Source organism: Jeongeupia chitinilytica (assembly GCF_014652315.1).
In the GTDB taxonomy this organism is placed as follows: domain Bacteria; phylum Pseudomonadota; class Gammaproteobacteria; order Burkholderiales; family Chitinibacteraceae; genus Jeongeupia; species Jeongeupia chitinilytica.
The window spans coordinates 56,074-277,017 of record NZ_BMYO01000005.1 but is presented as its reverse complement, the minus strand read 5'-3'; the positions used below and the strand labels follow the sequence as shown (position 1 = coordinate 277,017).

Annotated in this window: 226 protein-coding genes, 2 tRNA genes and 1 other RNA gene (1 of these 229 only partly in view); 107 read left to right on the top strand and 122 right to left on the bottom strand. The window is 64.7% G+C overall.

Annotation, left to right across the window (positions count from 1 at the left end; translation table 11 throughout):
• Window positions 1-15: 15 nt before the first annotated feature.
• On the top strand, window positions 16-1,050 hold the full coding sequence (locus IE097_RS11065) for an ABC transporter substrate-binding protein (protein WP_189460672.1): 1,035 nt from the start codon (window positions 16-18) through the stop codon (window positions 1,048-1,050).
• Window positions 1,051-1,065: 15 nt separating this feature from the next.
• On the opposite strand, the gene IE097_RS19540 is transcribed toward IE097_RS11065, so the two are convergent.
• A complete protein-coding gene (locus IE097_RS19540; RefSeq protein WP_308429712.1) occupies window positions 1,066-2,112 on the bottom strand; it encodes a sigma-54 interaction domain-containing protein in 1,047 nt (348 codons plus the stop codon).
• Between the two features lie 440 nt (window positions 2,113-2,552).
• Between IE097_RS19540 and IE097_RS11055 the strand changes: the two genes are divergently transcribed.
• The 8 genes from IE097_RS11055 to IE097_RS11020 all read left to right on the top strand — a co-directional run bounded on the left by IE097_RS11055 (window position 2,553) and on the right by IE097_RS11020 (window position 9,766).
• A complete protein-coding gene (locus tag IE097_RS11055; RefSeq protein WP_189460669.1) occupies window positions 2,553-3,281 on the top strand; it encodes a GntR family transcriptional regulator in 729 nt (242 codons plus the stop codon).
• Between the two features lie 24 nt (window positions 3,282-3,305).
• Window positions 3,306-5,036 carry a fumarate reductase/succinate dehydrogenase flavoprotein subunit gene (locus IE097_RS11050; RefSeq protein ID WP_189460668.1) on the top strand — a complete coding sequence of 577 codons (1,731 nt, stop codon included), beginning with the start codon at window positions 3,306-3,308 and terminating at the stop codon, window positions 5,034-5,036.
• Complete coding sequence (locus IE097_RS11045) at window positions 5,033-5,281, top strand: 4Fe-4S dicluster domain-containing protein (RefSeq protein ID WP_148716087.1); 249 nt, start codon at window positions 5,033-5,035, stop codon at window positions 5,279-5,281. Before IE097_RS11050 ends, IE097_RS11045 begins: the two co-directional genes overlap by 4 nt.
• A 148-nt stretch (window positions 5,282-5,429) precedes the next feature.
• Window positions 5,430-6,842 carry an ABC transporter substrate-binding protein gene (locus tag IE097_RS11040; RefSeq protein WP_189460667.1) on the top strand — a complete coding sequence of 471 codons (1,413 nt, stop codon included), beginning with the start codon at window positions 5,430-5,432 and terminating at the stop codon, window positions 6,840-6,842.
• A gap of 9 nt (window positions 6,843-6,851) precedes the next feature.
• Window positions 6,852-7,637: an ABC transporter permease gene (locus IE097_RS11035; RefSeq protein ID WP_189460666.1), complete on the top strand. Its 786-nt coding sequence runs from the start codon at window positions 6,852-6,854 to the stop codon at window positions 7,635-7,637.
• Entirely contained in the window at window positions 7,634-8,491 is an 858-nt protein-coding gene (locus IE097_RS11030) for an ABC transporter ATP-binding protein (protein ID WP_189460664.1), read from the top strand. The genes IE097_RS11035 and IE097_RS11030 overlap by 4 nt, the downstream gene beginning before the upstream one ends.
• Window positions 8,492-8,501: 10 nt before the next feature.
• Entirely contained in the window at window positions 8,502-9,464 is a 963-nt protein-coding gene (locus IE097_RS11025; protein ID WP_189460662.1) for a HEAT repeat domain-containing protein, read from the top strand.
• Window positions 9,461-9,766, top strand: a complete 306-nt coding sequence (locus tag IE097_RS11020) for a gamma-butyrobetaine hydroxylase-like domain-containing protein (protein WP_189460660.1) — start codon at window positions 9,461-9,463, stop codon at window positions 9,764-9,766. The genes IE097_RS11025 and IE097_RS11020 overlap by 4 nt, the downstream gene beginning before the upstream one ends.
• Before the next feature lie 49 nt (window positions 9,767-9,815).
• Here IE097_RS11020 and recD read toward each other — a convergent pair whose 3' ends face one another.
• From recD to recC, 3 genes are read right to left on the bottom strand one after another with little or no spacing between them, the layout of a single operon-like run.
• The gene (gene recD / locus IE097_RS11015) at window positions 9,816-11,831 is read right to left on the bottom strand and encodes an exodeoxyribonuclease V subunit alpha (RefSeq protein ID WP_229797544.1); all 2,016 of its coding nucleotides are present in this window, start codon (window positions 11,829-11,831) and stop codon (window positions 9,816-9,818) included.
• Complete coding sequence (gene recB, locus IE097_RS11010; RefSeq protein ID WP_189460658.1) at window positions 11,828-15,490, bottom strand: exodeoxyribonuclease V subunit beta; 3,663 nt, start codon at window positions 15,488-15,490, stop codon at window positions 11,828-11,830. The genes recD and recB overlap by 4 nt, the downstream gene beginning before the upstream one ends.
• A complete protein-coding gene (recC, locus tag IE097_RS11005; RefSeq protein WP_229797543.1) occupies window positions 15,487-19,065 on the bottom strand; it encodes an exodeoxyribonuclease V subunit gamma in 3,579 nt (1,192 codons plus the stop codon). The genes recB and recC overlap by 4 nt, the downstream gene beginning before the upstream one ends.
• 166 nt (window positions 19,066-19,231) lie before the next feature.
• Here recC and IE097_RS11000 point away from each other — a divergent pair, with 166 nt between their 5' ends.
• From IE097_RS11000 to IE097_RS10980, 5 genes are all read left to right on the top strand, one after another.
• Window positions 19,232-20,833, top strand: a complete 1,602-nt coding sequence (locus IE097_RS11000) for an inorganic phosphate transporter (protein ID WP_229797542.1) — start codon at window positions 19,232-19,234, stop codon at window positions 20,831-20,833.
• A gap of 10 nt (window positions 20,834-20,843) precedes the next feature.
• Window positions 20,844-21,752 carry a polyphosphate kinase 2 gene (ppk2, locus tag IE097_RS10995; protein ID WP_189460656.1) on the top strand — a complete coding sequence of 303 codons (909 nt, stop codon included), beginning with the start codon at window positions 20,844-20,846 and terminating at the stop codon, window positions 21,750-21,752.
• Window positions 21,753-21,819: 67 nt separating this feature from the next.
• Window positions 21,820-22,830 carry a transporter gene (locus IE097_RS10990; RefSeq protein ID WP_189460654.1) on the top strand — a complete coding sequence of 337 codons (1,011 nt, stop codon included), beginning with the start codon at window positions 21,820-21,822 and terminating at the stop codon, window positions 22,828-22,830.
• A 147-nt stretch (window positions 22,831-22,977) separates the two neighbouring features.
• A complete protein-coding gene (locus tag IE097_RS10985) occupies window positions 22,978-23,430 on the top strand; it encodes a universal stress protein (RefSeq protein ID WP_189460652.1) in 453 nt (150 codons plus the stop codon).
• A gap of 130 nt (window positions 23,431-23,560) precedes the next feature.
• Window positions 23,561-24,220: an SGNH/GDSL hydrolase family protein gene (locus IE097_RS10980; RefSeq protein WP_189460650.1), complete on the top strand. Its 660-nt coding sequence runs from the start codon at window positions 23,561-23,563 to the stop codon at window positions 24,218-24,220.
• A 3-nt stretch (window positions 24,221-24,223) separates the two neighbouring features.
• Here IE097_RS10980 and IE097_RS10975 read toward each other — a convergent pair whose 3' ends face one another.
• Window positions 24,224-25,111, bottom strand: coding sequence for a LysR family transcriptional regulator (locus IE097_RS10975; RefSeq protein ID WP_189460649.1), 888 nt, complete (start codon window positions 25,109-25,111; stop codon window positions 24,224-24,226).
• A gap of 121 nt (window positions 25,112-25,232) precedes the next feature.
• On the opposite strand from IE097_RS10975, the gene IE097_RS10970 reads away from it, so the two are divergent.
• Window positions 25,233-26,432 carry an MFS transporter gene (locus tag IE097_RS10970; protein WP_189460647.1) on the top strand — a complete coding sequence of 400 codons (1,200 nt, stop codon included), beginning with the start codon at window positions 25,233-25,235 and terminating at the stop codon, window positions 26,430-26,432.
• 26 nt (window positions 26,433-26,458) lie between these two features.
• Window positions 26,459-27,262, top strand: coding sequence for a 2,5-didehydrogluconate reductase DkgB (dkgB, locus tag IE097_RS10965; protein WP_189460645.1), 804 nt, complete (start codon window positions 26,459-26,461; stop codon window positions 27,260-27,262).
• 104 nt (window positions 27,263-27,366) lie between these two features.
• Here the strand turns inward: dkgB and IE097_RS10960 are convergent, their stop codons facing one another.
• Window positions 27,367-27,816: a nuclear transport factor 2 family protein gene (locus tag IE097_RS10960; RefSeq protein ID WP_189460643.1), complete on the bottom strand. Its 450-nt coding sequence runs from the start codon at window positions 27,814-27,816 to the stop codon at window positions 27,367-27,369.
• Window positions 27,813-28,271: a nuclear transport factor 2 family protein gene (locus IE097_RS10955; RefSeq protein WP_189460641.1), complete on the bottom strand. Its 459-nt coding sequence runs from the start codon at window positions 28,269-28,271 to the stop codon at window positions 27,813-27,815. Before IE097_RS10955 ends, IE097_RS10960 begins: the two co-directional genes overlap by 4 nt.
• Before the next feature lie 166 nt (window positions 28,272-28,437).
• On the opposite strand from IE097_RS10955, the gene IE097_RS10950 reads away from it, so the two are divergent.
• On the top strand, window positions 28,438-29,409 hold the full coding sequence (locus IE097_RS10950; protein ID WP_189460639.1) for a LysR family transcriptional regulator: 972 nt from the start codon (window positions 28,438-28,440) through the stop codon (window positions 29,407-29,409).
• Window positions 29,410-29,422: 13 nt separating this feature from the next.
• On the opposite strand, the gene IE097_RS10945 is transcribed toward IE097_RS10950, so the two are convergent.
• From IE097_RS10945 to IE097_RS10935, 3 genes are read right to left on the bottom strand one after another with little or no spacing between them, the layout of a single operon-like run.
• Window positions 29,423-30,253, bottom strand: coding sequence for an aminoglycoside phosphotransferase family protein (locus tag IE097_RS10945; protein WP_229797541.1), 831 nt, complete (start codon window positions 30,251-30,253; stop codon window positions 29,423-29,425).
• A 37-nt stretch (window positions 30,254-30,290) separates the two neighbouring features.
• Window positions 30,291-30,695, bottom strand: a complete 405-nt coding sequence (locus IE097_RS10940) for a VOC family protein (RefSeq protein ID WP_189460638.1) — start codon at window positions 30,693-30,695, stop codon at window positions 30,291-30,293.
• Window positions 30,685-31,029 (bottom strand): antibiotic biosynthesis monooxygenase, encoded by a 345-nt coding sequence (locus IE097_RS10935; RefSeq protein ID WP_189460636.1) that lies wholly within the window; start codon window positions 31,027-31,029, stop codon window positions 30,685-30,687. The genes IE097_RS10940 and IE097_RS10935 overlap by 11 nt, the downstream gene beginning before the upstream one ends.
• Before the next feature lie 81 nt (window positions 31,030-31,110).
• Here IE097_RS10935 and soxR point away from each other — a divergent pair, with 81 nt between their 5' ends.
• Entirely contained in the window at window positions 31,111-31,605 is a 495-nt protein-coding gene (soxR, locus tag IE097_RS10930) for a redox-sensitive transcriptional activator SoxR (RefSeq protein ID WP_189460634.1), read from the top strand.
• 59 nt (window positions 31,606-31,664) lie between these two features.
• Here soxR and fghA read toward each other — a convergent pair whose 3' ends face one another.
• Entirely contained in the window at window positions 31,665-32,498 is an 834-nt protein-coding gene (gene fghA / locus IE097_RS10925; RefSeq protein ID WP_189460837.1) for an S-formylglutathione hydrolase, read from the bottom strand.
• Between the two features lie 20 nt (window positions 32,499-32,518).
• Window positions 32,519-33,652: an S-(hydroxymethyl)glutathione dehydrogenase/class III alcohol dehydrogenase gene (locus IE097_RS10920; RefSeq protein WP_308429708.1), complete on the bottom strand. Its 1,134-nt coding sequence runs from the start codon at window positions 33,650-33,652 to the stop codon at window positions 32,519-32,521.
• 106 nt (window positions 33,653-33,758) lie between these two features.
• Here IE097_RS10920 and IE097_RS10915 point away from each other — a divergent pair, with 106 nt between their 5' ends.
• The gene (locus tag IE097_RS10915; RefSeq protein WP_229797540.1) at window positions 33,759-34,622 is read left to right on the top strand and encodes a LysR family transcriptional regulator; all 864 of its coding nucleotides are present in this window, start codon (window positions 33,759-33,761) and stop codon (window positions 34,620-34,622) included.
• 191 nt (window positions 34,623-34,813) lie between these two features.
• A complete protein-coding gene (locus IE097_RS10910) occupies window positions 34,814-36,715 on the top strand; it encodes a B12-binding domain-containing radical SAM protein (protein ID WP_189460632.1) in 1,902 nt (633 codons plus the stop codon).
• A 64-nt stretch (window positions 36,716-36,779) separates the two neighbouring features.
• Here the strand turns inward: IE097_RS10910 and IE097_RS10905 are convergent, their stop codons facing one another.
• Window positions 36,780-38,300, bottom strand: coding sequence for a fumarate hydratase (locus IE097_RS10905; RefSeq protein ID WP_189460631.1), 1,521 nt, complete (start codon window positions 38,298-38,300; stop codon window positions 36,780-36,782).
• Between the two features lie 151 nt (window positions 38,301-38,451).
• Between IE097_RS10905 and phnF the strand changes: the two genes are divergently transcribed.
• The 3 genes from phnF to thpR are packed head-to-tail and all read left to right on the top strand — an operon-like array spanning window position 38,452 to window position 40,477.
• The gene (gene phnF, locus IE097_RS10900; protein WP_189460629.1) at window positions 38,452-39,177 is read left to right on the top strand and encodes a phosphonate metabolism transcriptional regulator PhnF; all 726 of its coding nucleotides are present in this window, start codon (window positions 38,452-38,454) and stop codon (window positions 39,175-39,177) included.
• Window positions 39,177-39,971: an NUDIX hydrolase gene (locus IE097_RS10895; protein WP_189460627.1), complete on the top strand. Its 795-nt coding sequence runs from the start codon at window positions 39,177-39,179 to the stop codon at window positions 39,969-39,971. Before phnF ends, IE097_RS10895 begins: the two co-directional genes overlap by 1 nt.
• Window positions 39,968-40,477 (top strand): RNA 2',3'-cyclic phosphodiesterase, encoded by a 510-nt coding sequence (gene thpR / locus IE097_RS10890; protein ID WP_189460626.1) that lies wholly within the window; start codon window positions 39,968-39,970, stop codon window positions 40,475-40,477. The genes IE097_RS10895 and thpR overlap by 4 nt, the downstream gene beginning before the upstream one ends.
• Window positions 40,478-40,508: 31 nt before the next feature.
• On the opposite strand, the gene IE097_RS10885 is transcribed toward thpR, so the two are convergent.
• From IE097_RS10885 to IE097_RS10875, 3 genes are all read right to left on the bottom strand, one after another.
• A complete protein-coding gene (locus IE097_RS10885; RefSeq protein ID WP_189460625.1) occupies window positions 40,509-41,339 on the bottom strand; it encodes a sulfurtransferase in 831 nt (276 codons plus the stop codon).
• A 232-nt stretch (window positions 41,340-41,571) separates the two neighbouring features.
• Entirely contained in the window at window positions 41,572-42,750 is a 1,179-nt protein-coding gene (locus tag IE097_RS10880) for an acetyl-CoA C-acetyltransferase (protein ID WP_189460623.1), read from the bottom strand.
• A gap of 86 nt (window positions 42,751-42,836) precedes the next feature.
• Window positions 42,837-44,546, bottom strand: a complete 1,710-nt coding sequence (locus IE097_RS10875) for a PHA/PHB synthase family protein (RefSeq protein WP_229797539.1) — start codon at window positions 44,544-44,546, stop codon at window positions 42,837-42,839.
• A 229-nt stretch (window positions 44,547-44,775) separates the two neighbouring features.
• On the opposite strand from IE097_RS10875, the gene pbpG reads away from it, so the two are divergent.
• On the top strand, window positions 44,776-45,834 hold the full coding sequence (pbpG, locus tag IE097_RS10870; protein ID WP_229797538.1) for a D-alanyl-D-alanine endopeptidase: 1,059 nt from the start codon (window positions 44,776-44,778) through the stop codon (window positions 45,832-45,834).
• Between the two features lie 73 nt (window positions 45,835-45,907).
• On the opposite strand, the gene trxC is transcribed toward pbpG, so the two are convergent.
• The 4 genes from trxC to IE097_RS10850 all read right to left on the bottom strand — a co-directional run bounded on the left by trxC (window position 45,908) and on the right by IE097_RS10850 (window position 50,108).
• Window positions 45,908-46,330, bottom strand: coding sequence for a thioredoxin TrxC (trxC, locus tag IE097_RS10865; RefSeq protein WP_189460619.1), 423 nt, complete (start codon window positions 46,328-46,330; stop codon window positions 45,908-45,910).
• Between the two features lie 61 nt (window positions 46,331-46,391).
• Window positions 46,392-47,441, bottom strand: coding sequence for an ABC transporter ATP-binding protein (locus IE097_RS10860; protein ID WP_189460618.1), 1,050 nt, complete (start codon window positions 47,439-47,441; stop codon window positions 46,392-46,394).
• Entirely contained in the window at window positions 47,438-49,042 is a 1,605-nt protein-coding gene (locus tag IE097_RS10855; RefSeq protein ID WP_229797537.1) for an ABC transporter permease, read from the bottom strand. Before IE097_RS10855 ends, IE097_RS10860 begins: the two co-directional genes overlap by 4 nt.
• 70 nt (window positions 49,043-49,112) lie before the next feature.
• On the bottom strand, window positions 49,113-50,108 hold the full coding sequence (locus tag IE097_RS10850; protein WP_189460828.1) for a Fe(3+) ABC transporter substrate-binding protein: 996 nt from the start codon (window positions 50,106-50,108) through the stop codon (window positions 49,113-49,115).
• 172 nt (window positions 50,109-50,280) lie between these two features.
• Here IE097_RS10850 and IE097_RS10845 point away from each other — a divergent pair, with 172 nt between their 5' ends.
• Window positions 50,281-51,189: a recombination-associated protein RdgC gene (locus IE097_RS10845; RefSeq protein WP_189460614.1), complete on the top strand. Its 909-nt coding sequence runs from the start codon at window positions 50,281-50,283 to the stop codon at window positions 51,187-51,189.
• Window positions 51,190-51,249: 60 nt separating this feature from the next.
• On the opposite strand, the gene kdoO is transcribed toward IE097_RS10845, so the two are convergent.
• The 3 genes from kdoO to bioB form a co-directional block, all read right to left on the bottom strand.
• A complete protein-coding gene (gene kdoO / locus IE097_RS10840; RefSeq protein ID WP_189460612.1) occupies window positions 51,250-52,191 on the bottom strand; it encodes a Kdo hydroxylase KdoO in 942 nt (313 codons plus the stop codon).
• A gap of 14 nt (window positions 52,192-52,205) precedes the next feature.
• Window positions 52,206-52,661, bottom strand: a complete 456-nt coding sequence (locus tag IE097_RS10835) for a DUF2214 family protein (RefSeq protein ID WP_189460610.1) — start codon at window positions 52,659-52,661, stop codon at window positions 52,206-52,208.
• Window positions 52,662-52,825: 164 nt separating this feature from the next.
• Window positions 52,826-53,803: a biotin synthase BioB gene (bioB, locus tag IE097_RS10830; RefSeq protein ID WP_189460609.1), complete on the bottom strand. Its 978-nt coding sequence runs from the start codon at window positions 53,801-53,803 to the stop codon at window positions 52,826-52,828.
• 166 nt (window positions 53,804-53,969) lie between these two features.
• Between bioB and IE097_RS10825 the strand changes: the two genes are divergently transcribed.
• Window positions 53,970-54,548 carry a ComF family protein gene (locus tag IE097_RS10825; RefSeq protein WP_189460607.1) on the top strand — a complete coding sequence of 193 codons (579 nt, stop codon included), beginning with the start codon at window positions 53,970-53,972 and terminating at the stop codon, window positions 54,546-54,548.
• A gap of 4 nt (window positions 54,549-54,552) precedes the next feature.
• Here IE097_RS10825 and IE097_RS10820 read toward each other — a convergent pair whose 3' ends face one another.
• The 9 genes from IE097_RS10820 to IE097_RS10780 all read right to left on the bottom strand — a co-directional run bounded on the left by IE097_RS10820 (window position 54,553) and on the right by IE097_RS10780 (window position 70,609).
• Complete coding sequence (locus IE097_RS10820; protein WP_189460605.1) at window positions 54,553-58,452, bottom strand: translocation/assembly module TamB domain-containing protein; 3,900 nt, start codon at window positions 58,450-58,452, stop codon at window positions 54,553-54,555.
• 1 nt (window position 58,453) lies between these two features.
• Window positions 58,454-60,208 (bottom strand): autotransporter assembly complex protein TamA, encoded by a 1,755-nt coding sequence (locus IE097_RS10815; RefSeq protein WP_189460603.1) that lies wholly within the window; start codon window positions 60,206-60,208, stop codon window positions 58,454-58,456.
• 627 nt (window positions 60,209-60,835) lie between these two features.
• A complete protein-coding gene (locus IE097_RS10810) occupies window positions 60,836-61,408 on the bottom strand; it encodes a chalcone isomerase family protein (RefSeq protein WP_189460602.1) in 573 nt (190 codons plus the stop codon).
• Between the two features lie 73 nt (window positions 61,409-61,481).
• On the bottom strand, window positions 61,482-62,687 hold the full coding sequence (locus IE097_RS10805; RefSeq protein WP_189460601.1) for an acetyl-CoA C-acyltransferase: 1,206 nt from the start codon (window positions 62,685-62,687) through the stop codon (window positions 61,482-61,484).
• Between the two features lie 191 nt (window positions 62,688-62,878).
• On the bottom strand, window positions 62,879-65,260 hold the full coding sequence (locus IE097_RS10800; protein WP_189460600.1) for a 3-hydroxyacyl-CoA dehydrogenase/enoyl-CoA hydratase family protein: 2,382 nt from the start codon (window positions 65,258-65,260) through the stop codon (window positions 62,879-62,881).
• Between the two features lie 87 nt (window positions 65,261-65,347).
• Complete coding sequence (locus IE097_RS10795) at window positions 65,348-66,745, bottom strand: OmpP1/FadL family transporter (protein WP_189460599.1); 1,398 nt, start codon at window positions 66,743-66,745, stop codon at window positions 65,348-65,350.
• 139 nt (window positions 66,746-66,884) lie between these two features.
• Window positions 66,885-69,341 carry an acyl-CoA dehydrogenase gene (locus tag IE097_RS10790; protein WP_189460598.1) on the bottom strand — a complete coding sequence of 819 codons (2,457 nt, stop codon included), beginning with the start codon at window positions 69,339-69,341 and terminating at the stop codon, window positions 66,885-66,887.
• Window positions 69,342-69,376: 35 nt separating this feature from the next.
• On the bottom strand, window positions 69,377-70,024 hold the full coding sequence (locus IE097_RS10785) for a TetR/AcrR family transcriptional regulator (RefSeq protein WP_189460597.1): 648 nt from the start codon (window positions 70,022-70,024) through the stop codon (window positions 69,377-69,379).
• 183 nt (window positions 70,025-70,207) lie between these two features.
• Window positions 70,208-70,609, bottom strand: a complete 402-nt coding sequence (locus tag IE097_RS10780) for a YchJ family protein (protein WP_189460596.1) — start codon at window positions 70,607-70,609, stop codon at window positions 70,208-70,210.
• Between the two features lie 76 nt (window positions 70,610-70,685).
• On the opposite strand from IE097_RS10780, the gene IE097_RS10775 reads away from it, so the two are divergent.
• The 7 genes from IE097_RS10775 to IE097_RS10745 all read left to right on the top strand — a co-directional run bounded on the left by IE097_RS10775 (window position 70,686) and on the right by IE097_RS10745 (window position 76,909).
• Window positions 70,686-71,363, top strand: a complete 678-nt coding sequence (locus IE097_RS10775; RefSeq protein ID WP_189460594.1) for an HAD family hydrolase — start codon at window positions 70,686-70,688, stop codon at window positions 71,361-71,363.
• Between the two features lie 2 nt (window positions 71,364-71,365).
• Window positions 71,366-72,136 carry a CHAD domain-containing protein gene (locus tag IE097_RS10770; RefSeq protein WP_189460592.1) on the top strand — a complete coding sequence of 257 codons (771 nt, stop codon included), beginning with the start codon at window positions 71,366-71,368 and terminating at the stop codon, window positions 72,134-72,136.
• A 264-nt stretch (window positions 72,137-72,400) separates the two neighbouring features.
• Complete coding sequence (locus tag IE097_RS10765; protein ID WP_189460590.1) at window positions 72,401-72,904, top strand: rhodanese-like domain-containing protein; 504 nt, start codon at window positions 72,401-72,403, stop codon at window positions 72,902-72,904.
• Between the two features lie 3 nt (window positions 72,905-72,907).
• Window positions 72,908-73,873, top strand: a complete 966-nt coding sequence (epsC, locus tag IE097_RS10760) for a serine O-acetyltransferase EpsC (protein WP_189460589.1) — start codon at window positions 72,908-72,910, stop codon at window positions 73,871-73,873.
• Entirely contained in the window at window positions 73,870-74,100 is a 231-nt protein-coding gene (locus IE097_RS10755) for a helix-turn-helix domain-containing protein (protein ID WP_189460587.1), read from the top strand. Before epsC ends, IE097_RS10755 begins: the two co-directional genes overlap by 4 nt.
• A 108-nt stretch (window positions 74,101-74,208) precedes the next feature.
• Entirely contained in the window at window positions 74,209-75,138 is a 930-nt protein-coding gene (locus IE097_RS10750; protein WP_189460584.1) for a family 2A encapsulin nanocompartment shell protein, read from the top strand.
• Window positions 75,139-75,172: 34 nt separating this feature from the next.
• Window positions 75,173-76,909 (top strand): family 2A encapsulin nanocompartment cargo protein cysteine desulfurase, encoded by a 1,737-nt coding sequence (locus tag IE097_RS10745; protein WP_229797536.1) that lies wholly within the window; start codon window positions 75,173-75,175, stop codon window positions 76,907-76,909.
• A gap of 59 nt (window positions 76,910-76,968) precedes the next feature.
• Here IE097_RS10745 and dut read toward each other — a convergent pair whose 3' ends face one another.
• Together dut and coaBC are read right to left on the bottom strand one after the other, a co-directional pair.
• Window positions 76,969-77,418 carry a dUTP diphosphatase gene (gene dut, locus IE097_RS10740; RefSeq protein WP_189460580.1) on the bottom strand — a complete coding sequence of 150 codons (450 nt, stop codon included), beginning with the start codon at window positions 77,416-77,418 and terminating at the stop codon, window positions 76,969-76,971.
• The gene (gene coaBC / locus IE097_RS10735; RefSeq protein WP_189460578.1) at window positions 77,415-78,608 is read right to left on the bottom strand and encodes a bifunctional phosphopantothenoylcysteine decarboxylase/phosphopantothenate--cysteine ligase CoaBC; all 1,194 of its coding nucleotides are present in this window, start codon (window positions 78,606-78,608) and stop codon (window positions 77,415-77,417) included. The genes dut and coaBC overlap by 4 nt, the downstream gene beginning before the upstream one ends.
• Window positions 78,609-78,663: 55 nt before the next feature.
• Here coaBC and radC point away from each other — a divergent pair, with 55 nt between their 5' ends.
• The 9 genes from radC (at window position 78,664) to IE097_RS10690 (ending at window position 89,544) form a co-directional block, all read left to right on the top strand.
• Window positions 78,664-79,338, top strand: a complete 675-nt coding sequence (gene radC, locus IE097_RS10730) for a RadC family protein (protein WP_189460576.1) — start codon at window positions 78,664-78,666, stop codon at window positions 79,336-79,338.
• A 328-nt stretch (window positions 79,339-79,666) separates the two neighbouring features.
• Entirely contained in the window at window positions 79,667-80,872 is a 1,206-nt protein-coding gene (locus IE097_RS10725) for a branched-chain amino acid ABC transporter substrate-binding protein (RefSeq protein WP_189460574.1), read from the top strand.
• Window positions 80,873-81,013: 141 nt separating this feature from the next.
• Entirely contained in the window at window positions 81,014-84,430 is a 3,417-nt protein-coding gene (gene putA, locus IE097_RS10720; protein WP_189460573.1) for a bifunctional proline dehydrogenase/L-glutamate gamma-semialdehyde dehydrogenase PutA, read from the top strand.
• Between the two features lie 322 nt (window positions 84,431-84,752).
• Window positions 84,753-85,682: a branched-chain amino acid ABC transporter permease gene (locus tag IE097_RS10715; RefSeq protein ID WP_189460572.1), complete on the top strand. Its 930-nt coding sequence runs from the start codon at window positions 84,753-84,755 to the stop codon at window positions 85,680-85,682.
• A 16-nt stretch (window positions 85,683-85,698) separates the two neighbouring features.
• Window positions 85,699-86,793: an ABC transporter permease subunit gene (locus IE097_RS10710; RefSeq protein ID WP_189460570.1), complete on the top strand. Its 1,095-nt coding sequence runs from the start codon at window positions 85,699-85,701 to the stop codon at window positions 86,791-86,793.
• Window positions 86,790-87,560, top strand: coding sequence for an ABC transporter ATP-binding protein (locus IE097_RS10705; protein ID WP_189460568.1), 771 nt, complete (start codon window positions 86,790-86,792; stop codon window positions 87,558-87,560). The genes IE097_RS10710 and IE097_RS10705 overlap by 4 nt, the downstream gene beginning before the upstream one ends.
• Window positions 87,561-87,571: 11 nt before the next feature.
• Window positions 87,572-88,285, top strand: coding sequence for an ABC transporter ATP-binding protein (locus IE097_RS10700; protein WP_189460566.1), 714 nt, complete (start codon window positions 87,572-87,574; stop codon window positions 88,283-88,285).
• Window positions 88,286-88,413: 128 nt separating this feature from the next.
• Window positions 88,414-89,103, top strand: a complete 690-nt coding sequence (locus tag IE097_RS10695; protein WP_189460564.1) for a YdcF family protein — start codon at window positions 88,414-88,416, stop codon at window positions 89,101-89,103.
• A gap of 72 nt (window positions 89,104-89,175) precedes the next feature.
• Window positions 89,176-89,544, top strand: a complete 369-nt coding sequence (locus IE097_RS10690; protein WP_189460563.1) for a hypothetical protein — start codon at window positions 89,176-89,178, stop codon at window positions 89,542-89,544.
• A 50-nt stretch (window positions 89,545-89,594) separates the two neighbouring features.
• Here the strand turns inward: IE097_RS10690 and IE097_RS10685 are convergent, their stop codons facing one another.
• The 6 genes from IE097_RS10685 to IE097_RS10660 form a co-directional block, all read right to left on the bottom strand.
• Complete coding sequence (locus tag IE097_RS10685) at window positions 89,595-90,368, bottom strand: peptidylprolyl isomerase (protein WP_189460561.1); 774 nt, start codon at window positions 90,366-90,368, stop codon at window positions 89,595-89,597.
• A gap of 61 nt (window positions 90,369-90,429) precedes the next feature.
• Complete coding sequence (locus tag IE097_RS10680) at window positions 90,430-90,696, bottom strand: BolA family protein (RefSeq protein ID WP_189460559.1); 267 nt, start codon at window positions 90,694-90,696, stop codon at window positions 90,430-90,432.
• 7 nt (window positions 90,697-90,703) lie between these two features.
• The gene (locus IE097_RS10675; RefSeq protein ID WP_189460557.1) at window positions 90,704-91,006 is read right to left on the bottom strand and encodes a YciI family protein; all 303 of its coding nucleotides are present in this window, start codon (window positions 91,004-91,006) and stop codon (window positions 90,704-90,706) included.
• A gap of 3 nt (window positions 91,007-91,009) precedes the next feature.
• The gene (locus IE097_RS10670) at window positions 91,010-91,579 is read right to left on the bottom strand and encodes a septation protein A (protein ID WP_189460555.1); all 570 of its coding nucleotides are present in this window, start codon (window positions 91,577-91,579) and stop codon (window positions 91,010-91,012) included.
• Between the two features lie 294 nt (window positions 91,580-91,873).
• Window positions 91,874-91,971, bottom strand: an RNA gene (gene ffs / locus IE097_RS10665) — signal recognition particle sRNA small type.
• 13 nt (window positions 91,972-91,984) lie between these two features.
• Entirely contained in the window at window positions 91,985-92,992 is a 1,008-nt protein-coding gene (locus tag IE097_RS10660; protein ID WP_189460553.1) for an asparaginase, read from the bottom strand.
• 62 nt (window positions 92,993-93,054) lie between these two features.
• Here IE097_RS10660 and smpB point away from each other — a divergent pair, with 62 nt between their 5' ends.
• A complete protein-coding gene (smpB, locus tag IE097_RS10655; RefSeq protein ID WP_189460551.1) occupies window positions 93,055-93,498 on the top strand; it encodes an SsrA-binding protein SmpB in 444 nt (147 codons plus the stop codon).
• An 80-nt stretch (window positions 93,499-93,578) separates the two neighbouring features.
• On the opposite strand, the gene plsY is transcribed toward smpB, so the two are convergent.
• Window positions 93,579-94,184 (bottom strand): glycerol-3-phosphate 1-O-acyltransferase PlsY, encoded by a 606-nt coding sequence (plsY, locus tag IE097_RS10650; protein ID WP_373295743.1) that lies wholly within the window; start codon window positions 94,182-94,184, stop codon window positions 93,579-93,581.
• Between the two features lie 87 nt (window positions 94,185-94,271).
• Between plsY and IE097_RS10645 the strand changes: the two genes are divergently transcribed.
• From IE097_RS10645 to IE097_RS10595, 11 genes are all read left to right on the top strand, one after another.
• A complete protein-coding gene (locus IE097_RS10645) occupies window positions 94,272-94,628 on the top strand; it encodes a dihydroneopterin aldolase (protein ID WP_189460547.1) in 357 nt (118 codons plus the stop codon).
• Window positions 94,629-94,744: 116 nt separating this feature from the next.
• Window positions 94,745-95,638, top strand: coding sequence for a Tim44 domain-containing protein (locus tag IE097_RS10640; RefSeq protein WP_189460545.1), 894 nt, complete (start codon window positions 94,745-94,747; stop codon window positions 95,636-95,638).
• Window positions 95,639-95,728: 90 nt separating this feature from the next.
• Window positions 95,729-96,079 (top strand): hypothetical protein, encoded by a 351-nt coding sequence (locus IE097_RS10635; protein WP_189460543.1) that lies wholly within the window; start codon window positions 95,729-95,731, stop codon window positions 96,077-96,079.
• Window positions 96,080-96,115: 36 nt separating this feature from the next.
• A complete protein-coding gene (locus IE097_RS10630) occupies window positions 96,116-96,781 on the top strand; it encodes a Crp/Fnr family transcriptional regulator (protein ID WP_189460541.1) in 666 nt (221 codons plus the stop codon).
• A 114-nt stretch (window positions 96,782-96,895) separates the two neighbouring features.
• The gene (locus IE097_RS10625; protein WP_229797535.1) at window positions 96,896-97,861 is read left to right on the top strand and encodes an L-threonylcarbamoyladenylate synthase; all 966 of its coding nucleotides are present in this window, start codon (window positions 96,896-96,898) and stop codon (window positions 97,859-97,861) included.
• Window positions 97,862-97,977: 116 nt separating this feature from the next.
• Window positions 97,978-98,451 (top strand): type IV pilin protein, encoded by a 474-nt coding sequence (locus IE097_RS10620; protein ID WP_189460537.1) that lies wholly within the window; start codon window positions 97,978-97,980, stop codon window positions 98,449-98,451.
• Window positions 98,436-98,960: a GspH/FimT family pseudopilin gene (locus IE097_RS10615; RefSeq protein ID WP_189460826.1), complete on the top strand. Its 525-nt coding sequence runs from the start codon at window positions 98,436-98,438 to the stop codon at window positions 98,958-98,960. Before IE097_RS10620 ends, IE097_RS10615 begins: the two co-directional genes overlap by 16 nt.
• Entirely contained in the window at window positions 98,954-99,646 is a 693-nt protein-coding gene (locus IE097_RS10610) for a PilW family protein (RefSeq protein WP_189460535.1), read from the top strand. Before IE097_RS10615 ends, IE097_RS10610 begins: the two co-directional genes overlap by 7 nt.
• A gap of 16 nt (window positions 99,647-99,662) precedes the next feature.
• Window positions 99,663-101,126, top strand: a complete 1,464-nt coding sequence (locus tag IE097_RS10605) for a pilus assembly PilX N-terminal domain-containing protein (RefSeq protein ID WP_189460534.1) — start codon at window positions 99,663-99,665, stop codon at window positions 101,124-101,126.
• A 2-nt stretch (window positions 101,127-101,128) separates the two neighbouring features.
• Window positions 101,129-101,632, top strand: a complete 504-nt coding sequence (locus tag IE097_RS10600) for a type IV pilus modification PilV family protein (protein ID WP_189460532.1) — start codon at window positions 101,129-101,131, stop codon at window positions 101,630-101,632.
• Window positions 101,633-101,884: 252 nt separating this feature from the next.
• Entirely contained in the window at window positions 101,885-104,149 is a 2,265-nt protein-coding gene (locus tag IE097_RS10595; protein WP_189460530.1) for an arginine/lysine/ornithine decarboxylase, read from the top strand.
• Between the two features lie 48 nt (window positions 104,150-104,197).
• Here the strand turns inward: IE097_RS10595 and IE097_RS10590 are convergent, their stop codons facing one another.
• A complete protein-coding gene (locus IE097_RS10590; protein ID WP_229797534.1) occupies window positions 104,198-104,503 on the bottom strand; it encodes a c-type cytochrome in 306 nt (101 codons plus the stop codon).
• Between the two features lie 143 nt (window positions 104,504-104,646).
• Between IE097_RS10590 and egtB the strand changes: the two genes are divergently transcribed.
• The 4 genes from egtB (at window position 104,647) to IE097_RS10570 (ending at window position 109,800) form a co-directional block, all read left to right on the top strand.
• Entirely contained in the window at window positions 104,647-105,858 is a 1,212-nt protein-coding gene (egtB, locus tag IE097_RS10585; protein WP_189460528.1) for an ergothioneine biosynthesis protein EgtB, read from the top strand.
• A 14-nt stretch (window positions 105,859-105,872) separates the two neighbouring features.
• The gene (gene egtD, locus IE097_RS10580) at window positions 105,873-106,811 is read left to right on the top strand and encodes an L-histidine N(alpha)-methyltransferase (protein WP_189460526.1); all 939 of its coding nucleotides are present in this window, start codon (window positions 105,873-105,875) and stop codon (window positions 106,809-106,811) included.
• Window positions 106,812-106,919: 108 nt separating this feature from the next.
• On the top strand, window positions 106,920-108,317 hold the full coding sequence (gene cysG / locus IE097_RS10575) for a siroheme synthase CysG (protein WP_189460524.1): 1,398 nt from the start codon (window positions 106,920-106,922) through the stop codon (window positions 108,315-108,317).
• A gap of 199 nt (window positions 108,318-108,516) precedes the next feature.
• On the top strand, window positions 108,517-109,800 hold the full coding sequence (locus IE097_RS10570) for an MHYT domain-containing protein (protein WP_189460522.1): 1,284 nt from the start codon (window positions 108,517-108,519) through the stop codon (window positions 109,798-109,800).
• A gap of 83 nt (window positions 109,801-109,883) precedes the next feature.
• Here the strand turns inward: IE097_RS10570 and IE097_RS10565 are convergent, their stop codons facing one another.
• The 13 genes from IE097_RS10565 to flgB all read right to left on the bottom strand — a co-directional run bounded on the left by IE097_RS10565 (window position 109,884) and on the right by flgB (window position 120,481).
• A complete protein-coding gene (locus IE097_RS10565; protein ID WP_189460520.1) occupies window positions 109,884-110,600 on the bottom strand; it encodes a flagellar brake protein in 717 nt (238 codons plus the stop codon).
• Window positions 110,601-110,641: 41 nt separating this feature from the next.
• Window positions 110,642-111,682, bottom strand: a complete 1,041-nt coding sequence (locus tag IE097_RS10560) for a hypothetical protein (RefSeq protein WP_189460518.1) — start codon at window positions 111,680-111,682, stop codon at window positions 110,642-110,644.
• A 3-nt stretch (window positions 111,683-111,685) separates the two neighbouring features.
• Complete coding sequence (flgL, locus tag IE097_RS10555) at window positions 111,686-112,597, bottom strand: flagellar hook-associated protein FlgL (RefSeq protein ID WP_189460516.1); 912 nt, start codon at window positions 112,595-112,597, stop codon at window positions 111,686-111,688.
• 12 nt (window positions 112,598-112,609) lie between these two features.
• Window positions 112,610-113,986 (bottom strand): flagellar hook-associated protein FlgK, encoded by a 1,377-nt coding sequence (gene flgK, locus IE097_RS10550; RefSeq protein ID WP_189460514.1) that lies wholly within the window; start codon window positions 113,984-113,986, stop codon window positions 112,610-112,612.
• 139 nt (window positions 113,987-114,125) lie between these two features.
• Window positions 114,126-114,479, bottom strand: a complete 354-nt coding sequence (locus IE097_RS10545) for a hypothetical protein (RefSeq protein WP_229797533.1) — start codon at window positions 114,477-114,479, stop codon at window positions 114,126-114,128.
• A 5-nt stretch (window positions 114,480-114,484) separates the two neighbouring features.
• Window positions 114,485-115,579, bottom strand: a complete 1,095-nt coding sequence (locus tag IE097_RS10540; protein WP_229797532.1) for a flagellar basal body P-ring protein FlgI — start codon at window positions 115,577-115,579, stop codon at window positions 114,485-114,487.
• A gap of 24 nt (window positions 115,580-115,603) precedes the next feature.
• Entirely contained in the window at window positions 115,604-116,257 is a 654-nt protein-coding gene (gene flgH / locus IE097_RS10535) for a flagellar basal body L-ring protein FlgH (RefSeq protein WP_189460507.1), read from the bottom strand.
• Window positions 116,257-117,045, bottom strand: a complete 789-nt coding sequence (gene flgG / locus IE097_RS10530) for a flagellar basal-body rod protein FlgG (RefSeq protein ID WP_189460506.1) — start codon at window positions 117,043-117,045, stop codon at window positions 116,257-116,259. Before flgG ends, flgH begins: the two co-directional genes overlap by 1 nt.
• A gap of 48 nt (window positions 117,046-117,093) precedes the next feature.
• A complete protein-coding gene (locus tag IE097_RS10525; protein ID WP_189460504.1) occupies window positions 117,094-117,819 on the bottom strand; it encodes a flagellar basal body rod protein FlgF in 726 nt (241 codons plus the stop codon).
• A 3-nt stretch (window positions 117,820-117,822) separates the two neighbouring features.
• Window positions 117,823-119,010 (bottom strand): flagellar hook protein FlgE, encoded by a 1,188-nt coding sequence (locus tag IE097_RS10520; RefSeq protein WP_189460502.1) that lies wholly within the window; start codon window positions 119,008-119,010, stop codon window positions 117,823-117,825.
• 19 nt (window positions 119,011-119,029) lie between these two features.
• On the bottom strand, window positions 119,030-119,686 hold the full coding sequence (locus IE097_RS10515) for a flagellar hook capping FlgD N-terminal domain-containing protein (RefSeq protein WP_229797531.1): 657 nt from the start codon (window positions 119,684-119,686) through the stop codon (window positions 119,030-119,032).
• A gap of 3 nt (window positions 119,687-119,689) precedes the next feature.
• Window positions 119,690-120,115 (bottom strand): flagellar basal body rod protein FlgC, encoded by a 426-nt coding sequence (flgC, locus tag IE097_RS10510; RefSeq protein WP_189460498.1) that lies wholly within the window; start codon window positions 120,113-120,115, stop codon window positions 119,690-119,692.
• A gap of 3 nt (window positions 120,116-120,118) precedes the next feature.
• The gene (gene flgB, locus IE097_RS10505; protein ID WP_189460496.1) at window positions 120,119-120,481 is read right to left on the bottom strand and encodes a flagellar basal body rod protein FlgB; all 363 of its coding nucleotides are present in this window, start codon (window positions 120,479-120,481) and stop codon (window positions 120,119-120,121) included.
• A gap of 160 nt (window positions 120,482-120,641) precedes the next feature.
• Here flgB and flgA point away from each other — a divergent pair, with 160 nt between their 5' ends.
• Window positions 120,642-121,397, top strand: a complete 756-nt coding sequence (gene flgA / locus IE097_RS10500) for a flagellar basal body P-ring formation chaperone FlgA (RefSeq protein WP_189460494.1) — start codon at window positions 120,642-120,644, stop codon at window positions 121,395-121,397.
• On the opposite strand, the gene IE097_RS10495 is transcribed toward flgA, so the two are convergent.
• The 17 genes from IE097_RS10495 to fliE form a co-directional block, all read right to left on the bottom strand.
• Window positions 121,394-122,116, bottom strand: coding sequence for a glycoside hydrolase family 73 protein (locus IE097_RS10495; RefSeq protein WP_189460492.1), 723 nt, complete (start codon window positions 122,114-122,116; stop codon window positions 121,394-121,396). The genes flgA and IE097_RS10495 overlap by 4 nt on opposite strands.
• The gene (locus IE097_RS10490) at window positions 122,103-122,525 is read right to left on the bottom strand and encodes a flagellar protein FlgN (RefSeq protein ID WP_189460491.1); all 423 of its coding nucleotides are present in this window, start codon (window positions 122,523-122,525) and stop codon (window positions 122,103-122,105) included. Before IE097_RS10490 ends, IE097_RS10495 begins: the two co-directional genes overlap by 14 nt.
• Window positions 122,522-122,803 (bottom strand): flagellar biosynthesis anti-sigma factor FlgM, encoded by a 282-nt coding sequence (gene flgM, locus IE097_RS10485; RefSeq protein WP_189460490.1) that lies wholly within the window; start codon window positions 122,801-122,803, stop codon window positions 122,522-122,524. The genes IE097_RS10490 and flgM overlap by 4 nt, the downstream gene beginning before the upstream one ends.
• Before the next feature lie 80 nt (window positions 122,804-122,883).
• Window positions 122,884-123,861, bottom strand: coding sequence for a flagellar motor protein MotB (locus tag IE097_RS10480; RefSeq protein ID WP_189460488.1), 978 nt, complete (start codon window positions 123,859-123,861; stop codon window positions 122,884-122,886).
• 3 nt (window positions 123,862-123,864) lie between these two features.
• Entirely contained in the window at window positions 123,865-124,731 is an 867-nt protein-coding gene (gene motA / locus IE097_RS10475; RefSeq protein WP_189460486.1) for a flagellar motor stator protein MotA, read from the bottom strand.
• 27 nt (window positions 124,732-124,758) lie between these two features.
• A complete protein-coding gene (locus IE097_RS10470) occupies window positions 124,759-125,472 on the bottom strand; it encodes an RNA polymerase sigma factor FliA (RefSeq protein ID WP_189460823.1) in 714 nt (237 codons plus the stop codon).
• Between the two features lie 10 nt (window positions 125,473-125,482).
• Window positions 125,483-125,929: a flagellar basal body-associated FliL family protein gene (locus IE097_RS10465; RefSeq protein ID WP_189460484.1), complete on the bottom strand. Its 447-nt coding sequence runs from the start codon at window positions 125,927-125,929 to the stop codon at window positions 125,483-125,485.
• Window positions 125,930-125,964: 35 nt separating this feature from the next.
• Window positions 125,965-127,062 (bottom strand): flagellar hook-length control protein FliK, encoded by a 1,098-nt coding sequence (locus IE097_RS10460; RefSeq protein ID WP_189460482.1) that lies wholly within the window; start codon window positions 127,060-127,062, stop codon window positions 125,965-125,967.
• On the bottom strand, window positions 127,059-127,367 hold the full coding sequence (locus tag IE097_RS10455) for a hypothetical protein (protein WP_189460479.1): 309 nt from the start codon (window positions 127,365-127,367) through the stop codon (window positions 127,059-127,061). Before IE097_RS10455 ends, IE097_RS10460 begins: the two co-directional genes overlap by 4 nt.
• Window positions 127,360-127,746 (bottom strand): flagellar export chaperone FliS, encoded by a 387-nt coding sequence (gene fliS / locus IE097_RS10450; RefSeq protein WP_189460477.1) that lies wholly within the window; start codon window positions 127,744-127,746, stop codon window positions 127,360-127,362. The genes IE097_RS10455 and fliS overlap by 8 nt, the downstream gene beginning before the upstream one ends.
• A 14-nt stretch (window positions 127,747-127,760) precedes the next feature.
• The gene (gene fliD, locus IE097_RS10445; protein ID WP_189460475.1) at window positions 127,761-129,116 is read right to left on the bottom strand and encodes a flagellar filament capping protein FliD; all 1,356 of its coding nucleotides are present in this window, start codon (window positions 129,114-129,116) and stop codon (window positions 127,761-127,763) included.
• A 93-nt stretch (window positions 129,117-129,209) separates the two neighbouring features.
• A complete protein-coding gene (gene fliJ / locus IE097_RS10440) occupies window positions 129,210-129,647 on the bottom strand; it encodes a flagellar export protein FliJ (RefSeq protein ID WP_189460473.1) in 438 nt (145 codons plus the stop codon).
• Window positions 129,644-130,951, bottom strand: coding sequence for a flagellar protein export ATPase FliI (fliI, locus tag IE097_RS10435; protein ID WP_189460471.1), 1,308 nt, complete (start codon window positions 130,949-130,951; stop codon window positions 129,644-129,646). The genes fliJ and fliI overlap by 4 nt, the downstream gene beginning before the upstream one ends.
• A 6-nt stretch (window positions 130,952-130,957) precedes the next feature.
• Complete coding sequence (fliH, locus tag IE097_RS10430; protein ID WP_189460469.1) at window positions 130,958-131,635, bottom strand: flagellar assembly protein FliH; 678 nt, start codon at window positions 131,633-131,635, stop codon at window positions 130,958-130,960.
• Entirely contained in the window at window positions 131,632-132,663 is a 1,032-nt protein-coding gene (locus IE097_RS10425; protein ID WP_189460468.1) for a flagellar motor switch protein FliG, read from the bottom strand. The genes fliH and IE097_RS10425 overlap by 4 nt, the downstream gene beginning before the upstream one ends.
• The gene (gene fliF / locus IE097_RS10420) at window positions 132,647-134,344 is read right to left on the bottom strand and encodes a flagellar basal-body MS-ring/collar protein FliF (RefSeq protein WP_189460466.1); all 1,698 of its coding nucleotides are present in this window, start codon (window positions 134,342-134,344) and stop codon (window positions 132,647-132,649) included. The genes IE097_RS10425 and fliF overlap by 17 nt, the downstream gene beginning before the upstream one ends.
• Before the next feature lie 15 nt (window positions 134,345-134,359).
• A complete protein-coding gene (fliE, locus tag IE097_RS19305; RefSeq protein ID WP_308429706.1) occupies window positions 134,360-134,713 on the bottom strand; it encodes a flagellar hook-basal body complex protein FliE in 354 nt (117 codons plus the stop codon).
• 297 nt (window positions 134,714-135,010) lie between these two features.
• Here fliE and IE097_RS10410 point away from each other — a divergent pair, with 297 nt between their 5' ends.
• The 8 genes from IE097_RS10410 (at window position 135,011) to IE097_RS10375 (ending at window position 142,132) form a co-directional block, all read left to right on the top strand.
• Window positions 135,011-135,631, top strand: a complete 621-nt coding sequence (locus IE097_RS10410) for a response regulator transcription factor (RefSeq protein ID WP_189460463.1) — start codon at window positions 135,011-135,013, stop codon at window positions 135,629-135,631.
• A 233-nt stretch (window positions 135,632-135,864) separates the two neighbouring features.
• Complete coding sequence (locus IE097_RS10405) at window positions 135,865-136,728, top strand: FliM/FliN family flagellar motor switch protein (protein WP_189460462.1); 864 nt, start codon at window positions 135,865-135,867, stop codon at window positions 136,726-136,728.
• Between the two features lie 3 nt (window positions 136,729-136,731).
• Window positions 136,732-137,100: a flagellar motor switch protein FliN gene (gene fliN, locus IE097_RS10400; protein ID WP_189460460.1), complete on the top strand. Its 369-nt coding sequence runs from the start codon at window positions 136,732-136,734 to the stop codon at window positions 137,098-137,100.
• Window positions 137,097-137,849: a flagellar type III secretion system pore protein FliP gene (gene fliP / locus IE097_RS10395; protein ID WP_189460458.1), complete on the top strand. Its 753-nt coding sequence runs from the start codon at window positions 137,097-137,099 to the stop codon at window positions 137,847-137,849. Before fliN ends, fliP begins: the two co-directional genes overlap by 4 nt.
• Window positions 137,850-138,122 (top strand): flagellar biosynthesis protein FliQ, encoded by a 273-nt coding sequence (gene fliQ / locus IE097_RS10390; protein ID WP_373295742.1) that lies wholly within the window; start codon window positions 137,850-137,852, stop codon window positions 138,120-138,122.
• An 8-nt stretch (window positions 138,123-138,130) separates the two neighbouring features.
• Window positions 138,131-138,913: a flagellar biosynthetic protein FliR gene (fliR, locus tag IE097_RS10385; protein WP_189460456.1), complete on the top strand. Its 783-nt coding sequence runs from the start codon at window positions 138,131-138,133 to the stop codon at window positions 138,911-138,913.
• Window positions 138,906-140,045, top strand: coding sequence for a flagellar type III secretion system protein FlhB (gene flhB, locus IE097_RS10380; RefSeq protein WP_189460454.1), 1,140 nt, complete (start codon window positions 138,906-138,908; stop codon window positions 140,043-140,045). The genes fliR and flhB overlap by 8 nt, the downstream gene beginning before the upstream one ends.
• A complete protein-coding gene (locus IE097_RS10375; RefSeq protein ID WP_189460452.1) occupies window positions 140,042-142,132 on the top strand; it encodes a flagellar biosynthesis protein FlhA in 2,091 nt (696 codons plus the stop codon). The genes flhB and IE097_RS10375 overlap by 4 nt, the downstream gene beginning before the upstream one ends.
• Before the next feature lie 27 nt (window positions 142,133-142,159).
• Here IE097_RS10375 and IE097_RS10370 read toward each other — a convergent pair whose 3' ends face one another.
• The 6 genes from IE097_RS10370 to IE097_RS10345 form a co-directional block, all read right to left on the bottom strand.
• Window positions 142,160-143,122, bottom strand: a complete 963-nt coding sequence (locus IE097_RS10370) for a hypothetical protein (RefSeq protein ID WP_189460450.1) — start codon at window positions 143,120-143,122, stop codon at window positions 142,160-142,162.
• Between the two features lie 68 nt (window positions 143,123-143,190).
• Window positions 143,191-144,054, bottom strand: a complete 864-nt coding sequence (locus tag IE097_RS10365; protein ID WP_189460448.1) for a flagellin N-terminal helical domain-containing protein — start codon at window positions 144,052-144,054, stop codon at window positions 143,191-143,193.
• Window positions 144,055-144,212: 158 nt separating this feature from the next.
• Complete coding sequence (locus IE097_RS10360; RefSeq protein WP_189460446.1) at window positions 144,213-147,692, bottom strand: response regulator; 3,480 nt, start codon at window positions 147,690-147,692, stop codon at window positions 144,213-144,215.
• Window positions 147,693-147,796: 104 nt separating this feature from the next.
• On the bottom strand, window positions 147,797-149,059 hold the full coding sequence (locus IE097_RS10355; RefSeq protein ID WP_189460444.1) for an EAL domain-containing response regulator: 1,263 nt from the start codon (window positions 149,057-149,059) through the stop codon (window positions 147,797-147,799).
• Window positions 149,060-149,141: 82 nt separating this feature from the next.
• Window positions 149,142-149,288 carry a hypothetical protein gene (locus IE097_RS10350; protein ID WP_189460441.1) on the bottom strand — a complete coding sequence of 49 codons (147 nt, stop codon included), beginning with the start codon at window positions 149,286-149,288 and terminating at the stop codon, window positions 149,142-149,144.
• A gap of 472 nt (window positions 149,289-149,760) precedes the next feature.
• Window positions 149,761-149,837, bottom strand: a tRNA-Arg gene (locus tag IE097_RS10345).
• 151 nt (window positions 149,838-149,988) lie between these two features.
• Here IE097_RS10345 and IE097_RS10340 point away from each other — a divergent pair.
• The 3 genes from IE097_RS10340 to IE097_RS10330 all read left to right on the top strand — a co-directional run bounded on the left by IE097_RS10340 (window position 149,989) and on the right by IE097_RS10330 (window position 151,689).
• Window positions 149,989-150,735: a c-type cytochrome gene (locus tag IE097_RS10340; protein WP_189460439.1), complete on the top strand. Its 747-nt coding sequence runs from the start codon at window positions 149,989-149,991 to the stop codon at window positions 150,733-150,735.
• Between the two features lie 66 nt (window positions 150,736-150,801).
• Window positions 150,802-151,281 carry a GNAT family N-acetyltransferase gene (locus IE097_RS10335; RefSeq protein WP_189460437.1) on the top strand — a complete coding sequence of 160 codons (480 nt, stop codon included), beginning with the start codon at window positions 150,802-150,804 and terminating at the stop codon, window positions 151,279-151,281.
• A gap of 87 nt (window positions 151,282-151,368) precedes the next feature.
• Window positions 151,369-151,689 (top strand): DMT family transporter, encoded by a 321-nt coding sequence (locus IE097_RS10330; protein ID WP_189460435.1) that lies wholly within the window; start codon window positions 151,369-151,371, stop codon window positions 151,687-151,689.
• A gap of 32 nt (window positions 151,690-151,721) precedes the next feature.
• On the opposite strand, the gene IE097_RS10325 is transcribed toward IE097_RS10330, so the two are convergent.
• Entirely contained in the window at window positions 151,722-152,585 is an 864-nt protein-coding gene (locus IE097_RS10325; RefSeq protein WP_229797530.1) for a dienelactone hydrolase family protein, read from the bottom strand.
• A gap of 44 nt (window positions 152,586-152,629) precedes the next feature.
• The gene (locus IE097_RS10320; protein WP_189460434.1) at window positions 152,630-154,087 is read right to left on the bottom strand and encodes an aminoacyl-histidine dipeptidase; all 1,458 of its coding nucleotides are present in this window, start codon (window positions 154,085-154,087) and stop codon (window positions 152,630-152,632) included.
• 258 nt (window positions 154,088-154,345) lie between these two features.
• Here IE097_RS10320 and IE097_RS10315 point away from each other — a divergent pair, with 258 nt between their 5' ends.
• From IE097_RS10315 to amaB, 3 genes are read left to right on the top strand one after another with little or no spacing between them, the layout of a single operon-like run.
• Complete coding sequence (locus IE097_RS10315; protein WP_189460433.1) at window positions 154,346-155,155, top strand: DUF1338 domain-containing protein; 810 nt, start codon at window positions 154,346-154,348, stop codon at window positions 155,153-155,155.
• Window positions 155,152-156,276, top strand: a complete 1,125-nt coding sequence (locus IE097_RS10310) for a saccharopine dehydrogenase family protein (protein WP_189460432.1) — start codon at window positions 155,152-155,154, stop codon at window positions 156,274-156,276. The genes IE097_RS10315 and IE097_RS10310 overlap by 4 nt, the downstream gene beginning before the upstream one ends.
• A 26-nt stretch (window positions 156,277-156,302) precedes the next feature.
• Window positions 156,303-157,859, top strand: a complete 1,557-nt coding sequence (gene amaB / locus IE097_RS10305; protein WP_189460431.1) for an L-piperidine-6-carboxylate dehydrogenase — start codon at window positions 156,303-156,305, stop codon at window positions 157,857-157,859.
• Here amaB and IE097_RS10300 read toward each other — a convergent pair whose 3' ends face one another.
• A complete protein-coding gene (locus tag IE097_RS10300) occupies window positions 157,860-158,357 on the bottom strand; it encodes a DUF4124 domain-containing protein (protein ID WP_229797550.1) in 498 nt (165 codons plus the stop codon).
• A 43-nt stretch (window positions 158,358-158,400) separates the two neighbouring features.
• Between IE097_RS10300 and IE097_RS10295 the strand changes: the two genes are divergently transcribed.
• From IE097_RS10295 to IE097_RS10260, 8 genes are all read left to right on the top strand, one after another.
• Entirely contained in the window at window positions 158,401-159,075 is a 675-nt protein-coding gene (locus IE097_RS10295) for an SDR family oxidoreductase (RefSeq protein ID WP_189460429.1), read from the top strand.
• Between the two features lie 155 nt (window positions 159,076-159,230).
• On the top strand, window positions 159,231-159,947 hold the full coding sequence (gene rquA, locus IE097_RS10290) for a rhodoquinone biosynthesis methyltransferase RquA (protein ID WP_189460428.1): 717 nt from the start codon (window positions 159,231-159,233) through the stop codon (window positions 159,945-159,947).
• A gap of 211 nt (window positions 159,948-160,158) precedes the next feature.
• On the top strand, window positions 160,159-161,811 hold the full coding sequence (locus IE097_RS10285; protein WP_189460426.1) for a DEAD/DEAH box helicase: 1,653 nt from the start codon (window positions 160,159-160,161) through the stop codon (window positions 161,809-161,811).
• A 15-nt stretch (window positions 161,812-161,826) separates the two neighbouring features.
• On the top strand, window positions 161,827-162,306 hold the full coding sequence (locus IE097_RS10280; RefSeq protein WP_189460424.1) for an SRPBCC family protein: 480 nt from the start codon (window positions 161,827-161,829) through the stop codon (window positions 162,304-162,306).
• Window positions 162,307-162,437: 131 nt separating this feature from the next.
• On the top strand, window positions 162,438-163,022 hold the full coding sequence (locus tag IE097_RS10275; RefSeq protein ID WP_189460422.1) for an acetate uptake transporter: 585 nt from the start codon (window positions 162,438-162,440) through the stop codon (window positions 163,020-163,022).
• Between the two features lie 97 nt (window positions 163,023-163,119).
• Entirely contained in the window at window positions 163,120-163,995 is an 876-nt protein-coding gene (gene rarD, locus IE097_RS10270) for an EamA family transporter RarD (protein ID WP_189460420.1), read from the top strand.
• A 127-nt stretch (window positions 163,996-164,122) separates the two neighbouring features.
• A complete protein-coding gene (locus tag IE097_RS10265; RefSeq protein WP_189460418.1) occupies window positions 164,123-164,662 on the top strand; it encodes a putative pterin-binding protein in 540 nt (179 codons plus the stop codon).
• Entirely contained in the window at window positions 164,617-165,861 is a 1,245-nt protein-coding gene (locus tag IE097_RS10260; protein WP_189460416.1) for a GGDEF domain-containing protein, read from the top strand. The genes IE097_RS10265 and IE097_RS10260 overlap by 46 nt, the downstream gene beginning before the upstream one ends.
• On the opposite strand, the gene IE097_RS10255 is transcribed toward IE097_RS10260, so the two are convergent.
• Window positions 165,825-166,595 (bottom strand): HAD-IIA family hydrolase, encoded by a 771-nt coding sequence (locus IE097_RS10255; RefSeq protein WP_229797529.1) that lies wholly within the window; start codon window positions 166,593-166,595, stop codon window positions 165,825-165,827. The two genes, IE097_RS10260 and IE097_RS10255, sit on opposite strands and share 37 nt — an antisense overlap.
• 114 nt (window positions 166,596-166,709) lie before the next feature.
• Between IE097_RS10255 and IE097_RS10250 the strand changes: the two genes are divergently transcribed.
• Entirely contained in the window at window positions 166,710-167,186 is a 477-nt protein-coding gene (locus tag IE097_RS10250) for a DUF3429 domain-containing protein (protein WP_189460414.1), read from the top strand.
• 12 nt (window positions 167,187-167,198) lie between these two features.
• Here the strand turns inward: IE097_RS10250 and IE097_RS10245 are convergent, their stop codons facing one another.
• The 7 genes from IE097_RS10245 to IE097_RS10215 all read right to left on the bottom strand — a co-directional run bounded on the left by IE097_RS10245 (window position 167,199) and on the right by IE097_RS10215 (window position 176,482).
• On the bottom strand, window positions 167,199-168,110 hold the full coding sequence (locus tag IE097_RS10245; protein WP_189460412.1) for a DUF4434 domain-containing protein: 912 nt from the start codon (window positions 168,108-168,110) through the stop codon (window positions 167,199-167,201).
• Window positions 168,107-171,094, bottom strand: a complete 2,988-nt coding sequence (locus IE097_RS10240; RefSeq protein WP_189460411.1) for an NfrA family protein — start codon at window positions 171,092-171,094, stop codon at window positions 168,107-168,109. The genes IE097_RS10245 and IE097_RS10240 overlap by 4 nt, the downstream gene beginning before the upstream one ends.
• A gap of 8 nt (window positions 171,095-171,102) precedes the next feature.
• Complete coding sequence (gene nfrB / locus IE097_RS10235) at window positions 171,103-173,337, bottom strand: cyclic di-3',5'-guanylate-activated glycosyltransferase NfrB (protein WP_189460409.1); 2,235 nt, start codon at window positions 173,335-173,337, stop codon at window positions 171,103-171,105.
• Between the two features lie 14 nt (window positions 173,338-173,351).
• The gene (gene wecB / locus IE097_RS10230; RefSeq protein WP_189460407.1) at window positions 173,352-174,470 is read right to left on the bottom strand and encodes a non-hydrolyzing UDP-N-acetylglucosamine 2-epimerase; all 1,119 of its coding nucleotides are present in this window, start codon (window positions 174,468-174,470) and stop codon (window positions 173,352-173,354) included.
• 356 nt (window positions 174,471-174,826) lie between these two features.
• On the bottom strand, window positions 174,827-175,459 hold the full coding sequence (locus IE097_RS10225) for an Ivy family c-type lysozyme inhibitor (protein ID WP_189460405.1): 633 nt from the start codon (window positions 175,457-175,459) through the stop codon (window positions 174,827-174,829).
• A gap of 77 nt (window positions 175,460-175,536) precedes the next feature.
• Window positions 175,537-175,833 carry a YXWGXW repeat-containing protein gene (locus tag IE097_RS10220; RefSeq protein ID WP_189460403.1) on the bottom strand — a complete coding sequence of 99 codons (297 nt, stop codon included), beginning with the start codon at window positions 175,831-175,833 and terminating at the stop codon, window positions 175,537-175,539.
• Between the two features lie 73 nt (window positions 175,834-175,906).
• The gene (locus IE097_RS10215) at window positions 175,907-176,482 is read right to left on the bottom strand and encodes a hypothetical protein (RefSeq protein ID WP_189460402.1); all 576 of its coding nucleotides are present in this window, start codon (window positions 176,480-176,482) and stop codon (window positions 175,907-175,909) included.
• Between the two features lie 220 nt (window positions 176,483-176,702).
• Here IE097_RS10215 and IE097_RS10210 point away from each other — a divergent pair, with 220 nt between their 5' ends.
• From IE097_RS10210 to IE097_RS10200, 3 genes are all read left to right on the top strand, one after another.
• A complete protein-coding gene (locus tag IE097_RS10210; RefSeq protein ID WP_189460401.1) occupies window positions 176,703-176,912 on the top strand; it encodes a DUF1059 domain-containing protein in 210 nt (69 codons plus the stop codon).
• Window positions 176,913-177,139: 227 nt separating this feature from the next.
• Window positions 177,140-177,544, top strand: a complete 405-nt coding sequence (locus IE097_RS10205) for a YXWGXW repeat-containing protein (RefSeq protein WP_189460400.1) — start codon at window positions 177,140-177,142, stop codon at window positions 177,542-177,544.
• Window positions 177,545-177,599: 55 nt separating this feature from the next.
• Window positions 177,600-177,830 (top strand): DUF2789 domain-containing protein, encoded by a 231-nt coding sequence (locus IE097_RS10200; RefSeq protein WP_189460398.1) that lies wholly within the window; start codon window positions 177,600-177,602, stop codon window positions 177,828-177,830.
• 27 nt (window positions 177,831-177,857) lie between these two features.
• On the opposite strand, the gene ypfJ is transcribed toward IE097_RS10200, so the two are convergent.
• The 5 genes from ypfJ to infA form a co-directional block, all read right to left on the bottom strand.
• The gene (gene ypfJ, locus IE097_RS10195; RefSeq protein WP_189460396.1) at window positions 177,858-178,712 is read right to left on the bottom strand and encodes a KPN_02809 family neutral zinc metallopeptidase; all 855 of its coding nucleotides are present in this window, start codon (window positions 178,710-178,712) and stop codon (window positions 177,858-177,860) included.
• 56 nt (window positions 178,713-178,768) lie between these two features.
• Window positions 178,769-180,109 (bottom strand): MATE family efflux transporter, encoded by a 1,341-nt coding sequence (locus tag IE097_RS10190; protein ID WP_189460394.1) that lies wholly within the window; start codon window positions 180,107-180,109, stop codon window positions 178,769-178,771.
• Between the two features lie 70 nt (window positions 180,110-180,179).
• Window positions 180,180-180,593, bottom strand: a complete 414-nt coding sequence (locus IE097_RS10185) for a carboxypeptidase regulatory-like domain-containing protein (protein ID WP_189460392.1) — start codon at window positions 180,591-180,593, stop codon at window positions 180,180-180,182.
• Window positions 180,594-180,670: 77 nt separating this feature from the next.
• On the bottom strand, window positions 180,671-181,120 hold the full coding sequence (locus IE097_RS10180) for an NUDIX hydrolase (RefSeq protein ID WP_189460390.1): 450 nt from the start codon (window positions 181,118-181,120) through the stop codon (window positions 180,671-180,673).
• 6 nt (window positions 181,121-181,126) lie between these two features.
• Complete coding sequence (gene infA, locus IE097_RS10175) at window positions 181,127-181,384, bottom strand: translation initiation factor IF-1 (protein WP_189460389.1); 258 nt, start codon at window positions 181,382-181,384, stop codon at window positions 181,127-181,129.
• A 461-nt stretch (window positions 181,385-181,845) separates the two neighbouring features.
• Between infA and IE097_RS10170 the strand changes: the two genes are divergently transcribed.
• Together IE097_RS10170 and IE097_RS10165 are read left to right on the top strand one after the other, a co-directional pair.
• The gene (locus IE097_RS10170) at window positions 181,846-182,049 is read left to right on the top strand and encodes a cold-shock protein (RefSeq protein ID WP_189460387.1); all 204 of its coding nucleotides are present in this window, start codon (window positions 181,846-181,848) and stop codon (window positions 182,047-182,049) included.
• Between the two features lie 111 nt (window positions 182,050-182,160).
• On the top strand, window positions 182,161-182,367 hold the full coding sequence (locus IE097_RS10165; protein ID WP_189460385.1) for a dodecin: 207 nt from the start codon (window positions 182,161-182,163) through the stop codon (window positions 182,365-182,367).
• A 30-nt stretch (window positions 182,368-182,397) separates the two neighbouring features.
• On the opposite strand, the gene arfB is transcribed toward IE097_RS10165, so the two are convergent.
• Window positions 182,398-182,793, bottom strand: a complete 396-nt coding sequence (gene arfB / locus IE097_RS10160; RefSeq protein ID WP_189460383.1) for an alternative ribosome rescue aminoacyl-tRNA hydrolase ArfB — start codon at window positions 182,791-182,793, stop codon at window positions 182,398-182,400.
• A 28-nt stretch (window positions 182,794-182,821) separates the two neighbouring features.
• A complete protein-coding gene (locus IE097_RS10155) occupies window positions 182,822-183,157 on the bottom strand; it encodes a DUF2185 domain-containing protein (protein ID WP_189460380.1) in 336 nt (111 codons plus the stop codon).
• 161 nt (window positions 183,158-183,318) lie between these two features.
• On the opposite strand from IE097_RS10155, the gene rarD (IE097_RS10150) reads away from it, so the two are divergent.
• The gene (rarD, locus tag IE097_RS10150; RefSeq protein ID WP_189460378.1) at window positions 183,319-184,251 is read left to right on the top strand and encodes an EamA family transporter RarD; all 933 of its coding nucleotides are present in this window, start codon (window positions 183,319-183,321) and stop codon (window positions 184,249-184,251) included.
• Here the strand turns inward: rarD (IE097_RS10150) and IE097_RS10145 are convergent.
• Window positions 184,220-184,693, bottom strand: coding sequence for a hotdog fold domain-containing protein (locus tag IE097_RS10145; RefSeq protein ID WP_189460376.1), 474 nt, complete (start codon window positions 184,691-184,693; stop codon window positions 184,220-184,222). The genes rarD (IE097_RS10150) and IE097_RS10145 overlap by 32 nt on opposite strands.
• Window positions 184,694-184,874: 181 nt before the next feature.
• Here IE097_RS10145 and IE097_RS10140 point away from each other — a divergent pair, with 181 nt between their 5' ends.
• A complete protein-coding gene (locus IE097_RS10140) occupies window positions 184,875-185,609 on the top strand; it encodes an NAD-dependent protein deacylase (protein WP_189460374.1) in 735 nt (244 codons plus the stop codon).
• On the opposite strand, the gene IE097_RS10135 is transcribed toward IE097_RS10140, so the two are convergent.
• Entirely contained in the window at window positions 185,606-186,064 is a 459-nt protein-coding gene (locus IE097_RS10135) for an RrF2 family transcriptional regulator (RefSeq protein WP_189460372.1), read from the bottom strand. The genes IE097_RS10140 and IE097_RS10135 overlap by 4 nt on opposite strands.
• A gap of 82 nt (window positions 186,065-186,146) precedes the next feature.
• Here IE097_RS10135 and IE097_RS10130 point away from each other — a divergent pair, with 82 nt between their 5' ends.
• The 4 genes from IE097_RS10130 to IE097_RS10115 all read left to right on the top strand — a co-directional run bounded on the left by IE097_RS10130 (window position 186,147) and on the right by IE097_RS10115 (window position 190,143).
• Window positions 186,147-186,455: a metal-sulfur cluster assembly factor gene (locus IE097_RS10130; RefSeq protein ID WP_189460370.1), complete on the top strand. Its 309-nt coding sequence runs from the start codon at window positions 186,147-186,149 to the stop codon at window positions 186,453-186,455.
• Complete coding sequence (locus IE097_RS10125) at window positions 186,452-187,489, top strand: DUF8744 domain-containing protein (RefSeq protein ID WP_189460368.1); 1,038 nt, start codon at window positions 186,452-186,454, stop codon at window positions 187,487-187,489. The genes IE097_RS10130 and IE097_RS10125 overlap by 4 nt, the downstream gene beginning before the upstream one ends.
• Before the next feature lie 63 nt (window positions 187,490-187,552).
• Window positions 187,553-188,971, top strand: a complete 1,419-nt coding sequence (norV, locus tag IE097_RS10120) for an anaerobic nitric oxide reductase flavorubredoxin (RefSeq protein ID WP_308429705.1) — start codon at window positions 187,553-187,555, stop codon at window positions 188,969-188,971.
• Window positions 188,972-189,030: 59 nt separating this feature from the next.
• Window positions 189,031-190,143 carry an FAD-dependent oxidoreductase gene (locus tag IE097_RS10115; protein ID WP_189460366.1) on the top strand — a complete coding sequence of 371 codons (1,113 nt, stop codon included), beginning with the start codon at window positions 189,031-189,033 and terminating at the stop codon, window positions 190,141-190,143.
• A 1-nt stretch (window position 190,144) separates the two neighbouring features.
• Here the strand turns inward: IE097_RS10115 and IE097_RS10110 are convergent, their stop codons facing one another.
• Entirely contained in the window at window positions 190,145-190,537 is a 393-nt protein-coding gene (locus IE097_RS10110; protein ID WP_189460365.1) for a PaaI family thioesterase, read from the bottom strand.
• The gene (locus IE097_RS10105; protein ID WP_189460363.1) at window positions 190,537-191,163 is read right to left on the bottom strand and encodes a LysE family translocator; all 627 of its coding nucleotides are present in this window, start codon (window positions 191,161-191,163) and stop codon (window positions 190,537-190,539) included. Before IE097_RS10105 ends, IE097_RS10110 begins: the two co-directional genes overlap by 1 nt.
• 233 nt (window positions 191,164-191,396) lie before the next feature.
• Here IE097_RS10105 and yiaA point away from each other — a divergent pair, with 233 nt between their 5' ends.
• The 3 genes from yiaA to IE097_RS10090 all read left to right on the top strand — a co-directional run bounded on the left by yiaA (window position 191,397) and on the right by IE097_RS10090 (window position 193,103).
• Window positions 191,397-191,876, top strand: a complete 480-nt coding sequence (yiaA, locus tag IE097_RS10100; protein WP_229797528.1) for an inner membrane protein YiaA — start codon at window positions 191,397-191,399, stop codon at window positions 191,874-191,876.
• 108 nt (window positions 191,877-191,984) lie between these two features.
• A complete protein-coding gene (locus IE097_RS10095; protein ID WP_189460361.1) occupies window positions 191,985-192,422 on the top strand; it encodes a YybH family protein in 438 nt (145 codons plus the stop codon).
• A 96-nt stretch (window positions 192,423-192,518) separates the two neighbouring features.
• Window positions 192,519-193,103, top strand: a complete 585-nt coding sequence (locus IE097_RS10090) for a TMEM175 family protein (RefSeq protein ID WP_189460359.1) — start codon at window positions 192,519-192,521, stop codon at window positions 193,101-193,103.
• 41 nt (window positions 193,104-193,144) lie between these two features.
• Here IE097_RS10090 and IE097_RS10085 read toward each other — a convergent pair whose 3' ends face one another.
• From IE097_RS10085 to IE097_RS10075, 3 genes are all read right to left on the bottom strand, one after another.
• Complete coding sequence (locus tag IE097_RS10085; protein WP_189460358.1) at window positions 193,145-194,197, bottom strand: zinc ribbon domain-containing protein; 1,053 nt, start codon at window positions 194,195-194,197, stop codon at window positions 193,145-193,147.
• A 12-nt stretch (window positions 194,198-194,209) separates the two neighbouring features.
• Window positions 194,210-194,566: a DUF4488 domain-containing protein gene (locus IE097_RS10080; RefSeq protein ID WP_189460355.1), complete on the bottom strand. Its 357-nt coding sequence runs from the start codon at window positions 194,564-194,566 to the stop codon at window positions 194,210-194,212.
• An 88-nt stretch (window positions 194,567-194,654) separates the two neighbouring features.
• Window positions 194,655-195,626 (bottom strand): hypothetical protein, encoded by a 972-nt coding sequence (locus IE097_RS10075; protein ID WP_229797527.1) that lies wholly within the window; start codon window positions 195,624-195,626, stop codon window positions 194,655-194,657.
• A 153-nt stretch (window positions 195,627-195,779) separates the two neighbouring features.
• Here IE097_RS10075 and IE097_RS10070 point away from each other — a divergent pair, with 153 nt between their 5' ends.
• From IE097_RS10070 to rsgA, 3 genes are read left to right on the top strand one after another with little or no spacing between them, the layout of a single operon-like run.
• Entirely contained in the window at window positions 195,780-197,027 is a 1,248-nt protein-coding gene (locus tag IE097_RS10070) for a M48 family metallopeptidase (protein ID WP_189460353.1), read from the top strand.
• A 49-nt stretch (window positions 197,028-197,076) separates the two neighbouring features.
• Window positions 197,077-197,409, top strand: coding sequence for a 4a-hydroxytetrahydrobiopterin dehydratase (locus IE097_RS10065; protein WP_189460351.1), 333 nt, complete (start codon window positions 197,077-197,079; stop codon window positions 197,407-197,409).
• Entirely contained in the window at window positions 197,406-198,284 is an 879-nt protein-coding gene (gene rsgA, locus IE097_RS10060; RefSeq protein WP_189460349.1) for a ribosome small subunit-dependent GTPase A, read from the top strand. The genes IE097_RS10065 and rsgA overlap by 4 nt, the downstream gene beginning before the upstream one ends.
• Here rsgA and IE097_RS10055 read toward each other — a convergent pair.
• Window positions 198,278-198,838, bottom strand: a complete 561-nt coding sequence (locus IE097_RS10055) for a DUF2062 domain-containing protein (protein WP_189460347.1) — start codon at window positions 198,836-198,838, stop codon at window positions 198,278-198,280. The genes rsgA and IE097_RS10055 overlap by 7 nt on opposite strands.
• Before the next feature lie 206 nt (window positions 198,839-199,044).
• Between IE097_RS10055 and IE097_RS10050 the strand changes: the two genes are divergently transcribed.
• Both IE097_RS10050 and IE097_RS10045 read left to right on the top strand, forming a co-directional pair.
• Window positions 199,045-201,255 carry a RelA/SpoT family protein gene (locus IE097_RS10050; RefSeq protein ID WP_189460345.1) on the top strand — a complete coding sequence of 737 codons (2,211 nt, stop codon included), beginning with the start codon at window positions 199,045-199,047 and terminating at the stop codon, window positions 201,253-201,255.
• A 252-nt stretch (window positions 201,256-201,507) separates the two neighbouring features.
• The gene (locus tag IE097_RS10045) at window positions 201,508-203,391 is read left to right on the top strand and encodes a methyl-accepting chemotaxis protein (protein WP_189460343.1); all 1,884 of its coding nucleotides are present in this window, start codon (window positions 201,508-201,510) and stop codon (window positions 203,389-203,391) included.
• Between the two features lie 262 nt (window positions 203,392-203,653).
• Here IE097_RS10045 and pyk read toward each other — a convergent pair whose 3' ends face one another.
• Both pyk and IE097_RS10035 read right to left on the bottom strand, forming a co-directional pair.
• Window positions 203,654-205,090 (bottom strand): pyruvate kinase, encoded by a 1,437-nt coding sequence (gene pyk / locus IE097_RS10040; RefSeq protein WP_189460341.1) that lies wholly within the window; start codon window positions 205,088-205,090, stop codon window positions 203,654-203,656.
• Between the two features lie 196 nt (window positions 205,091-205,286).
• Window positions 205,287-206,015, bottom strand: coding sequence for a 6-phosphogluconolactonase (locus IE097_RS10035; RefSeq protein WP_189460339.1), 729 nt, complete (start codon window positions 206,013-206,015; stop codon window positions 205,287-205,289).
• Between the two features lie 239 nt (window positions 206,016-206,254).
• Here IE097_RS10035 and agaB point away from each other — a divergent pair, with 239 nt between their 5' ends.
• The 4 genes from agaB (at window position 206,255) to agaF (ending at window position 208,876) form a co-directional block, all read left to right on the top strand.
• On the top strand, window positions 206,255-206,728 hold the full coding sequence (agaB, locus tag IE097_RS10030) for a PTS galactosamine transporter subunit IIB (protein ID WP_189460337.1): 474 nt from the start codon (window positions 206,255-206,257) through the stop codon (window positions 206,726-206,728).
• 10 nt (window positions 206,729-206,738) lie between these two features.
• The gene (agaC, locus tag IE097_RS10025; protein WP_189460335.1) at window positions 206,739-207,533 is read left to right on the top strand and encodes a PTS galactosamine transporter subunit IIC; all 795 of its coding nucleotides are present in this window, start codon (window positions 206,739-206,741) and stop codon (window positions 207,531-207,533) included.
• The gene (gene agaD, locus IE097_RS10020; RefSeq protein ID WP_189460333.1) at window positions 207,523-208,338 is read left to right on the top strand and encodes a PTS galactosamine transporter subunit IID; all 816 of its coding nucleotides are present in this window, start codon (window positions 207,523-207,525) and stop codon (window positions 208,336-208,338) included. Before agaC ends, agaD begins: the two co-directional genes overlap by 11 nt.
• A 94-nt stretch (window positions 208,339-208,432) precedes the next feature.
• Entirely contained in the window at window positions 208,433-208,876 is a 444-nt protein-coding gene (gene agaF / locus IE097_RS10015) for a PTS galactosamine/N-acetylgalactosamine transporter subunit IIA (RefSeq protein ID WP_189460331.1), read from the top strand.
• 2 nt (window positions 208,877-208,878) lie between these two features.
• Here the strand turns inward: agaF and IE097_RS10010 are convergent, their stop codons facing one another.
• The 6 genes from IE097_RS10010 to IE097_RS09985 all read right to left on the bottom strand — a co-directional run bounded on the left by IE097_RS10010 (window position 208,879) and on the right by IE097_RS09985 (window position 213,768).
• Window positions 208,879-210,117, bottom strand: a complete 1,239-nt coding sequence (locus IE097_RS10010; protein ID WP_189460329.1) for an ABC transporter substrate-binding protein — start codon at window positions 210,115-210,117, stop codon at window positions 208,879-208,881.
• 4 nt (window positions 210,118-210,121) lie between these two features.
• The gene (locus IE097_RS10005) at window positions 210,122-211,537 is read right to left on the bottom strand and encodes an ATP-binding protein (protein WP_229797526.1); all 1,416 of its coding nucleotides are present in this window, start codon (window positions 211,535-211,537) and stop codon (window positions 210,122-210,124) included.
• A 46-nt stretch (window positions 211,538-211,583) separates the two neighbouring features.
• Window positions 211,584-212,321 carry a response regulator gene (locus IE097_RS10000; RefSeq protein ID WP_189460327.1) on the bottom strand — a complete coding sequence of 246 codons (738 nt, stop codon included), beginning with the start codon at window positions 212,319-212,321 and terminating at the stop codon, window positions 211,584-211,586.
• A 305-nt stretch (window positions 212,322-212,626) separates the two neighbouring features.
• A tRNA-Arg gene (locus IE097_RS09995) sits at window positions 212,627-212,701 on the bottom strand.
• Window positions 212,702-212,918: 217 nt separating this feature from the next.
• Window positions 212,919-213,284 (bottom strand): hypothetical protein, encoded by a 366-nt coding sequence (locus IE097_RS09990; RefSeq protein ID WP_189460325.1) that lies wholly within the window; start codon window positions 213,282-213,284, stop codon window positions 212,919-212,921.
• A 67-nt stretch (window positions 213,285-213,351) separates the two neighbouring features.
• On the bottom strand, window positions 213,352-213,768 hold the full coding sequence (locus IE097_RS09985; protein WP_229797525.1) for a VOC family protein: 417 nt from the start codon (window positions 213,766-213,768) through the stop codon (window positions 213,352-213,354).
• Window positions 213,769-214,068: 300 nt separating this feature from the next.
• On the opposite strand from IE097_RS09985, the gene IE097_RS09980 reads away from it, so the two are divergent.
• Window positions 214,069-214,368: a hypothetical protein gene (locus IE097_RS09980; RefSeq protein WP_189460321.1), complete on the top strand. Its 300-nt coding sequence runs from the start codon at window positions 214,069-214,071 to the stop codon at window positions 214,366-214,368.
• A 74-nt stretch (window positions 214,369-214,442) separates the two neighbouring features.
• Here IE097_RS09980 and IE097_RS09975 read toward each other — a convergent pair whose 3' ends face one another.
• The 10 genes from IE097_RS09975 to IE097_RS09930 form a co-directional block, all read right to left on the bottom strand.
• Window positions 214,443-214,778 carry a DUF2845 domain-containing protein gene (locus tag IE097_RS09975; RefSeq protein WP_189460318.1) on the bottom strand — a complete coding sequence of 112 codons (336 nt, stop codon included), beginning with the start codon at window positions 214,776-214,778 and terminating at the stop codon, window positions 214,443-214,445.
• Between the two features lie 183 nt (window positions 214,779-214,961).
• Window positions 214,962-215,876, bottom strand: a complete 915-nt coding sequence (gspK, locus tag IE097_RS09970; protein ID WP_189460316.1) for a type II secretion system minor pseudopilin GspK — start codon at window positions 215,874-215,876, stop codon at window positions 214,962-214,964.
• Complete coding sequence (gene gspJ, locus IE097_RS09965; protein ID WP_189460315.1) at window positions 215,873-216,472, bottom strand: type II secretion system minor pseudopilin GspJ; 600 nt, start codon at window positions 216,470-216,472, stop codon at window positions 215,873-215,875. Before gspJ ends, gspK begins: the two co-directional genes overlap by 4 nt.
• Entirely contained in the window at window positions 216,453-216,821 is a 369-nt protein-coding gene (gene gspI / locus IE097_RS09960; protein WP_189460313.1) for a type II secretion system minor pseudopilin GspI, read from the bottom strand. The genes gspJ and gspI overlap by 20 nt, the downstream gene beginning before the upstream one ends.
• Entirely contained in the window at window positions 216,814-217,299 is a 486-nt protein-coding gene (locus IE097_RS09955) for a GspH/FimT family pseudopilin (RefSeq protein ID WP_189460312.1), read from the bottom strand. The genes gspI and IE097_RS09955 overlap by 8 nt, the downstream gene beginning before the upstream one ends.
• Before the next feature lie 7 nt (window positions 217,300-217,306).
• Window positions 217,307-217,744, bottom strand: coding sequence for a type II secretion system major pseudopilin GspG (gene gspG, locus IE097_RS09950; RefSeq protein ID WP_308429704.1), 438 nt, complete (start codon window positions 217,742-217,744; stop codon window positions 217,307-217,309).
• A gap of 33 nt (window positions 217,745-217,777) precedes the next feature.
• Window positions 217,778-218,977, bottom strand: coding sequence for a type II secretion system inner membrane protein GspF (gene gspF / locus IE097_RS09945; RefSeq protein ID WP_189460310.1), 1,200 nt, complete (start codon window positions 218,975-218,977; stop codon window positions 217,778-217,780).
• Complete coding sequence (locus IE097_RS09940; protein ID WP_189460309.1) at window positions 218,974-219,510, bottom strand: hypothetical protein; 537 nt, start codon at window positions 219,508-219,510, stop codon at window positions 218,974-218,976. Before IE097_RS09940 ends, gspF begins: the two co-directional genes overlap by 4 nt.
• Window positions 219,511-219,516: 6 nt before the next feature.
• Complete coding sequence (purU, locus tag IE097_RS09935) at window positions 219,517-220,368, bottom strand: formyltetrahydrofolate deformylase (RefSeq protein WP_189460307.1); 852 nt, start codon at window positions 220,366-220,368, stop codon at window positions 219,517-219,519.
• A 108-nt stretch (window positions 220,369-220,476) separates the two neighbouring features.
• Window positions 220,477-220,830 (bottom strand): hypothetical protein, encoded by a 354-nt coding sequence (locus IE097_RS09930; RefSeq protein WP_189460304.1) that lies wholly within the window; start codon window positions 220,828-220,830, stop codon window positions 220,477-220,479.
• Between the two features lie 94 nt (window positions 220,831-220,924).
• Here IE097_RS09930 and IE097_RS09925 point away from each other — a divergent pair, with 94 nt between their 5' ends.
• Window positions 220,925-220,944 carry the 5' portion of a tRNA (cytidine(34)-2'-O)-methyltransferase gene (locus IE097_RS09925; protein WP_189460302.1) on the top strand. 445 nt of this gene lie beyond the right edge of the window, so 20 of the gene's 465 nt are visible here — the first part of the coding sequence; the start codon lies at window positions 220,925-220,927; its stop codon lies beyond the right edge, outside the window.

The window sequence follows — 220,944 nt, the reverse complement described above, 5'->3', positions numbered from 1 at the left end:
GCAAGCGAGTACCGAATGGCATCCATTTCCGAGCCGCAATCCCCCGTCCTGCCACTGAGCTACGCACGCTCGCCGGTCCCCACTCCGCTCGGCATTGCCGTGCATCTGGGCTGGCTGAACGGCGAGCTGTCCGCCGACGGCATCGCGATCCGCTCGCTGCAGTCGACCGATCCGTCGGCCGGCAGCAGCAGCTTCCGCACGCTGAGCCAGTCGTTCCGCCAGGGCGGCAGCGTGCCGGCGATCTGGGCGCGCGCACGCGGAGCGGCAACGCGGGTCATCGGGCTGACGTGGGTCGACGAATCACAACTGCTGATCACACGGCCGGACAGCGGCATCACGCAGCTCGATGCGCTCAAGGGGCGGCGCATCGGCCTGCCGCTGCGGGCCGACGACGGCATCGACCTGTTCCGCGCCACCGCCTTGCGCGGCACGCTCAATGCGTTGTCGCTGGTCGGGCTCGACGCCGGCGACATCGAGCTGGTCGACATCGCGGCGGCGCCGATCGAACCGCGCCCGCAGGCGCCGGCCACCAACGACTACGCCGCCGAATGTGCGGCGCTGCTGCGCGGCGAGGTCGACGCGATCTACGTCAAGGGCGCGCACGGGCTCAAGGCCGTCGACGACATCGGCGCACGGGTCATCGCCGACATCGGCTTCCACCCCGATCCGCGCATCCGCAACAACAACGGCACGCCGCGCCCGCTGACGGTCAACGCCGACGTACTGCAGCAGCACCCGGACATCGTGAGCGGTTTTCTGGGGCTGGTGGCCGACGCAGGCGACTGGGCCCGCACGCATCCGGGCCGGACGCTGGATTTCGTCAGCGCCGAAACCGGCATCGAGGTTCCCTGGGTCAGTCGCGCCTATGGCGACCGGCTGCACCTGCATCTGGGGCTTGGCCTCGACGACGCCGGCATTGCGGCGCTGGCCGACTTCAAGTCCTTCCTGCTGGAGTGGGGTTTTCTCGAGCGGGATTTCGATCTGGCCGACTGGATCGACCCGGCACCGCTCGACGCAGTGCTGGCTGGCCGGCAGCGCCGGCTGGCCTGACACCGGACCGCCGCTTCAGGCGGCGGTTTCGCGGCGCACGTCGAATTGCGCCAGACGTGCGCGGACGATGTTGCGGCTGAGGTTGAGCAGCCGCGACGTCTGCACCGTGTTGCCCTCGCAGAATGCGTAGGCGACGCGATACACCGTCTCCTCGATATGCAGCCACAGGTCGGGGTGGCCCTGCTCGCACAGCGCCAGCAACGCTGCTTCCAGCGTCGCCACGCCGGCCGCTTGCGGTTGGGGCGCCGCTGCCGGCTCGGGTAGTGCCAGCGAGGTGAAATGCAGATCGCCGGCATCGATCCGCTCGCCGCTGCTGACCAGCAGCGCATAATGGATCACGTTCTCCAGCTCGCGGATGTTCCCCGGCCACGGGTGCGCCAGCAGGCGCGCCTGCGCCGCATCCGTCAGCACCGGCACGCCGATGCGCAGCTTGCCGGCGTACAACGCGAGGAAATGCTTGGTCAGCACCGGGATGTCCTCGCTGCGCTCGCGCAACGGCGCAATCGCCAGCGGCGCGACATTGAGCCGGTAATACAGGTCCTCGCGGAACCGGCCGGCGCGTACCGCCGCCTGCAGGTCGACGTTGGTCGCCGCGATCAGCCGCACATTGATGCGCCGCGGCTGGCGCGAGCCGACACGCACGACCTCGCGCTCCTGCAGCACCCGCAACAGCTTCACCTGCATCGACAGCGGCAGATCACCGACTTCGTCAAGGAACAACGAACCGCCGTCGGCCGCCTCGAACCAGCCGGCACGCTCACCGGCCGCACCGGTAAACGCGCCCTTCTCGTGGCCGAAGAGTTCGCTTTCGATCAGGTTTTCCGACAGCGCCCCGCAATTGACCGCCACGAACGGGCCGTCCTTGCGTTCGCTGAGCGTATGCACCAGCCGTGCAATCAGCTCCTTGCCGGTCCCGCTCTCGCCGGTGATCAGCACCGTTGCATCGCTCGGCGCCACCAGCCGGACCCGCTCGCGCAGGATTCGCGATTGCGGCGCCTCGAAGGTCAGCGCCTTGGCGCGGATCGAAATGGCATGTTCGGGACTGTTCGGTAACGTCAGCACGGCAGTGGCACGAAAGAAGAATCGGCCCAGTATCCGCGCCGGCGTGATGCCGCGACAAAGAATGCTTGCGCATATCCATATGGCACGAAGCTTACAAACCCGGATCAGGGCTACTGCCGCCGGCAAGCCACGTCAGCAAGCGGCGCGCTCGTGCCCAGTGTACGGCGGCACCCGGCCTGATGCCCCACCCTGATACGAGTGCACATCGCTTACAGCAGGCCACGCCATCCCGATGACGACCGTACGCAGATGCGCTGTTGAGAAATCAGCAATCTGCCGATTTCACTGTTGATTTATCAACACCATCAGACCCAACCCCACACGCACAGAACCAACACAAATCACATACAGAACAATGGCTTGCACATCAACCGATCCGTTCAATCCGTCATGGCACGCCGCTTGCTAATCATGACCTGTCATAACAAGTTGGCCATGCCATGCCAGATTCCCGACGTGCCGCTCAGCCGCTCTACGGCCGCATCCGCGACGAGCTTCGCACCACGATCCACGCCGGTGCGTATCTGCCGCACGAGCGACTGCCGTCCGAAAGCGACCTGATGTTCCGCTACGGCGTCAGCCGCATTACCGTGCGGCAGGCGCTGGGCGAGCTGGAGAAGGAAGGCGTGCTGTTCAAGGTGCCCGGCAAGGGCGCCTTCGTCTCCAAGCCGAAACCCTTCCAGCAACTGGCCCGACTGCAGGGCTTTGCCGAGGCGATGCGCGAGCATGGCCACGAGATCAGCAACCGGCTGCTCGACATCCGCACGCTGCCCGCCGACGCCACCGTGGCCGAACGCCTGCAGCTGGCGCCCGGTGCACCGGTCACCGAGTTGCGCCGGGTGCGGTTGCTGAACCGCGAGCCGGTATCGCTCGACATCACTTGGGTGGCACCCCACATCGGCGAACGGCTGGCCCGCGAGGATCTCGCCTCGCGCGACGTGTTCGTCATCCTCGAAAACGACTACGGCATCGCCCTCGGCCATGCCGATCTCGCCATCGACGCGCAGCTGGCCGACCCGGCCACCGCCAAGCTGCTGGCGCTGGATCCGGGCGCGCCGCTGCTGCGCATCGAACGGCTGACGCACGACCGCCACGGCCATCCGGTCGATTTCGAATACCTGTACTGCCGCTCCGACAACTTCCAGTTCCGCCTGCGGATCGCGCGGTAAACGCTTACTCACGAGACCACACCCATGAACACAATCGAACGCGAGGTCGACGTCCTCGTCATCGGCGGCGGCACCGCCGGGCCGATGGCCGCGGTCAAGGCCAAGCAGGCCGACCCGAACCTCAAGGTACTGCTGCTGGAGAAAGCCCACGTCAAGCGCAGCGGCGCGATCTCGATGGGCATGGACGGCCTGAACAATGCCGTCGTCCCCGGCTTCGCCACGCCCGAGCAGTATGTGCGCGAGATCACCGCAGCCAACGACGGCATCGTCAACCAGAAGACCATCCTCGCCTACGCGGAGAACAGCTACGCAATGATCGAGGAGCTCGATCGCTGGGGCGTGAAGTTCGAAAAGGACGAGACCGGCGACTACGCGATGCGCAAGGTGCACCACATGGGCACCTATGTACTGCCGATGCCCGAAGGCCACGACATCAAGAAGGTGCTGTACCGGCAGTTGAAGAAGACCCGGGTCGAGATCACCAACCGTCTCGTCGCGACGCGGCTGATCGTCGGCGACGACGGCCGCATCGCCGGCACCTTCGCCTTCGACTGCCGCACCGGCGACTTCCACGTGGTGCGCGCCAAATCGGTGGTGCTGGCCTGCGGCGCGGCCGGGCGCTTGGGCCTGCCCGCGTCGGGCTATCTGTTCGGCACCTACGAGAACCCGACCAATGCCGGCGACGGCTACAGCATGGCCTACCACGCCGGGGCCGAGCTGTCGGGCATCGAGTGTTTCCAGATCAACCCGCTGATCAAGGACTACAACGGCCCGGCCTGCGCCTACGTCACCGGCCCGTTCGGCGGCTACACCACCAACAGCCGGGGCGAGCGCTTCATCGAGTGCGACTACTGGTCCGGCCAGATGATGGAAGAGTTCCACAACGAGCTCTCCGGCGGCAATGGCCCGGTGTTCCTCAAGCTCGATCATCTGGCCGAGGAAACGATCAGCCAGATCGAGACCATCCTGCACACCAACGAGCGCCCGAGCCGCGGCCGCTTCCACGCCGGGCGCGGCACCGATTACCGCGAGCGCATGGTCGAGATGCACATTTCCGAAATCGGCCTGTGCAGCGGCCATTCGGCATCCGGCGTGTGGGTCGACGAGCACGCGGCGACGACGGTGCCGGGGCTGTTTTCGGCCGGTGACATGGCCTGCGTGCCGCACAACTACATGCTCGGCGCTTTCGTCTACGGCCGCTTTGCCGGCGAATCGGCAGCGCGCCATGCTCAGGAACACGGTCACGCCCGCGTTTCCGCCAGCCAGATCGACGCCGAACGCAACCGTGTGTGGGCGCCGCTGCTGCGCGAATCCGGCCTGCCGCCGGCGCAGGTCGAATACAAGCTGCGCCGCATGGTGAACGACTACCTGCAGCCGCCCAAGGTCACCCGCAAGATGCTGCTCGGGCTGGAGCGCTTCGAGGCGATCCGCGACGACCTCGAACTGCTGCACGCACGCAATCCGCACGAGCTGATGCGGGCGATGGAAGTCCACGCGATCCGCGACTGCGCCGAGATGGCCGCCCGCGCCTCGCTCTACCGCACCGAAAGCCGCTGGGGCCTGTATCACGCCCGCGTCGATTACCCCGAGCGCAACGACGCCGACTGGCGCGTGCACGTGCAGCTGCACAAGAACGCCGCCAGCGAGATGGCGTGCTTCAAGCGGCCACTGGAGCCCTACGTCATCGCAATGGACCAGGACGAACACGCTGCTTACCAGAAGCTGCGCATCCACAAGGAGGCTGTACCGGCATGAGTTTCCCCACCTTTTCCCTCGCCCAGCAGCGCACCAGCGTGCCGGTGCGCATCGACGACGAAAAGTGCATTGCCGACAAGGGCTGCACCGTGTGCGTCGACGTCTGCCCGCTCGACGTGCTCGCCATCGACCTGACCCGCGGCAAGGCCTACATGGCCTTCGACGAGTGCTGGTACTGCATGCCGTGCGAGAAGGATTGCCCGACTGGGGCGGTGCAAGTCGACATCCCTTATTTGCTGCGTTAACTCCCCCAACACACCTGAAGGCGGCTGACAAAGCCCAGCGCAGCGGTCCTGGCAAGAAGTGCGAAGCGCAGACAGTACTTTAAGTACGGCAAGCGAGCACGACGCAGCCAGGAGGGCTTTGGCAGCCGCTCACCACCCTGGAGACACCATGAAACTCACCTATCAACTCGGCGCACTGGCGCTCGCCCTCTTCACCGCTGGCCTCGTGCACGCCGAAACCATCCGCGTCGCCATCGGCACACAGGACACCACCATCAATTGCGCCACCGGCGGCGTGCTGATCCGCGAGCTCAAGCTCTTGGAGAAATACCTGCCGCGCGACGGCAAATACAAGGATGTGCAGTACGACATCCAGTGGAAGAACTTCACCTCGGGCGCGCCGCTGACCAACGAGATGGTCGCCGACAAGCTCGACATCGGCTCGATGGCCGACTTCCCCGGTTCGCTCAACGGCGCCGCCTTCGACAAGGCCGGCAAGAAGAGCCTGTTCATCACCGTGCTGTCGGGCAGCACGCAGGGCAGCGGCAACGGCATCGTCGTGCCCAAGGAATCGCCGATCCAGTCGATCACCGAGCTGCACGGCAAGACCATCTCGGTGCCGTTCGCCTCCACCGCCCACGGCATGCTGCTGCGCGCGCTGAAAGCCAACGGCATTGATCCGGACAAGGACGTCACCATCATCACTCAGGCGCCGGAAGTGGCCGGGCCCGCGCTGCAGGCCAACAAGATCGACGCCCACGCCGATTTCGTGCCGTTCGCCGAGCTGTTCCCCTACCGCGGCTTCGCGCGCAAGATCTTCGATGGCTCGCAAGCCAAGACGCCGACCTTCCACGGCTCGCTGGTCAATGCTGAGTTCGCGAAGAAGTACCCGGAAGTCGTCACCGCCTTCCTGCGCGCCGCCATCGAGGCCGATCGGCTGTTCGCCGCCGAGCCGGAGAAGTACAGCGACCTGATCGAGAAGACCACCGGCATCGAGGCCGAGGTCGCCTACCTGTTCCACGGCCCACTCGGCCTGCAGACGCGCGACTTCAGCTGGAAACCCGAATACCGCCAGGCGCTGAAGACCTCGATCGAGACGCTGCGTTTCCTCAAGCGCACCGATGCCGATCTCGATGTAGCGAGCTTCGTCGACGACCGCTACATCCGCGCCGCCTTCAAGCAGGCCGGGCTCGTTTACGAGGCGCAGCTGAAGGACTACGACAAGCTGCCGCTCAACGCCAAGGACGTGCTCACCGGCAAGCCGATCACCGATTTCCGCCGGCTGGGCCAGGTGTGGATCGAGGGCGAGCCCAAGGTGCGCCACTACGCCACGCTGGAATCGGCCGTGGCCGACGCCCGCCGCATCGAGGCCGGCGGCAAGCGCATCCGCGTGATCTACGCGCAGGACTACGGCAGCGGCATCAAGCTGCTGGCACGCCAGGCGTGGTTCGCGCAGGACGGCAAGGGCCAGCTCGCCGCCTTCCTGCTCAAGGATTCCGCCGCCGCGTGGGCCAAGGCCAATCGCGCCAAAGTCGTCGATTACGCAGGCATCCAGCCTGCCGCCAAGCTCGCCAGCAACTGAGGCCGGACGATGAGCCTGCGCCTTCCCAACCCGGCGGCCAGGGTGCTGCCGGGTATCTCGCTCCTTGCCAGCGTGCTGCTCTGGCATGTGCTCGCCACCAGCAAGCTGCATCTGGGCCTCGTCACCTTCGCCAACGCACCGTCGCCGCGCGAGGTCTGGGACGCGGGTCTGGACCTGCTGCAGTCGCCGAAGCTGCTGTTCCACCTCGGCCACAGCCTCTGGCGCGTGTTCGCCGGTTTCGCAGCGGCAGCAGTGGCCGGCGTCGCGCTCGGTCTCTCCATCGGCCGCTTCGGCTGGGCGCGCGGCACGCTGCTGCCGCCACTGGAGGTGCTGCGGCCGATTCCGGCGGTCGCGTGGATTCCGCTGTCGGTGCTGCTGTTTCCGTCGTCGGAGGTGTCGATGATCTTCATCACCTTCGTCGGCGCGCTGTTTCCGATCCTGCTCGCCACCATCCACGGCGTCGAAGGCATCGACGCGCGCCTCGTCGCGTCGGCGCGCAGCCTGGGCGCACGCCGCTGGCGCGTATTCACCGAAGTGATCCTGCCCGGCGCCGCGCCGGCCATCGTCACCGGCCTCGCCATCGGCATGGGCACGTGCTGGTTCTGCCTCGTCACCGCCGAGATGATCTCGGGGCAGTTCGGCATCGGCTACTACACCTGGGAGAGCTACACCTTGCAGAACTACGCCAACATCGTCGTCGGCATGCTGCTGATCGGCGTACTGGGCATGGGCAGCAGCGCGCTGATCCGCACGCTCGGCCGGCTGGCGATGCCTTGGCGCGGAGCCTCGCTATGAACGCCCCGCTTCCGCCCACCACCGCAGCCGGCCGCATCGCACTCGACCAGGTGTCGATCCGCGTCGGCAATGGCAAGGATGCCTTCACCGCCGTCGACCGCATCGATCTCGATATCGCGCCGGGCGAGTTCGTCTGCCTGCTCGGCCCCTCCGGCTGCGGCAAGTCGACGCTGCTCGGCGCACTGGCCGGCCACCTGACACCCAGTGCCGGCACGCTGCGCATCAACGACGGCGCCATCACCGGCCCGTCGTCCGAACGTGGTCTGGTGTTCCAGCACCACACGCTGTTTCCGTGGCGCCGGGTGATCGACAACGTTGCCTTCGGCCTGAAGATGCGCGGCATCAAGCAGGCCGAGCGCCACGCCGCCGCGCGCGAGCTGCTGGCGCTGGTCGGGCTGGCCGGTTTCGAGCAGCGCTATCCGTCGCAACTGTCGGGCGGCATGCAGCAGCGCGTCGAGATCGCCCGGGTGCTGATCGGCCAGCCGCGCGTGCTGCTGATGGACGAACCGTTCGGCGCGCTCGATGCGCTGACGCGACTGAAGATGCAGCAACTGCTGCTCGACGTCTGGGCGCGATTCCGCACCACGGTGGTCTTCGTCACCCACGACATCGACGAAGCGCTGTTCCTTGCCGACCGCATCCTCGTGATGAGCCCGCGCCCGGGACGCATCGTCGAAGACCTGCGGCTGCCGTTCGCCCGGCCGCGCGGTGCGGACCTGTCGACCAGCGCCGATTTCGTCGCCCTCAAACGCCATTGCCTTGCGCTGCTGCATCACGACGCACCGGTGCCGCCGCTGCCCCGGCTGACGCCGCTGGGCGCACCGGACATCCGTACGCTGCAATTTGCCATCTGACCGGAACATCATGACCGATACCCTTTCCGCCCTGTCGGGCGACCTCGCCGCACTGGCACCGCGCCTTGCCGCCGGCGACGCCACCATCCGCCGCGTGGCGCTGATCGAACTCGCCGACGATGGCGACCCCGAGCATGTGCCTCTGCTCGTCGCGGCGCTCGCCGATGCCGATGCCGGCGTACGCAGCGAAGCGGCACGCCTGCTGGCCGGCTGGGACGACACGGACGTTGCCGCCGCACTAGCTGCGCGCCTGCTCGACGATGATGCCGGCGTACGCGCCGCCGCCGCCCAGACGCTGTCCGAACTCAAATCACAGGACGCCGGGGTGCCGCTGCTGCCGTGGGCAGTGCATGAGGATGCCTTTGCCCGTAGCGCAGCGCTGCGCGCCCTGCGCGAACTGCGCCTGCCGGCCGCGCGCGATCCGGCGCTGGCCGCGCTGACGCATGCCGATGCCGGTGTGCGCCGCGAGGCGGTCGGTGTGCTCGGCTGGCTGAAGACGATCGATGCCCTGCCTGCCCTCGCCGGTCTGGCGCGGCACGATACCGATGCCGAAGTCCGTCGCGTCGCCACCGGTGCACTCGGTTTTGCCGCGGACACCAGCGTTGCACCGGCCCTGCTCGCCGCACTGGGCGACGACCACTGGCCGGTGCGCGAGGAAGCCGCCACCACGCTGGGCAAACTGCGTCTCGCCACGGCCACCGGGGCACTGATCGCAACACTGGAACAGGACATCTGGCAGGTGCGGATCAAGGCGGCGCGTGCGCTGGGCCTGATCGGCGACGCGGCCGCGCTGCCGGCACTGATCGCCAGTCTGGCGCATCAGGCCGGCAACCTGCGCAAGGAAGCGGCGATCGCACTCGGCGAAATCGGCAATGCCGGTGCGCGGGCTGCACTCGACGTCGCCACCGCCGATCCCGACCCTGAAGTGCGCAAGGCGGCACGGCTGGCACTCGACCGTCTGGAGGCCGCATGACGCCCGGCGAAGTGCTGCTTTCCCCGAAAGCACTGACACTGCAATGGCAGGACAGCGGGACGGTGCTCGACGCCGGTGTACTGCGTGCCCACTGCCGTTGCGCCGATTGCCGCGCTGCCGCCCTGCGCGGCCGGCCGGCAGCCGTTGTTGCCGGCATCGAACTGACCGGCCTTGTGCCGCTCGGCCACTATGCCGTGCAACTGCAGTTCAGCGACGGCCATGAGCGCGGCATCTACCCGTGGCCTTACCTGCGCCAGCTTGCCGGTCTGCAGGACGTTACCGGCGTTCAATCCCGGCCATGACTTCGCGCATGCCGGTCACCGCAAAGCCGCGCTCGAAAGGCCAGCACCCTCAGTCGGCCAGCAGCCCGCTGGCGCGCTGCACCCGGCGCAGAATGGCCGGCTTCAGCACCTGCCAGTCCGGCCCGGCGCTCGCCAGCGTGAACCAGTGCCGGGCGCGGGTGATGCCGGTGTAGACCAGCTCGCGCGTCAGCACCGGATTGAGCCGGTCGGGCAGCAGCAAGGCCGCATGGCTGAACTCCGATCCCTGCGATTTGTGTACCGTCATCGCGAACACCGTTTCCACCGCCTGCAGCCGGCTTGGCAACACCCACTTGATCCGGCCGTCGCCTGCCGGGAAGGCAACACGCAGCTTCGTGCCGTCCTCGCCGGCAGCGGGCAGGGTCATGCCGATGTCGCCATTCATCAGGCCAAGGCCGTAGTCGTTGCGGGTCACCAGCACCGGCCGACCGGCATACCAGCCCTGATGCGCCGGCAACAGACCCTCGGCGTGCAACAGCTCGGCGATGCGCTGGTTCAGGCGCTCCACACCCCATGGCCCGCGCCGCAAGGCACACAGCAACTGGAACCGGCCATGCGCGGCCAGTACGGCCTTCGCCCAGTCGTCGAACACCGACTGGTCCGCAGTTGCCGCCGGATGCTGCGCAGCCATGACCTGCAGATAGTGGCGATAACCCGATGGCGCCGCCTTGCTTTCGTCCGTGCGAAACCGCGCTACGGCACCGTCGATGACCAGCTCGCGCAAGGCGGCATCGTCCGCCCCCAGCTCGACCCGGGCCAGATCGCCGTAACCGTGCGCCCAGACCGCTTGCACCGCGTCGGCATCACCGGCGTTGACCGCCTCAGCCAGCTGGCCGATCCCGCTGGCGGCCGAGAAACGGTGACTGTGCCGCAGCATGACGACCGCCTGATCCAGCGCCGTACCATCGGCGTCGATCAGCGACGCATCGATGTGTTCGCCGCTCGCCGCAGCCAGCCAGTCGCGCGTCGCCGGCCAGTAATGGCCTTCTCGTGCGCGCTGGCACAGCTCGCCGAGCACCGCGCCGGCTTCGACCGACGCCAGTTGGTCCTTGTCACCGAGCAGGATCAGCCTTGCGTTCGACGGCAGCGCCGCGAGCACGGCGGCCATCATTTCCAGGTCGATCATCGAGGCTTCGTCGATGACCAGCAGATCCAGCGCCAGCGGATGGGTCGCATCGTGACGGAAGTGGCGACTGTCCGGCTTGCTGCCAAGCAGCCGGTGCAGTGTCGTCACCTCGACCGGAATTGCAGCGCGGATGGCCTCGCCGTCGGACAAGCCGTCCAGAGGCAGCTGCCGGACCGCCCCGGCGATCGACTCGCCGAGCCGGGCCGCCGCCTTGCCGGTGGGCGCAGCCAGACGGATGCGCAGCGGCCGCTCGTCGTCGCCACGCAGCGCCAGACTTTGCAACAGCGCCAGCAACCGGACGACCGTCGTCGTCTTGCCGGTACCGGGGCCGCCGGTGATGATGCTGAAGCCGTTGCCGGCGGCCAGTGCGCACGCCAGCTTCTGCCAGTCGGCGCCCGGATGTTGTGTCGGCGGGAACAGCGCATCCAGCGCCTGTTTCAACGCGGCCGGCGGCAGGCCTGCCCGCTGCTCGGCAGTGCGCGCCAGCCGAGCCTCGATGGCCGCGCGCACGTCGACTTCGTACTGCCAGTAGCGGCGCAGATAGAGCCGCGCACCCGCGAGCACCAGCGGCGACGCGCCCGGGCCGTCACCGGTCAGCACCGGCTGCTGCAAGGCCGCCTGCCACGCGGCCAGATCGATCCCGGCCAGCACGGCCGACGGCAGCATCAGGCCCGCTTCGTCCTCGCCGTCCGGCGGCAAGGACAGCACGAAACTGCTGTCGGCCAGCGTCGCCTGCAGATCGAGACAAACGTGGCCGCGGCCCAATTGATGGCTGGCCAGCGCAGCGCCAAGCAGGAGCAGCGACGACGCGTCCGGCGCTTCGTCGGCCAGAAAGGCGGCAAAGGCGCGGTCCAGTTCGCGCAGCCAGCCACGCTCGGCCCAGCGCGCCAACAGCGCCAGCATTTCGGACTGCGGCATCATGCGCCGGTCTCCTCGGTTGTGGCGCTGAACAACTGCTCCAGCGCATCGATCAGCGCACGCGGCGGTCGGGTGAAGTGCAGTCCCTGCGTCTCGGCCCGGTGACCGCGCAGAAACAGGTAGAGCACGCCGCCGACGTGTGCGTCATAGTCGTAATCGGGAATGCGCGACTTGAGCAGCCGGTGCAGCGCGAACACGTACAGCGCGTACTGCAGGTCGTAGCGGTGCGCCAGTACCGCCTCGACCATCGCCGCCTCGGTGTAGCCGGATTCGTCGGCGCCAAGCCAGTTCGATTTGTAGTCGGCCACGTAATAGCGCCCCTCGTGCTCGAACACGAGGTCGATGAAGCCCTTGAGCATGCCGTTCAGCTGCCTGGGCAGCAGCGTCGGCCGGGCAGCACCGGCCAGCGTGTGCCGCCGCAGCAGTGCGTCGAGCTTGCGGGTATCGGCCTGATGCAGTGCAAACCAGAACTCCATTTCCAGCCGGTAACGGCCGAGCGCCGCCAGCCGCACTGGCGCGGCACCGGGCAAGGCAAACGGCGTATCGAGCAGTTGCGACAGCCAGTCCGACAACGGCGCAATCCAGCGCTGCCAGCCGCGCAGGTTGCAGCGGCGCGCGATCAGATCTTCGGTTTCGGCGGGATGGGCAAACACGCGCCCGAAGCCGGTGTTGGCCGCCCACTCGAGCACGCCGTGCAGGAAACTGCCCGGCCCCGGGCCGCGCGGAAAGGCATGCAGGCCACCGTCGAGCGACGTTGCCGGCAGCGCAACTGCCCTGTCGTGACTTTCGGCAAAAATGTCCTCGGCAGCGGTATCGGCGGGCGCCACGGTGACGACGGTGGCGTCGTCGTCGAGCGCACCGGCCAATAGCCCCGAATAACTGGTGATCCACCACGGCTCGCGCGGCGCCATCTGCAAGCGCCGCTCCGGGCCGAGGCCGGCATTGGCCGAGTCGGGCCGGTAGGCCTCGTGCTTCTCCGGCGGCAAGGGCAGCACGGCGATGTCGGCGCTGCTGCCACGCAGCGCATCGAGCGCCGGCTTCAGGTCCGCCGCCGACACCGCCTCACCGCCGCGAAGCAGATAACCGGGCGCGCTCTCCGCCAGCCCCTTCAACGGCGCCATGCCGATCCAGGTCGCGTATCGCGCCCGGGTCAGCGCCACGTAGAGCTTGCGCAGGTCTTCGCCCAGCCGTTCACGATCGGCGCGGGCCACCGCGCCAGCGTCGCCACGCAGTGCCACATGCAAACCGCCGTCATCATCGTGCCATTTGAGTGGCAAGTCGTCGGCCTTGGTCGCGCGGAATGCGCAGGCAAAAGGCAGGAAGACCAGCGGGTACTCCAGCCCCTTGGACTTGTGCACGGTCACGACCTTGACCAGCGCCGCGTCGCTTTCCAGCCGCAGCTTGCGTGCATCGTTGCCGCCGCCGGCGTCCTGGCGCTGTTCGGCCAGATACCGGATCAGCGCATGCTCGCCGTCGAGCTGCGTGCTGGCCTGTTGCAGCATTTCGGCCAGGTGCAGCAGGTCGGTCAGCGCGCGTTCGTCGTCATTGCCGAGCAAGCGCAGCGGCACGTCGAAGTCGTTCAGCAAGCGGCGCAGCATCGGCAAGACGCCCTGCTTGCGCCAGCACGCCCGGTAGGCGCGGAACTGCATCACCCGGTCTTCCCACGCCTGCTCGTCGTGGTTCAGCCGGTCCAGTACGTCCCAGCCCAGACCGAGCGACGCGGTCCCCAGCGCACCACGCAGCAGCCGGTCGTCGTCGGGTTCGGCGCAGGCGGCCAGCCACCGTTGCAGCTCGGCGGCCTGCGGGCTCTGAAACACCGACTCCTTGTCCGACAGATAGACGCTGCGCACACCGCCACCGGCCAGCGCCTTGCGCACCGCCGTGGCCTCGCGGCCGGTGTTGACCAGCACCGCAATGTCGCCGGGCCGCAGTGGCCGACGCGGCTCGCCCGGTGCGTCGAATCCGGCCTTGCCCTGCTGCCCGAGCCGCAGCAGCGCCACGATCCGGTCGGCGCACGCGGTGGCGAAACGCTGGACGTAATCGGTTTTCGACATCTCGTCGGCATCGTCGACATACCAGCAGTTCAGCGCCGCGACCGCCTCGTCGCCGATGACCAGCGCATCGACGCGGCCATTGGCGCCCACGGCCAGAAAAGGCACCGGGTTGTCGTCGCCATCGCGAAACAGGAACGCCCCCGCGCCGGCCTGCCGCGTTTCGGCCTGCCCGAACACGTGATTGACCGCGCCGACCATGGCCGCCGTCGAACGGTAGTTGGTCGCCAGCGTGTAGTGCCGGCCACCGGTATCGCGCCGGGCGCGCAGATAGGTGTGGATGTCGGCGCCGCGGAATGCGTAAATCGCCTGCTTCGGGTCGCCGATCAGGATCAGCGCGCGATCGCCGCCGGGATCGGCGACGCGGTAAACAGCGTCGAAAATCCGGTACTGCAGCGGATCGGTATCCTGGAATTCGTCGATCATCGCGACCGGAAACTGCGTGCGGATCAGCTCGGCCAAACGCGCCCCGTTCGGGCCGTGCAAGGCGGCATCGAGCCGTGTCAGCAGGTCGTCGAAGCCCATCTGCGCCCGCCGCGCCTGCTCCAGCGCAAAGCGCTGCGATACCCAGCGCGCCGCGTGACGCAACAGATCGGCGCGTGCGTCGGGCAACTGATCAAGTCGTTCGCGCAAGCCAACCATGGCATCGAGCGCCGGATGCGCCGGCGGGCTGCCGTCCTTCCAGACTTCGGCCAGCCCTTCGAACGTCAGCCGAGTCCAGCCAGTTTTCAGATCGGGGATGACCGATGCATCACCCGCCCAATCCCGCAACGTTTTCAGCCAAGGCTCGTAATAGCGGCGCTGCAGCTTGCGGCCATCTACCGCCTTGGCGGCCACTGCACCGTCGAGCAGCGTTTCAAGCTCATCGACCCATGCCGGCCACGGCGCCTTGATTTCGGCCAGCAGCCGGGCGGTTTCGTCACGCGCGCTGCCAATCGCTTCGACCGGCAACCGCCCTTCGCCAAGTACCCCGGTGTATTCGAGCAACTTGCGCAAATCGCGCTGCAAGCCGTCCGGATCGGCCCACCACTGCCGCACGATGGCCACTTCGCCGGCCGCCAGCGGGAAATAGAACGTCCGCCAGTAATCGCGCACCACGTCGGCCAGCAGTTCGCTCTGGTCCGTTTCGAGCCGCTGCGTGAACAGGCTGTCACTGTCGAAGGCGTGCTCGGACAGCATCCGGTTGCACCAGCCGTGGATCGTCGACACCGCTGCTTCGTCCATCCATTCGGCCGCCAGCTGCAATTTGCGGGCACATGCCGGCCAGTGTTCGACCGGATACGCAGCGCGCAGGTCGTGCAGGAAATCCTGACCGGGTTCGACCGAATCGATCCGGTCCGGATCGGCCAGAAACGCCGTCGCTGCCTCGGCAAGCCGCGCGCGAATCCGGTCTCGCAGCTCCTTGGTGGCCGCGTCGGTAAAGGTGACGACCAGGATTTCCGGCGGCGTCAGTGGCCGGGTGAAGGCCGCATCGCCGCCATGCCCCAGCACCAGCCGCACGTACAGTGCGGCAATGGTGAAGGTCTTGCCGGTACCGGCGCTGGCCTCGATCAGCCGGCTGCCGGAAAGCGGGAAGTCGAGCGCGTTCAGGGTCGGGGGAATCTGGCTCATGCGTCTTCCTTGCGGCCTTTGCCGCCGTCCAGCGCATCGTGCAGCGGGCGCAGCAGCGCGTCAGCCAGGCTGGCGAACCCGTCGCCATCCGAGAGCGCGTCAAAGTCGGGCCAGGCCCGCGCCAGATACGGGTTTTCGGCACGCTCGGCGAAGCGCTTGTTGTCGGGGTCGTGCAGCTCGTAGCAATCCCGCGCGGCACGGAGGGCGTCGGGGAACGGCCCCGCACCGGCCCGGCCGCCCTTGGCCAGCCACGCCAGCGCGGTTTTCAGTGCCAGCGGCAACGGCCGGTTCAGCCCGTCGCACCATGCGGCGCGCAGGGTACGCCAGTGCGCGCGCGCCACTTCCGGATCCAGTGCCGGCAAGGTCACCGTACCGTTCTTGCCGACGATGACGCTGGTCAGCGGTGCGCCACCAAGGTGGCCGGCCAGATGCGCAACCCAGTACGGCACCAGCTTGTCGCGCCGGTAGGCGCGGTCCTTGAGCAGGCTGTTGCTTTCAAGCAGCACGCGTGCCCGCTCGCCGGCGTCATTGCTGCGCAGGCCGGACAGCCAGTCGGCAACGCCGGGCGCCATGCTGGCGTCGTCGATTTCCTCGTCCGGCAAAGCATGCGGCCAGTCGGCCAGTGCAGCGGCATGGCGGGCAAACAGGTCGTCCATCGGCTCGGCGAGGTCGTTGCGCAAAACGGCTGCGAACTGCCCCGGCGGCAGCTCGCCCCGGCGCTCGATCCGTTCGAGCTGCGCCAGCAATGCCGGCTCGCGCGCTTCGCCACGGTCGAGCGCGGCCAGCTGCGCGCGGATCAGTTCGTCCTGCAACCGCCAGTTTTCCAGCGCATCGATCGCGAACGGCTCATGGTCTTCGCTGGCCGGATCGGCGATCTCGAAGTAAACGCCGAGGCGCTGGCGGAAAAAGCTGCGGACCGGATCGCGCAAAAAATCGGCGAGCTGGCGCAGGCTCAGCGTACCGTCCCAGGCCAAAGGCGGCAGCGGCATCTGCTCGGACGCTTTCTGCCTCCAGGCCGCCGGCTCGGGCAGGTCGAACTGCAGCGACATCTGCGCCGCCGGAGCAGGTACAGGCGTGACCTCGGCCGCACCGGCCAGCCCTTCGCGCCACTCGCGCGCATAGCTGAAAAGCCGCGGATCGGTGCCGAAATAGTCGCGATTGAACGGCTGCAGCCGGTGTTCGATCGTCAGCGCATGCAACAACGCGCCGTCCTCATGAGCACCGTCGAGCTGCCAGCCCGCGGCGAGATGATCGCGCAGTTGCGCCACGAGCACCGACGGCGGCCGCTCGCTGTTGTCAAAGATGCTGCGGCCCACCCAGCTGACGTGCAGCCGGTCGCGCGCCGACAGCAGCGCCTCGAGGAACAGGTAGCGGTCGTCCTCGCGGCGCGAGCGGTCGCCGGGCCGGTAGTCGTGGCCCATCAGGTCGAAATCCATCGGCACGCGCGTGCGCGGGTAGTCGCCGTCGTTCATGCCCAGCAGGCAGACCATGCGGAACGGAATCGCCCGCATCGGCATCAGTGTGGCGAACGTCACCGCACCGGCAAAGAAAGGCTGGCTCAGGCTGCTCTGGTCGAGCTGCGCCAGCCAGTATTCGCGCACCACCGACAACGGCAGCACCTCGGTCAGCCGGGCCGCGGCGCAGGCGTCCTGCCACTGCTGCAGCAGGTCGTCGAGGCGCATCAGCGTGAAGCCGTCGTCACCGTCGTCGGCATCGAAAAAGTCGCCCAGCAGCGCGCGCAGCCGTTCGCACCAGCCGTCGGGATCGGCCGGTTCGCGCAGCACGCGCCAGTGTGCGTCGAGGCGTTCGAGCAAACACGCCAGCGGACCGAGCAGTGCGGCGTCGAGCCCGCCGATTTCGTCCATCGGCTCGATGCCGCCCCACGCGTCGCCGCTGCCGACGGCGTAGCCCAGCAGCATGCGCCGCAGGCCGAAGAACCAGCTGTTCTGTTCGAAGGCCTGTGGCAGCTCGAGGCTGCTGCGCTGCTCGGCATGCAGCCCCCAGCGCACCCGCGCAGCGGCGACCCAGCGGTGCAACAACGGCAGCTGGTCTTCGGCAATACCGAAGCGCTGCCGCAATGCCGGCACTTCGAGCAGATCGAGCAGATCGCTGACGGCCAGCCGCGATTGCGGCAGATCGAGCAGCTTTTCGACCGCGCCAAGCAGCGGGTCGTGATGGCGCTGGCCTTGGTCGGCCAGCGTGAACGGAATGAAGCGCGGGTCGTGCGGATCGAGCAGGCCGAACACCGCCTGGATGTGCGGCGCATAGGCATTGATGTCCGGCACCATGACGATGATGTCGCGCGCGAGCAAGGTCGGATCGGTGGCCAGCGCGTCGAGCAGCTGATCGTGCAGCACCTCGACCTCGCGCTGCGGGCTGTGCGTGACGTGGAAGCGGACCGAGACATCGGTCGCAGCCACCACCGGCCAGCGCGCCTTCGTTTCGGACAGCGGCCGCAGATCGAGGATGTCGTCCTGCAACTGGTTCAGCAGCGTTGCCCCGCCATTGCCGTCGAACAGATCGATGCGCTGCCGGATGTCGGCAAAGCGCGACTCGTAGTTTTCGCGCTGGTCATGCGCGTCGAGCAGGCCGATGAAATCGCGTCCCTGCTTGCCCCATGCCGCGAGCAGCGGGTGGGCATGAAGGTGCAGCAGCGTGTCGTCGAGCTGCACCGGCGCACCGGCCTTGCGCGCCTGCCGTGCCCGCTCGGCGCGCAGCAGATCCTTGTCGGCGATGATGTCGCCCCAGAAATGCTCGCACGGGTTGTGCACGCACATCAGCACCTGGGTCCAGCGCGACAGCGCCGACAACACTTCGAGCGACTGCTGCGGCAACGACGAAATGCCGAACACCAGCAGCCGCTGCGGCAGGCCGTGCGGCCGCTGCGCCAGCGTTTGTGCGGTTTCCAGAAAGCACCGGTGCACTTCGGCGCGGCTGGTGCCGACCCTGTCGTCGCCCGGATCGGCGCCCACATCGGTCAGCAGGGCCCGCCACAGCCGGGGCTGCCAGCGTACGCTGTCGGGCAGCGGCTCCCGGCCGCGCCGGCTGGTGCTGATCACGTCGTCGCCGCCGGCCCAGTCGGCCAGCCAGTCGGCCCGGTAAACCTGGTACTGGTCGAACAGGTCGGCCAGCCGCTCGGCCAGCTGGTGGCGCTTGCGCAGGTCGTCGTCACCGTCGAGAAAGCGCGCCAGCGGCGCGAACACCGGCTCGGCCAGCAGCGCCGGCAGCAGCCGCATCAGGCGCCAGACCAGTAGCGGCTTGTCGAACGGCGACTGCAATGGCACCGCGGCCTCACCCAGCACCGCACGGTAGGCCTGCCACAGGAAGCGCGACGGCAGTTGTGCGTCGATCGCGGCGGCGATGCCGCAACCACCGTCGGCGACGTCGCGGGCGAGCGCCAGCTTCAGCCACTGGGCAATGCCGTTGCTCTGTACCAGGATCACTTCCTGATCGAGCGGCGCCAGCGGGTGCCGCGTCATCCAGCTCACCAGCACGTCGCGCAGCGCTTCCGGGCGATTGCCGTGGATCACCATCAGGCCGGGGGGCAACTCGCGCTCGTTCATCGTTCCATCCATTCAGACACCGGACCGACCATGCGCCGCATCCGACCGGTATTGTCGCCCAAATCACCCCGATCATGCCGATCGGCGGCATCCGCACCAGCCGGCCCCGGCCGCAATGAAGCCGTCATCATCGGCATGAAAAATGGTTCGTACCGCAACCATTTATCAGGTGATGCTGATGAATCGTACCGAAGCCCTCCCTGCCATCGCCGGACCGGACCTGACGTCCAGACCCGGTGCGATCCCGGCCCTGGTGTTCGTCGGCCTGCTGCTTGCCGGGCTGGCATTCAGCGGCTACAGCCTGTTCAGCGACCTGAACAGCGCGGTTGCCCAGCCGACCAGCTGGCTGCCCTATGCACTGCTGATTCTGGCGCTGCTGATCGCGCTGGGTTTCGAATTCGTCAACGGCTTTCACGACACCGCCAACGCCGTCGCCACGGTGATCTACACGCACTCCTTGCCACCGCATTTCGCCGTGGTCTGGTCCGGGGTGTTCAACTTCCTCGGGGTGCTGTTCTCGAGCGGCGCGGTCGCCTTCGGCATCATTTCGCTGCTGCCGGTCGAACTGATCCTGCAGGTGGGCTCGAGCTCGGGCTTTGCGATGGTGTTTGCGCTGCTGATCGCCGCCATCCTCTGGAACCTTGGCACGTGGTGGCTGGGTCTGCCGGCTTCGTCGTCGCACACGCTGATCGGTTCGATCATCGGCGTCGGCATCGCCAACGCGCTGATGCACGGGCGGGACGGCACCAGCGGCGTCGACTGGGCGCAGGCGACCAAGGTCGGTTATTCGCTGCTGCTTTCGCCGCTGATCGGCTTCGTCTGTGCGGGCCTGCTGCTGGCGCTGCGTGCGCTGGTCAAGCAGCGCGAACTGTACGAGGAGCCCAGGGGCAACAGGCCGCCGCCATGGTGGATCCGGAGCCTGCTGGTGCTGACGTGTACCGGCGTGTCGTTCGCCCACGGTTCCAACGACGGCCAGAAAGGCATGGGCCTGATCATGCTGATCCTGGTCGGTACCGTGCCGCTGTCGTATGCGCTGAACCACGCGATGCCGGCCGCGCACATGACGCAGTTTGCCGCGGTCGCGCAGGTGACGCAGCAGTCGCTGTCCCGTGCGGTGCCGGCGAACCCGGCACGGTCCGACAATGCCCGGCCGGCGCTGTCCGAGTATGTGCGGACCAGGGCCCTGACGCCCGACGTGATCCCCGCGCTGGCAGCCATGGCCGGCAGCATCGGCCATCAGGTTCAGGCGCACGGCTCGCTTGCCGGCGTACCCGAAGCGGCCGTCACCAACATCCGCAACGACATGTACCTCGCTTCCGAGGCGATCCGCCTGCTGGAAAAGGACGACAAGGCACAGCTGAGCCCGGAAGCACGCAGCAACCTCAAGGCGTTCAAGACCGAGATCGACGGTGCGACGAAGTTCATTCCGCTCTGGGTCAAGGTGGCCGTGGCCATTGCACTGGGACTGGGCACGATGGTCGGCTGGCGCCGCATCGTCGTCACCGTCGGACAGAAGATCGGCAAGACCCACCTGACCTACGCACAGGGCGCGTCGGCCGAACTGGTGGCCATGGCCACGATCGGTGCAGCCGATGTATTCGGCCTGCCGGTCTCGACCACCCACGTCCTCTCGTCCGGCGTCGCCGGCACCATGGCGGCCAACCGCTCCGGGCTGCAGATGGCAACGGTCCGCAACCTGCTGACCGCATGGGTGCTGACACTGCCGGCGGCGATCCTGCTGTCCGGCAGCCTGTACTGGCTGTTCAGCCAGCTTTTCTGAGGAGACGACGATGAATCAGGACGAACTGCAGCGCCGCATCGAACGCGAGCTGATCGACGATTACGACGAAGAGCTGGAAATGGAGATCGAAGACCGGCTGGCAGTCGATCCGGACGGCGAGGCCGACACCGGTCCGCTGGAGGAGAAACTTCAGCGCGCACGGTACTTCCGCGAACTGTTCCGGCTGCAGCGCGAGCTCGTCAAGCTGCAGGACTGGGTAGTCCACCATCGCCGCAAGATCGTCATCCTGTTCGAAGGCCGCGACGCGGCCGGCAAGGGCGGCGTGATCAAGCGCATCACCCAGCGGCTGAATCCGCGCGTCTGCCGCGTCGTCGCGCTGCCGTCGCCGAGTGACCGCGAACGCACGCAGTGGTATTTCCAGCGCTACGTCCCCCATTTGCCGGCCGCCGGCGAAATCGTGCTGTTCGACCGAAGCTGGTACAACCGCGCCGGGGTCGAATCGGTGATGGGCTTCTGCTCCGACGACGAGGTCGAGGAGTTCTACCGGACCGTCCCCGAGTTCGAGCGCATGCTCGTGCGCTCGGGGATCACGCTGATCAAGTACTGGTTCTCGATTACCGACGACGAACAGCACCTGCGCTTCCTCAGCCGGGTGCACGACCCGATCAAGCAATGGAAGCTCAGCCCGATGGACCTCGAGTCGCGGCGCCGCTGGGAGGCCTACACCAAGGCCAAGGAGCTGATGCTCGAGCGGACCAACATTGCCGAAGCGCCGTGGTGGGTCGTCCAGGCGGTGGACAAGAAGCGTGCCCGGCTCAACTGCATCCACCACTTGCTCGACCAGTTCGACTACAGCGAGATCGAGCGCCCGGAAGTCGTGCTGCCCGAACGCGTCCGCCATGCCAACTACCTGCGCCAGCCGGTACCGGCGAACATCATCGTTCCGGAAATCTATTGAACCGGCCGCCCCCACCGCCTCGCCGCGGCGGTCACCACGCCGGTGGCGACCATCACGGTGCCGCCGCATGCTGACCGGTCTGGCCCACTACGGCGCGGATCAGCCCGGACTGGTCTGCGGCTACCACTTCCGGCCCGGCGGGCCGGGCGTGGCGCTGGATTCGGCTCAGGCCGCCGACTGGCTTGCCCGCGCCGACGGCGGCAACGGCTTCGTCTGGCTGCATTTCAACCTCGCGCACGCCAGCTGCGAGCGCTGGCTGCGTGCCCATCTCGACCTGCCCGACGACTTCTACGACGCGCAGCACGAAGGTTCGAGCTCGACGCGGATCGAGCAAAGCGGCGAGGACTTGCTGGCGGTGGTCAACGACGTGGTGTTCAGCTTCGGCACTGCCGCCTCGGAAACCGCCACGCTCTGGGTCTGCACGCAGCAGCGCATGCTCGTGACGGCGAGAACCAAGCCGCTCCGCTCGATCGACCGGCTGCGGGCATCGGTCAGGGACGGCGAGTGCTTCCGCTCGCCCGCAGCCCTGCTGGTCCACCTCCTGCGTGACCAGGCCGACGTGCTGGTGGGCATCGTGCGCGAAACCAGCGGCAAGATCGACCTGATCGAGGATCGGTTGCTGGCGCAGCGCCCGAACGACAAACGCGCCGAGCTGGCCGCCACGCGCCGCGTGCTGGTCAGGCTGCAAAGGCTGCTGGCCCTCGAACCCGGCGCATTGTTCCGGCTGCTGAACCGGCCGCCGGTCTGGCTGCGCAATGACGACGCGCTCGAACTCCGTCAGGCGACCGAAGAGTCGTCACTGGTCCTGAACGACCTGACGTCGCTGGTCGAACGCATGCGGCTGCTGCAGGAGGAACTGGCCGCACAACTGAACGAGCAGACCAACCGGACCCTGTTCACGCTGACCGTGGTCACGGTGCTGGCCCTGCCGATCAACATCGTTGCCGGGCTGTTCGGCATGAATGTCGGCGGCGTGCCGCTGGCCGGCCACCCGCACGGATTCTGGCTGCTGGTGGCCGTGGTCGTCGGCTTCACCGTGCTTGCCGGTGTGTGGGCACTCGGACGGCGGCCGCGCTGAAGCACGCACCCCGTGCACAAGCCTTGATCTGTACCAAGGTCGGTTCGGATCGGCCGTCGTCTAATGGTGTTATGGGCGGGAAGGTGCAAAACGGCCTTTCCGAGTGCAACCTCATCTGCCCGGGACAACCCGGCCAAGGAGACCACCATGTATGACCGCATCCTCGTTCCGGTAGACGGCAGCGACACCAGCAACCACGGCCTGCGCGAAGCGCTGCGCCTGGCCAAGCGGCTCGGCGCGCAACTGCGCCTCCTGCACGTCGTCGACCCGCAACTCGTGTACATCGATTTCGGCGGCATGGTGAACGTCAGCGACTACGTCGAGTCGATCCGCAAGGCCGGCCGCGAAGTGCTGGCCGAAGCGGTGAAGATCGCCGAAGCCGAAGGCGTGCCGACCGACGCCGAACTGCGCGAAAAGAACGGCGGCACCGTCGCCGATCTGGTGCTGGCCGAAGCGAAGAAATGGGAAGCCGGCATGATCGTCATGGGCACCCACGGCCGGCGCGGCATCCGCCATCTGGTACTGGGCAGCGACGCCATGGGCGTCGTCCGCGAAGCGGCGATTCCGGTCGTGCTGATCCGCGACCCCGCCGCCCGGTAACCGCGACCAAGGCGGGCCCGCCGGCCCGCCCTTTGCCCGTACTGCCCAGCGGTCAGGGCTCGGCAAGACCGGCAAAGCAGTCATCACCGCACGCCGCCTATGATGGGCCTTTCCGTCCGGAACCCGGCCCATGCAATCCTTCCAAGCCATCCAGTCCCGTCTCGCCCGGCCCGTCACCTGGCTGTTCTACGGCGACAGCATCACCCACGGCATCGTCCACACCTTCGGCGCACGCTCGTTCAGCGAACACTTCAACGAACGCGTCCGCTTCGAACTCGACCGGCAGGACGACGTGGTCATCAATACCGCGTTTTCCGGCTACACCACCCGCCAGCTGTTACTGCACTTCCCTGCCCGCGTCGCACGCTTCAAGCCCGACGTCGTGCTGCTGTTCGCCGGCCTGAACGACTGCAACCACGACCCGGCCGACGGCCAGCTGGTGCCGCTCGACGAGTTTCGCACCAACCTGCTGACGATGATCGAAGCGGTCCGCGACTGGGGCGGCGAAGTCGTGCTGCAGACGTCGACGCCGGTGCTCGGCGGGCTGATGCCGGCGCGCAGCCTGCACCTGCCGGCGTACAACGACTGCGTGCGTGCGCTGGCGGCCGAGACCGGCGCGCCGCTGGTCGACCATGCCAGGGTCTGGGAACGCCACGACAACGGCTGGCTGCACGCCGACGTCTACCACCCGAATGCCCACGGCCACCTGCTGCTCGCTCGCACCCTGTTCGACGCACTCGGCCTCGGCCAGCCGACCGCAACGACCGAGCGTTTCTTCATCCCCGGCTGAACCTCACCAGCGCATTTCCAACGCGAGAAAATCGAGAAAGCACGCGATCCGCGATGCCAGCTGGGTGTTGCGGTAGTAGACCGCGTGAATGGGCTGGCAGACGTCGAGCGCCTCGTCGGCCAGCAGCTCGACCAGCTCGCCGCGCTGCCGTGCCGCGGTGGCCATGAAGTCCGACAGGCAGACGATGCCGACCCCGGCCAGCGCCAGACTCAGCAGCGTCTCGCCGCTCGACGCCGCCACTTCCGGGCGGATGTGCAGATCGTTGCCGGCGTCGTCGCGCAGCGGCCAGCGGTTCAGCAGGTCGATCCGGCTGAAGCCGAGCAGGCTGTGCCCGGCCAGCTCGGCCACGCTGTGTGGCGTGCCGTGCGCGGCCAGATACGCCGGACTCGCCAGCACGCGGATCCGGCTGCGACCGAGCGATCGCGCGTGCAGGGTCGAATCACGCAAGGTGCCGATGCGAATCGCCACGTCGGTGCGGTCTTCGATCAGGTCGATGAACTGGTCGTTGGTGTTGAGCTCGAGCTGGATCTGCGGGTAGCGGCGGCGGAACTCGCCCACCAGCGGCACGATCACGTGCAGCATGAACGACGACGCGGCATTGACGCGCAGCAGCCCGGCCGGCTGCTGCCGGCGCTGCGCCATCTGCTCCTCGGCGGCGTCGACCGCAGCGAGGATGCCGCAGGCGTGTGTCAGGAACGCCTGCCCCTCCTCGGTCAGCTCGATCCGCCGGGTCGTCCGGTGCAGCAAGGTGGTGTCGAGCTTGGTCTCCAGCCGCGCCAGCGCCCGGCTGACACCGGATACTGTCTGGCCGAGCTGGACCGCCGCGGCGCTGATCGAGCCCGAGTCGACCACGCGGACAAAGGCCTGCAATTCGTCGAGTGTCGTCTTCATTGTTGATTACCAGTCAAATATCTTATCCACACACCCATCTTAATCTGCAAATGTAAAACAGGGACACTTCGGGCATCGCTTCACGGCATCCCCTCACAGTATCCAATTGCGGAGTAGCACCATGCCCCTTGCCCTGTTCGCGCTGACGATCAGCGCTTTCGCCATCGGCACGACGGAGTTCGTCATCGTCGGGCTGATTCCCACCATCGCCGCCGACCTGCACGTCAGCCTGCCGTCGGCCGGGCTGCTGGTCAGCCTGTACGCGCTCGGCGTCGCCATCGGCGCACCGATCCTGACCGCGCTGTCCGGCAAGCTGCCGCGCAAGACGCTGCTGCTGGCGCTGATGGCGCTGTTCACCGTCGGCAACCTGCTGGCGTGGCAAGCCCCCGGCTACGAATCGCTGATCGTCGCGCGCATCCTCACCGGGCTGGCGCACGGCGTGTTCTTCTCGATCGGCTCGACCATCGCCACCAGCCTCGTGCCGAAGGAAAAAGCCGCCAGCGCGATCGCGATCATGTTCACCGGCCTGACCGTCGCCCTCGTCACCGGCGTGCCGCTGGGCACCTTCATCGGCCAGCATTTCGGCTGGCGCGAGACTTTCCTCGCCGTGTCGCTGCTCGGTGTGGTCGCCATTGCCGGCATCGCCACGCTGCTGCCGAACACCACCCGCAACACGCCGCCGGCACCGGTGCTGCAACAGCTGCAGGTGCTCGGCCAGCCGCGCCTGCTGATCGCCTATGCAATGACGGCGGTCGGCTACGGCGGCTCGTTCACCGCCTTCACCTTCCTCGCGCCGATCCTGCAGGACGTCGCCGGCTTCAGCGGCAACGCGGTCAGTCTGGTGATGCTGGTCTACGGCATCGCGGTCGCCTTCGGCAACCTCTGGGGCGGCAAGCTGGCCGACCGTCACGGCCCGATCGCCTCGCTCAAACTGATCTTCCTGCTGCTGGCCGTCGTGCTGCTGGTACTGACCCTCACCGCCACCAGCAAGTGGCTGATCGTTGCCACCATCCTCGCCTGGGGCGTGGTCGCCTTCGGCAACGTGCCGGCCCTGCAGGTCTACGTCGTCAAGCAGGCCGAGCACTACACGCCGCATGCCGTCGACGTCGCCTCGGGCCTGAACATCGCTGCCTTCAACGTCGGCATCGCGATCGGTGCCTCGGTCGGCGGACTGATCGTCCAACACCTCGGTCTGATGCACACACCTTGGATCGGCGCACTGATCGTCCTCGGTGCCTTCGGCCTGACCGTACTGAGCGGCCGCCTCGACCGTCGCGCCACACTCGCCCCGACCCTGCAGCCGGCCACCGCCGACTGCTGATCAAACCTCAAAACGGAGAACGCACCATGAACACCATGCCCGCCATCGGCCTCGGCACCTTCCGCTTGCAAGGCAAGACCGTCATCGACTCGGTCCGCACCGGCCTCGAACTCGGCTACCGCCACATCGACACCGCGCAGATCTACGGCAACGAGGCCGACGTCGGCCAGGCGATTGCCGAGAGCGGCATCGCCCGCGACCAGCTCTTCGTCACCACCAAGATCTGGACCGAATCGCTCGGCCGCGATGCGCTGATTCCCAGCCTGAAGGACAGCCTCGCCAAATTGCGCATGGATCAGGTCGACCTGACGCTGATCCACTGGCCGTCACCCGCCGACGCGATCCCGGTCGCCGAATACATGGCTGCACTGCTGGAAGCAAAACAACAAGGGCTGACCCGTGCAATCGGCGTGTCGAACTTCACCATTGCCCACCTGCAGCAGGCCATAGCCGCGGTCGGCGCCGACAACATCGCCACCTTGCAGATCGAGATCCATCCCTTCCTTCAGAACCGCAAGCTGGTCGATTTTGCCCGCAGCCACGGCATCCACCTGACCGCCTACATGCCGCTTGCCTACGGCAAGGTGATGCACGACCCGGTGATTGCCGGCATCGCCGAACGCCACGGCACCAGTGCGGCGCAGGTTGCGCTGGCATGGTCGCTGCAACAGGGCTGCACGGTGATTCCGTCGTCGACCAAGCGCGCCAATCTGGCCGCCAACCTTGAAGCCGGCGCGCTGCGTCTGAGCGACGACGACATGGCCCAAATCGCCACGCTCGATCGCAGCGCACGCCTCGCCAATCCGGATTTCGCCCCGCACTGGGACTGATACGCTTCGCTGTTCATTGCCAAAGAAGAGCCCCGGATTGCTCCGGGGCTCTTCTTTGGCGGCAACCCGTGCAGCCAAGGCTGCCGCGACCGGTCCCTCTTCGGTTATTTGCCCGGCGGATGCCGCTCCCACACCACATTGACGATTTTCCAGTTCGCGCCGAAGCGCCCCATCTGCAGGTAGTCGACCCAGTCGGTCGCCACCACCTTGACGGCGGCCATGTCGCCGCTCACGTCCAGCACGGTCACCTCGGCACGGCGTCGCGCCGGATCGGTCGTCGCACCGATGCCCTTGCCCGTGTAAAAAATCAGCCCGTCGGCACCCATTTCGTCCAGGGCCCCCTCGTTGCCGGCGGGGCCGAGCGCGCGCTTGACCAGTTGCGGATGCAGCGACTGCTTCATTCTGGCCGCATTGCCGTCATACCAGCCGTCGATGTAGTCAAGCGCCACCGCCTTGAGCGCGGTGCAGGTCTCGGGTTCGCACGGCACCGCGTTGGCCCCGAGGCTGGCCGCCCCCATGACCAACGCCAGACCTGCTGCATTCAGCCGCTTCATTGGCGTGCTCCGTACATCACGTTGATGATTTTCCAGCTTCCCTGCACACGCCCCAGTTGCAGGTATTCGACCCACTGGCTTCCGGTCACCTTGGCGACCGCGGCATTGCCATAGACATCGAGTACGTTCACCGCCAGCGGCGGTTTTTCACCCGCGACGGGCTTGCCGTCCCCGGCGGCGGTCGCCGCAACCAGCGCACCTGCATTGATGTCGACGAGTGTCGCGTCCGGTGCCGCCGGCAAGCTGCGCCTGACCACCTTGGGATGCAGCAATGCGGTCATTTTCTTGCCGTCGCCGGCAGACCAGCTCGCCAGATAATCGTTTGCCACCTGCCGGATCGCGGCCTCGTCATCGTTCCGACCTGCCTGCACTGGCCCAGCCAGACTCAAGCCCGCCAGCGCCATCAGTACCGTTTTCATCGTTTCCCCTTTTGTATCGCGCAGTGCATCGGACAACTGCATCGGCTCGCAAGGGCGAACCGGATACGATGCACTCTAATAAGCCAATGGCATACGAACCATGCCACCACCGCGATACAGGTCATGCGCGTAACGCATGACCGGAAAGCCGAGCTCCCCGCTCACGACGATCCAAGACCGAACAACGCCCCGGGACAATCGCATGCCGGCACCGGCCCTCCATCAAGTCGACTTCAATCTTCTGCTGACCTTCGACCAGCTTCTGCGTCACGGCAGCGTTACGGCTGCGGCCGACGCCTGCGGCGTCACCCAATCGGCAATGAGCCGTTCGCTGGCGCGCTTGCGCACGATTTTCGACGACCCGCTCTTCGTCCGGCACGGCAACCGGATGATGCCGACCGCCCGCGCCGAGCATTTGCGGGAGCCGCTGCAATGCATTCTGGCGCAGATGTCGGCACTGATTGCGCCGGTGCGTTTCGATCCGGCACGGGCCTCGGGCACGTTCCGGCTGGCCATCACCAGCAATGTCATCTGTTCGCTGCTGCCGGATGTGCTCGTCCACCTGCGTCAGCAGGCGCCGGGACTGATGCTGGAAATCTCCGGCTGGAACGATGACACGCTGGACACGGTCGCCCGCGACGGTGTCGACCTGGCGTTTGGCGTCGCCCGCAGCGCACCGGCCGGGATATACCAGCGACGGGTGTTTTGCGACGATTTCCTCTGCGCGGTCCGCGATGGCCACCCGCTACTCGAACGGGGCGGCATGAACATCGAGAACTATTGCGCCTGGCCCCACACCGAGCTCTCGCTCGGCAGCGACATGCGCAGCGTCGTGGATGACGCACTGGCCGCACAGGGCCGGCAGCGCAGTCTCGGCCTTTTGACACCGCACTTCTGGGCCTCGCTGGAGGTCGTGTCGCGCAGCACGCTGATCATGACGGCGCCGTCGCATCTGCTGCACCATTACCGGCAGGGCACTTCGTTCACGATCCTGCCACCCCCGGATATCGGCCTGCCGGAGCTCGACTACACGCTGTTCTGGCATGCCCGACATCACCACGACCCCCGCCACGCATGGATACGCCGGACGCTGTGCGACATGCTGCGTCAGCGCATGGATACCAAGGCCGTCAACGAGGCAGAGCGCGAAATCCTTGCGGTCGCAACACCCTGAGGGCCCGGAACGTTCAGCCCGCGCGCATCGCGTCCAGCGCCAGCCCTGCCACGGCCAGTGCGGTATGCGGCTCGGTGCCGTCCTCCAGATGCCATGCTGCGGACAGCCCGGACCACGCGGCAACCCACGCGAGCAGTCGCCCGCGCTCCAGAGCGGCGGCTTCGGCAATCACCGCAACCTGCCGCTCCAGGCGCCCCGGCGACGTCGCCAGTTCATGATCGGGATTGCACAGGATGTTGGCAAAATCGAAACCGCGCTCGCCAATCAGGACTTTCGGGTCGATGGCCAGCCAGCCGCGTTCGCCGGCATCCAGTACGTTGCCGTGATGAAGGTCGCCGTGAAGGACGGTGATGTCCTGCGGCGACGCGAGCAAATCCGCGGCAACTGAAGCAGCGTCCCCGAGCACGCCGGCTTGCGTCCCGGCTACCCGGTGCAGTGATGAAAACCACGCCGGCAACGGCAGCAGTGCCGGCCGGGGATGCGATTGCGGAGCGTGCAGGCGCGCCGCAACGTCGCAAATGATGCGGCTTGCCGCATCGTCATCGCCAAGCCTGGCCATGTCCGCCAGCGATCGCCGGTCATCCGCCTGTTCGAGCAGGATGGCGTCCCCGTCGTGGGCCAGAACGCGTACGGCACCGTGCGCACGCCACCAGACCATCAACTGACCGCCCCGGTGCTCCTCCTCGATCCGGGCGACCTTCAGGATCGCGGGTTCACCATTGAACCGGACGGCCTGCAGCCAGCTGGACCCGGTACGCCACGGTGCACCCCGGGCAGTCAGCTGCCATCGGGTGAGGCAAGCCTGCACGTCGGCCATGCCCTCGGCATCCTCAATGTCATTCATGAGTCTCTTCCCCGGCTAGCCCATGCCCGACCCGGCATCAGGCCGTTTCACGGTGTTTCGGCAACTGTCGGGACAGTACCTGAAAACCGGCGGAGTGATCCTTCAACTCGCAGCGGTTGCCGTCCGGATCACTGAAGCAACCGACCACGCCCCAGTCCAGCCGCAACACCTCGACGTCGACACCCTTGCGCCTCAGCACGCCGGCGGCGACATCGACGTCTTCGACATTGAAACGCAGGATGATCGGATTCTCGTCGATCGGTTTCGGCCACTGCCGGCCGACACCGCCGGACTCGATCATCAGGTAGGCGCCACCGAGGTCGAGCGTGACCAGTCCCGGCTTGGCAAAGGCTTCCGGCAGCGCCAGCAGATCGCGGTAGAACGCCACACACGCGTCGAAGCGTTCGGTGAACAGGATGATGCCCGGCAACTCAAACCGCATGGGCAGCCACCGCCGGTACATCGTGAAAGACACCCATATCGGCGTGAATGCCCAGCTGCTGCATGAACGCGGCCGCGTCGAACCCCGTTTCGGCGTAATGCTGCTCGACCACCCGCTTGGCAGCCGTCAGCGCCGCCGCATCGGCCCATTCGATCACCGTCACCACCTGGTGCGGATTCCCGGCCCGCGTCAGCACGCGCTGCAAGCGGTGACCCGGCTGCAGCGCCAGCAGCCGATTGGTCTGCTCGACGCGCGCCAGAAACACGGCCAGCGCAGCCTCGGGAACGGTGAAACGGTCGACGCGATAGACCGCATTTTCGGCTTGATTCGACATGCTGGGACTCCGTTGTGCACAGCCGGGCCGGCTGCAATAATCACAGCGTAAAATCTCAAGTTAAGTTGAGGTCAAGAAAAAATGACGATTGCACCACTCCATCCGTCCGGCCTGCCGTCGACGCTGTCGGTCGGCGAGGTCGCGCGCCGCAGCGGCGTCGCCGTGTCGGCACTGCATTTTTACGAGAGCAAGGGGCTGATCAGCAGCCAGCGCACGCAGGGCGGGCAGCGGCGCTACAGCCGCGACGTGCTGCGCCGCGTTGCGGTGATCCGCGTCGCGCAGCGCGTCGGCATCCCGCTGGCCCGGATCGCCGATGCACTGGCCACGCTGCCGGCCACCGCCGCACCGAACCGGGATGACTGGGCCCGGCTTTCCGCAATGTGGCGCGCCGATCTCGACGCCCGGATCGCCCAGCTGCTGGCGCTGCGCGATCACCTCGACGACTGCATCGGCTGCGGCTGCCTGTCGATCGAGCATTGCCGGCTGCGCAATCCGCAGGACACCCTCGGCACCCAAGGTCCGGGTGCGCGCTACCTGAACGTCGAAACGGTTACGGATGCGGCCGTACGCGATTGAACCGGCTTTTAGCAGACATGAAAAAGCCCCGGATCAACCGGGGCCGGGGTGCTGCATCGTCAGGCGGCGAGGTGATGCGCGTGAAAGCGCAGGTGATCCTCGATGAAACTGGCGATGAAGTAATAGCTGTGATCGTAGCCGGGCTGGCGCCGCAAGGTCAGCGGCCAGTCGTGCTGCCGCGCGACCCTTGCCAGTACGTCGGGCTGCAACTGCTCCGGCATGAAGCCGTCCTGCTCGCCCTGGTCGACCAGCATCGGCAAGCGCTCGACTGCGATCTCGAGCTGGTGGCAGCTGTCGTAACTCAGCCAGCTGCTGCGATCCTCGCCCAGATAGGCGGCAAAGGCCTTTTGCCCCCACGGCACCGCGCTCGGATTGACGATGGGCGCAAACGCAGACACCGAACGATAGCGGCCCGGGTTGCGCAAAGCGATCATCAGTGCGCCGTGGCCGCCCATCGAGTGCCCGCTGATCGCACGCTGCTGCGTCACCGGAAAATGCGCTTCGACCAGCGCCGGCAGCTCGTCGACCACGTAGTCGTACATCCGGTAGTGCTCGGCCCACGGCGCCTGCGTCGCGTTGACGTAAAAGCCTGCGCCCTGCCCCAGGTCGTAACCGTCGGTGTCGGCCACGCCGTCGCCACGCGGACTGGTGTCCGGCATCACCAGCGCCAGCCCCAGTTCGGCCGCCACGCGCTGCGCGCCGGCCTTGGTGGCGAAGTTCTCGTCGGTGCAGGTCAATCCGGACAGCCAGTACAGTACCGGCACCCGCTCGCCATCAGCGGCCTGAGGCGGCAGGTAGATCGCGAACGTCATCGGTGTACCGGTCGACGTCGATGCGTGCCGGTAGCGTTTGTGCCAGCCGCCGAACACCCGCGTGCTCGAAACCAGTTCCATCGCGGTCGTCATGGGCCGGCCTACTTCGCGTAGTGGATGACGGAGCGGATCGACTTGCCCTCGTGCATCAGTTCGAACGCGGTATTGATGTCCTCGAGCGGCATCGTGTGGGTGATGAAATCGTCGAGGCGGAACTCGCCCTTCAGGTAACGCTCGACATAGTCCGGCAGCTCACTGCGGCCGCGCACGCCGCCGAAGGCCGAGCCGCGCCACACGCGACCGGTGACGAGCTGGAACGGCCGGGTACTGATTTCCTCGCCGGCACCGGCCACGCCGATGATCACCGACTCGCCCCAGCCCTTGTGGCAGCACTCGAGCGCCGAGCGCATCACCTTGACGTTGCCGATGCACTCGAACGAGAAATCGACGCCGCCATCGGTCATCGCGATGATCACGTCCTGGATCGGCTGGTCGAACTCGTTCGGATTGATCAGGTCGGTCGCGCCGAGCTGTTTGGCCAGGTCGAACTTGCTGGTGTTGATGTCGATGCCGATGATGCGTGACGCACCGGCCATCTTGGCGCCGATCACCGCCGACAGGCCGATGCCGCCCAGACCGAAGATCGCCACGGTATCGCCGGCCTTCACCTTGGCCGTGTTCATCACGGCGCCCATGCCGGTGGTGACGCCGCAGCCAAGCAGGCAGACCTCCTCCAGCGGCGCGGCCTTGTTGATCTTCGCCAGCGCGATTTCCGGCAGCACCGTGTACTCGGAGAACGTCGACGTACCCATGTAGTGGTAGATCGGCTTGCCGTCTTTCGAGAACCGCGTCGTGCCGTCGGGCATCAGACCCTTGCCCTGCGTCGCACGGATCGCCTGACAGAGGTTGGTCTTGCCCGACTTGCAGAACTTACACTCGCGGCATTCGGGCGTATACAGCGGGATCACGTGGTCACCGACCGCAACGCTGGTGACGCCTTCGCCGACGGCCTCGACGATACCGGCGCCTTCGTGGCCGAGAATCGCCGGGAACACGCCTTCCGAATCCATGCCCGACAGCGTGTACGCGTCGGTATGACAGACCCCGCTGGCGACGATGCGCACCAGCACTTCACCTTTCTGCGGCAGTTGTAGGTCGACTTCTTCGATCGTCAGCGGCTGGTTCGGCCCCCAGGCGACGGCGGCGCGGGTTTTCATGGTTTGAATCGACGGCATGGCGGGTCCTCTGGCAATGATTTTGGCAATTCAGCGATTCTATTTATTACCCATTCGACGACAATCTGGCCAAATGGAAAGATATTTTTCCCATCAGGTAACAATCATGTCCTGGGATGGCGTGAACGAATTCGTTGCGGTGGTCGAAACGCAGAGCTTCACCGCCGCCGCACAACGGCTGGGCATCTCGGTCGCGCAGGTCAGCCGGCAGGTATCGCTGCTCGAACAAAGGCTGGCGGCTCGCCTCTTGTACCGGACGACACGCAAGGTCAGCGTCACCGAAGCGGGCCAGTTGTACTACCAACACTGTAGGCCGCTCCTCGACGGCCTGCGCGAGGCCGAGCAGGCCGTGTCGCAAGCACAGGAGCGGCCCAGCGGCCACCTGCGCGTCACCGCACCGGTGTACTACGGCGAGCGGGTAATCGCGCCGCTGCTGCACCGCTATCTGCAAAGCCAGCCGGCGGTGACCGCCGAACTCAACCTCGACAACCGCAAGGTCGATCTGGTCGCCGAAGGCTACGACCTCGGCATCCGCCTCGGCCCGATGGATGCGTCGTCGCTGATGGTCAGGCAGCTCGGGCAGCGCACCCACCATGTCTGCGCATCACCGGATTATCTGATGCAGTTCGGCGAACCCCACACGCTGGCCGAACTCAAGCACCACCAGTGTCTGGTCGGCACCTTGAACCTGTGGCGTTTCCGCGAGCCGGACGGCCGGTTGCACGAAGTCCATGTCGCCGGCCGGTTGCGCTGCAACAGTGGTGCAGCACTGCTCGACGCCGCACTGGCCGGCGTCGGGCTGGTCCAGTTGCCCGGCTACTACGTCGACGAACACGTGGCCAATGGCCGGCTGCGCAGTGTGCTACACGCCTACACGCTGGTCGACGGCATCTGGGCCAACTATCCGCGCAACCGCTTCCTGCCACAGAAAGTCAGCGGCTTCATTGCCCTGCTCGAAGACAGCCTGTAAACAGGCCGGCCAGCGCGCGCAGCCGTCCCAAGACGCCGAGTCTGGCAAAATACGCATTTGCGCCGGGGCCAACCCGGCGGGTTTTCACGCAAGGCAGTGTCAATGATGTACTCGAGTCGGATCGCAGGCTGGCCCCGCCAGCCCCTGAAGCACGTGGGCGCAGGCCGCCATCGTCCCTCGCGGAGCAAACCATGACCCGGCCGGCAATGCGCGTGCTGTCGTTCATCCCGCCGATGACGCAGCTCAACACCCCCTACCCGTCGACGGCCTACCTGACCGGCTTCCTGCGTTCACGCGGTTTCGATGCCGCACAGGAAGATCTGGCACTGCAGCTGGTGCTGGCGTTGTTCTCGCGCGACGGACTGCAAAAACTGAAGCAACTGGTGGAGCAGATGCCGCCGCGCCGCCGCAGCGAGGCCGTGCAGTCGTTCTTCGACCAGTTCGACCGTTACGACGCGACGATCACGCCGACGATCGCCTTCCTGCAGGGACGGGATTCGACACTGGCCCACCGCATCTGCAGCCGCGGTTTTCTGCCCGAAGGCCCGCGCTTTGCCGCACTCGACGTCTACGTCGACGACGAAGGTGGCGATCCGCTGGGATGGGCATTCGGTGCGCTCGGCGCCCAGGACCGTGCCCGACATCTGGCCACGCTGTATTTGAACGATCTGGCCGACGTGCTGCGCGATGCCGCCGACCCGCGCTTCGAATTCGTCCGCTATGCGGAGTCGCTGGCGATGAGCCAGCCGACCTTCGACCCGCTCGCCAACGCACTCGCCGCCAAACCGACCTTGGTCGACGAGGTGCTGGAGACACTGACGCTGGCCGCGATCGAACGCCACCAGCCGACCTTGGTGCTGCTGTCGGTCCCGTTCCCGGGTGCCGTGTACGCCGCGTTCCGGATTGCGCAAACGATCAAGGCACATCATCCGCAAATCCGCATCGGCCTCGGCGGCGGCTTCGCCAACACCGAGCTACGCGAGCTGTCCGACCCGCGCGTGTTCGACTTTGTCGACTTTGTCACGCTCGATTCGGGCGAACGCCCGTTGCTGGCGCTGATCGACCATCTGAAAGGCGGCCGTTCGCGCGAGCGACTGGTGCGCACCTTCGTATGCATCGAGGGCAAAGTCCGCTACATCAATTTCCCCGAGCCCGACGTGCCGTTCGAGGAATGGGGAACACCGACTTGGGACGGTCTGCCGCTCGACCGCTATCTCTCGCTGCTCGACATGCTCAATCCGATGCACCGGCTGTGGAGCGACGGCCGCTGGAACAAGCTCACCGTCGCGCACGGCTGCTACTGGAAGAAGTGCAGCTTCTGCGATGTGACGCTCGATTACATCTCGCGCTACGAAACCGCATCGGCCAAGGAACTGGTCGACCGGATCGAGAAGATCATCGCCGAAACCGGCCAGACCGGATTTCACTTCGTCGACGAGGCCGCACCGCCGAAAATGCTCAAGGCACTGGCCGAGGAGCTGCTGCGCCGCAAGGTGGCGATTTCGTGGTGGGGCAACGTGCGCTTCGAGAAGTCGTTCAGCCCCGAGCTGTGCCAACTGCTGGCCGATTCGGGCTGCATCGCGATTTCGGGCGGACTCGAGGTCGCGTCGGACCGGCTGCTGAAGCTGATGAAGAAAGGCGTCTCGGTCGATCAGGTGGCCCGCGTCACCGCGGCATTCACCGAGGCGGGCATCCTCGTGCACGCCTATCTGATGTACGGCTTCCCGACCCAGACGGTGCAGGACACCGTCGACGCACTCGAATACGTGCGCCAGCTGTTCGAGCACGGCTGCATCCAGTCGGGCTTCTTCCACCGCTTCGCCTGTACCGTGCATTCACCGGTCGGCCAGAATCCCGAGGAATACGGCGTCACGCTCGAACCGCTGCCGCCGGGCGGCTTCGCCAAGAACGACGTCGGCTTCGTCGACCCGAGCGGCGTCGATCACGATGCACTGGGCCGCGCGCTGAACAAGGCGCTGTACAACTACATGCACGGCATCGGTCTGGACCAGGACGTACGCAGCTGGTTCGAACTGCGTGTACCCAAGTCGACCGTCCCCCGGCGCTTCATCGAACGGGCGCTACAGCACTGACCGTCCAAAAACAAAACCGGCCTGGCGCCGGTTTTGTTTTTCGTGCATGACCTTGCGATACGGATCAAACCGTTGCAAGCGGGATCTTGCCGATCTTGGCCTGCCATTCCTTCGGCGCGATCGCGTGCACCGAGGTGCCGCCGCTATCGACCGCCACCGTCACCGGCATGTCGACGACGTCGAACTCGTAGATCGCTTCCATGCCCAGATCCTCGAAACCGACGACGCGCGAGCCCTTGATCGCCTTCGAGACGAGGTAGGCTGCACCACCGACCGCCATCAGGTAGACCGACTGGTGCTGCTTGATCGCGTCGATGGCAACCGGGCCGCGTTCGGCCTTGCCGATCATGCCGAGCAACCCGGTCTGCGCCAGCACCTGCCCGGTGAACTTGTCCATCCGCGTTGCGGTGGTCGGACCGGCCGGGCCGACGACTTCATCACGCACCGGATCGACCGGGCCGACGTAGTAGATGAAGCGGTTGGTGAAATCGACCGGCAGCTTCTCGCCCTTGTTCAGCATCTCGACCATGCGCTTGTGCGCAGCATCGCGGCCGGTGAGCATCTTGCCGTTCAGCAGCAGCGTCTGGCCCGGCTTCCACGACGCGACTTCCTCACGGGTGACGGTGTTCAGGTCGACACGGGTGGATTCGCTGGACGGCGTCCAGGTTACCTCCGGCCAGTCCTCGAGCTTCGGTGCTTCAAGCACTGCCGGGCCGGAGCCGTCGAGAATGAAGTGCACGTGGCGGGTCGCGGCGCAGTTCGGAATCATCGCGACCGGCAGACTGGCTGCGTGGGTCGGGTAATCCTTGATCTTCACGTCGAGCACGGTGGCGAGACCGCCGAGGCCCTGTGCGCCGATGCCGAGCGCGTTGACCTTCTCGTACAGCTCAATGCGCAGTTCTTCGGCGCGGGTTTGCGGGCCGCGTTCGATCAGCTCATGGATGTCGATCTCTTCCATCAGCGCTTCCTTGGCCATCACCATCGCCTTTTCGGCGGTGCCGCCAATGCCGATGCCGAGCATGCCCGGCGGGCACCAGCCGGCGCCCATCAGCGGCACGGTCTTCAGTACCCAGTCGACGATCGAGTCGGACGGGTTGAGCATGACGAACTTGGTCTTGTTCTCCGAGCCGCCGCCCTTGGCGGCGATGTCGATCTCGACCGTATCACCCGGCACGACTTCGAAATGGATCACCGCCGGCGTGTTGTCCTTGGTGTTCTTGCGGCCACCGGCCGGGTCCTGCAGGATCGAGGCGCGCAGCTTGTTGTCCGGATGCAGGTAAGCGCGGCGCACGCCCTCGTTGACCATGTCGGCCACGCCCATCGTCGCGCCAGCCCACTGCACATTCATGCCGACGCGCACAAAACAGGTCACGATCCCGGTGTCCTGGCAGATCGGACGCTTGCCTTCGGCGCACATCCGGCTGTTGGTCAGGATCTGCGCGATCGCATCCTTGGCGGCCGGGCTTTCTTCACGCTCGTACGCTTTGCCGAGGGCCTGGATGTAGTCTTTCGGGTGGTAGTAACTGATGTACTGCAGCGCATCGGCAATGCTGTCGATCAGATCGTCCTGACGGATGACGGCCATGAAGTGCTCCGGAGCTTAGACGGGAAAAGTGTGCATTTTACCAGCCCGCACGGACTTGGCGCGCCCCGGGATTACCGCAAGACGTAGAATCATCTAGATGAAACAGCCGTGCGCTAGCATTGCCGCACCTTACCAACGACAGGAACGCACCATGACGGTCGAACGCGGATCGGGCATTGCCTTGTGGCGACAGATCGAACAGGCCCTTGCCGCCGACATCGCCGGCAAAGTCATTTCGGACCGGCTACCGAACGAAATCGAGCTGGCTGCGCGCTTCGGCGTCAACCGCCACACGATCCGCCGTGCCGTGCAGGCACTGGAAACGCGCGGACTGGTGCGCATCGAACAGGGGCGCGGCACCTTCGTCCAGGAAGGCTTGATCGACTATCGCCTCGGCCGCCGCAGCCGCTTCTCGCACAGCCTCGACGACCAGCAGCGCCGCGGCATCAGCCAGATCCAGCGCAGCACCACCACCGTGCCGCGGAACGAAGTGTGCGAGCTGCTCGACATTCCGCCCGGCACCAGCGTCCTGCAGGTCGATGCACTCGACGTCGTCGACGACCGCGTCATCGGCGTTTGCACCCAGTACTTTCCGCTGCCGCGCTTCGCCGGATTCGAAACCCGCTACGCAGCCACCGGCCGCATCGCCGACGCCTTGCCGGCGTACGGCATCACCGAGTTCAACCGCCGGCTGAGTCGGGTCACCGCCCGCCTGCCGCGCCCGGAAACCGCACAATTGCTGGCGCAGCCGAAAACGCAGCCCATCCTTTACGTCGAGAACGTCTACGTCGACAGCGCCGGCGTACCGATCGAGTACGGGATCACCCGCTTTGCCGCCGACGCGGTACAGCTGCTGATCGAGCCCGAGGCCGGCTGATGAACACCCGACTCGATCGTCAGCCAGCCGTACCGCCACGGTTTGACGCCAGCGGGCTGATCCGTTTCCACGTGCAGGGCGAAGCGATCGGCTGGCTCGAACCCGACACCTGCGCCTTCCTCCAGGCACTGTCGCCCCGCTTTACCGGTCGGGGCCCGCAACTGCACCTGGACGCCGCGGCCGATCAGATCGAGCCCCAGCTTGAACGTACCGCGCTGGCGATGCGCGATGCAGGGCTGATCCGGGGCTGGCGCAACGAGCGCTACACCTGTTTCGCACCGGATGCGCATGGATGGCCTGATCTTGCACGGCCGCTGTTTGCACTGGAGCGCGCCGCCTTCCGCCGCTTCGGCCTGACAAGCCGTGCAGTGCATATCAATGGTCATACCGCCGACCGGCAGCTGTGGATCGGCCGTCGCAGCGCCAGCAAAGCGATCGATCCGGACCGGCTCGACAATCTGGCAGCAGGCGGCATCGCCAGTGGTGAAACGGCCGAACATTGCGTCGTACGCGAGCTCTGGGAGGAAGCGGGCGTGCCGGCCGAGATCGCCGGCGGCTTCCGCTACGCAACCAGCCTGCGGAGCACGCGGAACGAGCCGGACGGCACGCATGACGAGGTCCTGTACTGCTACGACCTGCTGCTACCCGACGACTTCGTCCCCTGCAACACCGACGGCGAAGTCGCCGGCTTTGCCCGGCTGTCCATTGACGAGATTCTGTCCTCGCAAGAAGCGTTCACGGTCGACGCCCTCATGGCGACCACCGATTTCCTGCGCCGGCAGGACTGGGTGTGAGGCTGTTCATCGGGCTGGCGCCACCGCCGGCGGTGCGCGAGGCCATCGCACGCGAACGCGACCGGCTTTACGGCCGCCTCGGCGGCAAACCGACGTCGACGGCCAATCTGCATATGACGCTGGCCTTCCTCGGTGACGCGACGGCGCAGACGCTGCAACGCCTGCGTCACCTGCTCACCGACATCGACATGCCCCGTTTTTCGATCACCCTCGACCGGACCGGCGACTTCAAACACGGCGCCATCGTCTGGCTCGGCTGCACCGCAACCCCGCCCGGGCTTGATGCACTTGCCGAAATGCTCAGGGCAAGACTCACCGTTTCGGACATTGCGTTCGACCGACAGGCCTTTACGCCGCACGTCACGCTGTTGCGCAAAGGTCAACCGGTCGCGGAACATCTTGCAATGCCCGTCTGCTGGCCTGTCGATGCCCTCGTGCTCTACGCGTCGGAATCGACACCCCGAGGCGTACGATATCGCCCGCTGTTTCGCCAGACGCTGAAATGAACAACGCCCGGCTGCCCGGGCGTTGTTCATTTCAGCGTGCAACCGGGTTGTCCGGGTGGGCACACCACTCGCTCCACGAACCCGCGTACAACCTGGCGCCGGACAGACCCGCCAGCTCCAGCGCCAGCAGGTTGTGGCAGGCGGTCACACCGGAGCCGCACTGGCAGACGATGTCCGCCGGCGAACGACTGCCAATGACCTCCCGCCACTCGTTTCGCAACGTCCCGGCGGATTTGAAACGGCCACCCGCGTCGAGGTTGTGCTGGAAAAAGCGGTTGGCCGCACCCGGAATATGCCCGCCGACCGGGTCGATCGTTTCGCCGAGACCGCGGAAGCGATCCGGGCTGCGCGCATCGACAACGAGAAAGGCCGGGGCATCAAGGTTGGCGCGAATTTGCGCCATGCCGACGGCCAGATCGCCGCGCGGACGCGCATTGTAGACCGCAGCCGTCGGTTCCGGCACCTCGATCGAAGCCGGCAAGCCGGCCTCCAGCCATGCCTGCCAGCCGCCATCGAGCACCGCAACGTGCTCGTGTCCCAGCCAGCGCAACAACCACCACAGTCGTGCCGCGAACATCCCGCCGGATGCGTCATAGGCGACGACACGCGTCTGCGGCGTAATCCCCATCCTGCCCAGCCAGGCGGTCAAAGCCTCCACGGTCGGCAGGGGGTGGCGCCCGTTCCTGCCGGTCTTCGGTCCGGACAAGTCCGAATCGAGATGGGCAAAGACGGCTCCGGGAATGTGCCCGGACAGGTAGGCCCTGTTTCCGGCCTCCGGATCACCAAGATCATGGCGGCAATCGACAACCACACAAGTGGTCGACTCGGTCGCCAGTATTTGCGGCGTAATCAGCACGGACATGCGCCCTCCCATTGTGAAAACACCATCATAAGCCGGCCCACGGCACCACGGAATCCGCAAGAGAGGCTAAATCGGCACTGCACGAACACCGTTCCGGCCTCGGGCACTGCCCGTTGCCACGAGCCTGGCGTCGAAGGAAACACGCTGGAGTGAATGACAAGGCAACGTGTGCAAACCGCAGATGAAAAACGCCCTCCGCAGAGGGCGTTCTTGTTGCAGGGCTACGCCGGAATCAGCGCTCGACCGCCAGAGCCACCCCCATGCCACCGCCAATGCACAGGGTCGCCAGACCCTTCTTTGCATCACGGCGAACCATCTCATGCAGCAGCGTCACCAGTACGCGCGCACCCGAGGCACCGATCGGATGACCCAGTGCAATCGCGCCGCCGTTGACGTTGACGCGGCTCCAGTCCCACTTCAATTCGCGCGCGACACCGAGGGCCTGCGCGGCGAACGCTTCATTGGCTTCGATCAGATCAAGCTGGTCGAGCGACCAGCCGGCACGCGCCAGCGCGCGCTGGGTTGCCGGAACCGGACCCATGCCCATGATGGTCGGATCGACACCGGCCGAAGCGGCCGCACGGATCGTAGCCAGCGGCTTGAGACCCAGCGCGTCGGCTTTCTCGCGGGTCATCAGCAGCACGGCGGCAGCCCCATCGTTGATGCCCGAGGCATTGCCGGCGGTCACGGTGCCTTCCTTGTCGAAAGCCGGACGCAGCTTGGCCAGTCCGTCCATCGTCGCATTGGCCTTGATGAATTCGTCGGCAGCAAACACAACCGGATCACCCTTCTTCTGCGGGATGCTGACCGGCACGATCTCGTCGGCAAAACGGCCTTCAGCCTGCGCGGCAGCGGCCTTCTGCTGCGACGACAGCGCCAGCTCGTCCTGCTCGGTCCGGCTGATGCCGTACTTCTTGGCGATGTTCTCGGCGGTCACGCCCATATGGTACTTGTTGTACACATCGGTCAGGCCGTCGTAGACCATCGTGTCGATCAGCTGTGCATTGCCCATCCGGAAGCCGTCACGCGAACCCGGCAGGATATGCGGCGTTGCACTCATGTTTTCCTGCCCGCCGGCGATGACGATGTCGGACTCGCCCGACAGAATGGCCTGCAGACCCAGCGCGACCGCCTTCAGCCCCGAACCGCAGACCTGGTTGATCGTCAGGCCCGGCGTTGCATCCGGGAGGCCCGCAAGGCGCAGCGCCTGACGTGCCGGGTTCTGGCCCAGACCGGCGGTCAACACATTGCCGAGGATGACTTCGCTGACCTGGTCGGCGGCAAGACCGGTTTTTTCCAGCAGTGCACGAATGACGGTTGCACCGAGCTCGGGCGCGGCCACCCTGGCCAGTGCACCGCCGAAATTGCCCAGCGCGGTACGCTGTGCGGCAACGATAACGATTTCAGTCATGATGTTTCTCCCGTGCGCCCAATCGGTTGGGGCTGTGTTTTAGATTAACGGACCGGCCGCAGGTTCGGCCGGTCCGGCACTGCAAATCAGGACAGGCGTTCTTTGACGTAGCGACCCGGGGCCGGCTCGATCGGCTTGAACTGGCGGCTACCGAGCGTTTTCGGTGCGGCGACACGCTGGCCCGCACGCGGCGCCAGCCATTCCGCCCAGTCCTGCCACCAACTGCCCGGGCGCGATTCGGCCGCCTCGAACCAGGCTTGCGGATCCGCATCCAGCCGGTCGTTGACCCAGTAGTTGCGTTTGTTGGCCGAGACCGGGTTGATCGTGCCGGCAATGTGGCCGGACGCGCCGAGCACGAAGCGCAACGGCCCCTGGAAAATGCCGGTGGTCCGGTATGCGGACGTCCACGGCACGATGTGGTCTTCACGTGCGGCAAACACATAGGTCGGCAAGGTGATGGCCGTCAGATCGATGGGTACGCCGCACAGCGAGAACGAGCCCGGTTTGGCCAGGTTGTTGTCGAAGTACATATTGCGCAGGAACCAGGTGTGCATCGGCAGCGCCAGATTGGCCGAATCGTTGTTCCAGTACAGCAAATCGAACGGCGGCGGCGTTTTGCCTTTCAGGTAGTTGTTGACGACGTAGTTCCACACCAGATCGTTGGCACGCAGCGCCGCAAACGTCCGTGCCAGTTCCTTGCCGGAAATGACGCCCCCCTTATCGATCACCAATTCGCGACTGGCGACGACGGCGGGATCAAGGAAGTGCTTGATGTCGCCCGGCTCGGTGTGGTCGATGATCACTGTCATCAGCGTCAGCGACTCGAACCAGTCCTGCCCGCGCGCCTGCATCACCGGCACTGCGGTCGACACCAGCTCGCCGCCGATGCAGAACGAGAGCACGTTCATTTTTTCGCGCTTGCTGATCTGGCGCACCACATCGGCCGCGGCCAGCACGCCCTTCTCGACGTAGTCGTCCCACTTGAGGTGACCCAGCTCCGGCGTAACCGATTTCCACGATACAAGGAAAGTCGTGTGCCCTTCGCCGACAACCCAGCGAACCATCGAGTTTTCGGGCTTGAGGTCCATGATGTAGTACTTGTTGACGCACGGCGGCACGATGAGCAGCGGCGTCTCGTACACGTCGCCGGTGGTCGGCGCGTACTGCAGCAGCTGGAACAGTTCGTTCTCGAACACCACCTGCCCCGGCGTCACGGCCAGATTTTCACCGACGACGAACTGCGACTCGTCGGTCATCGTGATCGTGCCCTTCTGGATGTCCTCGAGGAGCTTCTTCATCCCCTCGTTCAGACTCTCGCCACGGGTATCGATCGCCAGCGCCAGCACTTCCGGATTCGTCACGGCGAAGTTGGCAGGACTGACGGCATCGAGGTACTGCCGGGCAAAGAACGCCATGCGCGCCTTGGTATCGTCGTCGGCATGCACATGATCGACCATCTGGGTCAGCCATTTCGACGTGAGCAGGTAGCTCTGCTTGAAGAAGCTGAACAACGGCAACTCCCACTCCGGGGCTGCGAAGCGCCGATCCCCTTTTTCCGGTTCGAGCTTCTGGCCGTTGCCGGCGCCGATCAGCTGCAGCCAAAGATCGAGCTGCTGCTGGTAGTACAGGCTGTGGGTCTCGAAGGCCTCGGTCGACAGCCCCTGGACCGGCGCGAGTCCGGACGGCAGCGCCGCAGCACCGGCCGGTGCAACCGCATTGACCCAGCTTTGCCACCACTTCTGGTTGGCCTCGTTGAACTGCAGGAAGAACGACTCAAGCGACGTGGACTGCAACACGGGATGCTCCATTCGGTAGAAACAGCAACACCAGACACCGGCTCGGCCGGACATTGTGCGGCGCAACACGGCAAATTATCACATCGTCTGCAAGTATCGGGAAATCTTTAATGCGAACTATACGAAATATCCAGTTAGCATTTGATTTTTCGTCACATTTTCTGTTGCGCCTGCCTTAGAATAAGAAGCATCTGATGTAATACGCTCGAACTCGATTCCGAGGTAGTTGATGAAACCCAGCATTCCCGGGCTTTGCGCTCTCCTGACCGCGCTCTCGCTCGTCGCCATGCCAATGGCCGAGGCCGCCACCCAGCATGCCCAATCGACCAGCAAGTCGGCCAAATCCAAGCCGGCCGGCAAGCAATCCGTTGCAAAAAATCAACAGAAGAAAACCGCCCAGCCGAAGAAACCTGCCGTCAAGGTGACGATTCGCAAAAAGGGCTCTGTCAGCAGCCAGGCCATTGCCAACGCCCGGCAAGAGGTCCGCGTTTCCCGGGCCGTAGCAGTCCCGTCGACGCTCGAACGCCCCGGCGTCCAGTCGTCGGCCGTGCTCGTGGTCAACGAACAAAGCGGCGAAGTGATTTACGAGAAGAACGCCGACACCCAGGTCCCGATTGCCTCGATCACCAAGCTGATGACCGCGATGGTGACGCTGGATGCCCGCCTGCCGATGAACGAGCTGATCACCATCAGCGAAGACGACGTCGACATGCTCAAGCACACCAGTTCGCGACTGGCCGTCGGCACGTCGCTCACCCGGGCCGAAGTGCTGCTGCTGGCACTGATGTCCTCGGAAAACCGTGCTGCTGCCGCGCTGTCGCGCACCTATCCGGGTGGACGCGATGCTTTCGTGCGCAAGATGAACGAAAAGGCGCAACAGCTGGGCATGCGCGGCAGCCGTTTTTACGACTCGACCGGCCTGACGCCGAGCAATGTCTCCACGCCGCGCGATCTGGTCCAGATGGTCAAGGCCGCGCATCACTACGCGGAAATCCACCAGTTCTCGACCTCGAGCGAGTACCGCTTCATTTCCAACCGCAACGGTCGGGAAATGGTCTACCGCAACACCAATCCGCTGGTGAAGTCGGACGACTGGGATATTGGCCTGTCGAAAACCGGCTTCATCAACGAAGCCGGTCACTGCATCGTGCTGCAGGCAACGATCGAAGGCACGCCGGTCGTGATGATCCTGATGGACTCGCAAGGCAGCTATACCCGGATCGGCGACGCAAACCGGGTCAAGAAGTGGCTGGAAACCAGCCCCTACGCCAAACTGCGCGCAGGCTGATCCGTACCAGCCCCCATATACACACAACGCCCCGATTCCGGGGCGTTGTCGTTTCCGGCGGGTCTACTTGCAATCAGACCAGCTGGCTGACCCAGGCCTTGAACTGGCCGGACGACATCGCACCATTGAGGCGTTCGATCTGGCGCCCGCGATCGAACGCGATCAGCGTCGGAATACTGCGGATCTGGTACTGCGCCGCCAGCGACTGCTCGGCGTCGGTGTCCACCTTGAGGAACAACACCTTGCCGGCGAAATACTCGGCAGCCGAAGCAAAGGCCGGCGCAAAGGCCTGGCAAGGCCCGCACCAGGTCGCCCAGAAGTCGACCACCACCGGAATCGGGCTGGCCGCGATCAAGGCGGGCGCACTTTCCGAGGTTGCTGCGATGGGCGCGCCGGACAGCAGCGGCTTGTGGCACTGACCACAGACAGGAGCATCGGCAAGGCGAGCCGGTTCGAGACGATTGGCGGTCTGGCAGTGCGGACAGGCAAGGATCATGGTTTTCTCCGTAGCAGGACGCGATGGTCGCGCAGTGCGTACCACCGATCAAGCCCCTGCGTCATTCACGCACATAGGCAACAGCGTGCTCGAGCTCGAGCCGGATGCCGATCTCCTCGCCCACCGCATGATTATGGTGACTTGGCACGAGCGAAAGCACTTTCTGTCCCGACGGCAGCGCCAGCGTGTAGAGAAATTCCGCACCGCGGAACGCGCGCGCCAGCACCGTTGCCCGCACCGGACTGGCGTCATCGTGCTGCACGTCGTCGGGACGGACCAGCACGTCGACCCGACACCCGTCGACACCGCAATGCGCCGGCGTCGGACCGTCGAAACGCCCCAGTTCGAACTCGATCTGCGCACTCGCGTTGACGACCCCCGGCAACAACACCCCCTCGCCGATGAAGTTGGCCACGTGGCGGTCGACCGGCTGGTGATACAGACTGTACGGACTCGCCCATTGGCGAATCTGACCATCCACCATCACGCCGACAACGTCGGCAACGGCAAAGGCTTCGTGCTGGTCATGCGTCACCAGAATCGCCGTCGTGCCGGCCGCCTTGAGGATGTCACGCACCTCCAGCCCCAGCCGCTCGCGCAGTTCGGCATCGAGATTCGAGAACGGTTCGTCCAGCAGCATCAGCCTCGGACGGGTGGCCAGCGCCCGCGCCAGCGCCACGCGCTGTTGCTGGCCACCGGACAGTTCGTGCGGAAAGCGCCGGCATTCGTCCTCGAGACCGACGAGCGCCAGCATCTCGCCGATGCGCGCCGTGCGCTCGGCTGCGGACAGCGCCCGCAGACCGAAGCCGATGTTGTCGGTCACGTTCAGATGCGGAAACAGCGCATAGTCCTGGAACACCATGCCGATGCGCCTTGCCTCGGGCGGCAGCATGGTCGACGCGCTGGCGACCACTTCACCATCGATACGGATCTCGCCTGCCGCAGGCGTTTCGAAACCGGCAATCGCCCGCAGCATCGTCGTTTTGCCGCAGCCGGAATGACCGAGCAAACAGCCGATCTGCCCGGATGCCAGCGAAAACGACAGGGATTCGATCACCGCACGATCCGGGTAGCGGACAGAAACGGCATTCACTTCGAGCATGGGAGTCATGATTCGGTTTTCCGGATCAGCAGTACCACCGGCACGAGGCCGGCGAGCACGATAAACAGACTGGGCAAGGCCGCGCGGTCCCACATGCCTTCCGACGTCATCTCGAACACACGCACCGCCAGCGTGTCCCAGCCGAAGGCACGGGTCATCAGCGTGATCGGCATTTCCTTGAGCACGTCGACGAACACCAGCAACGCCGCCGACAACAGCCCGCCGCGCAACAGCGGCAGATACAGCCGGGCCGCCACCTGCCGGCCATTCAGCCCGAGCGAGCGGGCCGCCTCTTCCTGGCTGCGGGTAATCCGCTGCATGGCCGTATCGACAGGCTGGAATCCGACTGCAAGGAAGCGGGCCGCCAGCGCCAGCAGCATGACTGCCAGCGTCCCCTTGAAAATGGCCAATGCCTCCAAACCGAAGGGGCGCAGCGCGGCCAGCAGCACGTTGTCGAGCCAGGCAACCGGAATGAAGACCCCGACCGCCAGCACCGTACCGGGCACCGCGTAGCCCAGCGTGGCCAGCCGCACCAGCCAGTGCGTTCCAGCGTCACGGTAGCGGCGCCGGGCGTAGGCCAGCACCAGCGCCAACAGCGTCACCAACAACGCAGCCATGACGGCAAGCAGCAGCGAGCGCCCGATGAAGGCCGGGTAGCGCGCATCGAAATCGTCAGCCCAGACCCCCTTGACCCAGACCAGCAACTGCATCATCGGCACCACAAAGGCCAGCAGCAGCACCGTGCCGCACCACAGCGTTGCCAGCCAGCGCAGCCGGCCGTGCAGCGCGATCCGTTCGGCGTGCGCACTGCGCACCTGATAGCTGCGCGCCCCGCGCCCCCACTGCTCCAGTGCCACAAGCATCAGCACGAACATCACCAGCAGCGACGCCAACTGCGACGCGGCAGGCAGATTGAACAGCGCAAACCACGCCTTGTAGATGGCCGTGGTAAACGTATCGAAATTGAAGATCGACACCGTGCCGAAGTCGGCCAGGGTTTCCATCAGCGCGAGCGTCACGCCGCCGATCAGCCATGGCCGCGCCATCGGAACGGCCACGACGAAGAAGGCCCGCCGTCGCGACATGCCCAGCGTCTGCGCAGCCTCGATCGCGCGCCGGCCCTGCGTCAAAAAGGCGTTGCGCGCGAGCAGGTAGACGTAGGGATAGAACGCCATCGACAACACCAGGATCACACCGCCGGTACTGCGGATTTGCGGAAACCATGCGCTGGTCCCGAATGCCGAACGCAGCAGTGTCTGCACCGGCCCGGTGAAATCGAGCAGGCCGACCTGGACGAAGGCCAGCACGTAGGCCGGCATGGCCAGCGGCAGCATCAGCGCCCAACCGAAGAAGCGCCGACCCGGGAAAGTACAGACCGCCGTCAGCCATGCCAGCGGCACGCCAAGCAGCAGCACACCGGCGCCCACACCGACGACCAGCAGCAAGGTATTCCACAGCACGCCGGGCAGGACGTAATCGAGCAGGTGCGACCAGACCTCGGCCTGCGGGTCGAGCAGCGACGACAGCACCACCAGCAGCGGCACGACGGTGAGCAGAGCGATCGGCAGCGCACAGAGCACGCCGCGACTCGGCAGCAGACGGGAAGACATGAAAGACATCGGGCTATTCAAAGGAAAACGGGCAGCGCTGGCTGCCCGTCGTGGCGGAAGGCCTTACACCTTACTTGTAACCGGCGCGGTCCATCAACTGCGTCGCCTTGCCCTGCAGCTCGCCCGCCTTGCTCATGTTGATGATGCTCGGCTTGAACGGCCCCCAGCCGGCAACCAGATCGTCCGGCTTCACCTTCGGGTTGACCGGGAACTCCATATCCTTGTCGGCGTAGAGGTTCTGCGCCTTGTCGCCCGACAGCCACTCGATCAGCTTGATCGCGCCCTTCTCGTTCTTGGCGTAACGGGTCACGCCGGCACCCGAGACGTTGACGTGCACGCCACCGGCATTCTGGTTCGCCCAGAACAGCTTGACCGGGAATTTCGGATCCTTGGCCACGATGCGGCCGTAGTAGTAGCTGTTGGCCACGCCGACCTGGCACTGGCCAGCGGCGATCGCTTCGAGCATCTTGGTGTCGTCGGCGAAGACCGGTGCCGCCAAGTTGGCCACCCAACCGCGGACGATCTTCTCGGTCTTCGGCTCGCCGTACTGGGCAATCATCATCGCCACCAGCGACTGGTTGTAGACCTTCTTCGACGTGCGCAGGCACAGCTTGCCCTGCCACTTCGGATCGGCGAGGTCTTCATAGGTCGACAGGTCGGCCGGCTTGACGGTCGCCGGGTTGTAGAAAATCGTCCGGGCGCGGATCGACAGACCGTACCACTCGCCCTTCGGGTCGCGCAGATGTGCCGGCACGTTTTCGTTCAGCGTTTTCGATTCGATCGGCTTGAGCAGGCCCTGCTTGCCGGCCTGCCACAGGTTGCCGGCATCGACGGTGATCAGCATGTCCGCCGGGCTGTTCGTGCCCTCGGCCTTCAGGCGCTCCATCAGCGGACCTTCCTTGTCGGTCAGCACCTTGACCTCGATGCCGGTGTCCTTGGTAAACGCGTCGAACAGGGGCTTGATCAGCTGTTCGTTGCGTGCCGAGTAAACGGTCACGGATTCGGCGTAAGCAAGGCCGGCCAGCAGCGCGGCGGCGAGCGGAACAAGGACGAGTTGCTTCAAGATGGAGCTCCGGTAATGAGGACGAAAACGGATCGTGATCGCGTCGATACTAGCGAAAATGCAAACAATTCTCAATAAGGGATAGCCGCGTCCGATTGGATCAAGGTGACAAAGCAAGGTTCCCGTCGCCGCCCCCAATCGCTACAATCAGCAGCCGTTTTACAAGGATCGTCCCATGCTCTGGTTCCGCAATCTGCAGCTCTACCGCCTCGCCCCCGACCATGCACTGGCCCTCGACAGCATTGGCGACAGCCTGGCCAAGCGCCCTTGGGTGCCCTGTGGCAGCAATGACCAGATGAGCCAGGGCTGGATCGCACCGGCGCGTCATGCACCGGACCTGAAAGCCTACGGTTACGACGATGCGGTGCTGGTGACGCTGAAGACCGAAGAAAAGCTGTTGCCGGCCAGCGTGGTCAAGGAAGAAACCGAAGAGCGGATTGCCCGGATCGAAGCCGAAGAAAACCGCAAGGTCGGCCGCAAGGAAGCCAAGGAGCTGCGTGAACGCGTCGCCGAAGAGTTGCTGCCGAAGGCGTTTTCCCGCTCGCGCAGCCAGCGTGCGCTGATCGATCTCCGGCTCGGATTGGTGCTGGTCGAAAGCGCATCGGCCACCAAGGCCGAACAGCTGCTTTCCACGCTGCGCGAAACGCTCGGCAGCCTGCCGACGCGACTCGTCAACACCCAGGTGACGCCGGAAACCGCGATGACACTGTGGCTCGAATCGGCCGATGCCGACGAGTTCGATCTGGGGCAGGATACCGAGCTGCGCGCACCGGGCGACGACGGCGCGATCACGCGGCTCGCGCGCCAGCCGCTCGACACGGCCGAAGTGAAACAACATCTTGAAAACGGCCTGCTCGCCAGCAAGCTGGCGCTGGCGTGGGACGACAAGCTGGCATTCCAGCTCACCGACAAGCTCGAAATCAAGCGGCTGACGATGCTCGACGTGCTGCAGGACGAGCTCAAGGACATGGACGCCGCCGATCAGGGCGCGATCTTCGACTCGAGCCTCGCACTGACCGTCGGCACGCTGCGCGAATTCGTCCCGGCACTGATCCGCGCACTCGGCGACGAACTTCCCGCCTGATTCACCGCATAAAAAAGCCGCCCAGAAGGCGGCTTTTTGTTGGTCTGCAAACAGCCCCGATCAGCAGGCCTCGAGCGTCAACGCAAGCAGCGCCACGGTGAAGGCGATCATCGCCCGCTTGTGGACCAGCACCTTGCCGGTGAGGCGCTGCAGGATCGCCAGCGGCGAGCGTCGCTGATCGGCCATGCCGTCGACCGGCAGGAAGAAGGTCTGCTCCAGCATGTACTGCCCGCCCATCGCCGCGTGCGATGCCTGGTCGGAAAAACAGATCCAGCCGCCGCCCGGGGCGAATTCGACACGCTCCTGCGCGCACGACTGCTGGTACCCGGTGTCTGCTTTCATCGCATCGTGCAGGTTGAGCATGATGTGGTCGTAAGGACTGCGGCGGCGTTTGGTGATCTTCAATGCATGCAGCACGGCGGCCGAACCCGGCCACTGGCGCGGAATTTTCGGCAGGAACTGCTTCGCCACGGTTTCGAACGACTCGCCGACGCGCCAGACGCGTGGCTCACCGGCCGGATTGACGTTCATGAACACGCGCAGGATGCGTTCGCCGTAATTCGGCCGCGATGGAAAGGCGTCGACATGCAACCGGCTGTCGTCCTTGCGCCACGATGTCTGCCGTCCCTCGACCTTGTGCAGCCGCAGACTGGTCGGCGCCTCGCGCAACCGGCCGCGGTATTCGGGAAACAGTGCCCCCACCAGTTGTGCCGCGGCATCGTGATAACGACCGATCAGGACCTTGACGGCCTCCTGCGTCCCGGCATCGCCGACCACACCATGGAGGACGCCGGACGCCGGATCAAGACTGATGTTCTTGCGCTTCGGATCGGCCAGCGACAGATCGAGCAGGCGCTGCTCGCCATTTTCAAGCGCAAAGGGAAAGCGCGGAAAGTACAGCACCTTGCCGTCCTCGACGGCATTCAGCAGCGTTTCGCGCGGCGGGTTGAAGCCGGTGGCGGCAGCGCCGGCCACTTCGACGATCTGGCGGTTTGCGTCCATTTGCATTTCCAGTTTCATGCCAGGCCGAAGCCGCGCGCCATGAAGGCGGCAAGAATCGGCAGCAGTACGATCAGATGGGTTTCCCACATCAGGCAGCGGCGCACGCGGGCCAGCTCGCCATCGGGCGGTGTGAAGTCCGGTGCCGCAGCGACCGCTTTGCGCCAGGCGGCAAAGCGTCGGGTCGGGTAGATCGAGATCAGCCCGATCAGCACGAAGACCGAGAGCTTAGCGTGAAACACCGGGTTGTGCAGGTAGAACTCCGACCCCTTGACGCCGTAAAACAGGCGCCCCAGCCCGGTCGCCAGCGCCAGCATCGCCATGAGGAAGTACAGCATGTCGTAGCGTGCCAGCCGTACGGCCGCCGTCGGCATCCATTCGCGCCGGACCAGTACCGTTTCGATACTCAGGAAGGTGATGACCATGAAGATGGCCAGGTAGTGACAGGCAGCAAGCACGGCATCGAGCAGCATGGCGCTCTCCATGTGGGAAGGATCGGATCGATTTCGGGTCGGGCAAGCCGGCGTCACCGCGCGCCCGTGGAACGGTGTCATTTTTTCACAACCCGCCAGACAATATTCAGCCAGGTACAACAAAAAAGCCCGGCAACGGCCGGGCTTTTTGCTGAAGACGCCTTTTACAGCGGCTTGAGGTCGAGCTTGTCGAACAGCGCCTTGTCGCGCGTCACGTCCGGATTGCCCGTCGTCAGCAGCTTGTCACCGTAGAAAATCGAGTTGGCACCGGCCATGAAACACAGCGCCTGCGTTGCCTCGTCCATCTGCTGCCGGCCGGCCGAAAGGCGGACATACGACCTGGGCATGGTGATCCGCGCCACCGCGATGGTACGCACGAACTCGGTCCAGCCGACCGCCTGATCGCCGGCCAGCGGCGTACCTTCGATCTTGACCAGATTGTTGATCGGCACCGAATCCGGCTGCGGATCGAGATTGGCGAGCTGCGCGAGCAGCCCGACACGGTCGGCACGCGTTTCGCCGAGACCGACGATGCCGCCGGTACAGACATGCAGCCCGGCCTTGCGTACCTTGCCGAGCGTATCGAGCCGGTCGGCATAGCTGTGGGTACTGACGATATCGGCGTACTTCTCCGGACTGGTATCGAGATTGTGGTTGTAATAGTCGAGCCCCACGTCACGCAGCTCTTCGGCCTGACCGTCCTTGAGCATGCCCAGCGTCGCACAGGTCTCCAGCCCCAGCGCCTTGACGCCGGCGATCATCTTTTTCACCGACTCGAGGTCCTTGGTCTTCGGTCCACGCCACGCCGCGCCCATGCAGAAACGGCTCGCGCCGTTTTCCTTGGCGACCCGGGCCACCTCGATGACTTCGTCGGCATCCATCAGCGTCTCGCGCTCGAGACCGGTATCGTGCCGCGCCGATTGCGAACAGTAGCCGCAATCCTCGGAACAGCCGCCGGTCTTCACCGACAGCAAGGTCGACAGCTGCACGCGGTTCGCATCGAAATGCGCGCGGTGCACCTGCTGCGCCCGGAACAGCAGGTCGTTGAACGGCAACGCAAACAGCGCAGCGACATCGTCCAGGGTCCAGTTCTGTTGCTGCGGATGCGGCGTAAGGCGCTTGAATTCGATCGTTTGCGTCATGGCGGACCAGAATGGGCTAGAAATGGAAGTCGCGCCATTCTCGGCACGCCCCGGGTCATTGTCAAATCAGCCGATGCGATTTCTGAACAACATTTTCTGGCCGAGCTGTTGCACGCTGTGTCACCGCGGGTGCCGCGGCAGCTTCTGCGACGCATGCGACGCGGCCTTGCCGCGTCTCCCCTCGAGCTGTTGTCCGCGCTGCACGCTGCCGACGCTCGACGGCGGCCTGTGCGGCGGCTGCCTCGCCGACCCGCCCCATTTCGACGCCAGCTATGCGGCACTTCGCTACGCCGGCGACGCGGCCCACCTGATCGTAGCCGCCAAGTACGCCGGCCGCTGGCCGCTCTGGCGGGCGTTTGCCGGCCTGCTGGCGTCAAGGCTGCCCGAGACACCGGACATCGACGTCATCATCCCGATGCCGCTGCATCCCCGCCGCCTGCGCGAGCGCGGCTTCAACCAGTCCGCGGAGCTTGCCGCCATGCTGGCCCGCCGCCGCGGTCTACCCCTGCGGTACGATCTGGCCACCCGGATTCGCGATACCGGCCAGCAAAGCCGCCTCAGCCTGAGCGAGCGTCGACACAACCTGCGCGGCGCGTTTGCCGCAAACGCCGCCGTTCGCGACCTGCGCATCGCCGTGGTCGACGACGTCATGACCAGCGGCCTGACCCTCGACACGCTCGCGATCACGCTCAAGCGCGCCGGCGCGGCCCGCATCGAGGCCTGGGTGCTCGCGCGGACGCTCTAGGCCGCTACCTTGCCGGCACCGCCGGCTTGTCGTCGCCCCAGATCGAATCGAAGTTGATCGAATACTTGGCGTCGACGGTACTTTCATCGGTCCCGATCCGCGTCACGAACGACCAGCGCCGCGACAGCTGCACCGTAAAGCGGACCGCGTCCTTGAGGCCGTTCACGCTCTTGTCGAGCCCCAGCGTCAGCCATTTGTTGAGCCGTTTGCTCACGGTCACCACCTGTGTGGTCGTCCCGTCCTCCATCCGGTCCGAGGCCACACCGACCTCGTCGATCCCCAGATTGCTGAAGATTTCGTCCGAAAAGCTCTCGCCGGGATTGCCGCTCGACAGCGCCGCGTTCAGCAGTTGCAGCAGCACCGCCGAATCGCCCTTTTCCATGTTGTCGGTACCGTGACCGAACAGCAGCCACGACAACTTTTCGTTATCGGGCACGACCGGCACCGAGTAGAGCTTGACCCGCGGATTGAGCGCCGTTCCCTTGACCTCGACCCCGGCCTCGACCGACAGCCCCTGCCGGACCGCGAGGATGTCCAGCCCCGGATTGTCGAGCTGCCCCGAGAACGACACGATGCCGCGCTCGATGGCCAGCTTCTGGCCGTAAGCCCGGTAGGTGCCGTCTTCGACCTTGACGGTGCCGAAGCCCTGCAGGCTCTGGTTCGGCGTTGTGCGCAGCCGCAACAGGCCGGACAGCTGCGCCTCGAGCCCGTAACCGCGGAACGTGAAATCGTCGCCGAGATCGACTTCGAACTGCAGGTTGGCCAGCGGTACCGGCTTGCCGACGTCCTTCTTCTGGCCGACGATCACCACGTCGTCGGACAACTGCGGCACGTCGGTCGAGCGGTAGCGGATGTCGCCATGGTCGGCCCTGAGGTTGCCGGTGACCGACAATCCGTCCTTGCCGTAGCGCACGTCCCCCTTGCCCGACACCACCAGCACCATGTCGGGCTTGTTGATCAGCGTCAGCTGCCGGGCGGTGATGGTGGCATTGGCGTCGGCACCGTTGTCGCTCAGGTCGACCTGGCCGGTGGCACTCAGGTCCCCGCGCCCGCCCTTGAACGTGAAGGTGTCCAGCACCACACGGTTCTGTGCCAGCTTGATTCTGGCCTTGCCGTCCTGCAGCGACACCCCGGTCGCGCCGTCGCGGATGGCCAGATTGTCACCGTTGAGCGTGCCTGCCAGGACGCCTTGCGACGGCGGACCGCTGCGGCTGACGTCGAAATCGACACTGCCCTTCAGCACCAGACTGTCGCTCAGCAACGGCGAAATCTTGGCGAGATCGGGCAGCTTGCCCGTTGCCCGCACGGTCAGCGGCGCCCCCATCTCCACCTGCCACGCCGGCGCATCGACCCGCGTGCCGCCGCTCAGCGCAACCTGCCCGAAGCGGCTGCTGTGCACTTGTCCGTCGAGCGTGATCTGCGACTGACGGGCCTGCGCACGCACGCTCAACTGGTCGAGTTGCAAGGCATGGGCCGGGCTGTGCTCGCTGGCCGGCACCCGGATGTCGCCGCCGATACGCGCCAGACTCACCTCGCCGTCCAGCGTCGCGCCCTGTTTCAGCTGCCAGCGTCCGCCGACAAGCAGATCACTCTGCACCGCCTTGATCCCTGCCAGCTTGAGCAGCTCGGCCGTGACCAGCTTGTCGGCACTGCCGCTGGTCTCGAGCCGCCCCGGCTGCCAGAGCAGGCGTTCAAGCCGGACGCGGCTTTCGCCGACACTGATCCCCACGGCGCCGACCTCGACCCTGGCTGCGCCAAAGCTGGCATCGACGGCCGACTCGAGCCGGACCGGCAGCATCGCCCGGCCTTCAAGCTTGTTGATCCGGCCGCGCCACTGCCACTGCGCATCCAGTCCACCCGCCGCATCGAGGTCGATGCCGACCGCTTCGTCACGATACTGCCCGGCCGCAGCCAGCCGCATCACGTGCGCGCCGCGGGTACCGTTGAGGACAAGCTTGAGCTGGGCAATTTTCGCGTCGAAGCCCTCGAGCCCGGCCAGTTCGGCATCGAAATGCATCGGGCTGTTCAGATCGGCGTAGAGCTGGCCGTCGAGCGCTCCCCTGGCCAGCTTCAGGCCGAACGGCGTCGTCAGCCCGGTCACGCTCAGCGATGTCTTGATCAGCGGCTTGGTGAACGTACCGATCAGTTGCGACGTTCCCTGTACCCGGCCGCCGAATCCGGGACCGAGCTCGCCAAGGCTGTCGAGCGCCAGTTGCAGGTCGAGCTTGTCGTTGGCCGCCCCGAGTGCCCCACGGGCGCTGACCCGGTTGTTGCCGAGCGCCAGCCACAGGTCGGCGTGCTTGAGCCGCGTCTCGCTCAGATCGAGCGTCCCTTTGCCGGACAGCGGCCGATTGTTGAACGTGCTTTGCGCCAGCTCGTAGTTCAGCGTCGCGGTCAGCGCCGGCTTGAGCGCCCCCTTGGCATCCACACGCCCACTGATCCGGCCTGCCGGAACAGTGGCGAATTCGGCCGGATTGACGTTATCGAGCCTGGCCTCGGCGATGAAATCCTCACGCTCGAAGCCGAACTCGCCCTTCAGCGTCAGTGTGCTGTTGCCCCGTTTGAGTTCGGCACTGCGCACGGCGAGGCGGCGCTCGGTCTGCGGCCGTATCCAGCCCAGATCGGCGGTCAGCGCCGCCTTGAAGGTCGGGTCGTCGAGCTTTGCGCGAACGTCCGGTGCCGCATAGGGCCCCTTCAGCTGGATCTGTCCGGCCAGCCGGCTCCTGGGCTGCTGCTGCACCAGATGCGACAGGTCGAGACCGGCAATGTCGATCGTGGCCTCAAGCTGGTCGGCAAGGAAGCGGCCACGTCCCTTGATCTCGCCACCGCCGGGCAGTGACGCCTGCAGGGACGTCAGGTCAAGATGGTCGTCGCCCAGCGCGAACGCGGCGTTGAGCGAGGTCAGCGGAATGCGTTTGGCGTTGGCGGCGCCGGGCAGGGTGTTTTTCAGTGCCAGCCGACCGGCCGCGAGCTGGCCTGTACTTGGAGTCAGCGCCAGATCGATGTCGAGCGACGCCTGCGGCAAACCCGGCTGCAGTGCTGCCGGGTTGACGCCGTGCGCCTTGAGTTGCGCCGCCTTCAGCATCGCATACGCATAGGGCGCAAACACGTCGAGTCGGCCGTCCAGATCGATGCCGATCTTCTCGCCCTTGACCGTCCCGGCAAGGCCGAGGTCGCGCAGCGATCCGCTCAGGGTAAAGCGGCTTTCCAGCTGACGTTCCTCGATCACGCCGCCGTAGCTGAGCCGGCCGCTGACTGCGAACGGTGCGCGCCCGTCCAGCGATAACTGCGCCTTGACCCGGCCCCTCGGGGTATCGAGCTGCTGCAGGTCGAGCCGGTGCACCTTGCCATCGCTGTGGAGGTTCAACCGCACGTGCTGCAGGTCGACCGGCGAGCCTGCAAGGGTGAAACGCTGCAGACTGGCCGCATCCACGTCCACTGCCAGCGGCAGGCTCAGCGACGTCGGCGGTGGCGACGACGGCCGGTTCGGCGGCGACGGCTTGGTGGCGACGTCGAGATGCCCCAGTTCGAGCCGAGTGACCGACAGCCGCCGCACGAGCAAGCCGGCCGGCTCCCAGCCGAGATAGCCGCGATCAAGCCGGACCGTGACCGCATCGGTATCGACGACCAGCCCGTTGATCGTGATGCCGCGCCAGAGCGACCCGTCGAACGACTTGAGCTTGGCGACACCGCTGGCATTGATCCGCCCGGTCAGCCAGCGGTGGCCGCTTGCACTGTCGATCCACGCCAGCCCTCCTGCGACCAGGGCCAGCAGGAGCAGCACGGCCCCCAGTACGCCCCAGACCAGCCAGCGCAGCACGCTTCGCCGGGGCTTGGGTGAGGTCGGCGGCGGCGCGTCCGTCGGCGGCTGTTGCGCGTTCTGGTCCGTATCGGCGTGATTCATGTCAGAACGTCAACCCGAGCGAAAAATAGAAGCGCCATTGTTCGGCATCGAGGCCGTAGGCGAGATCGGCGCCGAGCACGCCCACCGGGCTGACCCAGCGCGCGCCGGCCCCGACACCGGTCTGGCCGTCGAAGCTGCGCCAGGTGTCGGCGGCGTCACCGTAGTCGACGAATACCGCCGCCCGCCAGTCCTTGTAGACCGCATGCTGGTATTCCAGCGTTGCGGTCGCCAGCACCCGGCCCGGCTCGGTCGTATCACCGGACTTGATGCCGAGACTCTGGTAGTCGTAACCGCGGACGCTGTTCGCACCACCGGCACGGAACAGATAGTCGGTCGGCACCTTGGTCGGATCCTTGGTGAAGTTCTGTCCGAGCTCCAGCCGGACAAAGGCGACGTCGCCCTTGCCGATCTTCCAGTACTGCACGCCCTGGCCGTAGAGCTCGACGAACGATTCGTCGGTCGCCACCCCCTGCACTGCGCCGGCGGCCTCAAGTTGCAGGGTGTTGCCCTTCTTCGGGTCGCGGCGGTTGTCGAGGTCGCGACGGATCCACTTGTAGTACGCAACCAAGGCCTGCGGACGCTCGATGTCGTTGTCGGCGTTGACCCGGCGTTCGCGCAGGTACTCGATACCCAGCGTCCGGTCGATCAGGTCTTCCTTGCGAGTCCGGAACACGCCGCCCTTGAGCGTCTGCGTATCCAGCCCCTCGACATCGCTGCTGGTGTAGTTGACGTAGGCGCGATGCGAATAACCGCTTTTGAACTGCGGAAAATCGATCGACACCTCGCCTTCCTGCTCGTCGCCGTCGAGCTTGGCGCGAATGCCGCCGACCCAGCCCCGGTCGAGCAGGTTGTTGTAGTAGTACTGTGCTTCGGCCCTCGGGCCGGTATTGGTGCTGTAGCCCAGCGACAGCGCCAGCTTGTTCAGCGGCACTTCCTGCAGGTTGATCACTACCGGCGCGACATAGGGTGGCGACGTCGACGGGTCGGCCTCGACCACGGCGGCGCCGAACTGCGGCATCGACTGCAGGTCGGACTGCAGATCGGCGAGGTCCTTGCGGCGGTATTCGCCGCCCTCGTGCAGATCGATCCGGTTGCGGACGATCTGCTCCGGATAACGCTGCAACCCCTTGATGGTCACCTCGCCCAGCTTGTATGCCGGGCCGCTGTCGATGACCAGCGTGATGTCGGCAGTATTGCTGGCCGGGTCGACCTTGACCTCGCTTTTGGCGACGTGCGCGGTCAGGTAACGCCGCGCCAGAATGCGGTTGAGTACGCGTTGCTTGGTTTCGGACCACGCCGACTGGGTAAAGACCTCGCCTTCGGCCAGCGCCCAGCCGCCCTCGAGCCGGGCCAGCGAGCGCTTGTAGTAATCCTCGTCCTCGGTAATCGGACCGATCAGTTCGAAATCGATCTTGCCGACCGTGGTGGGCGGACCGGGATCGACGCTGACCACGGCGCGATAGCTGCCGCCGTCATTGTCCAGCTTCGCGGTGATCTTGGGGGAGAAATAGCCCTGGGTATGCAGCAGTGCCGCGGCTTCCTGCGGCGTGCGGTCGACGAGCAGCTGCAGGCTCTCTGGCGAGGTTTTCTTGTCGTCCCGCCAGCGATAGAGGTCGAGGTAACGTTCCAGCAGGTTTTCGATATCCGACGGCGCATCGATCCTGACCTGATACGAGGCGATTTCGGTCTCGTCGCCCCAGGCCAGGCTCGTGGCAAACAGAACACTCAGGATGGCGGAACGCGTCAGGGCGGACATGCAGCGGCAACAGGCAGAAAACATCGTACTTTAGCCGAAAGCCCGTGCGGCGCGGCGATTCGGTACGAAGGATCGACAAACAAAAAAATTGCCCGGCTCAGCCCACAAGGGCCGATGCACGGGCATCAAATAGGAGGAGTCGATAACGGCCAAGAGGCCGGGTACTACAGAGATGCGCGGGACCGCGCAAACATCAACGAACGAGCGTCAGACGCCATCCGTAAGATTTAACGATCAGGCTCTGGGCCTTCTCGACGTTCTTGACGATTTTCAGCAGGGATTTCATGTGCGTCTCCTTGGAGAGGCTCAACGTTGCTTGATGTCAGCTGGCTTGCTGGCATGAGTGGACTTTAGCAAGACTACGCTTATGACGCAAGTGTTTTTGTACTTTTACTACCTATATTCTCGCGTTACGCAATGTAACTGACTACACGCATCGCGTTGTAACCATCAAGAATATTCAAATTTCCGTGTAGCAAGCACGAATTGTTGAAACATAAACATGTAATACCACTACAAAACAAAAGGACTGCCCAGGCAGTCCTTTTGTTTGTGTACGTCGCTCAGCAACCGCCGGAATGTGCAGGCAATGCGCCGTCCCCGGCCGCCGGACACGCCGTCTCGCGCTCAGCGGGCACCGAGCAGTTGCGCCTTCAGCCCGGCCTGCACCGGCGTCTTGCCCAGCCAGATCGACAGCAACGCCGACGCGAAGTCGTCACCGGCAATCAACGGGTAGGCCTTGCCACGCACCGTGACCTTCGTCCCCTGCCCCGGCAGCAGATCCAGCTGGATCACGTCGCCCTTGGCCACGGTCTTGACCTCGCGGAACACCTTGTCGAGTGCATCGAGCTGCGGTGCAAACCGTTTCATCTCACCGGCGGACACATTGTCCTGCAGTCCGTCGACGAACGATTCGTGCATCGTGCCCGCCGACACTTCGCGCAGCATGCGCAGTTCCATCCGCCGTGGCGTCGTGGCGCCGATGACGGCTGCGGCATCTCCGACCTTTGCGCCGGTATACAGCGATGCCACGTAGACGTCGAACACGACCTTCTTGCGCACGCCGGCACCATTCAGTTGCAGCGACTGGCCGGCCACTTCGGCCTTGTCGGGCACCGTCGTGCCCGCAACTTCGAGCGCGCTGGCCACGCCGGCGGTCAGCGCCAGCATCAGGGCCAGCGTCATTGCGCGTTTTTTCATTGTCGTCCTCCAGAAAAAAAGCCCACGGGATGAGCGTGGGCAAAAGACAGGCAGAGTCAAACTCGTTGCGGCCTCACAGCACCTGGATGATGCCGGCGGCACCCATGCCGGTGCCGATGCACATCGTCACCATGCCGTAGGCACCCGGCTTGCCCTGGCGGCGCAGGCCGTGGATCAGCGTTGCGGCGCGGATGGCGCCGGTGGCGCCGAGCGGGTGGCCGAGCGCAATCGCCCCCCCGTTCGGGTTCACCTTGCTCATGTCCAGATCCAGATCACGGCTGACGGCCAGCGCCTGTGCGGCAAAGGCTTCGTTCAGCTCGATCCACGACAGGTCGTTCAGCGTCAGGCCGGCCTGCTTCAGGGCGGCCGGAATCGCTTCCTTCGGACCGATGCCCATGATCGCCGGCGGCACGCCCTTGACCGCGAAGGTCGTGAACTTGGCCAGCGGGGTCAGGTTGTATTCCTTCAGGACCTTTTCCGACACCAGGATCAGCGCACCGGCGCCGTCTGACATCTGCGAGCTGTTGCCGGCAGTAACCGAACCCTTGGCGGCGAACACGGTCTTGAGCTTGGCCAGGCCTTCGAGGCTGGTGCCCGCACGCGGGCCTTCGTCGGTGGTCAGCGTTTTGCTCACCAGCTCGACTTCCCCGGTGGCCAGATTCGGCACGCGGTAGGTCACGTCGAGCGGGGTGATCTCATCGGCAAATGCACCCGACTCGATCGCGGCCAGCGCACGGCGGTGCGACTCGACCGCGAACGCATCCTGATCCTCGCGGCTGACGTTCCACTGGGTGGCAACCTTCTCGGCGGTCAGGCCCATGCCGAAGGCGATCGCCATGTTTTCGTTGTTGGCGAAGAATTCCGGGTTCAGGGCGATCTTGTTGCCCATCATCGGCACCATCGACATCGACTCGGCACCGGCGGCGACCATCACGTCGGCTTCACCGACACGGATGCGGTCGGCGGCCATCGACACCGCATTGATGCCCGACGAGCAGAAACGGTTGATGGTGATGCCGCCGACGGTGTCCGGCAGGCCGGCGAGCAAGGCGCCGATCCGCGCCATGTTCATGCCCTGCTCGGCTTCAGGCATCGCGCAGCCGACGACGACGTCGTCAACGCGCGCCGGATCAAGCCCCGGCACCTGCGCCATCGCACCCTTGATCACGTGGGCCAGCATGTCGTCCGGACGCACGTGCTTCATCATGCCGCGCGGCGCCTTGCCGACCGGCGTGCGGGTCGCAGCGACGATATAGACTTCCTGAATCTGTTTGCTCATGGTGAGCTCCTGATTTGTTGCACTTGCGACCTCAAGGGTCGCCAACTGTGTCAGAACCGCGAGAGCTGCGGGAAGGCCGTGGTGCAGGGCAAGGGACGGGGATGGCGAGACAGCGGAATGGGCTGAAGCCCATGAGCATGCCGAACCAGCCCCGGTGACGCCGCCATGCGCCGCGGAGGCCCGCAGACCGGTCAGTTTCGTAGCGGTTTGTTGTTCTCGAGCATGTACATGATGCGTTCCTGGGTCTTGCCCTTCTTCAGCAGGCCCATGAAGCGCTCGCGCTCCAGCTTGAGAATCCACTCCTCGTTCACCAGCGTGCCGGCTTCGACGTCGCCGCCGGTCACGACCTCGGCGATCTGCACGCCGATGTGGTAGTCGTACTTGGAGATGAAGCCGCCTTCGAGCATGTTCACCAGCTGCCCCTTGATCGTCGCGGCGCCGGTACGGCCGGCCACCGGGAACGCCTTCGGCTTCACCGGTGCGCGGTAGCCGGTCGCGGCCAGCGCGCGGACCTGCGCCTGGGCGACGAACAGCAGCTCGTTGCTGTTGAACAGCACGATGTCCGACTCGCGCAGGTAACCGATCTGTTGGCCTTCTTCGGCACTGGTGCCGACCTTGGCCATCGCCATTGCCAGGTAGTAGTCCTTGAGCACGCCGAGGATGTCGCCACCCTTGGCTTCGCGGCTGGCGCGCAGCGCGAACTCCTTGCAACCGCCACCGGCCGGCAGCAGGCCGACGCCGACTTCGACGAGGCCGATATAGGTTTCGACTGCAGCCACAACCCGCGCGCAGTGCATCAGGAACTCGCAGCCACCGCCGAAGGCGTAGCCCTGCGCCGCGCCGACCACCGGGACCTTGGCGTACTTGATCGCCATCGACGCACGCTGGAATTCGGCAACCATGTTTTCGATCGCGTCGAAATCACCGGTCATGAAGGCCGGGCCCATGCTGGCCAGATCGGCGCCGACCGAGAACGGCGCATCCGGATGCCAGAGCACCAGCCCCTGGAAGCGCGCTTCGGCGATGCGGATCGCTTCCTGCACGCCGGCCAGCACGCCGGCACCGATGCAATGCGCCTTGGTCTTGAACGACAGCACCGGCACGTCGGTTGCTGCCGGCGGCAGCCACATGCGAACGCTGTCGTTCTCGTACACGGTTTCGCCAAAATTCGGCTCGGCGTCGCCAACGAGTTGCGGCGGATACAGCTGACGGCCGTAGACCGGCAGCGTCGAACGACCAATGAGCTTGTTCTGCGCCGCGCTGTACGAACCTTCCGGCGCATGCACGCCATCGCGCTGGACCACCCAGGCCGGCAGCGGGATCGATGCCATGGTTTTGCCGGCAGCGATATCGGCGCTCACCGCTTCGGCCACGGCCTTCCAGCCGGCGGCCTGCCACAGCTCGAACGGGCCCTGCTTCCAGCCGAAGCCCCAGCGGATCGCGAAATCGATGTCGCGGGCCGAATCGGCGATGCCGTCCAGCAGGGTGGCGACGTAATGCCACACATCGCGCAGGCAGGCCCAGAGGAACTGGGCCTCCGGATGTGCCGACTCGCGCAGCGCCTTGACCTTGGCCGCCGGGTCTTCCAGCTTCAGGATCGCCTTGACCTCGTCGCTGCCCTTCTGGCCGGACGGCACGTACTGGCCCGCCTTCGGGTCGAGCACGAAAATGTCGCGGCCTTCTTTCTTGTAGATGCCGGCGCGGGTCTTCTGGCCCAGCGCGCCCTGCTCGATCAGCGCGGCCAGCCAGGCCGGGCTCTTGTAGTACGCCGCCCACGGATCATCCGGCAGGTTGTCGGTCATGGTCCTGACGACGTGCGCGAAGGTATCCAGGCCGACGACATCGGCGGTGCGGAAGGTCGCTGACTTCGGACGGCCCATGCGCGGGCCGGTCAGATCGTCGACAACGTCGAAACGGATGCCGAACTGTTCGGCGTGGTGGATCGTCGCCAGCATCGAGAACACACCGATGCGATTGGCGATGAAGTTCGGGGTGTCCTTGGCGCGCACGACGCCCTTGCCCAGACGGGTGACCAGGAAGGTCTCCAGCGCGTCAAGCTCGGCGGTTTCGGTGCCGGCGGTCGGGATCAGCTCCACGAGGTACATGTAGCGCGGCGGGTTGAAGAAGTGGATGCCGCAGAAGCGGGGCTTCAGTTCACCCGGTACGCCATCGGCCAGTTTCTGGATCGACAGGCCGGAGGTATTGGTCGCGAGAATCGCGTGCGGTGCGAGGTGCGGTGCGATCTTGGCGTACAGATCGAGTTTCCAGTCCAGGCGTTCGGCGATCGCTTCGATCACCAGATCACAGTCGCCCAGCCTGGCCAGATCGCTGCCGTAGTTGGCGGCGTCGATCAGTTCGGCACGCATCGCCGACATCAGCGGTGCGGGCTTGAGCTTCTTGAGGTTGTCGATGGCCTTGAGCACGATGCCGTTGGCCGGGCCCTCTTTGGCCGGCAGATCGAAGAGCACGGTCTCGATACCGGCGTTGGCGAGATGGGCGGCAATCTGCGCTCCCATGACACCGGCACCGAGCACCGCAACCTTGCGGATCTGTTTCTGCGATACGTTAGACATGCAATATATCCCCGCGTGGAAAACGCCCCAGAAGGCAGCGGCCGGCCGGCCGCCCGGCGGACGGGTTGCCCCGCCCGCCGTCCTGCCTTAGAAGCGGTAGTTGAGTTGTGCGCCAAGAATGTTGGCGTAGCTCTTGAAGTTGGCCTTGGTCGTCGTGCCGCTGCCGGTACACCCGTTGGCCGGCGAGCACTCGGTGTTGTTCATGCTCGCGTCCTGGATATCGACATAGGTATAGGCAACGTCCAGCGACAGGTCCTTGTTGAAGGCGTAGTTGGCGCCGATCGAGTACCAGATGCGGTCGTTGTCCGGCAGTGCGGCAATGCGCTCGCTGTCGCTCGGCACCGGGCTCTGGTCATAGGCGAGGCCGAAGCGCAGCGTCAGCGGATCGTTGACCTTGTAGGTCGCACCGAGCGAGTAGCGGCTGGTGTTCTTCCAGTCCTGCTCGATGACCGCGTCCGGCAGGCCGGTCTCGAACTTCAGCCGCAGTTCTTCGAACTTCGAATGCCAGGTGTAGGTCCAGTCGCCCATGATGGCGAACTGGTCGTTGATCACCTTGTAGAAGTTCAGCGAGTACGAATCCGGCGTGTCGACTTCGACGGTGCCGTTGCCGTTGCGGTAGCCCTTGAGTGCCAGGTTGCCGATCACGGTGGCATCCAGCGCGCCCAGACCCAGGGTGCCCGGACGCGACCAGTTGGCATCGCCTTCGAGGCTGTGCTTGATGCTCGAGCGGTAGGCGGTACCGACGCGCAGCGTCGGATCGATCTGCCACATCGCGCCCAGATTGAACCCGAACGCCCAGTCGGTGCCTTCGTAATCGAGCTCGCCGTCGTACTGGCCGGTACCGGCGAGCAGCTTCGGATTGCTCGCCGCCAGCGGCTTGCCGCCGACGACCGTCGCACCGGCCTGGGTGCCGAAGTCCGCGCGCTTCTTGAACTTGGCGTCCATGTACTGCGCGGTCACGCCGGCACCGACCGAGAACTGGTCGTTGATCTTGTAGGCAAAGCTCGGATTGATCGCGATCGTCTTCAGGTCGAGGTTGTTGCCGTTGTAGCGGCCCACCCAGTCGCTGTTGTACTCGATCGCGTCGCCGAACGGCACGAAGATGCCCAGACCCAGCCACACCTTCTCGTTCAGCTGGTACGACGCGTACAGCTGCGGCACGGCGACCGGCGAGGTCGGATCACCGGCGTCGCCACCGCTGACCGGACGGCCTGCCGCCGTCGTCGCGGTCACGTTTTCGGCCTTGACGTGCGCATCCACCACCACCAGACCGGCGGAGATGTTGGTGCCCGGCAGATAGGTCATGCCGGCCGGATTGTAGAAAATCGTCGTGGCATCCTGAGCCGCGGCGCCCGCCGAATTGGCGACCCCTTGCGCGCTGACGCTCTGTACGCCGAAGTTGTAACCGGATGCGTTGGCCCCGGCCGCTGCCACGACCAGGCTCCCTGCACCAATCATGCGCAACGCAAACGCGATCTGTTTCATTCGTGCTCTCCTTAGACGCAGCAGTGCTGCAAGCTTTGTTTGTGAATCACTCTTTTAAAACGAGCGATTTATCTATGGTTCGGCACTGGCGATGTAGTGTCAATAATCACACTACCTATCGCCCCGTTTCGTTGCACGTTCAGATCACTTTGCGGTGGATTGCACCAGAATCGGCCATCGCCAGCTGCGGATCGAAGTCGTCGACCATGATCACTTCGCGCTTCAGGCGGCGTGCACGCTGCACCGCGGCGAATTCGATGTCGTTGATCAGGCCCTTGCTGCGCGCGTCGTCGAGCTTGTCCTGCGCGGTGATGCCGGCCAGCTGACCCTTGCGCTGCGCGCTGCGCAGCTTGCCTTCGAGTGCTTCGGTCTCGATCACGGCCTTCAGTGCATGCTCCAGCACGCCGACGGCATCGTTCTCGTCCTTCGAGCGGTACATGTAGTGCACCAGGCGATCCCGCGAGGCCGACGGCTCCATCAGCAGCTTGGCGACAGCGGTGCCGGTGCGGTCGCTGGCCGGCTTGTACGACTGGCCGAACGGGAACACCACGCGGCGCATCAGCCACGCCAGCGCACCGCTCGGGTGGTTGGCGAGAAAACCGTTCATGGCTTCCTGGCAATCGAACAGCGCGGTCTCGACGGCCCAGCGCAGCAGCGGCAGGTCTTCCTTCGGCGCACCGTCGTCCTCGAACTTCTTCAGTGACGCAGTGGCGATGTACAGGTTCGACAGCATGTCGCCGAGACGGGCCGACAGCTTTTCCTTGAACTTCAGGCTGCCGCCGAGCGAGGCCATGCCCATGTCGGCGAGGAAGGCGAATGCCGACGACAGACGCGTGATGTCGCGATAGTACTGCGCGGTCGGGCCGCTCTTGCCGCCGCCGGCCAGCTTGGCACCGGTTGCGCCGAGCACCAGCGCACGCACCGCGTTCGATACCGTGAAGCCGATATGACCGATCACCGCGTCGTCGAAGGCCTTGCCGTCGTTGCCCATGGCCGCGCGCATTTCCTTCAGCACGAACGGATGACAGCGGATGGCGCCCTGACCGAAGATGATCATCGACCGGGTCAGGATGTTCGCGCCCTCGACCGTGATCGCGACCGGAATCGCGCCATAACCGAGCGCCAGGTAGTTGCGCGGACCGGTGCAGACGGCCTTGCCGGCATGCACGTCCATCGCGTCGTTGATGGTTTTGCGCATGCGTTCGGTGTTGTGGTACTTGAGGATGCCCGACAGCACCGACGGCTTTTCGCCCAGATCGAGCGCAGTCAGCGCCAGACGTTGTGCGGCATCCATCTGATAGGTGAAGCCACCGATCCGGCCCAGTGCTTCGTCGACACCTTCGAACTTGCCGATCGACATGCCGAACTGGTTGCGGATGCGGGCATAGGCACCGGTGGTGTACGAGGCGAGCTTGCCCGAGGCGACCGACATCGCCGGCAGCGAGATGCAGCGGCCGACCGACAGGCACTCGACCAGCATGCGCCAGCCCTGGCCGACGTAATCCTTGCCGCCGATGATCCAGTCCATCGGAATGAACACGTCCTTGCCCCAGTTCGGGCCGTTCTGGAACGTCGCGGTACCCGGATAGTGGCGACGGCCGATGCTCACGCCTTCGTGGTTGGTCGGAATCAGCGCGCAGGTGATGCCGATGTCTTCCTTGTCGCCGAGCAGATGCTCCGGGTCGTAGAGCTTGAACGCCAGGCCGAGCACGGTCGCGACCGGGCCGAGCGTGATGTAGCGCTTTTCCCAGGTCACGCGCATGCCGAGCACGTTGTCGTGCTTCTCGCCGGTACGCGGATCGGTGTAGCTGCCGCGGCAGACGATGCCGTAGTCGGGAATGCCGCCGGCGTCCGAACCCGCTTCCGGGCTGGTCAGTGCGAAGCACGGAATGTCGAGACCCTTGGCAAGGCGCGGCAGATAGTAGTTCTTCTGCGCGTCGGTGCCGTAGTGCTGCAGCAGTTCACCCGGGCCGAGCGAGTTCGGCACCATCACGGTCACCGCGGCCGAGCCCGAACGGGTGGCGATCTTGGTGACGACGCGGGCGTGGGCGTAGTTCGAGAACTCCTTCCCGCCGAACTGCTTCTTGATGATCATGCCCAGGAAGCCGTTGTCCTTGATGAACTGCCAGACTTCGGGCGGCAGATCCTTGGTTTCCTGCGTGATCTGCCAGTCGTCGAGCATCTGGCACAGCGTTTCGGTCGGGCCGTTGAGGAAGGCCTCTTCCTCGGCAGTCAGCTTCGGCGCCGGATAGCTGTGCAGCTTGTTGTAGTCGGGCTTGCCCGAGAACAGGTCACGGTCCCACCAGACGGTGCCGGCGTCGATCGCTTCCTGTTCGGTCTGCGACATCGGCGGGGTGATTTTCTTGAAGACAGAGAACAGCGGACCGGTGACGATCGCGCGGCGCAGCGGCTTGAGGTTCAGCACCGCAAGCACGGCGAGCGCGCCCGCACCCCAGCCCCAGTGCGCACCTTGCACGGCGATACAGTAGCCCAGACCTGCCAGGACCACGAGGGACGTCAGCCACAACGGTGCCCGCTTGTACGCGAGCACCAAAAAGGCGACCAGAACAACGGCGATTCCGATCAGTGCGGTCATGATGAACTCTCTCCTCTTGAGGGGAAAAGCAGACGTCAGCCGGCAGACGGGGCATTGAGCCCCGCGACGACAAACGGCAGCAGCATGCGCGCGACCAGCTCCGGGTCCCGCGCGTTGACGATGGGTTGCGCCATGAACAGACGCAGCACGTTGTTGCCGGCGAACGCGTTGAACAGCGCGCTCGACAGGAAATGGAAACGCCAGTGCAGTTCGAGCTCGGACAGGTGCGGCATGGCCCGGCCCAGTGCGGCGATGTAGCGGCGCGAAACTTCGCCGTAGCGGCGCGGCATGCTTTCCTTCAGCGCCGGATGCGGCTCGACGAAGGTGCGTGCCAGCAGCTTCACGAACAGCTGGCCACCGTAGTCGGGCTCGTTGCCCATCTGCAGCGCGGCGTTGGTGAAGGCGTGGACGATCTGCAGCGCGCTCGGCACCGGATTGGCACGCTCGGCCTCTTCCAGGTGTGCAAGCATCAGTTGCGAGAACGGCTCGGCACGGCGCTCGAACACGGCCTTGAACAGGCCGTCCTTCGAACCGAAGTAGTAATTGACCGCAGCGATGTTGACGCCGGCAGCCTGCGTGATCAGTCGCATCGACGTGGCATGGAAGCCATGTTCGACAAACAGCTTTTCGGCGGCATCGAGGATGCGCGCCGAGGTTTCGAGTGCTTTGGCCGATTCAGCCATCTTCTGCTCCTTGTGTTTTGTAATCGACCGATCACAATTTCAAACACATGTTTGAAAAGTACGCTTCGCGTTGACCTGCGTCAAGCATTGAAGCAAACGATCGTTTTAATTTTGACGCATCGGCACCACAAACGCACAACCGGCCCGGCCGGACGGCCGCTTCCGGTGCATCAGTGGCCCGACTCAACCCGCGTCGACGTCACCGTCGATGTACAGCCAGCCTGCTTGCGGGTCACGACGGAAGCGGCTGCGCTCGGTCAGCCGCTCCGCCTTGCCCCCGGCCTTGTAGAAGGCGGTAAAGGCAACCTCGGCGGTGTCGCCGGCCGGAAAGTGTCCGGCCACTTCAAGGCGGAGCCATTTGATCGGAGCGTCGTCGGCCAGACCGAGCGATGCCGGTCGGGTTTCCGGCGCCCAGCTCGCCAGCAGGTAGGGCTCGAGTCCGAGCACGTAGGCGCAGTAGCGCGAGCGCATCAGCGCCTCGGCATCCGGCGCCGGTTGCCCGGCGTGATAGCGGCCACAGCACGCTGCATAGATCAGGCCGCTGCCGCACGGACAGTCGCCGGGCTGCGGTTTGCGTTTTGACATGGATTTCCCCCTTCGCTGCGGCCGGACGGCCGCATCGGTTAAACTACCGCTTTACTGGAAACCCGGATTATCTGCGATGCAGCCCTTCCCCGCCCGCGGTGCCATTTTCGACATGGACGGCCTGTTGCTCGATACCGAACGGATTGCCTGCCGTGCCTGGCAACACGCGGCCGACGAGCTGGGCGTATCGATCGACGAATCTGTCGTCCTCGGCATGGTCGGCATGCATTCGAGCAAGGTGGAAACCTACCTCACCGGCGAGCTTGGCCCGGACTTCCCGGTCAACGCCATCCGTGACACGACGCATCGCCACTACCTGAAACTGACCGAAGCGCCGATTCCGCTGAAGTCCGGCGTACACGCGCTGTTCGACTGGTTCCGTGATCGCGGCATCCCGATCGCCGTGGCGACGTCGACCCGCCGCAGCATCGCCGAGCATCACCTCAAGGCGGCCGGACTCTGGGACTACCTCAGCGCCAGCCGCTGCGGCGACGAAATCGTCCACCCGAAGCCGGCACCCGACATCTACTTGGCCGCGGCCAGTGCGCTCGGCGTGGCGGCCGGCGACTGCTTTGCCTTCGAGGATTCGAATTTCGGCGTCAAGGCAGCGCATTCGGCCGGTTGCCGCGTCGCGATGATTCCCGACCTGCGCCAGCCCGATGCCCACACGCTGACGCTGGAGGTGCCGGTGTTCGGCTCGCTGCACGATGCACTCACCTGGGTGCAGGCGCAGACCGCCCCGGAGCAGGTCTGATCATGAACCGGCTGCGGCGCTGGCAACGGCGGCTCAGACGGGACGCGCTCGCAATCGAAGCCGCATACGCCGCGTTGCAAGCCGGCAGCGACGACCCGGAGGCCTTGCACACACTGCGCGTTGCCGTGCGCGGCTTGCGGGCCTCGCTGGCACCGTTTGCCGCTCGACCGGACATCGCCATCATCCGTGCCGAACTGGGTGCACTGGCCCACGACACCAATGTCTTGCGTGACGACGAGGTGGTCCTTGCGCTGCTGGCCACCCTGCCGGGCAGCGGGGCACTGCTGGCAACACTGACACCGGCCGCTGAACAGACGACGCTGGTTACCGTGCTGACCTTGCACGGCACCGCCATCGATACGCTGCACCTGCGCGTTCTGCAGGCCGTCGATGCACTCGATCAGACGCGACTGGAAGCCGGCAGCCGGCTGGCCACACGACGCGCGCGGCGCAAAATGCACCGTACCCTCGAGCAGCTGACGCCCGCCACCCCTGCCAGCCAATGGCACGCGGCCCGTCTGCTCGTCAAAAAGGCGCGCTATCTGCACGACGGTCAGGCCTTGTGGCTGGACAAGCGCTGGCAGCGCTTCGGCCCGCAGTGCAAGCCAGCACAGGAAGCACTGGGCCATCTGCATGATCTGGACGTCCTGCATCAGCGGTACGGCGGTCAGTTCGACCCGGCCCTTGCCGAAGCCTGGCAAGCGGCACGTCACCATGGCCTCGCCAACGCCGATGCTGCGGTCTGGGCGCTGGCAAGGGTCCTGAAAGGCTGAAGCAGCGTACAACCGCCGCGGTCACCGGCACAGCCCCGCAACCGCGGGGCTTTTTTGCGCCCATTGTGATGGTATCCCGCGCGGGCATTTCCGGTTTGATCCGGTTGTTGGCGATCGCGGCCACAACATTACACCGACAAATAACCACTAGGAATAAATTGAATATTTGATATTCCTTTACGACCAATCGCCTGATTTTTATCCTGCCCGGACCAGATCGCGCAAACCGGCAGCGCGACATTGCCCAGACAGGAGAAGAACCAGATGTCCAATACCGCCCTCGCCCCGCAGACCGACAGCCCCAACGCAGGTCGCCCGGCCAACGCGCATCCCTTGCTGATTGCGGCACGCCAGCGACTCGACCCGGCACACGCTGCGTTTGCAGGCAGCGTCACGCCCCAAGAGGCCTGGCAGCTGGTCGGCGATGGTGCAGCGCGGCTGGTCGACGTGCGCTCGCCCGAGGAAGTGAAGTTCGTCGGTGCCGTGCCCGGCACACTCAACGTTCCTTGGGCATCGGGCACCGCACTGAACCGCAACCCGCGCTTCGTGAAGGAACTGGAAACCAGGACCGGCGGCAAGGATGCGGTACTGCTGCTGCTGTGCCGCAGCGGCAAACGCTCGGCCGAAGCCGCAACGGCGGCCAGCAAGGCCGGCTTCAGCCAGGTCTTCAACGTGCTGGAAGGCTTCGAGGGCGAACTGGACGCGCAGCAGCGGCGCGGCACGATCGGTGGCTGGCGCCACCATGACCTGCCCTGGCTGCAGGACTGAACCATGAAGATCGCCGACACGCCCCCGCTTGTCACTCCGGCCACCGACAGCAGCCTGTGGCCGCTGCACCAGATCGTTGCCGACCTGCGCACCATCCGCAGCCAGTGGCGGACCTCGCAACAGCGCCTGCCCGAACCCAGCAGCCGCGAGCTGCCTTCCCGCGATGTCCTGACCACGATCGCCCACGCCCTGCGCGGTGCGCTGTTTCCGCTGCGGCTGGGGCCGGCCGACCTGCGCCCGGCCAGCGAGGATTTCTACGTCGGTCACACGCTCGACTCGGCGCTCAATGCGCTGCTCGGCCAGGTCAAGCTCGAACTCAACTTCGCCGGCCGCACCCGGCCGGACGACGCCGGCACCCAGCTCGACCAGCAGGCCCGCGACATCGTCCGGACCTTTGCCACCGGGCTGCCCGAGATCCGCCGGCTACTCGACAGCGATGTCGAAGCCGCCTACCTCGGCGACCCGGCCGCGCGCAGCGTCGACGAAATCCTGCTGTGCTATCCCGGCATCATCGCCATCATCCATCACCGTCTCGCCCACGCGCTGTACGTGCTCGGCGTTCCGCTGCTGGCCCGCATCGTCGCCGAACTCGCTCACGCCGAAACCGGCATCGACATCCACCCCGGCGCGCGGATCGGTCGCGGTTTCTTCATCGATCACGGCACCGGTGTCGTCATCGGCGAAACGGCCGTCATCGGCGAACGCGTGCGGCTGTACCAAGCCGTCACGCTGGGCGCCAAGCGCTTCGACACCGACGCCAGCGGCGCACTGCACAAGGGCCTGCCGCGCCACCCCACTGTCGGCGACGACGTCGTGATCTACGCCGGCGCCACGATTCTCGGCCGCATCACCATCGGCCACGGCTCGGCCATCGGCGGCAATGTCTGGCTGACGCGCAGCGTTCCGCCCGGCAGCATCATCACGCAGGCCAGCCTGCGCCAGCAGACCCAGGACGAGGCGACTACATGACGAGCCGCTATCTGCACTTCGGCCGGATCATCCGGCACGCCCGCGAATCCCATGCCTGGTCGCAGGAGGCCCTCGCCGAGCGCGCCGACCTCAACCGCTCCTATCTGGGCGAGATCGAGCGCGGCGCGGTCGTGCCGTCGTTGCACACCATGGCCAAGCTTGCGCAGGCGCTCGGACTCAAATTGTCCGAACTCGTCGCCCGCTGCGAGGAAACCACCCTCGCCTGAATGCCGGATTGCCCCGGCGAGCGGCATTGATGGCGATAGCATGTTGAGCTTACTTCATGCCAAGCGGATATTTGCATATTCCATTTATGCATAAACAGGAGCCGTTTGATGTCCGCCCAACAAGACCCGCAACTGGCACTCGGCGACAACGCCGCCCGCCAGCTTGCGAATGCCACCAAGACCGCCCCCCAGCTTTCGATCATCACTCCGCGCTGGCTGACGCATTTGCTGCAGTGGCAACCGGTCGAGGCCGGCATCTACCGCCTCAACAAGGTCAAAAACCCGCTCGACGTGCGCGTGGCGTGCTCGCAGCGCGACGAAGCCGAACTGCCGAACACCTTCGTCGCTTACGACGAGCAGCCGCGCGAGTACTTCCTGAACGCCGTGACCACCGTGCTGGACGTGCACACCCGCGTGTCGGACCTGTATTCGAGCCCGCACGACCAGATCAAGGAACAGCTGCGCCTGACGATCGAAACGATCAAGGAAAGACAGGAAAGCGAGCTGATCAACAACCCGGATTACGGCCTGCTGGCCAATGTCGCCGACGAACAGCGTATTTCGACGCTGACCGGCGCGCCGACACCGGACGACATGGACGACCTGATCACCAAGGTCTGGAAAGAGCCCGGCTTCTTCCTCACCCACCCACTGGCGATTGCCGCTTTCGGCCGCGAATGCACTCGTCGTGGCGTGCCGCCGCCGACGGTCAGCCTGTTCGGTTCGCAGTTCCTGACATGGCGCGGCATTCCGCTGGTGCCGTCGGACAAGGTCCCGGTCGAAGACGGCAAGACCAAGATCCTGCTGATCCGCAGCGGCGAAAAGCGCCAGGGCGTGGTCGGCCTGTTCCAGCCGGGCCTCGCCGGCGAACAGAGCCCGGGCTTGTCGGTGCGCTTCATGGGCATCAACCGCAATGCGATCGCGTCGTACCTGATCTCGCTGTACTGCTCGCTGGCCGTGCTGTCGGACGACGCACTGGCTGTTCTCGATGATGTGGAAATCGGCAAGTACCATGACTATCCAGACACTTACAAGTGAGGCGGTTCCGGCAGGCTTGCCGGACGAGCCGAGCTTGGCGGACGAGTTGACCCTGAACCGGTGGGCCGGCGAATTCTTTGCCTCGCTGCCGGGCAACCCGCTGGACGAGCTGCGCAACCGGGCAACGCCGCCGCGTGCGGCCGAGCCGGCCATCGTGCTGGGTAGTGGTACGCCCACGCTTGCACCGGTGGCACCGCCGGGCGAAGCCCCGGCCGGCACCGGAATCCCCCGCAGCAGCAGTGCCCAGCCCGGCCTGCCGGAAAGCTATGCCGCAGCCTTGCCGGGTGTGCCCGCGCCGTCGGCACCGTCCGCATCGTCACCGTTCTACTTCCTTGACCACGGCTATCCGGCCGGCGCCGGCCTGGTGGTCCCGGACCGGATCGCCGTCCAGCCCTTCGGCTTTCCGGGTGACGCGGCACTGCGTTCCTTGCTGGCGGAAATCGATCATCGTCCGCCGGTATCGGCAGCGCCGTCAGGCCCGAGTGGCCACTTCTACTTTCTGGATCCGCTGACCGAACGCCGGCAGACCGCGGCAGCACCGCAAGCAGCCAGCAGCGCAACGATCGACGTCAACCGGGTACGGCGTGACTTCCCCATCCTGCAGGAGCGGGTGAACGGCAAGCCGCTGATCTGGCTCGACAACGCGGCGACGACGCACAAGCCGCAATCGGTGATCGACCGGATCGCGTACTTCTACGCGCACGAGAACTCCAACATCCACCGCGCCGCGCATGAACTGGCCGCGCGGGCCACGGACGCCTACGAGGCGGCCAGGCAGAAGGTGACGAAGTTCCTGGGCGCCCCTTCGCCGGACGAAATCATCTTCGTCCGCGGTGCAACCGAGGCGATCAACCTCGTGGCCAAAAGCTGGGGAGCGGCCAATATCGGCGCCGGTGACGAGATCATCGTCTCCAACCTCGAGCATCACGCCAATATCGTGCCGTGGCAGCAGCTGGCCGCCGAGAAAGGCGCACGCATCCGCGTGATTCCGGTCGACGACAGCGGCCAGATTTTGCTCGACGAATACCGCAAGCTGCTGAACAGCCGGACCCGGCTGGTGGCGGTCACGCAGGTCTCCAATGCGCTGGGCACCATTACGCCGGTCCACGAGATCATCGCACTGGCGCACGGCGTGGGCGCCAAGGTACTGGTCGACGGCGCACAGGCAGTCTCGCACCTGCGCGTCAACGTTCAGGCCATGGATGCGGATTTCTACGTGTTCTCCGGCCACAAGGTCTTCGCCCCGACCGGCATCGGCGTGGTCTACGGCAAGAAGGCGATCCTCGACCAGATGCCGCCGTGGCAGGGTGGCGGCAACATGATTGCCGACGTGACCTTCGAGCGCACGCTGTACCACGGCGCGCCGGCGCGCTTCGAGGCCGGCACTGGCAACATTGCCGATGCGGTCGGTCTGGGCGCCGCGATCGATTACATCGAGCAGCTGGGACTCGAGAACATCGCGGCCTACGAACACGCCCTGCTCGACTACGCCATGCATGGTCTGGGCACCATTCCCGGCCTGCGACTGATCGGCACCGCACAGCACAAGACGAGTGTGGCGTCGTTCGTACTGCAGGGTTACCGCACCGAGGAAGTCGGCGACGCGCTCAATCGCGAAGGCATTGCCGTGCGTTCCGGTCACCACTGCGCACAGCCGATCCTTCGCCGTTTCGGTGTAGAGGCCACGGTGCGCCCTTCGCTGGCGTTCTACAACACCTGCGAGGAGGTCGACCGGCTGGTCAGCGTAGTGCGCGGTCTGGCGCGGCGCTGAGGTTGGTCATGAAAAAAGCGGGACAGTCGTCCCGCTTTTTTTCCGTCCCGTTTGCAGCCTCAGTGCTTGCCGGTACTGCCGAAACCGCCTTCACCGCGCTCGCTTTCGGCGAAATCGTCGACGAGATTGAACTCCACCTGCACCACCGGCACGACGACGAGCTGGGCGATCCGCTCCATCGGTTGCACCGTGAAGGCGTGACTGCCGCGATTCCAGACCGAGACGAAAATCTGCCCCTGGTAGTCCGAATCGATCAGGCCGACCAGATTGCCCAGCACGATACCGTGCTTGTGACCGAGCCCCGAGCGCGGCAGGATCATCGCCGCCAGACCGGCGTTTTCGAGATGGATGGCGATGCCGGTCGGCACCAGCGCCGTTGCACCCGGCGCAAGCACCAGCGGTGCATCGAGGCAGGCACGCAGATCCAGTCCGGCAGCGCCCGGCGTGGCATACGCCGGCAGATTGTCCTTGAGGCGGTCATCGAGAATCTTGACGTCGAGCTGGGTCATGCGGGTTTTCCTTGTTTGGCGTAGAGCTTGGCAATATGGCTGACCATCCGGCGTGCCACGTCGAGCTTGGGGCCGCGCGGCAGCCGGTGCTCGCCATCGTCGTCAAGCAGGATGACTTCGTTGTCGTCGGCCCCCATCGCCTGCTGCACCAGATTGGCTGCGAGCAGCGGCAGATGCTTGCGACGACGCTTGGCTTCGGCATATTCGAGCAGGTTTTCCGATTCGGCCGCGAAACCGACGCAGAACGGCGGCTGCTCGCGGCAGGCGATCTTGGCGAGGATGTCGGTATTGGGCGCCAGTTCCAGCGTCAGGATGTGCGCGTCCTTCTTGATCTTGTGCTCGCTCTGGTTGAGCACATAGTAGTCGGCGACCGCCGCAACCGAGATGAAGATGTCGGCGGCGTCGACTTCGGCCTCGACCGCAGTCAGCATCTCCTGCGCCGACCGCACGTCGATGCGGCGCGCATCCAGCGGCGTCGACAGGGCCGTTTCGCCGGCCACCAGCACAACCTCGGCACCGGCTTCGCGCACAGCCTGTGCCAGCGCAAAACCCATCTTGCCGGAGCTGGTATTGGTGATGCCACGAACCGCGTCGATACGCTCGAAGGTCGGTCCGGCCGTCAACAGGACTTTTTTTCCGGCCAGAAGCTTGGGCTGGAATGCCGCCTCGAGCCGCGCCATGATTTCCTCGGGCTCGATCATCCGGCCGAGCCCGACTTCACCACACGCCTGCTCGCCGACAGCCGGCCCGAGAATGGCAACGCCGTCGTCGCGCAGCTGCTGCACATTGCGCTGGTTCGGCGGGTTTTCCCACATCTGCCGGTTCATGGCCGGAACGACAAAGAGCGGACAGTCCCGCGCGGCAATCAGCGTCGACAACAGATCGTCGGCAAAGCCGTGCGCCGTTTTGGCGATCAGGTCGGCCGTCGCGGGCGCCAGCACCAGTGCATCCGCACCGCGGGTCAGCTGGATGTGCGCCATGCCGTTGCTGATCTCGGGCGCCCACATCTGCTGGTAGACGGGCCGGCCGGACAGCGCCTGGAACGTCACCGGCGTGACGAAACGTGCGCCGGCGTCGGTCAGCACCACGTCGACCAGCCAGCCGGCCTTGACCATCAAGCGGGTCAGTTCGGCCGCCTTGTACGCGGCAATCCCGCCCGACACGCCGAGCACGATGCGTTTTTGCTTCATTGCGAGCCCTTGCTTATAACGAGGTTTCCCATCGGAACGAGTTTACCCGAGAAGCATGCCGATCACCGACTGGCCCAGCGCCGAAAGACCACGGGAAAAGTTGCTCAGCCTCGGCGCGGCCGCACTCTCGGAAGCCGAACTGCTGGCGATTTTCCTGCGTGTCGGTCTGCCCGGCAAAAGTGCGGTCGATCTGGCGCGAGACCTGCTGCGCCACTTCGGCTCACTCGCCGCACTGTTTGCCGCACCGCGTCCGGCCTTTGCCGCCGTCCCCGGCATGGGTGATGCCAAATACGCCCAATTGCAGGCCGTACTGGAGATGGCGCGACGCACACTCAAGGAGGAGCTGCACCAGACCAGCGCCCTCGATTCGCCCGAGTCAGTCCGGCGTTATCTCGGCCTGCTGCTGCGCCATCGCGATGTGGAAGTCTTCGTGGTGCTGTTTCTCGACATGGGCCATCGCGTCATGGCCTGCGAAGAGCTGGCGCAGGGCAGCCTGTCGGAAACGCGGGTCTACCCGCGCGAACTCGCCCGCCGGGCCCTCGCCCTCAACGCCGCAGCCGTCATCGTCGCTCACAATCACCCTTCCGGCCGCGCCGACGCCTCGGACGCTGACCGGCTCCTGACCCGGCAACTTGCGCAAACGCTGAGCCTGATCGATGTGCGCCTGCTCGATCACTTCATCGTGGCCGGCCACCAGGTAGCATCGTTTGCCGAGCACGGCTGGATGTAAGCGGCATGCCGCGACGCGAACCGCGCTCCGGACCTGTCGCCCGGATGCGCCGATCCAACACCGCCAAGGCGTCGCGCCGGCAAACGCACCCGACCGCTCATCTGCGCTAAACGTCTGCTTTAATGGACAAAGCAATCGGACCTGACGTCAGTATGGTGTCCGTTTTGCTGTTGCATTTGCTGCACCCGGGAAAACCCGAATTTGACAGCGTTTCCGGCCGCTACCCATGATGATTTCCAGCATCGTCAAGCACTGCTACGTTCGGTTTGCCCGGCAACTGTGCCCGTGCACACCTCGACGCGTCATTCAAAACATTGGGGAAGAGAACATGAGCATCGCACGTTACAGCCTGATCGCCGCCGCCGTGCTGTCGATCACCGCCTGCGGCAAGCAGGAGCCGGCCCAGCCGGCCGCCAGCGAGCCGGCCTCGGCTGCCGCTGCAGCGCCGTCGGGCGGTGGTGATACCGTCAAGATCGGTCATGCTGCACCGCTGACCGGCAACATCGCCCACCTCGGCAAGGACAACGAGTACGGCGTGAAAATGGCGATCGACGAGATCAATGAAGCCGGCGGTGCCGATATCGGCGGCAAAAAGGTCAAGTTCGAGCTGATTTCCGAAGATGATCAGGCCGACCCGAAGACGGCCACCACCGTCGCCCAGCGTTTTGTCGACCAGAAAGTCGTCGGCGTCGTTGGTCACCTGAATTCGGGCACCACGATCCCGGCATCGAAGATCTACTCCGATGCCGGCATTCCGCAAGTGTCGCCGTCGGCCACCGCAGTCGCCTACACTGCGCAGGGCTTCAAGACCACCTTCCGTGTCATGGCCAACGATGCGCAGCAGGGCAAGGTGCTCGGCGAGTATGCCGCGACCAAGCTCGGCGCCAAGAAAGTCGCCATCGTCGACGACCGTACCGCCTACGGTCAGGGTCTGGCGGACGAATTCGAGAAAGCCGCCAAGGCATCGGGCGCCGAAGTCGTGAAGCGCGAGTTCACTACCAACCAGGAAACCGACTTCAACGCGATCCTGACCAGCATCAAGGGTGCCAAACCGGACCTGATCTTCTACGGCGGCATGGATGCACAAGCCGCACCGCTGAAGAAGCAGGCCAAGAAACTGGGCATTGGCGCCAAGGTCATGGGCGGCGACGGTACGCAGACACCGGAGTTCATCAAGCTGTCGGGCAGCGATTCGGAAGGCATGATTTCGTCGAGCCCGGGCATGCCGAAAGAACAGATGCCGGGCGGCCAGGCCTTCCTCGACAAGTTCAAGGCCAAGTTCGGGACCGAAGTCCAGCTGTATGCACCGTACTGCTATGACTCGGTCAAGGTCCTGGTCGAAGCGATGAAGAAAGCAGGCTCGACCGAGCCGGCCAAGTATCTGCCGGAGCTGTCTAAGATCGAGTATCAGGGCGTGACCGGCAATGTCTCGTTCGACGACAAGGGCGACCTGAAGAACGGTCCGATCACCATTTACCAGGTGAAGGGCGGCAAGTGGGAAGTCCTGGAAGTTGCAGGCGGCACGGCCAAGTAAGCATTGCTCTCGCGAAAACGGCGCCCTCGGGCGCCGTTTTCGTTTGGCATCCGCACAACAACCGCACTCCCGAACCGCTGCAGCTGACGCGCCCGGGGCCGTTGCTGACTAAGCTGGTGCAAGCCCCTCTCCAGGATCGCCATGCCAACCGCTGGGCGCACCGCGCCATTCGATCTTGCCCAGACCCACTTTGCCGACGAAACCGTGCTGGTACGCCGTCTGGTGCCGTTGGCACGACTGTCCACCGACGAAAACACCGTCCTGCAGCGCTATGCGCCGCTGATTGCAGAACAGCTGCGCGCCCAGCGACGGCACGACAAGGGCATCGACGCCCTGCTTTCAGGGTTTCCGCTTGACACCCCGGCCGGAAGGTCACTTCTGACGCTCGCTGAAGCCCTGCCGCGCATTCCCGACGACGCGACGGCGGACCGGTTGATCGCCGACTTGCTGCATGCAACGGACTGGAAAGGGATGGCCGCCGATTCGGCGGTGGTCCGGCTGGCGCGCTGGACGCTTGAACACGCCCGTTCGTGGAGTGAACACAATCGGACCGAACCGCTGGTCAGGCTGGGTTTGCGCAAGGCGATTCGTGAACTCGGCCGCCATTTCGTCATTGCCGACCGGATCGACGACGCGCTGGCACGGCGCAACCCGGCCTTTGCCTACTCGTTCGACATGCTCGCCGAAGCCGCGCAAACACAAACCGATGCAGAACAGAACGACGCAGCCTATCGCAACGCACTTCTCGCGCTGGCCGCAGACGGTGCCACGGAAAAGAGCGGCATTTCGGTCAAGCTGTCGGCGCTGCATCCGCGCTACGAACCACGTCAGGCAGGTCGCGTTCGCGAGGAGCTCTGGCCCCGGCTACTTGCCCTGATGCAACTCGCCCGCCAGCACGAAATCCCGGTCACCGTCGATGCAGAAGAAAGCGAGCGCCTGACCTTGGCGCTGCAGCTGTTCGAACATTTGCTCGCCGAGCCCACCCTGGCAGGCTGGTGCGGCCTGGGCATCGCAGTGCAGGCGTATCAGAAACGTGCACTGGCGCAAACCGACTGGCTGATCGACGCGGCGCGCTCGCATCAGCGCCGCATTACCATCCGTTTGGTCAAGGGCGCTTACTGGGACAGCGAGATCCGCCAAACGCAGCGTGAAGGCTGGCGGGACTATCCGGTCTTTACGCGCAAATCGCACACCGACACCTGCTACCTTGCCTGCGCACGCCGGATGCTGGACGCCGATGATGTGATTCAGTCCCAGTTCGCGACCCACAATGTCTATACCGCACTCGCGGTACATGCGATGGCTGCCGGCCGAAATTTCGAGTTCCAGTGCCTGTATGGTCTCGGCGAAGCACTGTATAGCCTCCTGCCCGGACATGGACTGTCGCAACGCTGCCGCATCTATGCGCCGGTCGGCAATGACACGGCATTGCAGCCTTATCTGATCCGAAGGCTGCTGGAAAACGGCGCCAACAGCGCATTCGTTCAACAACAGCTGGCCGATGACGACGTCCATCCCCGCGTAGCCGATCCGGTTGCCGACGCGCAAGCGCATCCTGACGCCGGACTGCCTCCCCCTCTCGGCCGTGCCGATGCCGGCCCGGTTGCACCGGGCGTCTGCTGGGGCAACGAGGTTGAGGTCGTACAACAGGCACAGGCGCTCGCGACTGGCGACGAGTGCACGGTGACGTCCACGCATCCGGCCGGCAATGCCACACGCAGCGGCCGGCCGGTCTTTGCCCCCGCGCGGCCGGATATCTGTCTTGGGCATATCATCGAAGCAAGTGATGCCGACATCGATGTCGCACTCGCCCGGGCAGCTGCAATTGCGCCGATCTGGGGCAAGGAAGCGGCCAGCGAACGGGCGGTACGGCTTGAAACGTTTGCCGATGCGTTGCTCGAATGCCGAGTGCAGCTCCTGAGCCTGCTCGTCCGCGAGGCCGGCATGCCACTGGCCGACGCCGTTGACGAATGGCGGGCAGCTGCCACGTTCTGCCTCCAGCACGCCGGACAGGCGGAAACGGCAACGCCGCTCGGCCCGATTGCCGTGCTCGGCCCGTCGTCCTCCCCCTTGGCGGGTCTTGTCGCCCAGGCCTCGGCCGCGCTGGCGGCGGGCAACCCCGTACTGCTCAAACCGGCTGCGGCCACGACGCTGATCGCGGCCGCCGTCGTCACGGCGGCGCACGCAAGTGGCCTGGATCGCGACGTGCTGCAGCTTCTGCCTGGCGATGCCACCGTCGGCGCCCGCCTCGTGGCGGATCCGCGAATCGCCGCTGTCGTGCTCTCCGGCACGGCAGCCACCGCACACGCGGTTCACCGCGCACTGGCCCGTCAGCAGCAGCTGAAACGGCTGATCGCACACTCGGCAGGTCTCAATGCGCTGATCGCGGATACCTCGACGCAAGCCGAACAGCTGGTCCGCGACACCCTGAACGGCGCGTTCAGTCATGCCGGTCAACGCGGTACGGCATTGCGATTGCTCTGCCTGCCGCAAGCCACCGCCCCGGTACTGATCCCGCGGCTGCATGCAGCAATGGCAGAACTCCGGCTCGGGGACCCCGCCTCGATCTGCACCGACATCGGGCCACTGATTTCCATCAACGCGGCCGAACGGCTGCAAGCCGCGAAGGCCGCGCTGCACCGCGCCGGCTATCCCGATGTCGAGCACGGCATTGTCGATGATTTCCTTCCCCCTACGCTGGCCGCACCGACACTCATCGAAATCGACCGGCCGGATGCGCTTCACCCCGGACTCTCCGGCCCGGTACTGGCCGTGCTGCGTTACGCGCCGGCGCAGTTGCCGGCCCTGCTGGCCGCCCTCGATACATGCATTAATGGCGGCAGCCTGACCATCCACAGCCGATGTCCGGGTTTCATCGCCAGCGTAACGGCACGAGTCCGTGCCGATACGGTCTACGTCAATCGTCCGCCCGCAGGCGCCGACGTCGGTATGGCACTGCGACCGGCCTTCCTGACCAGGGAAGGAAATACACACCAGCCCGGGGTCGTTGATCCGCTCATTGGACAGTTGGCCGACACCCTGCGCGAACTCGCCCGACATGAAAACACCGGCGACGAAAATGCGCTGCTGGCGTTGATCGACGAGATTGCATCGCGCTCGCCGATCGGCCGGACGCAGCCGCTTCCGTCACCCACCGGTGAGCGACGTACACGGCACTACCGATCCCGCGGGCTGATCGCCTGCCTCGGGCAGGAGCTCACAAGCCTGCGGCAACAGTTGATCACGGTCGTGCTCACCGGCAACACCGCCGTGCTGCCTGGCCACGAAGCGATGAACCAATGGCAGACCAGGCTGGCGGAACATTGCCGTCTGGTTCCCGATCCGCTGGCACTGCCAATCGCCGCCTGCCTGTGCGCGACACCGCCAACTGTTGCATTCAAACAGCATCTGGCCCAGCGCGGTAACGCCATCGTCGACATCGTTCTGCCGATGCCGGACGGGCGCTACCCGCTTCACCGGCTTGTCAGCGAAACGGCAGTTTGGGAAAACACGGCAACCTGCGGCGGAGACGCGGATTTGCTGGATGACGACACCTGAAACACCCGTTTCAACCGACGCCTGAGGCAGTCACTGACACCACCGTAAGCCGCCTCACTCCTACCATGCCAACCGTACTAGCCCGCCACTTCGCAAGTAAGGGAAAGCAGCAGGTGTTGAGGGCTTGACGCACGCATGTAAGTTTTCAACACCAACTGCTACGGTAATAATCACGTAGAACTGCACCGTCCCGCTTCGCCGGCCACAAGCCGTCCCCGGAGGGTGAGCACCGCGTCCCACCGGATTCGGCCGGGCAAGGCGTCACGCGCCAGCCCCGACCAGGCAACAACCGCAAAGCAATCAGCGCTACGAGGACACTACGGTGGACATTTTCCTGCAACAACTCATCAATGGCCTGGTGGTCGGCAGCATCTATGCGCTGATCGCACTGGGCTACACCATGGTGTACGGCATCATGCAGCTGATCAATTTCGCCCATGGCGAAATCGTCATGATCGGCGCAATGGTCACCATTACCTGCATCAACCTGCTGATCGGTGCCGGTGTCAATCTGCCCGGCCCCCTGCTGCTTCTGGCGGGGCTGCTGATGGCCATCCCTGTTTCGATGCTGCTCGGCTATACGATCGAACGCGTCGCCTACCGCCCCTTGCGGCGGGCGCCACGCCTGGCACCGCTGATTACGGCCATCGGCGTCTCGATCGTGCTGCAGCAGGCCGCGATGCTGATCTGGGGCCGCAACTACCGCCCCTTTCCGCAAATCCTGCCGACCACGGTGCACGACTTCTTCGGCGCCGCGATCACCGACCTGCAGATCGCCATCGTGATCCTGTCACTGGTGCTGATGGGCGGGCTGTTCTGGCTGATCGAGCGCACCAAGCTCGGCCGCGCCATGCGTGCCACGGCGCAGAACCCGGACGTGGCCGGCCTGATGGGCGTGAACATCAATACGGTGATTTCGATGACCTTCATCATCGGCTCGTCGCTGGGTGCCGTGGCCGGCGTGATGGTCGCAGCCAACTACGACCAGGCGCACGCCTACATGGGCTTCATGATCGGCCTGAAGGCATTCACCGCCGCAGTGCTGGGCGGCATCGGCAACATCGGCGGTGCGGTCGTCGGCGGTCTGCTGCTGGGCATCATCGAAAGCCTCGGTTCCGGCTATCTGGGCGACCTCACCGGCGGCTTCCTCGGCAGCCACTACAAGGACATCTTTGCCTTCGTCGTGCTGATCGGTGTCCTGGTTTTCCGCCCGTCCGGCCTGCTGGGCGAACGCGTCGCAGAACGCGCCTGATCCGCGGAGAGAGAACATGCAATCGAAAAAACAGATCATCACCTTTGCGGCACTTGCCGTCGTGCTGGCGATCCTGCCGTGGGCAATCACCGGCGGATTCGAGAACGGCAAGTCGTGGCTGCGCGCCGTCGACTTCGCGCTGCTCTACATCATGCTGGCGCTCGGTCTCAACATCGTCGTCGGCTTTGCCGGCCTGCTCGATCTCGGCTACATCGCCTTCTATGCCGTCGGTGCATATTCGTTCGCACTGCTGAACTCGCCGCATCTGGCTGCGGTGCTGCCGGCCTGGCTGATGCATCCGCCGCTGCTGGTCATGCTGCTGATCGCCGCCTGCGTTGCCGGGGTGTTCGGCGTGCTGCTCGGCACGCCGACGCTGAAGTTGCGCGGCGACTATCTGGCGATCGTGACGCTCGGCTTCGGCGAGATCATCCGCATCTTCCTGAACAACCTCGACCGGCCGGTCAACATCACCAACGGCCCGCAAGGCATCAACAACATCAGCAAGGTCAACATTGCAGGCTACGACCTGGGCCGTCCGATCGAATGGTTCGGCCTGAAGTTCGATACCGTTCACCTGTACTACTACCTGATCCTGGCGTTCTGCTGCCTGATCATTTTCGTCACCCTGCGCCTGCAGCGCTCCCGCATCGGTCGCGCGTGGGTCGCGATCCGTGAAGACGAAATCGCCGCCAACGCCATGGGCATCAACACGCGCAACGTCAAGCTACTGGCGTTCGCGATGGGTGCATCGTTCGGCGGGGTGTCCGGCGCGCTGTTCGCCAGTTTCCAGGGATTCGTTTCGCCCGAATCGTTCGTGCTGATGGAGTCGATCATGGTGCTGTGCATGGTCGTACTCGGCGGCATGGGCCACATTCCCGGCGTCATTCTTGGTGCGATCCTGGTCTCGATCACGCCCGAAGTGCTGCGCGACGTCATCAACCCGCTGCAATCGGCGGTATTCGGCGAGCGGCTGTTCGATCCGGAAAACCTGCGCATGCTGATCTTCGGCCTCGCCATGATCATCATCATGCTGCTGCGCCCTGAAGGACTGTGGCCGTCCAAGCGTCGTGCACGCGAATTCCACGAGCACGAAGAGGAGGCCAAGGCATGAGCACCCCGCTGCTGAAAATCGAAGGCATCCACAAGCGCTTTGGCGGCCTGCACGCACTGAACGACGTTGCCCTGTCGATCAACGCCGGGGAAATCTACGGCCTGATCGGCCCGAACGGCGCAGGCAAGACCACGCTCTTCAACGTTCTCACCGGCCTGTACCAGCCCGACGAAGGCAGTTTCACCTTTAACGGCAAGGACCTGTTCCGGCAAAAACCGTATGTGGTGGTCGAGTCGGGCATCGCCCGTACCTTCCAGAACATTCGCCTGTTCGCCAACATGACCGCGCTCGAGAACGTCATGGTCGGCCAGCATGTCCGCACCTCGGCCAGCGTCTTCGGTGCCGTCTTCCGGGGGCCGAAGGCCAAGGCCGAAGAAGCTGCGATCGCCGCCCGGGCGCAGGAGCTGCTCGACTACGTCGGTATCGGCAAGCGCAAGGACGAGCTGGCGCGCAACCTCAGCTATGGTGACCAGCGCCGGCTGGAAATTGCCCGCGCACTGGCCACCAGCCCCACGCTGCTGGCGCTCGACGAACCGGCCGCGGGGATGAACCCGAAGGAAACCGACCAGCTCAAGGCGCTGATGGAAAAGATCCGTGCTGACGGCGTCACCATCCTGCTGATCGAACACGACGTGAAGCTGATGATGGGTCTGTGCGACCGGATTGCCGTGCTCGACTACGGCAAGAAGATCGCCGAAGGCATCCCCGAACAAGTGAAGAACGACCCGCGCGTGATCGAGGCCTACCTCGGCGTCGCGCCGGAATAAGCGAGCCCATCATGAACCCGCTCCTCGACATCAAGGACCTCAAGGTCGCCTACGGCGGTATCCATGCCGTCAAGGGTATCGATCTCAACATCAACAAGGGTGAACTCGTCGCCCTGATCGGCGCCAATGGCGCCGGCAAGAGCACCACGCTGAAAACGCTGGTCGGCATGGTCAAGCCCGCTGGCGGCGAAATTCTATTTGACGGCAAACCGACCGCCAGGCTCGCGCCCTACGACTACGTGGGCAAGGGTCTGGTGCTGGTACCCGAAGGCCGCGGCATCTTCGGCCGGCTCACGGTGGAAGAAAACCTCCAGATGGGCGCCTATGTGCGCAACGACAAAGCCGACATCGCCAACGACATCGACCGCGTATTCAGCCTGTTCCCGCGCCTGAAGGAACGCCGTTCGCAGCTGGCGGGCACGCTCTCGGGCGGCGAACAGCAGATGGTCGCAATCGGCCGGGCCATGATGAGCCGACCCAAGCTGTTGCTGCTCGACGAACCGTCGATGGGCCTGGCCCCCATCATCGTGCAGAAGATCTTCGAGATCATCCGCATGATCGCCGCCGAGGGCGTGACGATGCTGCTGGTCGAACAGAATGCCAAACTGGCGCTGCAGACCGCCGACCGTGGCTACGTGATGGAGTCGGGCCGGATCACCCTCGCCGACAGTGCGGCCAACCTGCTGGCCAACGAGAAAATCCAGCAGGCCTATCTGGGCGAGTAAACTGGCTGCCATCATCCTGCACGTCACGGGCCGCAAATGCGGCCCGTTTTCATGAGTCTCCGATGCCAGCCTCCGCCTTTTTTGCCAAAGCCGCTGTGTCAACGCTGCTGCTTCCGCCCACGAACGGGTTGCTTCTGATTCTCGCCGGGGCCTACTGGCTTCGCCGCCGGCCCTGGCCAGGGCGCATCCTGATCGGCACTGGTGCGGCACTGATCTATGCGCTGTCGATGCCACTGGTGGCAAACGCACTGATGGGTACCGTCGAACCGGCGCCACTGGCCGACGCCGCATTGGCCGACTCCGATGCCATCGTCTGCCTCGGCGGCGGCAAACGCTTCGGCGCCTACGACGAACCCGGCGGGGAAGCCATCAACAACGCCACGCTGGTGCGCCTGCGCTATTGCGCCCGCCTGGCCCGGAAGAGTGGCTTGCCGGTGCTGGTCTCCGGTGGCGCACCGCTGGGCGGCGTTGCCGAAGCGCGATTGATGGCCGCCAGCCTGCACGACGATTTCGGCGTGACGGCGCGCTGGGTCGAAGCCGCATCGGACGACACCCGCGACAACGCGACGCTCAGTGCCCGCATCCTGCTCCCTCGGCATCGACGCATCACGCTCGTCAGCCAGGCCTGGCACCTGCCGCGTGCCACCCAGGCTTATCGTGACGCAGGCTTCACGGTTCATCCGGCCGGCACCGACTACGCCAACCGCGAACCGTTCAGTTTGCTGTCTCTGTTACCCAGAAGCAGCGCGCTTCATGCCAGCAGCGTGGCACTGCGCGAGATCACGGGGCAGGTTTGGTACAACATCAGGCGCAGCTGAACGGTTTTCGCCGTTTCCCGGCATACAATCTCGCTCAACCCTGAGCAACAGGGACCAGGAGAGGAGACAAGAATGATCAAACCGTTATCGGCGCTGGCCATTGTGGCGCTGCTGGCCGGCTGCGAACCGGCACCAGTCGCGCCGAAAGTGGCCAGTACCCCGGTCGCCGTCGCACCACAGGCGGCCGTGGGTGTCAGCGAAGAACGTGCGCACAATCCCTTGCTGAACGTGCCGCCCGATGTCTTCATGGGCGTCATCGGCGAATGCGGCAACAAACTGTTCGGCAGCAAGCCGGATGCAGGCGCAGCCAAGGGGTGTCTGGCGTCGATCCGCGAGGCGGCCAGAAAGGCCGGCCTTGGCGAAGTCAGCGACATCCAGTTGGCCGATCCGTACATCGCCGAGCGCTGGCGCGGTGAAATGGCCCGACAGTCGCAGCACTGAAAATAAAAAACCCCGCGTGATGCGGGGTTTTTTGTACCAGCCTGGTCGTGTTACTGAACCTTGGCCTTCGAGACGAGATCCTCGACGTACTTCTGTACCTTCTGGCCCTGCATTTCGCGTTGCAGTTCCGGCTTCACTTCGTCGAAGCTCGGGCCCTTGGCATCGCGGGAGTCATCCAGCTTGATGATGTGGTAGCCGAACTGGGTCTTCACCGGAGTCTGGGTGATCTGGCCCTTGGCGAGCTTGGTCATCGCGCCCGAGAACTCCGGCACGAAGTTGTTCGGATTGGCCCAGCCCAGATCGCCACCGTTGGTTGCGCTGCCCTTGTCGAGCGAGTTCTTCTTCGCCAGATCGGCAAAGTTCGCGCCCTTCTTCAGCTGGGCAATGATCGCGTTTGCCTGCGCCTCATCCTTCACCAGGATGTGGCGGGCGTGGTATTCCTTGCCGCTGAAGTTGGCCTTGATCTTGTCGTACTCTTTCTTGAGTTCGGCGTCGGAGATCGGGTTGGCCTTGACGTAGTCACGCACCAGCGCGCCGACCAGCACTTGCTGGCGCATCATGTCCAGTTGAGCCTGCACGTCCGCGTTCTTGTCGTAGCCCTTCTTCTGCGCTTCCTGATACAGCGCTTCGTTGCGGATCAGGTCTTCCTTGATCTTGGCACGCAGTTCCGGCGAGTCCTTCTGGCCGCGCTCGGTCACTTGCTTGACGAAGAGGTCCATGCGGCTGTCGGGAATGGCCACGCCATTGACGGTGGCAACGTTGCCGGCGAAGGCAACACTCACGGCCAGGCCGAGCGACAGTGCAATCAGTTTGGGTTGGCGCATCGAAAACATCCTTTGTGATGGTTCGTGGTGATGAGTTGGTGATGGTTCGTATTGCTTTTATTCAAAGCTCATCCGGCGTCAGCGCTTTCAGGCTGAGCGCGTGGATTCGGTGCGGCATCAGATCGGCCAGCAGCGCATACACCTTGCGGTGGCGCGCCAGCGCGTTGAGCCCGGCAAACGCGTCGGAAACGATCAGCACGTCAAAGTGCCCACCGCCCGCTGCGGCGCCAGCGTGGCCGGCATGTGCAGCGCTGTCGTCGTGCACGTCCAGCGCCTCGGGCGCCAGCACGACCAGACGGCTGCGGATTTCGTCTGCAAGCGTTGTCATGAGTTCGTCAGGGTAACACGTGCTTGAAAGGCTTGACGACGACCGACGCGTAGACACCGGCTGTGCGGTATGGATCGGCATCGGCCCAGCTCCGGGCGGCCTCAAGTGACTCGAACTCGGCCACGATCAGGCTGCCGGAAAAGCCGGCCGGGCCCGGATCCGTGGCGTCAATGGCCGGAAACGGGCCGGCCAGAACGAGCCGGCCTTCGTTCTTCAGCGCCTCCAGTCGTGCCAGATGCGCCGGACGTGCGGCCAGCCGATCGGCAAGGCTGTCCGCCCGATCGGTTGCGATGATCGCGTAGAGTGCCATGGATTATTCCTTGCCCTGCTTCGAAGCGCTGTCTTCGAGTGCCGACTCGTCAAGGTAACGGCTCAGCACCAGTCCCTGACCGAGCACGAACAGCAGCGTCAGGCCCAGCGTCCCGAAAAGCTTGAACTTGACCCAGATCTCTTCGCTGAAATGGAAGGCAATGGCCAGATTCAGCGCCCCCATCGCCACAAAGAACAGCGCCCAAGCCAGATTGACCTTGTCCCAGACCGGTGCAGGCAATTGCAGCTGCTGGCCCATCAGCTTCTGCATCAGGTTCTGGCCGCGGAACCATTTGGCCCCGAGCAGCAGCACCGCGAATACCCAGTAAAGCGCCGTCGGTTTCCAGAAAATGAAGGTCTTGTCATGCAGCAGCAGCGTTGCCCCGCCCAGCACCGCCACCAGACCGAAGCTCAACCACAGCGTCGGCTCGACCTTGCGCCAGCGGAACCAGGAAAAGGCCACCTGCCCGCCCGTGGTCACGATGGCAACCGCGGTTGCAATGAACAGGTCATGGGTGATCGAGTAGGTACCGAAGAACAGCAGGATCGGGAAGAGATCGAAGAAGAACTTCATTGACGGGCCGTAGCTGCAGAATGCGGCATTATGCAGCGGCGTCCATGACGAAAACAAGCCAAAATCTACCCCGTCGGGCAGGGAACTTCCGGCCGTTGGGCGAAAAAAAAGCGCCGCGGGAAGGCGGCGCTCAAATACCACTGGAGATACACGAAGCATCAGCTTGCGAAACCCATAGTGCGCCATGAGCGCGCCTGCTGCATTGATCGCGGTCAAGTTTGCGTTCGTCATCCAGCCAAAGAACGCGGGCGTAAAAAAACCGGACTGCTAAGCAGTCCGGTTTTTCGAATCTGGGGTGGCGAGCCCGACCCCCGGCACTGGCATCAAAAGCTGTGGCTGCTTCCTTCCGGACCTGACCAGGTTCACCTTCTAGCCATGCGGGGAGACCCGCCATAGAAGACAGGACTATACCACAGCCGGCCGCACCGGGGAATCGGCTTCGCCACGCTCCCCGACACAATCGTCGAGAAACGCCCCGGCTCGTTTCGCGTGCCCGTATCCGAGCACCAGATACAGCTTGGCCAATGCCGCCTCAGGCGTCATTTCGCCCCCGTCGAGCAAGCCACCGCCCGACTGCAGGCTCGCAGCGTACAGGCCAGGCCGCGCCCGTCCGCGTGGACAGATGCTCAGGCTCACGACCGGAATGCGCGCTGCCAGCTCGCCCAGCACCGCGAGCAGTGCCGGATCTGACGGCAGATTGCCGCTGCCGAAGCTTTGCAGCAACAATGCATGCGGCGGCCCCTGCCGCAGCGCGGACGCCAGCCAGCCGGTGGTAAACCCCGGGGCAAGCTGCAGATGCAGCACGCGGACCGCCGTGTCGAACGGCTCGAAATGCAGCGCTTGATCCGTGCGCCGAAAACGTGCCACTTCCAGGTGCCATCTTCCGTCGTCGAAAACACCAAGCGGCGCCTCGTTCGGCGCGGCAAACGCATCGTCGTGATCGCAGTCGACCTTTCGGACCCGGCAACCGCGCCAAAGCCGGCCGGCCATGACGACGCCGACCTCGGCAAAGCCGCACGCGTTGTCCAGCAGCGCAAGCGCCGCCGCAACATTGCAGGGCGCATCACTGTCCGACTCGAACCAGGGCCGCATCGCACCGGTCAGGATCACCGGCTTGTTCAGTCCGCGCAGCAACAAGGCCAGTGCCGATGCCGTCCATGCCAGCGTGTCGGTCCCGTGCAGTACGAGGAAGCCTTCGTAATCATCGGCGCGCTCGGCGATGTCGCCGGCGATGCGATTCCAGTGCGCGGGCCCCATGGCACTGGAGTCGAGCAGGGGGTCGTACTCGAGCAGATCCGACTCCGGCAACAGCTGCTTCAGTCGCCCGGTCAGCGCACCGGGAACCGGTGCCAGGCCCGCCACACCGGGCTGCATGCCGATGGTGCCGCCAGCGTAAATGACCAAAATAGACATGTTGACCTCGTCCCCGGACGGGGGCTGTGGTTAAAATTGCGTTTTGCTTTCGATTTGCAGCCATGACCATTGTCGACAACCGCAAGGCGTTTCACGACTACTTCATCGAAGAGCGCTACGAAGCCGGCCTCGTGCTCGAAGGCTGGGAAGTCAAGTCGATCCGTGCCGGACGGGTGCAGCTGAAGGAATCCTACGTCAGCTACATCAAGGGCGACTTCTGGCTGCTCGGCGCGCATATTTCGCCGCTGTCCACCGCATCGACCCACGTCCTGCCCGATCCGACCCGCATCCGCAAGCTGCTGCTCAAGGCCAGCGAAATCGAGAAACTGTCCGTCAAGGTCGAACGCGCCGGCTACACGGTCGCGGCACTGAACATGCACTTCACCCGGGGCCGCATCAAACTCGAGATCGGTCTTGCCAAGGGCAAGAAGCAGCATGACAAGCGCGAAACCGAAAAAGAGCGCGAATGGCTCCGCGAGAAACAGCGTTTGCTGCGCGCCAAATGAATGTCGTCGGCTCTGGAAAAACGGCCCTCACGCGGGCCGTTTTTCCATGTCACGCCGTCGGTGCGATGCGTGCGTCGGGATCAGCGCGCCTTGTCGCCGATCCGGCTCTCCTTGCCGGACAGCAGGCCACGGATGTTCTGGTGATGCCGCGCGATCAGCAGCACCGCGATGAAGCCCACTGCATACCAGTACACCGGTTGCGGCATCCACCACCAGGCCAGTACCGGTGCAAGCAGCGCAGCCAGCAAGGCCGCCAGCGACGAAATCTTGAACCCCTTGGCGATCACCAGCCAGACGCCGAGCACCACCAGGCCGACACGCCAGTCCAGGGCCAGCAGGATGCCCGCCGCCGTCGCCACGCCCTTCCCGCCCTTGAAGCGGAAGAACACCGGCCACATGTGGCCGAGCGCAACGGCTACCGCTGCCAGCGCGATCGCCGCATCGCCCAGACCCAGTACCGGTGCCGCCAACTGCGCCAACCATACGGCCAGCCAGCCCTTGAGCGCATCGCCTGCCAGCGTCAATGCGGCGGCCTTCCTGTTGCCGCTGCGCAGCACGTTGGTCGCACCAGGATTGCCCGAGCCATAGCTGCGCGGATCGGCCAGCCCCATCACGCGGGAGACGATCACGGCAAACGACAGGGAGCCGATCAGATAAGCAGCAAGGGCAAGCATTAGCGAGGACACGGACAAATCCACTACAATCGCGGGCTTGGCATTGTAAGTCATTGCGGGGCGAGCGCGCCAAATGCCGCATAAGTCCCGCAACAGGATATGGACACCATTTATCTGCACGGCGTTCGCGCCAAAACCGTTATCGGCTGGTACGACTGGGAGCGTGTGGCGCAACAGGACGTCGAGCTGGACCTCGACATCGGCCTGCCATCCAACCGCGCCAGCGCTTCGGACCATCTGGATGACACGATCGATTACGACCTCGTGGTACGCACGTTGCGCGACGAACTCGCGCAGCAGCATTTCCAGCTGCTCGAAGCACTCGCCGAGTTCATTGCGCACGTGCTGCTGGCGCGCTTCGGCGCGCCCTGGACCCGGGTCTCGGTGACCAAACTCGGCATCCTGCAGGATGTTGCGCGCGTCGGCGTGACGATCGAACGCGGCCATCGCAGCTAAATCGCTTCAGCTTTTTTGCCGAAACTGTGCAACGGGATTGAACTTGTCCCGAATCGCCCCCACTAAGAGTGGCAATAGTCACACACCTTAGACAACACCACAGGGGACCACGGTTCATGACAACCCGGCCGATGCGCCAGCACCTTTTGCTGGGCCTGCTTACGATTTCGCTTTTTGCCAGTCCGATCGCCGAAGCCAAACGGATTGGCGGCGGCCGCTCCACCGGCATGCAACGCAGCACCGCCCCCAAACAGGCGCCGCAAGCGCCGATGCAACAGGCGGCACCTGCTCCGGCGCAGACGCCAGCGCAGCAACCCGCGCGTAGCGGCGTCGGCACTGCCCTCGCCGGTGCTGCCGTGGGCGCCGCCGGCGGCTACATGCTCGGCAAGGCGATGAATGCCTCCGGCGCCGCAGAATCCCAAGGCAGCAGCTTCCCGTGGGGCTGGATCCTGCTGCTCGGCGGCCTGACCGTCGCCGGGGTAATGTTCATGCGCCGCCGCGCCCAGGCTGCGCCGGCAGCCTACGCACCGGCCGCCGCCGGTGGTCCGAACTGGCAGACCCAGCCAACCTCGCAACCCGAACGCGTATTCCGCCTCGGCGAAGGCATAAGTGGCAACGCGGCACCGGCGCAAGCGATCACCCGCCTGCCGGATGGCACCGAAAGTGCGGCCTTCCTGCGCCAGGCCCGCGCCAGCTTCCTGCACATGCAGGCGCTGAACAGCCCTGAACAACTGGAAGAACTGCGCAACTATCTGACACCGGAGATGTTCACCTCGCTGCAGGCCGAAATCGGCAGCAACCAGGACCTCGCCGAATTCCCGGAACTGCAGGTCGAGCTGATCGACGCCGGTGAAGATAACGGACAGCTGGTTGCCAGCGCCCGTTTCTACGGCAAGGTCAGCGAATCTCTGGGCGCCCCGGCGGTGCCGTTTGCCGAAGTCTGGCACTTCGTCAAACTCAAACCCAACGATCCGCGCTGGGTACTGGCCGGCATTCAGCAGGGCAACTGAGCCATCGCAGCAAGCGCAATCGGCATATGTCAACGCGAATAAGGGCGAATTGGCTTACAATCAAACCAATCGACCAGACTGCCGTTGACAATGCCCACTTCCCCGCGCACCGCCCTGCTTTTCCTGCTGCTGACCCTTCCGCTTTCGGCCTGTGACCAAGTCACGGGCCTTTTGAATAAGCAGCAGGAAAACGGCAAGGCAATTGGCGCGGCATGCCGGCACAGCGGGCGGGCACTGGAAGATTGTTATCGCCGTAACCCCCGGGTGGCCAAGGCGGATATCTATTCGGGCTGGAAGGAGATGAACGAATACATGCTCGCAAAAAAAATGGATATCGTCCCGGCACCCGCCGATTCGGCCGACCAACCGTCGACCGAGCACGCAAGCAGCGTCGCATCGGCACCACACGATGGCGCCAATGCATCGAACACCAACAATTAAAAAGCCGACCTAACAGGGCTTTAAGGACATCTACTCATGGAACATTCGCTCAAAACATTCTTGGCCCAGCTGCCGATCTTCGAGCAATTTTCGGACAGCGATCTGGAAATCGTCTTCAATGCCGCAGTGAAGCGGCAACTCCCCAAAGGCACCTTCCTGTTCCGTGAAGGCGACCCGGGCGAAGCGATGTACGTTCTGGTCGAAGGACGGACACGCTCGTTCACCAGCGACAACCAGGGCAAGGAGTTCGTCTTCACGATCGGCGAACCCGGCGACGTGTTCGGCGAAATCTCGATGCTCGACGAAGAACCGCGCTCCTGGTCGACTCAGACCGAGGAAGACTCGACCTTCCTGATGTTCACCAAGCAGGACTTCCGTACCGCACTCGACACCTACCCGGCACTGAAGGACAAGCTGATCCTCAACCTCGCGCGGATGATCCGTCAGCTGTCGACGACCATGAAGAACCTTGCACTGCTCGACGTCTACGGCCGGGTACGTGCCCTGTTCGAAACGATGATCGTCGAAATCGACGACGTCACGATGATCTCCGAGCCGCTGACCCAGCAAGCCATCGCCGACCGGGTCGGTTCATCGCGGGAAATGATCGCGCGCATCCTCAAGGAGCTGGTGTTCGGCGGCTACGTCCGGCTCGAGAACAAGCGCATCATCCTGCTGCAGAAATTGCCGGAGCGCTTCTAAGTCCTTGCAAATCCCACAAAGCCGGCGCCCTCGCCGGCTTTGTCGTTTTTGCCGCACCGGCGTCATATCGGCCCATCGCGGTATAATGCACTTTTGAATGCCCGAATGCCCGCCATGAACGAACTGGAGCATGCCGTCGCGCTGCTGCGCCAAGGCGAGCTGGTCGCCATCCCGACCGAAACCGTTTACGGTCTGGCCGCCGATGCCGCCAACCCGGCAGCGGTCGCCAAGATATTCGCACTCAAAGGCCGGCCGAGCGACCACCCGCTCATCGTGCACATCGCCGGCCTGGCCCAGCTCGACGATTGGGCCATCGACATTCCGGCGGAAGCACGCGCGCTGGCCGAAGCCTTCTGGCCGGGCCCGTTGACGCTGATCCTCAAACGCCAGCCCCACGTTCCGGATGCCGTTACCGGCGGTCAGGACACCGTGGGCCTGCGCGCACCATCACACCCGCTGGCGCACGCGCTGCTCGAACGCTTCGGCGGCGGCTTGGCAGCGCCGTCGGCCAACCGGTTCGGCCACGTCAGCCCGACCACCGCCCAGCATGTACGTGATGAATTCGGCGAAGACAGTCCGCTGATCCTCGACGGTGGCGCCAGTCCGGTCGGCGTCGAATCGACCATCGTCAGTCTGGTCGACGACACACCGAAACTGCTTCGCCCCGGCGGCGTGCCCCGCGAGGCGATCGAAGCCCTTCTCGGTCGCAAACTGGAACACCATCAGAACAACAAGACGGCGAAAATCCGCGCGTCCGGCCTGCTCGACTCGCACTACGCGCCGCGCACCCCGCTGCTGCTCGGATCCGCCCCGCGTCTGATGGAAGAGGCCGTACAGCGCCTGGCCTCCGGCGAGCGCGTCCTGTTGCTTCTGCGCACCACGGCAGCCAGCATTCCGCGGGGCGCCGAACTGCAATCGCTCCCGGACGACGCCGCCCATTTCGCGCGGGAGCTGTACGCCCTGCTGCGTCGGCACGACCGCAAGCACGACGTACTGCTGATGGAAACACCACCACAAACGCCAGAGTGGCTTGCCGTCAACGACCGCCTCAAACGCGCCGCAAGCACGCGCCTTGACTGAAGCCGACCGTCGGCCATATGCCGACGCCGGCCGGTAGCTTACAAGTAATCATTGCCCTGTATTGACAAGGGTCTTTATCATGTCCCGATCTCCCGCAGAGGAGATGGGAGGAAGACATGAAAAAGCCTCAAGGGTTTACCCTGATCGAGCTGATGATCGCGATTGCTATCATCGGCATTCTCGCCGCGATTGCACTACCCAACTATCAGGAATATGTACGCAAAGGCAGGCGTGTCGATGCGTTTACATCGCTGTCAAAACTCCAGCATGACATGGAGCGATTCCGGCTTAACTGCCCTTTCTATCCGCAGAATCTGGGCAGCACCAGTAGCTGCGGCACCAACAGCGCGGGTTCGACCTTGGGTGGCTATGCCTCTACCTCGACCTCCGACGGCTATTACGCCCTGTCGCTCAGTAGCAGCTCGGCAAACGGTTACTCCGCCAATGCCACGGCAGTTTCAGGCAAATCGCAAGCATCAGACAAAAAGGCGAACCAATACGACTGCACGACTCTGCGACTAGTCGTCAACGCTGGAGATGCACGCTTCAAGGATCAAGACGGTAGTAGCGAGTCATGCAGAAGCAAGTGAGCCGGGAAATTGGCCTGTCATTGATCGAGCTGATGATCGTGGTTGCGCTACTCGGAATCGTGCTCAGTATTGCCGCACCGAACCTTGCCGGTTTTATCCAGAGCAAAAGACTCGGAAGCGCCGCCGAAAACCTGGCCGGCGACCTGCAGTACGCGCGAAGCGAGGCCATCAAGCGCAATCTGTCCACTTACGTGATTTTCAGGCGCAGCACGAACAACTGGTGCTATGGCGTCTCGACCAGTAACGCTTGCGACTGCTCGACGTCGCCGGCAACCAGTTGCGACCTGAAAACGGTGCAAGGCAGCGATTACCGCAACGTCGCACTCGCCGCCGCCATTACTAATGGAACCAGCGTCAGTTTCGACCGTGTCCGTGGTATGCCCAGCGGCGCACTCAGCGTCGAACTGGGCAACGGCCCCACTCTGCGCACGACCATCAATGCCATCGGCCGCGGGCAGGTCTGCGCGCCTGACAGCAGTCATCCCGTTGCGGGTTACAAGCCATGCTGATCCGGCAGAAAGGGTTCAGCATTCTGGAGATCATGGTTGCCCTGGCCATTGGCATGGTGTTGCTGCTCGGGGTCACCACGTACCTGCTGACGAATCTGCGCACCAGTCGCGACGTTCTGAGCCAAGCCAGACTGAATCAGGACATGCGCACCATCATGGACCTGATGACGCGGGATATCCGCCGGGCCGGCTATTACGGCAGCAGCAGTGACACTGCCAATTTTTCGCAATTGTTCCGCAGCACCACCAGCAACCCTGTTTACAGCGCCTCCGACTTGGACAGCAATGGTGCCTGCATTGTCTATCGCTACGACAGAGACAGTAACGGCGCACTGGGCGCTGACGAAACATTCGGCTTCTGGTATTCGGGAAGTGGCCGGACGCTGTACCTGCGTCAGTCAAGCGCGACGGGGACCACCTGTTCCGGCAGTACCGGTGTCAGCGGCAGCGTCAACTGGCTAGCACTCAATGATTCGACGCAAATCGAAATTACCCGTATCCAGTTCTGCTACGTTGACCCGGCCGCGCCCGACGACATCCCGCCGACAACCTGCAATGCATTTCCGACCGGTGTGGCAACGCAAGCCATCGCGATGATTCTGCAGGCCAGACTGACCGGAAAACCAGATTCGACGCTGACACTGCAACAACGCATCCAGTTACGCAATCAGCCTACCGCTTCGTGACCCCGGAATCATCGAGATGCCATTCAGCCCGCTTTCCAGGTCCTCCATTCGGCGCCAGTCAGGACTTGCCACCTTGCTTACCGTGGTGATCATCCTCGCGATCGTCACCCTGATTTTTGCCTATACCAACCGTGCGGTCTTCATCGAACAGAAGTCGGCCAACAACTATTATCACTCGGCCAAATCCCTGGGTGCAGCCGAAGCCGGACTGGACAGCATATTTGCCCTGCTGCAGGCCGACAAAGACGCCATGAAAACCGCCGGAATGACAACCCGGCTGGTGTGTTTTGACGCAGCGGGCAATCTTCGTTTCCTGACCGCCAATAGCAGCGGCAAGACGTGCCCGGTAGCCGCAAGCGCCAGTACAACCAGCAGAACGCTCTCGGCCGCACTGAGCGCCAGTATGGAAGCGTACACGGTCACGCTTTCCGTCGGCGCCGACGGAAAGTCGATAATCCTGTCGAGCCAAGGTTGCTCCGACACAAAAGGCAGCAGCTGTTCTGCCGCCGACAGCGCTACCAGCACGTTGCAGACCAGCATCAACTGGGGAAGCGCAATCAACTCCCGCAATGCAGCGATGACGTCCAAGGCTGACTATCACCAGAACGGTTCGCTACATGTTGCAGCCAACTCAGGCTCTCCGGACCCGGCCTACAGCGTACTGGCCGGTGGTGGTTACGGCATGGGCGGGTCCAACGGCGTGGGCACCGTCTGCAAGAGTGGTGACACGGCACCCGCCAGTTGCCCGGCGGATTCGAATCAGGTAGCCGGCGAGGACGACTGGCAGTTCTTCCAGACCACGTTCGGCACGACACCGGCCCAACTGCGCACCAAGGCCAAAGTGTACAAGGGCAATGGCACCGGCATGAGCAGCTCGCCCCTCCCGCTGTTCCCAGCCAGTGCCGGTCTCGATACCGCGACGATCACCGCCTTGGGTACCCAGGTGATCTGGGTCGAGGGCGACCTGACCCTCAACGGCAATGTCAGCTTCGGCACTGCCGGCAAACCGATCGTGCTGATCATCAACGGCAATCTCAAGCTGCGTGGCAACACCAACAACGTCACCGGCTTTCTCTACGTTGTCGGTGCGGTCGGTGACGAATACTCCAGCCGTTGCCACTGGCCCAGTGACAGCGATCTGAGCACTTGGTGGACCGGCTACATGCCCCACCCTGGCGACGCTGCCGGCTGCTCGACCTCGCTCGGCGGCGGTCTGGCCGTAACTGGTGCCATGGCGATCGAGGGTTCGATTGTTAATCCGCCGGACAGTCTGCACGCCCTGCCCTGGAAAGCGTGGCGCGACGAAATCGCCTCGACCACGCCCAACAGCTACGACAGCGTGAACCACAACGTTACGCGCTACCGTTTCAGTTATCAGAACTACGGTACGACCAGCGTCTACTACGACAAGAACCTGCTGGATCAGATCGAGCTGGATCCGGTACTCAAGCGTGCGCCGGGCAAATGGAGGGATTTCTGATCATGCATGCGCAACGCGGCGTCGGGCTGATCGAAGTGCTGATTTCATTGCTGGTCATCAGCAGCGGGCTGCTCGCCATCAGCCGATTCCAGGGGACGCTGATCGAAAATGCCGGGTTCACCAAGCAACGATCCGAAGCCATCACCTATGCGGTGCAGCAGGTCGAAGCCATTCGCAACCTGCCCTCGTGCATCACACCGGCTTCGCCCCCCGGTACGCCGATGCCGCCGACGGGATTCTGTGTCGGCACCGCCTATGCCAATTCGGCGCTGGCGGACAACAACACCTGTGACCTCGGGGCCGCGAGCGGTACCGGTGCCTGCTACCGGGATGCAACTGCGCTCAGCGGCAGCGGTGCCTCGTACAGCCGCCGATGGCGGATTACCGACAGCACGGTCGGCGGCGGCGTCTACAGCAAGCAGCTCGACGTCCGGATCGACTGGACGGACAGTCGTGGCGAAGCACAACAGACCTTGCTGAGCACTGCGATCGCGGCCAATCGTTGAGCGGCCAGCCCCACCACGTCCAGGCCATCGCGATTTTTGCGCGCACATTGCCTTCGCGCTGGATGATTGCAATCAAAGTCGTTTAAGATACCGCCCTTTCCGGGACGTCCAAGGCCGGCAACGACGGGGGTTGACTCAACCTCCCGATCGCCAGAGGTGCCGCGCCCCATTTACCTCAGCGCCTCAGGCCGGGTAAAGCGCCTCTCGCCCTCCCGTGCCGCCAGCGCAGCTTGTGCTTACAAGGACACTCGCATGCGTTTTTACTTCCCCGTCGTCATCATCGACGAAGACTTCCGCTCCGAAAACACCAGCGGCTCCGGCATTCGCGAGCTTGCTGCGGCCATCGAGGCCGAGGGCATGGATGTCATCGGCTACACCAGCTACGGCGACCTGACGAGCTTTGCGCAGCAGCAAAGCCGCGCAGCCGGCTTCATCCTGTCGATCGACGACGAGGAGTTCGGCGGCGGCACGCCGCAGGAAACGCAGGACGCGCTGAACAGCCTGCGCACCTTCGTTGCCGAGATCCGTCGCCGCAATCCGGACATCCCGATCTACCTGTACGGCGAGACGCGCACCGCGCGCCACATTCCGAACGACGTGCTGCGCGAGCTGCACGGCTTCATCCACATGCACGAGGACACGCCGGAGTTCGTCGCGCGCCACATCATCCGCGAAGCCAAAAGCTACCTCGACACGCTGGCGCCGCCGTTCTTCCGCGCGCTGGTCAACTATGCCCAGGACGGCTCGTACAGCTGGCACTGCCCGGGCCACTCGGGTGGCGTCGCTTTCCTGAAGACACCGGTCGGCCAGATGTTCCACCAGTTCTTCGGCGAGAACATGCTGCGTGCCGACGTCTGCAACGCCGTCGACGAGCTCGGCCAGCTGCTCGACCACACCGGTCCGGTCGCGGCATCGGAGCGCAACGCTGCGCGCATTTTCAACGCCGATCACCTGTTCTTCGTCACCAATGGCACCAGTACGTCGAACAAGATCGTCTGGCACTCGACGGTTGCACCGGGCGACATCGTCGTCGTCGACCGCAACTGCCACAAGTCGATCCTGCACGCGATCATGATGACCGGTGCGGTACCGATCTTCCTGACACCGACCCGCAACCACCACGGCATCATCGGACCGATCCCGCGCAGCGAGTTCGAGCCGGAGAACATCCGCAAGAAGATGCTCGCCAACCCGTTCTGCCGCGAGAAGCTCGAAGCCAATCCGGATGTGAAGCCGCGCGTACTGACGATCACCCAGTCGACCTACGACGGCGTGATGTACAACGTCGAGGAGATCAAGGGTCTGCTCGACGGCGAAATCGAAACGCTGCACTTCGACGAAGCCTGGCTGCCGCATGCGGCGTTCCACGACTTCTACGGCGATTACCACGCCATCGGCGAAGGCCGGCCGCGCTGCAAGGATTCGATGGTGTTCTCGACCCAGTCGACGCACAAGCTGCTCGCCGGTTTGAGCCAGGCCTCGCAGATCCTCGTGCAGGACGCCGAGGACAACAAGCTCGACCGCGACATTTTCAACGAAGCGTATCTGATGCATACGTCGACGTCGCCGCAGTACTCGATCATCGCCTCGTGCGACGTCGCTGCGGCGATGATGGAGGCGCCGGGCGGCACCGCGCTGGTCGAGGAATCGCTGGCCGAAGCGCTGGAGTTCCGCCGCGCCATGCGCAAGGTCGACGAGGAATACGGCGCCGACTGGTGGTTCAAGGTCTGGGGCCCGGACGACCTGACCGACGAAGGCCTCGACCACCGCGATGCGTGGATGCTCAAGGCCGGCGAGGATTGGCACGGCTTCGGCGACATCGCCGAAGGCTTCAACATGCTCGATCCGATCAAGGCAACGATCCTGACGCCGGGGCTGAACGTACGCGGCGAGTTCGACGCCACCGGCATCCCGGCCGCCATCGTCAGCAAGTATCTGGCCGAACACGGCGTGGTGATCGAGAAGACCGGGCTGTACTCGTTCTTCATCATGTTCACCATCGGCATCACCAAGGGCCGCTGGAACACGATGCTGACCGCGCTGCAGCAGTTCAAGGACGACTACGACAAGAACGCACCGCTGTGGCGCTGCCTGCCGGACTTCATCCAGCAGTATCCTCAGTACGAGCGCATCGGCCTGCGCGAGCTGTGCCAGCAGATCCACGACATCTACAAGGCACGCGACGTCGCGCGGCTGACGACCGAGATGTATCTGTCGGACCTGACCCCGGCGATGAAACCGGCCAAGGCCTTCAGCAAGATGGCGCACCGCGAGATCCAGCGCGTGCCGATCGACGAACTCGAAGGCCGGATCACCGCGGTGATGTTCACGCCTTACCCGCCGGGCATTCCGCTGCTGGTACCGGGCGAGGTGTTCAACACCACCATCGTCGACTACGTGCGCTTCGTACGCGAGTTCAACGCCCGCTTCCCCGGTTTCGAGGCCTACATCCACGGTCTGGTGATCGAGGAAATCGACGGCATCAAGCGCTACTTCGTCGACTGCGTCGCCGAGTAAATCCAGCCGGACTCAGGAAAGCCGCCTTTCGGGGCGGCTTTTTTACGGCTATTTCTGCTGCAGTATCCATGTTGCCAACTGCTTCGCCTCGGCATCGCTGACGGCCGCCGGCGGCATGCTCAGCGAGCCCCACGCACCCGAGCCGCCGCTGCGGATCTTGGCGGCCAGTTTCGCCGCAGCAGCCGGATCACCGCGATAGCGCTCAGCCACCTGCTTGAATCCCGGTCCGACGATTTTCTGCGTCATGCCGTGGCAGGCCATGCAGCTTTTGCTGTTGGCCAACTGTTGCGGCGTTGCCGCCCATGCCGGCGCCGCAGCCAGCAAGGCCAGCCCGGCAAGACTCCGAATCATCATGTCATTTCCTCCCCGCCGCCAAGGTAGCACGTCGCCACACGGTGGCTGTGCGCCAGATCAAAGGTCCGCCGTCCCGCGGACGTCGCTGGCAGGTGCCGTTGCGCTGACCTATGTTGGGGCATTCTCCCTGACAGGAGCCGCCGATGAACGCCCCAGCGACGCCGGACGGCTGTAGCCCGCCCACACTCGCCGGTCACTGGCTTGCGCGCTACCGGCAGGTCCGTGCGTACACCGAAACACTGGCCGCCGGCCTGACGCCGGAAGATCAGACGGTCCAGTCGATGCCCGACGCCAGTCCGGCCAAATGGCACCGCGCCCATACCAGCTGGTTCTTCGAGCAATTCGTGCTCGCGCGCTTCGCCCCCGGTTACATCTGCTTCGACTCCCGCTATGCCTTCCTGTTCAACTCCTACTATGTGTCGCTCGGCGACCGCTTCGAGCGGCCTCAACGCGGGCTGATCACGCGACCGTCCGCAAGCGAAGTCGGTGACTACCGCGCCCACGTCGATACGGCAATGGCCGCGCTGCTGTTCAACGCATCGGCCGCGCAGCTCGACGCACTGATCCCGGTTCTGGCACTCGGCCTGCATCACGAGCAGCAGCATCAGGAACTGCTGCTCACCGACATCCTGCACGCGTTTTCGCACAACCCGCTGCACCCCGCCGTCCAGCCCGGCTGGCGCTGGCCCGAACCGGATGCGGGTTCCGGCGGAAATCTCTCGCTACCGGCAGGCAACTACCGGGTCGGCCACGCCGGTGACGGCTTCCACTTCGACAACGAAGCCCCGCAGCACGCCGTCTGGCTGGACGATTGCAACATTGCGACCTCGCTGGTGAATCAGGGCGACTGGCTGGCGTTCATCGCCGACGGCGGCTACGCGACGCCGACGCTGTGGCTGTCCGACGGCTGGGCGCATGCCCGGCACTGGCAAGCCCCGCTGTACTGGCGCCGGATCGACGACGGCTGGTTCTGCCTGACACTGGGCGGCCTGCGCGAAATCGATCCGCGGCAACCCGTATGCCACGTCAGCTATTACGAGGCCGACGCCTTTGCGCGCTGGGCCGGCCGACGGCTGCCGAACGAGGCCGAATGGGAAGTCGCGGCAGGCACCGGCCGGCTGGACGATGCGTTCGGTCAGGTCTGGCAGTGGACTGCCAGCGCCTATTCCCCCTATCCGGGCTACCGGCCTGCGACCGGTGCACTGGGCGAGTACAACGGCAAGTTCATGGTCAACCAGCTGGTGCTGCGCGGCAGCTCCTGCATCACGCCGCCGGATCATGCCCGGGCCAGCTATCGCAACTTCTTCTACCCGCAGCAGCGCTGGCAGTTCAGCGGGCTACGGCTCGCCGACTGAAAGGGGCGCAAACGATGCACGACGAGACGAACCGCTTCATGACCGACGTGATCAGCGGCCTGAGCGCGCAGCCGCGGCGCCTGCCGCCCAAGTACTTCTACGACGCGATCGGGTCGGCCCTGTTCCTCGACATCACCCGGCTGGACGAGTACTACGTCACCCGTGCCGAGCTCGCGATCCTGCAGCGCCATGCCGCCGAGATCGCCGACCATGTCCCCGCCGGCGCAGTGCTGGTCGAATTCGGCAGTGGCGCAAGCACCAAGATCCGCATGCTGCTCGACGCGCTGCCGCAGCTCGCCGGTTACGTACCGGTCGACATTTCGGCCGAACTGCTACAGCAGGAGGCGGAGGAACTGCACCGCGACTTTCCGGCCTTGCCGGTCTGGCCGATTGCCGCAGACTTCACCACCGAGTTCGCGCTGCCGGCCGCGGCCGGATCGCGTGCCAAGGCCGGCTTTTTTCCCGGCTCGACGATCGGCAACTTCGAACCGCACGAAGCCGAACACTTTCTGGCCTGTGCCGCCCATACCCTCGGACCCGGCTCGGCCTTCATCATCGGCGTCGATCTGGAAAAACCGGTCGAAACGCTGCATGCCGCCTACAACGACGCGGCGGGCGTCACCGCCCGTTTCAACCTGAACATGCTCGAGCGGATGCGCCGCGAACTCGACGCCCAGCTCGATCCGCAAGGCTTTCGTCACCACGCGTTCTACAACAGCGCAGCGTGCCGGATCGAAATGCACCTGGTCGCCACGCAGCCACAACGCATCCGCGTCGACGGTCATACCTTCGACTTCGAAACCGGTGAAAGCATCCATACCGAAAACAGCTACAAGTACACCCAAACCCGCTTTGCCGCACTGGCCGCGCGTGCCGGCTGGCGTGTCGAAGCCAGCTGGACCGATCCGCAAGGGCTGATGTCGGTCCAGGCCCTGCGTTGCCGCGCCGGCTGAATAACCGCCTTCCTGACGGCCTGCAAACAGCCAATCTGAAAAAGCGTGGGACGCGGGGCCGGATTTCGCCGAAAATCGAGCCTCTCCCCTTTCGACTCCTGCCCGTCCATGGATTACTTTCCGCTGTTTCTCGACCTCCAGCGCCAACCCTGCCTGATCGTCGGCGGCGGCGACGTCGCGCTGCGCAAGGCCACGCTGCTGCGATCCGCCGGTGCCGCACTGACCATCGTGTCGCCGGAGCTGGTCCCGCAGCTGGCGCAGTGGCGTGATGCGGGCGAACTGGTCCACCAGCCGCGCACCTTCAGCCGCAACGACGTGGCGGACATGCGCCTCGTCATTGCCGCAACCGACGACGAGCAGGTCAACGCGCAGGTGCACGCGGAATGCGAAGCCCGCAACATTCTGGTCAACGTCGTCGATACGCCGGAGAAGTGCCGCTTCATCGTCCCCTCCATCGTCGACCGCTCGCCGCTGATGGTCGCCATTTCCACCGGTGGCGCGGCACCGGTGCTGGCGCGCCAGCTGCGTGCCCGCATCGAGGCAACGCTGCCGCACGGCTACGGCGTACTCGCGCGGCTGGCCGGCGCACTGCGCGACCGGGTCAAGGCGCGCTTTGCCGACGAACGTGCACGGCGTCGCTACTGGGAGACCGCGCTGGATGGCGCCGCGGCCGAAAAAGCCCTCGCCGGCAACGAGGCCGGCGCACTGGCCGAACTCGAAGCCCGCCTCGATCAGGCCGATGATGCCGCCCTGCTGCGCGGTGCGGTCTACCTCGTCGGCGCCGGCCCCGGCAATCCGGACCTGCTGACTTTCCGCGCACTGCGGCTCATGCAGCAGGCCGATGTCGTGCTGTACGACAACCTCGTCGCGCCGGCCATTCTGGAGCTGGTCCGCCGCGACGCCGAGCGCATCTACGTCGGCAAGAAGTCCAACAACCACGCATTGCCGCAGGAAGACATCAACAAGCTGCTGGTGAAGCTCGCGCTCGAGGGCAAGGCGGTACTGCGCCTCAAGGGCGGCGACCCGTTCATCTTCGGCCGCGGCGGCGAGGAGATCGAGGAACTGGCCGCCAACGGCGTCGATTTCGAAGTGGTGCCGGGCATCACCTCCGCCTCCGGCGCCTCGTGCTACGCCGGCATCCCGCTGACCCACCGCGACCACGCCCAGTCGGTGACCTTCGTCACCGGCCACCGTCGCGGCGACGCAATCGAACTCGACTGGCCGCGCCTGGTCAGCCCGTCCGAAACCGTGGTGATCTACATGGGCGTCAAGCAGGCACCGCACATCTGTGCACAGCTGATCGCCCACGGCCGCGACGCCGACACGCCGGCGGCGATCGTCGAAAAGGCGACGACGACCGAGCAGCGCGTCGTCACCGGCACGCTGGCCACGCTGCCGGCGCTGATCGAACGCGAAGCGATCAAACCGCCGGCGCTGATCATCGTCGGCACCGTCGTCACCCTGCACGACCGGCTGGCCTGGCTGGCCGACGCCCCCCAGCGCTGAACCCGATTCGCCGCTCGTCGACCACCGACGGGCGGCGCCCCGCTCTTCCGCACCCTCCCCGACATCGCACGCAACCGCGCATTGCGTGCGCTTTGTGCGCGGCCAACCTCACCGCCTGTCGTCAAAATACTTTCATTCATTGAAATATATTCGCACCTAAACATAAGAAATAGCTAATACACACATCGCGGGGTCGACCATGAACGGCAACTACGATCTGTTCCTTGTTCTGGTGTCCTATCTGGTCGCCTCACTGGCGTCCTACACGGCGCTGGACCTCGCCGGGCGGATCACGGCGTCAAGCGGCGCGCGTGCCAGCCAGTGGTTGCTGGTCGGTTCGATCGCCATGGGAACCGGCATCTGGGCGATGCACTTCACCGGGATGATGGCGTTCGAACTGCCGATCGCGGTCACGTACAGCCCGTGGCTGACACTCCTGTCCTGGCTTGCCGCCGTTGTCGTCTCGATGCTTGCACTGTGGGCGGTCAGCCAGGCGCAGCTGGGCTACCGGACGATCGTCTGGGGCGCCTTGCTGATGGGCACCGGCATCTGCGCGATGCACTACACCGGCATGGCCGCGATGCAGATCGCTCCGGGCATCGACTACGACCCGATCCGCTTTGCCGCTTCGGCACTGATCGCCGTGTCCGCGTCGGCCGTCGCGCTGGTCATCGCTTTCCGGCTTCGCTCGCACGACTCGCAGCGCTTCAGCAAACCCCGGCTGATGGCTGCACTGGTGATGGGTTTTGCCGTTGTCGGCATGCACTACACCGGCATGGCGGCGGCCCGGTTCTCGGCACAGACGGTCTGCTCGACGCAAAGCGGCCTTTCCGGCAACTGGGGCGGACTGCCGCTAGCCAGCGTCACCGCGGTCATCCTGATGGGCACGCTGATGCTGTCGCGCAACGATGCGCAGGCCTCGGCGCGTGCCGCGGTGCAGCGCCGCCAGCAGGAGGATGCCGAGCGCCTGTACCAGCTGACCTACGCCGATGCCGAAACGCAGCTGCCGAACCGCACGCTGCTGAAGGAAACCCTGCTGCATCTGACCACCGGCGAAGGCGCGACCCGGCAGCGTTTCGTGCTGGCACTGGTGGAAATCAACGGCTGCGAGCACCTGCTGCACAAGCTGGGCCGGCAGCACGAGCGCGCACTGATCCAGGCCTGTGCGCTGCGCCTGCGCGAAGCCACGTCGAAAGACGATCTGCTGGTCCGCTGGGGACAGCACGCTTTTGCCGTGCTCTCGCAAACCGCCACGGACTCGGCGCAGCTGAATGCACAACTTCAGTCCGCAGTGAAGGCGCCGGTCGAAGTCGCCGGCCAGGCCGTGACGCTCGACGTGGCCATCCAGAGCTGCAGCCATCCGGAGGATGGCCTCAGCCCGCACGTGCTGCTCAGCAAGCTGCGGCATCCGCATCAGCACTCCGTACCCGAGGAGCATGCCCCGCTGCACGGCAGGCCGCTGACAGGCGGGCTGGCCGGCTAGCCCGCAACCGGACTACCCGGAAAACGAAGTCCCGCTTGCAGCGGGACTTGTCACTTCCGGATCCGGAGATGGTGGCGATGACATCAGCGCTGGAACAGTTGCCGTTCGTTTTCCAGGCTGGCCAGAAGCTGCTCGAGCTTGACCGATGCGGCGGTCGGGACGTTGACCATCCGGCAACCGAAGTGCACCTGCTCGCCGAGCAGATTGCTGTAGAAGGTCCGCCGCATGCGGATTTCCAGATCGACGACCAGCGCGCCGTCGCGACCGAGCTCCATGCGGACCTGCGGCACCACGCTACCGATGATCAGCGGTGCCGCGCACTGCGGCGTGGTCCGCAGCCCGACACCGCCCAGCGACAGGTCGTAGAGGTTGGCCTCGTAGGTCTGGCCGTCGAGCACGAAGCTGGCGGCGTACTGCCGGCCCAGCGGCGCATCGAGCCGGCTGAATTCGCGCCGTTGCACGCGGATCAGCTCGAGCGGGAAGGCGGCGATCCACGGCTCGCCGGCGGCCGGCTGCATCAGCTCGGGCACGACGAACTGCACTTTGGCGCCTTCGAGCGACGTGACGAAGCAGCACGGGCCGGACAAGGCTTCGGGCTGCGTCGTGTTGAAGGAAAAGATGCCGGACACCGGGTCGATCCGGATCACCCGGCACAGCGCGCACTGGCGGCCTTCGTCGAAATGCACCGTCACCGGTACCGCCGTCAGCGCCAGCTGCTTGAGGATGCCGGCAATTCTGGCCCGTTCGTGCAGCCGGTAAGGCGCAAGGCATTCACCCTCTTCCAGCAGCGTGCTGATCATGGACACCACTCTTGATGGATTGGTCGCGTCGTCACGGTCATTCAGCGCAGCGACATCAACGACAGGATGCGGTAGCGGCTGATGCCCTGCAGCGCGGGGACCAGTTGCGCAAACGATGAATAGTCGCCGGCGGCCTGGCGTCCGAAGCGGCCGGAAAACCCGGCAGCCCATTCCGGATCGCCGGCCTGTCGCGCCGTCTCGATCCCGCTGGCTGCCTCACCCAGTGCACGTTGCGCCGCCGCACGGGCCTGCATGACCTTGCCCTGCGCGTCGACCACCTGTTGCAGCGTCTGCCGCAATGCAGGCATATCGCCGGCACGCCATCCCGACGGCACGATGCTGTCGTCGACGACTTCGACACCGACGCGATTGGGCTGGCCGCTCGGAAAGCGGATGCCGCCGCCCTTGATCATCAGTTGGCCCTGCAGCACGGGCAGGTTGCGCTCGGCACTCGCGAAGGTCAGACGCCCCTGCTCGTCGGTCTGTACGGCCACGCCGGCCGGTAGCAACGCCTGGTTCAGCCGGCCGAGCGTCTGCGCCTGCGTCTGGCCCGCCTCCAGCATCACCGAGACCGACGGCTTGCCCAGTCCGCCCGGATAGAACGTCAGTGTCTCGTTGCCGCCCTCGGCCAGCCTTGCCAGATTTTCCAGTCCGGCGATGCGGAAGCGCGCCTGCGCGTTCCCCTGCCCGACCAGTTGCAAGCGGGCATCCAGGCTGCCGCCGGTCGCGGCAGCACGGGAACGCCACAATGCGTCGAACCGTTCCAGCTTTGCATCCAGCGCCGCCCGATCGCCCGGCTTGCCGGACAGCCGGGCACTGATGACGGATTTCAGCTCCTGCAGTCGCGCAGCGCTCTCGTCGAGAAAACCCAAGGCGCGCTGCGCGTCGGTCACCGTGCGATTCAGGCCCAGGCTGGCCCCGAGCGACGCAGTACCGGCGGGTGCGGCCGGTACTGCCGCGTCGCGCACAGCCACCGTCCGTGTGGCCGCGGGCGGGACGGCAAGCGGTGCAACCGTCAGTGGCGGACGGGAGGACGGGCCGACAACGTCGGTCGACTGGATCTGCATGTCGAGGCCGGTCAAGACTCAGAGCACGTTGAACAGCGACAGCTGGCTGACCCGGCCGTAGGCCTTCTGGGTTGCCTGCACCGCCGTGGTGTAGCCGCTGAGTTCCACCGCAGCCTTGCCGTAGTCGAGCTGGCCCAGTGTCAGTGCGGCCTGCTGGTTGGAAAGGCTGACGTTCTCATGATTGGTGTCGAGCGCACTCAGCGTGTTCTGCCGGCCACCCAGATCGGCGATCTTGCCGGTCACCGAATTGAACACCGTGTCGAGCAGGTCGAGACTGCCGGCGATGTCGGCATGCGTGACGGCATTGCTGACGTCGACCCCGGGCGTCTGCAGTGTCGCCACGGTACCGTCGAGCCGGTTCAGCAGCCCGGCGACCTCGTCGAGGCTGAGGTTGGCCGCCTTGGTGACGCCGTTGCCGACCACGACCATCTGCTGGTCGGTGTTGCCGGTAAAGCTGTAGCGCGATCCCACCGGCTGGGTCGGGTCGTAAATGACCGTGGCCGTGGTCACCAGCGTCCCTGAGAACATGTAACGCCCTTCCTGATCCTTGCTGTTGGCCGAATAGAACAGGCTGTCGCGCAGCGACTGCAGCGAGCTGGACATCGCGTTCACGTCGGCCGAGGTGTTGCCGCCGTCGGCCGCCCAGACCAGCAGGTCGCGCGCCTGCTGCATGTCCTTGGTCATGCCGCTCAGCAGCGCCTCGTTCTGCTGCAACCGGCTTTTCAGTGCACCGATGTTGTCGCGGTACTGCGTCAGCGCCGCATCCTCGCGCTCCATGCGCGACAGCCGCACGCTGCTGACCGGATCGTCCGACGGGCGCAGGATGCGCTTGCCCGACGACATCTGCTGCATGATGTCTTCCAGCCGCGTCGAGGCAAGCTGGAGGGCTTCGTTCATCGAAGCGCTGTACTGGGTGCTGGCGATACGCATCTATGCCTTCCTTCAGAGGATCTGCAGCGTGCTGTCGAACAACTGGTTCGCGACGGCAATCACTTTCATGTTGGCCTGGTACATCTGCTGGTACTGCAGCAGGTTCATGGCCTCTTCGTCCTGGTTCACGCCGCTGGTGGACTTCCAGCTTTCCTCGGCCTGCGTGCGCACGGTTTTCGATGTGGCCAGCGAGGCCTTGTTCTGCGCGCTCAGGCTTGCCACGTTGCCCACCAGCTGGGTGAACGCATCGCCCAGCGTCACCGTACCGAGTCCGGCCAGTGCCACCGGCTGGTTCTTGATGTCGATCACCGCCAGCAGGTTGCTGTTGTCGCCGGGCTTGGTCGCATCGCCGGAGAAGCCGAGGTCCTGCGCCAGTACGCCCGGGTGCAGGCTCAGCACGCCGGCGCCGCCGGCCGCATTGAAGTCGAACAGCGGTCCGCCTGCCGCGCCGCTCATGCCGAAACCGGCGGCCAGCTGCGTGTTCACCTTGGTGGCGATGGTGTTCGCCATGTCGGACACCGACTGCATCAGCGGCTGCAGCGTGTTGACGTCGAAACCGTTCAGGCCGCCCAGTTGCCCCCCGAGCGTGCTTGCCGGCAGCGCGAAGGTTTCGTTGGCAAACTTCAGCGTGAAGTCCTGCACGCCGGCGCCGTTGGTCTGCACCGACATGGTGGCGGCGCGGGTGCCGACGACCAGGGGCTGGCCGCCGCGCAGCGATACGCTCTGCAGGCCGCCGCCCTGATCGACGATCTGGATGTCGACCAGATTGGCCAGCGAATCGATCGCCTGATCGCGCTTGTCGATCAGGCCGGATGCGTTCGCCCCCTGGCTCTGCGCGGTGGCGATCTGCCGGTTCAGCTCGGCAATCGACGACGACAGCCCGTTGATCTGCTGCACGGACGCGGAAGACTGCTGTGCGATCGAGGTGCGCTGGTTGGCCAGCAGCTGCTGCATGCTGTTGAAACGCTGCGCCAGCTGGTCCGCCGCGGTAATCACCTGCTGGCGCATCGGCGTCGAGGTCGAATCGACACTCGCCGCATTGAGCGCGCTGTAGAAACCGTCGAGCGCGACATTGATGCTGCCGTTGTCGTCGTTCATCACCTGTTCGAGCTGGTCCAGATACGGCTGCATGACCGAGTTGCGCCCGAAATCGGTATTGGCCCGCCACATCTGCTGGTTCTTGTAGCTGTCGCTGAACCGCAGCAGTGACGTGGTGTTGACGCCATTGCCGGCCGCGTTGAGGCCGCCCTGCGCCGGCTGCACCGACGCCAGCAGCACGCCCTGACGGGTGTAGCCGGCCGTCATCACGTTGGCGATGTTCTGGCTGGTCGTGTTCAGCGCGGTCTGTGCGGCGGTCGCGCCGGACAAGGCGACATTGATCATGTTCATGATGGCTGGACAATTCCCTGGGTGATGCAATCGCGATCCGGTCGCGCACCGGGCCGGCGCACGCATGCCGGCCTTCCTGTATCAAGAGGCGACCGCCCCGCGTCATCCCTTAAACACAAGGGGGCGGCGGCGATGCCCGTCATTTCCCGCCGGTCTTGCCGGCCGGTGCAGCGTCCGGCGGCAGCAGCTGGTGCAGGATGGCGTTGGCGATGCCGAACGAGCGCTGTTTGGCCATCACGTCGGCCACGGCCGTATCGGCAAAATCGAGCATGTCGCCGTCGACCTTGTTCCGGAACACGCTGTCCTCGCTGCTCATCTCGCGGGTGACCTTGCGCATTTCGCGGAACATCTGCGCAATGAACATGCTTTCGAACTGCTCGGCCGCCTTTTCGACCTTCTTGCGGTAAACCGGATCGGTCGCGGACGGCAGCGGCTGTACCGAATCCTCGACGACCGGCGCACGGCCGAAGCCTTCGATACCCGTGTTCGTCACGTTCGTCACAGCACCACCAGTTCGCCGTCGAGCGCGCCGGCTTCGTCCAGCGCCTGCAGGATCGCCATGATGTCGTCGGGTGTCGCGCCGGTACTGTTGACGGTGTCGATGATGGTCTGCAGGTTCGCGCCCGCAGGCCACTTGAACATGTGCCCCGAGCCCTGCTCGACATCGACCTGCGACTCGGGCGTCACCGCGGTCCGGCCACGGCCGAACGGCATCGGCTGGCTGACGTTCTGCGATTCCGAAATCACCACCTTGAGCGAACCGTGCGACACCGCGGCCGGTCGCACCGTCACGCCGTTGCCGATCACGACGGTCCCGGTACGCGAATTGAACACGACCTTGGGCGCGTCGATGCCGACCTCGACGTTCATCGCCTCGAGCTTGGCGACAAAGGCGACGCGCCGGGTCGGATCATCCGGCATGGCGACCTCGACCGAGGTCGCGTCGCGGGTCGATGCGGTATTGGTGCCGAAGCGGCGGTTGATCGCTTCGACGATGTTGGTTGCGGTCTGGAAGTTCGGCCGCTTGAGGCTGAGGAGAACGGTCGGCTTGGTGTCGAAATCGGTTTCGATTTCGCGCTCGATCGTTGCGCCGTTCGGAATCCGGCCGGCGGTCGGCGTGTTGATGGTCACGCTCGAGCCGCTGTTGCCCTGGGCGGACAGGCCACCGATCACCAGACTGCCTTGCGCCAGCGCGTAGATTTCACCGTTGGCGGCACGCAGCGAAGTCAGCAGCAGTGTGCCGCCGCGCAGGCTTTTCGCATCGCCGATCGACGACACGGTCACGTCGATCGACTGGCCCTTGCGGTAGCCCGGCGGGAACATCGCGTTGACCATCACCGTCGCGACGTTCTTGGATTTCACGTCGATCCGCTCGGGCAGTTTCACGCCGAGTTGCTTGAGCATGTTCGACAGCGACTGTCCGGTGTATTTCGATTGGTTGCCGTCGCCCGAGCCGTTGAGCCCGACGACCAGACCATAACCGATCAGCTGGTTTTCACGGACGCCTTCGACACTGACGAGATTGCGCAGCACCTGTGCGCCGGCGGCACCCGCCAGCAGCAGCATGCCCATTCCGGCCAGCATTTGGATCATCAGCCGTTTCATCTTGTACATCTCTCAGAAAGGCATCCACTGGCTGTTGAAGAAACGCGTCAGCCAGCCGGGATTGTTCGAGTCGGCCAGCGCACCGGTACCGGCGTACTGGATTCGCGCATTGGCGATGCGCAACGACGAAATGCGGTTGTTGGTATCGATGTCGTCGACGCGGACATAGCCGCTGAGGCGCAACAGCTCTTCGCCCTGATTCAGGTACAGGCTTTTTTCGCCCTTCACCAGCAGCAGGCCGTTGGGCAGCACCTGCTGCACCAGCACGGTGATCGCGCCCTGCAGCTCGTTCTGTTGCGTACTCGAGCTCGCCCCCTTGAAGTCGCGCTGCGCCTTCATGCTGGCCTCGGCCTTGGCGTAGGTCTTGCCGAACACCACCGCCGGCTGGACTTCGGTATCGCTGTTCTTGCTGATGTTGGTGCCGGCCTTCTTGCTCGCCTGTGTCGTTTCCTCGAGCACCACCGTCAGCACGTCGCCCGGCCGGTAGGCCCGGTTGTCCGACGTCAGCGACAGCACCGTCGCCGGCGTGAACACGCCGCCGGAGGTGCCGCGCGGCATGTTGGCGGCCAGCGTCGGCGGATCGTAGCTGCCGTCCGGCGGCGGCGGCAGGAAGCCCGAGCACCCTGCCAGACCCGACAGCGACAGGCAGAGCAGCAGGCTGCGCATCAGCGGGCTGCTTGCGACAGGTACTGCAGCATGTTGTCCGCCGCGCTCAGTACCTTGGTGTTCATTTCGTAGGTCCGCTGGGCCGAGATCATGTCGACCATTTCCTCGACGACCTGGACGTTGGAACCTTCGAGCGCCCCCTGCTTGAGCTTGCCCAGTGCGTTGTCGCCCGGGTTGCCCACCGTCGGCGCACCGCTGGCCGTGGTTTCCTGATACAGGTTGTCGCCCAGCGCCAGCAGGCCGGTCGGATTGACGAAGTTCGCCAGCGTCAGCTGGCCGACTTCCGTCTGCTGCGTCGCCCCCGACAGCGTGACCGACACCATGCCGTTGTCACCGATCGACACGCTGGTCGCATTGGCCGGAATGGTGATGTCCGGTACCAGCGGCAGGCCCTGTGCATTGACAAGGCGGCCATCCGAATTCACCTGCAGCTGCCCGGCGCGGGTGTACGCGGTTTCGCCGTTGGCCATTTCGACCTGCAGGAAGCCGTTGCCGACGATCGCCACGTCGAGCGACTGGCCGGTGGTCTGCAGGCTGCCGGTGGTGAACACCTTCTGCGTGCCGACGAGGCGCGTGCCGTTGCCGAGCTGGATACCGCTCGGGTTCACCGTATTGGTGTCGCGCTGTGCGCCCGGCTGCTGCGCGGTCTGGTAGAACATGTCCTCGAACACCAGACGGTCGCGCTTGAAGCCGACGGTATTGACGTTGGCAAGGTTGTTGGCGATCGCCTGCAGCTTGGCGTCCTGCGCCTGGATGCCGGTCTTGCTGACCCACATGGCTGGATTCATGACTTTTTCCTTTGATTGGTCCGCACGGTCCGGCCGAGCGGCAGGTGCTTACTGGCGGATCAGCCGGTTGCCGGCGTCGGCCATCTCGTCGGCGGCCTTGTAGAGCCGCATCTGCACTTCGAAATCGCGGTTCAGCCCCATGGTCGAGACCATTTCGTCGATGGCCGACACGTTGCTGCGCTCGAGCTGGCCACCCACCACCGTGACGGTATCGTCGGCCGGCAGCGGTACGCCCGAACGCGGCACGATCAGACCGGCGACGTTCTTGCTGATGTCAGCCGCAGCGGGCTTGACCAGCTTGAGCCGGTCGACCTGCTGCATGGCGGTTTCGCCTTCGGGACGGATCGAAATGGTGCCGTCTTCGCCGATCTGGATCGCCTCGAACGGCGGCAGCACGATGGCGCCGCCGTCGCCGAGCACCGGCCTGCCCTTGACCGTCAGCGCGCCGCGGTCGTCGACTTCGAGACTGCCTTCACGGGTGTAGGCTTCGCCACCGTTCAGGCCGACCGTCAGGAAGCCCAGCCCCTTGACCGCAACGTCGAGGTCGCGCCCGGTCGCGGTCAGCACGCCGGCCTTCTGGTCGATGGTGTTGGCCTGCAGCGCGGTCGCGTGGCGGGCCTCGTAGCCGAACCCCTGCACCTGCTGGCTGACCGAGCGCTGCATGTCGGCGCGGAAACCGGCGGTTTCGAGGTTGGCGATGTTGTTGGCGTGGACCTGCTGCGCACGCAGCGTCCGGTCCGCGCCACTCATCACCGTGTAGATCAGCGCGTCCACGGTTTACACCGCCTGCATCAGGTTTTTCATCATCTCGCTTTCGGTCGAGATCACCTTGGTGTTGGCCTGGTAATTGCGCTGAGCCGACATCAGGTTGACGAGTTCGGACGTCATTTCGACGTTGGACTGCTCGAGCGAACCGCCGGCAAGCTTGCCGGCCATGCCGCTGCCCGGCGTGAAGTACAGCACGTTGCCCGAGGCGTTCGACGTAGTCCACGCGGTATCGCTGACCGGCGTCAGGCCGTCCTCGTTCGGGAAGGTGGCCAGCGCGATGGTGCCGACGCTCTGCTTCTGGCCGTTGCTGTACTGCGCCATGATCGAGCCGTCTTCGGCAATCGCGACCCCGGTCAGGATGCCCGAGGCGTAGCCGTTGGCACTGTTGACCGTCGTCGTCGCTTCGCCGGCGAATTGCGTCGTGCCGGTGTAGTCGAGGTTCACCGTCAGCGCGGCTGCGCCGGCCGGCGTGCCGAGCGCCAGCGCGACCGGTGCGGTCGGTGCCGTCAGTTGCCCCTGCGGATTGAAGGTCAGCGAATTGGTCGTCGCCAGCGGTGCGCCATCCATGGCGTAGTGGACGTCGACGGTGTTGGTGCCGGTCTTGACGAAATACTGCGTCACGCTGTGCTGCGCGCCGAGCGAATCGTAGACCGCCGTCACCATCGAACCGTTGAAGCTCTGCGGATCGGCCGCATTGAACGGCGCCACGGTCGGCACCGTCCAGTCGGCCGAGATGTTGCCGACATACTGCATCTTGCTGCTCGGCAGCGCGGCGATCTGGCCGCTCGGCACCGACAGGTCGCCCAGCGGGCCGGGCGTGGTGGCGCCCGGTGCAAGCGGATAACCCTGCAGGCGGCGGCCATAACTGTCGACCACATTGCCCTGCTTGTCGGCGTTGAAAATGCCGACACGGGTGAAGACGGTGGCACCCGCGCTGTCGCGGGTAGCGAAAAAGCCGCGCCCCTGGATGGCCGCATCCATGCTGCGCCCGGTGGTCAGCACGCCACCGATCTGGCCGATGGTCTGCGTGTGCGAACCGACCTGCACCCCGGTCGGCTGCGTGCCGGCATAGGTCGAGGCGAAGTTGGCCCGGCTGGACTTGAAGCCGTAGGTGCCGGAGTTGGCGATGTTGTTGCTGATGGAGCCCAGCTGGTCGTTGATGGCGTTGATGCCGGACAGCGCGATTTCGATGCTCATGGCGATTCCTTGCTGTGTCTCAGGCCTGCTGGCCGCTGAAACCGGTGATGGCGGACACATCGACATTGCCGATGCCGGATACGGAAAGCACGGCACCGCCACCGGCGGCAACGCGTACGCTCTGCAGGACGCCGGTCAGCTCGACCGCCGGCGTCTTGCCGGTATCGGTCCGCACGGCGATGTTGTAGCTGCCGTCCTTCAGGCCCAGCTTGACCGGGTCGATGTCGAAGGCCACGTCGCCGCTGCCGTGACTGCCCAGCGGCACGACATGCGGTACACCGTCGGCACCGGTCAGGACGACTTCGACCTTTGCCGCTGCGCCATCAAGCGTGAAACCGCCGTGCACCGGCGTGCCGTTCAGCTCGACCGTCTTGGTCGTCGCGGTGACGTTCGAGCCGACCCGCGCACCGAGCGCCAGCACGGTCAGGTTGTCCAGCGCTGCGGTCGACGCGGCCGACTGGCTGGCCATTTTCTGCATCGCCTCGACCTGGCTCAGTTGCGTCAGCTGGCTGACGAACTGGCTGGGGTCCGACGGCGACAGCGGATCCTGGTTGCGCACCTGCGCAACCAGCAGCTTGGTGAACATGTCGGTCATCGAACCGGAATCGATTGCACTGGCGACCGTCTGCGTCGTCGTACCCTGACCCTGCAGTCCGGTCTGGAGTGTGGTTTCCATCATTTAGCCCTCGCCCAGTTTGAGCAGGTCCTGCTGCATGCTTTTGACGCGGCCCAGCACCTCGACATTGGTCTGGAACGCCCGTGATGCGGACAACATGTCGGTCATTTCCTCGACCGGATTCACGTTCGGGTAGAACACATTGCCTTCGGCGTCCGCCAGCGGGCTGCCCGGCTCGTAAGCTTTACGCCCGGCTTCCTGGCTCTGGACCACGTCAAGGACCTGCACGCGGGCGCCGCTCGGCTGCGCGGTGAAGTCGTCCCCCTGCAGGAACACCGATGCAAAAACGGGTTTGCGCGCGCGATAAATCCCGCCTTCGCTGCCCGCTGCCGATTCGGCATTGGCCAGATTGCTGGCAATCGTATTGAGGCGAATCGTTTGCGCCGTCATTGCCGAACCGGCAATTTGCGATATATCCCGGAAGCCCATGTTTTATTGTCCGTTGATCGCTTTCGACAGGCCTTTCAGCTTCATATTGACGAATGTGAGGCTGACCTGAAAATCGGAAACGTTTTGCGAGAACTCGGCCTGCTCGACGCCCAGCTCGACGGTATTGCCGTCCTGCGACGCGTGATTGGGCAGCCGGTACTTGACCTCCGGACCGCCGGCGGAAGCCAGACCGGCATCGCTGCCAGACCGCGCGCTGCTGAGGCTTTCCTTGAAATCCAGATCGCGCGCCTGATAGCCCGGCGTGCTTTCATTGGCGATATTGGAGGCGAGAATCCGGGTCCGCGTGGCGCGCAAATCCAGCGCACTGGCATGCACATCCAATACCTTGTCGAAGTGTATTCCCATTCAGGTCTCCACCGGCCCTTCCGCCATCCCGTTTACGCCGTTGCAATTGAAATTCCGTTAACTACATGACAACATACGGACCGGGACAAATCAATCTCGCCCCTTGACAAATGCACCGGTCTCATTTGGGTAGATCTACTCACACAGGTATACGGAAGATATGAAAACCGCCGCTTTCCGGATTGCGCGACGCCAGGGTCTAGGGATGTTGCTGGTGGCGTGTTTGCCACTGTTTTCAGCCCGGATCGCGGGTGCAGCGCAGCCTGTCGAGTCATTACAGCAACAGACAGAAAAAGTCGCCCGCACGTATCTGCGCACGCAGCTGACGCAGCAGGGCATCAGCGACGCCGAAGTCACGGTCACCGCGCTGCCGCCGAACCCCGCCCCCGATCCCTGCCCGCAACGGTTCGAAATTTCGCCGCTCGACACGCGCTACCTGGCCCGCCTGCGGTTTTCTGCGCGCTGCCCGGGTACGGATGCCGGCGCCGAGCTGATCGTCCGTGCCGACGTCCAGGCCACGGTACTGGTTGCGGCCGAGGATATTGCCGCCGGCAAGCCCATCGGCCCCGACAGCGTCCGGACCGAAAAACGCAGCATCACCAACACCCCCGATGCGCTCAGCAATCCGGCCGATCTGTCACGCCTGACGGCCAGACACGCCGTGCGTGCCGGGCAGGTTCTCCAGAAGCGCTATCTGCAGGCGTTGCAGCTGGTTCGCCGCAACCAGTCGGTCCGTATCGTTGCGCGCAACCAGCAGATCGAAGCCGTCGTGCCCGGCATTGCGCTCGACAACGGCGGCCCGGACGACGTGATCCGCGTACGCAATGTCACCACCGGCCGCACCATCAGTGCCCGGGTCGTCGACGTCGGCGTCGTCGCACCGGCGGGCACGCCGCCGGCCCAGTCCAGCGACTAATCGAGCGACTGAATCCGCGCGGCGACGCTCGCGAGCTTGCTCGCATAGGCCGGGTCGGTGGCGTAGCCGCCACGTGCAAGCGCGGCACCGAAGGCCCTAGCATCGCTGCCGGTGTTGACCGCACCGGCGAAACGCGGGCTGGTCGACAACAATTTTGCGTAGTCCTCGAACGCGCTGCGCAGGTCCGGGTAGGCGCGGAAACGCGCGGTCGTTTTCACGCTGTTGCCGTCAACGTATTCGGTTGTTGCCGCATCGGCCGCCTGGCCCTGCCAGCCCCTGCCCGCCTTGATGCCGAACAGGTTGAACGTCGAACCACCGTCGGCCTGACGCAGCGGCCGGCTTCCCCAGCCCGATTCCAGCGCCGCATGTGCGGCCACCAGTTCCGGTGCGACGCCGAGCCGGCTGCCGGCCTGCTTCGCCCACGGGGCGATTTCGGCAAGGAAAGCCTCTTGCGACGGCGCGATGTCCGGTGCGTCTGCTGCACCGGCAACCGCGCTGCCGCCACCGAGTCGCTGCAGCAAGGCCGCACCCTCGGCGCTCAGCGTCGGCGCCGCAGCAGCGGGGGAACCGTTCTGGATGAAATCGCTGATGTCGGCCTGCGTCTGGCGGAACAGCTGCGAAAAACTGGCCGCACCTTCGGCCGGCATGCTAAGCGGCAGCGCGATATCGTCGCCGGTCAGCCCGCCCGCCCGGGCGCCATCGAATTCAGTCCGGAACATAGGTATCACTTTCCCCATGCAGCACGCGCTGCATGATTTCGAATTGCGACGCCATCAGCTGGCCGTTGCGTGTATTGAGTGCCTTGCACTCGTTCACCAGCGCCTCGAGCCGCTGCCACCACGCTTCAAGCGTGGCGCGCGGCTTGCCGCTCAGGCTGGCAATCACCGCACCCATCGACGCCGGCTTGCGCCCCAGCAGCAGCCCGGCGACCGCAACGCGCTCCTGCCGGCGCGCATCCATCGCCTCTACCAGCGTCATCACCTGTGCGCCGATCGCAGTCAGCGCCACGCCGTCATGACGCAGCGCAGCGGCGAATTGCGACTGCAGCAGCGTTTCGAGCTGCTGGTAGTCGCGGTGGTCTGCGCTCACGCCCAGCATCAGGCGTTTGAACGCATCCTGGCGTGTCATGCACCGCCGCCATGGTGACGGCGGATCAGCGCAGCCAGTTTGCCGGCGTCGAACCGGATCCGGCCGTCCGCAAGTGCTGCCTTGATCTCTGCGACCTTGTCGACGTCCACATCAGGCAGTTCGGCCAGTGCCGTCTGCGCCGGCTTGAGCGCATCCGACTGCAGACTTGCCGGCGCAGTGCGCACCGGGGCGGCCTGCGGTTTGGCGGCGGTTTCGGTGCCCTGGGGTCCTGTCGCGGCCGCAACGGGTTGCGCGCCACCGGTCTGGGTGATTTTCATGACAATTCCTTCGGCTCGATGCGGTTCATGCTCTCACGAAGCATAAGCGACCGGATCACACCGTCTCTTAAATGCATGCTTCATTGCGCCGGGGGCGACAGTTTCTTGCGCAGCGTCGACAGCAGCGACTGATCCGGCAACGACGTGCTCGCACCGTTCACCAGCGGAACCGAGGCCTCGGGCATGGCGAACATCTGGCCGATCAGCCTGGCCTGATCCGACGTCAGGATCAGCAGTTCGATCCGGCGGTTCTGCGCCGCCAGCGGGTCCTGCACGTCCAGCGGCGCCCGGTCTGCCATACCGACGACCTGCAGGATGCTTTTTGCCGGCATGCCGCCCTCGAGCAGGTTGACGCGGGCGACCATCGCCCGGTTGCTCGACAGGCTCCAGTTCGAATACGCGGACAGGCTCTTGCCGGCGTAGGGATGGGCATCGGTATGGCCGACGACCAGCATCTGGTTGTCGATCTGCGCGAACAGCGGCCCCATCCGGTGCAACAGCTTGCGGAACGGGTCGGTCGGCATTGCGCTGCCGCTCTGGAACATGCCCTGCTTGTCGGTATCGTGCAGCAGCACCCGCAAGCCGTAGGGCGTGATCACCGTCTGCAGGTTGCGGCTGAGGTTCGCCTCGTCGCTCAGTTGCGACAGCGCATTGGCGAGCTCCTGCAAGTCCGCGGCCGATTCGAGCCGGGACTTCGACAGGTGAATGCCATCGGCCTGCGTACCCTCCGAACCCTCGCCCCTGCCGGGCGTCGTGCCTTCGGACTGGTCGCGGCCCGGCCGCGGCTCGCGCGGAATCATCGAACCGCTGGTCGACACGTGCTGCAGCAGCTTGTCGCCGCCTTCGTTGGCGATATTGCCGCCCGGCGTGCGCAACAGCTCCTCGGCCTGTTCCTGATTGCGCGCCGCCAGCACCCAGAGCACCAGAAACAGGCACATCAGCGCCAGACAGAAATCGGCGAAGGCCACCTTCCACGCGCCACCGTGACCATCGTCGTGGTGCTTCTTGGCCGCACGCTTGACGATGGCGGCGTCGTGCTTGTCCTTGTCGAGGCTCATCGGTCAGGTCCTTGCCTCGAGTGCGCCGATCCACGATTCGAGCTGCGCGAAGCTCGGCTTGATGTTCAGCTGTACCAGCCGGCGCCCGGCGTCGATCGCCAGCAGCGGCGGCTTTCCCGACACGTGGGTGACCAGCACGACCTTGACGCACTCCATCGTCGACAGCTCGGACTTCACCAGCTGCTTCATCACGTTCGACAGCGGATCGAGCACGCCGTAGCACAGGAAGATGCCGATGAAAGTGCCGACCATCGCCGCGGCGACCTCGGTCGCGATCTCGGCGGCGGTGGCACCGGAGGCTACGGTGTTCATCGCCATGACGATGCCGAGCACCGCGGCCAGAATGCCGAAACCCGGCATCGCTTCGGCGATTTTCTGCAGCGACTTGGCGGGCTGGCACAGTTCCTCGTCGATCGCGGCCAGTTCCTGCTCGAGCACGCCCTCGAGCTCGTGGCCGTTGATCTTGCCCATGGCCATCAGCCGGAAATTGTCGACGATGAAGGCCAGCAGTTTCGGCTCGTCCAGAATCAGCGGATAGCGGCTGAACAGCGGGCTTTCGCGCGGCGCTTCGACGTGTTCGTCCAGTGCTTTCAGACCGCGTGATGCCGTCTGCAGCAGCTCGTACATCAGCAGCAGCAGTTGCCGCTGGAATTCGGGCCCCTGTTTGCGCTGCGTGATCACCTTGCGGGTCTGCGTGACCATTTCGGCCAGCACGTGCTTGGGATTGCCCAGCACCAGCGCCCCGACCGCCGCGCCGCCGATGATCAGCAGCTCGATCGGCTGCCAGATGACGCGCATTTCGCCGTGGTTGATCATGAAGCCGCCGAACACGCAGCCCAGCACGATGGCGATCCCGACAATTATCTGCATTTGTACTTACCTCTTGTGCGATGCCGCTCAGGCATCCTGCAGGAACGCCCGCATCTTCTTCAGCGCCCCCTTGTTGATCTGGCAGACCCGCGCCTCGGTCAGCTCGAGCACCGCGGCGATCTCCTTCAGGCTGAGATCGAATTCGTAATAGAGCTGGATCACCCGCTGCTCGCGCTCGTCCAGCGCGGTCAGCGCCTGCTCGAGGCTCAGCCGCGACATCAGGATCGATTCCGGACTGGCGCTGTGTTCGCCCGGTACGTCGGCGTCATGGAACAGTTCGTCGAAGCTCGCCAGCGACTCGGCGTTGTCGGCCAGCAGATAGTCCTGATAGTCCTCGGCCGAAATGCCCAGCACCTTGATCACTTCCTGCTCGGTCGGCTCGCGCCCGATGCGCCGGGTCAGCTCGCGCACCGCGTCACGCAACTTGTGCGTCGCCTGGCGCACCGTGCGCGGCCGCCAGTCCTGGCGGCGCAGTTCGTCGAGGATCGCACCGCGAATGCGCATCGCCGCATAACCGCCGAACTTCTCGTCGGGCGTGCCGCCGTAGCGGCGCAAGGCATCGAGCAGGCCCAGCAGGCCGATCTGCTCCATGTCCTGACGGTCCAGCACGGCACCGGCCTGCGAGCCCAGCTGCCGCACCACCCGCTTCACCAGCGGCAGGTAGGCGAACAGCCATTGCTGCTCCGCGGAAGCCTCGGGGCTGGTGCGGACCTGCTGGCATTCGGCGTAGCCTGAGCGCATGTCCACGATGTCACTCGATGATCAGTTTGCCGATCATGGCTTCGGCAAACGGTTTTTCGGCGTGATCGCGCGCATAGGCCGCCGTGAAGGCCTGATTGAGCGCCACGGCAAACTGGTCGATCGACATCCGGTTCGCTTTTTCGACCGGGTAATCGGCCAAAGCCTTCAGCGCGACGCTGCGCAGCAGCGGCAGGTGCTCCTTGGTGATCTTTTCCTGTTTGCCGCTGGTCTTGAACACCAGATCCATCGCCAGGTAATGCGGCACCGAACTGCCCGTACCGTCCCGCAGCATGACGATCACCTTTTCGAGGCTGACATACTTGTAGTCGACCGCCTCCGGCTGAACCGGTGCGGGCTTGCCGCCCGGGCGCTGCGTGTAGTACCACGCGGCGCCGGCACCGCCGGCGACCACGGTCAGCGCCAGCGCGGCAACCAGAATCCGTCGTTTCATTTTCATTCGCGTGTGTTCCGCTTGTCGTTGTTCATCTGGCTTCAGCCCAGCCGGAATGCGGCGTTACGCTCGTCGTCGCCAGCCTCGGCCAGCGCCCTGCCGGGCCGCTGCTGCCACGGTGTGTCACCCTGTTGCGAACGACCATCGTGGCGATCCGAACCCCGGCCGCCGTCGGCCACCGTGACCGCCACCTGCGTGTACTGCCGGCTGCCCAGATCCTGGCGCAAGTTGTCGCTGATGCCGTGCAGCTGCTGGACGACTTCGGCGTTCGACGCGCTCAGCCTGACCTGCAGCGCACCGCCCTCGCGGCGGATGGCGATCTCGACGCTGCCAAGCAGGGGCGGATCGAGCCGGATCGTGGTGTTTTCGATGCCTTGGCGTGTCTGAATGCTGATACGGTTGCCCAGCGCCGCGAGTAGTTGCTGCCCCGACGGCGAAAGTGGTGTAGCGGCCTTGACTGCCGCCGGTGCGTGCACCGGGGCGACATCGCCGGTACTGCTGGAGCCGGTTGCCAGCTGCAGTGGCGCCGCGGCTGTCACGGAAGGCCGTTCTTTTACGTCGTCGGCCAAACCGGAAAAGGTTGCCGCAACCGCTGCCGCGGCTTGCGGGCGCTCGGCCTGGCCGGCCACGCGGCTGGTGGTCTGATTCCGGGCGGCAACGTCTTGCGCGCCCAGCGATGACGACTGGCCGGCCTGCGGCATGTTCGGCATGGCGGGCGCCAGGCACGTCACGGCGGATTGCATGGCGCGGCCGGCGATGACGGGCGCCGCAACGGCTGGCGATGGAACCGCTTGCGCCGTGGCCGGCATCATCGCTGCAGAAAGCAATGCATTTCCGGCTGCAGTATCGGGCTTGGTTGCCTCGTCAAGTGCCGGCAGCGGTGGATTCATGCTGCCCAGCGCGGCCAGCAGCCCCTGCCCGGCAAGCGGCTGGTCCGTCTGCTGTGCATCCGCCTGATCGTTGCCTGCCATTCCATCATCGGCCGGCACACCTTGCGCCAGCCCCAGTCCGGCCAGAGCCAGACCGAAAACGGCAGACACGGCATCCTCGACCAGCGCAGCAGGTGCCGGTGCATCCGGCTTCGCCACCGGCGGCTTGCCGGACAGGGCGTTTGAAAGCAGTGCGGATAGCGGCATCATGGTCGGTCGTCCTGCTCGTTGATCAGTCCGTAGGCGATCAGCCCTTCGCGGTTGCGGCGCAGCTCGTCGAGCAGCGCGTTCATCCGCCCGGCTTCGCCCAGACAGCTTTTCATTGCTGCCGCATGCGCGACACGCAGCGGTTTCAGTGCTTCGCGCTCGCGCAGGCTCAGGTGCACCTTGTCGTTGAGCTGTCCGACCAGCACCGACAGCGCCTTGTCGACTTCGGCCAGCTGCGCCCAGTCGCGACGCCCCTGCACGTCCAGCAACGCCCGCGTCAGCGTCATGATCTGCAGCGCCTTATCCATTGGCACGCTGCACACCCTGCCAGCCTTCGCGCAGCGTAGACAGCAGGCCGGCCACCTCGTCGACCATGGCCGTCTCCAGCCGGAGCCCGGCTTCGTTCAGCCGCAGCGCGCAGTAGTCGTACAGCCGGGCCAGATTGGTGACGACTTCGCCGCCAGCGTCGAGGTCGAGCGCGCTGGACAGCCCGTTCAGCAGGCCGATGCACTTGTTGATGCCGAGGCCCTTCTGCTCGTAGCGTTTGTGCTCGATGTGCGCACGCACGCGGGCGACTTCCTCGAGCAGCCCGTCCATCAGCACCAGCACCAGCTGCACCGGCGAGGCGTTGGCCGTCTGCGCTTCCAGATTCACGGCGTGATAGTTGCGGTAGGCGTCGTAATCCACATTGATCCCCAGTATTAAGCGGCCGTATCCAGCGCACTGAGTGCGCTGGAGGTCTGGCTCATCTGCGCCTGCAGCGACTGCAGCTTGGAAAACTGCGCTAGGTAACGCTGGTACAGCAGGTTGAATTTGTCATCGAGCGCGGTCTGCCGGGTGGTCAGGTCTTTCTGCAGCGTCTGTACCGAATCCTGGCGGCGCTTGATCTGGCCGGTGGCGCTGTTGAGCCACTGGTTCAGGTATTTGTTGGTATCCGTCAGCAGACCGGACTGCGCGTTGCCGAACACCTTGTCCAGCGCATCCGGTTTGGCCGCGAGCGCGGTCTGCAGCTTGGTCTTGTCGAGCGACAGCGTGCCGTTGCGGTCGGCGCTGACGCCGAGGTCGAACAGCTTCGCGCCGCCGTAGTTCTGGCGCAGCGCGTTGGTCAGGTGACTGCGCAGCGCCAGCACGCCGGCGTCCGAAACGAAGGCACCGGCAGTGACGCCATTCTTCGCATCACCGCTCCTGGTCAGGTCGTCGAGCGTCTTTTCCAGTGCGTTGTAGGCATCGACGAAGTTCTGCACGTTCGCCGCCGTCGCATCCTTGTCCTGTGTCACCGTCAGCGTCACCGGCGTATCGCCGGCCTGCATCGCCTTCGTGAACGTCATCGTCACGCCCTGCACCGCGGTGAACGTGTTCGACGCCTGCTGCATCTTCACGCCGGTGGTCTGGTCACCGAGCCAGACGATGGCGTCGCGCGCAGCCACCAGCTGTTGCGGTGCACCGAGCGCAGCCTTGAGCGCCGGATCGTTGACGTTGCTGGCATCCAGCGTGATCTGGCTGCTGGCGCCGGTCTGGCCGGCGGACAGCACCATCTGCGTCTGGCCGCCGACGGTCATCACCGTTGCGCTGATCTTGCTGTTGCTGGCCGAGTTGATCGCCCGCGCCAGTTCGGCCGGCGACACCTTGCCGTCGGCGTCGAGGTCAGCCGTGGCGATGTCGACGCTGAAGCTCGTGCCGTCGGCCAGCGACAGGTTGATCGAGCCCGGAATCGGCACCACCGATACCGCGGTCAGCCCCTGGAAGGCCACCTGGTTGGCCGAGGCCACCTGCTCGACGAAAAAGGAATAACTGCCTGCCTGCGCGGTGCTGTCGGCACTGGCCGTGCCGACGCCGGTGTTGGACAGCGTTGCCGCCAGCTGCGTCAGACTGGTCTTGCCGGACAGCCCGGTCAGTGCGGTACGGAAGTTCGACAGCGCACTCTGCAACTTGGTCAGCGCCGCCGACGTGTTCTGGGCATCGGTCGTCTGGGTCTTGAGCTGCGCCTGCTTGCCTTGCGTGTACGCGGTGGCCAGCTGCTGCGCCATCTGGGTCGGGTTGATCGTGCTATCGGCCATGGTGGTTTCCTTTGCGCGCTGAATGCGAAATGAGGTCTACCTCTTCAAAAGGCGACCCGATCCGGGCAAAGCTGAAATCGGCGTAACGCATTGTCATGACGCCCGCTGCCGGTACCACGCCTGCGTGGCCAGTTCGTCCTGACGCTTCTGTTCGCGCCGGTCCTGTTCGACCTGCAGGACCGCGCTGTGCTGCTCGCGCACCCGGTCGAGCGTTTCGCGCTTCAGCGACGCCGCCTGCAGCGCCCGTTGCGTCACCGCCATGTCGGCCTCGTGCAGCGCCAGATCGCGCTGGTGCGCGGCCATCATGTCGAACACCGCCTGCTTGTAGTTGCCGCAGTTGAGCGACAGCGACGGCGGCAGCGAGCCGGTGGCCGCGCTGTCGGCACACAGCTGCGCCATCCGGTCGAGGTTGTGGTGATAGCGCTGCCGCAAGGCTTCCTTTTGCGCGACGTCGGCGGTCAGCCGGTCGACTTCGACATCGCGCAATGCCACCAGCCGCGCAAGGCTCAGAACGGTTCGTGCCTGGGTCATGCCACCACCTCGTCGAGTCGGGTCAGCGTGTCCGCGAGCGGCGCGGCTTCGCCGACGTCCTGCTGCAGGAAGGCTTCGATATGCGGATACAGATTGACCGCGCGGTCGGTCAGCGGATCGGCGCCGGGCACGTAGCCGCCCAGCGGGATCAGGTCGCGGACCTGCGCATGCCGCGCCAGCATCTGCTTCATCGTCCGCGCCGAGGCGACCTGCGCCGGCGAAGCGACCTGGCTCATGCAGCGGCTGATCGACGCAGCGATGTCGATTGCCGGGTAGTGCCCGCGCTCGGCCAGATCGCGCGACAGCACGATGTGGCCGTCGAGAATGGCCCGCGCGGTGTCGACGACCGGGTCCTGCTGGTCGTCGCCTTCGGCGAGCACGGTGTAGATGGCGCTCATGCTGCCTTCGCCGTCACCGTTGCCGGCACTTTCGACCAGCTGCGGCAGCAGGCCGAACACCGACGGCGGATAGCCGCGCGTGGCCGGCGGTTCGCCCAGCGCCAGTGCGACTTCACGCCGCGCCATCGCGTAACGCGTCAGCGAATCGACCAATAGCAGCACGTTGCGGCCCTGATCGCGGAAATGCGCGGCAATCGCGTGGCACAGCTCGGTCGCCATCAGCCGCATCATCGGCGACTCGTCCGCCGGTGCCACGACAAGGATGGCTTTGGCCAGCCCTTCGGGGCCGAGCGCGTGATCGACGAACTCGCGCACCTCGCGGCCGCGCTCGCCGATCAGCCCGACGACAACGACATCGGCCTCGGTCTGGCGGGTGATCATGCCGAGCAGCACGCTCTTGCCGACGCCGCTGCCGGCGAACAGGCCGACGCGCTGGCCGCGGCCGAGCGTCAGCAGGCCGTTGATGCTGCGCACGCCGACGTCGAGGATCTCGCTCACCGGTTTTTTCTTCAGCGGATTGACCCGCGGCGGATGCGGATCGAGCACGTGCTCGCCACCAAGCTTGCCGCGACCATCGAGCGGCTCGCCCAGACCGTTGACGACGCGCCCGAGCCACGACGGCCCGATCAGCAGCTGCCCGGCCTCCGGGTTCGGCAGCACGCGTGCGCCGGTGCTGAGGCCAACCGGCTTCTTGAACGGCATCAGGTAGGACACCTCCTGCCGGAAACCGACCACCTGCGCATCCAGCCACTCGCCCGACGCGGTCTCGATCCGGCAATGCTGGCCGGTTTCGAGCTGGCAACCGGTGCTTTCCAGCAACAGGCCGGTCGCGCCGGACAGCCGCCCGGTCAGCTTGGCGACCGGTACGTCATTGAGTTCGAGCGCACGCAGGGCATCGGCGATCATGGCGGTTTACTCGCTGGTATCCGGCACACCGAGCAACTGGCTGGTGACCTGTTCCATGAAGGCATCGAGTCGCTGGCGACAGCCTGCGTCGGCCTCCTGCCCGCCGGCCTTGACCCGGCATTCGCCCGGCTCGAGCCGCGCGTCCGGGATCAGCGACCACTGCTGTGCGCGTTCCGGCGCCAGTTCGCGGATCCGCTGGCACTCCTCGGGGTTCAGGTAGACCTCGACACCGTTCGGTGCCGGCGGCATCGATGCCAGCGTTTCGTCGACGAGCGCCAGCAACTGCACCGGCTGCAGGGCCAGCTCGCAGCGGATCACCTGTCTTGCCACCTTGGCGACCAGATCGACCACTTCCTTGCGCAGTGCCGCCTGATAATCGGCCTGCAGCGCCCTGACCTCGGTCAGCGCGGTATCGAGCGGCCGCGTCAGCACGTCGAAACGCGCCTGCATTTCCTGCCTGGCTTCGGTCACGCCTTGCACCAGCCCGTCAGCACGCCCCTGCACGAAGCCTTCGGCGCGACCGTTGCCCAAGCCGCTTTCAAAGCCCTCGCGATAGCCGGTATCCATACCCTGCTGGAATCCCTCGGCCAGCGACGCTTGCACCTGCGCAGCGTCGCCCTGGCGGACCAGTGCGCCGGCTTTCTGCGACAGCGGCGGAAAGCGGTAAGGGCGACAGGCCTTCACTCGACGACTTCCTCGGCAAACAGCTGCAGGTCGACCTCGCCACCGTCGGCAAGGCGCTTGACCTGCGCCATGATGTCCTGGCGCACCTGCTCGATCCGGCTCAGTGGCACCGGGCCGGAACGGCGCACCATGTCTTCGAAGCTCTGTGCCTGGCGTCGCGGCATCGCCTGGACGATGGCGTTGCGCACCGAAGGCTCGGCCCCCTTGAGCGCGATCACCCACAGCTCGAGCGGCACGTCTTCCATCACGCGGGTAATGACCGCTTCGGTCTGGCGCGACAGGATGAAGAAGTCGTACATGCTGGTTTCGATCTCGCTGACCACGTCCGGATCGTGCGCACGCAGCAGTTCGACCATCTGCGCCTTGTCGCCGGGCAGACGGTTGATGATTTCGGCGGCCTGGCGCACGCCCTCGACCAGCGCGCTCTGCATGCCGAGGCTGTTCAGGCAGCGGTTGACGACCTCTTCCAGCTCGATCAGCAGGTCGCGATCGACTTCCTTGAGCCGGGCGATGTTGACCAGCACCAGATCACGGCTGTGCAACGGCAGCGCCTCGATCACCTGCCCGGCCAGCGCGGGCGGCAGGAAGGCAAGGAAAACGGCCTGCATGCGCACGTGTTCGTTACCGATGTGTTCGGCCAGCCATTGCGGCTGCACCCACTGCAGGCGGGCCATTTTCGGCCGGATCGCATCGCCGTAGATGCTGTTGAGCACGCCGTTGGCGATGTCGCTGCCCAGCGCCAGATCGAGCGAGCGCTGCAGGAAGTTGCGCGAGGCGCCATGCACGCCGCTCTGCTGGCGGTAGTCGTCGAAAAAACGCTGGATCGAGTTCTTGACCACGTCGACCTTAAGCCCGCTCATCCGCGACATCACCTGCGTGACTTCCATCAGCTCTTCGCGCGACAGGCAGCGCAGCACTGCCGCGGCCGACTCCTCGCCCATGCTCAGGAGCACGATGGCGGCGCGTTCGACCGGCGTCGGCAGGCCGTCGGCAGACGGCGCACTGGCGGAATTAACTGACTCGTCCATTCTTCTGCACCCATTGTTTGACGACTTCGGCCACCCGTTCCGGCTCCTTGTTGGCGAGCGTTTTCAGGTGATCGACCAGCACGTCGACGCTCGAACCGGCCGGCGGCAGATCGTAGTTTTCCAGCAGCGGCACCACCGGCATCTGGCCGGCGCCGGCACTGCGGTCCGGCAGCGCGGTCGCAGCAGCCGCAACCGGCGCTGCGCCGGCAGCAGCAGCGGCCAGCAGTTGCGGCTCGGCCAGCTGCACTTCGCGCAGCGCCTGCTCGCCGTGTGCCGGCGAAACCCAGTCGCGGAGGATTTTCAGCAGCGGACGGATCACCAGCAGGAAGACCAGCAGCAGCACCACACCCTGGATCGCGTAGCTGCCGATGTCGACCATCGTGTCGCGCTCTTCCCACCAGCGCGCCAGAACCGGCTTCGCCGGGAAGGCCAGCGTCGACACGACCAGCTTGTCGCCGCGTTCGGCGTCGATGCCGAGACCGTTGCGCAGGATGCGGTCGATGTTGGCCAGCTGCTCCGGCGTCCAGCCCTTGGCCGGCACCGGCGCGGCGGCGTTGTTCAGCACCACGGCGACGTTGAGCCGCTTGAGCCGGTCGCGGCTGCGCTTGATCTGCACCACGTTGCGGTCGTAGGCGTACTGGCGCGTCGTGGCGTTCTTGCGCGGGCCGGCATCGCCGCCGGCGGCCTGCGGCTTGCTGGCATTGGCGGCGGCCGGACGGTTGCTGAGCGAACCGGGAATCCCCATCGCCAGCTCGCTGCTGCTCTGTTCGTCGCGCGTCGCCTCATTGGTGACTTTGGGCGTTTCGCCGTACTGTTCGCGCGTTTCCTCGACCCGGTCGGTATCGACCTCGGCGGTCACGCTGGCCTTGTAGTTGTCGCCGCCGAGCGCCGGCGCCAGCAGTTCGCGGATGTTGTTCAGCGCTTCGTTCCGGTACTTGTCGCCGGCCTCTTCGCCACTGGCGGCACCGACCGCACCGCCTTCGCTCAGGTCGACCTTCGACGACAGGTAGTTGCCGGCCTGATCGACCAGCGTCACGCGCTGCGGATCGAGGCTGGCGACGCTGCCAGCCACCAGATTGATGATTGCGGCGATCTGTTCGCGGCCGAGCTTGGCGCCCGGCTTGAGCGTCACCACGACCGACGCCGAACTCTTTTCACCGTCGCTGACGACGAAAGACGACGATTTGGCGATCGACAGGTGCACGCGGGCGTGTTCGACCTCGTTGAGCGCCATGATGCTCTGCACCAGCTCGCCTTCGAGGCCGCGGCGGAAACGCACGTCCTGGACGAACTGGCTGACGCCGAGCGGATCGTTCTTGTCCATCAGCTCGAGCCCGGCCGGGAGCTTGGCGACGACGCCCTTGGCAGCGAGCAGCATGCGCGCCTTGCCGAGCGCGTCGGCTGGCACCAGCACCTGACCGCTTTCCGGATGGATGCGGTACGGCACGTGTTCGGCATCGAGCACCGACATCATGTCGGCGGCCGAGACGCTTTCGCGTGCGCCGAACACCGGCTTGTAGCCGGCCTGATCGCGCCAGAAGTACATCAGCACCAGCGCGGTGATGCCGATCGCCAGTACGACGATGGGCGCGAGGCGCTTGAAGAACGACGACGGCAGCGGCGGCAGCTTTGCGCCATCGGCACGAAGGCGGCCAAGGCCCGATTTGAGCGTTGCGATCACGGCGTGTCCGTTCCTTTAGAGCTGCATCTTGATGAGGTCGTCCATCGCCCCCACCACCTTGTTGCGCACCTGCATCAGCATCGAAAACGACAGGCTGGCTTCCTGGCTGGCGAGCATCGCGCCGACCAGATCGTCGCTCTTGCCGGCATCGACGTCGGCCATCCGGGTGCTGGCGAGACGTTCCTTGTCGTCGGTGCCGCGCACCGCCGCCTTGAGGACATCCGAAAAATCCACCGGCTGCCCGGCCTGTCCGTCCATGGCGGACGGCAGGATGTCGGCGTCGTGACCGGCACGCGCAATGCTGCTGCGGATCTGCATCAGATCGGCACCGATCTGCTGCCCCACACCCGAGGTCAAGCCACTGGCCATTCGATTCGCTCCCGCTTCAATCCGTCTTCCTGCCCGCTTTTTTCAGCCCATGCTGCGCTGCAGGCAATGCTTCTTTGTGGGGTGGATTGTTGCCGAGGGCAATGACGCCAGACAGAGTAGAAACACTCACCCCGCCTAGGTATTTCCCACCAGCGGCATCCGGTACAGTCTGGCCGCTTGCCACCCTTGGATACGGTCCGCCGGGGGCACCCCGCCTATAATTTCCGGTAACAACCTCCCCGCCATCCGGGCCGTCCGCCACGGAACGGGGCATCCCTCTTCTGGAGCACGAATCCGATGCAAGGCACCTTCAGCGCAGGGCGATCCGCCAAGACGATCTACGTGATCGACGACGACGACTTCATGCTCGAAGCCATCAAGGACATGCTCGGCAGCCTCGGCGCCGAAGTGCAGCTGTTCGACTCGCCGGTCACCTTCCTGCAGCGCTATTCGCCGAGGCCGGTCGAGTGCGTGATTTCCGACATCGTCATGCCCGAGCTGTCGGGGCTGGAGATGCAGAAGAAGCTCGTCCAGACCCATCTCGTCCCGCCGCCGATCGTGTTCCTGACCGGTGTGTCCGAAATCGCCGCCGTGGTCGAGGCGATGCGCAGCGGGGCCTTCGATTTCATCGAGAAGCCGGTGAACGGCTACACGCTGGTCGAGCGCGTCAACGCCGCACTGGCCAAAAGCGTCAGCCTGCACTCGAAGCGGCTGGCGCTGGCCGCCCGGCAGGCCCGCATTGCGCTGCTGACCAGCAAGGAAGCGGAAATCGTCGAACTCGTCGTCGCCGGCAAGCCCAGCCGCGAGATTTCCGAAGCGCAGGGCATCAGCATCCGCACGGTCGAAAACCACCGAGCGCGCATCATGGCCAAGCTGCACGTCACCTCGACGGTCGAACTCGTCCGGCTCTTCCTCTAGCCGGCGCCGATCGCGATCAGGGTGGAACTACTCATGCGCACTGAGTAGTTCCACTCTGGGTATTTCCCCGGCGGTATTTAAGAATCAAGGCGTAACGTCCGGGCCCCGCATTGCCGACACGGCAGACATCAGGCACGGACAGCCGGTCCCCTCATCCGTCCATGACCGCCGCAGCCCGAACGGGCACGGTGCGGTTGCAGCGGGAGCGCGCAAAACCCAATGAGTGGATCAACGTGCCGACGACCAAAACCAAGCTGATCAGCCCTGACGCCACGGCGGGCTACCTGCCGGTGGATCCGTGCACGCTGGGCCGCCCTTTCCACCTGCTCGGCAGCTTCACCAACGGCTTGCGCGAGCAGATCGCCGGTTATTTCGAGCGCCGTTTCAACCGCCGCTACGGCGCACAGATCGCCGTCACGCGGCTGGCCGTCTGCCGCCCCGACGAAATCGGTCCAGCCGGCAAATGGCGGCATTTCCGCTCCGCCACCGGCCGCATCTGCTTTGCACCGGACCGCGCGCTGCTGCTGAGCTGGCTCGATTACCGCTACGGCGGCAAGGAAGCCGGCGGCCAGTCGGCGCCCGCCACCGACAGCGTGCCGGAAACCGAAACCGAACTGCGACTCGCCGCGATGCTGGGCATCGACCTGCTCGACGTACTGGTCGGCTGTCTGGACGCCTCGGTCACCGACGGCCACGGCGGCTTCCGGCTCGATCATCACGGCAAACCGGCATCGGCACTCGGGCTGCGGGTCGACCTGCGCGACGACGTGCGCGACCTCGACGGCACGCTGTGGTTCGCGCTCGACGACGCGTGGCTGTCGCGCCTGCTGGCGAGCGTCAGCCAGCGCCGCAAGCGGGAATCCGGCAGCAAGCCGGCTTCCGTGCCGCTGGCCAGCCAGCTGCAGATCACGCTGACCACGCGGCTGCTGACGATGGAAATGTCGCTGGGCGAGATCCTCGACACCCGCGTCGGCGACGTCATCCCGGTCAGCATCGGCCCGGCCGAAGTGCTGGTCGACGATTCGCCGTTCTTCACCGCCTCGGTCGCCGAACACAACGGCAAGCTGTGGCTCACCTCTTTCGAACATCTGGACTAAGTCATGGACATCAGCGATCAGATCGACCTCAACACCATGCTCGATGGCGTCATTCCGGACGACGCGCTGTTCGACGAGCCGGCCGAAACGCCCGCAGCACCGGCCAAACCGCGCCGCGACCTCTCGCAGATGCTGCGCAAGATTCCGGTCACCGTGACGCTCGAGGTCGGCTCGACCAAAATCTCGCTGTACGAGCTGCTGGCGATCGAACAGGGTTCGGTACTCGAGCTCAACAAGCTCGCCGGCGAGCCGCTGGTGATCAAGGTCAACGGCACGCCGGTCGGTCGCGCCGAAGTCGTGGTCTCGGGCGAGAACTACGGCCTCAAGGTCGTCGAGATGGAACACCTCGATCTGGACACGCTCGCACCATGACCCGGCACGGCCTGATCCGGCTGGCGCTGCTGGGCGCGACCGCCGCCCTGCTCGCCCACCCCGCCGTCGCGGCGTCGGTGCCGCTGTTCAGCGCCGGCAGCGGCGGCGCGTCGACCGACTTCACCGTCAAGACGCAGGTGCTGATCATCATGACGCTGCTCGGGCTGCTGCCCGTGATGGTGTTGATGATGACGAGCTTCACCCGCTTCGTGATCGTGCTGTCGCTGCTGCGTCAGGCGCTCGGGCTGCAACAGGGCCTGCCCAACCGCATCGTCACCGGCGTGGCGCTGATCCTGACGCTGCTGGTGATGCGGCCGGTGGGGCTGGAAGTCTGGAACAAGGCCTTCGTGCCCTACGACGCCGACAAGATCGGCATGCAGGAAGCACTGCTGATCGCCGAAGCACCGGTCTCGCGCTTCATGCTGGCGCAGACCGGCAAGAGCGCACTGCTGCAGGTGGCCAAGCTGGCCGGCGAGCCGCCGGTTGCGAAGCCGGCCGACTACTCGTTCACGGTCAAGCTTGCCGCCTTCGTGCTCAGCGAGCTGAAAACCGCATTCCAGATCGGCTGCATGCTGTTCATCCCCTTCCTCGTCATCGACCTTGTCGTGTCGTCGGTGCTGATGGCGATGGGGATGATGATGCTTTCGCCGCTGGTGATCTCGCTGCCGCTCAAGCTCCTGATGTTCGTGCTCGTCGACGGCTGGACGCTGACCGTCAACACCCTCGTTTCCAGCATACAGGCCTACTGAATGTTGACTCCCGATATCGCCGTCGACGTCGTTACCTCCGCGCTGCACGCGGTGATGCTGCTCGTCACCGTACTGGTGGCGCCGGGGCTGATCGTCGGTCTGCTGGTCAGCCTGTTCCAGGCCGCCACGCAGATCAACGAGCAGACGCTGAGCTTCCTGCCCCGGCTGCTGGTGACGCTGCTGGCGCTGAGCCTTGCCGGTTCGTGGATCACCAGCTACCTGATGGATTTCTGCGTGGAAATCTTCCAGCGCGCGGCGCAACTGGTCGGCTGATTCCGCCAATGGACGCGATCGCCAAGGCGCTTCCCGACCTGCTCGCCGCGGTGTGGTGGCCGTTCTGCCGCTTCATGGCGGCGTTCTCGATGGCGCCCATCCTCGGTGACGGCATGGTGCCGGTACGCGTGCGGGTGCTGCTTGCGCTCGGACTGGCGATCGTGACCCTGCCGGCGCTGCAGGCTGCGACGCACATCGACCCGTTCTCGGCGCGCGGCATCGTCGTCGCGATCGAACAGGTCGTCATCGGCGCGGTGTTCGGGCTGGCGTTCCACCTGAGCATGGCGGCGATCATGCTGCTCGGATTCGTCACCTCGTCGCAGATGGGGCTGAGCATGGCGGTGATGAACGACCCCATGAACGGCTCGTCGTCCGACGTCGTGTCGAGCCTGCTCTACATCCTGTGCATTCTGGTGTTCTTCTCGATTGACGGGCATCTGGTGCTCGTCAACATCGTCTACACCAGCTTTGCCCGCTGGCCCGTCGGTGGCGGCATCGACCTGCTGTCCTTGCAGGACATCGCCTACAACGTCGCCTGGGTGTTTTCGGCGGCACTGCTGCTGGCGATCCCGGTGATCTTCTCGGCCATGGTCGTCCAGCTCGGCTTCGGTCTGCTCAACCGCGTCGCGCCGACGCTGAACCTGTTCTCGCTCGGCTTCTCGGTAGTCACGCTGTTCGGCCTGTTCATGCTGGCGATGCTGATCCGCACGCTGCCCGACCACTACCTCCGGCTGACCGAACAGGTACTCGACCTGCTCAACCAGCGGCTCGCGGCAGGTCCGCATGGCTGAAGCGTCGTCGGCCGACAAGTCCGAAAAGGCCTCGGCGCAGAAGCTGCGCAAGGCGCGCGAGCAGGGTCAGGTTGCCCGTTCGCGCGACGTCGCGACCGCGATCGGCATCTTCGCCAGCCTGAAGCTGCTGCTGGTGCTGATGCCCGGCTATCTGGAGGACTTCCGCCGGCTGTTCGTGCTCAGTTTCGCCAACGTGTCCGGTGACGGCGCGCTCGACAACAGCTGGAGCGCACTGTTTCCGGTGACAATGTGGCTGCTGGTCAAGATGGTGCTGCCGCTCTGTGTCGTGCCGCTGGCCGCCATCATCGCCGGGATGATCCCCGGCGGCTGGGTCTTCAACGCCTCGCACTGGCTGCCCAAGTTCGAGCGGATGAATCCGCTGGCCAACCTGGGCCGGATGGTCTCGGCCAAGCACTACTCGCAGGTCGGGCTGTCGATCCTGAAGGCCGTGGTGCTCGGCGCGCTGATCTGGCACGTGTGCACGTCGCGCGTCGGCGACTTCCTGCAGTTGCAGGGCCTGCCGCTCGGACTGGCGATTGCCCGCGGCGCCGATCTGCTGATGGATTCGATCATGCTGCTGTGCCTGATCTTCATCGCCTTCGCGCTGATCGACCTGCCGGTGCAGATCCTGCTGTTCCTGCGCAGCCAGCGCATGACCAAGCAGGAGCAGAAGGACGAATACAAGACATCCGAAGGCCGGCCCGAGGTGCGCAACCGCATCCGCCAGCTGCAGCGGCAGATCGCCCAGCGCAGCCTGCGCAAGGCGGTGCCCGGCGCCGACGTCGTCATCGTCAATCCGACCCACTACTCGGTTGCACTCAAGTACGACGAGAACCGCGCCGAAGCGCCCTTCGTCGTCGCCAAGGGTGTCGACGAAATGGCGCTGTACATCCGCGAGCTGGCAAAGGAACACGACATCGAAGTGCTGCCGCTACCGCCACTCGCCCGGGCGATCTACCACACCAGCCAGGTCAACCAGCAGATCCCGGCGGCGCTGTACAACGCCGTCGCGCAGGTGCTGACCTACGTGCTGCAGCTCGACGCTTTCCGCCACGGCCGGCGCAAGTCGCAACCCGCGATGCCGACCGACTTCACCATTCCGGAAGACCTGTTGCCCAAGGCCCGAACATGAACGACCTGACCCGACTCCTCGCCGACCTCGCCAAGCAGAAAATCGCCACGCCGCTGTTCCTGCTGGCCATCCTGTCGATGCTGATCCTGCCGCTGCCGCCGATGGTGCTGGACGTGCTGTTCACGTTCAACATCGTGCTGGCGATCGTGGTGATCCTCAGCAGCGTGTCGGTCAAGCGGCCGCTGGACTTCTCGGTCTTCCCGACGATCATCCTCGCGACGACGCTGATGCGGCTGATGCTCAACGTCGCGTCGACCCGGGTCGTGCTGCTGCACGGCCACGAAGGCACCCACGCCGCCGGCCAGGTGATCGAATCGTTCGGCAAGGTGGTGATCGGCGGCAACTTCGTCGTCGGTCTGGTGGTGTTCGTCATCCTGATGATCATCAACTTCGTCGTCGTCACCAAGGGCGCCGAGCGAATCTCCGAAGTGTCGGCGCGCTTCACGCTCGATGCGCTGCCGGGCAAGCAGATGGCGATCGACGCCGACCTGAATGCCGGGCTGATCAATCAGGAAAAAGCGCAGGCCCGCCGCCGTGAAGTGGCAGCCGAAGCCGACTTCCACGGCGCAATGGACGGCGCATCCAAGTTCGTCCGCGGCGACGCGATCGCCGGCATCCTGATCCTGCTGATCAACATGATCGGCGGTGTCGCCATCGGCGCACTGATGCACGACCTGAGCTTCGCCGAAGCGTTCAAGCAGTACGCACTGCTGACCATCGGCGACGGTCTGGTCGCACAGATTCCGGCGCTGCTGCTGTCGGCGGCCGCGGCGATCATCGTCACCCGCGTCAGCGATGCCAACGGCGATCTGGAGCAGCAGGTCGGCTCGCAGCTGCTGACCTCGCCGACGGTACTGTACAGCTCGGCGGCGATGATGGTCGTGCTGGCCATCATCCCGGGCATGCCGTGGCTGCCCTTCCTGTCCTTCGCCATCCTGCTGGCCTACGTCGCATGGCGCCTGGCCGGGCGCGAGCCGGCGGCACCGAGCAGCAATACCCAGGCCATCGAGCAGGCGCTGCTCGGCAATCCGCAAGCGGAGCCCGACTGGACCAGCATTCCCTACATCGAAGTCCTGACGGTCTCGCTCGGCTACAAGCTGGTCGGCATGATCGACAAGGCCAATGGCGCGCCGTTGCTCAAGCGGACCCAGGGCGTGCGCCAGAGCCTGGGCGATACCCTCGGGGTATTGCTGCCACCGATCGGCGTCCGTGACGATCTGGGCGTCAACCCGTCGCAGTACGTGATCCAGCTCAACGGCTCGGCCATCGTCCAGGCCGAAGTCCACGCCGACCGGCTGATGGCGATTCCGTCGCCGCACCTGTTCGGCGAGGTCGACGGCATTCCGGGCATGGACCCGGCGTACAACCTGCCGGTAATCTGGATCCAGCCGGAAGACAAGGCGCATGCGCTCGGCCTCGGCTATCAGGTCGTCGACTGCCCGAGCGTCGTCGCCACGCACCTGAGCAAGGTCATCCGCGAATACCTGCCCGAGCTGTTCCGCCACGACGACGTGGCCGCGCTGCTCGAACGGCTGGCCGCGCTGTCGCCCAAGCTCGCCGCGGCGCTGGAAAAGGCCATGACGCACACGCAGTTGCTCAAGGTGTTCCGCACGCTGCTGACCGAAGGCGTCTCGCTGAAGGACATCGAACCGATTGCCACCACGCTGCTCGATGCCTCCGAAACCACCAAGGACCCGATCCTGCTCGCCGCCGAAGTCCGCTGCACCCTGCGCCGGCAGATCGTGACCGGGCTGATCGGCCAGAAGCCGGAGATGAAGGCCTTCAACCTGACCGCGGCGCTCGAGAACATCCTGCTCGGCGCGCTGAGCCAGGCGCAGCAGACCGGCAAGGCGGCACTCGACAGCTATCCGGTCGATCCGAATGTGCTGTCGCAGCTGCAGATCAACATGCCGATCATCCGCGAGCAGATGAAACAGCAGGCAACGCCGCCGCTGCTGCTGGTCATGCCGCAGATCCGGCCGATTCTGGCCCGCTACGCCCGGCTGTTCGCGCCGGGACTGGCCGTGCTCTCGTACAACGAGATTCCGGAAAACAAGGACGTCAGCATCGTCGGCACGCTGGGCTGACGTTCGTCGACCGGCGCCGGATACCGCTTACGGCGCATGCGCGACGGTCAGTACCTGCAACACCTGCGCGGCAACGTCGAACAACCTTGGCGCAAGCAACCCCGGCGCCACCGCACGCCGCCGCAGTCGCCAGCCTCCGCGCTGCCCCGCCCGCCCGGTGCCGATCCGGCACTCGACCAGCGTGCAGCCGGCGCGCAGTGTTGCTGCAGCCAGCGCAGGCTGGAGCGCGCGCAGCAGGTCGCCGGCGGTCACCGACGCCACGCGGATCTGCAGCCTGACGCCGACGCCAGCCGGGATCACCGCCAGCGCCACCAGACCGATCACCGGCAACTGCACGGTCAGCAACAGCACCGGTTCGACATCGTCGTCTTCCGGCACCGGCGTGTTGTCGTCGGGCTCGAGCAGGCCCAGCGTCAGCGGCAGTCCGCCCCACGCAAAAGCCGGATACAGCCATCGGGTCTCGCCCATCTCGTGCGGCCGTTGCAATGCGGCGCCGGCGTCGGCCTGCAGCAGCCAGGCCGGCAGCGGCGTACCACCCGGCAATTGCGGCGGATCGACATCGGTGGCCATGCGCGTCTGCATCAGCAGGCGCCAGCCGGCCGCGACAGCGATCAGGTCGGGCGCGGCCCAGCCGACCCGGCGCAACGCGAGCTGATCGACCGACTGCATCGCATAGGACGACGGCGGCACCGACGCGGATGCGCCGGCCGGGGCTTCGTCGACCACGGCCAGTTGCAACTGCGGCATGGTTGCCAGCACCCGCAGCAGCAGCACGTCACCGGGAACGACCGCTCGCCCGGCGAGCTGCGGCAAGGCCAGCCGCTGGCCGGCGTCGGTCAGCCCGGTCAGGTGCCGGTCGCCTTCGCGACCGGTCACGATCGTCACCTGCAGCAGGCTGCCGACGGTCAGCGCCGCGCCTTGCGGCAGCGTGGCGGCTCCGGTGGAAGGTGCGGCAACGGGGGCCGACAGCGGGTTGAGCGCAGGGGTCATGAGGTGCTCCGGTCAAGAAAAAAGCCAGCCGTGACAACGGCTGGCTTTCGGTACAGGCGAAGTGCCGTTTACTGCATCAGCGACATGACGAGCTGCGACATGCTGTTGCTTTGCTTCAGCATCGACGTGCCGGCCTGCATCAGCATCTGGTGCGTGGTCATGTTGGCGGTTTCGCTGGCGTAGTCGACGTCCATGATGCGGCCACGGGCTTCCTGCGTCGTGGTGCTCATGTTCGACAGGTTGTTGTACACGTGGTCGAGACGGTTGGAGTTCGCACCCAGGGCCGAACGCAGTTCGCCCACCTTGTCGAGCGCGGTGCTCAGCTTGGTGATCTGGCCGTTGGCGCCACCGGCTGCGGTCAGCTCGGTACCGGTTGCAGCAGCGGTGTAGTTGCCGCTGACGGCGGTCAGTGCGGTATCGACAGCGGTCAGCTGGGTGCTGACGTCAACGTCCATCACTTCGGCAGCACTGGCACCGATCTGGAACTTCAGGGCACCGGCCAGCTTGCCGCCGGTCGGGTCCAGCAGCGACTGGCCGCCGAACGAGGTGTTCTTCATGACGTTCGACAGTTCGAGACCGAGCGAGTCGTACTCGGCCTGCATGGCGGTCTGGTCGGTCGCGGTCGACGATGCGTCGGCAGCCTGGGTGGCCAGATCCTTCATCCGGGTGAGGATGTTGGTCATTTCGTTGAACGCGCCTTCGGCGGTCTGCATCATCGAGATGCCGTTCTGGGTGTTGCGCATTGCCACGGCCATGCCGCTGGTCTGTGCGTTCAGACGGGTAGCGATCTGCAGGCCGGCCGCGTCGTCCATGGCCGAGTTGATGCGGTAACCGGTACCGAGGCGGCTCAGCGAGGTGCTCAGCGAGCTCTGGGTGTTGTGCAGGTTGTTCTGGGTGGACAGCGAAGCGGCGTTGGTGTGCAGGCTCAGCATGATGGAATTTCCTCTGTCAGTGGATTCAGCATTCTGGAAGCGACATCCATTCAGATGCCGTCACTGACACAAGGCGACACGACGTCGTCCAACATTAAATCAGAATCAAATAATTTTCGTATCTACCCCGATTTATCCCGCGAAATCCTGTGCCCGGCTCATTCGGCACCGACCTCGGCCGGCGGCAAGGCAGCAAGAATGGCCGCGCTCAGGCGTACGACTTCGGCGTCGAAGGCGACCAGATCCGGACCGATGTCGGCACCGGTGGACAGCCCCTCCTCGATCCGGGCCGACATGATCCGCAGCGCCTCGGCACCCAGTGTGGCCGCAACCGACTTGATCGAATGCGCCAGCCTTGCCGCCAGCACCGTGTCGCCACGGGACTTGGCATCGGCGATGCGCCGGGCGATGTCCGGGTAATCGGTGCAAAACTTCCGCAGCAGCTTGAGGTAGGTCGGCTTGCGGCCCATCAGCCGCAGCAGCGCGCCGTCGACATCCAGCCCGTCGATGCGCGGCACCTCGTCGTCCGTCGCCCCCACCGGAGCGGTCGCCACCGGTACAGGGTCGACGGCAACGTCGAAACGCCGGTCCCATTTGCGCAGCGTGGTGAACAGCAGGTGCGGGTCGATCGGCTTGGTAATGAAGTCGTTCATGCCCATGGCCAGGCACTTTTCGCGGATGGCGGTATGTGCGCTGGCGGTCAGCGCAACGATGGGCAGCGTCGACAGGGCCTGCTGGGCACGGATATGGGCGGCCGCATCCATGCCGTCGAGCACCGGCATGTGCAGATCCATCAGTACCACGTCAAAACGGCCGGTACTCGCCAGCGCCACCGCCGCATGACCGTCCTTGGCGATGGAGACCTCGACGCCGACGACGCTGAGCAGATCGACCGCGACCTCCTGGTTGACCTCGTTGTCTTCGGCCAGCAGGACCTTCAGACCGCGCAGGCTGCCGAAGTCCTCGGAAATCGGCCCCCACGCCCCACCGCGCGAGTCGGGCTCCAGATCTCCGTACGACGGAAAAATCAGCGTCTGCAGCGTCTCGAGCAGGGCCGACGAGGTGACCGGCTTGTCGATGATCGCGGAGAACGACAGCGGCATGTCGATGACCTCGCCACCGCGCCCGGGATGCAGCGCGATCAACAGCGGATGGCTGCCTTGCAAACCGAGATCGCGGATACGCGCGGCCACGGCCGGGCCGTCCATGCCCGGCATTTTCCAGTCGACGAACACGAATTCGTACGGACGGCCCGCGCGGTCGGCAGAGAGAATGGCCTGGATCGCCTCGTCACCGGAGCGCGCCTCGCCGACGTAGAACGACATCGACCGGAGCATGGTGGCAAGAACGCGCCGTGCACTGGTGTTGTCGTCGACCACCAGGACCGAACGGCCGTCGGCCTCGAACGTCTGGACATGCTCGGGCAGCCGGACTTCCGACTCCTGCAAATCGAGTTCGAGCCAGAACGTACTGCCGACCCCGACGGTGCTCTCGACGCCGACATGGCCCCCCATGGCTTCGGCAAAGCGCTTGGAAATGACCAGCCCCAGTCCGGTGCCTTCGGCGTTGAACGCCAGCGACGAGTCCAGTTGCTGGAACGGTTTGAACAGCGCGCCGCGGCGATGCGGCGGAATGCCGATACCGGTATCGCGGACTTCGAAACGTACCCGCAGGCGGCGGCCGATCTCGTCGACGACGCGGATGTGGATGGCCACCTCGCCGTGCGGCGTGAACTTGACCGCATTGTTGACGAAGTTGATCAGGATCTGGCCGATGCGCAGGCGGTCGCCGACCAGGCCGAGCGGCACGTCCGGATCGATCTGGATCAGGACTTCCAGACCCTTGTCGTAGGCTTTTTCCCAGACCAGCGAGATCACGTGGTCGACCAGCTGGTCGAGCGCGAAGTCCGCTTCGTTCAATGCCAGCTCGCCGGCTTCGATCTTGGAAAAATCGAGAATGTCGTTGACGATGCCAAGCAGGTGCTGGCCCGAATCGCGGATGCGCTCGAGATACTGCCGGGCCCGCGGTGACGCCTGCTGCTGCAGCGCGAGGTGCGACAGCCCGATCATCGCATTCATCGGCGTGCGGATCTCGTGACTCATGTTCGCGAGGAAATCCGCCTTGGCCTGCGACGCCGTTTCGGCCTGTTCCTTGGCCGCAGCCAGCTCCGCCGTGCGGACCTTCACCACGGCCTCGAGATCGTCGGTGAGCTCGCGCAGTCGCTGGGTCGTCTGCAGCTGTTCGGTCACGTCGATCGCGACCACCCCCACCGCTTCGATATCGGTCCCGCAGCCCGGAATCGGGAACCGGATGACGCGGTAACGGCGCTCGCCGCTTTCCTGCGTCATCGTGTCGAGCACCTCGCCACTGACGAAGACCTGCCGGTCCAGCGCGCGCATTTCCGCTGCCGCAGCCGGCGGCAGGATGTCGTCGCAGGGCCGGCCGATGATCTCGCGACGGCTCAGTCCGAGCAGTTGCTGGGTATAGGGATTGGCGACCAGATAGCGGCCCGCCGCGTCGCGGACCGAAATCGCGGCAGGGAAGTTCCGGATCAGCGAGGTGAACCGTTGCTCCCGCGACAGGATCTGCCGGCGCGAGCGTTGCGACGCCCAGGTCAGGAGCGCCAGCAACGCGATGGCCAGACCGGTCATCACCAGAATCACGTTCCGCGCCAGCCGGTAGGCCGAGTACACCTCGCTGGCGTCCTCCTCGACGATCAGCCCCATGTGCATGTCGTCGAGCCAGCGCCCCGCACCGAGCACCTCCTCGCCACGGTAGCCGACATAACCGTCAAACAGCTCGGCCCGTCCGTTGCGGATGACGCTGGCGGCCATCAACGTCAGCGGATCGGTCGGCTGCTGCGTCGCCCCGCCGTCGCCACGCGTCGTACCGGGCACCCTGGCCCAGACCTCCTTGTCGCGTTCGCCCGGCAGGGTGTTGAAGCGACTGGGCGAAATCAGCAGGCCGGCGGCGTTGATCGCGTACGCCTGTCCGGTGCGGCCAGCCCGACCGATCGCCAGCAGATCGGAAAACATCTGCTCGGCATCCATGCGCAAACAGATGTAACCCCGGAGCGCACGCTCGTCCCGCACCGCAGCGCAAGCCAGCTGGTAAAGCGCACCGGCTTTGGCCATCGTGCGGTCGCGGCGCGGCATCGGCCGTTCGGAGCGGATCGGTCTGGAAATCGCGCCGTCACGCGCCGCGGCCCGCTCCAGCACCGCGCGAACATCTCCGGTCGCGTTTTCACCGACGACGTACTTGCGCGACGCACCGACGGCGACACCGTCCACCGTCCAGATCGACAGGCCGCTGAAGCCCAGCGCCAGATAGCCGGTCTGCCAGCGTGCTTCCAGCCGCTCGAACATCTGCTGGCGCCGCGCTGCCGACGGCTCGTTCAGCAGCGCAATTACCGGTCGTGCCATTTCGGGTTGCGACGCCAGCACATGCGCCTCCTGCGCATGCGTTTCGCCCCAGCGCGCAAGCAAGGGCTCCGTCTTGTCCAGCGACGCGCGCAGATGGCTCGCGGCAAACTGCCGTGCCTGATCGTGAATCAGCTTGAGCGAAAACAGACAGGCCGCAACGAGGATCAGCACCCCTGTTGCGGCCCAGGCGACCGTAGGACGTAGCGTGAATTGCATCAGTGAAAACCTGGCCCGCGAGCCTGTAAAAATAGCCGGGATTCATGCCGGATGCATGATTCAAGCATCAGCCGATCCTCAATCCCGATTGTCCGCAGTTCAGGTCAGCGCGATTCCGCCTCTCCCTGTTCGCACAGCGCCGCAACGCGGTCGCCGTTGTCGCGAACCCAGTCGAAAACCTCGACAGCGGAAACGGGACCGCCGAAATGATAACCCTGCACGATGTTGCAGCCCATCGCCTTGAGCATCGCCAGCTCGGCGGCGGTCTCGACGCCCTCCGCCACCGTCGACAACCCGAGGCTGCGCGCCATTTCGAACGTCGACCGCAGGATCTCGGCCATATGCGGCTTGCCCGGTGCTTCGGTGACGAAGACGCGGTCGATCTTGAGCTCGGTAAACGGAATCCGCGACAGTTGCTGCATCGACGAGAAACCGGTGCCGTAGTCGTCGATCGAAATCGCGAATCCGGCCTGCCGCAAGCGGCCGATCGACTCGAGCACCATCGGCACGTCCGCGGCAAGGACGACCTCGGTGATTTCGAAGGTCAGCTTGCGCGGCGAGACGCCGGACGTCCCGACCCGGGCAATGATCTCGCTGATGAGCCAGTGGTCCAGCAGCAACACCGGCGACAGGTTGAGCGAGACCGACGCCTCGGCGCCACGGCTTTTCCACGTCACCATGTCGGCCAGCACGGCACCGAGCATGTACAGCGTCAGTTCGCCGACTTGGCCACGTTCCTCGGCCAGTGCAATGAAGGACGAAGGCAGGATCACCCCGCCGGCCGCATCGTGGATTCTGGCCAGCGCTTCGAACCCGGCAATCCGCCCGGTCCGCAACTCCACCTTCGGCTGGTAGTGCGGCTGGAGCATCTGGCGATCCAGCGCTTCGCGCAAGCCGTCCGCCGTCATCGTCGCGCGGCCCGGTACGGGGCGCGGCCCGCGAAGCGCCAGATGCTCTGCCAGCGCGGTGAACATCGATGCCAGCTCGTCGAGCGGGATCGGCTTGTGAACGCCACCCAGCACATGGAAGCCCAGCCGGCGTGCCTGATCCTCGACACTGGCAATCAGTGCATTGTCCGAATTGCTGGCAATCACCAGCGCCGGGCGGTAACCGTCCTCGGCCAGTTGTTCCAGCACCTCCGGCCCGTCGATCCCCGGCAGTGCAATATCCAGCACGATCAGCGCCGGCGGCACCATCAGATTGCGGACCAGATTGAGCGCGGCAAAGCCGTCGCCGGCCTCGTGGATGCGCTCCACACCAAGCAGGGTCAGCTGCTCGACGATATGTGTCCGTTGCAGGGTGCTGTCTTCGACGACGAGCACGCCCTGACGCTGCACCATCGGGTGAATGGCAACCTCGACCCTCATTTCAACCCCATCTTTTGTCGGCTGCGTGCCGTCATGTTTCGGGCGCCCATCCGCTCGAACGGTCGCACCATCATCGCATGTTTCAATTGGCCACGAATGCGTTCGCGCGGATATCCGCAATATCCTTGCCCGCCGCATTCATGCTGCAAAGCAACACAAATTCATTTGATCCACGCGCTGAAAAGCTTACCAAAATCCCAACAAAATCCAGACCGAATTTTCCAGACATTCACGCCCGAATCTTTCAGCATGAATACAGACGGAACATCTGGTGGCGCGGACTGCAGGTTTGCCGTTGCAAGGCTCGCGAAGCCGGCGCTGGCGCGCCCAAGGCGCGCAAAACCCTGCCGGCTTGCTACAACAAGGCGGCATTGCATCGGGATTAGTTAAATCGGCGACCACAATCGTTGCAACGACGACACGGCGGCGGCAATCAGGGGCATGACGACAAGCGGATCAATATGCCGTAAGAATAAACACGTATCCCGACGTTTTAATAACGCCACCACAATATTTCGCAAGTACGGGAAACGGAAACAGACTGCTCGGAATGGAAGTCGGTGCGATGCCGGGACTGAGGCGCGCCGATCCGGCCAGGAGAGGCCGGAATGACTGCCGGTCTGTCGCCAGCAGTTCGAGGCAAGCGATGGGCACCGAGCGCAAAAAGGGCCTAACCGCTAAGGTTAAGCCCTTGATTTTACTGGCGCGCCCGACAGGGATCGAACCTGTGACCTTCAGCTTCGGAAACTGACACTCTATCCAACTGAGCTACGGACGCAACGCCAAGGGGAGCGATCATAACGTGAAGAGGCTGGTGCGTCTACACACGGCTTTCTGGCGGCCACCTTTGCCGTTATAATTGCCGCCACAAAAATGGGTACTTCAGCAGTTCCTCAAACAAAGACTTCACATTGCATAGGGATGGCAGCATGAGCGGCTCCAACGCATCTGCGGCAAAAAGCGTCGTCGGTCTGATCCTGACCGCGATCGTCGGTATTCCGGTATTCATCTATCTCGTGGTGAAACTGTTCACCGCGGGCAGCGGTATCGACCTCGGCAGCACCACGATGACCAACGAAGCGATCGCCGCACGGCTGCAGCCGGTTGGCGGCATCAAGATCGTCGACAGCGCGCCGCCGGGACAGCGCTCCGGCAAGTCGGTGTACGAAGCGATCTGTATCTCCTGTCACGGCACCGGCCTGGCCGGGTCGCCCAAGTTCGGCGACGCCGGCGCGTGGGCGCCGCACATCGCCAAGGGCTTCGACACGCTGGTCAAGCATGCGATTGGCGGTTTCAACGCCATGCCGGCGCGCGGCGGCTCGCCCGACCTGACCGATGCGGAAGTGGCACGTGCAGTGGCCTTCATGGGCAACGCCGGCGGCGCCAAGTTCACCGAACCGCCGGTTGCCGGCGGTGCGGGTGGCGCGGTCGATCCGGCCACCAAGGGCAAGGAAATCTACGAATCGACCTGCATTGCCTGCCACGGCAGCGGCGCAGCCGGTGCACCGAAATTCGGCGACAAGGCTGCATGGGGTCCGCGCCTGAAGGACGGTGCCGATGCCGCGATTGCAATCGGCATCAAGGGCCTGAACGCCATGCCGCCCAAGGGGGGCTACCAGGGCTCCGACGACGAGTTCAAGGCCGCTGCGCTGTACATGATCGGCCAAGTGAAGTAACAAGGTATCTACCAGTAATCAAACGGGCGGCCTCAACCGCCCGTTTTGCTTTTGTGGAGATTTGCAATGTCCTTTAACGTCCGCCCCGCTACCCCTGGCGATGTCGCCGCCATCCTGGCGATGGTCCGCGAACTGGCCGAATTCGAGCAGCTCGGCCATCTGGTGACCGGTAGTATTGAAAAGCTGCATGACGACCTGTTTGGCCCGCATCCGGCCTGCGAATGCCTGATCGGCGAAGCCGACGGCGAGACGGCGGCATTCGCACTGTATTTCCACAACTATTCGACCTTCCTGACCCGGCGCGGCCTGTATCTGGAAGACCTGTACGTCCGCCCGGCATACCGCGGTCGCGGCTATGCCAAGGCGATCATGATCCATCTGGCACAACTGGCGCGCGAACGCGGCTGCGGCCGCTTCGAATGGAGCGTGCTCGACTGGAACAGCAATGCCATCGCGTTCTACGAGTCGATCGGCGCCACCGTTCTGCCCGACTGGCGCGTCTGCCGCGTGACCGGACCGGCGCTGGAGTCGCTTGCCGGCCGCTGACCGCGAATCCCCGTCCCATGCGCCCGCCTCTCTTTCGGGTTTCCGAGGCGGGGCATCGTTTCCGAGCCCGTATCCGCAGGAGCAATCATGACCAACTACTGGCTCGTACTCGGCATCGCCGTGTTTACCGAAATCGTCTGGGCGCTGTCGCTCAAGTATGTGCAGCTGCACCCCAGCCCGTGGATCATCGCCGGCTCGGTCGGGCTGTCGTTTCTGAACATGGCGCTGCTGTCGTTTGCCATGAAGGGCATTCCGGCCGGCACCGCCTATGCGATCTGGACCGGCCTCGGTGCAGTCGGCGTCACCATCGGCGGCATCATCTGGTTCGGCGATCCGCTGGGGGCCGTCCGGGTGTTCTTCCTTGCGCTGATCGTGACCGGTGTGGTCGGATTGAAAATGGCCTCATGAAAAAAGCCGGCATCGCCGGCTTTTTTCATAAGTCAGACACCGTTCTGCCTGAACCAGGCAAGCATCTTCTGCCAACCGTCACGCGCCGCAGCCTCGTTGTAACTGGGCCGGTAATCTGCATTGAACCCGTGGCCGGCATCCGGGTAAACGACGATTTCGGCGGGGGCCTTTGCCGCCTTCAGCGCCGCACGCATCTGCGCGACCGACTCGGCCGGAATCCCCTTGTCCTGTCCGCCGTAAAGCCCGAGCACCGGCACGCGAATGTCCGCGGCCACGTCGAGCGGCTGTTTGGGCGTATTGGCGGAAGCCGTTCCGGCCAGCCGGCCGTACCAGGCCACCGCGGCCTTGAGTGACGGATTGCGGGCCGCATACAGCCAGACGATGCGCCCGCCCCAGCAGAAACCGGTCATCGCGATCCGCCGCGCGTCACCCCCGTTGCGTGCCGCCCACCCCGTCGTGGCGTCCAGATCGGCCAGCACCTGCGCATCGGGCACGCTGAGCACCAGCTTCATCAGTTGATCGATGTCCGGAAACTTGCGTGGATCGCCCTGGCGGAAATAGAGCTCCGGGGCGATCGCCAGATAACCGCTTTTGGCCAGCCTCCGGCATACCGCCTGGATGTGTTCGTGCACGCCGAAAACTTCCTGCACGACGATCACGGTCGGCAGCGGCCCCTTAGCCCCTTCCGGCGCGGCACGATAAGCCGGCAACAGGGCACCGTCGGCCACCGGAATCTGCACCGAGCCGGCCAGCAGCCCGCTGCCGTCCGCCTCGACGGTCGTTGCCGCCACCGGCCGAACCGCCAGCGCAAAGCCGGCTGCAATCGCGCCGGATATGAAAACGCGCCGGGACTGATCGTCCGGCGCGCCTGATTCGGGCTGTTGGAAGTCGTTCACGGCAAGCTCCGGGGTCGCAATCTCCCCAGCATAGCCGAGAACGGTCAGGCCGTCGGTGCGGCCGCCACGGCCGCTTTCAGCAGCGACCAGAATTGTTCGACCGATGCAATTTCGACCCGTTCGTCCGGCGAATGCGCACCGCGTATCGTCGGCCCGAACGACACCATGTCCATGTCGGGATATTTTGCGGCAATCAGCCCGCACTCGAGCCCGGCATGAATCACCTCGACGGCCAGCTCGCCACCGAACCGATCGCGGTAGACACGCTGCAGCAGCGCCAGCGCCGGCGATGCCGTATCGGGTGCCCAGCCGGGATACTCGCCGCTGTCGATCACCACCGCGCCGGCAAGCCGGCCGATGGCGCGCATCTTGCGCTTGATGTCGGCGAGACCGTAGGCGTTCAGCGAACGCGCCATCGACACCGCTTCGAAGCCGTGCCCGGCATCGATGCGGACCACGCCCAGATTCGACGATGTTTCGACCACGCCTTCGATGTCGGAGCTCCAGCGCAGCACCCCGTGATGCGCGGCAATCAGCAACTCCATCGACGTGCGGGTGCAGCTTTCGCTCAATGCCCTGTCCGCTTCGGCCGGCGAGACACTCAGCCGGACACCGGGTTCGACCTGGCGGAACCGCACCTGCAAGCCGTTGCGCCACTGGTCGACCATTTCGTCGAGCCACGGCACTGCCCCGGCCGGCAGCGCCAGCGTCACGAAGGCCTCGCGTGCCAGCGCATTGCGCAGCGTACCACCGCGCATCGACACGACGCGCGCACCGAAACGCTCGGCCGCATCCAGCGCCAGATGCGCCAGTGCTCGGATCGGATTGCCGTGCGGCTTGTGGATGTCCGCGCCCGAATGCCCCCCGCGGAAACCGGTCAGCGCTACTTCGATTGCCGTCCAGTCGGACGACACCGGTTCCAGCTGCACCGAACGCTTGTAGGTCACGTCGACGCCGCCGGCGCAACCGATGTAGCACTGCCCCCACTCCTCGGTATCGAGGTTGAACAACAGCTTGCCCTGCAGCCAGCCGGCACGCAGGCCCTGGACGCCGCTCATGCCGGCCTCCTCGTCGACGGTCAGCAGTACTTCGAGGGGGCCGTGCGGCACGTCGTCGGCCTCGAGCAGCGCCAGTGCGGCAGCCACACCGATGCCGTTGTCGGCCCCGAGCGTCGTGCCGTCGGCGTGAACCCAGCCGTCGACGATTTGCGTGCGGATCGGGTCACGATGGAAGTCGTGGCCACGCCCTTCGTTCTGCTGGGTCACCATGTCCAGATGCCCCTGCAGTACGACGCCAACGCAGTTTTCCATGCCCTTCGTGGCCGGCTTGCGGATCAGCAGGTTGCCGGCCTCGTCGAGCTCTGCAACCAGGCCACGCCCTTGCGCCCAGTCGCGCAGATGGTCGCGCAGGGCGGCCTCGTGCTTGGACGGACGAGGATGGAGACACAGGGTGGCGAAATGCTGCCACAGCGAATGGGGCTGGAGATCTGCAACGGCGTTCATGGCGCAACTCACGAGGTTGTCAGGTACGGTTAAGGACCTGTCGATAGTATCCCCACCATCGGCCGACGTCGTGTGATGGATTACCATGGCATGACTTATTGGTTGCAAATCACAACTTTTAACATGCTCAATCCCGTATTCAGGAACGGAGCATGGCACCGGCATGCCCACAATTCCGGCACCATTACCAAACGGCGGCACCGGCTGCGCACCGGCCATCTCGCACTATGCTGAAGCATCGTCGTTCGGGAAGCGACCATGAGCAACGCCGCGTTTTTCGATGCACTGTGGGCCGACCACGTTGCGATCGCGCCACAATCGGCCGCTATCCACGCACTGTTTGCGGCCGACAACCCGGTGGTCATCAACGATCACGTGGCTTTCCGCACCTTCGATACCGGGCCGCTCAGCCTGGCGCGCCTCGAGACCCGGCTGTTCGACCTCGGCTACCGGCGCCACGCACCGTACAGCTTTCCCGACAAGCACCTGTCCGCCTGGGGCTACGTCCCTGCAGATCCGGACGACCCGCTGGTCTTCCTGTCCGAGCTGCACGTCGGCGCACTCTCAAGCGCCGCACAGGCGCTGGTGACGCCGATCATCGACGCGATCGACCCCGCACTGGCGTCCACCCCCGACGTTTTTCTGGCCGGACGGGTCTGGCCGGCGATCAGCTACGGCGACTACCGGATGCTGGCGCAGGAAAGCGAATATGCCGGCTGGCTGGCTGCACTCGGCCTGCATGCCAACCATTTCACCGTCGCGGTACATCGGCTGCATACGCCGACGACGCTTGAGGCCGTGGTGCAACAAGTCCGCACCGCCGGCTTTGCCGTCAACAATGCCGGTGGCGCGATCAAGGGCACGCCGGCCGAACTGCTCGAACAGGCCGCCACCCTCGCCGACCGGCAGCCGGTAAGTTTTGCCGGGGGCGAAACGCATGTCGTACCGACCTGTTATTACGAATTCGCCCGTCGCTATCCCGACATCGACGGCCGGCTGTACCAGGGCTTCGTCGCGGCCAGTGCCAACCGCATTTTCGAATCGACCGATCGTGGACACCGCACATGAAGCGCGTGCTGGTTGTCGGCGCAGGCAAGATCGGCGCCAGTATCGCCAAACTGCTGGTCCACAGTGGCGATTACGACGTGACGCTTGCGGACCGGGACCCGAATGCCTTGCAGCGCGTGGCCGCACGCGCGCCCGTTCGCATCCGCCAGCTCAGCGCAGGCGACGCCGGCGAACTGGCCGACTGTCTCCAGGGACAAGCTGCCGTACTATCGGCAACGAGCTTCGACGCCAATCCGGCCATCGCCCGCGCCGCACTGGCGAGCAGCGCCAGCTATTTCGACCTGACCGAGGACGTCGCCACCACGCGCAAGATCCGCCGACTGGCCGCGCAGGCGGGTCCCCGGCAGATCTTCATGCCGCAATGCGGCCTGGCGCCAGGCTTCATCGGCATCCTCGCCGCCGACCTCGCCCGTCGCTTCGACTCGCTCGATACCGTGAAAATGCGCGTCGGCGCGCTGCCGCAGTATCCGAACAACCAGATCATGTACAACCTGACCTGGTCGACCGACGGGCTGATCAACGAATACTGCAACCCCTGCGAAGCAATCGTTGACGGTCAGCGCACCGAAGTCCAGGCGCTCGAAGGGCTCGAACACTTTGCGCTCGACGGACTCGAGTACGAGGCGTTCAACACGTCGGGCGGGCTCGGCACGCTGTGCGAAACGCTGGCGCAGCGTGTCCACACCCTCAACTACAAAACCGTCCGCTACACCGGCCACCGTTACCTGATGGATTTCCTCGTCAACGGCCTGCGCCTCGGCACCAGCCGCGCGGGCCGGCGGCAGCTGAAAACCATGCTCGAGCAGGCCATTCCGATCACGCTGCAGGATGTCGTGCTGATCTTCGTCGCCGTATCCGGCCACATCGACGGCCAGTTCCGCCAGATCATCGACGCGCGAAAGATCTACCACCGCGAACTGTTCGGCGAAGCTTGGAGCGCCATCCAGCTCACCACGGCCGCCAGTGCCTGCGCGGTGCTCGACCTGCATTTCGAAGGCCGGCTCGGCGGCGATGCCCGCGGTTTCGTCGCGCAGGAGCAGGTGCCGCTCGACGACTTTCTCGACAACCGCTTCGGCCGGTACTACGCGATCGACCGTTACGCCGAAGAAATCCCGATCTGACGCATTCGTGTCACGCGGAGGCTCCCATGTACACCCTGACCGATCTCGTCGCCCCGCTGGGGCTTGACCGCTGGCAACAGGCCGACTGCTGGCCGGGCGCCGTCGTCGACGGCATTGCCCATTACCCGTCGACGCCACCTGGCCCCCTGCGGAGCCCCATCGACGGATGCCGCCATGGCGAGCTGCTGCCGGCCAGCGTGGTCGAGGTCAGGGCGGCGGTCGGTTGTGCCAGCGTTGCTTTCGAAGCGTGGCGCAACGTTCCTGCGCCGCGGCGCGGCGAACTCGTCCGGCGTATCGGCGACGCGGTCCGTGCCCGCAAGCGCGCACTGGCGCAACTGATTACGCTCGAGACCGGCAAGATCGCCAGCGAAGCCGAGGGCGAGGTCCAGGAATGGATCGACGTCTGCGACTACGCCACCGGCCTGTCACGGCAGCTGCATGGCCTGACCATCGTCAGCGAACGCGCGCAGCACCGGCTGCTCGAGCAATGGCATCCACTCGGCGTGATCGGCGTGATCAGCGCATTCAACTTCCCCGTTGCCGTCTGGGCCTGGAATGCGATGCTGGCGCTGGTGTGCGGCAATGCCGTGGTCTGGAAGCCGTCGGAAAAAACGCCGCTGACTGCGCTGGCTGCGACCGCGCTGGTGCTCGATGTGCTGCACGACTTCGACGACGCGCCGGCCGGAATGGTCCAGCTGGCACAGGGGGATGCCACCGTCGGTGCCCTGCTGGCTGCGGACACCCATGTGGCACTGGTCTCGGCCACCGGCTCGGTCGGCATGGGGCGCACGGTGGCCCGGAGCGTCGCAGCCCGCCTCGGCCGGAGTCTGCTCGAACTCGGCGGCAACAACGCGGCCATCGTCACCCCGAGCGCCGATCTGGAACTCGCAGCCCGCGCCATCGTGTTTGCCGCGGCCGGCACCTGTGGCCAGCGTTGCACCAGTCTGCGGCGCTTGTTCGTTCACGAAGACGTGGCCGAGAAGCTGCAGGAGAAGCTGGTCACGGCCTACCAGCACCTGAGCGTCGGCGACCCTCGCCTGCCGGCGACCCTGGTGGGCCCCCTGATCGATGAAGCGGCGCTGAACCACATGCAGGCGGCCTTGATGCGCGCCGAACATGAAGGCGGCCATGTCCTGATCGGCGGCGGTCAGGTACGCGCCGGCGGCAATGTCCCGGGCGGCGGGCATTACGTGCGGCCCGCATTGCTGGCGATGCCCGAACAGACCGATATCGTCCATCAAGAAACCTTTGCGCCGCTGCTTTACCTGATGCGTTACACGCGGCTCGACGACGCGATCGCGCTGAACAACGCCGTGTCGCAAGGGCTGTCGAGTGCGATCTTCACGACCGACCTGCGCGAAGCCGGCGCCTTCATCGGTCCCGCAGGATCGGATTGCGGCCTCGCCAACGTCAACGTCGGAACATCGGGCGCCGAAATCGGCGGCGCCTTCGGCGGCGAGAAGAACACCGGCGGCGGCCGGGAGTCGGGCTCCGACGCATGGAAAAACTACATGCGCCGCGCGACCAACACACTCAACGACGGCAATGCACTGCCACTGGCGCAGGGCGTCCGTTTCGGCTGACTACGGCCGCGTGAACGACCGTGGCTGAACCGGTACCGGCTTGACGACTTCCGGCGGCTGTTCAGGCTTGTGTGGCGGATGCGGGGGGCGGGGCGGACGCGGAGACGGCGGTCTCGGCCGCGGACCGTAAGGGGGGCCGTAGGCTTGCCCGTACACCGACCAGAGGTTGCCCGGCGAGCAGAAGTACGGATCGTAATCCGGATTGTCGACATTGCAGTTTTCGACCATCGCGGCATTTGGGTCGGTGCGCCGCGGCGCGTCCCGTGTCCTGGTGCTGATCGGCGTCGGGGTCGGTTCGACCCTGGGCGTTGGCGGCAGCAGCTTCGGTGCGGGGACGACCGAAAACGAGCCCTTGGCATCGGACAAACGCTTGCCGTCCTTGCACTTGACCTCCGTATAAACCACCCCGCCCTTGCCGTCAGGGCACTTGTACACCTCGTCGGCGTGCGCACCCGCCACCGCACAGAGTGCGAACGTCGCCTTGCACAGCAGGATCACGGCGTGCAAGCTCGCGTCTTTACGCTTCAGTCCATCGTTCCGCATGTCCAAGACCCTGTTCATTACCGGTGCCAGTCGCGGCATCGGCCACGAATTCGTCCGCCAGTATCTCGCATCCGGCTGGCGTGTCGTGGCAGGTTGCCGCAATCCGGCTGACCTGGCCGATCTCGCCGCAACGCCGGCGCTGACCGTCTTGCAGCTCGACGTGACCGACTGGCCGGCCGTCGCCGCGCTGCCGTCGTCACTCGGCAACACCCGTATCGACCTGCTCATCAATAACGCTGGCATCTTCGGTGGCGTGATGCAAGGCCTTGGCGGTACCGACGTCGGCACCTGGCTGAACACACTGGCAACCAATGCGATCGCACCGGTCAAGATCGTCGAGGCACTGTTGCCCTGCCTTGCGCCCCAGGCCGTGATTGCCAACATCTCGAGCAGGATGGGCAGCATGACCGACAACGGCAGCGGTGGCGACTATCACTACCGCAGTGCCAAGGCCGCGCTGAACGCGGCCACCGTCAGCATGGCACGCGATCTGGCCGGCCGGCACTGTTGCGTTGCGCTGCATCCGGGCTGGGTGAGGACGGCCATGGGCGGCGACTATGCACTGATCGACACGGCGACCGCCGTCGCGGGCCTGCAGTCCGTCATTGCCGCCCTGCAGCCCGCCGACACCGGCCGTTTCATCGCCTACGACGGTCGCAGCATTCCCTGGTAAGCCCGTTCCGGGCGCTAGGCCATTCGACCGATTGCACCAGCCGTGACGATGTTGTACCGCCACCGTCACTACAGATGGAAAAACTTGGTTTAGCGCAAGGTTGTCATGCCATCGACAAGCGAAGCTGGTCCCAACCTGACCACAAGGAGCGCTCGATGACCACGCAAACCCTGGCCCCGCCCCGCAAGACCGGCCCCGCCTACGACGGCGTCCCCGACTATCTGGTCGATGTCTACGACTGGGCCTACGTCAATCCGTCGCAGGTCGACCGGCTCGACCACAACCTGGTGGTCAAGACGCTGCTGTTCTGCAACGACCAGCGCCTGATGCGCGCTTACCTGAACGAGATCGAACCGGGCACGCGCGTCTGGCAGGTGGCCCACGTCTACGGCGACCTCGTCAGCCGGGCCGCCGACAAGGTCGGCCCGAACGGCGCGTTCGACCTGACCGACATCACCCCGGCACAGGTGGCGCACGGCGAGGCCAAGCTGGCGAGCAAGCCGTGGGCCAGCGTCATCCGCGCCGATGCGGCCAAACATACGGCCGACCAGCCGTATGACCTCATCTGCAGCTTTTTCCTGCTGCACGAAGTGCCGGATCACAAGAAACGCGAGATTGTCGACCACATGCTGGCGCAGTTGCCGCAAGGCGGCAAAGCGGTATTTGTCGACTATCACAGGCCGGCGATGTGGCAGCCGATCCGCTGGATCCTCAAGGTGGTCAACGCCTGGCTCGAGCCGTTTGCCAATGCCCTGTGGCAGCACGACATCAGCCACTATGCCAGCCACGCCGACCGGTTCAGCTGGGACAAGCGCACCTATTTCGGCGGCGTTTACCAGTGCGTGATCGTGCGCCACAAGGTCGCTGCGTAATATTCCGCCTGCCTCCCGGCGACAAGCCACTGGCATTGTCGCCGGGCTATCGTATAATGCGATTCCGTTTCAAAGTGGTCCGATGCAATGTTCCGGCTCCAGCCGGCATGTGACCGCTCCGTTGTCGTTCCAGTCCGAACCAACCCAAATACCAGATCTGCCGCAGACTGGCGCCCGTGAAAGGCGGCCGGCCGATCGCACCGGATAGTCTATGACCTTCTCTTCCCTTGGCTTGAGTGACGTACTCGTGCGCGCCGTGCAAGATGCCGGCTACACCGAACCGACCCCGATCCAGACCCAGGCCATTCCCGCCATCATCAACGGCGGTGACCTGCTCGCCGGCGCCCAGACCGGCACCGGCAAAACCGCCGGCTTTCTGCTGCCGATCCTTGAACGGCTCGCCCGCACCCCCACCGATCACGGCAAGATCCGCGTGCTGGTGCTGACGCCGACGCGCGAACTCGCGGCCCAAGTCGAGGAAAGCGTCCGCGTGTACGGCAAGTACAGCGACGTCAAATCGATGGTGATGTTCGGCGGTGTCAGCATCAATCCGCAGATCAAGGCCCTCAAGAGCCGCATCGACATCCTCGTCGCCACGCCGGGCCGCCTGCTCGACCACGCGTCGCAGAAAACGGTCGACCTGAGCCACATCGACACGCTGGTCCTCGACGAAGCCGACCGCATGCTCGACATGGGTTTCATCCACGACATCAAGAAGGTACTGGCGCTGCTGCCGGAAAAGCGTCAGAACCTGCTGTTCTCGGCCACGTTCTCGGATGACATCAAGGCGCTGGCCGACCGCCTGCTCGACAATCCGGCACTGATCGAAGTGGCCCGCCGCAATGCCACTGCCGAAACGATTTCGCAGAAAGTCTATCCGGTCGACCGCGACAAGAAACGCCAGCTGCTGGCGCACCTGATCAAGCAGCACAACTGGTTTCAGGTGCTGGTGTTCACCCGCACCAAGCACGGCGCGAACCGGCTGGCCGAACAGCTCGACAAGGACGGCATCAGCGCGCTGGCGATTCACGGCAACAAGAGCCAGAGCGCCCGTACCCGTGCGCTGACCGAATTCAAGGCCGGCACGCTGCAGGTGCTCTGTGCGACGGATATCGCCGCGCGCGGCATCGACATCGACGAACTGCCGCACGTGGTCAACTACGAACTGCCAAACGTCCCCGAAGATTACGTACACCGTATCGGCCGTACCGGCCGGGCCGGCGCCGAAGGCGAAGCGGTCTCGCTGGTCTGCGTCGACGAGCACAAACTGCTGGCCGACATCGAGCGACTGATCAAGCGCGAAATCCCGAAGGAAATCATCGAAGGTTTCGAGCCGGACCCGACTGCCAAGCCGGAGCCGATCCTGCAAGGCCGCCGCGGCCAGCAGCAACAGCAGCCGCGTCGCAACCAGAACGGTGGCGGTCAGCGTCCGCAACAGCAGCGTCAGCCCCGCGCCGAAGGCGAAGCCGAGCGTCAGCCGCGACGCCAGCAATCGCAGGACGGCAACACCGAACAGGCCCGCAAGCCCCGCCCGCAAGGCCAGAACAACAAGCCGCGTGGCCAGGGTCAAGGTCAGGGCCAGAATCAGGGACAAGGTCAACGCCAGGGCCAAGGCCAGGGGCAAGGTGCGCGTCAAGGCCAGGGTCAAGGCCAGAAGCGCCAGGGCGGTCCGGTTGACGGTAATCGGGCGCCGCGCGGCAACGGTGGTGGCAACAGCCAGGGCGGCGGCAATCGCCGTCAACAAGGCGGTGGTGGCGACAGCTCGCGCTGGGATCATCAGCAACCGGCGTCGAACGAAAACACGCCGATTGCCGCGCTGTTCTCCACGCCACGCCGTCATGGCGGCGGCGGCCGCCATCACTGACCGGGCGCGCGCGATATGCGTTTCGAGCACCTGATCGAGGTCAACGATGCCAACAACCCGGCCGTGGTGGCGCTGACGACCACCCAGCTGTGGAATGGGCTGATGCTGCGCGTCGAGGCACCGCAACGCTTTCTCGAGCACATCGAACGCGTCGCCGTGCTGGAGCGCGGCGGTGACTGGTTGCTGCGGGAAGTCGACTTCGGGCAGTTCACCGTGCGCGACCGGATCATGCTTGCGCCGCATGCCCGCATCCGCTTCGACACCGAAGCCAGCGACCAGCATCAGGGCGGCTCGCTGCTCATCACGATCGAGTCCCCGGAAGAAGGCCACCTGTTCCTGCGTTTCGTCTACGACACGCCGGTACCGGAACATGACCCGAACGCCAGCGAGGGTGAGACCAATTACGTTGCCTACCTGAAGGCGGCGTACCGGCAAATGGACATCGAGATGATGCGCCAGATCCGTGAATGGGCCGTACTGGGTCAACTGGGTTGACCCGGCCTTGATCTGCCGCAATCGCCACTGACCACGGGGTCGGCATAATCCGCACGACCCCGAAGGCCTGCCAGCTCGGCAGGCCTTTTTTATGCCCGGTGCCAGCCCGGCCTCATTACCTCAGGACCATCATGTCGGACATCCAGCTCGTTCAATTCAAGGACACCACCGCCAATCCTGCGCCGCTCGGCCTGCTCGGCTTCGGCATGACCACGGTGTTGCTCAACTTTGCCAATCTCGGCTGGATTCCGCTTGGCAGCATGATTCTTGCCATGGGGATTTTCTATGGCGGGCTGGCGCAACTGATTGCCGGGATCATGGAATGGAAAAAGGGCAACACCTTCGGTACCGTTGCCTTCACCTCGTACGGCATGTTCTGGCTGTCGCTGGTCGCCCTGATCGTCCTGCCGAAGCTCGGCTGGATCGACGCACAGAATGCGGCCGGCATGGGCGCCTACATGCTGATGTGGGGGCTGTTCACGCTGAGCCTGTTTGCCGGCACGCTGCGGGCCAGCATCGCCACCCGCGTGGTGTTCGGCACGCTGACGGTACTGTTCGCCCTGCTCGCTGCGGCCGAGTTCACCGGCGCGCCGGCCTTGACCCGCTGTGCCGGCGTCGTCGGCATCGTCTGTGGTGCATCGGCAGTTTATACGGCCATCGCCGAAGTACTGAACGAAACCTACGGCCGGACGGTTCTCCCGCTCGGCGGTCACTGAATGTCGCGACTGCTCCGCCCCTAAACGGTGCAGTCTGTGCGCTTCGCGTTTGCCGCCACTGGCTTAGACTGAACAGCCACCTCCGCTGTCCGTCTCCATGCAAATCGGTATTCTTTACGCGACGCTGGCCTTCCTGATCTGGGGATTGCTGCCGGTCTATCTCAAGGCGCTGACCGGTATTCCGGCCGGCGAAATTCTGCTGCACCGGATGGTCTGGTCGCTGGTTTTCCTTGGCGCGATCCTCTTGGTCCGCCGCCAGTGGGCCTGGCTGGGCCAACTGCGGCAGCAACCCGGTCTGCTGGCGGGCTTCATGGCCTCGGCCCTGCTGCTCAGCGCCAACTGGTTCACCTACATCTGGGCCGTTCAGGCCGGACGGGTTGTCGATGCCAGTCTCGGCTATTACATCAATCCGCTGGTCAACGTCCTGTTCGGCGTGCTGTTCCTGAAAGAGCGGCTGCGCACCGGCCAGTGGCTGGCGATCGGCGTCGCGGCAGCCGGCGTCGGCTGGCTGACGTGGCAGACCGGCCAGTTGCCGTGGATTGCCCTGCTGCTTGCCGTCACCTTCGGCACTTACGGCCTGCTGCGGAAAACCGCTTCGCTCGGTGCGCTCGAAGGCTTGTCACTGGAAACACTGCTGCTGTTCCCGTTTGCCGGCGGCGCCCTGCTCTGGCTGGTCGGCAGCAGTCAGGCCGGTTTCGTGACTGCCGGCACGAATGTCCAGCTGCTGTGCCTGCTGGCCGGACCGATTACCGCAATTCCGCTGCTGCTCTTTGCCGCCGGCGCCCGGCGCATTCCGCTATCGCTGCTCGGCATCCTGCAATACACCGGGCCAACGGTGCAGCTGCTGCTCGGCGTCTGGCTCTGGCACGAACCGTTCGGGCAGACCAGGTTCATCGGCTTTGCACTGATCTGGCTTGCCATCGTGCTGTATACCGCCGAGGGCATCTGGGTCCGCCGGCAACGACTGCACTGAACGGCCGCCACTCATCCGAATTGTCCTGGTAAGCGTACGGACAAAACTAGACTCGAAAGCTGAAGTTAAATAGATCTGCCTGACACTGTAGACTTATAATTTCGCAAAATTAGTCGGAGCTTTCGCCATGCGCAAAATTTTGCGCATTTTCCACGCCCCGCTATGGACGCTCGCGACGACTGCGCTGTTCCTTCAGGGGACGTCGTGGGCAGCGGCGACCGACGTACAACCCGACCCCCAGCTCTGGCCGGCGCCGGCAAACCGTGAAGTCGTGCTGAGAATCGGCGATGGCCGGCAGGTACGCATGCTGACGCTGGCCGATCTGGAATCACTCCCGCACTACAAGGTAAAGCTGGCGCTGATCTGGGGCGAACGCGGCACCTTTCAGGGGGTCAGGCTCAACGACGTACTCAAACGCTACGGACTTGCGAACAGCAAGGTGCTGCGTTTCTCGGCGGCCGACCGCTACACGATCGACATCAACGCCGCCGAATGGCTGCGGCGCGATCCGCTGATCGCCACACGGTTTGAAACGCGTGAAATCGGTATCAGACAAAAGGGGCCGCTGCGCTTGCTGTGGCCCGACGAAACGGCGTCGCTCGAGTCGACCCGGGGAATGCTATGGATCTGGAATCTCGTTTCGATCAAACCGGTTACAGCCGAATAAGCCGGTTCTGCTATCGCTACCGGACCAGCCTGCTGCTCTCGGGTGCATTGTTCATCATCGGCATGGCCCTCGTCGCCAGCGCGGCGACCGTGTTCAACAGCATGCAGCGCACCTTCGACAAGCCCTCCAGCGTCGTCGGCTATCACAGTGCCCGCCTTTCGGCCGTATGGGAGCGCCTCAACTCGGTGGTCGAGGCACGCATGCTCGGCACCCCGGACGACGTGATACTGCCCTACCAGAACGTCGAGGAATTGCTGAAGCTGCAGCTGGACCTCGTCGAAGCCAGCTTTCGCCGCGCCGCGCTCTCGCCCCTGCACCTGAGCCGGCTGCAGCAGTACCGCGGCAAGCTGGATGCAACCCTCCAGCAACTGCGGACGCTGGTCCTGCACGGCGACAACGAGCCGGCGAACCGGGCACGCATGCGCACCCTGCTTGATGACGGTGGCCAGCTGGTCAACCTGATTTCGCTCGAAACCAGCAACGCCATCGCCAAGGCCGATGAAGCACAGCGGGTCCTGCTGATCGAAACGGGCCGTTTCACGCTGGTCTTGCTGGCGGCACTCGTTGCGCTGGGCGCCGTCCTTGCCGGCGGGCTGATCGTCGTCTCCAGCCAGCGCCGTGAACTGAAGATGCTGGCCATGACGGACGGACTGACCGGCCTCGCCAACCGGCGCGTGTTCATGCAACAACTCGAAGCGGAGCACCTGCGGGCACAGCGCTACGAACTCCCGGTGTCGCTGATTCTCGTCGACCTCGATTACTTCAAGGCAATCAACGACAACTGGGGACATCCGGGCGGTGATGCGGTACTCAGGGCGGTCAGTGCGACGCTGCAGTCGATGTCGCGCCAGCCCGACCTCGTCGCCCGTATCGGCGGCGAAGAATTCGCCATCCTGATGCCGGAAACCACGCTCGCAGCGGCCACCGATGCGGCAACGCGCTATTGCGAGGCAATCGCCGCCATGGTGGTCCAGCATGCCGGCCACACGCTGGGCGTGACTGCCTCGTTCGGGGTCGCGGCGCTGCGCCACGATGCCGACCCGTCGGCGGAAGCAACATTCACCGAGGCCGATGCCGCGCTCTACCGGGCCAAGCATTGCGGCCGCAACCGGGTGATTGCGGCACCGGTACTGTCGCTAGCCCCCGAGCTCGGCAACGCGCTTTACAGTCCCTCGAGCGATATCTCGCCGACGTTCTGAAACACGTAGTCAGGCCGGTACGGAAAGTCGTCGATCATGTCCTGCGTGGTCACGCCCGAGAGCACCAGCGCGGTCTTCATCCCCGCCTCCATGCCGCCGACAATGTCGGTGTCCATTCGGTCGCCGACCATCAGCGCTTCTTCCGGATGCAGACCGAGCTTGCGTGCTGCAAGCATCATCATCAGCGCATTGGGCTTGCCGACGATATAGGGCTGCTTGCCGGTTGCGGCCGAGATCGCCGCCAGCAAAGTCCCGGCGGCCGGCTCGTGCCCGCCCTCGATCGGATCGATCATGTCCGGATTGGTGCCGATGAACTTGGCACCGCCATCGATCAACCGCACCGCTTTCTTCAGCTGCTCGAACGAGAAACTCGTCGTCTTGCTGACCACGACATAGTCCGGATGCGATTCGGAGATCGAAAAGCCGACATTGTAGAGCTCGTTGATCAGGCCGCCGCCACCGACGACGAAGACCGTCGCATGCGCTTTCTGCTGCTTGAGGAACATCGCCGTCGCCATGGCACTGGTGATGAAGTTGTCTTCCGTCAGCCCCGGAATGCCCAGCTGCTGCAGCTTGAGCTTGAGGTCCAGCGGCGTCTGTTCGGCGTTGTTGGTCAGGAACAGAAACGGCGTTTGGGCATCCAGCAGGCGCTTGACGAAGGCCTGCGCCCCCGGAATCAGCTGCTTGCCGCGATAGACCACGCCATCCATGTCACTGATGATGCCCTTGATCATGCCTTTCTCCCTGTTTGACCTGTCGTATCGTACGCCCAAGCACCGGCGACGGCGATGAACCCCCGGCGCAATGACGACTCCAAGCTGTATCGGAGTCCTTCACCGGAGACGGTCATGCAACTCTCGCTTCATTCGCACGCCGGCCCCGGCGATCGCATTCCGCTGCCCGCACTGGTGCTCGGCACGGCCGGGCTGCTGCCGTTCATTTTCTTCGCCGTTCTCGCGTGGAGCGCGGAACCGCTGACCCGCGGTCATGCTCTGACAACCTACTTCGCCTATGCGGCCAGCATTCTGAGCTTTCTTGGCGGCCTGCACTGGGCCCTCGGGCTCGAACCGGACCTGAACAACGGTGAGCGCTGGATGCGCATGAGCTGGGCCGTGCTGCCGCCGTTGATCGCATGGGCGGCGATCCTTGCACCGTGGCGGGTCGGCATCTGGCTGTTGCTGGCGATGTTCGTCGCCCAGTACGGCGCCGACGTGCTGCTGAACCGCAGCGATCCGACCCACTACCCGCAATGGTTCATGCGCCTGCGCTTCGGCCTGACCGTCGTCGTGCTGATCAGCGGACTGTTCGTGGCAATGCGCATCTGAGTGTGTCTGCACTCAGTACGGCAGCACGCCGTTGAGTGCGGGCAGATAGCGCAGCGAGAAGAACACGCTGTCGCCGCCGCAGGCGGCGCGCTTGTCCAGGATGTGCCGCGCCTCTGCCACGGGTACAGGCTTGGCCTTGAACGCCGTGTCGTCCCCGGTCTGGATGAACAGCTCGTACACCACGCCACGGCCGGCAGTGTTCTGGCAATCGTTGGCCCGGTCACTGACCGCGTCGAGATAGACCTGTCGTTCGGCAACGTTGAGCCGTCCGGTTCCGGCCCCGTCCTGTACCCAGAGTCGGATGCCGCTGTCACGCCCGAGCTGGCCGATCATGCTGGCATAGGTGGCTGGCGCCATGTTGCCGACAAAGAAACTGCTCGCGTAGACCGGCCGGTCGAGTACCGAACGCAGACGCCTGGCCTCGTCGCTCAGGAATTTTGTCAGCACGGCATTGGCATCCGCATCGCGCCAGCGCGCATCGTCGATTTCCGCGGCCAGATACCAGCCGCTGATCAACTTGGGGTCCAGCCGCGCGGCCCAGTATTTGGCCAGCACTGCGTCGTCGCGCGACAATCGCCGGAAATAGCCGTCAAGCACGCGTACCGGCTGCTGCTGGCGAATGAAGAAATCCGGATCGGCCGACAGCCCAAGCACCAGCTTCAACCCGGCCTTGCCTGCATCGTCAAAGCGCGCGGCCAGCCAGTCCCGGTCGGCGGGCACGGTGAAGCCATCCCCGTGCCGGGTCCATTGCACGACCAGCGTATCGAACCCCTGCGAGCGGGCGACTTCAAAGATGTGCGGCCAGCTCGCCGCCGGCACGTCGCGATCGCGCAGCTGCGGCTGGTAGACGATCGCGGTCATGGCTTGCGCCAGTGCGGGCAGGGCCATCAGTACGATCAACGCGTTTCGGATCAGGCGCTTCACCAGATGCCTCCGAAAGTCAGGAACACGGTATTGTTCTCGTCGAGATAGGTGTCGAAAGCGTGCTGGAACTCGATGCCGACGCTGTTCTTGTGCCGGTAGGCATCGTACTCGCTCTCGCCGTACCAGAAGTTCCAGCGAACGCCGACGCCGGCACGGAAGTCGGTGCTGTCACCCGTGTCGTCATGAGTCAGGTTGTACTGGACGTGGGCATACGGCTCGACCGTCTGGGCCTTGCTGAACACCTTTTTGTGGTAGCTCAACCGGTAGTCGGCGGTTGCCGCAGTCCGTTGTGCCTTGATGTAGTAGGCGGCATCCAGATAAAGGTTCTGCGCCAGCCAGCCGCGTCCGGACTCATGCCAGTCGTCGCTGAAACGACCGTCATTCAGCAAGGATGCACTGGCGCGCAGCATGTAGTCGAACTCGCCGTTGCCGCCTCGGTCCAGCGGCGTCTGGGCTTCGGCAGCCAGATAGAAGGTCCGCTCGCCGAACGGCTTCCAGCGCAGACCTGCACCGAGCATCGGCGAATAGATGGGCAGCGCATCGTAACCATTGTTGCTGTCGCCACTGCCGGCAAAGATACGCGCGTATGCCTCCAGCGTCCGGCCATTGCGGATGGGTGGGTCACCCAGCCGGTAAGCCGCCTCGACCTGCGCGTAGCTGCGGTAGGCCGTTCCCGGCTCGGCGGCATTGGCCACGCCGCCGGTGTTGGTGCCGCTGAAGGCCCCCGCGCTGAACGTCCAGCGACGACCGAGGTCCTCGTGCAACCGGCGGAAGCCGAACCACTGGTCCAGCATTTCGTCGGTTTTCTCGTCCTGCGGATAGGCGTTCAGCTGGTCGATGACCTGACGCGCGTATTGGCGTGCGTTGCGGTTGTCGGACAAACGCTGGTTGGCGTAAACCAGTTGCTGGATGACGGCCGGATCGTCCGGATAGTGCCGGCGCGCCTGCTCGAGCATCTCGCGCGCCTTGGCCGCATCGCCGGCACGCCAGTAGGCGTAGCCCAGTGCAATCTGCGTTTCAGGATCGTCGGGCTGCAATGCCTGCGCGCACTTCAGGCTGTCCAGCGCCCCCTTGAAGTCGCCGGCATCGCTCTGCAGCGATGCAAGGCTGAGGTAATAGCCCACCTCGGGATGCAGGTCGATCGCCCGTTCCAGCGCTTCGCGTTGCCGCACCGGGTCGGTTTCGGACTGTGCACGCAGTGACCAGTACTGGTCATCCTGCTTGCCTTCGCCTGCGGCATAAGCGTCGAGCCATCGGTGTGCGGCCACCTTGTCGCCGGCACTGACCGCGGTCGTTGCTGCGGACAGCAGCTCCGCCGGCTTGAGTTCGTCCTGCGGCAGCGACTGCCAGGCCTGCAAGGCGGACGAGTAGTCCTTGGCGGCAAAAGCCTGGTACGCCAGTGCACGCGTCGCGTCGCTCCCGGCACCGCGCAGCTCTGCTTCCGCGTAGCTGTATTGCGCCAGTCCCGGTGCCGGTTCGCGATAGCAGTCGCCCAGCCGCATCCAAGCGTCCTGATCATAGGCGGGCGAGAGGTCGCCGAGCAGTGTCCGGACCTGCTTGCAGTCTTTCATTCCCCCGAACATCGCCGCCTGGCGGCTGCGCTGGCCGACGGTATCCAGCGGCCGGGACAGCGTCGCCTTGTCGGTTTCGCTCAGCAGCGCCGGATGCTCGTTGATCAGCAATGCCAGTCGCTGCTGCAATGCGGCGCGGCGCAATGGCGGCATGTCGGTAAACGGGTAGCCGTCGAGCAACAGGTGCATGGCCTGCTCGGCGCCACCCGTCTGGATCAGCTGGTAACTGAGCGAGTCGACCAGCGCCGGATCGTTGCCACGCTCGCGCAGCAAGGCCCTGGCCTGGCGGCCCGCCTGCGGCAGCTCGCCCCGCTTGAGGCTGAGCGCGAAGCGCTCCGCCAGCAGGGCATCGGCTGGCAGCTGGTCCAGCAGCTTCTGTGCCGAGGCATCATCACCCTTCGCCAGCAGTTTCGGCACCAGCACCTCGGCCTGATCCCGGCGGTTGGCCGCAAAGCGTGGCGCATAGCCGGCGTACAGCTCGTCGCGTTTCGTCTGCCGGAGCAGGCCCATCCACTGGGTTTCGTCGGCCGCAGCCGAGAATGCCGGGCGCGTACCGGCCAGATAACGGCCCAGCGCCGCACTGTCGCCCTGACGCGCCAGCGCCTGCGCATAGGCAAGCTGGTCTTGCGCACGCACGCCCCCCTCGTCGAGCAGGGCTTGTGCCGCGCCGAGCCTGCCCTGGGCCAGCAGCAGGTTGATCCACTGACTGCGTTCGTTGGCGCGCAGCTGGCCAGCCGACTTCAGCACCGCCAGTTGCGACTCGGCCCGCGACCAGTCCTTGAGGTAAATCGCCCGCTGCACCAGCGCGCGGCGCAGTGCGACGCCTTCAGGGGTGGCGGCAAACTCGGCATCGTCGAGCTCGGCCTGCGCCTTGGCCAGCTGGCCTGCACGCAACGCGGCGTTGCCGGCAATGGCACGGCAGGTCGGCGTCTGCTGCTGCGTACAATCGACCGCCGCCGCCGATTCGGGCGCTGCTGGTGCCGGCTGCGCTGCGGACTCGGCCGCCGGTGGTGGGGCGGACGCAAGCTCGGGCTCGTCGTCGAACGGATTGCCGGCCTTGAGCCCCTGCAACGAAGCCAGCGCCTGGGTGACCCGGGCATCGTTCGGCGTCTGCCGCCGCGCCTCTTCGAGCACCACCTCGGCACGATCAGGCTGGCCGGCGCGCTCGTAGGCATTGGCCAGATAGAGCGCGATCGTGGCATTGCCGGGCGCCAGCCGCCGTGCGGCTTCAAACTCGGTGATCGCCCGGCGATCGTCACCGCGCTGCAGCGAGGCGAACCCTTTCTGCAAATGCGGATAGATGATGAAGCGGCGATAACTGCTGACCCCGTCGCCAAGGTCGAAGTTCTGTTCAACGGCACTGATGGCCGGCGCAGCCAGCGAGAGCGCAAGCAGAGCGGGCAGGATTTTCATTCGGGTATTCATGCTGCCGCCGGGCGGAGTGAATCAAGCTTGTCGGCACCGACGCCATGCTGTTGCAGCAAGGCAGGCATGGTCGGTTGCAGTTCGCGCTGCAGCCGCAGCGCTTCGTCGAGCGTCCCGGCGCTGACCACGCCCTCGCGGACGAGGAACTGGCCGAAGCTCAGGTCGCTACGCTCGTGCCGCAGCAGCAGCGCCTTCAGCGCAGAGGGCTGGATATGGCCGAGCGACATCAGGATTTCGGCAAACAGGACCTGTTTCGGAACGAAAGCCTGCCAGATCGCATCGGCCTGTTCGGGCGTCAGCCACCCTGCCTTGACAACCTTGTCCAGCAACGCGCGCGGATCGTCCCGGAGGGCGCGGACGTACCAGCGGCGCAGGCCGACAGTCACCTGCCCCTTGGCCGCGATCACGTAGCGCACCGGCCGCCCCAGTTTGCGCGCCAGCGCCGCCAGCGACACCGGATCAAGATCGGATTCGCTGGCCACCACCAGGGTGCCATCCTCTTCGCGCACCGGAATCACCGCATAGTGCAAGGCGATTCCGGCCGGAATCATCGCAACCAGCGTGTCTGGCAAACGATAGGCATCGACCGGTTCGTAATCGACATGACTCTGCGCTGCCACCGCCCTGGCCAGCGTCTCGGCACTGATTACGCCATCGTGCACCAGCCAGCTGCCGAGCCGGAGCCCGTGACTGCGGTGGGTCAGCGCGGCTTCGAGCTGCGCCGGCGTCAGCGCGCCCTGCTCGACCAGAATCTGCCCCAGCGGATGGCGGGCACGGTTTTCGCCCCCGACGCTGGGAAAGTCGTGCGTCGTCTTGTCCCACGCCACGCGACGCGGATCGCCCTGGGCAATGATCTGGCTCAGCGCCCGCCAGTTGGCGAGGAAGTTGATCAGATTGCCCCAGAACAGCCGCGGCAGCGCCATCAGCCCCTGCGCCAGGCCGTAGTAGCCGGACACGAAGATGATCCGCTGCAGCATCCGGTTGCTCATCAGCAGGAAGTTGATCCACAGCAGCGAGACCAGCCAGACGTCGCCCTCGAAGATCGACAGCCAGCGGTAGGCGTCCGGCCACAGCCGCTGGTACACCCACAGCGCCAGCAGCTGCAGCAGGATCAGCGAGGCGATGAAGCTGACGAAGTTGCTGATCGCGCCCTTGCGGTCGCGCCACAGGAAGTAGTTGAGCGTCCAGTCGCCGGTCCAGCGGTGCGTCTTGAAGCCCTGGTAGACGATGCCGATGATCCAGCGCGATTTCTGCCGTACCGCGGTGTGCAGGGTATCGGGGAAGTACTCGCGAACGCAGATCACGTTCGAATCGCGATCGTTCTGTCCCAGCACCAGTTCACGCAGGCCGGCGCGTTGCGGATGACGAATGACCGGGAAGCGCACGAACACTTCCTTCATGCCCTTTTCCTTGAGCCGGAAACCGATGTCGTAGTCTTCGGTCAGGCTCTGCACGTCGAAGGCGATGCCGTCGCCGTCGGCCAGCAGCAGCAGGACCGCGCGACGGCTGAAACAGGTGCCGACACCGGCGCTCGGTACCTGACCGGCCAGCGCTTCGCGCACCGGCACGTCCTTGCCGTGCAGTTCGGCAAATTCGTCGAGATAGGACAGGCTGGTGAAGTTGGTCCATTCGCGCTCGAACGGATAGACCGGAATCTGGATCAGATCCTTGCGGTCGACCAGATAGTTGAACAGCCGCAGTTCCATGTCCGAAATCACGTCTTCGGCGTCGTGGAGGATGAAGCCGGCAAACTCGAACCGCGCGCTGCGCTCGAACTGCAGGATGGCGTCGAGCACGTTGTTCAGGCAATCGGCCTTGCTGGTCGGCCCCGGCCGGGCACAGACGACCTTGTGGACATTGGGGAAACGCGCGCAGACCTCGTCGACATCGCGCTGGGTATCCGGGTCATTCGGATAGGTGCCGACGAAGACGTGGTAGTTCTCGTAGTCGAGCGTCGTCGCGGCCAGTTCGGCCATCTTGCCGATCACGCCGGTTTCGTGCCACGCCGGCACCATGATCGCCAGCGGTTTTTCCGCCGGCTCGTACAGCGCCTTGTAATCGAGACGGTCGTGATTGCGGTAGACGGTGAGCGCACGCCAGAGTCGGCGCACCCAGTAGACGACGTCGATGAACAGGTCATCGATGCCGCTGATCAGCATCAGCACCGCAACGGTGATGGCCAGCAGCTTCAGGCCGTACAGATAGGTTGAAAAGACATCCAGCAATGACATCGTCGTGTCCTGCCTCAGGCGAAGTCCGGAGCCTGGTTGTGCGGCTTGTACGCCAGCCCCTTGCGCAGCGCGGCAACGATGTACTCGCAGGCCTTGCCGTCGCCAAACGGATTGCCGGTCTGCTGCATCGTGCGGTAGGCCGCGGCGTCCTGCCAGAGCGTTTCAACCTGCTCGACGATGGTCTCGCGCCGCGTGCCGACCAGCCGGGCGCAACCGGCCTCGATCGCCTCGGGGCGCTCGGTTTCGTCCCGCAGCACGAGTAGCGGCACACCGAATGTCGGGGCCTCTTCCTGCAGGCCTCCGGAATCCGTCAGCACCAGCCACGAATCGACCAAGGCCTGCTGCATGTCGAGGTAATCCATCGGCGCCGTCAGCTTGACGTTCGCGACATGGCCAAGAATCGCGCGTACCGGCTTCTGGATCACCGGATTCAGGTGGACCGGGAACAGCACGTCCAGTTCGGGATGGCGTGTCGCGATATCGGCAATCGCATGACAGATTTCCTCGACATCGTTGCCCCAGTTCTCGCGCCGGTGCACCGTGACCAGCATGTGACCGCGCCCCTCGACACGACGGCGGATGCCGCGGTTGGCCATCACCCACTGCTGGGCGTCGATCACGGTGTTGCCGGTCAGCGTGATGTGCTTTTCGGCAATGTTTTCCGACAGCAGCGCTTCGCGCGCGCGTTCGGTCGGCGGAAAGTGGAAGCGTGCAACCCGGCCGATCATCTGGCGGATTCCCTCTTCCGGAAACGGACGGTCCGGATTGTAGGTGCGCAGCCCGGCTTCGACATGCGCGACCGGAACACGGTGGTAAAAACCGGCAAGGGCACCCAGAAAGGCGCTTTCGGTATCGCCCTGGACAATAACCAGCGACCACGGCTTGCTCAGCATCACCGCTTCGAGCTGCTCGCGGCAGCCAATGCTGAAATCGGCCAGACTGCTGCCCCGCCGCTCGAGCACGATGTCCGGAACAATGTCGAAGCAGGCCAGGATCTGATGCGCCATTTCACCGTGCTGGCCGGTATGCAGCCATTGCACGTTCGCCCGGGTATGGGCCTTAAGCGCATGGTACAGCGGCGCGATCTTGATGATTTCCGGGCGGGTACCCGAGACCAGCAGAATGTCTTGCATGAAAGCTCCTGTTGCTGCTTCGCAGCGTCCGTCGCCAATCCGGCCTTGCACCACGACACCGGCCTTGATGGCCGCCCCGGAAGCAACGACATGTTTACGGCCAAACCGCGACATTGCGCGTCGCGCCGTCAAAGCCGGCACAGTGGAACATTGTGCTGTAAGAATGGCATAGACAACAGGGCTGTGCAGTCTGTCTTGCACCATCCGCGGCAAACCAGCGGCGCACCGATTTATATGTCAACAATTTTGACATAAATGATCGAATTCGTAATGTGCAAATAGTTACCGGTAACATCATTGATCCGGAATAAAGAAAAAAGGCCGCACTCGGCGGCCCTTTTCCGGCAGTTCGCGGATCAGCGGCTGGCCATGTTCTGTACCACGGTCTCCACATCCTTCGGCTTGTAGATTGTGTCGCCGGCACTGGCATAGACGACCAGCTTGCCCTTGGACATCATGCCGACCTCCAGCGTGCGCTTGTCCGGGTTGATCAGCAGGTAGGCGCTGCCGTCACCTGCAGAATGCGGTTTGTTGCCGGTGGTGTAGAGGACACCCTGTTCCTTCTGCAGCGGGCCCTGCGTTCCCATCCACTCCTTGAAGGTCTCGAAACGGTTGCCCAGCAGGCGCTTGAGCTCCGGAGCAATCGGGCTGACATCGGTATACAGGCCAATGTCGCGCGGATACTTGCCGACGTGCTGCTCAAGCGTATGCCAGTCACTGGCTCCGAGCGATGCGGCCTGCTCCTTGAGCGCCGCACGCGCCTTTTCCTTCAGCGAGTCGACCGTCGCACTGGCGTCGATCCCCATGCCCGACAGCGCGTTGTTGGCATCGTCCTTGGCCTTGTCGAGCACCGACTGCGCCTGACTGCCGGCCTGCTTCAGCGTTTCGGCCACCACCGCCGAGGCCGCCTGCTGGGCGATCGGCTCAACCTTGTCGCAGGCGGCAAGCACGAAGGCCAGCGGAAGTAGCAAGAGAGAGCGTGCACGCATGAATTCGATTCCTTTCTTGATCAAGCAAAATGGGTTGGTGGGCGTGGCCGCAACCAAGTTCCCGCCCCGGCGCGCTTTCAGTGGTGGCGGTGATGGTGGTGATGACGCTCTTTGTGATGATGCCGACTCCCGTGGGGCCGGTAGTACGGATCACGGGCCCAGTAGCCGCGCTTCCAGCGATACCGCGCCCTCGGCTCGGTGGCCACCCAGTAGCCCGGTCGCCAGACATAACCGTAACGCACCGGTGGCGCCTGCTCGATCCGCACGGGCGGCGAAATGCCGATGTAAACGTCGATGTCGGTTCGCGCGAGTGCTTGCGGCGCCAGCGACAGCGCCGCGGCAATCAGTAGTACTTTGCAGGTCCTGCGGAACATGCCGGCCTCCGGAGTTTCGATCCCCGAAGCTTACGGAATGCCCCTGCCGACGGTCTGTGAATCCCGCCACTGTTCAGCGGCGCAGGAAGACCGTGCCGTCCGGCGCGATCAGCCGCGTCACCAATCCGTCGACCTGCCGGATGCCACGGGTCGCCTGCAGGTGCGAGGCATCCCGGGCCCATGCATCGCGTACCGTGGCGCGTTCGTTGTTGTCGAGCGTGAAACCGAGGCTCCCCAGGTACACCACCTCGCCGGCCTTGACCTCGAACTCCCGGCCGATCGGGATGTAGGCCTGCCGGGCGTTGCTGTCGACACTCGGTCCGCCCCCGCCGCCCCATGTGGTGTAAGCCCCCGCCACAACGTAGCGGCCCGGTTTCAGGTCGAGCACCGCCAGCTCGCCATTCGGATCCGACTGGGCCGACGTCGTCCGCAGCACGTCGCGCCGGCTGGCGTAAACCCTGGCACGGAAACCCGGGTCGTCGATGCCGCGGATGTCGGCCTCGGCCTTGGCACCCAGCGTGTCGGTCGAGTCCACGGTGGCCGAAATCAGTGCCACCCCACCGCCTTGTGTCGGGATCAGTGCTGCCGGCTGCTGCATGGTGCTGCATGCCATCAGTCCAACGGTAGCCAATGCCATCAAGCGCTTCACGATTCCACTCCTTCTTCAAAACGGTGCAGCCGTATCGCTGCAACGGCAAATGCAGCGGCAGCCGGCAAATCCCCCCACTTGTCAGCAGCGCTGGACGAACGGCCGCAAGTGCCGACCCTGCCTGCTCCGACCGCACCGCATCGGCGTATAAGTAAAAGAGGCCTCATCCATTCCATATACAGGGTGGAAGGCATTGTTGCCTGCAACCAGGAGCCCAACCATGAGCAGGAAATACATCGATTGTCGTGACTATCCGGGCAGTACCTGCTCGGTAAAGATTTCCGCCGATACCGAGGCGGAACTGCTCGAAGCCACGATCGAGCACGCCGTGAAGGCACACGGTCATCAGGACACCCCCGAACTGCGCGCGCAGCTCGCTGCAATGTTCAAGGACGATACGGGAAACGCCGATACCCGACTGGCTGCGTGACGCGCCAGCGCACCCGAACGGGGCGGTCGGCAAGCGGCCGCCCCTCTTCGATAAAGTTCCATTGCAAACAATCAGTTACCGTCCTTGTGAGCGCGCTCACAAGCCTTTCTGCGCGACGTGGGTATGCTGGAAACAGCGATACCAGACAAGGCAGTGCAGCCCCGCCCGCAAGCGGCTGTCGCCAAACACGCCGGATCCGTCCGGCCGGAAGCAGAAAGGAGATCCACATGAAACATCGCCACATCCTGATCCGTACGGCGGCAGCACTGCTGACCGCCGGCACCCTGCTGGCCGCACCAGTCCAGGCACGCACCAATGTCGACATCGGCATCGGTATCGGCATTCCCGGACCGGTCGTTGTCCAACCCGCACCGGTAGTCGTCCAGCCCGCCCCGGTCATTGTCGCGCCTGCGCCCCGCCCGGGCTACGTCTGGGTCGAAGGCGGCTGGGTCCAAGCACCGCGTCCCTACTGGCGCGAGGGTTACTGGCGCCGTGCCGAGTACCGTCCGGCTCCGCCGCCGTGGGTGTATGAACGCCACCGTTACTACGACGGATATCGCGAAGGCTATCGCCGCGGTCGTCACGACGACGACGACGGCCATCGCCATCGCGGTCGCGACTGGGACGACTGACCACGACATCGGATCGGGGCGCTAGACTGGAGCATGCCGCAACCGGAGCGCTCCGATGGATACCAGCCACCACACCCTCGCCGTGCTGTTCAAGCAGCTCGGCCTGCCCGACGACGGTCACAGCATCCGCCAGTTCATCGCCAGTCACCGCCTGGCCGCCGGCACGGCACTGAGCGCCGCGCCGTTCTGGACCGAGTCCCAGTCCGAGTTCCTTGCCGAAGCACTCGACGAGGACTCCGACTGGGCCGAGCTCGTCGACGAGCTCGCCGCCGCACTCAGCGACTAGTCCGGCACCGGAGTCGCAAACAGCGGCTCACCCTTTGCCACCGAAGGTGTTGCAGTCCTGCATCTGCCCGGAGTCGAACCCGCGTTGCAGCCATTGCATCCGTTCGGCAGACGAACCGTGGGTAAACGAATCCGGCGTGACGTTGCGTCCGGCGTTACGCTGCAGTGTGTCGTCCCCGATCGCCTGCGCCGCGGTCAGCGCATCCTGCAAGTCGCCGGCTTCAAGCAGCCCGCGCGACTGCGCATAATGCCCCCAGACACCGGCCAGACAATCGGCCTGCAGCTCCAGCTTCACCGACAGCGCGTTGGCTGCGGCCTCGCCCTTGCCCTTCTGCAACCGGTGCACCTTGTCCGAGATGCCCATCAGGTTCTGCACATGATGGCCGACCTCGTGGGCGATCACGTAAGCCTGCGCAAATTCGCCCTTGGCGCCGAAGCGCTGGTTCAGCTCCCTGAAAAAACCAAGGTCGAGATAGACGGTACTGTCAGCCGGACAATAGAACGGGCCGATCGCCGAAACGGCCTGCCCGCAGCCGGAATGGGTCGGATTGTTGAACAGCACCAGCTGCGGCGCCTTGTAGGCCATGCCGTTGTCGGCAAGCAGTTTGGTCCAGGTATCCTCGGTATCGCCGAGGACCCGTGCGGCAAACTGCTTGCCTTCGTCGTTGGCGGCCGGCGCCGCCTGCTGCTGGTTGACCTGTCCGCCGCCGGTAAACTGCGATACCAGCCCGAGCATTTCCAGCGGGTTCTTGCCCAGCAGCAGACTGATGACCACGACGGCAATGATGCCGCCGATGCCGAGCCGGAAGCCGCCCCGTCCGCCGCCGCCCTGCCCGCGCCGATCCTCGACGTTGGCGCTCTCGCGCATGTCCTTCCAACGCATCTTGCTCTCCCCGCCAGTTCAAGACACCGGCCTGATTCAAAATAGCGTCGAACCGGCTAGCGCGCTCTTTCCGCCGCGCCAACGGCGCGCAGCAACGACGGCAGCGCCAGTGCCAGCGTGACGCCCCGCAGCAGCATCAGTACGCTGAACGCCAGCCACAAACCATGATTGCCGAGTACCGGCGGCAACAGCGTCACGGCGACGGCAAAACCGCCGAGCGACCACAACATGCAGCGCATCAGTGCACCGGTGCGCGTCGCGCCAATAAAGATGCCATCGAACAGAAAGCCCCAGGCCGACAGCAGCGGCGCCACCACCACCCACGGCAGGTAATGCAAGGCCACATCGCGCACCGCCGCCTGATCGGTCAACAGGCGCACGATGAACGGGCCGAATGCGGCGTAGACAAGCGAAAACACCGCTGCCACGCCCAGCGACCAGATCAGCGTCACCCTGACCGTCTGCTTCAGCGCATCCCGCCTTTGAGCACCGACTGCGGACCCGGCCAGCGCCTCGGCCGCGTGGGCGAAGCCGTCGAGCCCGTAGGCCATGAAGGTCTGGAAATTCAGCAGCAGCGCATTGGCGGCAAGCACGGCATCGCCTTGCGCCGCACCGGCGCGGGCAAACCATGCAAAGCCGAACAGCAGGCAGATCGTACGGATGAAAATGTCACGATTGATCGCGACCAGCCGCCACAGCGCACCACGGTCAACAATCACTGCACGGCTTGCACCGCGCACATGGCGCCACAGCAGCATGGCGCCAGCCAGAAAGCCGAGTACGTCCGCGGTCGCCGTGGCTGCGCCGATGCCGGCCACGCCGGCATCCAGCCCGTAGACATAGCCGAACACCGCGGCCGCATTGACGAGGTTGATCCAGATCTGCAGCCCCAGCGCCAGCCGCACCTGCTGCGTGCCCAGCAGGAAGCCGAGCACGACGTAATTGCCGAGCGCAAACGGCGCAGCCCAGATCCGCGCACCGGCATAGGCAGCGGCATGCGATTGCACCTCGGCACTGCCGCCGAGCGCGGCAAGACCGACGCCCAGCAACAGGGGCTTGAGCAACAGCAGTGCAGCACCGAGTCCGAAGGCCAGCAGCAGCGCTCGCGCCAGCGTCGCCCGAAGCGCCTCGGCATCACCGGCACCGTGCGCCTGCGCCACCAGTCCGGTCGTCCCCATGCGCAGGAAACCGAAGCCCCAGAAGACGAAATTGAGCAGCAGCCCGCCGAGCGCAACACCGCCGAGATACGCCGGATCGGGCAGATGCCCGGCAACGGCGGTGTCGACCGCCGACATCAGCGGCTGGGTCAGATTGGCGAGAACCACCGGCACCGCCAGACGCAGGACGCGGCGGTGCCAGGCGGCGGAATCGGTAACGGCAGGCAGTGACGCGGACATGGGCGGACGGCAGTCGGACGATGCCGGATTGTCGGCGCCCGGCCCGATGGCGGCAAGCCTGCCGCCGGTATTACCAGGTCAGGTGAAGGCTGCGGCTGCCTTGCTTGCCGACCTGCAGCATGCGCTGTTGCGGCCGCTCGTCCAGCGTTGCGATCAGCTGATAGCGGCCAGGCTTGAGTTTCATGTAGAAGTACGGCCCGCTGGCCACGGCATCGACGACCGGCTTGCCTTTGGCATCCAGCACCTGGACCGTCGCGTTGGCCAGATACTGGCCCTGCTTGCCGGTCATCATCAGCCGGACGTTGTAATCACCGGCTGCGGCACGGATCGCGCTGGCCTCCTCGTCGCCGACTCCGCCACTGAGGTAGGCAACGCCGGCGACCGAATGCTGTACGTCCGGCAGCGGGCCGGCCAGTGCAGCAACCGGCGTGGCAAGTGAAACAACGAGGGCGGTCTGGATCAACTGGCGTGGCATGCGCGTCATGGGCGGTCCTCCGAAATCGGCCTTCCCGGATGAAGGCCAGCATCGGGTGTGTCCGCAGCAACGCGGCGCAGGTTCCGTCAGTCGCTACATTTAAAATGTACAGCCACCGCTTTCGGCGGTCGGGACCGAAGCGGCGCGTCGTCGAGCAGCACCGGCAGAACGTGCTGCTGCAACAGTGGCGCCAACGGCACCGTGGGCGCACGCGCAAGGTCCAGCCAGTGCACCGCCTCGATCTCGGCCGCAAGCGACAATTCGCCGCTGATGTCGCCGCGGAATACCCGGGCATGCACCTGCCGGCCGGGCTCGTTGGCGGCGGCGGCCGCGAACTCGCCGAGCAGCGTGGCCGAACGGACGCTACAGCAGAGCTCCTCGGCCACTTCGCGCGCCAGCGTTACGACCTCGGGTTCGCCCATTTCCGGTTTACCTCCGGGCAGCATGAAGCGTTCGGTACCCCGCTTGCGCACAGTCAGCAGCTTGCCGTCACGGACCACGGCCAGCGCCACCACGCGGATCGGATCGGTACCCATGCAAAATCAGCGCCGACGGAACGACGATGCAGCCGGTGCGTTGGCATCCTTGTGGCGAAAGCTGACCCGCCCCTTGGTCAGGTCGTACGGCGACATTTCCACCGTGACGCGGTCTCCGGCAAGGATCCGGATGTGGTGCTTGCGCATCTTGCCCGACGCGTAGGCCGAAATGTTCACGCCGTTGCTGAGCTCGATGCGGAAACGCGTATCCGGGAGCACTTCGAGTACGACACCTTCGAATTCGATCGAATCTTCCTTGGCCATGATGTTCCTTTGTAAAGCGGGGATGAGCCCTTGCACCGGCAATGCTGCAGCACCGCACCTGCACGCAGGGCGGACCGGGATGACGATAGAAGGGGAAAATCGGGCCGGCTCAAACCCAATGCATGGGTCGGCCCTCGGGAAGGCAAGCAGCCATTGTACGCGCTCCACCGCGTCCGGGCCCGGCAATGTCGCCGGAATTGCCAAGGGAATATCACCGGTGGCGGCATACGCAACAGCCGAACCAACCATTTGTCATATACAACAAACAGACGCGCAAATTCCGCTTGCACCCCTTGCAAAACGGGCGTAAAAAGGCAATCGCAGGATTTTCAAGTAGTGACGTTGTCGGTATCCGTAGTGCCTCTGGCAGTACCTCGTATCTCCCCACATCCCTTGATTTCCGTGCACCCCGGGCCTCGCCCGTTTTTCATCAACACCTGTTTCAAGCAAGGGATATTCTCATGGCTACCGGTACCGTTAAGTGGTTCAATGACTCCAAGGGCTTCGGCTTCATCACCCCGGACGAAGGCGGCGACGACCTGTTCGCGCACTTCTCGCAAATTCAATCGAACGGTTTCAAGACCCTGGCCGAAGGCCAGCGCGTGACCTTCGATGTCACCACCGGCCCGAAGGGCAAGCAAGCCTCGAACATCAAGGCTGCTTAAGTTGATCGCGACTCCGGTCGCAATCTGAAAAAGCCCGGCGCCGCCGGGCTTTTTTGTGCCCGCCGCCGATGCACGAAGCTATGCTGAAATCTGCACCCCGGGAGAATCAGCATGAGCGAGCACGTCTACAAAATGGTCGAGCTGGTCGGCTCGTCCACCCAGAGCTGCGACGACGCAATCCGCAACGCCATCGCCAAGGCCGCGCAAACCATCAAGCACATGGACTGGTTCGAAGTCACCGGAACGCGTGGCCACATCGTCGACGGCAAGGTCGGCCACTGGCAGGTCACGCTCAAGGTCGGTTTCCGCGTCGACTGAACACCACCAGATGGCGGCTCGAGCAGCGCGCTAGTCGACGACCTTGCCGCGCAATGCCTTGATCGAGCCACGCTGGGTTTTCTTTTCCAGCCGGCGCTTCTGCGAACCGTAGGTCGGCTTGGTCGCCCGCCGCGTTCTGGCGACGTGCGCAACGCTGTCGACCAGCGCCTGCAGCCGCACCAGCGCATCAAGCCGGTTCTGCTCCTGGCTGCGCGATTGCTGCGCCTTGATCACGACCACGCCGTCCTTGCTGATCCGCGTGTCGTTCAGTGCAAGAAGGCGTTCCTTGATGAAATCGGGCAGTGACGATGCCCTGATGTCGAAGCGCAGGTGCACCGCGCTCGACACCTTGTTGACGTTCTGGCCACCCGCCCCCTGAGCACGGATCGCACTGAACTCGACTTCCTCCTCGCGTACGGTGATCACCGGATCACGCCCGGTTCAACCCGGCAACTCAAGGCGCGTTGGCGTCGAGGAAGGTTTCGCCGTCCTCGGCCTTGTCGAACTCGGCACCGACCGGCGAGTCGAGCAGCGGAATGATCGCTTCGTCGTAGTTGGCAACGATGTTGACGTCGACGACGGCAAAGTTCTTGCTGTTGTCGATGTAGCTGTCGGTTTCCAGCCCGGAGAGGAAACGCCAGCCGCTGTCTTCGGCATCCTCGGGCTCCTCGCGGTACATGAAGCCGACACCGTGGCCGTCGACCGTGATCATGTCGCTGACGACGCACAGGCCATGCCCGGGGGCAAGTTCGCGGAGCTGGGTCTTGTCGAGTTTGAATTGCTTTTGCATGGCGGCTTCCTCAATGGCGTGTCCGGCAAGGATACGCGTTGCCATCCGGGACGTCATGGGCGCCCCGTCCTGCAACACGCCTGCATAGAGGAAAGCCGCAACGGCCGCGATTCGCCGCGGTGCTAAGATCGACGCGACAACGATAAAGATATGAATCAATCATGAGCAATCCGCTGTCCGGCCAGGGCGTACTGCTGTCCGTCGTCGCGTCGGTCGTGTTCGCCGTACTCGGCTGGTTTACCACCCTGCTGCTGCCGCTGACCGGACTGGAGATTTTTGCCTGGCGCATCGTCTGGACGGTACCCGGCATGATCGTCGTCGTATCGCTGCTGCGTCACTGGCCCAAGTTTGCCGCGACCGCAGCCCGCCTGCGCCGCGAACCGGTGCTGTGGCTGGCGTTGCCGTTGGGCGGCTTTCTGCTCGGCGTGCAGCAATGGCTGTTCATGTGGGCACCGCTCGAAGGCCGGCTGCTCGAGGTCACGCTCGGCTACTTCCTGCTGCCGCTGGTGATGGTGCTGGTCGGGTTCATCTTCTACGGCGAGCGCCCCAGCCGGCTGCAGTGGCTGGCCGTTGCCTTTGCCTGTGCCGGCGTGCTGCACGAGCTGTGGCTGACACGGGCGTTTTCGTGGGTCACGCTGGTCACCGCGCTCGGCTATCCGCCCTACCTGATGCTGCGCCGCGCAGTCCGGCTCGATCCGGTCAGCGGCTTCCTGCTCGAAACACTGGTGATCCTGCCATTTGCAGCGTGGCTGATCGTCACCCACCCGCCGGCCACCGATGCCCTGCACACGACGCCCCGACTGTGGCTGCTGCTGCCCTGCCTCGGCGCAATGACGGCGATCGCTTTTGCCTGTTACCTCGGCGCCAGCAAACTGTTGCCGATCAGCCTGCTGGGCATCCTCGGCTACGTCGAACCGGTGCTGCTGTTCGTCATTTCGCTGCTGTTCCTCGCCGAACCGTTCAGCGCAGACGGCCTCGGCACCTATGTACCGATCTGGATCGCCGTGATGCTGACCTGCAGTCACAGTGCAATGACGCTGGCCCGCCAGCGCCGCAGCGGGATCAGCGCTTCTTCGCCGACACCCACATCGTGATGGTCGCGCGCACCACAACCTGACCGGCCGCGTCGATCACGTCGACACTGACCGGCAGGTCCTGCCCGTCGCCCCACACTGGCGGCTGCATCACCGTCGCGATCGCACGCAGCCCGGTTTCCGCCCTCTTCAGGTAATCGACCTGCATGCCCTTCGGAATCCAGCGGTGCGTGGCCGGGATCGTGACATCGGTCATCGTTCCGGCCGCCAGCTCGGCCATATTGCACATGGCGATCGCATGCACGGTACCGATGTGGTTGAGCACCTTGCGGCGTTTGGCAATGTGCAACTCGCAGCGACCCGCCTCGAGCCGCTCGAAACGCGGCGAGATCGAACCGAAGTACGGCGCCTTGAAGCACACCAGCCTCGAAAACAGCCAGCGCCCGGCGGGGAGCCGGGTACACCGCTGCCACAGGCTCAGGATCGCGTTGCTGCGGGCCATGTCTCGTCCTCTTTCCTTGTTGGAATTGTCCCGCCAGCATTGCACAGCGAGATCAAGGCGCCGATGCGGGCACGCGATGATACGACCGTTTCAAACGCTGCCAGCCGCCCTGTCGCATCAGCGTTGCCGTCACGACCAAGGCAGCGCACACTTCGCGCTCGCCTCCAATGTGTCCGACACCATGACCGCCCTCGACCAGCTCGCCGACGACATCCGCAACGCCCACCACATCGCCGTACTCTCCGGCGCCGGCATGAGCACCGAATCCGGCATTCCGGATTTCCGCTCGGCGAACGGCCTGTTCACCGGCAAACGCAGCTTTGCCGACGTGGTGTCGATCGACTACTTCATGGACGACGCTGCCGGCTTCTGGGCCGCCTTCCGCGAGATATTCAAGATCAAGCTGGCCGGCGGCTATCAACCCAACGCCGGCCATGCCTTTCTGGCCGATCTGGAGAAAAACCACGGCAAGCGCGTGTCGGTGCTGACGCAGAACATCGACGGCCTGCACCACAAGGCCGGCAGCGACGAAGTGCTGGAAATGCACGGCTCGCTGATGGGCGCGACCTGTCTGTTCTGCCACACTCCGCACGACCTCGCCTGGGTGCAGCAGCACGACGTGCCGCGCTGCCGCAGCTGCGGCATGGTGATCAAGCCCGATGTCGTGCTGTACGGCGAAGCGGTGCCGCTGATCGAACCGGCGTTCGAGCTGGCGACGCAGGCCGATCTGCTGATCGTGATGGGTTCGTCGCTCGAAGTCGGCCCGGTGAACATGATCCCGCTGGAAGCCCGCCGTGCCGGCGTGCAGACCGCGCTGATCAACCTGTCCGAAACCCGGCTCGATCATGCGTTCGACGTGCGGATCGAAGCCGGCATCGGCGACACCTGCCGCCGGCTTGGCGATCTGCTCGCCTAAACCCGGCGGGTGATGCTGGCAGGGTCGATACCGAACACCCGCGCCAGCGGCGCCGGCTGTTGCAGCAGGTCCGCAAGCGTATGGCGGCCCAGCTCGGCGTAGAACGCCTCCTGCGCATCACGCAGCAGCCCGGTCAGCCGGCAGACGCCGCCGATCCGGCATTGCGAATGCTCGCGATCGAAGCACTCGACCAGCACGTCCTCGGTCTCGGTCAGCCGAACCAGTTCGCCCAGATTCACCGCAGCCGGATCACGACCAAGCCGCAAGCCTCCGCCCTTGCCACGCTGCGTGGCCAGATAGCCGTGCTGGCTAAGGAAGTGCACGACCTTCATCAGATGGTTCGATGAAATCGCGTAGGCATCGGCCAGCTCGGCAATCGTCACCAGCCGCTCGCTGGCCAGCCCGGCATACATCAGCACGCGCAGGCTGTAATCGGAAAATCGTGTCAGTCTCATAAGGTGTATTTTACATATTGATTTTGCGTTTTGCTTCGTGATAATTTTGATGCATCAAAAATACACCTTATGAGGCACGGCGATGGCAATCACGCATGAACAGGTCATGGATGCCCTCGCCGGTGTCATCGACCCCGAGGTCGGCGAAGACATTGTCGCGATCGGGCTGATCTACGACGTAGCAATCGATACCGCCGCGATCACCGTCACGATGACGATGACCTCGGCCGCCTGCCCGATGGGCGACCTGATCCTCGAAGAAGTCCGCTATGTACTGACCGAAATCGCGCCGGACGGCACCGCCATCGACGTCAAACTGGTCTGGGAACCCGCCTGGACGCCGGGGCGGATGACGCCGGCGCTGCGGCAACATTTCGGCTGGTCGGAATGAGACGCCTGCCCTTCCTGCTGCTGCCGGTACTGCTCTACCTCGCCATCGGTGGTGGTCTGGCCCGACTGGGGCTGGCGCTGCCGACCACGTTCGGTGCGATGGCCTGGCACGGCGCGGTGATGATCGGTGGCGTGTTCGGCGGGCTGATCGCAGTCGAGCGGGCCGTCGCTGCAAAAGCAGCATGGGCATGGATCGCACCGGTGGCCGCCTTCGCCGGCGCCATCCTGCTGCTGGCCGGCCGGATCGAAGGCATAGAAGCAATCACAATGGCCAGCGCGCTGCTGACGGCGGCGACGCTGATGTTGTGGCGCAAGCAGCCACAGCCGTTCACGCTGCTGCTCGCGGTTGCCGCTGCGTGCTGGCTGCTCGGCAACGTGCTGATGCTCGCCGGATTCGACATCAACGCCGTGCTCGGCTGGTGGATTGCCTTTCTGGTGCTGACGATTGCGGCCGAGCGGCTGGAACTGTCGCGACTGACGCCGAAGCCGCGCCGGGCCGAAGCCGCTTTCATCGCCATCGTCGCGCTGATGCTCGCCGGGCTGCTTGCCGTGCAAGCCTGGCTGATTGCCGCGTCGCAACTGCTGCTGGCCGCGTGGCTGCTGCGCTTCGACGTTGCCCGCCACACGGTCAAGGCACGCGGCCTGCCGCGCCACATCGCGATCTGCCTGCTGTCGGGTTACGGCTGGCTGGTCATCGGTGCGATCGCGCTGTGGGCCAACGGCACCCACCTTGGCGGCCGGTTCGACGACATCGCGCTGCACACGGTGCTGGTGGGCTTCGTGATGGCGATGGTATTCGGCCACGCGCCGATCATCTTGCCGGCGGTGACAGGCTGGCGACTGCGCTACCACGCCGTGCTCTACCTGCCGCTGGCTTTGCTGCAACTCGGGCTGCTGTGCCGACTGGCCGGCACGCTGATGCAGGCTGCCGCATCACTGCAGCTTGGCGCCAGCCTCAACGGCGTTGCCCTGCTGGTATTCGTCGTCACCGCCGTACTACGGGTGCAACGCGGCCCGCGCAAACCGAATCCGTAAACGCGCGTGATCGCGACCGGGCAACGATCACGCGCTTTTTTTGCCCTTAAAGATGTATTTATTATGAATCTTAATAACGAGGTCTACACCATGGCATTCCAGGTCAAGAACAACATCCACTGGGTCGGCAAGCAGGACTGGGAACTGCGCGAGTTCCACGGCAGCGAATACAGCACGCATCGCGGTTCGAGCTACAACAGCTACCTGATCCGCGAGGAAAAGGTCGCACTGATCGACACCGTCTGGGCGCCGTATGCCGAGGAGTTCGTCGCCAACCTCGCCAAGGAAATCGACCTCGACAAGATCGATTACATCATCGCCAACCACGGCGAGATCGACCACAGCGGCGCGCTGCCGGCGCTGATGGCGCGCATCCCGGATACGCCGATCTATTGCACCGAGAACGGCGTCAAGTCGCTCAAGGGCCACTACCACCAGGACTGGAACTTCAAGGTGGTGAAGACCGGCGATTCGCTCGATCTGGGCAACGGCAAGCAGTTGGTCTTCGTCGAAATGCCGATGCTGCACTGGCCCGACAGCATGGCCACCTACATGACCAGTGATGCGGTGCTGTTCAGCAACGACGCCTTCGGCCAGCACTACGCCAGCGCGCAGATGTTCAACGACCAGTGCGACCAGAACGAGCTGTACGAGGAATGCATCAAGTACTACGCCAACATCCTCACGCCGTTCAGCCCGCTGGTGACGCGCAAGATCGAGGAAGTGCTGTCGCTCAAGCTGCCGATCGACATGATCGCGACCAGCCACGGCATCATCTGGCGCGACAATCCGACGCAGATCGTCGAGCAGTACCTGAAATGGGCCGACAACTATCAGGAAAACCAGATCACGCTGATCTACGACACGATGTGGAACGGCACGCGGATGATGGCCGACGCCATCGCCGCCGGCATCCGCGCCGTCGATCCCGATGTGGTGATCAAGCTATTCAACCTGTCGAACACCGACAAGAATGACGTGCTCACCCACGTGTTCAAGTCGAAGGCCATCCTCGTCGGCAGCCCGACGATCAACAACGTGATGCTGCCGCACGTCGCCGCCCTGCTCGAGGACATGGAAGGCCTGCGCTTCCGCAACAAGACCGCAGCGGCTTTCGGCACGCACGGCTGGAGCGGCGGCGCGGTCGCACGGATCGCCAAGCGCCTCGGCGAGGCTGGCTTCAAGGTGATCAACGAAGGCATCACCGCCGAATGGCGCCCGACCGACGACGCGCTGGCCAGCGCCACCGAGTTCGGTCGGCGCTTTGCCGCCGCGCTCGCCACGCCCGAGGCTGAAGCCACCGGCGGCTGCAGCTGCGCGCAAAACGGAAAAATGCGCTGCAAGACCTGCTCGTGGATCTACGACCCTGCCATCGGTGACGCCAACCAGGGCGTCGCCGCCGGTACCGCCTGGGCCGACGTGCCTGACTCTTTCCTGTGCCCGACCTGCTTCATGGGCAAGAGCGACTTCGTTCCCGCCTGAGCGTCTGCCTGACACCAAGGGCCGGTACGCCGGCCCGACCACCAAACAGAGGAAACACGATGAACCGACCCATCGTCATCATCGGCAGCGGCCACGGCGGCTACACGCTGGCACGCGCCTACCGCAAACTGAACCGGACGCGCCCGGTCGTCGTCGTCACCGCCGATGACGGCGCCGACTACCCGAAACCACAGCTGAGTCACGCTTTCGGCAACGGCGCCAGTGCCGAGCGACTGATCCGCCAGACCGCCAGCGAAGTCGCAGCCGAGACCAGCATTATGGTGCTGCCGCACACGCGGGTGCAGCGCATCGACTTCGACAAGCAACTGGTCGAACTGGGCAACCGGACCCTGCGCTATGGCGAGCTGGTACTGGCCGTTGGCGCCCGGCCCTTTGTGCCACCGATGACCGGAGACGCCGCAGATACGGTGCTGACGCTGAACAGCCTCGACGATTACCGGCAGTTCCAGACCAGGCTGGCCAATGCCAACGATGTGCTGGTGATCGGCGGCGGGCTGATCGGTACCGAAATCGCCCACGACATCGCCCGCCACAAACGGGTGACGCTGGTCGACGTCAACGCCCGGGTACTGTCAAAACAGGCGCCACCAGTCATCAGCGCCCGGCTGCAGGCGGCGCTCGGTGATGTCGATTTCCGCTTCGGCAACCGGGTGACGGCGATCGATCAAGACGGTGACCGCTTGCGGGCCACGCTGGCCGACGGCGACACGCTGACGGTCGACGCCGTCGTTTGCGCAACGGGGCTGAAACCGCGGCTCGACCTGGCAAAAGGGCTGGATACGGCAACCGGCATCGTCGTCGACGCCGGGCTGCGCACCTCGCGCGAGCATGTCTACGCGCTCGGCGATTGCGCCGAAATCGACGGCCGTGTCCTGCCCTATCTGCAGCCGATCACGCTGTCGGCCAATGCGCTGGCACAAACGCTGGCCGGCACGCCGACCGCGGTCGCTTTCGGACCGATGCCGGTCGCGGTCAAGACGCCACGCTATCCGGTGCAGCTCGGCGGCATCACCGGTGGCGAAATCGACTGGCAGATCGACGAGGACGACAACGGTCTGACTGCGAGGGCGATGCGCGACGGCCAGTTGGTCGGCTACGCCACCGGCGGCGGGCACAACGGTTTCCGGCTGTTGCCGCAACTGGCGCGCTGAATCAGGCCCGGTATTTGAACGCGCCCTGTGCGGTCGCGATCAGCGTGCCGGCCTCGTCGAGCACTTCGGCCTGCGTGTAGTAGATCGTCCGGCCACCGCCAGTACGCCTGGCCCTGACGGTCAGACGCCCCTGGCGGGCAGCGGCAACGTAGTTGATCGCCAGCGACAGCGTCACCGCATGGCGGGGGGGCGCGTCCGGCGGCACATGCAGCCCGGCATAGCCCGACGCCACATCGAGTAGGGTTGCCAGCACACCACCATGCACCATCGCCTGCCGGTTCAGATGATCTACCCGCACCGACATGCCGAACTCGGCGTAATCCGCCAACCATTCGATCAACTCGATACCGAGCAGTGCAATGAACGGATTGTCGACGTTGTCCGGCACGCTCATCACCGGCTCACGATCAGCCGCAACCCGAGCGCAACGAAGATCGTCCCGGCGATCCGGTCCAGCCACAGGCCGGCGCGCGGCCGCCGGTTCAGCCATTGGCCGACCGTGCCGGAGAAATAGCCGAGCAGGCCGAACAGCAGCGCAGCCTGAAGCGTAAAGACCAGCCCGAGCTGCGCCGTCTGCCAGCCGACGCCACCACGTGCGGTGATGACGAACTGCGGCAGGAAGGCGAGGAAGAACAGCACCACTTTCGGATTGATCGCATTGGCAAACAGCCCCTTGCCGAACAGCCGCCACAGCGACTCGGCCGGCGCCCGGGCACCGTCGACCGTTGCACGCCCGCTGCTGCGCAAGGCCTGAATGCCCAGCCAGACCAGATACAGCCCGCCGCAGATTTTCAGCGCGGTGAACGCCGGTGGCGACGCGGCGATCAGTGCACTGATGCCCAGCGCCGCCAGTAGGGTATGGCTGAGGCAACCCAGGGCGCAACCAAGGCCGAACACCATGCCCTGGCGACGTCCGCGCGAAACGCCGATGCCCAGCACCATCAGGTTGTCCGGCCCCGGCGAAACGGTAATCAGCATGGCAGCAGCAAGGAAGGCCAGCAGCTGTTCGGGTGACAACATTGGGATGACTCCGGTCCGGCAGAAGTCACGATCATAGGGCCGGCGCGCGTCGACCGCATCAGCATAAGCGCGTACCTGACCACATGCCGTGTTCGTCGGCGAGCCTGCAATGCAGATACTGCGGAATACTTACCAAAATAAAACATGAAAATACAAATTATTTCTTATTGCTTACTTGAGAAATTAGAATCGCAGCCACAACGGCGGATTGCCCGCCAGACCGGATGCGGACATTGACGGTCACGCGCCGGTTACACAACCACAAGGAGACCGACATGAGATCCCCCTCTTCACTTCAACGCCCCTCCGGCGCTTTCATCGCATCCTCATGGGCCGCCATGCTCGTCGGTGCGGCTGTATACCTGATCGGGCTGTGGAACGCGCAAATGCAGCTCAACGAAAAAGGCTATTACTTCACGATTCTGATGTACGGCCTTTTCTCTGCCATTTCGCTGCAGAAATCGGTCCGTGACCGGCTGGAAGACATTCCCGTCACCGGGCTTTACTACATGCTGTGCTGGCTGTCGCTGGGGCTCGCCATCGGTTTGCTGGCCGTCGGCCTGTGGAATGCCGCCATTACCGATTCCGAGAAAGGCTTCTATGCGATGGCCTTCCTGCTGAGCCTGTTTGGCGCCATTGCCGTACAGAAAAACGTGCGGGACCTGCAGGCCGCGTTCAGGCACGAACCGCTGACCCAGCCGCTGCAGTCCTGAGCCGGTCAACCCGCGTGCGGACCGCCGGCATCCGGCCGGTCCGCATGTCGAACCGGCCCGTTCCACCCCTCGCCGTTCCATCTGCATTCGCTCAACCGGAGTGAACCGATGCCTGTCGAAACCGAACGTTTTGCCATTCAGCTCGCAGCCTACAAGGCTGCCGTATACGCCAAGGATGTCGATGCCTTTGCCGCTCTGTACGCCGACGACGTGCTGATTTTCGACATGTGGGGTGCGTGGTCGGTACGCGGGCTGAACGCCTGGCGCGATTCGGCACGCGGATGGTTCGATTCGCTCGGTGAAGAACGCGTCGTTGTCGATATCCTGCAGGCGCAGTCAACCCGGGCCGGTACGCTGATCGTCGGTCATGCGGTGCTCACGTTTACCGCGACTGCGGCCGATGGCCAAATCCTGCGCTCGCAAAGCAACCGCCTCACGATGGCACTGAAGCGTGTCGAAGACACCTGGAAGATCATTCACGAACACACGTCGGCACCACTGGACTTTCGAACGCAACAGGCGATGCTGAAGTACCAGCCGGAGTAAGCGCGCCCTCATGCACCACTGCCCGCCGGGCACTCGCCCAGCGCCGCGCAAAAACGGACCCGGGACCGGATGGCCGCTGCAACGGGAGACGCCAGCATGGGCAAAGGCCGATTGGAAGCATTCAGCGACGGAGTACTCGCGATCATCATCACGATCATGGTGCTCGAGCTGAAAGTGCCGCACGGCGCCGATCTGGCGGCGATCACGCCCTTGATGCCGAACTTCCTCAGCTACGTGCTGAGCTTCATCTACGTCGGCATCTACTGGAACAACCACCATCATCTGCTGCACGCCGCCAGAGGCGTTTCCGGTAGCGTGCTGTGGGCCAACCTCAACCTGCTGTTCTGGCTGTCGTTGTTTCCGGTCACCACCGGCTGGATGGGAGAAAACCACTTCGCCCCGCTACCGTCAGCGGCTTATGGCTTTGTGCTGCTGATGGCGGCGATTGCCTATTACATCCTGCAGAAAACCATCATCCATGCCGACGGATCGAATTCGATGCTGAGACGGGCGGTCGGTATCGACTGGAAAGGCAAGCTGTCACCCTTCCTCTACGCCACGGCGATCGCGCTGTCGTTCATCGCCCACTGGCTGGCCCAGGCACTTTATGTGCTCGTCGCCCTGCTCTGGCTGGTGCCGGACCGACGCATCGAACGGGTGATTCATCCGCCGGAGGCCTGAACGCCCGCGCAGCGACGGCTGACAGCAGCGTGCTCACGGGACTATGCGCCGCTCCCCGCCGCCGCGGATGGCGCGCCGCAGCTGTGGCAGAAATGGCCGAATGCGCTCTTGCGCGTCCGGCATTGGCTGCAGTGGTCGAACAGACACAACCCGCAGTGCATGCAGAAATTGCGGCCGGTGTCCTTCAGGTCTGCCGGCCGCTCGCAGCCGGGGCAGATCTGCTTGGCGATGCGCGCCTGCGCAAGGTCGTAGCTCAAGGCCTGGCGGCGCTGAACGTCCGGGCGCTGTTCGGCCAGCTTCTGCCGCGCCAGATAGCGTTGCATCGCGCCGATCAGGTAATGGCCGATGACGCCGGTCAGTACGATGCCGACGATGTAGCGGACATAGCCGCCGTAGTTCGGCAGGTACGGCACCAGTTCGACAAAAAAGGCGAACAGCGCGAAAAACACGAAGCCCCAGACGAAAGGCCAGTGGGTGCTTTTGCGCTTTTTGACGAACAGCCAGCCGGCGATCAGCAACAGCGGCAGGGTGACGGCCAGCCGGAACAGAAAGACCCGCAGTTCCTGCTGGCGTGCGGCTGTTTCGTAAGCCTTGCGGCCCCCATCCTCGAGCTGCTCCAGCGTCTGCGCATTGCGCTCCGCGTCGCGCTGCAGGGCCAGATCGGTCTGACGCAGGCGCTCGAGTACCTGCTCGGCCCCGCGCTCGCCGGCTTTCAGGCCGTCGAGTTCGCGGGTACGCGCAATCAGCTCCTGGTCCTGCTCCGGCTTCGCGGTTGCCTTGCGTGTCGCCAGCCAGTTAGCGAAGGTCTCGCGGGCGCTGCGGTTGGCGTTGCCGGCAGCGGTCAACGTCAGCTCGGCCTGGGCGATGGCATCGTTGTTGTCCTTGCGCTGCGCGGTGTTCGCGTCGATGGCCGCCCTGACACGGGCCAGCGCGGCCGGATCGATGAACTGCTCGGGGGCCAGCGTGCGTTCGACCTTGGGCAGGTCACCGACGACCAGGCCGCCAAGGCCGATCAGGAAACCCGCGAACACCAGCGCCACCAGCCAGAGGCCGCGCTGAAACCACTTTTCCGATAACCGCAGCCCCTTGCTCATCCGTTTCTCCGGTCAGACGCGTTGCCAGACTTCCTCGATGTGCGTGCCGTCCTCGTCGCCTTCGGACAGCCAGCAATCGCCTTCGATACGGTAGCCGAAGGTATAGGTTTTGCCGAGCATTTTGGCGTTCGAGGTGTGGCTCAGCCGTTCGCTGTAACGGCCATCGGCGCTACTGGCGGTACCGGCACCCGCGACCGCGAAACTGCCGTCTTCCAGATGGGTGATATAGGAAAAGTGGTTGCCGGCGACCAGCTTGACCGCGTTCAGCTGGATGCCGGTAAAGGTCTGGGCCTTGCCGTCGGCGCCGGTATAGCGGGCCGATTTGAGTTTCCAGCTGCCTTGCAGTGCCGGATCGATTTGGGTGCTCATGCTGGGTCTCCTCGTTCGATTTATGGAAACGGCATCAGACCACAACGGCATCAGGATCGGGTGTGCCGGTCTTGCGCATTTGGTTGAATCAGAAACTGACGGCCAGCCCGACCGACACACCGGACACGTTGTTGCCGAACACGTAACGCGTGACCAGCCGGGTTCGGGTGACGATGATGTCGTACTTGCTGGAATCGAGCTCGACGCCCAAACCGAGCGATGTCAGATAGTTGAAGCCAAGTGCACCGCGCAAATCGCCCATGAACTGGGTCTGGGCGAACTCGAGCACATAGCGGAAGGGCCGGTCGAGCAGCGTCCAGTCGCGAATCGGCGCCCGGTACCGTGCCCACAGGCTGGTACTTTCGGCAGACGCGTGGCCCTGCACTGCATCGGCGCTGCCGCCGAAGCTCTTGAGCGGAATATTGCTGTAACGCAGCTCGACATCGATGTCGCGTTCGGGCTTGTAGTCCTCGTAGTCGAGCATGAGCGAGCCGCCCAGCCCGTAAGCACTGAGCGAGCCGTTGTCGAGGAAGTCGAAGTTGCGATCGGTTTTGTATTCGACGAACCACTTGGCACCGGTCACGTCGCTGATCACCTCGCCGAGCGCGATGTTGAAGATCGGCCGCAGTACGAGATTTTCGGCGATCGGAAAGTCCCAGCCGATGCCGCCGCTCACGGCGACGCTGTTCCAGCGCAGCGGCAGCTCGCGTTCGATCTTGCCATCGGAAGCAAGGAAAGTCGGGTCGTAGCGGCTGTAGGACAGCGCACCTTCGAGATACACCGGCACCGACTTGCTCAACGTCGCGCCGCCGCCGAGCTGGCTCATCAGCAGCCCGGTATCGCCGGTCGTACCGCTGTTGATCGACAGCGAGCTCGTCGTCACGTCCGGCACCACCGAATAGCCCATCAGCGCGAGTACGCCATTGGCCCGTTTCTGCACATCGAGACCAACGACGGTGAGATCGCCGCCCAGCGCGTGCGCGGAAGGCAGCGTTGCGGCCACGAGGACACCGGCAAGGAAGCGGGAGTTCGGGAGACTCAGCGCGGGCAGAAAGGACATACGACGGGCATCGACGATGAAAATGCCTCCATTGTGTTCACGCATCGTGACATTCACAACCACGACGAGATCGGTTGAACTGCAGTGCAACAGCGCACCCCGCCCCGGCCGGTGCGGGTATGCGATAATCGTTCATCCCTGACGGAGTTGCCGATGACCGCGCACGCGTTCACTACCTTGTTCGTTTTCGCGCTGACCGCCAGCGTGCTGTTGCAGATGTGGCTGGCACAACGCCACATCAACCATGTTCGTCGCCATCGCAGTGCGGTACCCGACGAGTTTGCCGCCGAGATCACGCTGCTTTCGCACCAGCGCGCGGCGGACTACACCGTCGCCAAAACCCGCTTCGGCATGCTCGCCACCATCTGGGATGCCATGCTGCTCGCAGCCTTCACGCTCGGCGGCGGCATTGCCTGGCTGTCGAACCTGGCCAGTGACTGGTTCGGCCCGGGCATTCTGGCCGGCGTGACGATGATCGCCCTGCTGGCAGTGGCCAACACCGTCCTGACCCTGCCGTTCTCGTGGATCTCCACGTTCAGGATCGAAGCCGCGTTCGGCTTCAACCAGACGACACCGGCCACCTTCATGGCCGACCTCGTCAAGACCTCGCTGATTGCCGCTGCCATCGGTCTGCCGCTGATTGCGGTGGTACTGTGGCTGATGGATGCCATGGGCGACGTCTGGTGGCTGTGGGTCTGGGCCACCTGGGTCGGCTTCTCCTTGCTGCTGATGTGGGTGTTTCCCACCTGGATTGCCCCGCTGTTCAACAAGTTCGAACCCCTGCCGGACGAGGGGCTGCGCACGCGCATCGAAGCCCTGCTGACCCGTTGCGGCTTCCGTGCCGGCGGCATCTTCATGATGGACGGCAGCAAGCGCTCCAGCCACGGCAACGCCTACTTCACCGGCCTCGGCGCCAAGAAACGCATCGTGTTTTTCGATACCTTGCTCAAGCAGCTCAACGGTGACGAAATCGAAGCGGTCCTGGCGCACGAGCTCGGCCACTTCAAGCGCCGCCACATCGTCAAGCGGCTGGCGTGGACCTTCTTACTGATGCTGGGCATGCTCTGGCTGCTGGGCCAGCTCAAGACCCGACCGTGGTTCTACGAAGGTCTCGGCGTTCAAACGCCGACGACCGCCGCGGCGCTGGTGCTGTTCTTCCTTGTCCTGCCGGTATTCACCTTCCTGTTCGGGCCGATCGGCTCGATGTTGTCGCGCAAGCACGAGTACGAAGCCGACGCCTATGCCGCCGAACAGGCATCGAGCCGCGACCTGATCCACGCGCTGGTCAAGCTCTACCGCGACAATGCCGCCACGCTGACGCCCGATCCGCTGCACAGCCTGTTCTATGACAGCCACCCGCCGGCCAGCCTGCGGATTGCTGCATTGAAACGCCTTGGCTGAGCCCAGTGGCTAAAAAGGAAGCTGGTTCACCCGATTTCAGGAGCACGCCATGAGCCTCGCGACTGAACGCTGCACGCCGAACGCACCGGCCATGCCCGTCGACGAAACGGTCCGGCTTGCCGCCGCCCAGCTCGACGACTGGATGGTCGCCGGCCCGCTGCTGGAGAAGACCTTCCGCTGCGCCGATTTCCACGACACCATGGCCTTGGTGAATGCGGTCGCATGGATCGCCCACAGCCAGGATCACCATCCCGATCTCGAGGTCGGCTACAACCGCTGCCGGGTGGTCTGGACGACCCATTCGGCCGGTGGACTGACCCGCAACGATTTCATCTGCGCCGCGCGCGTGGATGCGCTCTTCCCCGATACAGAGACTGAATGACCGATACCGCCCAGATCATCGCCAGCCATGGCAGGTCCTACATTGTCGAACTCGCCGACGGCAGCACCCGCATTGCCAGTGCGCGCGGCAAGAAAACCGACTACGCCTGCGGCGACCGGGTCGCCATCAAGGTCACCAGCGACGAGCAGGCGGTCATCGAGAAGGCACACAAGCGCGAGACCTTGCTGTACCGATCGGATGCCTGGCGCGAAAAGCTGATTGCCGCCAACGTCACGCAGATCATCGTCGTCGTGGCGCCCGTGCCGAGCTTTTTCGACGAACTGATCGGCCGCTGCCTGATCGCGGCCGAAGACGCCGGCATCCGCCCGCTGATCCTGCTGAACAAGTGCGACCTGCCCGAGGCCGACGCCGCGCGTGCCCGCCTCGCCTACTACCGTGATCTCGGTTACGACGTGATCGAACTCGCAGCAACCGAAGACATCTCGCCACTGCGGCCTTGGCTGGCCGCGCACGTGTCGGTGCTGGTCGGCCAGTCCGGCATGGGCAAATCGACCATCACCAATGCACTGATTCCCGAGGCGCGTGCGCGGGTCAACGACATCTCGGTCGCGCTCGACTCGGGCAAGCACACGACAACCAATGCCACGCTCTACCACCTTGACCCGGGCGCCGACCTGATCGACTCGCCAGGGCTGCAGTCATTCGGGCTCGCCCACGTCACCGCCGACGAGCTGCCAAGACTGATGCCGGAGTTCCGCGAACGGCTCGGCCAGTGCCGTTTCCACAACTGCCGGCACCGGCACGAACCGGGCTGCGCGATTCTTGGCGCGGTCAGCGATGGCACCATTGCCGAAAGCCGATTGCAGCTGCTGCACCGGCTTCAGGACGAACTGGCCGCGGCACAGACCTACTGAGCCGGCCTCGAATGTCGGCGCCGCGCCCGCTTGCGCAGCGCCAGCCAGATGTACACACGCCAGATGCCGTGCACGGCAAAGAAGCCGGTCACTGCCAGCAACGCAGCCAGCGTCGGCAAGCCGATCAGCAAAGGCATGCCCAGCGAGAGCATCCAGTGCCACATCGCCTGCGTCCATTCGAGCAGCGTCAATCCGGACCAGCCCGGCATCGGCGGCACGTGCGCGCCGCCCCCCAGGCCGGTGATGAAGCTGCCCAGTTGTACTGCCACCCAGTACAGCGGGCCGATCGTCAGCGGATTGGTGTAAAAGGTCGCGAACACCGCAACCGGCAGATTGACGCGAAAACCCAGCGCCAGCAGGCTGGCGGTGATCACCTGTAACGGCCCCGGGATCAACCCGCCGATCATCCCTGCCGCGACACCGCCAGCCACCGAGTGCCGGTTCAGGTGCCACAGGTTGGGATGGGAAAACCAGTGCGCATACCGGCGCAGAAACGCATTTTTCGTCAGCGTGGCATGGTCGGGCAGCAAACGCCGCAGGAAACGTCGGGGCATGAAAACCTTGGTCGGAAACGGGAAAAGAAATGGTACGGTTACTGCAACTGTATACCGCGACCGGGGCCGTCCAGCGTCTTTCATTGCGTGCACACCGCTGGGCCGGAACACCGGACTTGTCTTAAATTGCAATCAGCAAAATCTGACCTTCTACTGACCCGGTGAATGGGGCAAAATTCCTGACTTATCGATAATCAACTGATGCCATGGTTGCCGTTACCCGCCCGCTTGCCCAGTCGATCGCTGAAGCAGCCAACCCGCAAGGCTGGCTGGCGCAGCTTTCCGACCGATACCCGCCCGAGGCGATGACCCGCCTCAAGGCGGCGCTGGCGTGGGCCTCCGAGTGTTACGGCGACGAACGGCTGCCGGACGTCGGCGAGCTGATTTTCCCGCACTCGGTGGCCAGCGCGGCCATCGTCGCCGACCTGCGTCTCGACGCCGATGCGGTCATCGCCGCCCTGCTGTTTGCCGTTCCGGACTACCTGAAAGACGCCGCCACCGAGATCGAAAAGCGTTTCGGCAAGGAAGTCGCCACGCTGGTCGACGGCGTCAACCGCGTGCGCAAGATCCGCCAGCTGACCGTCTCCGCCGTGCACAAGCCGCAGGAAGCGGCCGCGCAGATCGAGTCGATCCGCAAGATGCTGCTGGCGATGGTCGAGGACATGCGCGTCGTGCTGATCAAGCTCGCCTGGCGCACGCAGACGATGCACGTGCTCGGCCAAGCGCCCGACGAGGTGCGCCGCCGCATTGCCGAGGAAACACTCGATTTCTTCGCACCACTCGCCAACCGGCTCGGCGTCTGGCAGATCAAGTGGGAGCTCGAAGACCTCGGTTTCCGCTACCAGCACCCGGACATCTACAAGAAGATCGCCAAGCTGCTGGACGAGCGCCGCATCGACCGGCAGCAGTTCATCGACGACGTGATCGGCAAGCTGCGCATCGAACTGGGCGCCGCCGGTGTCGAGCACGCCAGTCTGATGGGCCGGCCCAAGCACATCTACAGCATCTACAAGAAGATGCAGAAGAAGAAGCTCGACTTCTCCGAGCTGTACGACATCCGCGCGGTGCGCGTGCTGGTCGACGACGTCAAGGACTGCTACACGGTGCTCGGCATCGTCCACAACCTGTGGCAGCCGATTCCGGGCGAGTTCGACGACTACATCGCCAACCCGAAGGGCAACTTCTACCGCAGCCTGCATACGGCGGTGATCGGCCCGAACGACAAGGCACTCGAGGTGCAGATCCGTACCTTCGAGATGCACGAGCACGCCGAGTTCGGCGTCGCCGCGCACTGGCGCTACAAGGAAGGCGGCAAGGGCGACAGCAAGTACGAAGAAAAGATCGCCTGGCTGCGCCAGTTGCTCGACTGGAAGAGCGATGTTGTCGGCGAAGGCGAACTGGCCGACGCCTTCAAGGCCGAGCTGTTCGACGACACCATCTATGTACTGACCCCGGCCGGCCGCGTGATCGCCCTGCCCAAGGACAGCACGCCGGTCGATTTCGCCTATCACCTGCACACCGATCTGGGCCACCGCTGCCGCGGCGCCAAGGTCGACGGCGCCATCGTACCGCTGTCCACCGCGCTGAAAAACGGCCAGCGCGTCGAGATCCTCTCGGCCAAGGAAGGCGGTCCGAGTCTGGACTGGCTGCATCAGGGCTATGTGAAAAGCCACCGCGCGGCGCAGAAGATCCGCTACTGGATCCGCCAGCAGAACCTCGACGTCGCGATCGAGGCCGGCCGCACGCTGTACGACAAGGAAGCCGCACGCGTTGGCCGTACCCAGGCCCGGCAGGAAGACGTCGCGCACCGGATCGGTTTCAAGACCGTCGAAGAAATGCTCGCCGCGCTCGGTCAGGGCGAGCTGACGCTGCGTGCGCTGGCCGAATCGCTGACCTTCGAAGAACGGCCGCAGGCGCAGGAAGAATCGGTCCATCCCGACGACGTGATCCGCCGTGCCCGTGCCGACCAGCGCGGTGAAGGCATCCTGATCGAAGGCGTCGACAAACTGATGACGCTGCTCGCCAAGTGCTGCAAGCCGGTACCGCCCGACGCGGTCTGCGGCTTCGTCACCAAGGGGCGCGGCATCTCGATCCACCGCAGCGACTGCCCGACCCTCAAGCGCCTCGCCACCGAAGCACCGGAACGGCTGATCAAGGCCGACTGGGGCACCACCCAGGCCGGCGGCGTGTTTTCGACCGACATCCTCGTCGAAGCGCAGGACCGCACCAGCCTGCTGCGCGACCTGTCCGACGTGATGTCGCGCGAGAAGATCAACGTCACCGCGGTCAACACGCTGTCGCGCGACACGCTGGCGCGGATGCGCTTTACCGTCGAAATCCAGCGCGTCGACGATCTGCCGCGCATTTTCACCCGCCTGAACGAAGTCCCCGGCGTTCTGCGCGTGATCCGCCTCTGAATCGGCCCCGAACCGGCCTGTTCCACGCATGACCGGCCCTTCGCGGCCGGTTTTTTCATGCCGGCAGTGCCATGAAGCGCGGCTGTAAGCAAGCATGGCCGACACCAAATCCACACTTTCATACCGCACGTCGGCTTACGCGCCGTGCGCTGGTTCCACCTTATTGGCGGCCTCGCCCGGATGTCATATGGTCGCGCCTGAAAGCTATAACAATAAAACCTGATATACACCCCGTTTGCATCCGGAGAGGCAATGCAGTCCTTACGTACCAAACTCGTCGTCTTCGTCGCCGCGCTGTCGGCCCTGATCACCATCCTGCTGTCGGTCGCGGCTTACACCAGCATGCGCACCCAGATCCTCGGCGCCCTGGCCGACGAGATCCACAGCACTGCCATCGGCTACAACGTCGCGCTGACCAACTGGGTCGAAGGCAAACAGCACATCCTTGCCGGTACCGCCCACGCTCTGGGCACCACCGCCGAGCTGCACGGCCCACTGGTTCAGGCCGCCAAGAGCGCCAAGTTCGACAGCACCTACATCGGCACCGTCGACAAACAGATGGTGCAGGATCATCCGCTCAACCTGCCGAAGGACTACGACCCGACTTCGCGCCCCTGGTACAAGCAGGCGGTCGCCGCCGGCCAGGCCATCGTCACCCCGCCCTATGTCGACGCGTCGACCAGGCAGCTGGTGCTGACCTTTGCCGCACCGGTCAAGGATGCCGCCGGCACGCTCAAGGGCGTGGCTGCCGCCGACATCTATCTCGACGGCGTGGTCAAGGACGTCCTGAACATCAAGCTGCCAGGCAACGGCTATGCCTTCCTCGCCGGCAAGGACGGCAAGGTGCTGGCGCATGCCGACGCCAACAAGGTCCTCAAGCCGATCAGCGATTTCGCACCCGAGCTGAGCGCCGACAAGCTGACGGCCATTGCCGGCGACAGCGCACTGACCGAAGCCGTCATCGACGGCAAGGCCAAGTTCGTCGACGTCCAGCCCATCGACGGCACCGAATTCGAACTTGTGCTCGTTGTCGACAAGGGCATCGCGCTGGCGCCACTGGATCGGCTGCTCTGGCTGAGCGTTGGCGCGCTGGTCGCCATGCTCGCGGTCATCGTGCCGCTGTCGGGCGTGCTGGTCCGCCGCATGCTGGCCGGTCTGGTCCGCGTCCGCGACGCGATGAGCGAAATCGCCCAGGGCGGTGGCGACCTGACCCGCAAGATCGACGTGAGCGGCAACGACGAGATCGCCGAAACCGCACAGGCCTTCAACCGTTTTACCGACCAGCTCCGCGGCATGTTTGGCGAGCTGCAGCGCGAAAACGAACAGCTGACCCGTGGCGTTGCCGACATCGACCAACTGGTGAAGCAGCTGTCGACCGACTCGCAGGCGCTGTCCGACCTGTCGGCATCGAACGCGGCAACCATCGAGGAAATCACCGTCAGCATCAGCCATATCGCCGACAACGCGCGTGAGGCCGACCAGCTGGTCAATGCCACCGGCGCGCTGTCCGGCGAATCGGCCGCGACCGTCAAGGCGGTCGCCGACGAAGTCGGCAAGTCGGCCGAGGCCGTCAGCGAGCTGGCCGGTCTGCTGGACGGCCTGAACCAGCGTGCGCAGGACATCAGCGGCATCATCCGCGTGATCAGCGACATCGCCGACCAGACCAATCTGCTGGCGCTGAATGCCGCCATCGAAGCGGCCCGCGCCGGCGAAACCGGCCGCGGCTTTGCCGTCGTCGCCGACGAGGTGCGCAAGCTGGCCGAGCGCACCGGTCAGGCCACGCTGGAAATCACCGGCATGATCGACGGCGTCCGTGCCGAAACCGCGGCGGCGGTCAACAACATGGAGCGCACCCACGCGGCGGTGCAGAGCGGCGTGTCGCTGTCGAATACCGCCGCCGAGAAAATCGCCCACATCCGCGAGAACATGGACGAAGTCATGCGGCGGATGAGCGAAATCGCGCTGTCGACCAGCGAACAGCAGAACGCGACAACGGCGATGGCGCAAAGTGCCGAACACATCACCACGCAAATGCACAAGTCCGACGCGGCGATGCAGCGTGCCACCTCGACGGTGCATCAGCTCAACGAGATGGCGACTTTCCTGCGGCAGATGTTCGGCAAGTTCAGGCTGTAACCGGTCGATTTGGCTCAGGCGGACGAATGGTTGCCAAAAGCAATAACAACAATGCAGAACTGTTGATATGTAAATTTTCGCATCATTGAGCGTAACTCGTTCTGCTGTGCAGCCCGCTGACAATGCATATGATGGTTTCAGGAACTCAGGTTCCTAGATACGAGAGATTCCAGCCCGCGCTTACGCGGGCTTTTTTTTGCCTGCGCCAAGCAAAAAGGGCCGCACCTTCCGGCGCGGCCCTTGTCACGTCGGTCTCGAGCGGTCAGGCGGCGCGGTGCTCGCCGATCTTGACGATCTTCATGCTGTTGGTGCCGCCCCCCTGGCCAACGACCTCGCCATAGGTGAACACGACCAGATCGCCCTGCTGCACGACGCCCTGACGCAGCATCTCGACTTCGGCCCGGATCAGCAGGCTGTCGCGATCGGTGTTCTCCTGCGAGATCGTCATCGGCAGCACGCCGCGGAACAGCGCCAGCCGCTGGTAGGTCTCGACTTCCGGCGTCAGCGCATAGATCGGAATTCCCGACACGAAACGCGACAGCCACAGCGCCGATGAACCCGACTGCGTCAGCGCGGCAATCGCCTTGACCTGCAGGTGGGCCGACGCGAACAGCGCCGCCATCGAAATGCTCTGGTCGATACGCGTAAACTCGCCCGGGCCGAGAATCTCGTCGCTGATTTTGCGGCCGATCGACTTTTCGGCCTCGACGCAGACGCGTGCCATCGATTCGACCGTTTCGACCGGAAACTGGCCGGCAGCCGACTCGGCCGACAGCATGACGGCGTCGGTGCCGTCGAGTACCGCGTTGGCCACGTCGGACACTTCGGCGCGGGTCGGCACCGGGCTGCTGATCATCGACTCCATCATCTGCGTCGCAGTGATCGACAGTTTGTTCTTCTGGCGGGCCAGCTTGATCATGCGCTTCTGCAGCGCCGGCACCGCCGCGTCACCCACCTCAACCGCCAGATCGCCGCGCGCCACCATGATGCCGTCGGACGCCTCGAGGATTTCCTCGAGATTGGCCACCGCCTCGGTCCGCTCGATCTTGGCGATCAGTTGCGCCTTGCTGCCTGCAGCGCGCAGCAGCGTGCGGGCCATGTACATGTCGGCGCCCGATTTCGGGAACGACACGGCGACGAAATCGGCCCCCAGTCTGGCCGCGGTCTTGATGTCTTCCATGTCCTTCGCGGTCAGTGCCGGCGCGGTCAGCCCGCCGCCCTTGCGGTTGATGCCCTTGTTGTTCGACAGCGGACCGCCGACCAGCACCGTCGTATACACCTCCGGGCCGCGCACTTCGAGCACTTCGAGCTGGACCTTGCCGTCGTCGAGCAGCAGAATCGCGCCCGGCTCGACGTCGTTCGGCAATTCCTTGTAGTCGAGGCCGACACGCGCCTGGTTACCGAGCTCGCAGGCGGCGTCGAGGATGAAGCCGTCACCCTTCTTCAGCGTGATCTTGTTCTTCTCGAACTTGCCGACCCGGATCTTCGGCCCCTGCAGGTCGGCCATGATCGCCAGCGAGCGGTTGGCGCGTGCCGCACAGTCGCGCACCAGGGTGGCCCGGTCGATGTGGTCCTGCGCGCTGCCGTGCGAGAAGTTCAGCCGGACCATGTTGACGCCGGCGGCGAGCAGCCGGTCCAGCGTGTCCTGATCACTTGAAGCCGGGCCGAGCGTGGCGACAATCTTGGTGCTGCGAAGCATAAGTCTTCCTTTGCCTGAGTCTGCTGTTTGGATTGTTATCGCTGACACCTGTTTATCTCGGCGTCATCTCGGCGCAGATTATAAGCCACTGCTGATGTCATGGCTGATTCGCGCTATATGGCATGCCGCAGCACAACAAGCAGGAAAAACCCGGATGCCGTCACCGTCCGCACGATGACGGCGCCCTCATCCCGGCCTAGATCAGCCGGCTGGCCGCTGCGGCATCAAGCATGGCGATCGCGTGCCGGTGCTGGCGCAGCAGGCTGGCCGGCACGGCGTTGCCGACCTCCAGCTGCAGCGCCTTGCACACGGTTTCGGCCTTTTTCTCGCCGCTGACCATCAGCACCGCGCAGTGCGCCTGCATGATGCTGCCGATGCCCAGCGTGATTCCCTGCTTCAGCACCGGTTGCTGCGCGCCGAAATACTTCTGCCCGACGCTGACGGTGACCGCATCGAGTTCGGTGACGATGCTGCCGCTGTCGACGATGCAGCCCGGTTCGTTCATGCCCAGATGACCGTTCATGCCCATGCCGAGCAGCACAAGGTCCAGCGGTCCGTGCGCGGCGAGAAAATCGTCGATCTGGCGGCACTCGGCCTGCAGGTCGTCGGCCATGGCATCGTAGAACACGATGCGCTCGGGCGGCACCGCCAGCGGGCCGAAAACGGTTTCCTGCATGAAGGCCCGGCAACTGCCCGGATAGTCGGCCGGCAGGCCGACCCATTCGTCGAGGCCGACATAAGTGACTTGCGACAGGTCGACTTCGCCCGCCCGATGCATCTCGACCAGCCGCGCATAGGCGGCACGCGGCGTATCGCCACCGGCCAGGCAGAGCACGGCCGCCGGTTTGGCACGCACGCAATCGGCAATCAGCACGGCAACGGCGTCGGCCAGTTCGGTCGGGGTGGCAAGGATGCGGGTCTGCATGGAAGGGCTCCGGTACGTGATCGATGCCCGTCAGGCTAACGCGCCCCCGGGGTGCGCTCGGTATCAAATCCCGCCAGCGCTGCAACCTTTGCCGTCATTTGTTTCAGCCCTGAAACAAATGACGGCCCGGATTGCGGCACGGCGACATTTGCTCAATGAGTTGTAGCCTTTGGCTGCGGCAATCTTCCTAGACTCGCTTTCAACGCCCCGGAACGGGACGGCGAACAAAGGAGATCAGGATGACCGCACCCAATATTTTGCTCACCCGCATCGACAACCGGCTGGTCCACGGCCAGGTCGGCGTGACGTGGACCACGGCACTCGGCGCCAATCTGCTGGTGGTCGTCGACGACGGCACCGCTGCCGACGAAATGCAGCAGAAGCTGATGACCATGACCGCCGACCAGGTCGGCGTCGGCATCCGGTTCTTTTCGATCGAGAAAACCATTGCCGTCATCCACAAGGCATCACCGGCTCAAAAAATCTTCCTGATCTGCCGCACGCCGGCCACGGTCCGCCAGCTGGTCGAAGGCGGCGTGCCGATCCGCGACGTCAATGTCGGCAACATGCACTTCTCCGAAGGCAAGCGTCCGCTCTCGAAGAAGGTCTACGTCGACGATGCCGACCTGGCCGACCTGCGCGCACTCAAGGCCGGCGGGATCAGCGTGTTCATCCAGGACACCCCGGGCGACACCAAGGACACCATCCAGTGAGGAGCACGTCATGATTGAAATCACCCTGACGCAGGGGCTGCTGCTTGCCGCCGTCGCGTTCATTTTCGGCATCGATTTCTGGCTGGAAGCGCTGTTCCTGTTCCGGCCGATCATCGTGTGTACCGTGACCGGCTTCATTCTCGGCGATGTCCAGATCGGCCTGATCACCGGCGGCCTGACTGAACTGGCCTTCGCCGGCCTGACGCCGGCGGGCGGGGTGCAACCCCCCAACCCGATTCTTGCCGGGATCATGACCACGGTGATCGCGCACAGCGCCGGTGTCGACGCCAAGACCGCGATCGGCCTGGGCCTGCCGTTCAGCCTGCTGATGCAGTACATCATCCTGTTCTTCTACTCGGCGTTCTCGATGTTCATGCCCAAGGTCGAGCGCTATGTCAGCGAGAACAACAGCGCCGGGCTGGGCCGAATGAGCCTGCTGATGACGCTGATCGTCGCCTGCACCTATGCCCTCGTGGTGTTCCTGTGCGCCTACTCGGCCCAGGGCGCAATGCAGGCACTGGTCAAGGCGATGCCGGAATGGCTCACCCACGGCTTCCAGGTCGCCGGCGGCATCCTGCCCGCTGTCGGTTTCGGGCTGCTGCTGCGCGTGATGCTGAAAGCGCAGTACGTGCCTTACCTGCTCGCCGGCTTCCTGTTCGTCTGCTACGTGCAGATCCAGAACCTGCTGCCGGTCGCCGTCATGGGTGCCGCATTTGCCCTGTTCGTCTACTTCAACAGCAAGCCCGAAGCGGCCCCGGCCGCGCCTGTCGCCAAGACCGAGGAGGATTTCAGCAATGGCATCTGACCACACCACCACCGCCGAAACCGCCATCACCAAGGGCGACATCACCAGGCTCGCGTTCCGCTCGTCGATGCTGCAGGCCGGTTTCAACTACGAACGGATGCAGTCGGTCGGCTTCACCACGGCGATGCAGCCACTGCTGAAGAAGATCTACCACGATGATCCGGAAGGCCTGAAAGCGGCCAACAAGGACAGTCTGGAGTTCATCAATACCCACCCGAACCTGGTCGGTTTCCTGATGGGCCTGCTGATCTCGCTCGAGGAGAAAAAGGAAGACCGCGCGCTGATCAAGGGCCTGAAGGTGGCGCTGTTCGGGCCGATTGCCGGCATCGGTGACGCGATCTTCTGGTTCACCCTGCTGCCCATCGTCGCCGGCGTCTGCGCGTCGTTCGCCATCCAGGGCAACCTGCTCGGCCCGCTGATTTTCTTCGGCGTCTACCTTGCGGTGTTCTTCATGCGCATCGGCTGGACCCACATGGGCTACTCGCTCGGGGTCAAGGCGATCGACAAGATCAAGGACGGCTCGGCGATGATCTCCAAGGCGGCGACCATCCTCGGGGTGACCGTGATCGGCGGACTGATCGCGTCCTACGTGCACATCGACGTCGTGGCCAGCTTTGCCATCGATGCCACTCACAAGGTCGGGCTGCAGAAGGACTTCTTCGACAAGATCTTTCCCAACCTGCTGCCGATGGGCTACGTGATGCTGATGTACTACCTGCTGAAGAAAAAGCAGGTTCATCCGGTCGCGCTGATCGCCACCACTTTCGTGCTGTCGATCGTGCTCTCCTGGCTCGGCATCCTCTGATCTCCTCCATTCCGGCCAGTCCCCCTCCCGCTGGCCGGATGCGGCGGTTCTCCGAACCGCCGCGCCTTTTTCCGGCAACGCCAAAGGACTATCCATGATCAGCATCATCGTCACCGGCCACGGCCGGTTCGCCTCGGGTCTGCTGGGCGCGGTCGAGCAGGTGTTCGGCCCGCAGGCACAGGCCATCGCCGTCGACTTTCCGCCCGAGCTGGGCACCGCCGAACTCGATGCCGCGCTGAATGCCGCGGTCACCAGCCTGCCGGCCGGGTCCGGCGTGGTCTTCCTGACCGACCTGCTCGGCGGCTCGCCATTCAAGCTGGCATCGCAGATCGCGCTGGCGCAGTCGCAGCCTTGCGACGTGATTGCCGGCAGCAATATGGCGATGTTCGCCGAGGTCGCGCTCGAACGTGACGAAATCGCCAGCGTCGGCGACTTTGTCGAGCGCGCACAGGATGCCGCCCGGGCGGGGGTAGCCAGCCTGCGCGAGCGCCTTGCCCGCCAGCAGGCCCGTGCCAGCGCGCAGGACGACGGGCTTTAAGCTCAGGAGCGCAATGCCTGCAGCGCGGCGTCGATCTGCCGCGCCGCCTGCTGGCTGCTCTGCTCGGGATGGTTGAAGTAGTAGCTGAGAACCCGGAAAAACACTTCACGCGCCTGCTGCGACGTCGCCATCGAATGGGCCATGCTCGGCAGTAGCCGGTCCTTCTTCTCCGCGTCGCGGAAGTCCTTCGCCGCCGTGACGCCGCAGCTGTCGAAGCCGCCGAGGCTGGCATCGGTCCGCGGCGGAATCGCGCCCTTGCGGCGCGCCAGTTCCGACTGCAGTTTCGGATCCATCAGCACATCGGCAAACGCCGCCTGCGCCGCGCTCTCGCCCTCGGCAGCGCGGAACAGTGCAAAGCTGTCCAGACCGTAGATGAAATAGCCGTCGGTGCCCGGCGCCGGCAGGCAGCGCAGCGATTTGCCCGGCACCATGCCTTGCAGGACGAGATCGGCCTTGGCCCAGTCACCCATGATGAACATTGCCGCGCGGCCGTTGCGCAGCGCGGCCAGCTCGGGGGATTTGCCGGTACCGCCGGCATCCGGCGAAACGTACTCGCGCAGCTGCCGGAAGCGCTCGAGCACCATGATCATCCGGGCACTGTTGATGGCTGCACTGTTCTGTTCGACGAAGACCTTGCGGTAGAACGCACCATCGGTCAGGCCCAGCAGCAGGTTCTCGAACAGCGTCGTTTCCTGCCAGTCGAGCTTGCCGAGCGACAGCGGCATGTAGCCGGCAGCCTTGAGTCGGGGCGCTACCTTGAAGAAATCGTCCCAGCTCGAAGGTACGGGCAGCTTCAGCGCATCGAACGGCGCCGGGTTGACCAGCATCCAGTTGATCCGGTGGATGTCGGTCGGCAGCGCCACGTAGCGCCCCTTGTACTTGACCGCGTCGCGCACCGCAGCCGGCAGCACGGCATCCCACTGCTTCTCGCGCGCGGGCGGATACGGCGCGGCCAGAAAGCCCAGCGACGCCCATTCCTGGATGATCGGCCCTTCCATCAGCGCTGCCACCGGCGGATCCCCGGCAATGGCCCGGGCCTGCAGCACGACGTAGGCGCTCTCGCCGCCGCCGCCGGGAACCACGAAATCCTTCCAGCGCTGGCCATGCCGGGCCAGCTCGGACTTGAGCAGACTCAGCGAGGCGATCTCGCTCGGCAGGGTCCAGTAATGCAGCACTTCGATCTGCCCGGCCTGTGCCGGCAGGCTCAGCGCGATCAGGCAGCTTGCGAGCAGTTTTTTCATCGTCTCAGCCATTGCGCAGCAGCACCAGCGTCGCCATCAGGCCGCCTTGCGGATCGTTGCGCAACACCAGCTCACCACCGTGACTGCGGGCGATGCTGCGCGCGATCGCCAGCCCCAGCCCGGTCCCACCCTGGTCGGTGTGGCCGCGAAAATACGGTTCGAAGACCTTTTCCAGCAAGCGTTCCGGCAGACCCGGTCCGTCGTCGCCGATGAACAGCGTGATCCGGTCGGCCTGATCGTCGAGCGTCAGCGTGACGTGGTTGCCGTACTTGAGGCCGTTGTCGATCAGGTTGCCGATGCAGCGGCGGATCGCCAGCGGTCGGCCCCGAACCGGCGCCACCTGCCCCCGCAAAGTGACCCGTTCGCCATAAGCCTCGCTCAGTTGTGCCAGCAGCTGCATCACGTCGATCTTCTCGATGTTCTCGTGAATATCGGTGTCCTTCATGCTCTGCAGCGCCCCCTTCACCATCAGCTCCAGATCCTTGAGGTCGGCCTCGAACTTGCGCTGCTGCACTTCGTCGTCGAGCATTTCGGCACGCAGCCGCAGCCGGGTGATCGGCGTTTTCAGGTCGTGGCTGATGGCGGTGAACAGCATCTCGCGATTGTGCAGGTAGGCCCGCAGCCGGGTCTGCATCCGGTTGAAAGCGCGCGTCGCCGCAACGAACTCGGCGCTGCCGACCTCCCGCAGCGGCGGCACTTCCAGGCGCGAATCCAGCGCCTCGGCCGCACCTGCCAGCGCCTCGATCGGCTTGAGTTCGCGCCGCAGCAACGGCCAGGTGAACAGCAGCACCAGCAACATGCCGAAAACGGTGAACCAGAATTGCCGGGGCGTGAAAAACGGGACATCCAGCGCGTCGTACGGCGGCGGCAGCGGTGCGGCCAGAAACAGCCACTCCTTCGGATTGATCTGCAGTTGCAGCACCAGAATCGGCGCATCCGGCCGCAGAATCGGCAGCGAGAAGCGGCTCCAGCCCGGCGGCAGATCGGCCATGAGCACGCCGGCATTGAAGACGCGCAGCTGGTTGGCGCTCGTCAGCGCCACACTCACCGCCTGATCGCTGCGAAGATGCAGGGTCAGCTCACGCGTTGCAATATCGACGATCTTCTGCCCGGCGCGACTTGGCGGCAGCGGGGGCTGCTTGAGCTCCCGGTTGTTGATCGACACGAAGAACTGCGAGCCGCCCAGCTCGCGCTGCTGCGCCAGCACCAGCTGGCGATAGTTGCGCGGCAAGGCGCTCATGAAGTTGACTGTGGCGACCACGCCCTGGGTCATGCCGCGGATCGAGCTTTCCAGTCCGGCATCGATGCGCGAACGGTACTGGTAATACCAGAGTGCGCCAGCCACGAGTTCGGCCAGCAGCAGTGCAGCCACCAGCATGCACCAGACGCGGCCGGACAGCGAACGCGGATAGAAGCGCAACAGCCGGCGCCACCCCCGCCCCCGCGTGTCCGCCAGCGGCGGAACGTCAGTATTCGCGCCGGACATCGGCACAGAGCATATAGCCCTGATTGCGCACCGCACGCACCAGCTCGCGCTGGCCGTCGCGCAGGCGCTGACGCAGCCGGCTGACCTGGACGTCGACGCCGCGGTCGAGCGGATTGTTCTCGCGATTCCGGGTGATTTCGGAAATTGCGTCACGGTCCAGCACTTCGTGGGCATGCCGCAGGAACAGCGACAGCAGGGCATACTCGGTCCCGGAGATCGGCTCGACGCTGCCATCGGCATGCAGCAGCTCGCGCCGCAGCACGTCGAGTTTCCAGTCGCCGAACACCAGATACCGCGGCTCCGCCCCGCTGACCGGGGTCTGCAGCATCTGGTTTCGCCGCAACAGTGCCTTGATTCGCGCCAGCAGCTCGCGGGCACTGAAGGGCTTGGCCATGTAATCGTCAGCACCGAACTCGAGCCCGATCACCTTGTCCGCCTCGTCCGAAGCCGCTGTCAGCATGATGATCGGCACGGTCGAAAACTGGCGGATCATCCGGCACAGCGTGAAGCCGTCGTGCCCCGGCAGCATGATGTCGAGCACCACCAGATCGATCACGTCCTGTTTGAGCACGTTCAGCAAGGTGCTGCCGTCGGCCAGCGCCCGAACGCCAAACCCCGCCCGGCCCAAGTATTCGGTCAGCAGCTCGCGGATTTCGACGTCGTCGTCGATCAACAGAATGTTCGCCGCTCGAGCGGCGTGATGCGCTTGCAGGTCCATGACCGATTATGGATCGAATCGACCCGTACCGGCCATCAGGGGCTTGCGCTACATCAAGCGAAATCGAGACTGGACCAAGTAACGGAATACGGACGTTTCCGTGCCCGCGTCCAAGCCCCCAGGACCCGCACTGGACAACAGCCATCCGCAACATGAGGGCGCGAAAATGGCGTAAATCCGGCGTAACGACAACGAGAAAGGAAAACAAGTAAAGGGTAAATACGATGACGCGACGATCGGGATTGCTTCACATCCGATCGCGTTTCGGGGGAGGCTGGGATTTCGGGGAGCGAGATGAATGCTGCTGGCACCCCCGACAGGAATCGAACCTGTAACTGGCCCTTAGGAGGGGCCCGTTATATCCATTTAACTACAGGGGCAGCAACCCAATCGCGGTCAGCTGCGTGTTGCGGTGGCAGGCATTATATCGTTTAACGCCCCCGGAAGGGCAATGCTTCTCGCGCCCGTCGCCGGATCCAGCGGCCATCACAAAGCAAAAGCTCCGGGCGGTTTGCACAGCCGGAGCCCGCTACGGGTCAGCAGACGATAATCGCTGGCCGGTCCGCTGCACCAAGGTCAACGAATTCTGCAAAACGGTCAGTTAAGGATGATTCTCGGTCCGGCCTTGTCGTCAGGATCGAGATGAATGTAGGCCAGCCGCTCGAAGCCCAGATCGTGGGCCAAATCGTCGGCATACTCGCCATAAGTGGGGCTGCGCTCGTCGGGCTGCAGCTTCTTGTGCGTTTGCAGTACGACATCCAGTTGTTCTTCGTCGCCAAGATTGTCGGCCATGGCGAAACAGACCTCTCCTTTTTTCCCTCTGAACACAAACACAGATCGAACTTGCATGGGTGGTCCTCCGGTACAAGTGAACGTTTTCCCGATCGTGTCGGGGATCGGCGACCGCTTGCCGCTTGCAGTCGCAACGCCCATGGCGCTCGTGATGCGGGCAACCATCAGCATTGTTGGACTCGGGAATTGCCGGTCGGTTACGTCGTTCGTCCGGTTTTTTCTTTGTCTCTTTGCGCGATCAGCTTGCGGCCTGTGGGTCCCACTGCGGATTCCACACCACCTCCCAAACATGCTGGTCGGGGTCCTGGAAGTAGCCGGCGTAGCCACCCCAGAACGTCTCCTGCGCTGGTTTCACGATCACCGCACCGGCCGCGGCGGCCTGCGCCATGACGGCATCGACTTCCTGCCGCGATCCGACGTTGTGACCCAGCGACAGCTCGGTGGCACTCGGCGGCCCCAGCGGCAAGCCGCTATCGTGCGCAAGACTGCGACGTGGCCAGAGCGCCAGCCGTAATCCGGACTGCAGTTCGAAAAACGCCACGGCGCCAAACTCGAACTCCGTGCCGACGATCCCCTCGGTGCCGAAACCCAGGCCATCACGATAGAAGCGGACCGACCGTTCGAGATCCTCGACACCCAGTGTCAGAACCGTCATCCGTGCCTGCATTTGACCTCCCGTTCAGCCCGCAGCCGTGTGGTTTCCGGCAGTCAGCCACCCCCGCCCCGGACACCGAAACCCGCCTACGGGGAACTCCCGACTTGGCGTTCCGGAATTAGCAGCTACGCTCAGCATAGGTACTCGTGCACGACGCACGCACGCCGCGATTGCTGAAGTTTTCTACAAAGCAAAAATCGCAATACCCGGTCGGTTTATTGACTAAATATCAATAACAAATGTCAGTCAACAACAAGAATCCGTGCTCAAGACATGTACCCGTACATTCTGGAGAAAATCATGGAACGACAATTGATTTCTCGCGAGGAGCTGATGGCACTGATCAACCGTGAGGCGCGCGAATGCGGCTTTGCGGAAGTGGAATTCGGTCCGCCAGTACTACGCACACCCAGGGATGGCGAAGCCAACTGGGCCTTGGGACACGTCAGCGGGCCACGCCGGCAGGTTGGCCGTTGCCTCGATCGCATTCGCTTGACGATAGAACGGCTGCAGGCGATCTACGCCCTCCCCGGCCCGGCAATCCGCCGTATCAGCATCACCAGTGTCCAGGGCAAAAGTGCGGTCCGCATCGAATACTGACACCGGCCGGATCATGTATCAGACCGCACCCCGTGTGGCGCAGTCGCACCCGATGCGGTCGGCTGAGGTGCCGACTACTTGGCCCGGTCGCCCAGCTTGATGTTGGCAAGCTTGCCGGACTCGAAACGCAGCGTAGTCATGAACTTGCCGCTGCCGGGGTTGTACGTCCATTCGTCGACGTTTTCGCACGTTGCCACGTTGACCACCGTCGATCCTTGGGTGGTCGACGTGGTCTGCGCCGGTCTGGTTTCGCAGAATGCATCCTTGACGAGCGGCTCGCCGCATTTTTGCAAAACCGCTGCCTTCGAATCACCGAGGTAGACCAGATCGTTCTGGCAACGGAACGAGTCGGCGGCTGCGGAAGCCGAGTACAGCGCGGTAGCGAATGTGACGATGGCAAGGTAGTTCATCAGCTGGCTCGCAAAGACGGTGTTGCCCACATCATGGTCAACGGGTTGGAAAGCACGCGGGTCATCGTGCCGGGCATGCCCGGCTCGCCAATGGAGTGTTGCATTCGACTTAGGTTCGATCCACGTACACGGTTTTACAATTTGTATACCTGTCTGCGGGCGCCTGCGACAACGGCACCAGCGTCAGCGCTGGCGCATCCAGATCAGTCGCGGGAAGTCCGGTCCATTGCGCTCGAGCAGCGCCGCATAACGCACGGTGACCCTGCCGAACCGGGCGTCGACCTCGCTGATGAAATACCGGCTTTGCACCGATAGCGCTTCGAAACGCACTTTGTTGCGGACGCGCTCGGGCAGCACGTCGGCAAACTGGGCGGTCGTCGCAAAAGGTCGTCCTGCACGCCGCGACACCACGGCCTGCGCATCCGACAGGGTCAGTTCCGGCACGACTGCGGCAATGACCTCGGGAGAGGCAAAGTTGACGTCGATTGGTGTCAGCTGCGGCAGCACGGTCACGAAGGGAGCAAGCCGCGCCACGGTGTCGGCGTCGAATCCCCTGATGCGCGTCAGCGACGCCAGATCGGTCAACGGCCGGTTGGCCGCACGGTACGGCTGCGGCATCGCCAGATAATCGGCATCCTCAGCGCCACCGGGGCGGGTCTCGCTGTCCGCGTCCAGCCAGTCGACCAGCGCATCGACGCGTTGCGGTGAAACCCCGACGAACTCGAACACGCGCCGGCAGGTGGCGATTTCGTTGTCGTTCGCAAGACCGTTCACCACCAGATTGTTGAGGTTGAACCGGCCCTGCTGCTCGAGCAGTCGCCCTCCCACCTTCCCCTGCTCGACCGGAATCGCGGGAATCGGCACATTCCAGGGTTCACCCAGATGATCGACCTGATTGTTGCGCGCATCATCGCGCAACGTGAAGCGCGCCAGCTGTACACCGGCGTAGGCAATCGCCCTGGCCTGCGACTGGTCGAGCTGGTTTTCCAGCTGAAAGAACCACAGCTGCTGGCGCCAGGCGATCCATGCCGCCAGCGCTGCCACCAGCGCAGCAGTGATCACCGCGGTGATCAGCGCGATGCCGGCCTGACGCCTCATGGCAGAGCGAATACCCGTTCGATCGGCGCGCTGCCGACTCGTGCCAGCGTGACTTTCACGGCCCGCGGCAATGGCGCGGCCGCGGGCTCGCTGGCGCTGACCGGCCAGCGTGCCTGCCAGGCGTTGGCGTCGTCGAGGAAAGCCGGCTCGAAACGGTCGATGCCGTCGAGCAGCGGCAACACGGTCGGTTGCTCGGTGGCCGCCGGGTCAAGCGCGTTCCACAACAGCAGTTCGAGGCGGCCGTCTTTCAGTCGGTACGCCACGTGCTGCGGATCGCGGTCGCGCGCCAGCCGTACCAGTTCGAGCGCAGGGGCACTCGTCGCCGCATCGCCATTGCGACCGACCAGCGCCGGTTGAAGCTGGCCGCCGCCGTCCCGCCAGGGCCGCAGCACCGACTGGCCGATATCGTCGCCCAGCCGGTCGAACACCAGCGCCAGGTCGCGCCATGACTGTGCTTCGGCATCAAGTCGCAATTTGGTCGTCGCCACCGAATCGAGCCCGCGCCAGGCAACCAGCGCAATCACGCTGAAGATTGCCAGCGCGACCAGCAGCTCGAGCAGGGTGAAACCGTGACGGTCAGCGCGGCGTGTGGGCAAGATAACCGACCAGGGTTGCAAAGGCATGGCTGCTGTCGCCGGACGCGTAAACCTTGATCTCGACGCGGCGGAAACTACGATTCGGTGAAATGCCGTCCTCTTCCTGCCAGACGAAGTCGCGTCCGGCCATGCTGACCCGACCTTCGCGCCGGCCCGGCTCGGGAAACTCGCCACGGGCGGTGATCTCGGCAAGCCGGTTTTGTGCCACCCACCCCGCCAGTGTCCGCGTCGCCAGATCAGCCGCCGTGTCGGTACTCGCCGAGACCGCGCGCAAGGCCGCGGCCATGGCGATTGCCAGCACCGCCAGCGCCACCAGCACTTCGACCAGCGTGAAGCCGCGGTCAGCCATTCGCGGCCTCCACTGCACGGGCACTGACACGACCCATCGCATCGCCATCCAGTTGCCAGCGCGCCTCGCCCAGTTGCAGCTCCATCCGGAACGGCGCATTGACACCCGACGGTTCGAAGACGATGCGCTCGCCGATCGGCCGCTCGCGCAGATTGATCGTCAGCGCATTCACACGGATGCCCTCGGGCAGCTGGCGCGCCCGCAGCGTCTCGTCGGCGCCGATTGCCCGCCAGCTGTTCTGGTCATCCAGCAGCCAGAACTGGTACCCGTGACCGTCACTCGACCATGCCGTAGCACGCCCCGAATTGATTGCCGCGTCACGGGCGCTGTCGAGCAGCAATGCCAGCCGTTCCGACTCGCGCGACAGTGTCGTCGCGTCCGAATCGTTCAGGCGAACTACCGCCAGACCAAGAATCAGCCCGACGATCGCCAGCGCGACCAGTATTTCGACCAGCGTGAAGCCGCGTCGGCGGTGCATGGGCGGCTTACTGCTGCCAGGAACCGATGTCGGCGTCGTAACCTTCGCCGCCCTGCGCGCCGTCTGCGCCGTAACTCATCACGTCGATCTCGCCGTGCAGGCCCGGGTTCAGATAGAGGTAATCGCCACCCCACGGATCCTTCGGCAGTTTTTCAAGATAGCCGCCCGTCTTCCAGTTGCCGGGGACCGGCGGCATGCCCGGCTTTTCGGTCAGTGCCTTCAGGCCCTGCTCGGTGGTCGGATAGCGGCCGTTGTCGAGTTTGTAGAGTTTGAGCGCCTGTACCACGCTGCGGATGTCCTGCTTGGCCGCCACCACGCGTGCCTCGTTCGGCCGGTCCATGATCTTGGGCACGATCAGCGCACCGAGGATCGCCAGGATCGTGATCACGACCAGAATTTCGATCAGGGTAAAACCGCGCTGGACCGCGCTTCGGACTTGCATCATCTCTACTCCGTTCTTATTGGATTTGAATCGGGCTTATCTGACCAACTGGTTCATTTCGAACACCGGCAGCAGAATCGCCAGCACGATCAGCAGCACGACCCCGCCCATCAGCAAGACCATGATCGGGCCCAGCAGGCTGGTGAAGGTCGCGACCCGGTTCTCCAGCTCCTGACTCTGCTGCTGTGCCGCCTTGTCGAGCATGTGCTCGAGCCGGCCGGTGGCTTCGCCACTGCCGATCAGATGGATCAGCACCGGCGGAAACAGTTTCGATTCGGCCAGCGCCCGCGACAGCGTCATCCCTTCACGCACTTGCGCCGCTGCAGTCTGTACAGCGTCGCGCAAAGGCAGATTGGCAATCACGCCGGCGGCAGCGCCCATTGCCCGAAGCAGCGGTACGCCACTGCCGACGAGAATGGCCAGGGTCGACGCGAGTCGGGCGGTATTGCCGGCCCGCTCGAAACGGCCGAAGAGCGGCAATCGCAAGAGCCAGTGATGAAAACGCCGGCGGACCGCCGGCTGCTTGAGCGCACGCCAGGCCGCGAAACCGCCGGCAGCCGATGCAAGCAGCAGCACGCCCCCCCAATCGCGCACCAGTGCGCTGATCCAGAGCAGCGCCCGGGTCAGGAAGGGCAATGTCTGCTTGGCACTCTGGAACACCGTCACCATCTGCGGCACGACCCAGGTCAGCAGACCGATGATGACCAGTGCCGACACGACCATCACCACCAGCGGATAAATGAACGCCAGCATCACCTTCGACGCCAGCGCAGCACGGCTTTCGAGATAGTCGGCCAGCCGCTGCATCACCGCCGCCGCCTTGCCCGACTCTTCGCCGGCAGCGACGATGGTCCGGTACAACTCGGGAAACGCTGCGGGATGGCTGGCCAGCGCCTGCGACAGCGATACGCCGGCAAGGATTTCGCTGCGGATTGCGGCAACCAGCGCCTTTTCGCGTTCGCCATCGCTCTGCTCGCCGAGGACGACCAGCGCTTCGTCGATGGTCAGTCCGGCGTCGAGCAGCGTCGACAACTGGCGTGTCAGCAGTGCCAGCCGCGCCGTGCCGAGGCCGCGCTGACGCCTGCCGGCGCCGACCACCGCCCCTTCGAGCAGCTCGCTCGCCCACAGGCCACGCTCCCGCAGCTGCAGCCGCGCGCTGCGCAGGTTGTCGGCCTCGACCGTGCCGCGGACGTCCTTGCCGTCGGCGTCGACCGCACGATAACGGAATGCGCTCACTTTGGCGCCTCGGGGACGATCCAGCCGAAGAACGTTGCCATCTGCACCGCCAGCCCGTACTGCAGCAGTGCCAGCGGCAGATAGGCGAGCAGACCGGCAACGATCTGCCCCGGCCGGTGCGCCGTGGCCACGGCGACCGCACGCACCAGTACGACCAGGCCGTACAGCGTCAGCACGACCGTAGCAACCAGCTCGGCATCGCCATCGAGCAGTGCTGCCAGCGGCTGCAACAGCTGTGGCGTCGCCGCCAGCACCACCAGCGGAAACAGGCTGTACTCGAGCGGCTTGCGGTCGAGCAAGCGCAACCAGCCCATCAGCCACAGCGTCGAAACGATGGTGCTGAGCAGGTCGAGCGCAGCAAAGAACACCACTTTGGCCAGCAGCGGTGCATCGAAATCATGTGCACCGAGCGCGGCGGCCGTCGACAGCAGCGCCAGCCACGCCAGCGGCTGCCACACCGGATAGCGGTAATGCGCCAGCGGCTCGACCCTGAGCCGGGCGAGGTCGATGGCGTCACGCAGCAAGGCTTGCACGGGGGATCAGGCGAAAATCACGGTCTTGTTCGAATACACCAGCACGCGATGTTCGAGATGCCATTTCACCGCCCGCGCCAGCACCATCTTCTCGAGGTCGCGGCCCTTGCGGATCAGCTCCTCGACGTCGTCACGGTGCGAAATGCGGATCACGTCCTGTTCGATGATCGGGCCGTCGTCGAGCACTTCGGTCACATAGTGACTGGTCGCACCGATCAGCTTCACGCCGCGGGCAAATGCACGGTGGTAGGGCTTGGCACCGTCGAATGCCGGCAGGAAGCTGTGGTGGATGTTGATCACGCGTTGCGGATAGGCCGCGGTGAACTGGTGCGACAGCACCTGCATGTAACGGGCCAGCACGATCAGGTCGATGCCATGGGCTTCAAGCAGCGCCTTCTGCGCTGCCTCGGCCTCAGCCTTGTTGTCCTTGCCGACCGGAATCACGTGATAGGCAATGCCGTAAAACTCGGCCAGTGCGCGGCAGTCTTCGTGATTGGAGATGATCAGCGGAATGTCGCAATGCAGCTCGCCACTCTTGTGGCGATACAGCAGATCGACCAGGCAGTGATCGTACTTGGAGACGAAAATCGCCATCTTCGGCCGCTCGGCCGACAGGGCAACGCTCCACTGCATCTGGAAACGGTCGGCAATCGGCTGGAATGCCGGCGTGAAGGCTTCCATGTCGAGGGTGAAATCGGTCAGATCCCACTCGACCCGCATCAGGAACAGGTTTTCCGAGTTGTCCTGGTGCTGGTCGACGTGGACGATGTTGGCGTTGTACGTGTACAGGAAATTGGCGATCGCAGCAGACAGGCCTTTGCGGTCCGGGCAGCTGATCAGCAAAGTGGCGGTATTCATGGAGATTCCGGTATAGAAAGCTGCTGCCGATTCTAGCAGCTCGCCCCTGCACTGGGCAGAAACGCTGAGCGCGCAAGGCTAACCGCGCCACGTGTCAGCGCGGTGACACTAGCTGACCGGCAGCGGCCGACGTCGCCGGTGCGTATCGACCAGCAACATCGCCTCGATGAACAGCACCTGGAACGACTGGCTGTAACCGTGCGCCGGCAGTTCGGTCTCCCATCGATGGCCGCCACGCGCCGCCGGGTCGATGACAAACTGCAAGGGATAGCCGAACATGGCGGCATAGATTGCCGCGCCAACGCCGGCAGTACGCGCCGGATTGAACCGCCGGCCGCCGGCGCCGGCAAACTCGTGATCGACGGCCCGGAAGACCACGGCCATCGTCTGTGCCGGCGTCAAGCCGTCCAGCATGGCCATTTTCGCCGCAGAGATCAGAATTTCTTCTGGAATCAGTACCATAGGGTCATCCCCCGATACGCCATGTGCTCTTGCAGCATAGGCACAAACACTTACTTTTCACGTCAATATTGCCCACCATTTATCGGTTTCATTCATGTTCGACATCGTCCTGTT

What these genes read in the sequence shown, in the direction of transcription:
- IE097_RS10785 (WP_189460597.1), bottom strand. Translation starts at nt 70,024, where the DNA reads ATGGCTGAATCGGCCAAAGCACTCGAAACCTCGGCGCGCATCCTCGAT.
- IE097_RS10520 (WP_189460502.1), bottom strand. Translation starts at nt 119,010, where the DNA reads ATGAGCATCGAAATCGCGCTGTCCGGCATCAACGCCATCAACGACCAG.
- IE097_RS10180 (WP_189460390.1), bottom strand. Translation starts at nt 181,120, where the DNA reads ATGGGTACCGATCCGATCCGCGTGGTGGCGCTGGCCGTGGTCCGTGAC.
- IE097_RS10810 (WP_189460602.1), bottom strand. Translation starts at nt 61,408, where the DNA reads ATGAAAAAACGCGCAATGACGCTGGCCCTGATGCTGGCGCTGACCGCC.
- IE097_RS10055 (WP_189460347.1), bottom strand. Translation starts at nt 198,838, where the DNA reads ATGCCCCGACGTTTCCTGCGGCGTTTGCTGCCCGACCATGCCACGCTG.
- IE097_RS10075 (WP_229797527.1), bottom strand. Translation starts at nt 195,626, where the DNA reads ATGTCCTTTCTGCCCGCGCTGAGTCTCCCGAACTCCCGCTTCCTTGCC.
- IE097_RS10210 (WP_189460401.1), top strand. Translation starts at nt 176,703, where the DNA reads ATGAGCAGGAAATACATCGATTGTCGTGACTATCCGGGCAGTACCTGC.
- IE097_RS10375 (WP_189460452.1), top strand. Translation starts at nt 140,042, where the DNA reads ATGAACGACCTGACCCGACTCCTCGCCGACCTCGCCAAGCAGAAAATC.
- IE097_RS10495 (WP_189460492.1), bottom strand. Translation starts at nt 122,116, where the DNA reads ATGTTCCGGACTGAATTCGATGGCGCCCGGGCGGGCGGGCTGACCGGC.
- trxC (WP_189460619.1), bottom strand. Translation starts at nt 46,330, where the DNA reads ATGATCCTTGCCTGTCCGCACTGCCAGACCGCCAATCGTCTCGAACCG.
- IE097_RS10225 (WP_189460405.1), bottom strand. Translation starts at nt 175,459, where the DNA reads ATGCGTGCACGCTCTCTCTTGCTACTTCCGCTGGCCTTCGTGCTTGCC.
- IE097_RS10340 (WP_189460439.1), top strand. Translation starts at nt 149,989, where the DNA reads ATGAGCGGCTCCAACGCATCTGCGGCAAAAAGCGTCGTCGGTCTGATC.
- IE097_RS10880 (WP_189460623.1), bottom strand. Translation starts at nt 42,750, where the DNA reads ATGACTGAAATCGTTATCGTTGCCGCACAGCGTACCGCGCTGGGCAAT.
- IE097_RS10220 (WP_189460403.1), bottom strand. Translation starts at nt 175,833, where the DNA reads ATGTTCCGCAGGACCTGCAAAGTACTACTGATTGCCGCGGCGCTGTCG.
- IE097_RS10185 (WP_189460392.1), bottom strand. Translation starts at nt 180,593, where the DNA reads ATGACGCGCATGCCACGCCAGTTGATCCAGACCGCCCTCGTTGTTTCA.
- epsC (WP_189460589.1), top strand. Translation starts at nt 72,908, where the DNA reads ATGAAGATCGCCGACACGCCCCCGCTTGTCACTCCGGCCACCGACAGC.
- IE097_RS10115 (WP_189460366.1), top strand. Translation starts at nt 189,031, where the DNA reads ATGAACCGACCCATCGTCATCATCGGCAGCGGCCACGGCGGCTACACG.
- IE097_RS10350 (WP_189460441.1), bottom strand. Translation starts at nt 149,288, where the DNA reads ATGTCTGGAAAATTCGGTCTGGATTTTGTTGGGATTTTGGTAAGCTTT.
- IE097_RS10990 (WP_189460654.1), top strand. Translation starts at nt 21,820, where the DNA reads ATGCTGACCGGTCTGGCCCACTACGGCGCGGATCAGCCCGGACTGGTC.
- IE097_RS10255 (WP_229797529.1), bottom strand. Translation starts at nt 166,595, where the DNA reads ATGATCAAGGGCATCATCAGTGACATGGATGGCGTGGTCTATCGCGGC.
- IE097_RS10085 (WP_189460358.1), bottom strand. Translation starts at nt 194,197, where the DNA reads ATGAGCAAGGGGCTGCGGTTATCGGAAAAGTGGTTTCAGCGCGGCCTC.
- IE097_RS10635 (WP_189460543.1), top strand. Translation starts at nt 95,729, where the DNA reads ATGCCCACTTCCCCGCGCACCGCCCTGCTTTTCCTGCTGCTGACCCTT.
- norV (WP_308429705.1), top strand. Translation starts at nt 187,553, where the DNA reads ATGAATCTTAATAACGAGGTCTACACCATGGCATTCCAGGTCAAGAAC.
- IE097_RS10960 (WP_189460643.1), bottom strand. Translation starts at nt 27,816, where the DNA reads ATGAAGCGGCTGAATGCAGCAGGTCTGGCGTTGGTCATGGGGGCGGCC.
- IE097_RS09975 (WP_189460318.1), bottom strand. Translation starts at nt 214,778, where the DNA reads ATGAACTACCTTGCCATCGTCACATTCGCTACCGCGCTGTACTCGGCT.
- IE097_RS10105 (WP_189460363.1), bottom strand. Translation starts at nt 191,163, where the DNA reads ATGTTGTCACCCGAACAGCTGCTGGCCTTCCTTGCTGCTGCCATGCTG.
- flgG (WP_189460506.1), bottom strand. Translation starts at nt 117,045, where the DNA reads ATGAATCCAGCCATGTGGGTCAGCAAGACCGGCATCCAGGCGCAGGAC.
- IE097_RS10820 (WP_189460605.1), bottom strand. Translation starts at nt 58,452, where the DNA reads ATGAATCACGCCGATACGGACCAGAACGCGCAACAGCCGCCGACGGAC.
- flhB (WP_189460454.1), top strand. Translation starts at nt 138,906, where the DNA reads ATGGCTGAAGCGTCGTCGGCCGACAAGTCCGAAAAGGCCTCGGCGCAG.
- IE097_RS10885 (WP_189460625.1), bottom strand. Translation starts at nt 41,339, where the DNA reads ATGTCCGTGCTGATTACGCCGCAAATACTGGCGACCGAGTCGACCACT.
- IE097_RS10770 (WP_189460592.1), top strand. Translation starts at nt 71,366, where the DNA reads ATGAACCGGCTGCGGCGCTGGCAACGGCGGCTCAGACGGGACGCGCTC.
- ypfJ (WP_189460396.1), bottom strand. Translation starts at nt 178,712, where the DNA reads ATGCGTTGGAAGGACATGCGCGAGAGCGCCAACGTCGAGGATCGGCGC.
- IE097_RS10980 (WP_189460650.1), top strand. Translation starts at nt 23,561, where the DNA reads ATGCAATCCTTCCAAGCCATCCAGTCCCGTCTCGCCCGGCCCGTCACC.
- fliN (WP_189460460.1), top strand. Translation starts at nt 136,732, where the DNA reads ATGGACATCAGCGATCAGATCGACCTCAACACCATGCTCGATGGCGTC.
- infA (WP_189460389.1), bottom strand. Translation starts at nt 181,384, where the DNA reads ATGGCCAAGGAAGATTCGATCGAATTCGAAGGTGTCGTACTCGAAGTG.
- IE097_RS11025 (WP_189460662.1), top strand. Translation starts at nt 8,502, where the DNA reads ATGACCGATACCCTTTCCGCCCTGTCGGGCGACCTCGCCGCACTGGCA.
- IE097_RS09990 (WP_189460325.1), bottom strand. Translation starts at nt 213,284, where the DNA reads ATGCTGATGGTTGCCCGCATCACGAGCGCCATGGGCGTTGCGACTGCA.
- IE097_RS10940 (WP_189460638.1), bottom strand. Translation starts at nt 30,695, where the DNA reads ATGCGGTTTGAGTTGCCGGGCATCATCCTGTTCACCGAACGCTTCGAC.
- IE097_RS10330 (WP_189460435.1), top strand. Translation starts at nt 151,369, where the DNA reads ATGACCAACTACTGGCTCGTACTCGGCATCGCCGTGTTTACCGAAATC.
- IE097_RS10480 (WP_189460488.1), bottom strand. Translation starts at nt 123,861, where the DNA reads ATGAGCCTCGACAAGGACAAGCACGACGCCGCCATCGTCAAGCGTGCG.
- IE097_RS10815 (WP_189460603.1), bottom strand. Translation starts at nt 60,208, where the DNA reads ATGTCCGCCCTGACGCGTTCCGCCATCCTGAGTGTTCTGTTTGCCACG.
- IE097_RS10775 (WP_189460594.1), top strand. Translation starts at nt 70,686, where the DNA reads ATGCAGCCCTTCCCCGCCCGCGGTGCCATTTTCGACATGGACGGCCTG.
- radC (WP_189460576.1), top strand. Translation starts at nt 78,664, where the DNA reads ATGCCGATCACCGACTGGCCCAGCGCCGAAAGACCACGGGAAAAGTTG.
- IE097_RS10070 (WP_189460353.1), top strand. Translation starts at nt 195,780, where the DNA reads ATGACCGCGCACGCGTTCACTACCTTGTTCGTTTTCGCGCTGACCGCC.
- rquA (WP_189460428.1), top strand. Translation starts at nt 159,231, where the DNA reads ATGACCACGCAAACCCTGGCCCCGCCCCGCAAGACCGGCCCCGCCTAC.
- wecB (WP_189460407.1), bottom strand. Translation starts at nt 174,470, where the DNA reads ATGCAAGACATTCTGCTGGTCTCGGGTACCCGCCCGGAAATCATCAAG.
- IE097_RS10240 (WP_189460411.1), bottom strand. Translation starts at nt 171,094, where the DNA reads ATGAAAATCCTGCCCGCTCTGCTTGCGCTCTCGCTGGCTGCGCCGGCC.
- IE097_RS10540 (WP_229797532.1), bottom strand. Translation starts at nt 115,579, where the DNA reads ATGATCCAAATGCTGGCCGGAATGGGCATGCTGCTGCTGGCGGGTGCC.
- IE097_RS10490 (WP_189460491.1), bottom strand. Translation starts at nt 122,525, where the DNA reads ATGACACGCCAGGATGCGTTCAAACGCCTGATGCTGGGCGTGAGCGCA.
- IE097_RS10010 (WP_189460329.1), bottom strand. Translation starts at nt 210,117, where the DNA reads ATGAAAAAACTGCTCGCAAGCTGCCTGATCGCGCTGAGCCTGCCGGCA.
- IE097_RS10780 (WP_189460596.1), bottom strand. Translation starts at nt 70,609, where the DNA reads ATGTCAAAACGCAAACCGCAGCCCGGCGACTGTCCGTGCGGCAGCGGC.
- fliI (WP_189460471.1), bottom strand. Translation starts at nt 130,951, where the DNA reads ATGATCGCCGATGCCCTGCGTGCGCTCGAACTCAATGACGTACCGGTC.
- flgB (WP_189460496.1), bottom strand. Translation starts at nt 120,481, where the DNA reads ATGGGAATACACTTCGACAAGGTATTGGATGTGCATGCCAGTGCGCTG.
- recD (WP_229797544.1), bottom strand. Translation starts at nt 11,831, where the DNA reads ATGATGCCGCAGTCCGAAATGCTGGCGCTGTTGGCGCGCTGGGCCGAG.
- agaC (WP_189460335.1), top strand. Translation starts at nt 206,739, where the DNA reads ATGATTGAAATCACCCTGACGCAGGGGCTGCTGCTTGCCGCCGTCGCG.
- IE097_RS10660 (WP_189460553.1), bottom strand. Translation starts at nt 92,992, where the DNA reads ATGTCTATTTTGGTCATTTACGCTGGCGGCACCATCGGCATGCAGCCC.
- IE097_RS10165 (WP_189460385.1), top strand. Translation starts at nt 182,161, where the DNA reads ATGAGCGAGCACGTCTACAAAATGGTCGAGCTGGTCGGCTCGTCCACC.
- IE097_RS10710 (WP_189460570.1), top strand. Translation starts at nt 85,699, where the DNA reads ATGCAATCGAAAAAACAGATCATCACCTTTGCGGCACTTGCCGTCGTG.
- IE097_RS10915 (WP_229797540.1), top strand. Translation starts at nt 33,759, where the DNA reads ATGTCCTGGGATGGCGTGAACGAATTCGTTGCGGTGGTCGAAACGCAG.
- IE097_RS10125 (WP_189460368.1), top strand. Translation starts at nt 186,452, where the DNA reads ATGAGACGCCTGCCCTTCCTGCTGCTGCCGGTACTGCTCTACCTCGCC.
- IE097_RS10795 (WP_189460599.1), bottom strand. Translation starts at nt 66,745, where the DNA reads ATGAAACAGATCGCGTTTGCGTTGCGCATGATTGGTGCAGGGAGCCTG.
- IE097_RS10685 (WP_189460561.1), bottom strand. Translation starts at nt 90,368, where the DNA reads ATGCGCCAACCCAAACTGATTGCACTGTCGCTCGGCCTGGCCGTGAGT.
- coaBC (WP_189460578.1), bottom strand. Translation starts at nt 78,608, where the DNA reads ATGAAGCAAAAACGCATCGTGCTCGGCGTGTCGGGCGGGATTGCCGCG.
- IE097_RS10855 (WP_229797537.1), bottom strand. Translation starts at nt 49,042, where the DNA reads ATGTCTTCCCGTCTGCTGCCGAGTCGCGGCGTGCTCTGTGCGCTGCCG.
- IE097_RS10365 (WP_189460448.1), bottom strand. Translation starts at nt 144,054, where the DNA reads ATGCTGAGCCTGCACACCAACGCCGCTTCGCTGTCCACCCAGAACAAC.
- IE097_RS10425 (WP_189460468.1), bottom strand. Translation starts at nt 132,663, where the DNA reads ATGGACGAGTCAGTTAATTCCGCCAGTGCGCCGTCTGCCGACGGCCTG.
- cysG (WP_189460524.1), top strand. Translation starts at nt 106,920, where the DNA reads ATGGATTACTTTCCGCTGTTTCTCGACCTCCAGCGCCAACCCTGCCTG.
- motA (WP_189460486.1), bottom strand. Translation starts at nt 124,731, where the DNA reads ATGCAGATAATTGTCGGGATCGCCATCGTGCTGGGCTGCGTGTTCGGC.
- IE097_RS10975 (WP_189460649.1), bottom strand. Translation starts at nt 25,111, where the DNA reads ATGAAGACGACACTCGACGAATTGCAGGCCTTTGTCCGCGTGGTCGAC.
- IE097_RS10750 (WP_189460584.1), top strand. Translation starts at nt 74,209, where the DNA reads ATGTCCGCCCAACAAGACCCGCAACTGGCACTCGGCGACAACGCCGCC.
- IE097_RS10985 (WP_189460652.1), top strand. Translation starts at nt 22,978, where the DNA reads ATGTATGACCGCATCCTCGTTCCGGTAGACGGCAGCGACACCAGCAAC.
- IE097_RS10315 (WP_189460433.1), top strand. Translation starts at nt 154,346, where the DNA reads ATGAGCAACGCCGCGTTTTTCGATGCACTGTGGGCCGACCACGTTGCG.
- IE097_RS10355 (WP_189460444.1), bottom strand. Translation starts at nt 149,059, where the DNA reads ATGAGGGTCGAGGTTGCCATTCACCCGATGGTGCAGCGTCAGGGCGTG.
- IE097_RS10310 (WP_189460432.1), top strand. Translation starts at nt 155,152, where the DNA reads ATGAAGCGCGTGCTGGTTGTCGGCGCAGGCAAGATCGGCGCCAGTATC.
- recB (WP_189460658.1), bottom strand. Translation starts at nt 15,490, where the DNA reads ATGAGCCAGATTCCCCCGACCCTGAACGCGCTCGACTTCCCGCTTTCC.
- IE097_RS10970 (WP_189460647.1), top strand. Translation starts at nt 25,233, where the DNA reads ATGCCCCTTGCCCTGTTCGCGCTGACGATCAGCGCTTTCGCCATCGGC.
- fliP (WP_189460458.1), top strand. Translation starts at nt 137,097, where the DNA reads ATGACCCGGCACGGCCTGATCCGGCTGGCGCTGCTGGGCGCGACCGCC.
- pyk (WP_189460341.1), bottom strand. Translation starts at nt 205,090, where the DNA reads ATGCTTCGCAGCACCAAGATTGTCGCCACGCTCGGCCCGGCTTCAAGT.
- IE097_RS10090 (WP_189460359.1), top strand. Translation starts at nt 192,519, where the DNA reads ATGGGCAAAGGCCGATTGGAAGCATTCAGCGACGGAGTACTCGCGATC.
- IE097_RS09980 (WP_189460321.1), top strand. Translation starts at nt 214,069, where the DNA reads ATGGAACGACAATTGATTTCTCGCGAGGAGCTGATGGCACTGATCAAC.
- egtD (WP_189460526.1), top strand. Translation starts at nt 105,873, where the DNA reads ATGCACGACGAGACGAACCGCTTCATGACCGACGTGATCAGCGGCCTG.
- IE097_RS10465 (WP_189460484.1), bottom strand. Translation starts at nt 125,929, where the DNA reads ATGAAAATGAAACGACGGATTCTGGTTGCCGCGCTGGCGCTGACCGTG.
- IE097_RS10755 (WP_189460587.1), top strand. Translation starts at nt 73,870, where the DNA reads ATGACGAGCCGCTATCTGCACTTCGGCCGGATCATCCGGCACGCCCGC.
- IE097_RS10705 (WP_189460568.1), top strand. Translation starts at nt 86,790, where the DNA reads ATGAGCACCCCGCTGCTGAAAATCGAAGGCATCCACAAGCGCTTTGGC.
- IE097_RS10860 (WP_189460618.1), bottom strand. Translation starts at nt 47,441, where the DNA reads ATGACTCCCATGCTCGAAGTGAATGCCGTTTCTGTCCGCTACCCGGAT.
- IE097_RS10250 (WP_189460414.1), top strand. Translation starts at nt 166,710, where the DNA reads ATGCAACTCTCGCTTCATTCGCACGCCGGCCCCGGCGATCGCATTCCG.
- IE097_RS10370 (WP_189460450.1), bottom strand. Translation starts at nt 143,122, where the DNA reads ATGACCCCTGCGCTCAACCCGCTGTCGGCCCCCGTTGCCGCACCTTCC.
- rarD (WP_189460378.1), top strand. Translation starts at nt 183,319, where the DNA reads ATGAGCAATCCGCTGTCCGGCCAGGGCGTACTGCTGTCCGTCGTCGCG.
- fliQ (WP_373295742.1), top strand. Translation starts at nt 137,850, where the DNA reads ATGTTGACTCCCGATATCGCCGTCGACGTCGTTACCTCCGCGCTGCAC.
- IE097_RS10625 (WP_229797535.1), top strand. Translation starts at nt 96,896, where the DNA reads ATGAACGAACTGGAGCATGCCGTCGCGCTGCTGCGCCAAGGCGAGCTG.
- IE097_RS10515 (WP_229797531.1), bottom strand. Translation starts at nt 119,686, where the DNA reads ATGGAAACCACACTCCAGACCGGACTGCAGGGTCAGGGTACGACGACG.
- IE097_RS10615 (WP_189460826.1), top strand. Translation starts at nt 98,436, where the DNA reads ATGCAGAAGCAAGTGAGCCGGGAAATTGGCCTGTCATTGATCGAGCTG.
- kdoO (WP_189460612.1), bottom strand. Translation starts at nt 52,191, where the DNA reads ATGGACGCAAACCGCCAGATCGTCGAAGTGGCCGGCGCTGCCGCCACC.
- gspG (WP_308429704.1), bottom strand. Translation starts at nt 217,744, where the DNA reads ATGATGCAAGTCCGAAGCGCGGTCCAGCGCGGTTTTACCCTGATCGAA.
- gspI (WP_189460313.1), bottom strand. Translation starts at nt 216,821, where the DNA reads ATGGCTGACCGCGGCTTCACGCTGGTCGAAGTGCTGGTGGCGCTGGCG.
- putA (WP_189460573.1), top strand. Translation starts at nt 81,014, where the DNA reads ATGCCAACCGCTGGGCGCACCGCGCCATTCGATCTTGCCCAGACCCAC.
- flgH (WP_189460507.1), bottom strand. Translation starts at nt 116,257, where the DNA reads ATGCGCAGCCTGCTGCTCTGCCTGTCGCTGTCGGGTCTGGCAGGGTGC.
- IE097_RS10260 (WP_189460416.1), top strand. Translation starts at nt 164,617, where the DNA reads ATGGATCTGGAATCTCGTTTCGATCAAACCGGTTACAGCCGAATAAGC.
- IE097_RS10605 (WP_189460534.1), top strand. Translation starts at nt 99,663, where the DNA reads ATGCCATTCAGCCCGCTTTCCAGGTCCTCCATTCGGCGCCAGTCAGGA.
- IE097_RS11045 (WP_148716087.1), top strand. Translation starts at nt 5,033, where the DNA reads ATGAGTTTCCCCACCTTTTCCCTCGCCCAGCAGCGCACCAGCGTGCCG.
- IE097_RS10095 (WP_189460361.1), top strand. Translation starts at nt 191,985, where the DNA reads ATGCCTGTCGAAACCGAACGTTTTGCCATTCAGCTCGCAGCCTACAAG.
- bioB (WP_189460609.1), bottom strand. Translation starts at nt 53,803, where the DNA reads ATGACGCAAACGATCGAATTCAAGCGCCTTACGCCGCATCCGCAGCAA.
- IE097_RS10170 (WP_189460387.1), top strand. Translation starts at nt 181,846, where the DNA reads ATGGCTACCGGTACCGTTAAGTGGTTCAATGACTCCAAGGGCTTCGGC.
- IE097_RS10610 (WP_189460535.1), top strand. Translation starts at nt 98,954, where the DNA reads ATGCTGATCCGGCAGAAAGGGTTCAGCATTCTGGAGATCATGGTTGCC.
- agaD (WP_189460333.1), top strand. Translation starts at nt 207,523, where the DNA reads ATGGCATCTGACCACACCACCACCGCCGAAACCGCCATCACCAAGGGC.
- IE097_RS10200 (WP_189460398.1), top strand. Translation starts at nt 177,600, where the DNA reads ATGGATACCAGCCACCACACCCTCGCCGTGCTGTTCAAGCAGCTCGGC.
- IE097_RS10630 (WP_189460541.1), top strand. Translation starts at nt 96,116, where the DNA reads ATGGAACATTCGCTCAAAACATTCTTGGCCCAGCTGCCGATCTTCGAG.
- IE097_RS10920 (WP_308429708.1), bottom strand. Translation starts at nt 33,652, where the DNA reads ATGCCGTCGATTCAAACCATGAAAACCCGCGCCGCCGTCGCCTGGGGG.
- IE097_RS10700 (WP_189460566.1), top strand. Translation starts at nt 87,572, where the DNA reads ATGAACCCGCTCCTCGACATCAAGGACCTCAAGGTCGCCTACGGCGGT.
- rarD (WP_189460420.1), top strand. Translation starts at nt 163,120, where the DNA reads ATGCAAATCGGTATTCTTTACGCGACGCTGGCCTTCCTGATCTGGGGA.
- IE097_RS11035 (WP_189460666.1), top strand. Translation starts at nt 6,852, where the DNA reads ATGAGCCTGCGCCTTCCCAACCCGGCGGCCAGGGTGCTGCCGGGTATC.
- IE097_RS09955 (WP_189460312.1), bottom strand. Translation starts at nt 217,299, where the DNA reads ATGCACCGCCGACGCGGCTTCACGCTGGTCGAAATACTGGTCGCGCTG.
- IE097_RS11020 (WP_189460660.1), top strand. Translation starts at nt 9,461, where the DNA reads ATGACGCCCGGCGAAGTGCTGCTTTCCCCGAAAGCACTGACACTGCAA.
- flgA (WP_189460494.1), top strand. Translation starts at nt 120,642, where the DNA reads ATGAAAACCGCCGCTTTCCGGATTGCGCGACGCCAGGGTCTAGGGATG.
- IE097_RS11050 (WP_189460668.1), top strand. Translation starts at nt 3,306, where the DNA reads ATGAACACAATCGAACGCGAGGTCGACGTCCTCGTCATCGGCGGCGGC.
- IE097_RS10295 (WP_189460429.1), top strand. Translation starts at nt 158,401, where the DNA reads ATGTCCAAGACCCTGTTCATTACCGGTGCCAGTCGCGGCATCGGCCAC.
- IE097_RS10790 (WP_189460598.1), bottom strand. Translation starts at nt 69,341, where the DNA reads ATGACCGCACTGATCGGAATCGCCGTTGTTCTGGTCGCCTTTTTGGTG.
- IE097_RS10765 (WP_189460590.1), top strand. Translation starts at nt 72,401, where the DNA reads ATGTCCAATACCGCCCTCGCCCCGCAGACCGACAGCCCCAACGCAGGT.
- IE097_RS10725 (WP_189460574.1), top strand. Translation starts at nt 79,667, where the DNA reads ATGAGCATCGCACGTTACAGCCTGATCGCCGCCGCCGTGCTGTCGATC.
- IE097_RS10190 (WP_189460394.1), bottom strand. Translation starts at nt 180,109, where the DNA reads ATGTCCGCGTCACTGCCTGCCGTTACCGATTCCGCCGCCTGGCACCGC.
- IE097_RS09985 (WP_229797525.1), bottom strand. Translation starts at nt 213,768, where the DNA reads ATGACGGTTCTGACACTGGGTGTCGAGGATCTCGAACGGTCGGTCCGC.
- IE097_RS10670 (WP_189460555.1), bottom strand. Translation starts at nt 91,579, where the DNA reads ATGAAGTTCTTCTTCGATCTCTTCCCGATCCTGCTGTTCTTCGGTACC.
- IE097_RS10280 (WP_189460424.1), top strand. Translation starts at nt 161,827, where the DNA reads ATGCGTTTCGAGCACCTGATCGAGGTCAACGATGCCAACAACCCGGCC.
- recC (WP_229797543.1), bottom strand. Translation starts at nt 19,065, where the DNA reads ATGGATGGAACGATGAACGAGCGCGAGTTGCCCCCCGGCCTGATGGTG.
- IE097_RS10360 (WP_189460446.1), bottom strand. Translation starts at nt 147,692, where the DNA reads ATGCAATTCACGCTACGTCCTACGGTCGCCTGGGCCGCAACAGGGGTG.
- IE097_RS09930 (WP_189460304.1), bottom strand. Translation starts at nt 220,830, where the DNA reads ATGGTACTGATTCCAGAAGAAATTCTGATCTCTGCGGCGAAAATGGCC.
- IE097_RS10130 (WP_189460370.1), top strand. Translation starts at nt 186,147, where the DNA reads ATGGCAATCACGCATGAACAGGTCATGGATGCCCTCGCCGGTGTCATC.
- IE097_RS10155 (WP_189460380.1), bottom strand. Translation starts at nt 183,157, where the DNA reads ATGCAAAAGCAATTCAAACTCGACAAGACCCAGCTCCGCGAACTTGCC.
- IE097_RS10895 (WP_189460627.1), top strand. Translation starts at nt 39,177, where the DNA reads ATGAACACCCGACTCGATCGTCAGCCAGCCGTACCGCCACGGTTTGAC.
- IE097_RS10285 (WP_189460426.1), top strand. Translation starts at nt 160,159, where the DNA reads ATGACCTTCTCTTCCCTTGGCTTGAGTGACGTACTCGTGCGCGCCGTG.
- IE097_RS10570 (WP_189460522.1), top strand. Translation starts at nt 108,517, where the DNA reads ATGAACGGCAACTACGATCTGTTCCTTGTTCTGGTGTCCTATCTGGTC.
- IE097_RS11065 (WP_189460672.1), top strand. Translation starts at nt 16, where the DNA reads ATGGCATCCATTTCCGAGCCGCAATCCCCCGTCCTGCCACTGAGCTAC.
- IE097_RS10905 (WP_189460631.1), bottom strand. Translation starts at nt 38,300, where the DNA reads ATGGCCGTCATCCGTCAGGACGATCTGATCGACAGCATTGCCGATGCG.
- IE097_RS10455 (WP_189460479.1), bottom strand. Translation starts at nt 127,367, where the DNA reads ATGGATAAGGCGCTGCAGATCATGACGCTGACGCGGGCGTTGCTGGAC.
- purU (WP_189460307.1), bottom strand. Translation starts at nt 220,368, where the DNA reads ATGAATACCGCCACTTTGCTGATCAGCTGCCCGGACCGCAAAGGCCTG.
- phnF (WP_189460629.1), top strand. Translation starts at nt 38,452, where the DNA reads ATGACGGTCGAACGCGGATCGGGCATTGCCTTGTGGCGACAGATCGAA.
- IE097_RS11000 (WP_229797542.1), top strand. Translation starts at nt 19,232, where the DNA reads ATGAATCGTACCGAAGCCCTCCCTGCCATCGCCGGACCGGACCTGACG.
- IE097_RS10835 (WP_189460610.1), bottom strand. Translation starts at nt 52,661, where the DNA reads ATGCTGCTCGATGCCGTGCTTGCTGCCTGTCACTACCTGGCCATCTTC.
- IE097_RS10845 (WP_189460614.1), top strand. Translation starts at nt 50,281, where the DNA reads ATGCTCTGGTTCCGCAATCTGCAGCTCTACCGCCTCGCCCCCGACCAT.
- IE097_RS10565 (WP_189460520.1), bottom strand. Translation starts at nt 110,600, where the DNA reads ATGATCAGCACGCTGCTGGAAGAGGGTGAATGCCTTGCGCCTTACCGG.
- IE097_RS10645 (WP_189460547.1), top strand. Translation starts at nt 94,272, where the DNA reads ATGGACACCATTTATCTGCACGGCGTTCGCGCCAAAACCGTTATCGGC.
- IE097_RS10050 (WP_189460345.1), top strand. Translation starts at nt 199,045, where the DNA reads ATGGTTGCCGTTACCCGCCCGCTTGCCCAGTCGATCGCTGAAGCAGCC.
- pbpG (WP_229797538.1), top strand. Translation starts at nt 44,776, where the DNA reads ATGAAACCCAGCATTCCCGGGCTTTGCGCTCTCCTGACCGCGCTCTCG.
- IE097_RS10320 (WP_189460434.1), bottom strand. Translation starts at nt 154,087, where the DNA reads ATGAACGCCGTTGCAGATCTCCAGCCCCATTCGCTGTGGCAGCATTTC.
- IE097_RS10910 (WP_189460632.1), top strand. Translation starts at nt 34,814, where the DNA reads ATGACCCGGCCGGCAATGCGCGTGCTGTCGTTCATCCCGCCGATGACG.
- agaF (WP_189460331.1), top strand. Translation starts at nt 208,433, where the DNA reads ATGATCAGCATCATCGTCACCGGCCACGGCCGGTTCGCCTCGGGTCTG.
- IE097_RS10205 (WP_189460400.1), top strand. Translation starts at nt 177,140, where the DNA reads ATGAAACATCGCCACATCCTGATCCGTACGGCGGCAGCACTGCTGACC.
- IE097_RS10275 (WP_189460422.1), top strand. Translation starts at nt 162,438, where the DNA reads ATGTCGGACATCCAGCTCGTTCAATTCAAGGACACCACCGCCAATCCT.
- fliD (WP_189460475.1), bottom strand. Translation starts at nt 129,116, where the DNA reads ATGGCCGATAGCACGATCAACCCGACCCAGATGGCGCAGCAGCTGGCC.
- IE097_RS10045 (WP_189460343.1), top strand. Translation starts at nt 201,508, where the DNA reads ATGCAGTCCTTACGTACCAAACTCGTCGTCTTCGTCGCCGCGCTGTCG.
- IE097_RS10000 (WP_189460327.1), bottom strand. Translation starts at nt 212,321, where the DNA reads ATGGACCTGCAAGCGCATCACGCCGCTCGAGCGGCGAACATTCTGTTG.
- agaB (WP_189460337.1), top strand. Translation starts at nt 206,255, where the DNA reads ATGACCGCACCCAATATTTTGCTCACCCGCATCGACAACCGGCTGGTC.
- dkgB (WP_189460645.1), top strand. Translation starts at nt 26,459, where the DNA reads ATGAACACCATGCCCGCCATCGGCCTCGGCACCTTCCGCTTGCAAGGC.
- IE097_RS10805 (WP_189460601.1), bottom strand. Translation starts at nt 62,687, where the DNA reads ATGAGCAAACAGATTCAGGAAGTCTATATCGTCGCTGCGACCCGCACG.
- fghA (WP_189460837.1), bottom strand. Translation starts at nt 32,498, where the DNA reads ATGGAACTGGTTTCGAGCACGCGGGTGTTCGGCGGCTGGCACAAACGC.
- IE097_RS10460 (WP_189460482.1), bottom strand. Translation starts at nt 127,062, where the DNA reads ATGATGCCGCTATCCGCACTGCTTTCAAACGCCCTGTCCGGCAAGCCG.
- IE097_RS10640 (WP_189460545.1), top strand. Translation starts at nt 94,745, where the DNA reads ATGACAACCCGGCCGATGCGCCAGCACCTTTTGCTGGGCCTGCTTACG.
- IE097_RS10135 (WP_189460372.1), bottom strand. Translation starts at nt 186,064, where the DNA reads ATGAGACTGACACGATTTTCCGATTACAGCCTGCGCGTGCTGATGTAT.
- flgM (WP_189460490.1), bottom strand. Translation starts at nt 122,803, where the DNA reads ATGAAAATCACCCAGACCGGTGGCGCGCAACCCGTTGCGGCCGCGACA.
- IE097_RS10620 (WP_189460537.1), top strand. Translation starts at nt 97,978, where the DNA reads ATGAAAAAGCCTCAAGGGTTTACCCTGATCGAGCTGATGATCGCGATT.
- rsgA (WP_189460349.1), top strand. Translation starts at nt 197,406, where the DNA reads ATGACCGATACCGCCCAGATCATCGCCAGCCATGGCAGGTCCTACATT.
- IE097_RS10145 (WP_189460376.1), bottom strand. Translation starts at nt 184,693, where the DNA reads ATGGCCCGCAGCAACGCGATCCTGAGCCTGTGGCAGCGGTGTACCCGG.
- soxR (WP_189460634.1), top strand. Translation starts at nt 31,111, where the DNA reads ATGACGATTGCACCACTCCATCCGTCCGGCCTGCCGTCGACGCTGTCG.
- IE097_RS10035 (WP_189460339.1), bottom strand. Translation starts at nt 206,015, where the DNA reads ATGCAGACCCGCATCCTTGCCACCCCGACCGAACTGGCCGACGCCGTT.
- smpB (WP_189460551.1), top strand. Translation starts at nt 93,055, where the DNA reads ATGACCATTGTCGACAACCGCAAGGCGTTTCACGACTACTTCATCGAA.
- IE097_RS10595 (WP_189460530.1), top strand. Translation starts at nt 101,885, where the DNA reads ATGCGTTTTTACTTCCCCGTCGTCATCATCGACGAAGACTTCCGCTCC.
- IE097_RS10410 (WP_189460463.1), top strand. Translation starts at nt 135,011, where the DNA reads ATGCAAGGCACCTTCAGCGCAGGGCGATCCGCCAAGACGATCTACGTG.
- IE097_RS10675 (WP_189460557.1), bottom strand. Translation starts at nt 91,006, where the DNA reads ATGGCACTCTACGCGATCATCGCAACCGATCGGGCGGACAGCCTTGCC.
- flgL (WP_189460516.1), bottom strand. Translation starts at nt 112,597, where the DNA reads ATGCGTATCGCCAGCACCCAGTACAGCGCTTCGATGAACGAAGCCCTC.
- IE097_RS10945 (WP_229797541.1), bottom strand. Translation starts at nt 30,253, where the DNA reads ATGAATGACATTGAGGATGCCGAGGGCATGGCCGACGTGCAGGCTTGC.
- IE097_RS10110 (WP_189460365.1), bottom strand. Translation starts at nt 190,537, where the DNA reads ATGAGCGTGCCGGACAACGTCGACAATCCGTTCATTGCACTGCTCGGT.
- IE097_RS10335 (WP_189460437.1), top strand. Translation starts at nt 150,802, where the DNA reads ATGTCCTTTAACGTCCGCCCCGCTACCCCTGGCGATGTCGCCGCCATC.
- IE097_RS11055 (WP_189460669.1), top strand. Translation starts at nt 2,553, where the DNA reads ATGCCAGATTCCCGACGTGCCGCTCAGCCGCTCTACGGCCGCATCCGC.
- IE097_RS10690 (WP_189460563.1), top strand. Translation starts at nt 89,176, where the DNA reads ATGATCAAACCGTTATCGGCGCTGGCCATTGTGGCGCTGCTGGCCGGC.
- IE097_RS11040 (WP_189460667.1), top strand. Translation starts at nt 5,430, where the DNA reads ATGAAACTCACCTATCAACTCGGCGCACTGGCGCTCGCCCTCTTCACC.
- IE097_RS10065 (WP_189460351.1), top strand. Translation starts at nt 197,077, where the DNA reads ATGAGCCTCGCGACTGAACGCTGCACGCCGAACGCACCGGCCATGCCC.
- fliE (WP_308429706.1), bottom strand. Translation starts at nt 134,713, where the DNA reads ATGGCCAGTGGCTTGACCTCGGGTGTGGGGCAGCAGATCGGTGCCGAT.
- IE097_RS10950 (WP_189460639.1), top strand. Translation starts at nt 28,438, where the DNA reads ATGCCGGCACCGGCCCTCCATCAAGTCGACTTCAATCTTCTGCTGACC.
- IE097_RS10080 (WP_189460355.1), bottom strand. Translation starts at nt 194,566, where the DNA reads ATGAGCACCCAAATCGATCCGGCACTGCAAGGCAGCTGGAAACTCAAA.
- ppk2 (WP_189460656.1), top strand. Translation starts at nt 20,844, where the DNA reads ATGAATCAGGACGAACTGCAGCGCCGCATCGAACGCGAGCTGATCGAC.
- egtB (WP_189460528.1), top strand. Translation starts at nt 104,647, where the DNA reads ATGAACGCCCCAGCGACGCCGGACGGCTGTAGCCCGCCCACACTCGCC.
- nfrB (WP_189460409.1), bottom strand. Translation starts at nt 173,337, where the DNA reads ATGTCATTGCTGGATGTCTTTTCAACCTATCTGTACGGCCTGAAGCTG.
- IE097_RS10140 (WP_189460374.1), top strand. Translation starts at nt 184,875, where the DNA reads ATGACCGCCCTCGACCAGCTCGCCGACGACATCCGCAACGCCCACCAC.
- IE097_RS10935 (WP_189460636.1), bottom strand. Translation starts at nt 31,029, where the DNA reads ATGTCGAATCAAGCCGAAAATGCGGTCTATCGCGTCGACCGTTTCACC.
- IE097_RS11030 (WP_189460664.1), top strand. Translation starts at nt 7,634, where the DNA reads ATGAACGCCCCGCTTCCGCCCACCACCGCAGCCGGCCGCATCGCACTC.
- IE097_RS10800 (WP_189460600.1), bottom strand. Translation starts at nt 65,260, where the DNA reads ATGTCTAACGTATCGCAGAAACAGATCCGCAAGGTTGCGGTGCTCGGT.
- fliJ (WP_189460473.1), bottom strand. Translation starts at nt 129,647, where the DNA reads ATGACCCAGGCACGAACCGTTCTGAGCCTTGCGCGGCTGGTGGCATTG.
- IE097_RS10600 (WP_189460532.1), top strand. Translation starts at nt 101,129, where the DNA reads ATGCATGCGCAACGCGGCGTCGGGCTGATCGAAGTGCTGATTTCATTG.
- IE097_RS10470 (WP_189460823.1), bottom strand. Translation starts at nt 125,472, where the DNA reads ATGCGCTCAGGCTACGCCGAATGCCAGCAGGTCCGCACCAGCCCCGAG.
- IE097_RS10265 (WP_189460418.1), top strand. Translation starts at nt 164,123, where the DNA reads ATGCGCAAAATTTTGCGCATTTTCCACGCCCCGCTATGGACGCTCGCG.
- flgK (WP_189460514.1), bottom strand. Translation starts at nt 113,986, where the DNA reads ATGAACATGATCAATGTCGCCTTGTCCGGCGCGACCGCCGCACAGACC.
- IE097_RS10590 (WP_229797534.1), bottom strand. Translation starts at nt 104,503, where the DNA reads ATGATGATTCGGAGTCTTGCCGGGCTGGCCTTGCTGGCTGCGGCGCCG.
- fliR (WP_189460456.1), top strand. Translation starts at nt 138,131, where the DNA reads ATGGACGCGATCGCCAAGGCGCTTCCCGACCTGCTCGCCGCGGTGTGG.
- IE097_RS10680 (WP_189460559.1), bottom strand. Translation starts at nt 90,696, where the DNA reads ATGACAACGCTTGCAGACGAAATCCGCAGCCGTCTGGTCGTGCTGGCG.
- flgC (WP_189460498.1), bottom strand. Translation starts at nt 120,115, where the DNA reads ATGGGCTTCCGGGATATATCGCAAATTGCCGGTTCGGCAATGACGGCG.
- amaB (WP_189460431.1), top strand. Translation starts at nt 156,303, where the DNA reads ATGTACACCCTGACCGATCTCGTCGCCCCGCTGGGGCTTGACCGCTGG.
- dut (WP_189460580.1), bottom strand. Translation starts at nt 77,418, where the DNA reads ATGACCCAGCTCGACGTCAAGATTCTCGATGACCGCCTCAAGGACAAT.
- gspK (WP_189460316.1), bottom strand. Translation starts at nt 215,876, where the DNA reads ATGAGGCGTCAGGCCGGCATCGCGCTGATCACCGCGGTGATCACTGCT.